The organism is Streptomyces sp. NPDC093544, from assembly GCF_040683495.1.
GTDB lineage: Bacteria > Actinomycetota > Actinomycetes > Streptomycetales > Streptomycetaceae > Streptomyces.
Window position 1 is genome coordinate 1 of sequence record NZ_JBFBEA010000001.1, and the last position, 230,686, is coordinate 230,686.

At 69.6% G+C, this 230,686-nt stretch carries 171 protein-coding genes, 2 pseudogenes and 1 riboswitch (1 of these 174 cut by a window edge); of the genes and pseudogenes, 106 read left to right on the plus strand and 67 right to left on the minus strand.

The window, feature by feature from the left end; translation table 11 throughout:
• A pseudogene (locus AB0N66_RS00005) lies at positions 1–194 on the plus strand (IS30 family transposase); the annotation flags it as partial.
• 84 nt (positions 195–278) lie between these two features.
• On the opposite strand, the gene AB0N66_RS00010 reads toward AB0N66_RS00005, so the two are convergent.
• Complete coding sequence (locus AB0N66_RS00010; protein ID WP_365426054.1) at positions 279–1,508, minus strand: hypothetical protein; 1,230 nt, start codon at positions 1,506–1,508, stop codon at positions 279–281.
• A 460-nt stretch (positions 1,509–1,968) separates the two neighbouring features.
• Between AB0N66_RS00010 and AB0N66_RS00015 the strand changes: the two genes are divergently transcribed.
• The 5 genes from AB0N66_RS00015 to AB0N66_RS00035 all read left to right on the plus strand — a co-directional run bounded on the left by AB0N66_RS00015 (position 1,969) and on the right by AB0N66_RS00035 (position 11,088).
• The gene (locus AB0N66_RS00015; RefSeq protein ID WP_365427243.1) at positions 1,969–3,465 is read left to right on the plus strand and encodes a diaminobutyrate--2-oxoglutarate transaminase family protein; all 1,497 of its coding nucleotides are present in this window, start codon (positions 1,969–1,971) and stop codon (positions 3,463–3,465) included.
• A gap of 618 nt (positions 3,466–4,083) precedes the next feature.
• Positions 4,084–6,144: an IucA/IucC family protein gene (locus AB0N66_RS00020; protein ID WP_365426057.1), complete on the plus strand. Its 2,061-nt coding sequence runs from the start codon at positions 4,084–4,086 to the stop codon at positions 6,142–6,144.
• Between the two features lie 38 nt (positions 6,145–6,182).
• The gene (locus AB0N66_RS00025; RefSeq protein WP_365426060.1) at positions 6,183–7,034 is read left to right on the plus strand and encodes a GNAT family N-acetyltransferase; all 852 of its coding nucleotides are present in this window, start codon (positions 6,183–6,185) and stop codon (positions 7,032–7,034) included.
• Positions 7,035–7,091: 57 nt separating this feature from the next.
• A complete protein-coding gene (locus AB0N66_RS00030) occupies positions 7,092–9,023 on the plus strand; it encodes an IucA/IucC family siderophore biosynthesis protein (protein ID WP_365426063.1) in 1,932 nt (643 codons plus the stop codon).
• 88 nt (positions 9,024–9,111) lie between these two features.
• Positions 9,112–11,088 carry an ATP-dependent DNA helicase gene (locus AB0N66_RS00035; protein ID WP_365426066.1) on the plus strand — a complete coding sequence of 659 codons (1,977 nt, stop codon included), beginning with the start codon at positions 9,112–9,114 and terminating at the stop codon, positions 11,086–11,088.
• A gap of 637 nt (positions 11,089–11,725) precedes the next feature.
• On the opposite strand, the gene lexA is transcribed toward AB0N66_RS00035, so the two are convergent.
• Positions 11,726–12,502: a transcriptional repressor LexA gene (lexA, locus tag AB0N66_RS00040; protein WP_365426069.1), complete on the minus strand. Its 777-nt coding sequence runs from the start codon at positions 12,500–12,502 to the stop codon at positions 11,726–11,728.
• A 517-nt stretch (positions 12,503–13,019) separates the two neighbouring features.
• On the opposite strand from lexA, the gene nrdR reads away from it, so the two are divergent.
• A complete protein-coding gene (gene nrdR / locus AB0N66_RS00045) occupies positions 13,020–13,583 on the plus strand; it encodes a transcriptional regulator NrdR (RefSeq protein ID WP_365426072.1) in 564 nt (187 codons plus the stop codon).
• A gap of 151 nt (positions 13,584–13,734) precedes the next feature.
• Positions 13,735–16,635: a vitamin B12-dependent ribonucleotide reductase gene (locus tag AB0N66_RS00050; RefSeq protein WP_365426075.1), complete on the plus strand. Its 2,901-nt coding sequence runs from the start codon at positions 13,735–13,737 to the stop codon at positions 16,633–16,635.
• A 77-nt stretch (positions 16,636–16,712) separates the two neighbouring features.
• On the opposite strand, the gene AB0N66_RS00055 is transcribed toward AB0N66_RS00050, so the two are convergent.
• The gene (locus tag AB0N66_RS00055) at positions 16,713–17,246 is read right to left on the minus strand and encodes a TerD family protein (RefSeq protein WP_365426078.1); all 534 of its coding nucleotides are present in this window, start codon (positions 17,244–17,246) and stop codon (positions 16,713–16,715) included.
• Between the two features lie 155 nt (positions 17,247–17,401).
• Here AB0N66_RS00055 and AB0N66_RS00060 point away from each other — a divergent pair, with 155 nt between their 5' ends.
• The 4 genes from AB0N66_RS00060 (at position 17,402) to AB0N66_RS00075 (ending at position 21,797) form a co-directional block, all read left to right on the plus strand.
• Complete coding sequence (locus tag AB0N66_RS00060) at positions 17,402–18,007, plus strand: YdbC family protein (RefSeq protein ID WP_365426081.1); 606 nt, start codon at positions 17,402–17,404, stop codon at positions 18,005–18,007.
• A gap of 106 nt (positions 18,008–18,113) precedes the next feature.
• Positions 18,114–18,773, plus strand: coding sequence for a histidine phosphatase family protein (locus AB0N66_RS00065; RefSeq protein WP_365426084.1), 660 nt, complete (start codon positions 18,114–18,116; stop codon positions 18,771–18,773).
• Positions 18,774–18,785: 12 nt separating this feature from the next.
• Positions 18,786–19,718 (plus strand): ADP-ribosylglycohydrolase family protein, encoded by a 933-nt coding sequence (locus tag AB0N66_RS00070; RefSeq protein ID WP_365426087.1) that lies wholly within the window; start codon positions 18,786–18,788, stop codon positions 19,716–19,718.
• Between the two features lie 486 nt (positions 19,719–20,204).
• Positions 20,205–21,797 (plus strand): DUF4173 domain-containing protein, encoded by a 1,593-nt coding sequence (locus tag AB0N66_RS00075; protein ID WP_365427246.1) that lies wholly within the window; start codon positions 20,205–20,207, stop codon positions 21,795–21,797.
• Between the two features lie 122 nt (positions 21,798–21,919).
• On the opposite strand, the gene AB0N66_RS00080 is transcribed toward AB0N66_RS00075, so the two are convergent.
• Positions 21,920–23,479, minus strand: coding sequence for an MFS transporter (locus tag AB0N66_RS00080; protein WP_365426089.1), 1,560 nt, complete (start codon positions 23,477–23,479; stop codon positions 21,920–21,922).
• Between the two features lie 173 nt (positions 23,480–23,652).
• Here AB0N66_RS00080 and AB0N66_RS00085 point away from each other — a divergent pair, with 173 nt between their 5' ends.
• The 3 genes from AB0N66_RS00085 (at position 23,653) to AB0N66_RS00095 (ending at position 25,850) form a co-directional block, all read left to right on the plus strand.
• Positions 23,653–24,276, plus strand: coding sequence for a TetR/AcrR family transcriptional regulator (locus tag AB0N66_RS00085; RefSeq protein ID WP_365426092.1), 624 nt, complete (start codon positions 23,653–23,655; stop codon positions 24,274–24,276).
• A 174-nt stretch (positions 24,277–24,450) separates the two neighbouring features.
• Positions 24,451–25,152 (plus strand): ribonuclease HII, encoded by a 702-nt coding sequence (locus AB0N66_RS00090; protein ID WP_365426095.1) that lies wholly within the window; start codon positions 24,451–24,453, stop codon positions 25,150–25,152.
• A gap of 68 nt (positions 25,153–25,220) precedes the next feature.
• Complete coding sequence (locus tag AB0N66_RS00095) at positions 25,221–25,850, plus strand: hypothetical protein (protein WP_365426098.1); 630 nt, start codon at positions 25,221–25,223, stop codon at positions 25,848–25,850.
• A gap of 477 nt (positions 25,851–26,327) precedes the next feature.
• On the opposite strand, the gene AB0N66_RS00100 is transcribed toward AB0N66_RS00095, so the two are convergent.
• A complete protein-coding gene (locus AB0N66_RS00100) occupies positions 26,328–26,966 on the minus strand; it encodes a hypothetical protein (RefSeq protein ID WP_365426100.1) in 639 nt (212 codons plus the stop codon).
• A 498-nt stretch (positions 26,967–27,464) separates the two neighbouring features.
• On the opposite strand from AB0N66_RS00100, the gene AB0N66_RS00105 reads away from it, so the two are divergent.
• The 8 genes from AB0N66_RS00105 (at position 27,465) to AB0N66_RS00140 (ending at position 41,330) form a co-directional block, all read left to right on the plus strand.
• Complete coding sequence (locus AB0N66_RS00105) at positions 27,465–29,624, plus strand: RecQ family ATP-dependent DNA helicase (protein WP_365426103.1); 2,160 nt, start codon at positions 27,465–27,467, stop codon at positions 29,622–29,624.
• 757 nt (positions 29,625–30,381) lie between these two features.
• Positions 30,382–32,055 (plus strand): DUF4192 domain-containing protein, encoded by a 1,674-nt coding sequence (locus AB0N66_RS00110; RefSeq protein WP_365427249.1) that lies wholly within the window; start codon positions 30,382–30,384, stop codon positions 32,053–32,055.
• A gap of 638 nt (positions 32,056–32,693) precedes the next feature.
• Entirely contained in the window at positions 32,694–34,607 is a 1,914-nt protein-coding gene (locus tag AB0N66_RS00115) for a glycogen debranching N-terminal domain-containing protein (RefSeq protein ID WP_365427252.1), read from the plus strand.
• A gap of 130 nt (positions 34,608–34,737) precedes the next feature.
• The gene (locus tag AB0N66_RS00120) at positions 34,738–35,496 is read left to right on the plus strand and encodes an NUDIX hydrolase (protein WP_365426106.1); all 759 of its coding nucleotides are present in this window, start codon (positions 34,738–34,740) and stop codon (positions 35,494–35,496) included.
• Positions 35,497–35,619: 123 nt separating this feature from the next.
• Positions 35,620–37,380, plus strand: coding sequence for an ABC transporter ATP-binding protein (locus AB0N66_RS00125; protein ID WP_365426109.1), 1,761 nt, complete (start codon positions 35,620–35,622; stop codon positions 37,378–37,380).
• A gap of 162 nt (positions 37,381–37,542) precedes the next feature.
• Entirely contained in the window at positions 37,543–38,430 is an 888-nt protein-coding gene (locus tag AB0N66_RS00130) for a FadR/GntR family transcriptional regulator (RefSeq protein WP_365426112.1), read from the plus strand.
• A 408-nt stretch (positions 38,431–38,838) separates the two neighbouring features.
• Positions 38,839–40,377 (plus strand): RNA polymerase sigma factor, encoded by a 1,539-nt coding sequence (locus AB0N66_RS00135; RefSeq protein WP_365426115.1) that lies wholly within the window; start codon positions 38,839–38,841, stop codon positions 40,375–40,377.
• Positions 40,378–40,511: 134 nt separating this feature from the next.
• Positions 40,512–41,330 carry a serine protease gene (locus AB0N66_RS00140; protein WP_365426118.1) on the plus strand — a complete coding sequence of 273 codons (819 nt, stop codon included), beginning with the start codon at positions 40,512–40,514 and terminating at the stop codon, positions 41,328–41,330.
• 141 nt (positions 41,331–41,471) lie between these two features.
• On the opposite strand, the gene AB0N66_RS00145 is transcribed toward AB0N66_RS00140, so the two are convergent.
• Positions 41,472–41,702 (minus strand): hypothetical protein, encoded by a 231-nt coding sequence (locus AB0N66_RS00145; RefSeq protein WP_365426120.1) that lies wholly within the window; start codon positions 41,700–41,702, stop codon positions 41,472–41,474.
• A 439-nt stretch (positions 41,703–42,141) separates the two neighbouring features.
• On the opposite strand from AB0N66_RS00145, the gene AB0N66_RS00150 reads away from it, so the two are divergent.
• The 6 genes and pseudogenes from AB0N66_RS00150 (at position 42,142) to AB0N66_RS00175 (ending at position 49,468) form a co-directional block, all read left to right on the plus strand.
• Positions 42,142–44,265, plus strand: coding sequence for a DNA topoisomerase IV subunit B (locus AB0N66_RS00150; RefSeq protein WP_365426123.1), 2,124 nt, complete (start codon positions 42,142–42,144; stop codon positions 44,263–44,265).
• 667 nt (positions 44,266–44,932) lie between these two features.
• The gene (locus tag AB0N66_RS00155) at positions 44,933–45,460 is read left to right on the plus strand and encodes a DUF1453 domain-containing protein (protein ID WP_365426126.1); all 528 of its coding nucleotides are present in this window, start codon (positions 44,933–44,935) and stop codon (positions 45,458–45,460) included.
• Positions 45,457–46,612 (plus strand): annotated as a pseudogene (locus AB0N66_RS00160) (sensor histidine kinase). The gene AB0N66_RS00155 and the pseudogene AB0N66_RS00160 overlap by 4 nt, the downstream one beginning before the upstream one ends.
• On the plus strand, positions 46,609–47,286 hold the full coding sequence (locus AB0N66_RS00165; protein ID WP_365426129.1) for a response regulator transcription factor: 678 nt from the start codon (positions 46,609–46,611) through the stop codon (positions 47,284–47,286). The pseudogene AB0N66_RS00160 and the gene AB0N66_RS00165 overlap by 4 nt, the downstream one beginning before the upstream one ends.
• Positions 47,287–47,390: 104 nt before the next feature.
• Complete coding sequence (locus tag AB0N66_RS00170) at positions 47,391–47,879, plus strand: DUF485 domain-containing protein (RefSeq protein ID WP_365426132.1); 489 nt, start codon at positions 47,391–47,393, stop codon at positions 47,877–47,879.
• Positions 47,876–49,468: a cation acetate symporter gene (locus tag AB0N66_RS00175; protein ID WP_365426135.1), complete on the plus strand. Its 1,593-nt coding sequence runs from the start codon at positions 47,876–47,878 to the stop codon at positions 49,466–49,468. The genes AB0N66_RS00170 and AB0N66_RS00175 overlap by 4 nt, the downstream gene beginning before the upstream one ends.
• 151 nt (positions 49,469–49,619) lie before the next feature.
• Here AB0N66_RS00175 and AB0N66_RS00180 read toward each other — a convergent pair whose 3' ends face one another.
• From AB0N66_RS00180 to AB0N66_RS00200, 5 genes are all read right to left on the minus strand, one after another.
• Positions 49,620–50,300, minus strand: a complete 681-nt coding sequence (locus AB0N66_RS00180) for a response regulator (RefSeq protein ID WP_365426137.1) — start codon at positions 50,298–50,300, stop codon at positions 49,620–49,622.
• The gene (locus AB0N66_RS00185) at positions 50,297–52,204 is read right to left on the minus strand and encodes a sensor histidine kinase (protein ID WP_365426140.1); all 1,908 of its coding nucleotides are present in this window, start codon (positions 52,202–52,204) and stop codon (positions 50,297–50,299) included. The genes AB0N66_RS00180 and AB0N66_RS00185 overlap by 4 nt, the downstream gene beginning before the upstream one ends.
• A gap of 406 nt (positions 52,205–52,610) precedes the next feature.
• Entirely contained in the window at positions 52,611–53,345 is a 735-nt protein-coding gene (locus AB0N66_RS00190) for a translation initiation factor IF-2 (RefSeq protein ID WP_365426143.1), read from the minus strand.
• A gap of 458 nt (positions 53,346–53,803) precedes the next feature.
• A complete protein-coding gene (locus AB0N66_RS00195) occupies positions 53,804–54,748 on the minus strand; it encodes a sucrase ferredoxin (RefSeq protein WP_365426146.1) in 945 nt (314 codons plus the stop codon).
• A 99-nt stretch (positions 54,749–54,847) separates the two neighbouring features.
• On the minus strand, positions 54,848–56,107 hold the full coding sequence (locus AB0N66_RS00200; RefSeq protein WP_365426149.1) for a citrate synthase: 1,260 nt from the start codon (positions 56,105–56,107) through the stop codon (positions 54,848–54,850).
• A 115-nt stretch (positions 56,108–56,222) separates the two neighbouring features.
• Between AB0N66_RS00200 and AB0N66_RS00205 the strand changes: the two genes are divergently transcribed.
• A complete protein-coding gene (locus AB0N66_RS00205) occupies positions 56,223–57,389 on the plus strand; it encodes a citrate synthase/methylcitrate synthase (protein ID WP_365426151.1) in 1,167 nt (388 codons plus the stop codon).
• A 288-nt stretch (positions 57,390–57,677) separates the two neighbouring features.
• Here AB0N66_RS00205 and AB0N66_RS00210 read toward each other — a convergent pair whose 3' ends face one another.
• A complete protein-coding gene (locus tag AB0N66_RS00210) occupies positions 57,678–57,914 on the minus strand; it encodes a hypothetical protein (RefSeq protein WP_365426154.1) in 237 nt (78 codons plus the stop codon).
• A gap of 132 nt (positions 57,915–58,046) precedes the next feature.
• Positions 58,047–58,571: a DUF6082 family protein gene (locus AB0N66_RS00215; protein ID WP_365426157.1), complete on the minus strand. Its 525-nt coding sequence runs from the start codon at positions 58,569–58,571 to the stop codon at positions 58,047–58,049.
• A gap of 469 nt (positions 58,572–59,040) precedes the next feature.
• Here AB0N66_RS00215 and AB0N66_RS00220 point away from each other — a divergent pair, with 469 nt between their 5' ends.
• The gene (locus AB0N66_RS00220) at positions 59,041–60,078 is read left to right on the plus strand and encodes a GTP-binding protein (RefSeq protein ID WP_365427254.1); all 1,038 of its coding nucleotides are present in this window, start codon (positions 59,041–59,043) and stop codon (positions 60,076–60,078) included.
• A gap of 10 nt (positions 60,079–60,088) precedes the next feature.
• Here AB0N66_RS00220 and AB0N66_RS00225 read toward each other — a convergent pair whose 3' ends face one another.
• Positions 60,089–62,548, minus strand: coding sequence for a DNA topoisomerase IV subunit A (locus AB0N66_RS00225; protein ID WP_365426160.1), 2,460 nt, complete (start codon positions 62,546–62,548; stop codon positions 60,089–60,091).
• 348 nt (positions 62,549–62,896) lie between these two features.
• Here AB0N66_RS00225 and AB0N66_RS00230 point away from each other — a divergent pair, with 348 nt between their 5' ends.
• The 4 genes from AB0N66_RS00230 (at position 62,897) to AB0N66_RS00245 (ending at position 67,668) form a co-directional block, all read left to right on the plus strand.
• Positions 62,897–64,249: a pitrilysin family protein gene (locus AB0N66_RS00230; protein WP_365426163.1), complete on the plus strand. Its 1,353-nt coding sequence runs from the start codon at positions 62,897–62,899 to the stop codon at positions 64,247–64,249.
• Positions 64,246–65,634, plus strand: a complete 1,389-nt coding sequence (locus tag AB0N66_RS00235; protein WP_365426166.1) for a pitrilysin family protein — start codon at positions 64,246–64,248, stop codon at positions 65,632–65,634. Before AB0N66_RS00230 ends, AB0N66_RS00235 begins: the two co-directional genes overlap by 4 nt.
• A gap of 202 nt (positions 65,635–65,836) precedes the next feature.
• Positions 65,837–65,997, plus strand: a riboswitch (cyclic di-AMP (ydaO/yuaA leader).
• Positions 65,998–66,009: 12 nt separating this feature from the next.
• The gene (locus AB0N66_RS00240; protein WP_365426168.1) at positions 66,010–66,774 is read left to right on the plus strand and encodes a M23 family metallopeptidase; all 765 of its coding nucleotides are present in this window, start codon (positions 66,010–66,012) and stop codon (positions 66,772–66,774) included.
• A gap of 198 nt (positions 66,775–66,972) precedes the next feature.
• Positions 66,973–67,668 carry a GntR family transcriptional regulator gene (locus AB0N66_RS00245; protein WP_365426171.1) on the plus strand — a complete coding sequence of 232 codons (696 nt, stop codon included), beginning with the start codon at positions 66,973–66,975 and terminating at the stop codon, positions 67,666–67,668.
• 160 nt (positions 67,669–67,828) lie between these two features.
• On the opposite strand, the gene AB0N66_RS00250 is transcribed toward AB0N66_RS00245, so the two are convergent.
• Positions 67,829–68,110, minus strand: coding sequence for an HPr family phosphocarrier protein (locus tag AB0N66_RS00250; protein ID WP_365426174.1), 282 nt, complete (start codon positions 68,108–68,110; stop codon positions 67,829–67,831).
• Positions 68,111–68,306: 196 nt separating this feature from the next.
• Here AB0N66_RS00250 and AB0N66_RS00255 point away from each other — a divergent pair, with 196 nt between their 5' ends.
• The 4 genes from AB0N66_RS00255 to AB0N66_RS00270 all read left to right on the plus strand — a co-directional run bounded on the left by AB0N66_RS00255 (position 68,307) and on the right by AB0N66_RS00270 (position 73,704).
• On the plus strand, positions 68,307–71,138 hold the full coding sequence (locus AB0N66_RS00255; RefSeq protein ID WP_365426177.1) for a GNAT family N-acetyltransferase: 2,832 nt from the start codon (positions 68,307–68,309) through the stop codon (positions 71,136–71,138).
• A 100-nt stretch (positions 71,139–71,238) separates the two neighbouring features.
• Positions 71,239–71,826 carry a DUF5998 family protein gene (locus AB0N66_RS00260; protein WP_365426179.1) on the plus strand — a complete coding sequence of 196 codons (588 nt, stop codon included), beginning with the start codon at positions 71,239–71,241 and terminating at the stop codon, positions 71,824–71,826.
• A complete protein-coding gene (locus AB0N66_RS00265) occupies positions 71,826–73,013 on the plus strand; it encodes a nucleotide pyrophosphatase/phosphodiesterase family protein (protein ID WP_365426181.1) in 1,188 nt (395 codons plus the stop codon). The genes AB0N66_RS00260 and AB0N66_RS00265 overlap by 1 nt, the downstream gene beginning before the upstream one ends.
• Positions 73,014–73,053: 40 nt before the next feature.
• The gene (locus AB0N66_RS00270; protein WP_365426184.1) at positions 73,054–73,704 is read left to right on the plus strand and encodes a thymidine kinase; all 651 of its coding nucleotides are present in this window, start codon (positions 73,054–73,056) and stop codon (positions 73,702–73,704) included.
• 195 nt (positions 73,705–73,899) lie between these two features.
• Here AB0N66_RS00270 and AB0N66_RS00275 read toward each other — a convergent pair whose 3' ends face one another.
• Both AB0N66_RS00275 and AB0N66_RS00280 read right to left on the minus strand, forming a co-directional pair.
• Positions 73,900–77,895 (minus strand): Ig-like domain-containing protein, encoded by a 3,996-nt coding sequence (locus tag AB0N66_RS00275; protein ID WP_365426186.1) that lies wholly within the window; start codon positions 77,893–77,895, stop codon positions 73,900–73,902.
• Between the two features lie 855 nt (positions 77,896–78,750).
• Positions 78,751–79,554, minus strand: a complete 804-nt coding sequence (locus tag AB0N66_RS00280; RefSeq protein ID WP_365426189.1) for a VOC family protein — start codon at positions 79,552–79,554, stop codon at positions 78,751–78,753.
• Between the two features lie 324 nt (positions 79,555–79,878).
• On the opposite strand from AB0N66_RS00280, the gene AB0N66_RS00285 reads away from it, so the two are divergent.
• Positions 79,879–80,706: a sulfurtransferase gene (locus tag AB0N66_RS00285; RefSeq protein ID WP_365426192.1), complete on the plus strand. Its 828-nt coding sequence runs from the start codon at positions 79,879–79,881 to the stop codon at positions 80,704–80,706.
• A 70-nt stretch (positions 80,707–80,776) separates the two neighbouring features.
• Here the strand turns inward: AB0N66_RS00285 and sepH are convergent, their stop codons facing one another.
• Entirely contained in the window at positions 80,777–81,829 is a 1,053-nt protein-coding gene (gene sepH, locus AB0N66_RS00290; protein WP_365426195.1) for a septation protein SepH, read from the minus strand.
• Between the two features lie 490 nt (positions 81,830–82,319).
• On the opposite strand from sepH, the gene AB0N66_RS00295 reads away from it, so the two are divergent.
• A complete protein-coding gene (locus AB0N66_RS00295) occupies positions 82,320–83,072 on the plus strand; it encodes a hypothetical protein (protein ID WP_365426198.1) in 753 nt (250 codons plus the stop codon).
• Here AB0N66_RS00295 and AB0N66_RS00300 read toward each other — a convergent pair.
• Positions 82,996–84,315 (minus strand): D-arabinono-1,4-lactone oxidase, encoded by a 1,320-nt coding sequence (locus tag AB0N66_RS00300; protein WP_365426201.1) that lies wholly within the window; start codon positions 84,313–84,315, stop codon positions 82,996–82,998. The genes AB0N66_RS00295 and AB0N66_RS00300 overlap by 77 nt on opposite strands.
• The gene (locus AB0N66_RS00305; protein WP_365426204.1) at positions 84,275–85,513 is read right to left on the minus strand and encodes an MFS transporter; all 1,239 of its coding nucleotides are present in this window, start codon (positions 85,511–85,513) and stop codon (positions 84,275–84,277) included. Before AB0N66_RS00305 ends, AB0N66_RS00300 begins: the two co-directional genes overlap by 41 nt.
• Positions 85,514–85,689: 176 nt before the next feature.
• Here AB0N66_RS00305 and AB0N66_RS00310 point away from each other — a divergent pair, with 176 nt between their 5' ends.
• The gene (locus AB0N66_RS00310) at positions 85,690–86,817 is read left to right on the plus strand and encodes a ferrochelatase (RefSeq protein WP_365426206.1); all 1,128 of its coding nucleotides are present in this window, start codon (positions 85,690–85,692) and stop codon (positions 86,815–86,817) included.
• Between the two features lie 8 nt (positions 86,818–86,825).
• Positions 86,826–87,641 (plus strand): inositol monophosphatase family protein, encoded by an 816-nt coding sequence (locus tag AB0N66_RS00315; RefSeq protein WP_365426209.1) that lies wholly within the window; start codon positions 86,826–86,828, stop codon positions 87,639–87,641.
• Positions 87,642–87,783: 142 nt separating this feature from the next.
• Here AB0N66_RS00315 and AB0N66_RS00320 read toward each other — a convergent pair whose 3' ends face one another.
• Positions 87,784–87,957 carry a hypothetical protein gene (locus tag AB0N66_RS00320; RefSeq protein ID WP_365426212.1) on the minus strand — a complete coding sequence of 58 codons (174 nt, stop codon included), beginning with the start codon at positions 87,955–87,957 and terminating at the stop codon, positions 87,784–87,786.
• A 391-nt stretch (positions 87,958–88,348) separates the two neighbouring features.
• Here AB0N66_RS00320 and AB0N66_RS00325 point away from each other — a divergent pair, with 391 nt between their 5' ends.
• From AB0N66_RS00325 to AB0N66_RS00340, 4 genes are all read left to right on the plus strand, one after another.
• The gene (locus AB0N66_RS00325; RefSeq protein ID WP_365426214.1) at positions 88,349–89,002 is read left to right on the plus strand and encodes a response regulator transcription factor; all 654 of its coding nucleotides are present in this window, start codon (positions 88,349–88,351) and stop codon (positions 89,000–89,002) included.
• A gap of 6 nt (positions 89,003–89,008) precedes the next feature.
• The gene (locus AB0N66_RS00330; protein ID WP_365426217.1) at positions 89,009–90,241 is read left to right on the plus strand and encodes a HAMP domain-containing sensor histidine kinase; all 1,233 of its coding nucleotides are present in this window, start codon (positions 89,009–89,011) and stop codon (positions 90,239–90,241) included.
• 392 nt (positions 90,242–90,633) lie between these two features.
• A complete protein-coding gene (locus tag AB0N66_RS00335) occupies positions 90,634–90,930 on the plus strand; it encodes a DUF4193 domain-containing protein (protein ID WP_003997302.1) in 297 nt (98 codons plus the stop codon).
• Between the two features lie 13 nt (positions 90,931–90,943).
• Positions 90,944–91,879 carry a hypothetical protein gene (locus tag AB0N66_RS00340; protein ID WP_365426220.1) on the plus strand — a complete coding sequence of 312 codons (936 nt, stop codon included), beginning with the start codon at positions 90,944–90,946 and terminating at the stop codon, positions 91,877–91,879.
• A 42-nt stretch (positions 91,880–91,921) separates the two neighbouring features.
• Here the strand turns inward: AB0N66_RS00340 and AB0N66_RS00345 are convergent, their stop codons facing one another.
• A complete protein-coding gene (locus AB0N66_RS00345) occupies positions 91,922–92,383 on the minus strand; it encodes a DUF3093 domain-containing protein (protein WP_365426223.1) in 462 nt (153 codons plus the stop codon).
• Positions 92,384–92,441: 58 nt separating this feature from the next.
• Here AB0N66_RS00345 and AB0N66_RS00350 point away from each other — a divergent pair, with 58 nt between their 5' ends.
• From AB0N66_RS00350 to AB0N66_RS00385, 8 genes are all read left to right on the plus strand, one after another.
• A complete protein-coding gene (locus AB0N66_RS00350; protein WP_365426226.1) occupies positions 92,442–93,026 on the plus strand; it encodes a PaaI family thioesterase in 585 nt (194 codons plus the stop codon).
• Positions 93,023–93,538: a dUTP diphosphatase gene (gene dut / locus AB0N66_RS00355; protein WP_365426229.1), complete on the plus strand. Its 516-nt coding sequence runs from the start codon at positions 93,023–93,025 to the stop codon at positions 93,536–93,538. The genes AB0N66_RS00350 and dut overlap by 4 nt, the downstream gene beginning before the upstream one ends.
• A 1-nt stretch (position 93,539) precedes the next feature.
• Positions 93,540–94,301: a DUF3710 domain-containing protein gene (locus tag AB0N66_RS00360; RefSeq protein ID WP_365426232.1), complete on the plus strand. Its 762-nt coding sequence runs from the start codon at positions 93,540–93,542 to the stop codon at positions 94,299–94,301.
• 227 nt (positions 94,302–94,528) lie between these two features.
• Positions 94,529–95,749 carry an alginate lyase family protein gene (locus AB0N66_RS00365; RefSeq protein ID WP_365426235.1) on the plus strand — a complete coding sequence of 407 codons (1,221 nt, stop codon included), beginning with the start codon at positions 94,529–94,531 and terminating at the stop codon, positions 95,747–95,749.
• A 180-nt stretch (positions 95,750–95,929) separates the two neighbouring features.
• The gene (locus tag AB0N66_RS00370) at positions 95,930–98,530 is read left to right on the plus strand and encodes a sensor histidine kinase KdpD (RefSeq protein ID WP_365426238.1); all 2,601 of its coding nucleotides are present in this window, start codon (positions 95,930–95,932) and stop codon (positions 98,528–98,530) included.
• Positions 98,527–99,210 carry a response regulator gene (locus tag AB0N66_RS00375; protein ID WP_365426240.1) on the plus strand — a complete coding sequence of 228 codons (684 nt, stop codon included), beginning with the start codon at positions 98,527–98,529 and terminating at the stop codon, positions 99,208–99,210. The genes AB0N66_RS00370 and AB0N66_RS00375 overlap by 4 nt, the downstream gene beginning before the upstream one ends.
• 159 nt (positions 99,211–99,369) lie before the next feature.
• Positions 99,370–99,768, plus strand: coding sequence for an OB-fold nucleic acid binding domain-containing protein (locus AB0N66_RS00380; RefSeq protein WP_365426243.1), 399 nt, complete (start codon positions 99,370–99,372; stop codon positions 99,766–99,768).
• A gap of 3 nt (positions 99,769–99,771) precedes the next feature.
• Positions 99,772–100,527 (plus strand): DUF3159 domain-containing protein, encoded by a 756-nt coding sequence (locus tag AB0N66_RS00385; protein ID WP_365426245.1) that lies wholly within the window; start codon positions 99,772–99,774, stop codon positions 100,525–100,527.
• Positions 100,528–100,600: 73 nt separating this feature from the next.
• On the opposite strand, the gene AB0N66_RS00390 is transcribed toward AB0N66_RS00385, so the two are convergent.
• Positions 100,601–101,278 (minus strand): TrkA family potassium uptake protein, encoded by a 678-nt coding sequence (locus AB0N66_RS00390; protein ID WP_358853058.1) that lies wholly within the window; start codon positions 101,276–101,278, stop codon positions 100,601–100,603.
• Positions 101,278–101,949, minus strand: coding sequence for a TrkA family potassium uptake protein (locus AB0N66_RS00395; protein WP_365426248.1), 672 nt, complete (start codon positions 101,947–101,949; stop codon positions 101,278–101,280). The genes AB0N66_RS00390 and AB0N66_RS00395 overlap by 1 nt, the downstream gene beginning before the upstream one ends.
• 627 nt (positions 101,950–102,576) lie before the next feature.
• Here AB0N66_RS00395 and AB0N66_RS00400 point away from each other — a divergent pair.
• The 4 genes from AB0N66_RS00400 (at position 102,577) to AB0N66_RS00415 (ending at position 112,358) form a co-directional block, all read left to right on the plus strand.
• Complete coding sequence (locus AB0N66_RS00400) at positions 102,577–104,652, plus strand: APC family permease (RefSeq protein ID WP_365426251.1); 2,076 nt, start codon at positions 102,577–102,579, stop codon at positions 104,650–104,652.
• A 138-nt stretch (positions 104,653–104,790) separates the two neighbouring features.
• Positions 104,791–106,119, plus strand: a complete 1,329-nt coding sequence (locus AB0N66_RS00405) for a class I SAM-dependent RNA methyltransferase (protein WP_365426254.1) — start codon at positions 104,791–104,793, stop codon at positions 106,117–106,119.
• A gap of 602 nt (positions 106,120–106,721) precedes the next feature.
• Positions 106,722–110,282, plus strand: a complete 3,561-nt coding sequence (locus AB0N66_RS00410; protein WP_365426257.1) for a choice-of-anchor D domain-containing protein — start codon at positions 106,722–106,724, stop codon at positions 110,280–110,282.
• Positions 110,283–110,384: 102 nt separating this feature from the next.
• Positions 110,385–112,358, plus strand: a complete 1,974-nt coding sequence (locus tag AB0N66_RS00415) for a discoidin domain-containing protein (protein WP_365426260.1) — start codon at positions 110,385–110,387, stop codon at positions 112,356–112,358.
• 89 nt (positions 112,359–112,447) lie between these two features.
• Here AB0N66_RS00415 and AB0N66_RS00420 read toward each other — a convergent pair whose 3' ends face one another.
• The 4 genes from AB0N66_RS00420 to AB0N66_RS00435 form a co-directional block, all read right to left on the minus strand.
• A complete protein-coding gene (locus tag AB0N66_RS00420; protein WP_365426263.1) occupies positions 112,448–112,966 on the minus strand; it encodes a hypothetical protein in 519 nt (172 codons plus the stop codon).
• 328 nt (positions 112,967–113,294) lie between these two features.
• Positions 113,295–113,879, minus strand: coding sequence for a TerD family protein (locus tag AB0N66_RS00425; RefSeq protein WP_365426266.1), 585 nt, complete (start codon positions 113,877–113,879; stop codon positions 113,295–113,297).
• Positions 113,880–113,976: 97 nt separating this feature from the next.
• A complete protein-coding gene (locus tag AB0N66_RS00430) occupies positions 113,977–114,165 on the minus strand; it encodes a hypothetical protein (RefSeq protein WP_365427257.1) in 189 nt (62 codons plus the stop codon).
• Between the two features lie 158 nt (positions 114,166–114,323).
• Complete coding sequence (locus tag AB0N66_RS00435) at positions 114,324–114,578, minus strand: hypothetical protein (RefSeq protein WP_365426269.1); 255 nt, start codon at positions 114,576–114,578, stop codon at positions 114,324–114,326.
• A gap of 177 nt (positions 114,579–114,755) precedes the next feature.
• Here AB0N66_RS00435 and AB0N66_RS00440 point away from each other — a divergent pair, with 177 nt between their 5' ends.
• From AB0N66_RS00440 to AB0N66_RS00450, 3 genes are all read left to right on the plus strand, one after another.
• Positions 114,756–115,598 carry a helix-turn-helix transcriptional regulator gene (locus AB0N66_RS00440; protein ID WP_365426272.1) on the plus strand — a complete coding sequence of 281 codons (843 nt, stop codon included), beginning with the start codon at positions 114,756–114,758 and terminating at the stop codon, positions 115,596–115,598.
• Positions 115,580–115,867, plus strand: coding sequence for a DUF397 domain-containing protein (locus tag AB0N66_RS00445; protein ID WP_365426274.1), 288 nt, complete (start codon positions 115,580–115,582; stop codon positions 115,865–115,867). Before AB0N66_RS00440 ends, AB0N66_RS00445 begins: the two co-directional genes overlap by 19 nt.
• A gap of 119 nt (positions 115,868–115,986) precedes the next feature.
• Positions 115,987–116,841, plus strand: coding sequence for an endonuclease/exonuclease/phosphatase family protein (locus AB0N66_RS00450; RefSeq protein WP_365426276.1), 855 nt, complete (start codon positions 115,987–115,989; stop codon positions 116,839–116,841).
• 22 nt (positions 116,842–116,863) lie between these two features.
• On the opposite strand, the gene AB0N66_RS00455 is transcribed toward AB0N66_RS00450, so the two are convergent.
• The 5 genes from AB0N66_RS00455 to AB0N66_RS00475 form a co-directional block, all read right to left on the minus strand.
• Positions 116,864–117,544, minus strand: a complete 681-nt coding sequence (locus AB0N66_RS00455) for a response regulator transcription factor (RefSeq protein WP_365426279.1) — start codon at positions 117,542–117,544, stop codon at positions 116,864–116,866.
• Positions 117,545–117,637: 93 nt separating this feature from the next.
• Complete coding sequence (locus tag AB0N66_RS00460; protein WP_365426282.1) at positions 117,638–118,819, minus strand: sensor histidine kinase; 1,182 nt, start codon at positions 118,817–118,819, stop codon at positions 117,638–117,640.
• A 135-nt stretch (positions 118,820–118,954) separates the two neighbouring features.
• Complete coding sequence (locus AB0N66_RS00465) at positions 118,955–121,213, minus strand: MMPL family transporter (RefSeq protein WP_365426285.1); 2,259 nt, start codon at positions 121,211–121,213, stop codon at positions 118,955–118,957.
• 322 nt (positions 121,214–121,535) lie between these two features.
• On the minus strand, positions 121,536–122,306 hold the full coding sequence (locus AB0N66_RS00470) for an SDR family oxidoreductase (RefSeq protein WP_365426288.1): 771 nt from the start codon (positions 122,304–122,306) through the stop codon (positions 121,536–121,538).
• Between the two features lie 137 nt (positions 122,307–122,443).
• Complete coding sequence (locus tag AB0N66_RS00475) at positions 122,444–122,863, minus strand: TOBE domain-containing protein (protein ID WP_365426291.1); 420 nt, start codon at positions 122,861–122,863, stop codon at positions 122,444–122,446.
• Between the two features lie 176 nt (positions 122,864–123,039).
• Between AB0N66_RS00475 and AB0N66_RS00480 the strand changes: the two genes are divergently transcribed.
• The 4 genes from AB0N66_RS00480 to AB0N66_RS00495 all read left to right on the plus strand — a co-directional run bounded on the left by AB0N66_RS00480 (position 123,040) and on the right by AB0N66_RS00495 (position 125,852).
• Positions 123,040–123,429 (plus strand): cell division protein SepF, encoded by a 390-nt coding sequence (locus AB0N66_RS00480; protein WP_365426294.1) that lies wholly within the window; start codon positions 123,040–123,042, stop codon positions 123,427–123,429.
• Positions 123,430–123,558: 129 nt separating this feature from the next.
• Positions 123,559–124,710, plus strand: a complete 1,152-nt coding sequence (locus AB0N66_RS00485; RefSeq protein ID WP_365426297.1) for an ATP-binding protein — start codon at positions 123,559–123,561, stop codon at positions 124,708–124,710.
• Positions 124,711–124,819: 109 nt separating this feature from the next.
• Positions 124,820–125,152, plus strand: coding sequence for a nucleotide pyrophosphohydrolase (locus AB0N66_RS00490; protein ID WP_365426300.1), 333 nt, complete (start codon positions 124,820–124,822; stop codon positions 125,150–125,152).
• A gap of 244 nt (positions 125,153–125,396) precedes the next feature.
• Complete coding sequence (locus AB0N66_RS00495) at positions 125,397–125,852, plus strand: DUF6099 family protein (protein WP_365426303.1); 456 nt, start codon at positions 125,397–125,399, stop codon at positions 125,850–125,852.
• 124 nt (positions 125,853–125,976) lie between these two features.
• Here the strand turns inward: AB0N66_RS00495 and AB0N66_RS00500 are convergent, their stop codons facing one another.
• Entirely contained in the window at positions 125,977–126,150 is a 174-nt protein-coding gene (locus AB0N66_RS00500; RefSeq protein WP_365427337.1) for a hypothetical protein, read from the minus strand.
• Between the two features lie 235 nt (positions 126,151–126,385).
• Here AB0N66_RS00500 and AB0N66_RS00505 point away from each other — a divergent pair, with 235 nt between their 5' ends.
• Positions 126,386–127,309 carry an LLM class F420-dependent oxidoreductase gene (locus tag AB0N66_RS00505; protein ID WP_365426305.1) on the plus strand — a complete coding sequence of 308 codons (924 nt, stop codon included), beginning with the start codon at positions 126,386–126,388 and terminating at the stop codon, positions 127,307–127,309.
• A gap of 214 nt (positions 127,310–127,523) precedes the next feature.
• Here AB0N66_RS00505 and AB0N66_RS00510 read toward each other — a convergent pair whose 3' ends face one another.
• The 3 genes from AB0N66_RS00510 to AB0N66_RS00520 form a co-directional block, all read right to left on the minus strand.
• On the minus strand, positions 127,524–128,507 hold the full coding sequence (locus AB0N66_RS00510; RefSeq protein WP_365426308.1) for an ABC transporter substrate-binding protein: 984 nt from the start codon (positions 128,505–128,507) through the stop codon (positions 127,524–127,526).
• A 90-nt stretch (positions 128,508–128,597) separates the two neighbouring features.
• The gene (locus AB0N66_RS00515; protein WP_365426312.1) at positions 128,598–130,034 is read right to left on the minus strand and encodes an alpha/beta hydrolase-fold protein; all 1,437 of its coding nucleotides are present in this window, start codon (positions 130,032–130,034) and stop codon (positions 128,598–128,600) included.
• Complete coding sequence (locus tag AB0N66_RS00520) at positions 130,031–131,335, minus strand: nucleotide disphospho-sugar-binding domain-containing protein (RefSeq protein WP_365426315.1); 1,305 nt, start codon at positions 131,333–131,335, stop codon at positions 130,031–130,033. The genes AB0N66_RS00515 and AB0N66_RS00520 overlap by 4 nt, the downstream gene beginning before the upstream one ends.
• A gap of 32 nt (positions 131,336–131,367) precedes the next feature.
• Between AB0N66_RS00520 and AB0N66_RS00525 the strand changes: the two genes are divergently transcribed.
• The 5 genes from AB0N66_RS00525 (at position 131,368) to AB0N66_RS00545 (ending at position 142,000) form a co-directional block, all read left to right on the plus strand.
• Positions 131,368–135,702, plus strand: coding sequence for an ABC transporter transmembrane domain-containing protein (locus tag AB0N66_RS00525; protein WP_365426318.1), 4,335 nt, complete (start codon positions 131,368–131,370; stop codon positions 135,700–135,702).
• 83 nt (positions 135,703–135,785) lie between these two features.
• Positions 135,786–136,766 (plus strand): iron chelate uptake ABC transporter family permease subunit, encoded by a 981-nt coding sequence (locus AB0N66_RS00530; RefSeq protein ID WP_365427260.1) that lies wholly within the window; start codon positions 135,786–135,788, stop codon positions 136,764–136,766.
• A 47-nt stretch (positions 136,767–136,813) separates the two neighbouring features.
• Entirely contained in the window at positions 136,814–137,845 is a 1,032-nt protein-coding gene (locus AB0N66_RS00535; RefSeq protein WP_365427263.1) for an iron chelate uptake ABC transporter family permease subunit, read from the plus strand.
• A gap of 127 nt (positions 137,846–137,972) precedes the next feature.
• Positions 137,973–139,466: a 3' terminal RNA ribose 2'-O-methyltransferase Hen1 gene (locus AB0N66_RS00540; protein WP_365426321.1), complete on the plus strand. Its 1,494-nt coding sequence runs from the start codon at positions 137,973–137,975 to the stop codon at positions 139,464–139,466.
• Positions 139,463–142,000 (plus strand): polynucleotide kinase-phosphatase, encoded by a 2,538-nt coding sequence (locus AB0N66_RS00545; RefSeq protein WP_365426323.1) that lies wholly within the window; start codon positions 139,463–139,465, stop codon positions 141,998–142,000. The genes AB0N66_RS00540 and AB0N66_RS00545 overlap by 4 nt, the downstream gene beginning before the upstream one ends.
• Positions 142,001–142,231: 231 nt before the next feature.
• Here the strand turns inward: AB0N66_RS00545 and AB0N66_RS00550 are convergent, their stop codons facing one another.
• Positions 142,232–143,131 (minus strand): hypothetical protein, encoded by a 900-nt coding sequence (locus AB0N66_RS00550; RefSeq protein ID WP_365426326.1) that lies wholly within the window; start codon positions 143,129–143,131, stop codon positions 142,232–142,234.
• Positions 143,128–144,174, minus strand: coding sequence for an SPFH domain-containing protein (locus tag AB0N66_RS00555; RefSeq protein ID WP_365426329.1), 1,047 nt, complete (start codon positions 144,172–144,174; stop codon positions 143,128–143,130). The genes AB0N66_RS00550 and AB0N66_RS00555 overlap by 4 nt, the downstream gene beginning before the upstream one ends.
• A gap of 205 nt (positions 144,175–144,379) precedes the next feature.
• Here AB0N66_RS00555 and AB0N66_RS00560 point away from each other — a divergent pair, with 205 nt between their 5' ends.
• Entirely contained in the window at positions 144,380–145,603 is a 1,224-nt protein-coding gene (locus AB0N66_RS00560) for an arginine deiminase (RefSeq protein WP_365426331.1), read from the plus strand.
• A gap of 104 nt (positions 145,604–145,707) precedes the next feature.
• Complete coding sequence (gene argF, locus AB0N66_RS00565; protein ID WP_365426334.1) at positions 145,708–146,715, plus strand: ornithine carbamoyltransferase; 1,008 nt, start codon at positions 145,708–145,710, stop codon at positions 146,713–146,715.
• Between the two features lie 24 nt (positions 146,716–146,739).
• On the opposite strand, the gene AB0N66_RS00570 is transcribed toward argF, so the two are convergent.
• The 3 genes from AB0N66_RS00570 to AB0N66_RS00580 all read right to left on the minus strand — a co-directional run bounded on the left by AB0N66_RS00570 (position 146,740) and on the right by AB0N66_RS00580 (position 148,573).
• On the minus strand, positions 146,740–147,192 hold the full coding sequence (locus AB0N66_RS00570; protein ID WP_365426337.1) for an ATP-binding protein: 453 nt from the start codon (positions 147,190–147,192) through the stop codon (positions 146,740–146,742).
• A gap of 257 nt (positions 147,193–147,449) precedes the next feature.
• Positions 147,450–148,274, minus strand: coding sequence for a PaaX family transcriptional regulator C-terminal domain-containing protein (locus tag AB0N66_RS00575; RefSeq protein ID WP_365426339.1), 825 nt, complete (start codon positions 148,272–148,274; stop codon positions 147,450–147,452).
• 104 nt (positions 148,275–148,378) lie between these two features.
• Positions 148,379–148,573, minus strand: coding sequence for a DUF5999 family protein (locus AB0N66_RS00580; RefSeq protein WP_365426342.1), 195 nt, complete (start codon positions 148,571–148,573; stop codon positions 148,379–148,381).
• 288 nt (positions 148,574–148,861) lie between these two features.
• On the opposite strand from AB0N66_RS00580, the gene AB0N66_RS00585 reads away from it, so the two are divergent.
• Positions 148,862–149,293 carry a DUF6299 family protein gene (locus tag AB0N66_RS00585; RefSeq protein ID WP_365426345.1) on the plus strand — a complete coding sequence of 144 codons (432 nt, stop codon included), beginning with the start codon at positions 148,862–148,864 and terminating at the stop codon, positions 149,291–149,293.
• Between the two features lie 94 nt (positions 149,294–149,387).
• Here AB0N66_RS00585 and AB0N66_RS00590 read toward each other — a convergent pair whose 3' ends face one another.
• Positions 149,388–150,143 (minus strand): TetR/AcrR family transcriptional regulator, encoded by a 756-nt coding sequence (locus AB0N66_RS00590; RefSeq protein ID WP_365426348.1) that lies wholly within the window; start codon positions 150,141–150,143, stop codon positions 149,388–149,390.
• A gap of 117 nt (positions 150,144–150,260) precedes the next feature.
• Here AB0N66_RS00590 and AB0N66_RS00595 point away from each other — a divergent pair, with 117 nt between their 5' ends.
• Positions 150,261–150,860: an NAD(P)H-dependent oxidoreductase gene (locus AB0N66_RS00595; protein WP_365426351.1), complete on the plus strand. Its 600-nt coding sequence runs from the start codon at positions 150,261–150,263 to the stop codon at positions 150,858–150,860.
• 14 nt (positions 150,861–150,874) lie between these two features.
• Positions 150,875–152,440 carry an MDR family MFS transporter gene (locus tag AB0N66_RS00600; RefSeq protein WP_365426354.1) on the plus strand — a complete coding sequence of 522 codons (1,566 nt, stop codon included), beginning with the start codon at positions 150,875–150,877 and terminating at the stop codon, positions 152,438–152,440.
• A 195-nt stretch (positions 152,441–152,635) separates the two neighbouring features.
• Here AB0N66_RS00600 and AB0N66_RS00605 read toward each other — a convergent pair whose 3' ends face one another.
• A complete protein-coding gene (locus AB0N66_RS00605; protein ID WP_365426357.1) occupies positions 152,636–154,459 on the minus strand; it encodes a right-handed parallel beta-helix repeat-containing protein in 1,824 nt (607 codons plus the stop codon).
• A gap of 774 nt (positions 154,460–155,233) precedes the next feature.
• On the opposite strand from AB0N66_RS00605, the gene AB0N66_RS00610 reads away from it, so the two are divergent.
• The 10 genes from AB0N66_RS00610 to AB0N66_RS00655 all read left to right on the plus strand — a co-directional run bounded on the left by AB0N66_RS00610 (position 155,234) and on the right by AB0N66_RS00655 (position 171,607).
• Positions 155,234–155,890 carry a ThuA domain-containing protein gene (locus AB0N66_RS00610; RefSeq protein WP_365426360.1) on the plus strand — a complete coding sequence of 219 codons (657 nt, stop codon included), beginning with the start codon at positions 155,234–155,236 and terminating at the stop codon, positions 155,888–155,890.
• Complete coding sequence (locus tag AB0N66_RS00615) at positions 155,875–156,972, plus strand: Gfo/Idh/MocA family oxidoreductase (RefSeq protein ID WP_365426363.1); 1,098 nt, start codon at positions 155,875–155,877, stop codon at positions 156,970–156,972. The genes AB0N66_RS00610 and AB0N66_RS00615 overlap by 16 nt, the downstream gene beginning before the upstream one ends.
• 85 nt (positions 156,973–157,057) lie before the next feature.
• Positions 157,058–160,090 carry a glycoside hydrolase family 38 C-terminal domain-containing protein gene (locus tag AB0N66_RS00620; protein ID WP_365426366.1) on the plus strand — a complete coding sequence of 1,011 codons (3,033 nt, stop codon included), beginning with the start codon at positions 157,058–157,060 and terminating at the stop codon, positions 160,088–160,090.
• Positions 160,091–160,228: 138 nt separating this feature from the next.
• The gene (locus tag AB0N66_RS00625; RefSeq protein ID WP_365426369.1) at positions 160,229–161,245 is read left to right on the plus strand and encodes a hydroxyacid dehydrogenase; all 1,017 of its coding nucleotides are present in this window, start codon (positions 160,229–160,231) and stop codon (positions 161,243–161,245) included.
• Between the two features lie 301 nt (positions 161,246–161,546).
• Positions 161,547–162,524 carry an ABC transporter permease subunit gene (locus AB0N66_RS00630; protein ID WP_365426372.1) on the plus strand — a complete coding sequence of 326 codons (978 nt, stop codon included), beginning with the start codon at positions 161,547–161,549 and terminating at the stop codon, positions 162,522–162,524.
• Positions 162,521–163,462, plus strand: a complete 942-nt coding sequence (locus AB0N66_RS00635) for a carbohydrate ABC transporter permease (protein ID WP_365426375.1) — start codon at positions 162,521–162,523, stop codon at positions 163,460–163,462. Before AB0N66_RS00630 ends, AB0N66_RS00635 begins: the two co-directional genes overlap by 4 nt.
• A gap of 8 nt (positions 163,463–163,470) precedes the next feature.
• Positions 163,471–165,147: a substrate-binding domain-containing protein gene (locus AB0N66_RS00640; protein WP_365426378.1), complete on the plus strand. Its 1,677-nt coding sequence runs from the start codon at positions 163,471–163,473 to the stop codon at positions 165,145–165,147.
• Positions 165,144–167,132 (plus strand): DUF2264 domain-containing protein, encoded by a 1,989-nt coding sequence (locus tag AB0N66_RS00645; protein ID WP_365426381.1) that lies wholly within the window; start codon positions 165,144–165,146, stop codon positions 167,130–167,132. The genes AB0N66_RS00640 and AB0N66_RS00645 overlap by 4 nt, the downstream gene beginning before the upstream one ends.
• Complete coding sequence (locus AB0N66_RS00650) at positions 167,125–170,265, plus strand: glycoside hydrolase family 38 C-terminal domain-containing protein (protein ID WP_365426384.1); 3,141 nt, start codon at positions 167,125–167,127, stop codon at positions 170,263–170,265. Before AB0N66_RS00645 ends, AB0N66_RS00650 begins: the two co-directional genes overlap by 8 nt.
• 139 nt (positions 170,266–170,404) lie before the next feature.
• Positions 170,405–171,607: an ROK family transcriptional regulator gene (locus AB0N66_RS00655; RefSeq protein ID WP_365427266.1), complete on the plus strand. Its 1,203-nt coding sequence runs from the start codon at positions 170,405–170,407 to the stop codon at positions 171,605–171,607.
• Between the two features lie 412 nt (positions 171,608–172,019).
• On the opposite strand, the gene AB0N66_RS00660 is transcribed toward AB0N66_RS00655, so the two are convergent.
• Together AB0N66_RS00660 and AB0N66_RS00665 are read right to left on the minus strand one after the other, a co-directional pair.
• Complete coding sequence (locus AB0N66_RS00660) at positions 172,020–173,549, minus strand: UDP-N-acetylglucosamine 1-carboxyvinyltransferase (RefSeq protein ID WP_365426386.1); 1,530 nt, start codon at positions 173,547–173,549, stop codon at positions 172,020–172,022.
• A gap of 160 nt (positions 173,550–173,709) precedes the next feature.
• Positions 173,710–173,907, minus strand: coding sequence for a DUF4236 domain-containing protein (locus tag AB0N66_RS00665; protein ID WP_365426389.1), 198 nt, complete (start codon positions 173,905–173,907; stop codon positions 173,710–173,712).
• A 252-nt stretch (positions 173,908–174,159) separates the two neighbouring features.
• On the opposite strand from AB0N66_RS00665, the gene acnA reads away from it, so the two are divergent.
• The 4 genes from acnA to AB0N66_RS00685 all read left to right on the plus strand — a co-directional run bounded on the left by acnA (position 174,160) and on the right by AB0N66_RS00685 (position 183,160).
• Positions 174,160–176,874, plus strand: a complete 2,715-nt coding sequence (gene acnA / locus AB0N66_RS00670) for an aconitate hydratase AcnA (protein ID WP_365426392.1) — start codon at positions 174,160–174,162, stop codon at positions 176,872–176,874.
• A 177-nt stretch (positions 176,875–177,051) separates the two neighbouring features.
• Positions 177,052–177,768: a response regulator transcription factor gene (locus AB0N66_RS00675; protein ID WP_365426395.1), complete on the plus strand. Its 717-nt coding sequence runs from the start codon at positions 177,052–177,054 to the stop codon at positions 177,766–177,768.
• A complete protein-coding gene (locus tag AB0N66_RS00680) occupies positions 177,765–179,432 on the plus strand; it encodes an ATP-binding protein (RefSeq protein ID WP_365426398.1) in 1,668 nt (555 codons plus the stop codon). The genes AB0N66_RS00675 and AB0N66_RS00680 overlap by 4 nt, the downstream gene beginning before the upstream one ends.
• A 452-nt stretch (positions 179,433–179,884) precedes the next feature.
• Complete coding sequence (locus AB0N66_RS00685; protein ID WP_365426401.1) at positions 179,885–183,160, plus strand: GH92 family glycosyl hydrolase; 3,276 nt, start codon at positions 179,885–179,887, stop codon at positions 183,158–183,160.
• Between the two features lie 72 nt (positions 183,161–183,232).
• Here AB0N66_RS00685 and AB0N66_RS00690 read toward each other — a convergent pair whose 3' ends face one another.
• Positions 183,233–187,060 carry a GH92 family glycosyl hydrolase gene (locus AB0N66_RS00690; RefSeq protein ID WP_365426404.1) on the minus strand — a complete coding sequence of 1,276 codons (3,828 nt, stop codon included), beginning with the start codon at positions 187,058–187,060 and terminating at the stop codon, positions 183,233–183,235.
• Between the two features lie 482 nt (positions 187,061–187,542).
• Here AB0N66_RS00690 and ngcE point away from each other — a divergent pair, with 482 nt between their 5' ends.
• The 10 genes from ngcE to AB0N66_RS00740 all read left to right on the plus strand — a co-directional run bounded on the left by ngcE (position 187,543) and on the right by AB0N66_RS00740 (position 201,313).
• Complete coding sequence (gene ngcE, locus AB0N66_RS00695; RefSeq protein WP_365426407.1) at positions 187,543–188,988, plus strand: N-acetylglucosamine/diacetylchitobiose ABC transporter substrate-binding protein; 1,446 nt, start codon at positions 187,543–187,545, stop codon at positions 188,986–188,988.
• A gap of 33 nt (positions 188,989–189,021) precedes the next feature.
• Positions 189,022–189,954, plus strand: coding sequence for a sugar ABC transporter permease (locus AB0N66_RS00700; protein ID WP_365426409.1), 933 nt, complete (start codon positions 189,022–189,024; stop codon positions 189,952–189,954).
• Positions 189,955–189,968: 14 nt separating this feature from the next.
• Complete coding sequence (locus tag AB0N66_RS00705; protein WP_365426412.1) at positions 189,969–190,907, plus strand: carbohydrate ABC transporter permease; 939 nt, start codon at positions 189,969–189,971, stop codon at positions 190,905–190,907.
• A 241-nt stretch (positions 190,908–191,148) separates the two neighbouring features.
• Positions 191,149–192,348, plus strand: a complete 1,200-nt coding sequence (locus AB0N66_RS00710; protein WP_365426415.1) for an ROK family transcriptional regulator — start codon at positions 191,149–191,151, stop codon at positions 192,346–192,348.
• A 122-nt stretch (positions 192,349–192,470) separates the two neighbouring features.
• Positions 192,471–193,556 (plus strand): substrate-binding domain-containing protein, encoded by a 1,086-nt coding sequence (locus AB0N66_RS00715; RefSeq protein WP_365426418.1) that lies wholly within the window; start codon positions 192,471–192,473, stop codon positions 193,554–193,556.
• Positions 193,557–193,843: 287 nt separating this feature from the next.
• Positions 193,844–194,635 (plus strand): ATP-binding cassette domain-containing protein, encoded by a 792-nt coding sequence (locus AB0N66_RS00720; RefSeq protein WP_365426421.1) that lies wholly within the window; start codon positions 193,844–193,846, stop codon positions 194,633–194,635.
• Between the two features lie 59 nt (positions 194,636–194,694).
• Entirely contained in the window at positions 194,695–195,951 is a 1,257-nt protein-coding gene (locus AB0N66_RS00725) for a sugar ABC transporter permease (protein ID WP_365427268.1), read from the plus strand.
• A gap of 213 nt (positions 195,952–196,164) precedes the next feature.
• Entirely contained in the window at positions 196,165–198,105 is a 1,941-nt protein-coding gene (gene dxs / locus AB0N66_RS00730; protein ID WP_365426424.1) for a 1-deoxy-D-xylulose-5-phosphate synthase, read from the plus strand.
• A gap of 145 nt (positions 198,106–198,250) precedes the next feature.
• Complete coding sequence (locus AB0N66_RS00735) at positions 198,251–199,774, plus strand: amino acid permease (protein WP_365426426.1); 1,524 nt, start codon at positions 198,251–198,253, stop codon at positions 199,772–199,774.
• An 81-nt stretch (positions 199,775–199,855) separates the two neighbouring features.
• Positions 199,856–201,313: a glycosyltransferase family 39 protein gene (locus tag AB0N66_RS00740; RefSeq protein WP_365426429.1), complete on the plus strand. Its 1,458-nt coding sequence runs from the start codon at positions 199,856–199,858 to the stop codon at positions 201,311–201,313.
• A 12-nt stretch (positions 201,314–201,325) separates the two neighbouring features.
• Here the strand turns inward: AB0N66_RS00740 and AB0N66_RS00745 are convergent, their stop codons facing one another.
• The 7 genes from AB0N66_RS00745 to AB0N66_RS00775 form a co-directional block, all read right to left on the minus strand.
• Positions 201,326–201,691 (minus strand): NTP pyrophosphohydrolase, encoded by a 366-nt coding sequence (locus AB0N66_RS00745; RefSeq protein WP_365426432.1) that lies wholly within the window; start codon positions 201,689–201,691, stop codon positions 201,326–201,328.
• 126 nt (positions 201,692–201,817) lie between these two features.
• Entirely contained in the window at positions 201,818–203,944 is a 2,127-nt protein-coding gene (locus tag AB0N66_RS00750; RefSeq protein ID WP_365426435.1) for a 3-hydroxyacyl-CoA dehydrogenase NAD-binding domain-containing protein, read from the minus strand.
• Entirely contained in the window at positions 203,941–205,167 is a 1,227-nt protein-coding gene (locus tag AB0N66_RS00755) for an acetyl-CoA C-acyltransferase (protein WP_365426438.1), read from the minus strand. The genes AB0N66_RS00750 and AB0N66_RS00755 overlap by 4 nt, the downstream gene beginning before the upstream one ends.
• A 125-nt stretch (positions 205,168–205,292) precedes the next feature.
• On the minus strand, positions 205,293–205,550 hold the full coding sequence (locus tag AB0N66_RS00760; protein WP_365426441.1) for a hypothetical protein: 258 nt from the start codon (positions 205,548–205,550) through the stop codon (positions 205,293–205,295).
• 4 nt (positions 205,551–205,554) lie between these two features.
• Complete coding sequence (locus tag AB0N66_RS00765) at positions 205,555–206,832, minus strand: ribonuclease D (protein WP_365426444.1); 1,278 nt, start codon at positions 206,830–206,832, stop codon at positions 205,555–205,557.
• 423 nt (positions 206,833–207,255) lie between these two features.
• Positions 207,256–207,918, minus strand: coding sequence for a response regulator transcription factor (locus AB0N66_RS00770; RefSeq protein ID WP_365426447.1), 663 nt, complete (start codon positions 207,916–207,918; stop codon positions 207,256–207,258).
• Between the two features lie 382 nt (positions 207,919–208,300).
• Positions 208,301–208,927, minus strand: coding sequence for a DUF3000 domain-containing protein (locus AB0N66_RS00775; RefSeq protein WP_365427271.1), 627 nt, complete (start codon positions 208,925–208,927; stop codon positions 208,301–208,303).
• Between the two features lie 234 nt (positions 208,928–209,161).
• Between AB0N66_RS00775 and hemE the strand changes: the two genes are divergently transcribed.
• On the plus strand, positions 209,162–210,229 hold the full coding sequence (gene hemE, locus AB0N66_RS00780) for a uroporphyrinogen decarboxylase (protein WP_365426450.1): 1,068 nt from the start codon (positions 209,162–209,164) through the stop codon (positions 210,227–210,229).
• A gap of 4 nt (positions 210,230–210,233) precedes the next feature.
• On the opposite strand, the gene AB0N66_RS00785 is transcribed toward hemE, so the two are convergent.
• Entirely contained in the window at positions 210,234–211,049 is an 816-nt protein-coding gene (locus tag AB0N66_RS00785) for a rhomboid family intramembrane serine protease (RefSeq protein ID WP_365426453.1), read from the minus strand.
• 178 nt (positions 211,050–211,227) lie between these two features.
• Between AB0N66_RS00785 and AB0N66_RS00790 the strand changes: the two genes are divergently transcribed.
• Entirely contained in the window at positions 211,228–211,566 is a 339-nt protein-coding gene (locus AB0N66_RS00790; RefSeq protein ID WP_365426456.1) for a hypothetical protein, read from the plus strand.
• Positions 211,567–211,595: 29 nt separating this feature from the next.
• Here the strand turns inward: AB0N66_RS00790 and AB0N66_RS00795 are convergent, their stop codons facing one another.
• Complete coding sequence (locus tag AB0N66_RS00795; RefSeq protein WP_365426459.1) at positions 211,596–213,008, minus strand: FAD-dependent oxidoreductase; 1,413 nt, start codon at positions 213,006–213,008, stop codon at positions 211,596–211,598.
• A gap of 27 nt (positions 213,009–213,035) precedes the next feature.
• Positions 213,036–214,064, minus strand: a complete 1,029-nt coding sequence (locus tag AB0N66_RS00800) for a DUF4349 domain-containing protein (RefSeq protein ID WP_365426462.1) — start codon at positions 214,062–214,064, stop codon at positions 213,036–213,038.
• A gap of 158 nt (positions 214,065–214,222) precedes the next feature.
• Between AB0N66_RS00800 and hemG the strand changes: the two genes are divergently transcribed.
• Entirely contained in the window at positions 214,223–215,695 is a 1,473-nt protein-coding gene (gene hemG / locus AB0N66_RS00805; protein WP_365426465.1) for a protoporphyrinogen oxidase, read from the plus strand.
• Between the two features lie 4 nt (positions 215,696–215,699).
• Positions 215,700–216,425: a hydrogen peroxide-dependent heme synthase gene (hemQ, locus tag AB0N66_RS00810; RefSeq protein ID WP_365426468.1), complete on the plus strand. Its 726-nt coding sequence runs from the start codon at positions 215,700–215,702 to the stop codon at positions 216,423–216,425.
• Positions 216,426–216,456: 31 nt separating this feature from the next.
• On the opposite strand, the gene AB0N66_RS00815 is transcribed toward hemQ, so the two are convergent.
• From AB0N66_RS00815 to AB0N66_RS00860, 10 genes are all read right to left on the minus strand, one after another.
• A complete protein-coding gene (locus AB0N66_RS00815; RefSeq protein ID WP_365426471.1) occupies positions 216,457–218,109 on the minus strand; it encodes an alpha/beta hydrolase in 1,653 nt (550 codons plus the stop codon).
• Positions 218,110–218,229: 120 nt separating this feature from the next.
• Positions 218,230–219,018: a TIGR04222 domain-containing membrane protein gene (locus AB0N66_RS00820; RefSeq protein ID WP_365426474.1), complete on the minus strand. Its 789-nt coding sequence runs from the start codon at positions 219,016–219,018 to the stop codon at positions 218,230–218,232.
• Between the two features lie 112 nt (positions 219,019–219,130).
• Positions 219,131–219,898, minus strand: a complete 768-nt coding sequence (locus tag AB0N66_RS00825; RefSeq protein ID WP_365426477.1) for a DUF4142 domain-containing protein — start codon at positions 219,896–219,898, stop codon at positions 219,131–219,133.
• A 249-nt stretch (positions 219,899–220,147) separates the two neighbouring features.
• Positions 220,148–221,518, minus strand: coding sequence for a DUF692 domain-containing protein (locus tag AB0N66_RS00830; RefSeq protein WP_365426480.1), 1,371 nt, complete (start codon positions 221,516–221,518; stop codon positions 220,148–220,150).
• Positions 221,519–221,702: 184 nt separating this feature from the next.
• Positions 221,703–222,491, minus strand: coding sequence for a DUF4142 domain-containing protein (locus AB0N66_RS00835; RefSeq protein WP_365426483.1), 789 nt, complete (start codon positions 222,489–222,491; stop codon positions 221,703–221,705).
• Positions 222,492–222,654: 163 nt separating this feature from the next.
• On the minus strand, positions 222,655–223,263 hold the full coding sequence (locus AB0N66_RS00840; protein ID WP_365426486.1) for a TIGR03086 family metal-binding protein: 609 nt from the start codon (positions 223,261–223,263) through the stop codon (positions 222,655–222,657).
• A gap of 32 nt (positions 223,264–223,295) precedes the next feature.
• Positions 223,296–223,700: a hypothetical protein gene (locus AB0N66_RS00845; protein WP_365426487.1), complete on the minus strand. Its 405-nt coding sequence runs from the start codon at positions 223,698–223,700 to the stop codon at positions 223,296–223,298.
• A gap of 76 nt (positions 223,701–223,776) precedes the next feature.
• Positions 223,777–224,421, minus strand: coding sequence for a TetR/AcrR family transcriptional regulator (locus AB0N66_RS00850; RefSeq protein WP_365426490.1), 645 nt, complete (start codon positions 224,419–224,421; stop codon positions 223,777–223,779).
• A gap of 116 nt (positions 224,422–224,537) precedes the next feature.
• On the minus strand, positions 224,538–226,751 hold the full coding sequence (locus AB0N66_RS00855; protein ID WP_365426493.1) for a trypsin-like serine protease: 2,214 nt from the start codon (positions 226,749–226,751) through the stop codon (positions 224,538–224,540).
• A 41-nt stretch (positions 226,752–226,792) separates the two neighbouring features.
• Positions 226,793–227,338 carry a hypothetical protein gene (locus tag AB0N66_RS00860; RefSeq protein ID WP_365426496.1) on the minus strand — a complete coding sequence of 182 codons (546 nt, stop codon included), beginning with the start codon at positions 227,336–227,338 and terminating at the stop codon, positions 226,793–226,795.
• 595 nt (positions 227,339–227,933) lie between these two features.
• On the opposite strand from AB0N66_RS00860, the gene AB0N66_RS00865 reads away from it, so the two are divergent.
• Positions 227,934–230,686 carry the 5' portion of an ALF repeat-containing protein gene (locus AB0N66_RS00865; RefSeq protein WP_365426499.1) on the plus strand. 517 nt of this gene lie beyond the right edge of the window, so only the first 2,753 of its 3,270 coding nucleotides appear in the window; the start codon lies at positions 227,934–227,936; its stop codon lies off the right edge, out of view.

The window sequence follows — 230,686 nt, forward strand, 5'->3', positions numbered from 1 at the left end:
GGCAGCGCGGCTCCAACGAGAACACCAACGGCCTGCTGCGGCAGTACTTCCCCAAGGGCACTGACCTGTCCCGCTACAGCCGCGAGGACCTGGACACCGCCGCAGCCGAACTCAACAGCCGCCCACGCAAAACGCTCGGCTGGGAAACCCCAGCCGAGCGTCTGTCTAAACTGCTCGCCACCACACGTCAGTGATCACGTGTTGCGACGACCCCTGGAATTCGCCTTCGGAGGGGCGGGCCTTCGTTCGTGTGTCTCTTCGCTGCTACGGCCGTTGTGTCACTGCCCGGCGTACTTGTCGCTCACCTGGTCGTACACGCCCTTGGCCACCGTGCCGAGGTGCGGACCCGCCAGCCAGCCCGAACTGACCGGGCCGATCGACGTGTTGGACACCAGCGCGGGCTTGCCGTCGGCCCCCGCGGCCACCCAGCCGCCGCCGGACGAACCGCCCGTCATGGTGCACCCGATGCGGTACATCGTCGGGTCGGTCTTCACGATCGACAACCGCCCCGGCTTGTCCGTGCACTGGAGCATGGACTCGCCGTCGAACGGCGCCGCCGCCGGATAACCGGTCGCCGTGATGCTCGCCACCTTCGGCACGGCCGGAGCGCTGAAGTTCACCGGCAGCGCCGAACCGACGGTCTCCTCAAGGGACTTGCCGCTACCGCCCTCTTCCGGCGTCACATGCAGCACGGCGAAGTCGTACGGGGCTCCCTGGCCGCCCGTGGCGCCGCCCTGCTCGATCCACTGGTCCGAGGTCTGCGCCCAGTCGCTCCACCAGACGCCGTACGGTGCGACCTCCTCCTTCGTGGCGGTCGCCAACTCGGCCGCCGTGGCGCGGTCGTTGTTGTACGAGGGAACGAAGGCGATGTTGCGGTACCAGCCGCCCGTCTTGCCCGAGTGCACGCAGTGGCCCGCGGTCCACACCATGTTGGACTTGCCCGGGTTGGCCGGGTCCTCGACCACCGTCGCCGAGCAGACCATCGTGCCCTCGGGAGAATCGAAGAACACCTTGCCCGCCTCGGCGGCGTTGTCGTGGTACGGCGCCTGTACGGTCTGCGCGGTCACGGGAACCGGGGTCGGGTCGGTGACACCCTGGTCACCGGAGAGGTCGCTCTCGTCAACGCCCTTGTTCTCATCCGGATCGTCCGCCTCCCGCATCCGGTCCGGGTCCCACAGGCCCTCGATGATCGGGTTGATGTAGTCCTCGGCCTCGCGCAGCCAGTCGTCCTTGTCCCAGTTCTTCCAGGCGCCGTCCTTCCACTTGTCGACATCGATTCCGTGCTCTTTGAGCCTGTCCCTGATGTCGTCCGGAATCGTGATCTTGTCGTCGCCGCTCTGGGCCGCGGACGAGGTGGCCTCGCCACCGGCTGTGTCGTCGCCCGAGCCGCAGGCGGTGGCGGTCAGCGCGAGTGTCGCGGTGAGACAGATGGCGGCCAGCACGGGGGAGGTGCTGCGGCGCGTGCCCCTCCCTCGACGACCGGCGAAGGGCGGGCGTATCGATCGCATGGTGTAACTCCCCCTGGAGATATGAGAACTGGGTGCTGCGGGTGCGGGTGCGGGTGCGTTTGCGGGCGCGTGTGCGCCGTGTTCTGCGGTGTGGTGCGAGTACGGGGCTGGTGCTGGTGCGGGTGCCTGGCAGTGGCCTGTACGGACTACCGGCTTCGGCGTCGTTCGGCGTCACCGAACGACATCACAGACTATGCGGTTGCTGTGGGGGACATCCGACGGAACGGCAACGGTTCCGTCACGGCAAGGATCTTCGGCTCACCCGCTTCCCCGCGCGGGCAGCGTCGTTGGTACGTACGGGGGGCCTGCCGCATGCGTTCAGAACCCCCTGCCAACTCGTCTCTGGACAGCGGGAGGAGCTGAAGTCGTGGCCGTGACCGAGTCTTCGGTGGTGCCGGTGGGGCGTGAGCCCGAGGAGCCGCGTGAAGGTGTGTCTCGCGCTTCCGGCGAGGCGCCAGAAATTGTGTCCGGCGCCGCCGAGGGGGCGCGCGCGGCGCACGAGGGGATTCTGCGGCGCCAGTCGGCGCGAGAGTCGGCGGCGCGCACCTACGCACGTGCTCTGCCGATCGTCCCCGTGCGGGCGCGCGGCCTGACGATCGAGGGCGCCGACGGGCGCCGCTACCTGGACTGCCTGTCCGGCGCGGGGGCCTTGGCCCTGGGACACAACCATCCGGTGGTGCTGGAGGCGATCAGAAAGGTCCTCGACTCAGGAGCCCCGCTGCATGTCCTGGACCTCGCCACACCCGTCAAGGACGCCTTCACCACTGAGCTGTTCCGCACGCTGCCGCCCGAGTTCGCCGCCCGCGCGCGGGTGCAGTTCTGCGGACCCGCCGGGACGGACGCCGTCGAGGCCGCGTTCAAGTTGGTGCGCGCGGCGACCGGGCGCACCGGGATGCTCGCGTTCACCGGCGCCTACCACGGGATGACCGCGGGGGCGCTCGAAGCATCCGGGGGTGCGACCGATGTACGCGTCGCGCGCCTGCCCTATCCGCAGGACTACCGCTGCCCGTTCGGCATCGGCGGCGATCGCGGCGCCGAACTGGCGGCGCGCTGGACCGAGTCCGTGCTCGACGACCCCAAGTCGGGCGTGCCGCACCCCGCCGGGATGATCCTCGAAACGGTCCAGGGCGAGGGCGGGGTGATTCCCGCGCCCGACGCATGGGTGCGCAGGATGCGTGAGATCACCGCGTCACGGTCCATCCCGCTGATCGTGGACGAGGTTCAGACCGGCGTCGGCAGGACAGGGGCCTTCTGGGCGGTCGAGCACAGCGGGATCACGCCGGACGTCATGGTTCTGTCCAAGGCCATCGGTGGAAGCCTGCCGTTGGCCGTCGTCGTCTACCGGGACGACCTCGACGTCTGGCAACCCGGCGCCCACGCGGGCACATTCCGCGGCAACCAACTCGCCATGGCCGCGGGCACGGCGACCCTCGCGTACGTCCGTGAAAACCACCTAGCCGAACGCGCCGGGACTCTGGGCGCTCGCATGCTCGCCCAACTCCGTGGACTGGCCGACGAGTTCTCCTGCATCGGAGACGTTCGCGGTCGGGGACTGATGATCGGCGTCGAGCTGGTGGACCCCGAAGCGGCCCCGAACCCCGCTGCCGGCGGTTCCCGACCCGCCGCCCCCGAACTCGCCGCCGCCGTCCAACGGGAGTGCCTCCGCCGAGGCTTGATCGTGGAACTGGGCGGCCGCCACGCCGGCGTGGTCCGACTCCTCCCTCCGCTGACCATCAGCGATGAACAGGCGAGCGCCGTACTCGACCGGCTCGCGGACGCGGTGAGTGCGGTGGCGCGAGGGCATTTGGGGCGTGGTGGGGGCGGGGCACGTGGGGAGCCGGACGAGGACGGGAGCCCTGGTGGGTGTTCTGCCGGGACTCGGCTTCGAGATCGCGGCGAACCGCTCGAGCCCGCCGACCCAGGTCGGCGTTCCGGGTGTGCCGAACACACCGGGTAGGGCGTCAGCGGCCGGGCGCTCGGGCTGCTCGGTTGTTGCGACGCCCGGGCGCCGGTTATCCGGGTTGCTCGGGTTGCTCGGGTTGTCCGGCTCGTTGGGGAGGCGAGTGGGCGACGCGGTGGCGGGGACACCGAGGGACCTCACAGGGCTCGCGGCGTCGGAGCGCGAGGGCGTGCGGGCCCGGAGTGCGCCGCACGGCGCTGCGGTCTGGCGCACGGCGTTACGGCGCTTGGGTCGGTCGTACGGCGCCCGGGTCTGGCGCCCGGCGTACGGCGCTTGGGTCTCTCGTATGGCGTGGGGCACCGGCCCCGCAGCACCTCACCCCTGCGGGACGCACCCATCCGCTCTCACTCGTCCCGGCTCTCAGTGGTCCAGCTTCTGCCCCATCCCGGCTCCCGCCCGTGGTGGCTCTCCACTTGGAGCACCACCGGTCACCCCTCGCCCGGTGGAAGCCAGCCACTCGTACCGACCCCGCACCAGCCGGCCCGGACCGGACCTCCAATCCCACTGGCACCTCTCCCCCACCCGGATCAACCAGGAACGCCAAAGGCCCAACGCACGCCCGTACCGCCCCGGTTCGTCGCCGCACGAGCTCGAACGACCCCACAAGGAACTCTCTTGAACGCCACCCCCGCACCCGACGGTCGTCCCCACATCCACGAGCGAGCGGCCCCGGGCACGCAGACCCCGCTCGTCCCCGCGGCCGAATCGGTCCCCCGCCAGAAGCAAGGGGCCAGGGAGTCCGAGCGGCTGCGCGGCGTCACCGCCGACCTGTTGGAGCACCCCGACGCACAGACCGCGGCCCAGGCTGCGGCTGTCGAAAACTTGCTGCGCTGCTGGGTACGGGAGAACAACCTGCCCGCCCCCGAGGACGGCACCCTCCGTATCCCGCTCCCCGCCAGCGCCACAACCCTGCTCACCCCCGTCCACTACTGGTCGCCCACCGGTTGGCACCGCCTCGGCCCCCCTTACCTCGCCGATGCTCCCGATGAGGCACCGCCCGCCGACGCGGTCACAGTCGCGGCGCTGCTCGCACGGCAAGCGGTCACGGACGCGACGACAGCCGGCCCCGACCTAGCGCAGGCCAGCCCCGGCCCCGACCCTGCGCCAGCCACCCCCGGCACCGACCCCACGTCGGCCACCCCCGGCAGAACAACCCGCGGCGACAAAGCACCCCGCCCCCAACCGCAGGGTTCACACAGCCCCGCCGGCGATGGAGCCGACCTTGTCGGCCGCGTCGCCGATTCCGTTCGGCGTACCGCCGTGTTCATCAGCGACCGCAGGGAACACCCCGCCGACGAGCCCGACCTCTTCCTCACCGCCGAGCAGGCGCTCCTACTCGGTCACCCGCTGCACCCCACACCGAAGAGCCGCGAAGGACTCTCCGAGGCGCAAGTCCGGCTGTACTCGCCGGAGCTGCGCGGCTCCTTCCCGCTGCACTGGATGGCTGTGGCCCCCTCGGTGCTGGCGGCCGACTCGGCGTGGACGGAACGCGGCCGCCCCGTCACCGCGGAGCAGCTCACGGCACGGCTGGCCGGCGCAGGGCTGTCCCTGCCCGACGGGTACGCCGCCCTGCCCATGCATCCCTGGCAGATGGGCGAGGTCCGCCACCGTCCCGAAACCGCGGCCCTGCTGGACGCGGGGCTGCTCCAGGACCTCGGCCCTCATGGCTCCGCATGGCACCCCACCTCCTCGGTCCGCACCCTCTACCGCTCCGGTGCCCCCGCGATGCTGAAGCTGTCGCTGGGCCTGCGCATCACCAACTCCCGTCGTGAGAACCTCCGCAAGGAACTCCACCGTGGCGTGGAGGTCCACCGCCTCTTGCGCAGCGGCCTGTTCAAGCAGTTGCAGGCCGTCCACCCGGGCTTCGACATCGTCCGTGACCCCGCCTGGCTGGCCGTCGACGGCCTGGACGGCACCCCCTTGCCCGGACTCGACGTGATGATCCGCCACAACCCGTTCAGCCCGACGGACGACATCGGCTGCATCGCGGGACTGGTCTCGCCCCGGCCCCATGCCCAACCCGGTACACGGGACCAGGCTGAGGGCAGGCCCCCGGCGTGGTCCCGGCTCGCCGAGATCGTCACCCGTCTCGCCGGCCGCACCGGCCGCCCCCGCGGCGCTGTCGCCACCGAGTGGTTCCTGCGCTATCTGGAGCAGGTCGTACGCCCCGTGCTCTGGCTGGACGGCGAGGCGGGGATCGCTCTGGAAGCGCACCAGCAGAACACGCTGCTCCTGCTGGACCCCGAGGGGTGGCCCACGGGCGGCCGTTACCGCGACAACCAGGGCTACTACTTCCGCGAATCGCGGCGCGCGGAACTCGACGCCCGGCTGCCCGGCATCGGCGAGCACAGCGACACATTCGTCTCCGACGAGGTCACCGACGAACGCTTCGCCTACTACCTCGCGATCAACAACGTGCTCGGCCTGGTCGGCGCGTTCGGCTCCCAGCACCTGGCAGACGAAGAGCTGTTGCTCGCAGCGTTCCGTCGCTTCCTCGCCGACGTGGCCACCGGCCCGGCCCGGCTGCGTACGTCCCTGCCTGCCCATCTGCTCGACTCACGCGTCCTGCAATGCAAGGCCAACTTGCTCACCCGGCTGCACGGCCTCGACGAACTCGTCGGTCCCGTCGACACCCAGTCCGTCTACGTCACCATCACCAACCCCCTTCATTCCTGAGGAACATGACCCACCCGTCTCCTGAGAGGAGCGTCGCCGTGCCTCCTGCCGATGCGAGCGCCGACGCCGGTACCGCCCCCGTCACCGAACTCGGCGCCGAAACGCAGCCCGGTTCGAACCCCGGCGCCAGTACGGACTGCGAGGACACCCTGGACCTGCGTCTGCCTGACGAGCTCATCGCACTCTTCGCCGAGGACGCCAGAGCACATGGCGACACCAGGGGAGAGCGGAAAAGCACGACGGAGAAAGTCGGCGTCACCCCGGCCGGTGACGACCTGCTCGACCCCGGCGGTGACGATCTATTCGACCGCGTCTGTGACGACCTGCTCGACCGCGTCGGTGGCTGGGGGCCGACCGATACTCCCGCGGGCGCCTTCCACCTCGTCCCCGTACGCGTCGAGCGTGATCTCCCGCTCGTCACCCGCTGGATGAACGACCCTGCCGTCGCCGCGTTCTGGGAGCTGGCGGGGGCCCAGTCCGTGGCCGAAGAGCACCTACGTCGTCAGCTGGAAGGGGATGGACGAAGTGTTCCCTGCCTCGGCGTGCTGGACGGCACCCCCATGAGCTACTGGGAGATCTACCGCGCGGACCTAGACCTCCTGGCGCGCCATTACCCCGCCCGACCTCACGACACCGGAATCCACCTCCTCATCGGTGGTGTCGCCAACCGTGGGCGAGGTCTCGGCTCCACCCTGCTGCGAGCTGTCGCCGACCTCGTACTGGACAAGCGCCCCTCGTGCGCTCGCGTTGTCGCGGAACCCGACCTTCGCAACACCCCCTCCGTCTCCGCCTTCCTGAGCGCCGGCTTCCGGTTCTCGGCCGAGGTCGACCTGCCCGACAAGCGGGCAGCCCTCATGGTCCGAGACCGGGCCCTGCGCGATCTGTTGTAGCGCCGTCACATGTAGTACACCGCTCGACCCGATCCGGTTCCCTGTCGAGGAGTCCCCGTGCCGAATTCATCCGCCACCCCGGCATCCGGCGAGCCGCCAGCTCTGTACGACCCCCCTGAGCTGGGCAAAGAACGGTGGGAGCAGGCCGGCCGCCGCCTGCTCGCCAAGATGATCGGCGAGTTCTCGTACGAGGCGATCATCCAGCCGGAGCCGGAGCCGGAGCCGGAGCCGGACCTCGAACCGGATCCGGACCCCGAGCCGGATCCCGAATCCGAGCCCGAGCCCGAGCCCGAGCCGGCACCCGAGCCCCAGCCGGACAGCGTGTACACCTTCACCCCCTACACCCTCCGCCTCGACGCCGGCGGCAGCCTCTCCTTCCGCGCCCGCCGTACCGCGTACGACAGTTGGCGCCTCGACCCCGCCTCACTCACCCTCACGGAGGGAGGGGAAGAGCCGCGGCCCTTCACCGACCCGATCGGTTTCCTCACGCGGGCGCGCGGCACACTGGGGCTCGACGGGGCGACACTCGGCCACGTCATTCGTGAGCTGGGCACCACGCTCGCCGCGGACGCGCGCCTCGACCACAACGCCCTGACGGCGGCCGAACTGGTCCACCTGGGATACGCGGAACTGGAGGGCCACCAGACCGGCCACCCCTGGATCGTGCTCAACAAGGGCCGCCTCGGTTTCTCCGCGAGGGACGCGGCGGTCTGGGCGCCGGAGGCTCGCCGAGCGACGGCCCTTCCCTGGATCGCGGTGCGGACCACGCTCGCGAGCTACCGGGGTGTCCCGGGCCTGGACACCGCCGAGCAGCTCTACGCGCGCGAGCTCGCACCCGCCACCAGGGAATCCTTCGAAGGGGTACTCCGCGCGCGTGGGCTCGCGCCGGACTCGTACCTCTACCTGCCCGTGCACCCCTGGCAGTGGGACGGCATCGTGCTGCCGCTCTTCGCTTCGGCCGTCGCCGTGGGCGCGATCGTGCCCTTGCACTCGGACGGTGATCTGCGCCTGCCCCAGCAGTCGATTCGTACGTTCCTCAACGTCTCGCGCCCCGACAGACACACCGTGAAGCTTCCGCTGTCCGTGCTCAACACTCTGGTATGGCGCGGGCTTCCGACGGAACGGACACTCGCGGCTCCCGCCGTCACCTCCTGGATACACGCCCTGCGCGACGCCGATCCGTTCCTGCGTGACACCTGCCGGGTGATCCTGCTCGGCGAGGTCGCCTCGGTGACCGTCGGCCATCCTGTGTACGACGCCCTCCCTGAAGTGCCCTATCAGTACAAGGAGTTACTCGGAGCGATCTGGCGTGAGCCGATCTCCCGCCACCTGGCTCCCGGGGAACGCGCACGCACGCTGGCAGCGCTTCTGTACACCGACCCGGAGGGCCGTTCCTTCACGGCCCAGCTAGTCGCCCGTTCGGGCCTTGCCCCCAAAGTCTGGTTGCGGCGGCTGTTCGCCGCCCTGTTGCCGCCACTGCTGCATTTTCTCTATCGCTACGGCACTGTGTTCAGCCCACATGGTGAGAACGCGATCGTTGTCTTCGACGACCATGACGTACCCGTCCGACTAGCGGTGAAGGACTTCGTGGATGACGTCAACGTGAGCGCGGATCCGCTGCCCGAGCATGCGTCCATGCCGGACGAGGTAAGACATGTGCTGCTCACCGCGCCACCCGCCTTCCTGACCCAGTTCATCCATTCCGGGCTCTTTGTGGGGGTGTTCCGCTATCTCGCGCCGCTCTGCGAGGAACAACTCGGCGTCACGGAGGAGGAGTTCTGGTCCCTCGTTCGAGCGGAGATCATCCGCCACCAGACGCGCTTCCCCGAACTCAAGGAGCGTTTCGAGATGTTCGACCTGCTCACTCCACGTATCGAGCGCCTGTGTCTCAACCGCAACCGGCTGCATCTCGACGGATATCGCGACCGCTCCGAGCGACCGTACGCCGCCGTGCACGGCACCGTCCCGAACCCCCTCCACCAGTCATGATCACGCCTCAGGGACTCGTCTTGATCGCGACCGTCGTCCCCACCTTGATCGCCCGGTTGTCAGTGCCGCCCCTTAGGGTGGCAGAGCTATGACACAGCCCTCACTCCCCGAACTCCTGCATGCCGCCGTCACTGCCGTCGGCGGCACGGAGCGCCCTGGCCAGGTGACCATGGCCGAAGCCGTCGCAGGCGCCATCGATGACAGCTCCCACCTGCTGGTCCAGGCAGGCACCGGCACCGGAAAGTCGCTCGGCTACCTGGTACCCGCGCTCGCGCACGGGGAGCGGGTGGTCGTGGCGACCGCCACCCTGGCGCTCCAGCGGCAGCTTGTGGAGCGGGACCTTCCACGGACCGTGGACGCGCTGCATCCGCTGCTGCGCCGCCGCCCCGAGTTCGCGATGCTCAAGGGCCGGTCGAACTATCTGTGTCTGCATCGCCTGCGCGAGGGCATGCCGCAGGAAGAGGAGGGGGGCCTCTTCGACCAGTTCGAGGCCGCCGCTCCCACCAGCAAACTCGGCCAGGACCTCGTGCGGCTACGGGACTGGTCGGACGAGACGGAGACCGGGGACCGGGACAACCTGACGCCGGGCGTATCCGACCGTGCCTGGGCCCAGGTGTCCGTGTCGTCCCGGGAGTGCCTGGGCGCCAGCAAGTGTGCCTACGGAGCGGAGTGCTTCGCCGAGGCGGCCCGCGAGCGCGCCAAACTGGCCGAGGTCATCGTCACCAACCACGCGCTGCTCGCGATCGACGCCATCGAGGGCGCGCCGGTTCTCCCGATGCACGAGGTGCTGATCGTCGACGAGGCCCACGAGCTGGTCTCCAGAGTCACCGGCGTCGCGACCGGCGAGCTCACGCCCGGCCAGGTCAACCGTGCCGTGCGCCGTGCGGCGAAGCTGGTCAACGAGAAGGTGGCCGACCAGCTCCAGACCGCCGCCGAGGGCTTCGAGCGGCTCATGGAGCTGGCCCTGCCCGGGCGCCTGGAGGAGATCCCGGAGGATCTCGGGTACGCCCTGATGGCACTGCGGGACGCCGCCCGTACGGTGATCTCGGCGCTCGGCTCCACGCGCGACAAGTCCGTCAAGGACGAGGACGCGGTACGCAAGCAGGCCCTCGCCTCGCTGGAGACCGTGCACGATGTGGCGGAGCGCATCACCAACGGCTCAGAGTGGGACGTCGTCTGGTACGAGCGCCACGACCGCTTCGGCGCGTCACTGCGCGTGGCTCCCATGAACGTCTCCGGGCTCCTCAGGGAGAAGCTCTTCACGGACCGTTCCGTCGTCCTGACCTCCGCGACGCTGAAGCTCGGCGGTGACTTCAACGGAGTGGGAGCGTCGCTGGGGCTGGCCCCGGAGGGCATGGAGGGCGACGATCTCCCGCAGTGGAAGGGCGTGGACGTCGGTTCGCCCTTCGACTACCCCCGACAGGGCATTCTCTACGTTGCCAAGCATCTGTCCCGCCCCGCGCGTGACGGCGATCGCGGGGACATGCTGAACGAACTCACCGAGCTGATCCAGGCCGCCGGCGGTCGCACGCTCGGGCTGTTCTCCTCGATGCGGGCGGCCCAACTCGCCGCCGAGGAACTGCGCTCGCGCGTCCCCGAGTACCCCATCCTGCTCCAGGGCGAGGAGACGCTCGGCGAGCTGATCAAGAACTTCGCGGCCGATCCGAAGACCTGCCTCTTCGGCACCCTCTCCCTCTGGCAGGGCGTGGACGTTCCCGGTCCGAGCTGCCAGCTTGTCGTCATGGACAAGATCCCTTTCCCCCGCCCTGACGACCCCCTGATGAGCGCCCGACAAAAGGCCGTCGAGGACAAGGGAGGCAACGGTTTCATGGCCGTCGCCGCCACCCACGCGGCCCTGCTGATGGCCCAGGGCGCCGGCCGCCTCGTACGAGCGTCGGGGGACCGTGGCGTCGTCGCGGTCCTCGACCAGCGCCTGGCCACGGCGCGCTACGGCAGCTATCTGAAGGCGTCACTGCCCGACTTCTGGTTCACAACGGATCAGAATCAGGTACGGAGGTCGTTGGCGGCGATCGACGAGGCCGCGCGGAAGTCGGAGGAGGCGTAGCACCTGCGTCGGGGGCGGGGCGTGGCGGTGGTGGCCCGAGTCGCTGCCCCGAGCCGAAGCCGGGATTGACCGGGCGCGCGGCTGCGCCCAGGCAACGTGCCTGGTCTGCTCTGCGAACACAGACGCTGTATGTCGAGTAACCCGGCGAGCCTTGGCCCGGCCGGCAGCCGTGACACTCCGGAGCGGGGTTCGAACCACACCAGCTTGGTGACGCCGCTGAGCACCGGACGCCGTACCCCACGGTGCTGCCCAGGAAGCACTCAACGGGTCCGAGCCCTGGCCGGGATGGGCACAGCCCAAGCGGCCCCGGCCAGGGCGCCCGACGAGGGCAGACACTCCAGGACCTCGGCCAGGACGGGCACAGCCCAAGGCCCCACCGAAGGCAGGCAATCCCGGGCTCTCGGCCAGGTCGAGCACAGCCCAAGACGCCCGCCGAAGGCAGATACTCGATACTCGGGGGCCCTCGGTAGGACGGGCACAGCCCAAGACACTCGACAAGGGCAGGCCTGCATGGCCCCGGCCAGGCCAGGCACCCCCAAGGCCCCCGGACAGAAAACGCACAGGGCCCCGGAACCGGCGCCGTTGGTTCCGGGGCCCGGTCAGGGGCGGGGCGGAGTATCCCGCCTGTCACAGGGCGTTAGATCCGCCGCAGTACTGCCACGACCTTGCCGAGGATGGTCGCCTCGTCGCCCGGAATCGGCTGGTACGCGGAGTTGTGCGGCAGGAGCCACACATGCCCGTCCTCGCGCTTGAAGCGCTTCACCGTGGCCTCGCCTTCGAGCATGGCGGCCACGATGTCGCCGTTCTCCGCGACCGGCTGGCGGCGGACCGTGACCCAGTCTCCGTCGCAGATGGCGGCCTCGATCATCGAGTCACCGACGACCTTGAGGACGAACAGCTCGCCGTCTCCAACCAGCTGACGGGGGAGGGGGAACACGTCCTCCACCGATTCCTCGGCCAGGATCGGGCCACCGGCGGCGATACGGCCCACGAGTGGGACGTACGACGCTGCCGGCTTGCCCGCGGTGTCCGTGGGCTGCGCCGAGGACTGGTCGGAGCCCCGGACCTCGTAGGCGCGAGGGCGGTGCGGGTCGCGGCGCAGGAAGCCCTTGCGTTCCAGTGCCATCAGTTGATGCGCGACCGAGGAGGTGCTGGACAGGCCGACGGCCTGTCCGATCTCGCGCATCGACGGTGGGTAGCCGCGCCGTTGCACGGAGTCCCTGATGACCTCGATCACTCGGCGTTGCCGGTCGGTGAGGCCCGAGCTGTCCGCCCGGATGCCTGGAGGTCGGCCCGGCAGAGAACGCTTGGGCCCCTCATGATTCGCAGCTTCGTTCATCGCTTGCACCGGCTCGAGTCGGCCCTGGGAGCGGTCCTGGGCAGTGATGGTGGCACTGTCTGCGGTGGTGGTCACGTCGGCCCCTCTCGATGGTCTCCCTGCTGGACAACGGTAGTTGCTTTCGAAAGGTTGCGCCAAACACACGTTCGAGTGAAAAAGTGTGGAGTACCTGTCCTGATCATGCGTCTGGGTGTATGGCTAACGCTGCGTCTGGCGGACAAGAGGGCGTATTGCTGTACCCTCCACCGCCGGGGCGACAACCGAGCAGGTCGATCTGGGCCGCCGCCCAGTCTGCCACTCGGTATCCCGTCGACCGGGAACCGCCCCCCTTTTCTGCGGTGACCACGCTATCTCCGCGTGTCTGGAATCGGTATGGCCGTGCGGCACATGCCAATACGTGTGCGACACGCGCGTCATCGGTGAATTTACGGGCCAAGCCCCACATGTAGTGGTTGGATTGCGGCAGCAGCCCAGAAGTTGTGGTCCCCCGGGTCTCAGACCCCTCGGCCATCGCCTATGCTGGGCACTGCTTCGAGGGGCCCAAGGGGTCTCCCGAGCTCTATGAGTCGTGCTGTGAAGGAGGGTTGGAGCCATGCACTGTCCCTTCTGCAGGCACCCTGACAGCCGCGTCGTCGACAGTCGTACGACCGATGACGGCACGTCGATCCGCAGGCGCCGCCAGTGCCCCGACTGCTCCCGTCGTTTCACGACCGTGGAGACGTGCTCGCTGATGATGGTCAAGCGCTCCGGCGTGACCGAACCCTTCAGCCGTACCAAGGTCATCAATGGCGTCCGCAAGGCGTGCCAAGGGCGGCCTGTCACCGAAGACGCACTCGCCCAGCTCGGCCAGCGGGTCGAGGAAGCGGTGCGGGCCACCGGAAGCGCCGAACTGACCACCCATGACGTGGGACTGGCCATACTCGGCCCCTTGCAGGAACTCGACCTCGTCGCCTATCTGCGATTCGCGTCCGTCTACCGGGCGTTCGACTCGCTCGAGGACTTCGAGGCCGCCATCGTGGAACTCAGGGAAGAGACCAGTCAGCGTCCCGCTGTGGACGAGGCGGACGACGAAGACGCCTCCGCGGAGCGCCCGGAAAGCGACCGCGGGTCCGGAGAGACCGTCCAGGTCCCCGTGCCCGCCAGCGCCGCCGACTGACGGGAAGGCCGACTCCGGTCGGCTCGCCGACGGCGACCACAGACCTGTTGCGGGCGGCCGCGTTTGCGGCGCGCGCAGCATTCAGACACACACCGTGCCACGGGAACAACGAGGCACTTCTGGGCGTTTTAGCCCGATACAGGGAGGCGGCATGACAGAGACGGCGAGCGGTCCGGCACGAGGTTCCCGCACCAAGGGAACCAAGGCCACCAAGGGACTGCGCATCGAGCGCATCCACACCACTCCCGGCGTGCATCCGTACGACGAGGTGGAATGGGCACGCCGTGACGTCGTCCTGACCAACTGGCGCGACGGATCGGTCAATTTCGATCAGCGTGGCGTCGAGTTCCCCGACTCGTGGTCGGTGAACGCGGTCAACATCGTCACCAGCAAGTACTTCCGCGGTGCTGTCGGCACTCCGCAGCGCGAGGTGAGCCTCAAGCAGCTCATCGACCGCATTGTGAAGACGTACCGGAAGGCCGGTGAGGACTACAAGTACTTCACCTCGCCCGCCGACGCCGAGATCTTCGAGCACGAGCTGGCGTACGCCCTCCTGCACCAGATCTTCAGCTTCAACTCCCCGGTGTGGTTCAACGTCGGCACGCCGCAGCCCCAGCAGGTCTCCGCCTGCTTCATCCTGTCCGTCGACGACTCCATGGAGTCGATCCTCGACTGGTACAAGGAAGAGGGCATGATCTTCAAGGGCGGTTCCGGCGCCGGCCTGAACCTCTCCCGCATCCGCTCCTCCAAGGAGCTGCTCTCCTCGGGCGGCAACGCCTCGGGTCCCGTCTCCTTCATGCGCGGTGCCGACGCCTCCGCAGGAACGATCAAGTCGGGTGGCGCCACGCGCCGCGCGGCCAAGATGGTCATCCTCGACGTCGACCACCCCGACATCGAAGGTTTCATCGAGACCAAGGTGAAGGAAGAGGAGAAGATCCGCGCCCTGCGTGACGCGGGCTTCGACATGGACCTGGGCGGCGACGACATCACGTCCGTCCAGTACCAGAACGCCAACAACTCGGTCCGTGTGAACGACACGTTCATGAAGGCGGTCGAGGCGGGCGGCAAGTTCGGCCTGACGTCCCGCATGACCGGCGAGGTCATCGAGGAGGTCGACGCCAAGTCGCTCTTCCGCAAGATGGCCGAGGCTGCGTGGGCGTGTGCGGACCCCGGTATCCAGTACGACGACACCATCAACGCCTGGCACACGTGCCCGGAGTCCGGCCGGATCAACGGCTCGAACCCGTGCAGCGAGTACATGCACCTGGACAACACGTCCTGCAACCTCGCCTCGCTGAACCTGATGAAGTTCCTGAAGGACGACAGCAAGGGACACCAGTCCTTCGACGTCGAGCGCTTCTCGAAGGTCGTCGAGCTGGTCATCACCGCGATGGACATCTCCATCTGCTTCGCGGACTTCCCGACCCAGAAGATCGGCGAGAACACCCGCGCCTTCCGTCAACTGGGCATCGGTTACGCCAACCTGGGCGCCCTCCTGATGGCGACCGGTCACGCGTACGACTCAGACGGCGGCCGTTCCCTCGCCGGCTCCATCACCTCGCTGATGACGAGCACGTCGTACAAGCGTTCCGCCGAACTCGCCGCGGTCGTCGGCCCGTACGACGGTTACGCCCGCAACGCCCAGCCGCACCAGCGCGTCATGAAGCAGCACTCCGACGCCAACGCCGTGGCCCCCCGCGTGGACGACCTGGACAGTCCGATCTGGGCCGCCGCCACGGAGGCCTGGCAGGACGTCCTCCACCTCGGTGAGAAGAACGGCTTCCGCAACGCGCAGGCCTCGGTCATCGCCCCGACCGGCACCATCGGTCTCGCGATGTCCTGTGACACCACCGGTCTTGAGCCCGACCTCGCGCTGGTCAAGTTCAAGAAGCTGGTCGGCGGCGGCTCGATGCAGATCGTCAACGGCACCGTTCCGCAGGCCCTGCGCCGCCTGGGCTACCAGGAGGAGCAGATCGAGGCGATCGTCGCCCACATCGCCGAGAACGGCAATGTGATCGACGCCCCGAGCCTCAAGCACGAGCACTACGAGGTGTTCGACTGCGCCATGGGCGAGCGCTCCATCTCCGCGATGGGCCACGTCCGCATGATGGCCGCGATCCAGCCGTGGATCTCCGGCGCGCTCTCCAAGACGGTCAACCTGCCGGAGACGGCGACCGTCGAGGACGTCGAAGAGGTCTACTTCGAGGCCTGGAAGATGGGCGTCAAGGCGCTCGCGATCTACCGGGACAACTGCAAGGTCGGCCAGCCCCTCTCCGCCAAGACCAAGGACAAGGCGAAGGTCGAGGTCACCGCCAAGGCCGAGGAGACCATCCGTACCGCGGTCGAGAAGGTCGTCGAGTACCGCCCGGTCCGCAAGCGTCTCCCCAAGGGCCGTCCCGGCATCACCACCTCCTTCACGGTGGGCGGCGCCGAGGGCTACATGACCGCCAACTCCTACCCGGACGACGGTCTCGGCGAGGTCTTCCTGAAGATGTCGAAGCAGGGGTCCACCCTCGCCGGCATGATGGACGCCTTCTCCATCGCCGTCTCGGTGGGCCTGCAGTACGGCGTGCCCCTGGAGACGTACGTCTCCAAGTTCACGAACATGCGCTTCGAGCCGGCCGGTATGACGGACGACCCGGACGTGCGGATGGCGCAGTCGATCGTCGACTACATCTTCCGCCGCCTGGCGCTGGACTTCCTGCCCTTCGAGACGCGCTCCGCGCTCGGTATCCACTCCATCGACGAGCGGCAGCGTCACCTGGAGACCGGGTCGTACGAGCCGTCCGACGACGACGTGGATGTCGAGGGCCTTGCCCAGTCCGCGCCCCGCGCGCAGGAACTGAAGGCCGTCGCCGCCCCCAAGGCGGAGGTCGCGGTCGAGGCGGTCAAGCCCGCCCCGCAGGAGATCCACACCAGTGCCGAACTGGTGGAGATGCAACTCGGTATCCAGGCGGACGCCCCCCTGTGCTTCTCCTGCGGCACGAAGATGCAGCGGGCCGGCTCCTGCTACATCTGCGAGGGCTGCGGCTCGACCAGCGGTTGCAGCTGATCTCAAACGCTGAATGACGCGAAGGGCGGTACGGCTTGTGGCCGTGCCGCCCTTCGCGTGCTTCAGACCTTCAGTGCTCAGGATTCCTCAGGGCTGCCCATGACTCTGGCGAAGGTCGCCGGGTCCGTGTCGTATCCGCGGATGCCGGGGTGGAAAGTCCACTCTTCGGAGTCGTCGCGCACGAACTCCCCGACGGTCGCCGCCGTGGACCCCAGGACATCGCCGAATTGGTCCTCGGCCAGGACGGTGTAGCCCTCGCGCATGCGCAGGGCGGGGTTCGCCACGCCGACGAACGTCTTGTGGCCGCCGCGCTGTTGGATGAGCACGCCGACCACCACGCGGGCGAAGCGCCTGTCCAGGCGGTTCAGTTCCAGCGTCATGACCTCGTCCCAGCCGAAGCCCTTGCCGTCCTTGCTGTCCCGGTTCAAATAGATGGTGCCGTCCGGGGAGCGGCTGTCGAAGTGCACTACATAGGTGGGTTTTCCGAACGGGTCGGTCGCCGGATACGTCGCCGCGATGATGTCGAGATCGGTCGAGGGCTCACCAACGGGACTCGGATCCCACTTCACCGAGAGCTCGACCTTGCGGATGCCTTTGTTGAGACCGTTCAACAGATCTCTCCTCCCCGTTCCCCATCTGCTTCCCGACTCAACTGCTGTGAAATCAGGGTTGGTTGCCCATCGTGCCACGCGCGCCGGGGCGCTCGCGCGGATGTCCTGCGCCGGAGCGTGACCGGCGCCACGTTCCGTGGCCTTACGATGGCGCGGTGCTGGTCAAGTGGATTCGCTGCACCGTGGTCGACCGCCGCGGTTTCGAGCGGGGGCAGCGAAAGTGGGCGGGGCTTCTGGGCGAGCCAGGTTTCCGGGGACAGGGCGGGGGATGGAGCCGGGAGCGGTCCGGCGTCGCGCACATTTTCACCTTCTGGGAGAGCCGTGCCTTCTACGACTCCTTCATGGCCCGCTCCCACGACAGGCTCGCCGCGACGCAGTCGGGCACTTTCAAGGATTCCCAGGTCAAGTTGTTCGATCACCGTTTCGATGTGAAGACGGGCTTCGAGCCGCGCTTCACGGACACGGACGTGGTGCGGGTGGCCCACTGCCGTATCCACCAGGAACGGGCCGAGCATTTCGCGCTGATGCAGGAGAAGGTCTGGAACCCCGCGATGGCGGGCTCGCCCGGCATGGTGCGCGGCCTGTTCGGCGAGGCGCCAGGACATGAGTTCCTGATCCTCTCCATGTGGCAGTCGGCCGCCGAGCACGGAAAGTACCGCTCCGAGCGTGTGGAACGGCTCGCGTTGCGCGCGCAGACCGAGGCCGACGTGGCCGCCCTCGCGGGCGACATCGTGGAGCTGGAGCCCGGCTGGACGGTCTGACGAGCCACCTGCCGCGCGCCCCGATGTGTGCCGGTCTTGTGTGACCTACGCCGTATGGAGCCCGTACGAGTGCTCGATCGGGGGTCATCCCATTTAGGGTCTTGGCATGGTTCGACCACGGCGCATCGTTCTTGTCCGGCACGGCGAGTCAACGGGCAACGCCGATGACACCGTGTATGAACGCGAGCCCGACCATGCCCTGGGGCTCACCGAGCGGGGCTGGCGGCAGGCGGAGGAGACCGGGAAACGGCTGCGGGAGGTGTTCGGGCGCGAGAGCGTAAGCGTTTACGTCTCCCCGTACCGCCGTACCCACGAGACGTTCCGCGCCTTTCACCTCGATCCGGAGCTCGTACGGGTGCGCGAGGAGTCGCGGCTGCGCGAGCAGGACTGGGGCAACTGGCAGGACCGCGACGACGTACGCCTTCAGAAGGCGTACCGGGACGCGTACGGGCACTTCTTCTACCGCTTCGCGCAGGGTGAGTCCGGCGCCGATGTGTACGACCGGGTCGGCGGCTTCCTGGAGAGCCTGTACCGCAGCTTCGAGGCGCCCGACCACCCGCCGAACGTGCTTCTGGTGACACACGGCCTCGCCATGCGGCTGTTCTGCATGCGCTGGTTCCACTGGACGGTCGCGGACTTCGAATCGCTGTCGAATCCGGGGAACGGGGAGACGCGGATGCTCGTCCTCGGCGAGGACGGCAGGTACACGATTGACCGGCCTTTCGAACGTTGGCGCGATCCGGAACCGTACGGAATCACCGGATAGAGTGGCAGGGCGATGACCGCTGACTACTCTTCCTCAGGACGCCTGGACCGCGCCATGGCCAGCCTACGCGGACTCGCGGTGGGGGACGCGCTGGGCTCACAGTTCTTCGTGCCCGCGAACTACCCGCTGCTGAAGCGCCGCGAGCTGCCGCCCCGGCCCTGGCAATGGACCGACGACACCGAAATGGCCTGCTCCGTAGTGGCCGTTCTGGCTACCCATGACCGCATCGACCAGGACGAGCTGGCCCGGTCCTTCGCCGAGCACCATGACTTCGACCGGGGCTACGGGCCCGCGGTCAACCGGCTGCTGAGACTGGTCAGGGAGGGTGGCGACTGGCGCGAGCTGTCGGCCGCCCTCTTCAACGGACAGGGTTCGTGGGGCAACGGCGCCGCGATGCGAATCGCCCCTCTGGGGGCCTGGTACGCGGACGATCCGGAGCAGGCCATGCACCAGGCCGAGATCTCCGCGTACCCCACACACCAGCACCGGGAGGGAGTGGTGGGCGCCATGGCCGTTGCAGCGGCCGCGGCGCTGGCCGCCGATCCGGCCGGCCCGCCGAGCGCCGAAGCCCTGCTCGACGGCGTCATCGCGCTCGTCCCGCGCAGCGCCGTCGGCGTCGGGCTGCGACGTGCCCGGGACATGCTCGACTACGCCGACAGTGCCACCGTCGCCGCCGTCCTCGGCTGCGGTCGGCGTACTACGGCCCACGACACGGTTCCCTTCGCTCTCTGGTCAGCGGCCAGGACCCTCGGTGACTACGAAGAAGCCTTCTGGGCGACCGCCCAGGTGGGCGGCGACGTGGACACGACCTGCGCCATCGTGGGCGGCGTCGTCGCCTCCGGGAAAGCGGGTGCGCCGCCGGAGCCGTGGCTGGAGCGGACGGAAGGGTTTCCGGACTGGATGCCTGAGGCGGCGTACGGCCGGCGGACCACGCGCGGGGCGTAGGGTCCAGCACGCTGATGGGCGTGCCGCGGGGAGCGAGCCTTGCTGGCTTTGGGCCTCTACGGCCCACTGCGCGAGCCTCTGGAAGGCGATCTCGCCTCCGGTGAGCTCCGGGACTGTGCCGGTCCCGTCAGGGGCGCGTTGCGCCACACCGACGGCCGCAGCCCCAACCGCCGCCTCTGTCACAGGCTTGCTACAGCGCCACTGCCACGGCCTGGAGCGGGGGACCCGTGGATACCCTTTCCGCCACGCCGCCTGTTGATCATGCCGGGTGCGCGCCGACAAGACTCCGGTCACCAGCCTTCCGCCGAAACGGCGTGTCGCGGGCTGCGTCAGGGCCGGCAGGGAGGGGGTTCCGTGTCCGACATACCGTCCAGGTCAGAGGCGAGAGAGCAGGAGACCGCACGGCCGGGAGATGCCGAGCCCGATACGCCGGAGAGTGTCGAGGCGGGCGGAAATCGTGATCCTGAAGACGCCGTTCCGGAATCCATGTCCAAGTCCGCCGCCAGGTCCGTCGCCCGGTCCTCCGCCAAGGAGGATGCGGCCGAGGAAGACGAGGACGCCGACTGGGGCCAACCGTTGCCTGTCCCCTGGCTGGCCGAGCTCCAGGTGGAGGCGCCCGCCCCGGTGCGTACGGCCACACTGTGGGCGGCGCTGGCCACCGGACTGCTCAGCATGCTGCTCCTGGGTGAAGGCCTGGCGCTCAACCTCGTACTGGTCGCGATCCCGGCCGCGCTCGCCGCGTACTTCGCCGCCGAGGCCGCGGGACGACGCCCGCGCGCGTGGGCGCTCGTCTGGGGCCTCGGCGGAATCGGGCTGCTTTTCGTGCCCGCTCTGCGCGACGCGGGCTGGCCCTCGTTCCTGGCCATAGTCAGCGCGGTGGCGTTGGGCTCGCTGGCACTGCACGGCGGCCGCACCTGGCCCGCCGTCCTGTTGGGCCCCATCGGCGTGCTCAACTCCCTGGTCACCGGCCCCACCTGGGGCTGGCGCGGGCTGCGCGAACGGTCCGGTGGTACCCGCGGCAACGTGGGCGCGGTGCTGCGCGCGCTCGCTGTGACCGCTGTCCTGCTGCTGGTCTTCGGGGCGCTGTTCGCGGGTGCTGACGCGGCCTTCGCGGATCTGCTCGGTGATCTGGTGCCGGACACCTCCGTCTCCGGCGGACCCTGGCACGTCCTGCTTCTGGCGCTCGGCCTGGTCGGCGCGCTCGCGGTGGCCCACACGGCCGCCGCGCCCGTCCAGTGGGACCGGGTCGAGGTGCCCGCGGGCCGACCCCGCGGCCGAGTCGAGTGGGCGCTGCCGCTGATCGTGCTCACCGGGCTCTTCGCGGCCTTCAACGCCGTCCAACTCGCCGTGCTCTTCGGCGGATACGACGCCGTACTGGAGAAGACCGGCCAGACGTACGCCGAATACGCGCGCCAGGGCTTCTGGCAGTTGCTCCTCGTCACGCTCCTGACCCTGCTCGTCATCGTCTTCGCCCTGCGCTGGGCGCCGCGCGACGGCGGGCGTGACCGGAAGCTGGTGCGCGGTGTGCTGGGAACTCTTTGCGTGCTGGCGCTCGTTGTCGTGGCATCGGCGGTGCGGCGTATGGACATGTATGTGGAGGCTTATGGACTGACGCGGCTGAGAGTTTCCGTGGTCGCCGTGGAGCTCTGGCTCGGCCTGGTCATCGTTCTCATCATGGCGGCCGGGGTGTGGGGTGCTCGCTGGTTGCCGCGTGTGGTCGCGGCGAGTGCGGCCGCGGGTGTGCTCGCTTTCGGGCTGGCGTCGCCCGATGGCCTGATCGCCGAGCGCAACGTCCAACGGTACGAGGACACCAGCAAGGACGGCACCGGCAAGTTCGACCTCAGCTACGCACAAGGCTTGTCCGCCGACGCCGTACCCGCCCTTGACAAGCTGGAGGAGCCCCTGCGGTCGTGTGCGCTGCGGTCCATCGCTGCCGCCCTGGAGGGCGGCGACGCACCCTGGTATGCGACCAGTTGGGGCGAGGCGCGTGCCCGGGACATCCTCCGCGACCGGCCGGTGTCGAAGGACGCGGACTGGAGTACGTGCTACGAGATGAGCGACGACCTGATGTACCGGTGAACTCCTGTACCCGTGAGCTCATGTACCGGTGAATTCATGTGCCGGTACGGCTGACTGCGGATGGCCGGGCCGGTGTGCCCGCCGTCGGTCCCCGGGCTCCGGCCAGGCCTCCGCAGCCTGCGTCAGCCTCCGGCGGGTCCTGACGTGGCTGCCGTGCCGGCGAGGGCGTCCAGGTCGCTCTTGCGGACCCGGATCACCAACGCCGCGGTGGCCAGTGCGAGTAGTGCCATCGCGACGGCCGGGATGAAGGCGGTGGAGATACCGTTGGCGAGCACTTCGTGTCCCCATGGGGCGGGCAGTTGCTGTGTCTTGGCGAACTCGGCCTTCTGCTCGGCCGAGGCGTGCGCCATGAAGTCCGGGATCTGTTTCTCCGCCTCGTCTCGGCTGGCGGAGCCGAAGACCGTGGTCAGGATGGAGAGTCCGAGCGAGCCGCCCACCTGTTGCGTGGTGTTGAGCAGCCCCGAGGCCGCGCCCGCCTCGTGGACGGCGACACCGGAGACCGCGGTGAGGGTCAGCGTCACGAAGTTCAGTCCCATACCGAAGGCGAACAGCAGCATCGGGCCGAGCACCCCACCGACGTACGAACTGTCGGGGGTGATGAAGGTCTGCCAGCCGAGCCCGAGCGCGACGAGAGCCGAACCGACGAGCATGAACGGCTTGGGGCCGAGAACCGGCAGGAACCGCTGGGACAGGCCCGCGCCGATCGCGATCGCGACTGTCACCGGAAGGAAGGCCAGGCCTGCCTCGATCGGCGTGTAGGACAGCACGTTCTGTACGAACAGGACGATGAAGAAGAACATGCCGAACATGGCCGCCGCCAGGCTGAGCATGATCACGTACGTGCCCGAGCGGTTGCGGTCGGCGAACATCTTCAGCGGGGTGATCGGTTCCTTGGCCCGCATCTCGATGAACACGAAGGCCGCCAGCAGCACCACCGCGGCGCCGAAGGACCCGATGGTGAGGCTGTCGCGCCAGCCCTCCTCGGCGGCGCGGATGAACCCGTACACCAGGGCGGCCATTCCGGCTGTCGAAGTGAGCGCGCCGGAGATGTCGAAGCGCCCCGGATGGCGTTCGGACTCGCTGATGTACAGCGGTGTGAGCACGGCGATCAACACACCGATGGGTACGTTGACGAAGAGCACCCAGCGCCAGTCGAGCCACTCGGTGAGCATGCCGCCCGCGAGGAGTCCGATGGCGCCGCCGCCCGCCGAGACGGCCGCGAAGACGGCGAAGGCCCGGTTCCGTTCCGGGCCCTCGGGGAACGTGGTGGTGATGAGGGCCAGCGAGGTGGGCGACGCGATTGCGCCACCCACGCCCTGGAGGGCCCGAGCTGCCAGCAACTGCCAGGGTTCCTGGGCGAATCCGCCCAGCAGTGAGGCGAACGTGAAGAGCAGGATGCCGGTCATGAAGACCTGGCGCCGACCGAGGATGTCACCCGCACGCCCGCCCAGAAGCAGCAGGCCACCGAAGGTGAGGGTGTACGCGCTGACCACCCATGTGAGATCGGTCGTACTGAATTTGAGCGCGTCTTGAATGTGCGGGAGGGCGATGTTCACAATCGTCGCGTCGAGTACCACCATGAGTTGGCAGGCCGCGATGACGGTGAGTGCGATGCCGGGATGCCCCTCCCGGCGGGCCGCTCCTGGCTTTGGGCCGTCCTGTTTCAACTGAGAGGTTGTCACTATGGGTCCCCCACAAGTGCGTTAGTGAACGCTCGCGTTCACTGTTGCGTCAACGGTAGTGAGTCCCCGACAGTGAACGCAAGCGTTCACTGAAGTCTCTGCCGATTGGCGTCACGCGACCACTCTCCTTTCCCCGGATGTCCCCCTCCCTCAGGCTCAACGGAGACACTCAGATGACTACTTCGCGTTGGACGGCCGCACTCGCTCAGCCGGCCTCCCCGCGTCGACGCGGTGCCGTACTCGAACGAGCGATCCTCGAGGCCGCGCTGGAACAGCTCAGTACGGTCGGCTGGAACGGCCTCACGATGGAGGGCGTGGCCGCGCGTGCTCAGACAGGCAAGGCCGCCGTCTACCGGCGCTGGCCCTCGAAGGAGGATCTCGTCGCGGACGCGCTCAAGGCCGGACTGCCGAGCCTGACGGACGCGCCCGACCTCGGGGGCGTACGGGAGGACCTGCTGGAGCTGTGCCGACGTGTGCGGGAGGCGATGTTCTCGCAGCCCGGCTTCGCACTCCAATCCGTGCTTTACGAATGCGATTCCTCTCAGGCCGAGCGCTTCCACGCCGTGATCCTCGGCGGGGTCATCGAGCCGACCGCGCATGTCCTACGAGAGGTCATCCACCGGGGAATCGAGCGCGGAGAGGTGCGGCCTGACGCTGCGAACTCGTATGTCTTCGATGCCATCCCGGCGATGATGATGTACCGCTCCAAGGTGTGCGCGAGCGAATGGAGTAGCCAGGATCTGGAGGAGATGATCGACCAGCTGATGGTCCCGCTGCTGCGGCGGAAGGCCGTCTGACGGGCATCGTTCGAGGTGGCTTGTAGGCCTTGCTCAAGACGCCCGGGTGACCTTGCGCAAGGGAATTGCAAGGAAGACCCGCAAGGTGTCTGGCCGGCCTGGCCGGGCGGGCCGTGGTCGCTCAGGGAACCCGGGTGCCGCGAGGCACTCCGGGCGGCGTAGTCTGAGGACGCCATGCCGTACGAACCTCCCACCCACACCGTCGAGCGCTCCCTCCGCGCCACGACCGGGGCGAAGATCATTGCCGGTGTCGACGAGGTGGGCCGCGGCGCTTGGGCCGGCCCGGTCACCGTCTGCGCCGCCGTCACCGGTCTGCGCCGTCCCCCCGACGGGCTCACCGACTCCAAACTCCTGACCGTCAAACGCCGTACGGCGCTCGCTGTCGAGTTGGAGAAGTGGGTGACGTCGTACGGCCTCGGTCATGCCTCTCCGGAGGAGATCGACCAGCTGGGGATGACGGCCGCCCAGCGGCTCGCCGCCGTACGCGCACTGGAAGCGCTGCCGGTGCGTCCGGACGCGGTCATCCTCGACGGGAAGCACGACTACGTGGGCTCGCCCTGGCGGGTCCGTACGGTGATCAAGGGCGACCAGTCCTGCGTGTCCGTCGCGGCTGCCTCGGTGATCGCCAAGGTTCAGCGCGACAAAATGATGGCCGAACTGGGTATCGACCATGCAGACTTCGGTTTTGCGGCCAACGCCGGCTATCCGTCGCCGGTGCACAAGGCCGCGCTGGAGGATCGGGGCCCCACCCCGTACCACCGGCTGTCGTGGGCGTATCTTGATGCGCTGCCCCAGTGGCGGCACCTCAAGAAGGTTCGCAGCTGGGCGGACGGAAGCGTTCCGGAGATCGAGGGCCAGCTCGGCTTCGATTTCTGACGATTCCGCTCGCACTCATGTGCCACCCGCCGACGCGAGTCGCACCGGCGTTTGATAGATATCACCTCATGCCTCTCATTCCCGAGGAGCCTCAGATTCACGAGAGTGCCCAGGGTCCCCGCGCTACTCCGGCCAATGGCCGCACAGCGCCGACCCCCCGTCCCGTACCCGGCCCCCGTCCCGCGGCTCCGCCGCGTCCCGGCCGTCCGGGTCCTGTCCGGCCGATGCCGGCCCAACGCACCCCGCGCGAGCCGGTCGTGGCCGCGCCGGGGCCGTCCGCCCCGGCGGCTGCTCCCGCAGCCGCCGCCACTCCGCAGATCCAGCTCGTCCCGGCCTCGGTCGAGGGCGCGCTGGACGCCGCCGAAGAAGCCGTCGACCTGTTGTTGGATTCGGGCCGCGCCCCCGGTGAGGTACTGGTGATCACCACCGGCGAACCGCACCCGTGGGCCGCGCACGAACTCTCCTTCGGCGAGACCGCGTACTGGGCGCAGCACGACGCGGGCGACGACGTCTTCTATGCCGACGCCTCAGTCGCGGGCCGGGCCGCGTCCCGTCCCGTGGTCGTGGTCGCCGTCAACGGCGGTTCCGACGCTGTAGCCGCCACCGCGCTGCCGCTGGCCCTTGGCCGGGCCGGTGCCCTGATGATCGTCTGCGGTGACCCACAGACGATCAACTCGGTGCTGGGCGCGGGAGTCTGAGCGCGCTCCGGACGACGTCCGGAGCGCGCTCGGGGGACACCCGCCAGGGGGACACCCGCCAGGGGACACCGCTCGGTAGGACGCTAAGGGTGCCGCTGCGGCGGCACCTGTCCGGTGCTCATCTTGACGTGCGCCGATGATGGCTGTGCGGCTGCGCTGCGCCGAGTCTGTTGTCGGTGATGCCCGATAAGCGCGTTGCTCACAGGCTCGGCGCACGAGGGGGGCCTTTGGCGGCCTTGGCGCTGAGGAGCGTCGGCGAGTTCTGTGCGCGTCGCTATCGGAGGGCGTACGACTGTGGCGCTCCCTGAGACGTGCTTCGGGACGTCGTTCCATCTCGGCCGGGTCCAGGTCTGCTGGGTCTTCCTCGTGACGCCTTGCCGTACGTCGCTGTCGGCGTGCCGGGGAGATCATTCGCCCCGGCACGGACGGACGTCGGCAGGCAACTGCCCCGGGGCTCGGCGTGTGGCTGCCTCGGCCTCAGCGGGCGGCCGCCCGGCGCAGTACCTCCGACGCGGCGCCGCCGGTGCGCGGCAGCGGCGGCAGTGCCTCCGCTGCCGCGCTGAAGGACTCCGGGGGTGAGTCCGTGTTCGGACGGCGTCCGCCGCGGCCCTCGCCGAGGACCTGCCAGCCGTCACGCGTCAGCGTGATGTAGGCCCCGCAGCGCAGCCCATGGAGTGTGCAGGCGTCCCGCAGCCCCCACATCCACGCCCCGTCCTCCTCCGTCCAACGCGCGTCGCCGTCACGGCAGTAGAGCAGCACGGCCGTACGCACCGGAGTGCGGCGCCGCAGGTCGTGCGGGATGACCCGGCGCAGCTGCGCGAGCAGCGCGTTGCGGAACATCCAGCCGTCGGCCGGAGCCGGACGACGAGTGAATGAGGCGCTTGCCGTCAGCCGCTCGTCCGGGTCGAGGACGGCCACGACCGCGGTCGCGGGCCGCGGCCGATGCCGCGCGTGCAGTCCGCTGACGACCTCACGGGGGTTACGCAGCAGTGGAATCCCGGCCGAGGCCCATTCGGCGGGTTCGAGCATCCGGGCCAGTGGATCGGCGGAAGCGGCGGACAGATCGGCAGACGTCGACATGGATGCCGCCGAGGACGGAGCGAATCCGAAGGTCACGTTCCTCCCTTCGGCTACGCGCCCACACTGCGGGCGGGGGTCGGACTTGGGGGAGCGCGCCGCGGCACAGCCCTACCGGACCACCGATGAGGCATGCGGGGAGCGATCCCAATTCTTCCTGGCGAACTGGGCTGCGGCAACGAGCAATTGGGGCCACCGACCGTATTCCGGCGATACGTCGCGTATATCCCTGCCCACTGTTCTTGGCGGCGACACGAGAGCCACGCTTGCATGGCGAGGACCAGCGGCAACACCCCGGCGCACCGGCTCGTCGAAGCATGCGCGCGACCACGGTGAGTGTCCAGTCGGATTCTGTTACGTCGTCCAGGCGCAGGCCACTCGCCGCGGCAGGCTTGGGTGGCGCATGGTCCCGGGGGCCGGGTGGTCCCGGGGGTCGGGATTGTTGAGCCCCTTGGGGCGGCCGGTGGATCCGTCGCGAGCTGGTTGTCACGCTGGGTGAGTTCGCTGATTGTCAGTGCCATCGGGTTGCATGGGGGCATGGACAACCTGGAGCTCCGCGCTGAAGCCGATGCCATCCTCGCTGAGCTCGTCGGTGGCCCAGGGGGTTCGGCGCGGCTGCGGGAGGACCAGTGGCAGGCGGTGGCAGCTCTCGTGGAGGAGCGTCGGCGTGCCCTGGTGGTGCAGCGCACCGGCTGGGGCAAGTCGGCCGTGTACTTCGTTGCCACCGCTCTGCTGCGCCGGCGTGGCTCCGGTCCCACCGTGATCATCTCGCCGCTGCTGGCGCTGATGCGCAACCAGGTCGAATCGGCGGCGCGGGCCGGGATCCAGGCGCGCACGATCAACTCGGCCAACCCGGAGGAGTGGGACACCATCTACGGGGAGGTCGAGCGCGGCGAGACCGACGTGCTCCTGGTGAGTCCGGAACGTCTTAATTCCGTGGATTTCCGCGACCAGGTGCTGCCCAAGCTCGCAGCGACGACCGGATTGCTCGTGGTCGACGAGGCGCACTGCATTTCCGACTGGGGCCACGACTTCCGCCCCGACTACCGCAGACTGCGGGCGATGCTGGCCGAGCTGCCCGCCGGTGTGCCGGTGCTGGCCACCACCGCGACCGCCAACGAGCGGGTTACAGCGGATGTGGCTGAGCAGTTGGGTACCGGTGCCGGTGAGGCCCTGGTGCTGCGCGGTCCGCTGGAGAGGGAGAGCCTGCGCCTGGGTGTGGTCCAGTTGCCGGATGCCGCGCACCGCCTGGCCTGGCTCGCCGAGCACCTGGACGAATTGCCTGGCTCCGGGATCATCTACACCCTCACCGTCGCCGCGGCCGAGGAGGCCACCGCCTTCTTGCGCCAGCGCGGCTTCCAGGTGGCGTCGTACACCGGAAAGACGGAGAACGCCGACCGGCTTCAGGCCGAGGTCGACCTCCAGGAGAACCAGGTCAAGGCACTGGTCGCGACTTCGGCGCTGGGCATGGGCTACGACAAGCCGGACCTCGGATTCGTCGTGCACCTGGGTTCGCCGTCCTCGCCGATCGCGTACTACCAGCAGGTGGGGCGTGCGGGTCGTGGTGTGGCCCACGCCGATGTGCTGCTGCTGCCGGGGCGGGAGGACGAGGCCATCTGGCGCTACTTCGCCGATACTGCCTTCCCGCCCGAGGTGCAGGTTCGCCAGACCCTCTCGGCCCTTGCCGATGCGGGACGGCCGCTGTCCGTGCCGGCCCTGGAGGCTGCCGTGGATCTTCGGCGCAGCCGCCTGGAGTCGATGCTGAAGGTGCTGGATGTCGACGGCGCGGTGAAGCGGGTGAAGGGCGGTTGGACGGCCACGGGAGCCGAGTGGGTGTACGACGCCGAGCGGTACGCGTGGGTGGCCAAGCAGCGGGCGGCCGAGCAGCAGGCCATGCGCGACTACGTGAGCACGTCCCAGTGCCGGATGGAGTTCCTGCGCCGGCAGCTGGACGACGAGGGTGCGATCCCGTGCGGCCGTTGCGACAACTGCGCGGGGACCTGGATCGATTCCGCTGTTTCGGCAGAGACGTTGACAGGGGCGACGAAGGAACTCGATCGCCCGGGCGTGGAGGTTGAGCCTCGCCGGATGTGGCCGACGGGGATGCCCGCACTGGGTATCGAGCTCAAGGGGCGTATCCCGGCCAAGGAACAGTGCTCCACCGGGCGTGCCCTGGGGAGGCTCTCGGACATCGGCTGGGGCAACCGGCTGCGCCCGCTGCTGGCTGAGAACGCGCCTGATGGGCCGGTCCCCGACGATGTGCTGCGGGCCGCGGTGGCGGTCCTCGCCGATTGGGCGCGCTCTCCGGCGGGCTGGGCGTCGGGTGCCCCGGAGGCCTCTGCCCGGCCGGTAGGAGTCGTCGCTGTGCCGTCCCTGTCCCGTCCGCAGCTGGTCGGTTCGCTGGCCCAGGGAATCGCGACCGTCGGCCGCCTCCCGTTTCTGGGCACCTTGACGTACACCGGGCCGAGCGACGCGCATGTGGTACGCCGCAGCAACTCCGCCCAACGTCTCAGGGCGCTTTCTGACGCCTTCACCGTCCCTGAGCAGCTGGCGGGTTCCCTGGCCGGCTCTCCGGGACCGGTGCTGCTCGTGGACGACTACACCGAATCCGGCTGGACCCTCGCGGTCGCTGCCCGACTGCTTCGCCGGGCAGGCGCCGGGGAGGTTCTTCCGTTGGTGCTCGCCGCGGGCGGCTGAGCTTCGCCGTTCGGTGGGGGGTGGCCAATCTCGTTGCAGCTGCGGTGGTGGGCGGGCGTGGCTTTCTTCTTCTCGTTCTTCGTTCCTCGTTCCTCGTTCTTCGTTCCTCGTTCCTCGTTCTTCGTTCTTCGTTCCTCGTTCTTCGTTCCTCGTTCCTCGTTCCTCGTTCCTCGTTCCTCGTTCCTGAACCTGCGGCCGGGCTTCGTTGGCCGTAGGTCGCGGGCCTTGGTCGGTCATGGCCTCATGCAACCCGATGGGTCGGACATCGGGCGAACAAGGCTGGTGAGCTGTGGACGATTCCTGTCGTGATCATGGTCATGGTTATCCACAGGGCAAAGCGGAATTTTGAGATCCGCGGGATGGTCACGGCATGACGAATCACAACGAAGCGGCCGGTTGGTCCGGCGACAGTTCCGGCGACACATCCGACAACAGGTTCGGTGGCGGGTCCAGGGGAGGGGCCGGTGGCGGGTCCAGGGGAGGGGCCGGTGGCGGGTCCAGGGGAGGGGCCGGTGGCGGGTCCAGGGAAGGGGCCGGTGGTGGGGACGCCGGCGGGCTGGACGGGCGCGGGCAGCAGGGTGGGCGCGTTGGTCGGCTGGGGCGTGAGGGGCAGGACCTGAGCGGAGAGCCCCGACGCGATAAGCACTCCGCGTACGCCGGAAGGGATGAGCCGGCGGACGGGGAGGAGCGAGGCGAGCTCACGGGGCAGGTGGGGCTTGACGGAGCCGCCGGTGGCGTGGGCCATGGCGGGTCAGGACTGTGGGCGGGGCACGGCCCCTTCGGGGAGGACTCACGGCGTGGCACCCCCGAGCAGGACTCAGGACTTGACACTCCCAGGCCGGACTCAGGACTCGACGCCCCCAGGCAGGGCACGGGACGCGAGGCGCCCGGCGACCTGTCCGGTGAGCATCAGGTGACTTTGCGGACACCGGCTGAACTGGCCGACGCCCTGCCCTATTTGCTCGGGTACCGGCCCGAGGACAGCATCGTCCTGGTCGCCCTGCACGACGGCGAGCGTCGCGGCCGCTTCGGTGGGCGTGCGCGGCTCGGCATCCCCGCCAACGCGGACGACTGGCCGTCCGTGGCCGAACAACTGGCACAGGGGCTGGTGAAGGGAAGCGAACGGAGGGGCGCCCGACCCGAGAGCATGGTCGCCTACCTCTGCCAGGAACCGGCGCGCGGCGAATCGGGGCGGGAGGTCTTGGAACGGCTGCGCTCGCTGGCGCAGTTGCTGCGAACGGCCTGTGGCCGTCTCGATGTGCCGGTGATCGAGGCCCTCTGCATCTCGGACGGTCGTTTCTGGTCGTACTGCTGCCCGGGCGAGGGGTGCTGTTCGCCTGAGGGCCAGTCAATGGGCCTGCCCGGCACCTCGGTTCTCGCCGCCGCCGCGACCTATGCGGGACTCCAGGTGCGGGGCAGTCTGCGGGAACTGACGGCGAGGCTCATTCCGTGGGAGACCGAGGTCGCGCTGGAGCAGGAGGTTGCGCTAGACACGGCGAGCACGGCACTCGTTCCCAGGATTCTGGACGGCGAGAACCGCGCCGCTGTGGCCGAGGAGACCCTCGGACTCGCCCAGCAGGTCATGCTCCGGTTCGCCGACGCTCCACCGGTGTCCGGCACGCGTCCGGCGGACCTGCGCGACGACGGCCTGCTGGAGCACGAGGAGGCGGCCACCCTGATCCTCGGCCTTCAGGACCGCACGACCCGCGACCGCGCCGCGGAGTGGATGGAAGGCGACGAGGCCGGGCCCGCTCTGCGGCTGTGGCGAGCGTTGGCACGCCGCTGCGTCGGCTCCTACCGCGAGCACGCCGCGGCACCCCTCACGCTCGCCGGATGGGTCGCCTGGTCGACCGGTGACGAGCTCGAGGCGCGGGAGGCCTTGGCCATGGCTCTTGGCGTCGACCCCGACTATCTCTTCGCCCGCCTCCTGCACCAGGCGTGCAACGAGGGCCTGGACCCGGAATCGGTCCGCCGCTGTCTGCGCGCGGAGCGCACGGGCCGTGTCGCGGTGGATACGGAGCAGCCGAGGGATGTCGCGGCTCCGCTCGAGGAAGCTGAACCGGCGCTGGGTTCCAGGCTGCCCAGCGCCGGGGCCCGGTCACAGTCACCGGGCGTGACGGCGTTCTCGGCCGGCTCCGATTCGGCCAGCTCCGACTCGCTCGACTCCGAGTCGGTCGGCTCCGAATCGGCGGTTGTCGCGGCCCCACCGTTGGGGACCGCCGCCCGGCGCCGCCGCCGGACGCGCCCGGCAGCAAGCGGCGAAACACGTCCGAGCCGGCGGACTCCTGGGGCTGGCAGTACCCGACGGCGTCGGCCCATCGACGGTGTCTCGCCCGCCGGGGAAGGACCAAGGCGTTCCGCCGAGGGTGCGAACAGCCGGTCACGGGCCCGCCGTGAGGGTGGTCGGCATGGCGTGGAGGAGGACACGTGAGCGCCGACTCTCATGGAACCTACGGCGCGCGGCACCTCCGCCGCGCAGACGCCCACGGATACGCAGCTCCAGGCCCGCGTGCCAACCGTGCGAGCCTCATGAACTGCGTCCACCGTGCTGGTTCTCCTGCTCGTGTTGGCTGCGTCCACCGTGCTGGCTCCCCTGTCCGTGCCGGCTGCGTCGGCCGTGCCGAGCACGCCCACAGCGCGCCCGCGTGCCGCGTCGTGCCCTACCCGGCTCTCCACCGCCATTCGGTCGGCTTCCGCGGCCGAGGGCGTGACCCCGAGTGGGGCCGTCCCGTTCACCTGGGTGGCGGAACCGTGGCCGGGCCGCGCCGCCGCAATGCCCCCGCCCTTCCGGAGCCCCCCACCCGGCGTCGAGCGCGTCCAAGGCGCGCCGAGCGCGGAGGAAACCGCCCCATGTCCCTGCCCACTCCGCCCTCAGCCCCCGACGGCGATCGCCCGCCCCTTCGCAAGACCGGGCAACCCCTCACGAGTCGAAGCGGGCCTTCGAACCCGCGCGCGGCAAGGGACAGCGCCTGGCCCTCCTTCGCGGGGGCGGGCGGCCCCGTGGTTTCCCAAGCATCGCTGCCTTTGCCGCCCCGGAGCGTGGACCTGCCACCTGCCCACACGGCCTTGATCTGTGTCGCTCTGCCAGGACTGGCGATCTCCACGGATCAGGGGCAGTTGACCGGCCGGGGGCTGGAGGGTTTCTATCGCGCGGGACGGCGGATGCTCTCTCGCTGCCAGGTCCGCGTCGCAGGACGCGAACCGCTCGCGGTTCAGGCCCGAATGCTGACGGCCGACCGCGCCCGCTTCGTGGGGACGCTGCGCGCGTCCGCCGACGGAGGCCCGGATCCGGACGTCGTCGTCGAGCGGACGCGGCACGCGGACGGCACAGAGCGGATCACTCTGCGGAGCGCGGCCTCTCGTACGCTGCGGCTGCCTGTCGAAGTCGCTCTCGGCACGGATCTCGCGGAACTGAGCTCGGTCGCGGCGGGCAGAGCCGGGCCCGAACTGCCGGCCAGCGTCCACGACTCCGGCCTGCGCTGGTCCTGTGCCACAGGGCACTCGGCCGTCACCGCCGAACCTCCGCCCGCCGACGCGCTGGCCTCCGCGGGACTGCTGCGCTGGGAGTTCGAACTGCCTCCCGGAGGCACCCGGAGCGTGGAGCTGCGCGTACGGCCAGATGGTGCGGGCGCGACCAGAACGGTGGGGCGTGGCGGCGCGACAAGTCCGATCGCACAGGCCCAGGCAGCGGGCGACGACCCGAGAGCCCAGGCGCTCCTGCACACCTGCGTCGAGGATCTCCGGGCTCTGTTGTTGCGCGATCCCGGGCACCCGTCAGACACGCATCTCGCGGCCGGGGCTCCCTGGCGATGCGGCCTGGCCCCGGCCGAAGCGCTTGCCGCCGCGCGGATGACGTTGCCGCTCGGCACCCGGCTCGCCGCGGGCACTCTGCGGACTCTCGCGCGTACCCAACTCGCGGGCCCGCGGTCCGGCCTGATTCCCGGACCGCGCAGGGACGCGGGCCCGCACCTGCCGCCGGGTTGCACGGCCACCGAGGCGACCCTGCTGTTCCCCGTACTCCTCGCGGAAGCCCGGCGCTGGGGGCTTGCGGCGGCGGAGGTCGAGGAGCTTCTGCCCGCGGCCGAGCGTTGCCTTGACTGGTTGCGGACGGCTGTCGGCGACGGCACCTACCTCCCCGACTCCTCCCCTGGAGGACCACTTCGCTGCGAGACGCAGGCGCACGCCTATCGGGCCGCGCTGCTGGGCGCCGATCTGCTCGACGCTCATGGCCGGCCGGGTGGTGCGGGACTGCGGCAATGGGCCCAGGTGCTACGGACCTCGTTCCGCGAAGACTTCTGGGTCGAGGACCGGGGAGGCGGCAGACCCGCGGCCGCCCGTGCCCCGGATGGACGTCTCGTGCCGCATCTCGCCGCGGGTGCCGCCCACCTCCTTGACACCGGTCTGCTCGGCTCCGGCGCGACGGCACCCGGATTGCTCGACAAGGTGCAGACCGAACAGCTCGCGCGGTTGCTCGGAGGCCCCGTCATGGACTCTGGGTGGGGGCTGCGCAGCCTCGGGGTGAAGGAGGCGGCATACAACCCGTTCGGCCATCGCGCCGGCGCCGTACGCGTTCAGGAGAGCGCGGTGGCCGTCGCAGGGCTGGCCGCCGCCGGCTACGAGAAGGAGGCGAGCTCCCTGTTGCGGGGCGTGTTGGCGGCCGCCGAGGCCTTCGGTCACCGGCTGCCCGAGATGTACGCGGGGGAGCAGCGCGCCCAGGGCACTGCCCCGCTGCCTCACCCCGCGGCCTGCCGGCCCGCAGCCACGGCCGCGGCCGCGGGAGTGCTGCTCCTCACCTCCCTCGCGGGTATCCGCCCCGACGCCCCGGCCGGGACGGTGACCCTGCGCCCGGTCCGCAGCGCTCCGCTGGGCGAGATCGGGCTCACGGGACTGCGCATCGCGGGCACCCCCTTCTCCGTACGCGTCAGCAGGCTCGGCCTGGCCATGGTCGAGGAAGCGGCGGAGGGGCTGCAGTTGGGAGTGTGACCTTGCGCGACAGCCTGCGGACGGTGATCGGCCAAGGCCGGGGAGACCCGTACCGGAGGGAAGCGGATCAGCCGTGGAAGCGGCCGACGAAGGGCGTGTTTATCGTCAGGCAGACGACTATGATCGCGCCATGCCCTACGACCCATCGGCCTTTCCGCCCTTCGCCGTGACCGTGGACCTGGTTGTGCTGACCGTGCGCCGCCACGCCCTGTGCGCGCTGGCGGTACGGAGGGGCGAGCAGCCGTTCCAGGCGCGGTGGGCACTCCCCGGCGGCTTCGTACGGACGGACGAGGATCTGGCGCAGGCTGCGGCGCGTGAGCTGGTCGAGGAGACCGGGCTGCGCGCCCACGACCCCTCCGCTCCCGCACAGGACAACGGCGCACACCTGGAGCAGCTCGCGACGTACGGTGACCCCAAGCGCGACCCGCGGATGCGGGTGGTCAGCGTCGCCCATCTCGCCCTGGCCCCCGATCTGCCCGCGCCCCGGGCCGGCGGCGACGCCAACAGCGCGCGCTGGGCGCCCGTGGAGGAGTTGCTGCAACAGGGTGGTTATGGCCGTGACGGCGAGCAGGCGGCGCCCCTCGCCTTCGACCACGCGCAGATCCTCTCCGACGGTGTGGAGCGCGCCCGGTCCAAGATCGAGTATTCGTCGCTGGCCACCGCCTTCTGCCCGACCGAGTTCACCGTCGGCGAGCTGCGCCGGGTGTACGAGGCCGTGTGGGGTGTGGCGCTGGACCCGCGCAACTTCCACCGCAAGGTGACGGGCACACCGGGCTTTCTGGTGCCCACGGGCGGTACGACCACACGCCAGGGCGGTCGCCCGGCCCAGCTTTTCCGTGCGGGCGGCGCCACGCTGCTCAATCCGCCCATGCTGCGCCCCGAGGTCTGACGAAGAGCGGGGAACACAGGGCCGGGCGCGGGGCCGGAGTGTGCCCGCGAGCGCCTCGAGTCTCGTGCGAGGCGAGGCTCAAGGTGCCCGAAAAACTGGACATTTCGCGCTATCTTGCTTCGGGTGATCCAGGCCATCGGACTGACCAGCAACCCTCGCAAGGAGCTTCCGCCTGCCGTCGACGACGTGACCTTCGAGGCGCGCGGGGGCCGCGTCACAGCGATCGTCGGAGCCCCGGGTGCGGGCAAGACGACGGTGCTGAAGCTCATGCTCGAACTCCAACAAGGCCGCGGAATCACCTACTTCAGAGGCCGCCCGCTGCACCGGATCGCTCATCCCTCGCGCGAAGTGGGGGTACTCCTGGGCGAGGTGCCCGGCCATCCGGCGAGGACCGTCCGCGGACAGCTCCGCATGCTGTGCGCCGCCGCGGGCGTGCCCGTACGGCGCGCCGACGAAGTCCTCGAAGTGGTCGGGCTCGTCAGCCTGCGCGACGAACGCCTGGGCACCCTTTCGCGTGGCATGGACCGCCGCCTCGGTCTGGCGTGCGCACTGTTGTCCGACCCGCACACCCTCCTCCTCGACGATCCGGCCGACGGGCTCTCCGCCCGCGAAGGCCGTTGGCTGCACGGGATTCTGCGCGCGCACGCGGCCCAGGGCGGCACGGTGTTGTTCACCACGGACGATCCCAAGGAGGCCGCGCACACCGCCGACCGGGTCGTCACGCTGGAAGCGGGGCGCCTTGTCGCCGACCAGGAGGTAGCGGACTTCGCCCGCACTCGGCTGCGCCCCCGAGTGGCCGTCCGCAGCCCCTACGCCGCCAGGCTCGGTGCCCTGCTGACAAAGGAGGCCCGCACCGCGCGGCGTTCCGTCGAGATCGTGCGCGAGGACGGTAACCGGCTCTCGGTGTACGGCAGCACGTGTGCCGACATCGGCGAGACCGCCTTCCGGCACGGCATCCTCGTACACCAACTCGCCGACGAGATCGGCGACATGGGGCCTGCCGCCGCGCCGCCTGCAGCGGGAGGCGCGCAAGAGGGCGACGAGCCGCACGCAGTCGAGAGACCGACCGTGGACACGCACTCGCCACTTCCGCCGCCCATCGCCGTACGCCAGGCACCGAGCCCGCTGCGCCCGCTGCGCTACGAACTGCGCCGCGCCGCCGGAGTCGGCACCGGTTACCTCACCACCGTGGCCGTTCTCGCCGTCTCGGCCCTCCTGTCCGTGCTGCTCGCCAGAATCGGCCACACACCCCAGCCACGCCTGTTGGCCGCTTGGCCGCGGGAACTCCCACTGCCGCCCGCCGCGCTCGGCGCGGGACTGCTCGGCGCGATCGCCTTCGGCGACGAGTTCCGCCACCCCGCCCTGGCCGCGGACCGCGGCACCGTCCCCCGCCGGCTGGGACTGCTCGCCGCCAAACTCCTCGTCGCCTCGGTCACCGCGCTGATGCTGGCCATTGTCACCGTGGGATGCGACCTCGAAGCGCTCTATCTCGTCTACGGACGGGAGCTCACCGGAGTTCCCGTCGACTGGTTGCCCCTGGGTGCGAGTTGGATCGCGCTCGTGATGGGCTGCGCCTGGGCGGGTGTGCTGGCTGCGGGCATCTTCCGGTCCACGGCCGCCGGGCTCGCGGCGGTGCTCGCCGTGCCGATCGTCGTCGTACCGCTCGTACAAAAGGTCTTGGAAGGGCCGTCTGTGCGGACCGCGGCCGGGTTCTCCGGGAGGTTGCGCGAGCTGGTGCTGATGCAGTGGCCACTCGGTGGAGAGCGCTATCTGGAGGCCGGGGTGCGAATGGTCGCCCAACCTGTGGGCGGCGCGCTGATGTTGTCGCTGACCGCTCTGCTCTGCGCATATCTGCTCACGACCCTGCGAAGCAGGGTCCGATGACGACCGCCGGCGCCCGTCCGGTTCCGTGGTGCGCACAACTCCCCGGAGAACGCCCATTTCTTTCCGATAAGGCGTCAATTGCGACGGGGTGAGCGATCACCCTTTCGTGTGCTTTTCACCAAAGACCTCAAGGGAGTTGGAGACAGCGCCGACAAAGGATCCGTGAGTACCCTTGCGCAGACCATGATGACCGCCGCCCGCTCCGCAGACTCCGGCCTGGCCGGCCCGGGCGAACTCAACCGTTACCCCTATGCCGAGTCCCCTGGCGCCGGCCGCGTGGGTCCCCCCGCGTGGGAGGGCGCGGACTCCGAGCTGGGCCGCGTGGGCCGACGTACCGCGGGCAGCCGCGGACGCGGGCTGCACGGTCAACTCGTCCAGCAGCTGGGCCAGATGATCGTCTCCGGCGACCTCGGCGCGGACCGCCCGCTCGTTCCCGAGGAGATCGGCCAGCGGTTCGAGGTCTCCCGTACCGTCGTTCGTGAATCGCTCCGTGTCCTGGAGGCGAAGGGGCTGGTCAGCGCCCGCCCCAACGTCGGTACACGGGTGCGCCCGGTCAGTGACTGGAACCTCCTCGACCCGGACATCATCGAATGGCGTGCCTTCGGGCCGCAGCGTGACGATCAGCGGCGTGAGCTGGCTGAGCTGCGCTGGACCATCGAGCCGCTCGCCGCTCGGCTTGCCGCGGGGCACGGTCGCGAGGATGTCCAGCAGCGGCTCGGCGACATGGTGGAGATCATGGGCCATGCCATGGCGCAGGGTGATTCGCTCACCTTCTCGCGCGCCGACGCGGAGTTCCACGCGCTGCTCATCCAGCTCGCGGGGAACCGGATGCTGGAGCACCTCTCCGGGATCGTGTCGGCCGCGCTCCAGGTCTCAGGCAACCCCGTCACCGGCTGCGACCGGCCGAACGACGCCTCCTTGGGACACCACGCCAGGATCGTCGACGCCCTTGTCGCGGCCGACGGCACGGCGGCCGAGGTCGCCATGCGCCAACTGCTCACCGTGCATCCCGAGGTGGAGCGCGTGGTGCCCGCGCCGCGCGAGCACTGACCGCGCACCGAAGGCGACGCGGTCGGGGGCGCGTGCCCTCTCGTGGCATCGTCTGGCCGGCGAACCATCTCCCGCGGGACCCCGTCGGATCCTCCTTGGACCTGGCGGGGTCCGGCGGTGTGATGGGGCGGTAGGCCCATCGGCTGACCTTCTCTGACCGTATCTGGCCGCTTTTGCGCGCTTACGGGGTGTGACTCGGGCCACGCAGATTGGGCGTAACGCTCTTCGAGGCAGCGCGATGACCTAAGAGGTGGCAGCCGAGGAGGGAATACAGACGCCGTTTGCGGCGCTGTGCATCTTCCCGGCCCCCGCCCGCGCCGTCGGCCCATCCCCAAGTCGGCGGTCGTCGGTTCCTGTCCGTACTGGACGGGGCCGGAAGCCGTTTTCCAACGTTCCGAGAGGTTGTTCGTGTCGGCCAGCACATCCCGTACGCTCCCGCCGGAGATCGCCGAGTCCGTCTCTGTCATGGCGCTCATTGAGCGGGGAAAGGCTGAGGGGCAGATCGCCGGCGATGACGTGCGTCGGGCCTTCGAAGCTGACCAGATTCCGGCCACTCAGTGGAAGAACGTACTGCGCAGCCTCAACCAGATCCTCGAGGAAGAGGGTGTGACGCTGATGGTCAGTGCCGCGGAGCCAAAGCGCCCCCGAAAGAGCGTCGCAGCGAAGAGTCCTGCCAAGCGGACCGCCACCAAGACGGTCGCGGCGAAGACGGTGACCACCAAGAAGGCCACCGCCACCGCCGCCCCGGCAGTTCCCGCCGACGACGACTCGGCCGAAGACGCGACGGCCCAGAAGTCCGTTGCCAAGAAGACGGTCGCCAAGAAGGCCGTCGCGAAGAAGACGGTCGCCAAGAAGGCTGTCGCGAAGAAGACCACCGCCAAGAAGGACGACGCGGAGCTGGTCGACGACGAGGCGGCCGAGGAGACCCCGGGCGCCAAGCCCGGCGAAGAGGAAGAGGAGGGAGCCGAGAACAAGGGCTTCGTCCTCTCCGACGACGACGAGGACGACGCGCCGGCCCAGCAGGTCGCCGTGGCCGGTGCCACCGCCGACCCCGTCAAGGACTACCTCAAGCAGATCGGCAAGGTCCCCCTCCTCAACGCTGAGCAGGAGGTCGAGCTCGCCAAGCGCATCGAGGCCGGTCTGTTCGCCGAGGACAAGCTGGCCAACGCCGACAAGCTCGCGCCGAAGCTCAAGCGCGAGCTGGAGATCATCGCCGAGGACGGCCGCCGCGCCAAGAACCACCTCCTGGAGGCCAACCTCCGTCTGGTGGTTTCCCTGGCCAAGCGCTACACCGGCCGCGGCATGCTCTTCCTGGACCTCATCCAGGAGGGCAACCTCGGTCTGATCCGCGCGGTGGAGAAGTTCGACTACACCAAGGGCTACAAGTTCTCCACGTACGCCACCTGGTGGATCCGTCAGGCGATCACCCGCGCCATGGCCGACCAGGCCCGCACCATCCGTATCCCGGTGCACATGGTCGAGGTCATCAACAAGCTCGCGCGCGTGCAGCGCCAGATGCTCCAGGATCTGGGCCGCGAGCCCACTCCGGAGGAGCTGGCCAAGGAACTCGACATGACCCCGGAGAAGGTCATCGAGGTCCAGAAGTACGGCCGCGAGCCCATCTCGCTGCACACGCCGCTGGGCGAGGACGGTGACAGCGAGTTCGGTGACCTCATCGAGGACTCCGAGGCCGTCGTCCCGGCCGACGCGGTCAGCTTCACGCTCCTCCAGGAGCAGCTGCATTCCGTTCTCGACACCCTGTCCGAACGCGAGGCGGGCGTCGTCTCGATGCGCTTCGGTCTCACCGATGGTCAGCCGAAGACTCTCGACGAGATCGGCAAGGTGTACGGCGTGACGCGTGAGCGGATCCGCCAGATCGAGTCCAAGACGATGTCGAAGCTGCGTCACCCGTCGCGCTCGCAGGTGCTGCGCGACTACCTCGACTAGGTCTCGGCAATTCGTCACGAAAGGGCCCGGCTCCCACGGGGGAGCCGGGCCCTTTCGTGTACGCGCGGAGTGCGAGCCCCCGCGCACTGGATCACTCTGGGTTTTCGATAACCATCCCAGAGTGAGGAGCGCGCATGCGCCGTCCCTTTGTCTCGGCACTGGCCCTTGCGGCCGCAGCGGTCGCGATACCACTGGCGTCCCCCGCCCCGGTGGCGGCCGACAGCATCATCATCGGCGGCTTTCCGGTCGAGATCTCCGAGACTCCGTGGACAGTGGCGCTGTCCAGCCGTGACCGGTTCGGGGGTACGCGCGCGGGCCAGTTCTGCGGAGGCGTCGTGATCGGCCCGTCCACGGTCCTGACAGCGGCCCACTGTCTGGGTGTGGACGTGCTGGGGGCTCCGCCGCGGCAGGTCCGCGACCTGAAGGTCATCGCCGGCCGGGAAGACCTGCTGTCGAGCGACGGCAAGGAGATCCCGGTGAGCGACATGTGGGTCAATCCCGAGTACGACAGCCATACGAATGCCGGGGACTTCGGCGTGCTCACCCTCGCGGCTCCGCTCCCGGAGAGCTCGGTCATCCGTATGGCGCCCTCTGGGGACGCCGCGTACGAGTCCGGTGCGGCCGCGACGGTCTACGGCTGGGGCGATACGACGGGCGGCGGCGACTATGCGCGCAGCCTGCGGGCCGCGCGTGTGAGCGTGCTCCCCGATGCCGCCTGCGAGAGGGCTTATCCGGGCAGCGCGGTCGGTACCTACCAGGCGACGTCCATGCTGTGCGCCGGGGAGCTCACGGGTGGGCGGGACGCCTGCCAGGGGGACAGTGGCGGACCACTGGTCGCCCAGGGGCGGCTCATCGGCCTGGTGTCGTGGGGAAGCGGCTGTGGGCGCGCAGGGAGCCCCGGTGTCTACACGCGGGTCTCCGAGGTCGTCCGGACGCTTGGCGGGTCCCGCTGAGCCTCCGGACGGGCACTAAGCGGGCGCGCTGAGCGTGACCTGCCAGGCGGTACGAATGCGGGCGGCCACTCCCTGTGTCCAGGGAGTGGCCGCCCGCACACCGGCCTGATGCCGGCACCCGCTCGTCGTTGATGCGAAGTGTCAGCGTTCTTCTTCGTTGACGCTTTCCGGAACGGACGTCAGTCGCTCCGTCTCGTCCTGTATCTCAGCGGCGATCTTCTTGAGTTCCGGCTCGAACTTGCGACCGTGGTGGGCGCAGAAGAGCAGTTCTCCGCCGCTCAGGAGGACGACGCGCAGATATGCCTGGGCGCCGCAACGGTCGCAGCGGTCAGCGGCCGTCAGCGGGCTCGCGGGGGTCAGAACAGTAGTCACGTCGCCTCTTCTCTAGCTCGACGAGCTGTCGTACCAGGGTCAACATCCAACCAGGCCGAAAACGTTCCCGCTCGTGGCCTTTCCTCGAAAATTTCTCTCCGGGGCGGCTGGCTGCTGCCAGGTGGCGGCGAATGGGCCGTATTACGTGTCTTCGTGTCTTACGGGTTCGCGCTGTCTGTCAGGGTCAGTCCTCCCGGCTGGCTTGCCGGTTGTTCTTGAGGACGTGCCCGGAGCCTAAATGGTTCATGCCCCGAAGGGAACGTGATATGTACTTCACTCCATCGAGGGATCGAACACCCATGCGACCCTGGACTAGGGTGGATTCATGCGAGGGTGGCGTTACAACGGCTCTACCAGGCCTCGGTACCCTCTGAGCGGCGACCGAAGCCCGGCCTTACCCAAAAGGGCCCCATCTTAAATTCAGCGAGGAGCGAACCGCGTGACCGCCGAGACGTCCGTGCCGTCCACAGCGTTGCTGACCGGAGCAGACCGGGACGGTTCCAACTACACCGCGCGGCACCTGCTCGTCCTTGAGGGGCTCGAGGCCGTACGCAAGCGCCCGGGCATGTACATCGGCTCGACCGACAGTCGCGGTCTGATGCACTGCCTCTGGGAGATCATCGACAACTCCGTGGACGAGGCCCTGGGCGGCTACTGCGACCACATCGAGGTGATCCTGCACGACGACGCCTCGGTGGAGGTGCGGGACAACGGCCGTGGCATTCCGGTGGACGTGGAGCCCAAGACCGGCCTTTCCGGTGTCGAGGTCGTGATGACCAAGCTGCACGCCGGCGGAAAGTTCGGAGGCGGCTCGTACGCGGCCTCCGGCGGTCTGCACGGCGTCGGCGCCTCCGTGGTGAACGCGCTCTCCGCCCGCCTGGACATCGAGGTGGACCGCAGCGGCCACACCCACGCGGTGAGCTTCCGGCGCGGCACCCCGGGAGAATTCAAGACCGGCGGCGCCGACGGTGCCTTCGAGGCGGCGAGCGGGCTGCGCAAGCTCAAGCGGATCCCCAAGACCCGCACCGGCACGCGCGTGCGCTATTGGGCCGACCGTCAGATCTTCCTCAAGGACGCCAAGCTCTCCCTGGAGGGCCTGCACCAGCGGGCTCGCCAGACCGCTTTCCTGGTGCCGGGACTGACCATCGTCGTGCGCGACGAGTACGGGCTCGGCGAGGGCGGCAGCAAGGGCGAGGAGTCCTTCCGCTTCGACGGCGGCATCAGCGAGTTCTGCGAGTACCTGGCCACCGACAAGCCTGTCTGCGACGTCCTCCGTTTCTCCGGACAGGGCATCTTCAAGGAGACCGTCCCGGTCCTTGACGACCACGGGCAGATGACGCCGACCGAGGTCACCCGAGAGCTGGGTGTCGATGTCGCGATGCGCTGGGGCACCGGGTACGACACGACTCTGCGGTCGTTCGTGAACATCATCGCCACGCCCAAGGGCGGCACCCACGTCGCAGGCTTCGAACAGGCCGTCTCCAAGACGATGAACGAGGTACTGCGGGCCAAGAAGCTGCTGCGCGTCGCCGAGGACGACATCGTCAAGGACGACGCGCTGGAGGGCCTGACCGTCGTCGTCACCGTGCGCCTCGCCGAACCGCAGTTCGAGGGTCAGACCAAGGAGATCCTCGGTACCTCGGCGGCCCGCCGCATCGTGACCAACGTGGTGTCCAAGGAGCTCAAGGAGTTCCTGACCTCCACGAAGCGGGATGCCGCCGCGCAGGCCCGGGTCGTCATGGAGAAGGCCGTCGCAGCCGCCCGTACGCGGATCGCGGCCCGTCAGCACAAGGACGCGCAGCGCCGGAAGACGGCCCTGGAGTCCTCCTCGCTGCCCGCCAAGCTCGCCGACTGCCGCAGCGACGACGTGGGGCGCAGCGAGCTGTTCATCGTCGAGGGTGACTCGGCGCTCGGTACGGCCAAGCTCGCCCGGAACTCCGAGTTCCAGGCGCTGCTGCCGATCCGCGGCAAGATCCTCAACGTTCAGAAGTCGTCCGTGACGGACATGCTGAAGAACGTCGAGTGCGGGGCGATCATCCAGGTCATAGGAGCCGGGTCCGGCCGGACCTTCGACATCGACGCGGCGCGCTACGGGAAGATCATTCTTCTTGTTGACGCCGATGTCGACGGTGCGCACATCCGCTGTCTGCTGCTGACGCTGTTCCAGCGCTACATGCGGCCGATGGTCGAGGCGGGGCGGGTGTTCGCGGCGGTGCCGCCGCTGCACCGGATCGAGCTCAGCCAGCCCAAGAAGGGGCAGGACAAGTACATCTACACGTACTCGGACCGTGAGCTGCGGGAGACGCTGCTCGAGCTCCAGCGCAAGAACGTGCGGTACAAGGACTCGATCCAGCGGTACAAGGGTCTCGGCGAGATGGATGCCGACCAGCTGGCCGAGACGACCATGGATCCGCGCCATCGGACCCTGCGGCGGATCAACATCTCGGACCTGGAAGCGTCCGAGCAGGTGTTTGATCTGCTGATGGGGAATGACGTGGCGCCGCGTAAGGAGTTCATTTCCAACTCGGCGGCTACGTTGGATCGATCTCGTATCGACGCGTAGGCGCTGCTGCGGTCCGCTGTTCGCTGTCCGGTGGGTGGGTGGGTTGGGGGCGTGCCGGTACGTCCCGCCCGTCGCCGCTGGATCAGGCGTTGGGCAGGTGGCGGGGGTCCGGTGACGCGGATGTACGCGACGGGCATGTGGACGTACCGGCACACCCCCTTCCGTGGTCTTTCGGCTGCGCGGCTGCGGGCGGGCGGCACAGCAACGGTCTCCGGCTCCGGCGGGGAGGGCTCCTCAACTCCGGCCGGGGAGCGCTCTTCACCTCCGGCTGGGCGGTCTTCGGGGCTGTCCCCCCACCCGCGCTCCCGCCCACTCGCCGGGGCTCCACTCTTCATCTCCGGCCGGGGAGATCTTTCAGCCTGTCCGGCGTTTGAGGACGAGGCCGTCCAGGCCGACGGCGGGGGTCTGGGGGCGGCAGCCCCCAGGTACGGGATGGGTAGGGGCGGAGGGGGCGAAAAACGTCCTTGCCCAGCTGGCGGCACCGGTTCAGGGGGCTGGGAGTCAGCCGTGTTGTGTGGGGCTCCACCCGTGGGTGGAGGTCTGGTGCGGTCAGAGATCCACCCGTGATCCACCCGGGCTCCGATCTGCTGATCAGCCATTTTCCGTAGCGTCGAAGGCGTCGACAGCTCCCGCTGCCGGCATCCGCTCCTCGTCCACGGAGGCCGTGATGTCTGGGCTGATCAATGCCTTGGCGATCTTCGCCGTTGTCGTTCTGGTGATCGTGCGCCAGTTCCGCGCGCAAAGGATCAGTGCGGACAGGCGCTGGTGGATCCTGCCTGCCGTTCTGGGTTTCATAGCTCTGCGAGAGCCGGGGCTGATCGACGCGCACCATCAGACTGAGGCGATTCTCCTGCTTGGCGCGGAGCTGCTCATCGGCCTGGCCACCGGGGCCGGTTGGGCGTGGACCACCCGGATATGGGCGGCACCGGACGGCACGGTGTGGGGCAAGGGCACCAAGGCGAGCGTGGCCGTATGGATCGTCGGCATAGGTCTGCGCGTGGGTCTGTTCGGTATCGGGGCCCTGCTCGGTGTGGACCAGGACGCCACTGCCATGGTGCTGGCAGCTCTCGCTGCCACGCTGCTGGTCCGCTCCGGAATTCTGGCCTGGAGGTCGCGCTCTTTGCACCCGGCGAGCCTGCGGGGCGCGGCGTACGGTGACGGCGTGCCCCAGGCCCCGTGGAAGGAGCGTGTGTGACGGAGAACGTCTGGACGCGCTGGCCCTCCCGCGAGGCACTCTCCCGAGCGGGAGTGGCCCGGCCCCGGCGCCTGCTCGCCTGGGCCACGCGTGTCGGCGCCGTCGGCATTCTCCTGGGGACGACCTTCACCGACAGTGAGCTGCAGGGCTGGGGCGTCGCGGCGGGTGTGCTGGGAGTCGTTGCGTGTGGAGCCGCAGCGTGGGCTTTCTGGCGGACCACGCTCGAACACCGGCTGTTGCCTTCGCTGGGGCTGCTCGTGCTGCTGCTCGGGATAGCGACGGTTGGGCAGAGTGTCGGATTCCGGGTTCCGGCCCTCGTCCTGTGGTGCGGGTGCGCCGTCAGTGCCATTGAACGGTTGCCTCTCGCGGCGGCACTGCCTGCCACCTCCGTGGCGCTGGGGGCGTACGCGGTGGTCAACAACGATGTCTGGCTGACCACCCTGGCCACCACGGCGGGCCTCGCCCTGGCCGGGTACGTGCTGCGCCTTGACGCGGAGGCGCGGGGGGGTGCGCAACGACTGCTGGCTCAGGAGCGTGCGGCGCGGGTGGCGGAGGCGGATTCGGCGGCGCTCGCGGAGCGGGCCAGGATCGCGCGGGAGATCCACGACGTGCTGGCGCACAGCCTCTCGGCACAGCTGGTCCACTTGGAGGCGGCCCGTCTGTTCATCGAGCGCGGTGCCGACAGGGAGACGATCCTCGAACGGGTCGTGGCGGCAAGGGGGATGGCGCGTGAGGGGCTCGCCGAGACCCGGCAGGCGCTGTCCGCCCTGCGCGGCGAGATGTCCCCGGTTGAGGATTTCCTGAGCGAGCTCGTCGCGACGACCGACGGTGCCGACGTCACCGTGACGGGTGAACGGCAGCCGTTGGGCGCCGAGGCTTCGCAGGCGGTACGCAGGGTCGCTCAGGAAGCTCTGACGAACGTCCGCAAGCACGCTCCGGGCGCCAAAGTTCAGGTTCGGCTGGACTACGGCGAGGGCGAAGTGACGCTGGACGTACGGGACTCGGGCGGGCCGAAGGGTGAGCTCAGCGGTTCCGGCGCCGGGTACGGTCTGCTGGGCATGCGGGAGCGGGCCGAGTTGCTGGGTGGCTCCCTGGAGGCCGGGCCGGACGAGGAGGGGTTTTTTTTTGGTGACGCTGAAGGTGCCCGTATGACGGAGGGGGAAGGGAGGAAGCCGGCACGGGTCGTGGTGGCGGACGACCAGACCGTGGTGCGCGAGGGCATCGTGATGCTGCTGGGGCTGTTGCCCGGCATCGAAGTCGTCGGGGCGGCCGGGGATGGGAACGAGGCCGTGGCTCTTGTCGCCGAACTCGCCCCGGATGTGGTGCTGATGGATCTGCGCATGCCGCGTTGCGACGGTGTCGAGGCGACCCGGCGCATCCGTGCCGAGTACCCGGGAACGCAGATTGTCGTGCTCACCACGTACGAGGACGACGAGTCTCTGTTTCCCGCGCTCAGAGCGGGAGCTCGCGGCTATCTGACCAAGGACGCGGGAGGTGACGAGATCGTCAGAGCCGTGCGGAGCGTGCTTTCCGGGGAGGCGGGACTCTCGCCGAGTGTCCAGCGGCGGCTGCTCGAGCGGCTGTCGGAGCCGGAGCCGGTCGCGCCCCCGGAGCCGCCGGACGGGCTCACCGCGCGCGAGACCGAGGTACTGCTGTTGATCGCCGAGGGCCTCACCAACCAGGAGATCGCCCGCGAGTTGCATGTCTCCACTGCGACGGTGAAGACCCATATCAACAACCTCTTCGCCAAGACGGGGGTCAAGGACCGTGCTCAGGCAGTCCGTTACGCCTATGGGAAGGGTCTCGTACGGCCACCCGCAGGCTGAGTCACCTGATGGAGTGAAGACCGCGGAGAGAAGAGTCCGGGATCTTCCCGATCTGCACATCCTTGGGCACGCGGCCGAAACGGGCCGCGGACAAGGAGAGTTCGGTGGAGAAGCACGACGGTCGTGACACCGGGAAGGTCCGGTTCGACGACCCCTGGTACGACGCGCTTGCCTCCGGCTGGGGTGAGTTGGACGGCACGGGTGCGCCCACTCCCGCCGTGCCGCCCGCGCACCCGGAGCAGGAGCGTCGGACGGGCGGGGCGGCCGACGTCTATCTGGAGGTGCAGCGGAGTGCGGCCTTCCAGGAGGTGCGCAGCCGGTACCGGAGGTTCGTGGTCCCGGGCTTCGCCGTCTTCTTCACCTGGTACGTCGGTTACGTGGTGACGGCGACGACGGCACCTGGCTTCATGGCCCGGCCCGTTGCCGGCGCGGTGAACGTGGCGATGGTCGCGGGGCTCGGACAGTTCGTCACCACCTTCCTGTTCACCTGGGCGTACGCGAGGCATGCGCGGCTGCGTAGGGACCGGCCCGCGCTCGATCTGCGCTGGGACACCCAGGAGCTGACCCGGAGCGTCAGAGGTGGTGAGCGATGAGCGGCAACCATCAGACACTGGCGCTGCTGCTGTTCAGCGCGTTTGTCGCGGTGACGCTGGCGATCACGACGTGGGTGAGTCGCAACCGGCATGGTTCGGCTGAGGAGTTCTATGCCGGAGGGCGATTGTTCTCGCCGATGGAGAATGGTTTTGCCATCTCCGGCGACTACATGTCGGCGGCGTCCTTCCTCGGCGTCACGGGTCTGATCGCACTCTTCGGCTACGACGGGCTCCTGTACGTGGTGGGCTTTCTGGTGGCCTGGCTCGTGGTCCTCTTCCTGGTCGCCGAACTGGTGCGCAACTGCGGGCGGTTCACGCTCGCCGATGTCGTCGCGGCCCGGATGAGCGAGCGGCCGGTGCGGATCGCGGCGGGAACTTCGTCGGTGACCGTGTCCGTTCTGTACCTGGTGGCGCAGATGGTGGGAGCGGGCAGCCTGGTCGCGCTGCTGCTGGGGGGCACGAGCGAGGCGGCGCGGAACTGGACGGTGATCGGCGTCGGCGCGCTCATGGTGATCTATGTGTCGATGGGCGGAATGCGGGCCACCACGTGGATCCAGATCGTCAAGGCGGTCCTGTTGATGGGCGGGGCCATCGCCCTGACTGTGCTCGTCCTGGTCCGGTTCCACGGGGACTTCAACCAGCTGCTGCGTTCGGCGGCAGACCGAAGTGGACACGGTGACGCGTTTCTCGCGCCCGGGCTGAAGTACGGCGGGGACTGGACGGCACGGTTCGACTTCATCAGCCTGGGACTCGCGCTGGTGCTGGGCACGGCCGGGCTGCCGCACATCCTGTCGCGGTTCTACACCGTGCCGACGGCGCGGGCCGCGCGTCGTTCGGTGGTCTGGGCGATCGGCCTCATCGGGAGCTTCTACCTGATGACGTTCGTGCTGGGCTTCGGCGCAGCGGCGATCGTCGGTCCGGAAGCGGTGCGTGGGTCGAACGCCGCGGGGAACACGGCGGTTCCGCTGCTGGCGCTTGATCTGGGCGGCGGCGCGAACTCGACGGGAGGAACGGTTCTGTTCGCAATCGTCGCCGCCATCGCCTTCGCCACGATCCTCGCGGTCGTCGCCGGAATCACCCTCGCGTCCTCGGCGTCCGTGGCGCACGACCTGTACGCGTCGCTGCGACGAAGGCGGGCCAAGCCGCGCAGCGAGGTAGCTGTGGCGCGCACCGCGGCGGTCGGTATCGGCGTGGTCGCGATCGCGCTCGGACTGCTCGCCCGAGATCTCAACGTGGCCTTCCTGGTGGGCCTCGCCTTCGCGGTGGCCGCGTCCGCGAACCTGCCGGTGCTGCTGTACTCGCTGTTCTGGCGGAGCTTCACGACGCGCGGCGCGGTGTGGGCCGTGTACGGGGGTCTGGTGCCCGCGCTGGTGCTCGTGCTGCTGTCACCCGTGGTGTCGGGGAGCCCCGAATCGCTGTTCCCGGGCGCCGACTTCCAGTACTTCCCGCTGCAGAACCCGGGCCTCGTGTCCATCCCCCTGGGCTTCCTCGCGGGCTGGCTGGGCACGGTCACCTCGGCGGAGCCGGCGGACGAGGCCAAGCACGCGGAGACCGAGGTGCGGTCGTTGACGGGGGCCGGGGCTGTCTGAGGGGCCGGCCGGCGACTTCGAGGGTGCGGCGGCGACTGTGAGAGTGCGGTCGATGACTGAAGGCGCGGTCGACCACTGAGGTTGCGGCCGAAGACCGACCATGGCGTTCGTGGCGAAGGCGGCGGCCGGCCGGGAGTCCTCGTCTGTGTCCTCAAGTGCGGGTCGCCCAGACGTAGCGATGCTCAGGGCGGCCCGCGTCGCCGTACTTCAGGGTTAGCCTGGCCCGTCCCGTGCGTTCCAGGAGCTTCAGATAGCGCTGGGCGGTCTGCCGGCTCAGTCCGGTCTCCTCCGCGATCTCCTGGGCCGACAGAGGGCCTTCGGACTTCACCAGGGCGCGGCGTACGAGCTCCGCGGTCGTGGGGGAGTGGCCCTTGGGCAGGTCTGTCTCCGTACTCGCCGACAAGGCGCCGAAGATCCGGTCCACCTCCGCCTGTTCGGCCTCCCCGCCGCCGTCGAGGGTGCGGCGCAGATCCGCGTACGCCTCCAGCTTCGCGCGCAGGCCCGCAAAGGCGAACGGCTTGACCAGGTACTGGAGTGCGCCCTGCCGCATCGCCGCCTGGACCGTCGAGATGTCACGGGCGGCGGTCACCATGATGACGTCGGTCTGGTGGCCGCGTCGGCGCATCTCCTGGACAACCGACAGGCCCGTGTCGTCCGGCAGATAGTGGTCCAGGAGGACCAGGTCCAGGTGGGGCAGCGCCTCCATCCGGCTCAGCGCCTCGGCCGCGCTGTGGGCCTCGCCCGCGACATGGAAGCCCGGCACCTTCGCCACGTACGCGGCGTTGACCCGCGCGACCCGGATGTCGTCGTCCACGACCAGGACCTCGATCATCGCGACCCTTCCTTGGCATCCATGGTGGTGGTGACGGTGGCGGTGGCGGTGGCGGATTCCGGAGGCTGGTGCGGCTTGGGCACGGGCCGGGGGTCTGTCGCTGGTGCGAGGCCTGCCTCCCGTGTGAAGCCTGCCTCCGGCTGGAGGTCTGCCTCCGGTATGAGACCCGCGTCCGGGGTGTGGCCAACAGCTGGTGCGCGGCCGGTGTCCGGCGCATGATCTGCACCGGGTGTACGACCTGCATAGGGCGTCTGCCCTACGTCCGGTGCGGAACCCGACTCCGGCTCGAACCCCGGTTCCCTGAGTGCCTCCGGCAGTACGACGGTGAACTCCGCGCCCCCGCCGTCGGCCTCGGCCACCTGCGCGCTGCCGCCCTGCCGTTCGGCGAGTCGGCGCACCAGGGGGAGACCGATTCCGCGCTTGCCGTGGGCGGGGGGCTTCTTGGTGGACCATCCGTCGGTGAAGATCAGTTCCCACCGATCCTCCGGGATTCCGGGCCCGGTGTCCCGTACTCGCAGTACGGCGGTACGCCCCTCGGCGCGCAATTCGACCTCCACGCGCGCGTGGGGCGTGCCCGCGACGGCGTCGAGCGCGTTGTCGACCAGGTTACCGACGACGGTGACCAGTCCCCCCGGGTCCACCAGCCGATCCGGCAGGAGAGTCGCGTCCGAGATCCACAGGGCCACGCCGCGCTCGGCCGCGACCGAGGACTTGCCGACCAACAGGGCGGCGAGCAGCGGATCGTGAACCTTTTCAGTGACCTGTTCGGCGGTGACCCTGTGGTCCCCGACCACCTCGCCGACGAACTCCTTGGCGTCGTCGTACATCTCCAGTTCGAGCAGCCCCAGGACGGTGTGCATCCGGTTGGCGTGCTCGTGGTCCTGGGCGCGCAGGGCGTCGATCAGGCCGTGTGTGGAGTCGAGTTCGCGGCCGAGTTGCTCCACCTCGGTGCGGTCGCGCAGCGTGGCCACGGCGCCGCCGTCGTCCGTGGGCATCCGGTTGGCGACCAGGACACGCTGGCCGCGGACGGTGAGCAGGTCGGTGCCGGTGACTCGGCCGGCCAGCACATCGGTCGTACGGCCCGGTCCGAGTGCGTCGTCGAGCGGCCTGCCGATGGCCTCGCCGTCGAGTCCCAGCAGGCGCTGTGCCTCGTCGTTGAGGAGGCGTACGCGGCCGCCGCGGTCCAGCGCGACGACGCCCTCCCGTATGCCGTGCAGCATCGCCTCGCGCTCCGCGAGCAGCGCCGAGATATCGGAGAAGGCCAGGTCACGGGTCTGCCGCTGGACCCGGCGGGAGATCAGATACGCGGCCAGCGCACCGACAGACAGAGCGCCGCCGGCGTACGCAAGCAGTCCGGGGATCGCGTGGATCAGCCGGGCCCGCACGCTGTCGTACTCGATGCCGACCGAGATCGCGCCGACGATGTCGCCGTCGGCGTCGCGCAGTGGCACCTTGCCGCGGGCGGAGCGGCCCAGAGTGCCGTCGTCGATATCCATGACGTCCTTGCCGGCCAGGGCCTGGCTGGGATCGGTCGAGACGACCTTGCCGATCTGCGTGGCATCGGTGTGCGACCAGCGGACACCGTCCGTGTTCATCACCACGACGTACTCGGCCCCGCTGGCCTTCCGTATCCGCTCAGCCTCGGCCTGTACGGGCCCGTCCACGGACGGTGGTGTCGTCCGGAGGTCCTCGGCGATCTGCGGCTGGACCGCCGCGGTCTGAGCGATCGCGAGCGCGCGGCGCATCGCCTGGTCGTCCAGCTGTGCACTGAGCGGGGCGAGGAACAGCCCGGTCGCGAGTACGACGACCCCGGCGGCGATCGCCACCTGCATCAGCAGTACCTGCGAGAACACCCGCCGCGGCAGACCGAGGCGCAGTCGTCGTACGGGGGGAGTGGGGCTCATGGCTATGACGGTACGGCGGTGGGTGGGTTTTGCCGTAGGGGGGTGTGGCGTGGATCTCCTGATCGCCGTGTTTGTGGGCCGGGACAGGAAGCATCCAGGACGGCTGCTGACTACGCCGTGCACCCTCCGCACGATCGGCAGGCGGGGGAATGACTGACGGATCTGCTGGAGGTGCCCAGGTGATCGGAAGCTGCATCCCTCGGTGTACTAGGTCGAGTCGGACTCGCCCGCTTACGCGCCGGCTCCGAGGTCGCCGCCGAGCGGCGCGTGGTGGTGCTGTCCCACAGCCAGTACGGATCGCCCTGGTCCGGCCGGCGCGCTTCGCGGCGGTCGCGCCGCGTCGCCCCGGCTGCCGGTCCTGATGGGGCACGTGGGCCTGTGGCCCGAGGGAGCCAGGTAACCCCGTTCAGTGCGGTGACGGTGTCGGGTCCAGGGCGTTGCCGACGGTGCAGCCACCCTCTCCAAGCATCCGCTGGATCCGGGGCGGCACCCACACCTCGGTGGCGCCGGGGCCCACGCGGGCAAGAAGGCAGTCCTGCGGGTCGAAGCGGTTGCCCTTTACCAACAGGAGAACGCCGACCTTGCCGCCGTCCGCCTTCACCTCGGCATGGATCGCCGGATCCAGATCCAGGGCGGCGAGCGTACGGCGCACCTCGGCCTCGTCCACCCGGCCGCCCTCCGGCACCCGGGGAAGTTTCGCGCGGAGCTCCTCGTACGGCAACCGGGGCGGTTCGGGGGGCGGGGCGAAGGTCAGCGGACGGCCGTCCGGGCAGTCCACATCACGGGGATCCTCACCCCACTCCGACTTGGGCGACACCCGCACCGCGAAACAGCGCCGCACGTCGACCTCCTCAGGGTCGAGCCATCCGTTGTACGCCGAGCCGGACGTGCGGACGACCACTTCGATGCCGTCCCCGTCGTGTGTCGAGGTACCCGTCACCCGCAGTACCTCCACCCCGTCGATGCCGGAGGCGGAGCGCCCGACCTCCTCCGCCGTGCGCGGACGCTGGCCGTAGAGCCGCTCGCCCGCCTTCCTGGCCACCTCCCGTGCGGCGTCGGTCGCCTCGTTCTCGGAGGACTGCACCACCCCGCAACCGGCGATGAACAGCAACAGTGGGGCGATCAGCAGCAGTCGGCGCATGCGACCACCCTTCCGGCGCCGCGCGCGGCGGGTAACCGCTCGTGTACTCAGACCGGCGTAGGTGATCGTACTCAGCGGGTGCGGCGATCAGACATGGGCGCAATCCCGGTGTTGGGGACCAGCGGTACAACCATTGGCCACCCGATGGTTGTGTCGGTCTGGTCGCGGGTCACGCCGGTTTCAGCAGGACGGCCGGCAGCGTCCCACTCACGATCGCCCTCCGCCCGGCGGAGGGCTTCAAGCCGACTCGCCGTTTCCTGCCGGGCGGGCGGGCGGTCGGCGGCCGGGCGTACCCGATGGGTATGGCCGTTCGGTGGAGGTGGAGGGGGCGAGCGCGGGGCCCGTACGAAGCCGCCTGCTCGTTGGTCAGGAGCGGTCGGGTCGGTCGGCTCAAAGGATCGCCGCGCGTGGGACATATGGTGGCGGGCGCGGTACGCGACTCTCGGCCGTGGAGCTGGTCAGCAGGGCAGGGCTAGCACGGCCGGGATCAGTTCCCGTACGGACACCACGTCCATCCGGGCCGGTGATCCCAGGGCCGAGCCGCAGCTCTCGGGGCGGGGCGGGAGCGAGGCGCCCTGGGCTACGACGACGCGCCACACGCGGCCGTCGGTGTGGGCGACGGTCACCTCCCAGCGCGGGGCCTCGCCGTCCGTGTGGACGACGCTCAGGGCGTCCGCGGTGTGCTCACGAGCGGCCGTACGCACGGCCAGCTCGGCCGCCTGTCCGGGCCTCTCCCAGGCGGAGTTCCCGCGGCAGCCCTCGGTGACCACACGCCCCTCCCGGACGCCCTGGAGGATCTCCTTGACGGCGTGGGCCTCGGCCCGCCCATACGCGTATCCGTACGGCAGGACGAGCAAGGTGGGCGAGAAGCGGTGACCGCCGAGGTGGGTGACCTCCCAGGCGCCGTCCACACCGGAGGCGGCGAGCTCGGCGGCGAGGGGGCGGCCGAGCAGGGCGCAGCAGCGGTCGCGCTTGCCGTTGGTGCAGACGAGGGCGAGTGGGTCGCCAGTGTGGGACCGACCCCCAAGAGCGGCGTCGAAGGTGTGATGGTCGCCCATACCGAGCGCGGTGAAGTCGAGGTTGAGCAGCTGCTCGGGGTCGGACGTCATGGCGCTGTGCAGCCATACGTTTCCCGGAGCGGTGTGGGCCGCATACACGTGGCGTTCGGCCGGCGGCCCGAAGTCGGCGTGTCGTCCGGGGCGCCGGATGAGTGCGATCCGTACGCCGGTGTCCTGCGCGGCGGCTTCGAGGGCGCGGCCGAGCGCGGGGTCCAGGTGGCTCGAAGTGAGCGCCTTGGCACCCCAGGGACCGGGCTGTTCGAGCAGCAGCCATGTCCTTGCGGTGGCCGCGGTCCCTGCCAGGGGCTCGTCGAGGTGGAGGGACGCGGTCGTGCACGTACTCACAGAGGTGAGCCTAACCTGACTTCGGGCGGGGCGACTTCCGGCCCCTGGGACGGGGGCGCACTTCGGGCGCGTTCAGCGCGCGTCGGCGTGCGGAGGCGCTCACCCGGGGAGCGGCTGCGGCGGCCGCGCGCCCACGTATCGACCGCTGGGACGCATACGCAACGGGCGCTCCCCGTACTCCTCCAGGATGTGAGCGATCCAGCCCGCCGTACGGGCGATGGCGAAGACTGTCTCGCCCGCCGAGGCGGGCATGCCGGAGGCGACCGTCAGGACGGCCAGCGCCAGGTCGACGTTGGCGTGCAGCGGCCTGTGGCGGGCGGTCGTGGCCACGATGTCGCGGGCCGCCGCCAGGGCGGGTGCCGCGCCGGGAACCGCCTCCAGGAGGGCGAAGAGGGCACGCGCGCGTGGATCCTCGCCGGCGTAGAGCCGGTGGCCGAGCCCCGGGACACGACGCCCGGCGCGCAGCTCGTCCGCGATCACGGGGGCCGCGGTGCCCTGTTCCAGGACATCGAGGAGCAGCCGGTGCGCGAGTCCGCTGGCCGCGCCGTGCAGGGGGCCTTCAAGGACGCCCAGGCCCGCCGACACGGCCGCGTACACGTGTGCCCGGGCAGACGCGGCGACCCGCACCGCGAGCGTGGAGGCGGCCAGGTCGTGGTCGACGAGCAGCCCAAGTGCCGTGTCCAGCACACGCAGTGACGCCTCGTCGGGTGTGCGGCCGCTGAGCCGTGTCCACAGGCGGTGGGCCAGTGGGCCGTCGTCGCGAGGGTCGTACCGCATCGGCGGGAGGGCGGCGACGAGGGTGGGGATGAGGGTGCGTGCGGTGCCGAGGACGGCGTCCTCGGAGAGGTCGTAGCGCAGCGGGTCGTTGGCCGACGCGGCGATCGCGGCGACGCGCAGCCGGTCCGTCGGACCGCTGTGTTCGGGCAGCGCGTCGACGGCGCGGCGCGTGGCGGCGACGGTTGCCTCCGGGGCGCTGAACCGGACGCCGGGGCGCAGCTCTCCGGTCCACAGCCACTCGGCGATCTCCTCGTAGGTGTGCCGGGCCGCCAGTTCGGTCGCGTCGACGCCGCGGTAGTAGTACCGGTCTTCGGCGATCAGGGTGATGCCCGTACGGACGGACAGCTCGCCGCCGGTGCTCGGACTTCCGCCGGTGTCCCGCCTGTTGCGCCGCGCGAGCGCCTCCACCTCCTCGGCGTCGAACGTGCTTCCACGGCCGCCGGGTTCGCGTCGGCTGCCGAGCTGACCGCGGCTCACATAGGCGTAGACGGTCTCGGGCTTCACGCCGAGCAGTTCGGCGGTTTCCCTGGTGCTGAGCCGTCGGCCTTCGTCCCCTGGTGTTGCCGCTTCTTGATCCTTCATGCGTGCCACATCCTTCATGCGTGCCACCGTATCCATGGATCGGCACATTGATTCAATCAATATTGACAAGGATTGAATCAAGCATGGACAGTCGGATCAAGTCCAGGGAGGAAACATGTCGATCAACCGGGCCGCGAACATCTCTGTCGACGTACCGCGAGGACTCGCGGGCGTCGTCGTCACCGACACCGAGCTCGGTGACGTCAGGGGGCTGGAGGGCTTCTACCACTACCGTCAGTACTCGGCCGTCGAACTCGCGCAGACCCGCGGCTTCGAGGACGTCTGGCATCTGCTGGTGCACGGTGAACTGCCGGACGCGGCTCAGAGCGCCGTCTTCTCCGCGCAGACCGCAGCGCTGCGACGACTGCCCGACGACGTGCGTGCCGCACTGCCCGCGATCGCTGCCGCAACCGGACACTCCGGGCCGCTCGCCGGACTGCGCACCGCACTGTCCCTGCTGGGCGCGTCGCTGGGGTTCCGGCCGGTGTACGACATCGACACCGGCCGGCGTCGCGCGGACACCCTCGCCGCGTGCGCGGCCGTGCCCACGTTGCTCACCGCCCTGTACCGCCTGGGCCAGGGGCTGGAACCGGTAGAGCCACGCGAGGACCTCGCGTACGCCGCCAACTACCTCTACATGTTGACTGGTTCAGAGCCGGACGTTGCGCGTGCGAGGGCGATCGAGCGCTACCTCATCTCAACCATTGACCACGGATTCAATGCGTCAACGTTCACAGCGCGGGTGATCGCGTCGACAGGGGCGGATGTGGCGGCCTGTCTGGTCGGCGCTGTGGGAGCCCTCTCGGGCCCCCTCCATGGCGGTGCCCCGAGCCGCGCCCTGGACGCCCTCGATGCGATCGGTACCCCCAACCGCATCGACACGTGGATCCGCGAACGCGTCCTCGCCGGCGAACGCATCATGGGCTTCGGTCACCCCGTCTACCGCACGGAAGACCCCCGGTCGCGCATGCTCCGCGACATCGCGCGGCAGTTCGGCGGCCCGCTGGCCGACTTCGCCGTGGAGGTCGAGCGCCAAGTGGAAGCGATCCTTGCCGAGCTCAAGCCCGGCCGCGAACTCCACACCAACGTGGAGTTCAACGCCGGCGTGGTCATGGAACTGTGCGGCCTGCCCCGCGAGATGTTCACGCCGACGTTCGCCGCTGCCCGCGTGGTGGGCTGGAGCGCGAACATCCTGGAACAGGCGGAGGACCCGAAGATCATTCGGCCGGCGGCTCGGTATGTGGGGCCGGTTCCGCCGGTGGCAGTGCCGAGCATGGCCTAGGGCTGGCCTAGGGCCTGTCCGGCGGAGCAGGTCGGAGGACAGACCCCGGTACGCAAGAGGTCCAGCACCGATCGGTGCTGGACCTCAGGAAGCTGGTGTCGAGCGGCGCCGTGCGGGATGGGCGGCGGCGTTGCTCGGGCCCTCTGGCGTCAGGGGGTGCTGCGCTGGGCGTGTGTGGGGTAAGTGTGGGGCGGGCCGGGGAGAGGAGCCGTTTTCCGGAGATGGGTCGGGGTGACCGATGGATCTCGACGGACCAGGGTCGTGCCCTGTATCGGCCCTGCGACCGCTTCACTTGTCAGGGATGTCCAACTTTGCGCGGATGAGCGTTTCGCGGCTGATGACAACGATGCGTTCGTAGTCCGCGCGCGCGGCGTCATGGGGGAGTTGGCTGTCGAGAGTCGCTGTCGCCTCTGTGCCGATGACGGCGAAATTTCCGTCGCTGAGCTCAAAGATGTCCGGGCACGTCTCGCCTGACAGACTGCCGCGTTCGCGTGGAGATGCACCGATGCGGCGCATGATTTTCAAGGGGATCCCGGTCCTCAGGTTTAGACAGTGAAAACGGAGAAACCCTAGCCGACTCATTACCCACTCAAACGTCGCCCCCCTCTAGGCCAACTGGCCTACTCCGATTGGCTGTTCACCCCTCAAACGTCAGCTCTACTCCGACGGCGGCTCGCCTACGACCCACCACTCTTCGGTGTCGGATTCATCCAGATCACGGACAAGGTCATCCACCATTCGGCCTACGCGTGCCTCGTCCGACGACGGGTCGAGGCTGTCCCGGTGGTGGCGGGTGGCTTCCCAGTAGTTGCGGAAGACTCTGCTCTGGCAGAGCACCCGAACGTGGCCGTAAAGCTCCTGCCAGTTGACATCGCCTGCGCGGTAGGTCTGCAGGGCGTTCGTGTACAGGGCGTTCGCGAAGAGGTATTGGCGACGCAGGCCGGCGTGTGCTTCGACGGGGTCGGCGCTGAGATCGACGGTGCTCATCACGGCCGCCAGCTCAGGGTCGTCCATGGCCATGCTCAGCAGCTGGAAGTGCATGCGCTGCTGCTCGACTCGCAGCCTTAGTTCGTTGTGCTTGCGTTGCTGCGCTGTGAGGAGCGCGAGAGCTCCTGCTGCAAAGGCGAGCCCCGCCGCGGCGGCGGACCCCAACCCGCGTATCCCAGAACTCTGTGTGACCATGTCAACCCCCGAATCAGGCGACCGTTCCGCCGGTCGTCGGTTGTGGGGCGACAGGGAGGACCGGCGAGCGGTGGGCGGCGCGCTTGCCGTCTCCCAGTTTTGCCGAGCGGCTCTGATCGGCAGGGAGGCGGAGAGGAGGCGCACGGAGGGAAGTGCGGGTCGCGTTTCTCGGCGCCTTGCCCAACGTGTGCCCCGCGAGCGCCGCTAACAATCGTTCACTTCGCGACGATTCCTCCCACTCGTATCCTTGGTCGGCATTCATTCCTCGTACGCGTGCCGGTGTGTGAGCCGCACTCGTACGAGAGCCGGTTCCGAGCCGGTGTACGCACCGGTGTGAAAGAGGTCGCCCGTGAGCCAGCACAGTCCGCAGCCGATCCCGAGCGAGCAGTCCGTGGCAGGGGAGACCGTGGTGCAGCCGATCCCGGGCAAGCAGCCCGCAGCCGAGGAGACTGCGGCTGGGGAGCCCGCGGTGCGGCAGATCCCGGTCATCGTCCTCGCCGGTTTCCTCGGCTCCGGCAAGACCACCCTGCTCAACCATCTGCTGCACCGGGGCGGAGGCAGCCGGATCGGGGCCGTCGTCAATGACTTCGGCTCGATCGAGATCGATGCGATGGCGGTGGCCGGGGCGCTGGGGGACTCGACCGTCTCCCTGGGCAACGGGTGCCTGTGCTGTGCCGTCGACGCGAGTGAACTCGACGTCTATCTGGGGCGGCTGGCTCAGCCCTCGGCCCGAATCGACGTCATCGTGATCGAGGCGAGCGGGCTCGCCGAGCCTCAGGAACTCGTACGGATGGTGCTCGCGAGTGAGGATCCGCGGATCGTGTACGGAGGGCTCGTCGAGGTCGTCGACGCCGCCGAGTTCGACGGCACGCGTGAGAAACATCCCGAGATCGACCGGCATCTCGCTCTCGCGGATCTGGTCGTCGTCAACAAGATCGACCGGGCGGCGGAGGGCGAGCGGGTGCTCCGCGTCGTGCGGGAACTCGCCGGCCGTGCCGCCGTCGTACCCGCCAGCTACGGCCGGATCGATCCCGAGTTCCTCTTCGACTGCCGGCCGACCGAGGAGCGCATCGGGCAGCTGTCCTTCGACGATCTCCATGAGCGCGAAGGGGATGAAGGGCACGGTCATGCCGCTCACCTGCACTCCGCCTACCAGTCCCTCTCCTTCACGTCCGAAGTCCCGCTCAGCCCGCGGCGGTTGCTGGACTTCCTCGACAGCAGGCCCGAGGGGCTCTACCGCATCAAGGGGTACGTCGATTTCGGCGCCCACGATCGCGTCAATCGCTACGCCGTGCACGCCGTAGGACGGTTCCTGCGCTTCTACCCGGAACCCTGGCCCGGGTCCGGTGCCGACGAGCGACTCAGCCAACTCGTCCTCATCGGCTCAGGCATCGACACGGCTGCCCTGGCCAAGGAACTGGAGGCGTGCAAAGAGGACGCCCCACACGCCGACGAACACAGCATGTGGGGCGTCCTCCGCTACGTACAGGACAAGGGTTCCGAATAGCCGGGCCCGTCTACACCGGCCCCGCCACCACACCCACCGTCTTCGCCAGCGACACACCCGAGCCGTCACGGCGCGGGTCCATCTCCGGCAGCTCGGCCGGGGTGCCGTTCTTCTGCGCGGCCCGTGCCGGTGCCGGGCCCGCCCAGCCGAGCGAGAGGCAGTCCTCGCCCTTCAGGAACCGCTGGCAGCGCACGCCACCCGTGGCGCGGCCCTTGCGCGGGTACTGGTCGAAGGGGGTCAGCTTGGCCGTCGTCTGGACGGAGTCGTCCAGGGTGCCGCGTGAGCCGGCGACCGTGAAGACCACCGCGTCCACCGCCGGGTCGACCACGGTGAATGAGATCACCTTCGCGCCGTCGACGAGCTTGATGCCCGCCATGCCGCCCGCCGCCCTGCCCTGCGGGCGGACCTGCGAGGCTTGGTAGCGCAGCAACTGGGCGTCGTCCGTGATGAAGACCAGGTCCTCCTCGCCGGTGCGCAGCTCGGCAGCGCCGACGATCCGGTCGCCGTCCTTGAGCGTGATGACCTCCAACTCCTCCTTGTTCGAGGGATAGTCGGGGACCACGCGTTTGACGACGCCCTGCGCCGTGCCGATCGCCAGCCCCGGCGAAGACTCGTCGAGCGTCGTCAGGCAGATCACCGTCTCGTCCGCCTCCAGGGAGGACAGGAACTCCGAAATCGGCGCGCCTCCGGAGAGGTTGGGCGCCGACGCCGTCCCAGGCAGCTGCGGGAGGTCGATCACGTTCAGCCGCAGCAGGCGGCCGGAGGAGATGACCGCGCCGATCTCGCCGCGGGCCGTCGCGGGCACCGCGGAGATGATCAGATCGTGCTTGGCGCGCTTGTCCTCCTCGGCCTCTCCGAAGGGGTCGCCATTGGCCGTACGGGCGAGCAGGCCCGTGGAGGACAGCAGGACCCGGCACGGGTCGTCCGCCACCTGGAGCGGGACCGTGGTGGCGGTGGCGCCCGCGGATTCCAGCAGCACGGTGCGCCGGTCGGTGCCGAACTTCTTGGCCACCGCGGCCAGTTCGGTGGAGACCAGCTTGCGCAGCTCGGTGTCCGAATCCAGGATGCCGGTCAGCTCGTCGATCTCGCCGTTGAGCCGGTCGCGCTCCGACTCCAGCTCGATGCGGTCGAACCGGGTCAGCCGGCGCAGCGGCGTGTCCAGGATGTACTGCGTCTGGATGTCGCTGAGCGAGAAGCGCTCGATCAGGCGCTCCTTCGCCTGCGCCGAGTTGTCGCTGGAGCGGATGAGGCGGATGACCTCGTCGATGTCGATCAGGGCGACGAGGAGGCCCTCGACCAGGTGCAGCCGGTCGCGCTTCTTGGTGCGGCGGAACTCGCTGCGGCGGCGTACGACGGTGAAGCGGTGGTCGAGATAGACCTCGAGGAGCTCCTTGAGGCCCAGGGTGAGGGGCTGGCCGTCCACCAGCGCCACGTTGTTGATGCCGAAGGACTCCTCCATCGGCGTCAGCTTGTAGAGCTGCTCCAGGACCGCCTCCGGCACGAAGCCGTTCTTGACCTCGATGACCAGACGCAGGCCGTGCATGCGGTCCGTGAGGTCTTTCACATCGGCGATGCCCTGGAGCTTCTTGGCGCCGACCAGGTCCTTGATCTTGGCGATCACCTTCTCCGGGCCGACGGCGAAGGGCAGTTCGGTGACGACGATGCCCTTGCGCCGGGCCGACACGTCCTCGATCGACACCGTGGCGCGGATCTTGAAGGTGCCGCGGCCGTTCTCGTACGCGTCCCTGATCCCGGAGAGGCCGACGATCCGGCCGCCGGTGGGCAGGTCGGGGCCCGGGACAAGCTTCATCAGCGTGTCCAGGTCGGCGCCCGGGTGGCGGATCAGGTGGCGGGCGGCCGCGATGACCTCGCCGAGGTTGTGCGGCGGCATGTTCGTGGCCATGCCGACGGCGATGCCCGACGCGCCGTTGACCAGGAGGTTCGGGTACGCCGCCGGGAGGACGCCCGGTTCCTGCTCCTGGCCGTCGTAGTTCGGCGAGAAGTCGACCGTGTCCTCTTCGATGGACTCGGTCATGAGTGACGTGGCGTCGGCCATCCGGCACTCGGTGTAACGCATGGCGGCCGGCGGGTCGTCGTTGCCGAGCGAGCCGAAGTTGCCGTGGCCGTCGACCAGCGGCAGGCGCATCGAGAAGGGCTGGGCCAGGCGCACCAACGCGTCGTAGATCGACGCGTCGCCGTGCGGGTGGAGCTTACCCATAACTTCGCCGACGACGCGGGCGCACTTCACATAGCCGCGATCGGGGCGCAGGCCCATCTCGTTCATCTGGTAGACGATGCGGCGGTGCACGGGCTTGAGGCCGTCGCGGGCGTCCGGCAGGGCTCGGGAGTAGATGACCGAGTACGCGTACTCGAGGAAGGAGCCCTGCATCTCGTCGACGACGTCGATGTCGAGGATGCGCTCCTCGAAGTCGTCGGGCGGTGGCGGGGTCTTCGTGCTGCGGCGGGCCATCGCTGCTGCGGCTCCTTCACAGTCTCTGCCTGGGCATGAACGGGTTCTGACGCGCACCATTGTGGACCGCCCCACTGACAACGCGGACCACGACCCGTCTGTTGAGGGTCTTTGCGGGCCGCTCAGAGGGTCTTGTCGCCCTGTCCGAGCCGGGCTCCGGGCGTACGAGGGCGGTACGTGTTCGTCGCTCTCGTCGTACGAGATCCGTAAGAGATCCGTACGAGATCCGTACGACGATTCTCGCTCTCGGCGTACGAGGTGCGGGAACTTCGCCAGCTGTCCGCGCGCTTGCATACAGTGGCAGGACCGACAGGAAATCCGTAGTTTTCCGCGATCGAAGGGACGTACATGCCCATGGGTCACACGGCCACAGCTGAGGCAGGCTCCGGCGGGCTGACAGCGACCGAGCACCGCCTGGCCAACGGCCTGCGCGTGGTGCTCTCCGAGGACCACCTGACCCCGGTCGCGGCGGTGTGCCTCTGGTACGACGTCGGCTCGCGCCACGAGGTCAAGGGGCGTACCGGCCTCGCCCACCTCTTCGAGCACCTGATGTTCCAGGGCTCGGGTCAGGTGAAGGGCAACGGCCACTTCGAGCTGGTGCAGGGAGCCGGTGGTTCGCTGAACGGCACCACCAGCTTCGAGCGCACCAACTACTTCGAGACCATGCCCACCCACCAGCTGGAGCTCGCCCTCTGGCTGGAGGCGGACCGTATGGGCTCGCTGCTCGCCGCGCTCGACGAGGAGTCCATGGAGAACCAGCGGGACGTCGTCAAGAACGAGCGGCGCCAGCGCTACGACAACGTCCCCTACGGGACCGCGTTCGAGAAGCTGACCGCGCTCGCGTACCCCGAGGGCCACCCCTACCACCACACGCCGATCGGGTCGATGGCCGACCTGGACGCGGCCACCCTTGAGGACGCCCGCGCGTTCTTCCGCACCTACTACGCGCCCAACAACGCGGTGCTGTCGGTCGTCGGGGACATCGACCCCCAGCAGACCCTCGCCTGGATCGAGAAGTACTTCGGCTCGATCGCCGGGCACGACGGCAAGCCCGCGCCGCGTGACGGCGCCCTGCCCGACATCATCGGCGAGGAACTGCGCGAGGTCCTCGAAGAAGAGGTCCCCTCGCGCGCGTTGATGGCCGCCTACCGGCTCCCGGAGGACGGCACGCGCGCGAGTGACGCGGCCGACCTGGCGCTCACCGTCCTCGGCGGCGGCGAGTCGTCCCGGCTCTACAACCGGCTCGTACGCCGCGACCGCACCGCCGTGGCGGCCGGGTTCGGCCTGCTGCGGCTCGCCGGAGCGCCCTCCCTGGGGTGGCTCGACGTGAAGACCTCCGGTGACTTCGAGCTCCCCGTCATCGAGGCCGCCGTGGACGAGGAGCTCGCCCGGTTCGCCGAGGAGGGCCCCACGGCCGAGGAAATGGAGCGCGCCCAGGCCCAGTTGGAGCGTGAGTGGCTGGACCGGCTCGGCACCGTCGCGGGCCGCGCCGACGAACTGTGCCGGTACGCCGTCCTGTTCGGCGACCCGCAGCTCGCCCTGACCGCCGTACAGCGCGTCCTCGACATCACCGCCGAGGAGGTCCAGGAGGTCGCCAAGTCCCGCCTGCGCCCCGACAACCGCGCGGTGCTCGTCTACGAACCGATCGCAGCCGAAGACGCCGAAGACGCTGAAGACACCGACGAGGAGGCGGCGAAGTGACCGAGCTCGCCACCATGGAGTTCCACCCCCAGCCGCAGGCCGGCGAGGCCAGGCCGTGGGCCTTTCCCGCACCCGAGCGAGGCACTCTGGGCAACGGCCTGACCGTGCTGCGCTGCCACCGCCCCGGCCAGCAGGTCGTCGCCGTGGAGGTGCTGCTCGCCGCACCGCTGGAGGCCGAGCCAAGGGGCCTCGACGGTATCGCCACGATCATGGCGCGGGCCTTCTCCGAAGGCACCGACAAGCTTTCCGCCGAGGAGTTCGCCGCCGAGCTGGAGCGCTGCGGCGCCACACTTGACGCGTACGCCGACCACCCCGGCGTACGCCTGTCGCTCGAAGTCCCCGTCTCACGCCTCCCCAAGGCCCTCGATCTGCTCGCCGACGCCCTGAGGGCACCGGCGTTCGCGGACAGCGAGGTCGAGCGGCTGGTGCGCAACCGGCTGGACGAGATCCCGCACGAGAGCGCCAACCCGGGCCGCCGCGCCGCGAAGGAGCTCTCCAAGGAGCTGTTCCCGGCCACATCGCGCATGTCGCGCCCGCGCCAGGGCACCGAGGAGACGGTCACGGCCATCGACTCGGCGGCCGTACGCGCCTTCTACGAGAAGCACGTACGCCCCGCCACGGCCACCACGGTGATCGTCGGCGACCTCACCGGAGTCGACCTCGACGCGCTGCTCGCCGACACCCTCGGCGCCTGGACCGGCTCGTCCGCCGAGCCGCGCCCCGTGCCGCCGGTGACCGCCGACGACACCGGCCGGGTCGTCATCGTGGACCGCCCCGGCGCCGTCCAGACGCAGCTGCTCATCGGCCGTGTCGGCGCCGACCGGCACGACCGTGTGTGGCCCGCCCAGGTGCTCGGCACGTACTGCCTCGGCGGCACCCTCACCTCGCGCCTGGACCGCGTCCTGCGCGAGGAAAAGGGTTACACCTACGGTGTGCGGGCGTTCGGCCAGGTGTTGCGCTCCGCGCCGGACGGCACAGGCATCTCGATGCTCGCCATCAGCGGCTCCGTGGACACCCCGAACACCGGCCCGGCGCTCGACGACCTCTGGAAGGTGTTGCGGACCCTCGCCGCGGACGGCCTGACGGACGCCGAGCGTGATGTCGCCGTACAGAACCTGGTGGGCGTGGCGCCCCTCAAGTTCGAGACGGCGGCGGCCGTCGCGGGCACGTTGGCCGACCAGGTCGAGCAGCACCTGCCGGACGACTACCAGGCGACGCTGTACCGGCAGCTCGCCGCCACCGGCACGGTGGAGGCCACCGCGGCCGCCGTGAGCGCCTTCCCTGTGGACCGTCTGGTGACGGTCCTGGTGGGCGACGCCGCGCAGATCGAGGAGCCCGTCAAGGCTCTCGGAATCGGTGAAGTGAGCGTCGTTCCGGCGGAGTAGGAACGGGAGTAGGACAGCAGCTCCCCGGGGCCCAGGAGATTACAGAGTCTCCTGGGCCCCCGTTTGTCCGTATTGATAGGGAGGTTGCCTGTCTGCCCTGTGGCGTGCGCTACAAAAGGCTTGATCCGTTTGTTGATTGAAAGATGTCCCGTTTAGCGTCGGTCCGGCTGTTCGTCAGGCAATGCGCCGCGCCCGCGGCACCGGACAGTCATCGCCGAGTCCCCGTACGGCGCGAGCCAGGGGAGCCGGGGACCCATATGTAGTCCCTGGGGTGAATCGGACGTCCTCCTTGGAGGTGGTCCGTAGGAGACCTTCCTGCTCCGAACCCGTCAGCTAACCCGGTAGGCGAGAAGGAAGGAAAGGATCAGCTCCTACATGGCGTTCACCTGTGGCACAGGCAAGCACCGTCGCCCGAGCCGCGTGAAGCGCACGACCACGAACGCCCTCGGCGTCGCGGCGCTCACCACGACCGGTGTCCTCGGCACCCTGGCCGCCCCGGCGCTCGCCGCGGACAACTCCGTCGAGCAGACCGGCCTGACCCAGGCCGTCGAGATCGGTGACTCGATCGCCGACCAGATCGACGCACAGGCCGCCGCCCAGCAGCAGGCCGCCGACGAGGCCGCCGCGCAGAAGAAGGCCGAGGCGGCCGCCAAGAAGAAGGCCGCCGAGAAGGCCAAGGAGGAGCGCGAGGCCAAGGAGCGCGCCGCCCGCGCGGCCGAGCGCAAGCGCCTGAACACCTTCGTCACGCCGATCACCGGCTCGTACATCTCCACCGGCTACAAGACCGGCGGCAGCCTCTGGTCGTCCGGCAGTCACACCGGCGTCGACTTCCACGCAGCGTCCGGGACCTCGGTCCACGCGGTCGGCTCGGGCACGGTCGTCACGGCCGGCTGGGGCGGCGCGTACGGCAACCAGATCGTCCTCAAGATGAACGACGGCACCTACACGATGTACGGCCACCTGTCGTCCATAGGTGTCTCCGTGGGCCAGACGGTCACCCCGGGCGAGCAGATAGGCCTCTCCGGGGCCACCGGCAACACCACCGGGCCGCACCTCCACTTCGAGGCCCGCACGACCGCCGAGTACGGCTCGGACATCGACCCCGTCGCATATCTCCGCTCGCACGGCGTGAACGTCTGATCACTCGCGTACGTACTTCACAGGGTCCCGGCTCGAACGAGCCGGGACCTTGTCGTTTCGAACCGTTTCGAACGACCGACTGTCCAAAAAATATCCATGGATTCCGGTCCCCCGTCGGAAATTCCGAGTCTCTGCAATAGAGTCACTGAACAAGCGCCAATCGAAGGCGTTTCACGGGGATTAAAGCGGAGGTCCGGTATGCGTGTTCCTGCGCACTCGGTATGCACGGCGATCCGCGACGACATCGTCGCGGGTGTCTACGAGCGTGGCAGCCGGCTCACCGAGGAACTGCTCGCGCGCCGCTACGGCGTCTCACGCGTCCCCGTACGCGAGGCCCTGCGCACGCTGGAGGCCGAGGGCTTCGTGGTCACCCGGCGGCACGCGGGCGCGTGCGTCGCGGAGCCGACCGAGCAGGAGGCCGCGGACCTGCTGGAGATGCGCATGCTCCTGGAGCCGCTGGGTGCCGCGCGGGCCGCGCAGCGCCGCACCGAGGCTCACCTCAAGGTGCTCCGAGGCCTGGTCAGGCTGGGTCAGGAGCGGGCCAGGAGGGGCAACAGCGAGGATCTGCGCTCGCTCGGCGGCTGGTTCCACGAGACCCTCGCGCAGGCCTCCGGCAGCCCCGCGCTGACCTCCACGCTGTCCCAGCTGCGGCACAAGATCGCCTGGATGTACGCGGTCGAAGCGCCGGCCAACCCGGCGGAGTCCTGGGCGGAGCACGGCGGGATCGTGGACGCCGTCGCGCGCGGCGACAGCGAGCGAGCGCGGGCGATCACGGCACTGCACACCGAACGCGCGATGACCGCGCATCGCCTCCGCTTTCCCGGCGGGGCCGATCGCCCGGACCGTGTGAGGACTTCGCAACATCCCGTAAACATGACGGGTCTGCGGCATTAACATGAGCGCCGTATACAAAGAGAAGTAATTCGCGGGAGATTATTTATGCTGCCCGCACAATGGAAATGCGAAGGGCCCACCCGATAATTCGGGCGGGCCCTTGCCGGTGTTTTGGAGCGATGAAAAGCGCCATCGAAGCGATGGACGCCGCCATCGAACCTCAGACGGTCTCGGGAAGCTCGTCGAGCCCCTCGGAGACCAGCTTGGCCAGACGGTCGAGCGCGGCGTCCGCACCCTCGGCGTCGGAGGCGAGGACGATCTCCTCGCCGCCCTGCGCACCCAGGCCGAGGACCGCGAGCATGGAGGCCGCGTTGGAGGGGTTCCCGTCCGCCTTGGCGATCGTCACGGGGACGCCGGAGGCCGTGACGGCCCGGACGAAGATGGAGGCGGGGCGGGCATGGAGGCCCTCGGCCCAACCGACGTTGACGCGGCGCTCAGCCATGTGATGCTGCCCTTCAGGTGTCTCAGGTTGTCTAGACCAGTGTCCCATATGGTGAAGCGTGTCAGGAGCGGGTCAGAGGGTGACAAACCCCTGGCTCCCGTCCCGGACCCGGCGCCGGATCCCGGCCTGGATCCGGCTTCGGTTCCCCCAAGACTGCCTCGCGCCGTTGTCGTACGCGAGCCGTACTCTGGGGCGCATGCAGACCTCGTCGGACCGGCACGAGTACCCCTCCCACTGGGAGGCGGACGTGGTGCTGCGAGACGGTGGTACCGCACGCATCAGACCCATCACCGTCGACGACGCCGACCGTCTGGTCAGCTTCTACGAGCAGGTCTCCGACGAGTCGAAGTACTACCGCTTCTTCGCGCCGTATCCGCGGCTGTCCGCAAAGGACGTCCGCCGCTTCACACACCACGACTTTGTGGACCGGGTGGGACTGGCGGCCACGGTGGGCGGCGATTTCATCGCCACCGTACGCTACGACCGCATCAGCGCCGACGGCCTGCCGGCCTCCGCCCCCGCCGATGAGGCAGAGGTCGCCTTCCTTGTTCAGGACGCCCACCAGGGGCGCGGCGTCGCCTCCGCCCTCCTCGAACACATCGCGGCCGTGGCCCGGGAGCGGGACATCCGCCGGTTCGCCGCGGAGGTGCTCCCGGCCAACAACAAGATGATCAAGGTGTTCACGGACGCCGGGTACCGGCAGAAGCGGCACTTCGAGGACGGCGTCGTACGCCTGGAGTTCGACCTCGAACCCACCGACCGGTCGCTCGCCGTGCAGCGCGCGCGGGAGCAGCGCGCCGAGGCCCGGTCCGTGCACCGGCTGCTCGCGCCCGGCTCGGTCGCCGTCATCGGCGCCGGCCGCACCCCCGGCGGAGTGGGCCGCAGCGTCCTCACGAACCTCAGCGCCGCGGGCTTCACCGGGCGGCTGTACGCCGTGAACAGGGCGGTCCAGGAGAGCGAGCTCGACGGAGTTCCCGCGTACCGCTCCATCGTCGACATCGCGGAGCCCGTCGACCTCGCGGTCGTCGCCGTGCCCGCGCCTCACGTCCCCGAGGTCGTCGCGGAGTGCGGTGAGCACGGCGTGCAGGGGCTCGTGGTCGTGTCCGCGGGGTACGCCGAGAGCGGCCCCGAAGGGCGCGAACGCCAGCGCGAACTCGTCCGCCAGGCCCGTACGTACGGCATGCGCATCATCGGCCCCAACGCCTTCGGGGTCATCAACACCTCTTCCGAGGTACGGCTCAATGCCTCGCTCGCGCCGGAGATGCCGCGGCCCGGTCGGATAGGTCTGTTCGCCCAGTCGGGTGCGATCGGGATCGCCCTGCTGTCCCGGCTGCACCGGCGCGGCGGCGGCGTCACCGGCACCACCGGTGTGTCGACCTTCGTCTCCTCCGGCAACCGCGCGGATGTGTCCGGCAATGACGTACTCCAGTACTGGTACGACGATCCGGACACCGACGTCGCCCTGATGTACCTCGAATCCATCGGCAACCCGCGCAAGTTCACCCGGCTCGCCCGGCGGACCGCGGCGGCGAAACCGCTGGTCGTGGTCCAGGGTGCCCGGCACGCCGCCGCTCCGCAGGGGCATGCCGTACGGGCCACACGGTTGCCGCACGCCACCGTGTCCGCGCTGCTGGGGCAGGCCGGGGTGATCCGGGTGGACACGATCACCGAACTGGTCGACGCGGGGCTTCTGCTGGCACGCCAGCCGCTGCCTCCCGGGCCCCGGGTGGCGATCCTCGGGAACTCGGAGTCGCTGGGGCTGCTCACGTACGACGCGTGCCTGGCCGAAGGGCTTCAGCCGTCGCCGCCGGTGGATCTCACGACAGGGGCGTCTGCGGACGACTTCCGTCGGGCGCTGGCGGGTGCCCTTGCCGACGACGGCTGTGACGCCGTAGTGGTGACCGCCATCCCGGCGGTGGGGGAGACCTCCGCTCAGGACGCAGCTCTGGCCGAGGCTCTGCGCGCGGCCTCGGCTGCGGCTCCGGCCAAGCCGGTGCTCGTGGTGCACGTCGAGCTCGGTGGGCTCGCCGAGGCACTCTCCGCCGCCGTCAGCACCGCACCACAGGCAGCCTCCACCGACCCCGGAGCCCCCGGAAGTGCGCAGGCGGGCCGCCCCGCGGAACACCTGCCCACCGAGGTGGAAGCGACCGATGAAGCTCGCCTCATCCCCGCCTACCCCGCCGCCGAGCGCGCCGTCCGGGCCCTCGCCGAAGCTGTGAAGTACGCCCAGTGGCGGCAGGACGCCGCCGAACCGGGCAGGGTGCCGGAGTACGAGGACATCGACGAAAAGGGCGCCGCCGAGCAGATCGACGTCCTCCTCGCGCGCGGGGAGGACGAGGAGGCACTGACCCTCGGCACCGAGGAGACCCGAGACCTGCTCGGGCGGTACGGCATCGACGTACGCCCTGCCCTGCCGGCCCCGACGCCGGACGACGCGGCGCGCGCCGCGAGAGACCTCGGCTACCCGGTGGTCCTCAAGACCACCGCCCCGCATCTGCGGCACCGCGCCGACCTGGGCGGCGTACGGCTCGATCTGGCGGACGAGGAGCAACTGCGACGGGCGTACGCGGAGTTGACCGAGCTCTTCGGGAAGCCGGCGGAGCTGCGCCCGGTCGTGCAGGCCATGGCGCCGCGCGGAGTCGACACGGTCGTATCGGCCGTCATCGACCCGGCGGCCGGAGCGGTGCTCTCGTTCGGGCTCTCCGGAGCCGCCTCGGAGCTGCTCGGGGACACCGCGCACCGGCTGATACCGGTCACCGACCGGGACGCGACCTCGCTGGTCAGGTCGATCCGGACGGCGCCGCTCCTCTTCGGCTGGCGCGGCTCCGCCCCGGTCGACACGGCGGCCCTGGAAGAGCTGATGCTGCGTGTCTCGCGCCTGGTCGACGATCACCCGGAGGTCGTCGCGGTGTCCCTGGAGCCCGTGGTGGTCGCCCCGCACGGCCTGAGCGCGCTCGGCGCCACCGTACGGCTGCACCGGGCCCCCGTCCGCGACGACCTCGGCCCGCGGACGCTCCCCGTCTACTGATCTCGTTTCGCCGGATCTCCTTTCGACGGATACGGATCTCCGCCGGGCGGACCCCACGAGAGGTGCCTCGCAGTCAGTGGGCGCCCGTAAGATGGACATCATGGCCAAGACCAGTACGTCGACCCAGGGGCTGCGAGCGGCGATCGAGCGCAGTGGCTACTACCCGGCCCTCGTGGCCGAGGCGGTGGAGGCCGCGATCGGCGGCGACACCATCCGGTCGTACCTGGTTCATCAGGAGACGACGTTCGACGCCAACGAGGTGCGTCGGCACGTCACGGTGCTCGTGCTCACGGGCAACCGTTTCATCGTGAGCCACACCGACGAGCAGGCCGAGGACACCACCTCACCGACGCCGTACGCCACCACGTCGACGGAGTCCGTGAAGCTCGGCCGTATCTCGTCGGTCGTCGTCAGCCGAGTCGTCGCCAACCCCGAGTCGTACGCGCCGGGCACGCTGCCCCGCGAGGTCGTCCTGACCATCGGCTGGGGCGCTGTCTCCCGTATCGACCTGGAGCCCGCCGCCTGCGGCGACCCCAACTGCGAGGCGGACCACGGCTACACGGGCAGCTCGACGGCGGACGACCTGAGCCTGCGCGTCAGCGAGGCCGGGGACGGCCCCGAGACAGTGCGCCAGGCCCTCGTCTTCGCGCAGGCCCTCTCCGAGGCGACCGCGGACATCACGCGCTGATGGTCCTGCCTGCCTGGGACCACCCGGAACCCCTTGCCCTCGACACCGCCCCCGTCCCCGAGTACGGCGCCGGCTCGCTCGCCGACCTGCTGCCCACCCTCGCCGCGGGCATGGCCGTGCCCGAAATGACCGCCGCCATACCGGAACTGACCGGGGCCGACCGGAACTGCGTCTTCCTGATCGACGGCCTCGGCTGGGAGCAGCTGAAGGCGCACCCCGACGAGGCGCCCTTCATGACGTCGCTCCTGGCGTCCTCGCGAGGCGGCACGGGCCGCCCGATCACCACGGGCTATCCGGCCACCACCGCGACCTCACTCGCCTCCGTCGGCACCGGCCTGCCGCCCGGCGCGCACGGCCTGCCCGGCTACACCGTGCGCAACCCCAGGACCGGCGAGCTGATGAACCAGCTGCGCTGGCAGCCGTGGACGGACCCGCGCGCCTGGCAGCCGTACCCCACGGTCTTCCAACTGGCCGACAAGGCCGGCGTACACACCGCCCAGGTCTCCTCGCCCGCCTTCCAGAACACCCCGCTGACGAAGATCGCGCTCAGTGGCGGAACGTTCCACGGGCGGCTGACCGGCGAGGAGCGCATGGACGCCGCCGCCGCACAACTCGCGGCCGGCGACCGCTCCCTGGTCTACACGTACTACGCCGAGGTGGACGGCAAGGGCCACCGCTTCGGCGTCGACTCGGACCCATGGCGCGGCCAGCTCATGTACGTCGACCGCCTGGTCCAGCGTCTCGCGGAGCAACTGCCGCCGCGTGCGGCCCTGTACGTCACCGCCGACCACGGCATGATCGACATCCCCTTCGACGAGCAGCACCGCATCGACTTCGACGAGGACTGGGAGCTGCGCGCCGGAGTCGCCCTCCTCGGCGGCGAGGGCCGCGCCCGGCATGTCTACGCCGTCCAGGGCGCCGAGTCGGACGTCCTGACCTGCTGGCGCGAGGTGCTCGGCGAGCAGTTCTGGGTGGCCTCGCGGGACGAGGCGATCGCGGCGGGCTGGTTCGGCCCGCAGATCGACAAACGGGTGTACGCCCGGATCGGTGATGTCGTCGCCGCGGCCCGCGACGACGTTCTGATCATCGCCTCCGAGCGGGAGCCGAAGGAGTCGGCGATGGTCGGCAACCACGGCTCGATGACCCCGGCGGAACAGCACGTACCCCTCCTGCAAGTACGCTCCTGACCGCTCCTCGTTCCCCTTGCCGAAAGGTGCTCAACCCGCCATGCCCGAACTGGCGTTCTTCTCTGGAACGATGGACTGTGGAAAGTCGACTCTGGCGCTTCAGATTGTGCACAACCGATCAGCGCGCGGCCTTCAAGAGCTGATCTTCACACGCGACGACCGCGCGGGAGAGGGCAAGCTGTCGTCGCGCCTGGGGCTCGTGACCGATGCGGTGGAGGCGGGGCCGGGGCTGGATCTGTATGGATTCGTCGTCGGTCAGATCTCACGGGGCGGCCGGGTCGACTACGTCATTGTGGACGAGGCCCAGTTCCTGCTCGCCGGGCAGATCGACCAGTTGGCCCGGATCGTGGATGACCTGGACCTGGACGTCTTCGCGTTCGGCATCACCACTGACTTCCGGACCAAGCTCTTCCCCGGCTCGCAGCGCCTGATCGAACTCGCCGACCGCGTCGAGACCCTCCAGGTCGAGGCGATGTGCTGGTGCGGCGCACGAGCCACCCACAACGCTCGGACGGTGGACGGGGAAATGGTGGTCGAGGGCGAGCAGGTCGTCGTGGGAGATGTGGACCGCCCCGCGGCGGCGGTTGGCTACGAGGTGCTGTGCCGACGTCATCACCGCAAGCGGATGACGAGCGCCGCGGCACGGGCGGTGACACTGTCACCGGACGTACTCCCGATCACCTCCGGCTGACCGCGGGCCACGGGGAGGCGAGCGGACTCGCTCGCTCGCCGGCCGTGGCGTTCGCCGTGCGCCGGGTCGGCTCTCGCCGGCCGTGACGTCCGCCGTGACCCAGGTCGGCGACGATCTCGGCTTCCGCGCGTGGCGGAACTCGGCGCAGCCGCCGAAACGTCCGGCGGCCGCGCCGGGTGGCCCAGAGCCTGGGCGTCAGCTCACTGTCACCGACACCCTCGCCTCTTCGGCGGCGGAGTTGGTGATGTCCTTCGCGCTCGCGGTGAGGGTGTGTTCCCCAGTGGTCAGGGCGGTGGACGCGGTGCAGGTCCACGCACCGTCATGGCCCGCCGTGGCGGTGCACACCTCCGTACCTTCGACGGTCACCGTCACTTTCGCATCCGGCTCGGCGGTTCCGGAGAGGGTGGGCGACGTGCCGACGGTCGCACCCTCGACCGGGGAGGTGACCGTCACCGGCGGGGCGAACCGCTGGGCGTCCGGGACACCGGCCCCGCTGACCTTGATCGCGACGCTGTGCACCGTGACGGTTCCGCCGCTGTTGCGCAGCCGGAAGTCGCCCTTCGCGTGCTGGGCGCCGCCGAAGTAGGCGTCCGTGGCACTGACGGTCGCCGTCTTCCACGTGTTGGTGCCGGTGAGCGGGATGGCGGCCGTCGACTTGTACGGATCGGAGCTGCCGTTGTCGTACTGCACCGCGAACGAGCCCGTGCCCTGGTCGTAGTACGCGACGGTGAAAGTGGCCGCGAAGTAGCCGCCGTGGGCGACGGAGTCGTCGATGTCGAAATAGATGTTGCCTGCCGTGCCCGTCCGGGCCGTGAGCCCGTCGGTCACCGAGGCGGTCGTCGGACCGTCGAAACCGCCCGAGGTGTCCTCGGCCTGGGTCACGCCGTAGGTGTGGTTGTCCGAGCCGAGTACGGAACCGAGCACAGCCGTGCCCGGCGGCTGGTCGGAGGCGGTGAACGTGCGCCCCGGCGACGTGTCGCTCTGGAGCCCGCCGAGATCGGTGAGCGTCGCCGTCAGGGTCTGCCGTCCCTTGGTGAAGCCGCCGGCGGGCGAGCAGCTCCACGCGCCGTTCTCGTCCGCGGTGGCGGTGCACAAGGTGTCGGACCCCTTGCGCACGGTCACCGCGCCGTCGGGGACGCCGGTGCCGGAGACCGCGGACGCGAGTTTGACGGTGGCCTCGCTCGCCGGAGTGGTGACCGCCGGGGCGGGCGGGAACAGGCGACTGTCGGCGACCCATGCACCGGTCACGGCCAGCCCGGCACTGTGCACGGTGAACGGACTCGCCGAGTGCAGCCGCAGATCCGCGCCACCGTTCTGCAGCCCGCCGAAGTAGGCGTCCTCCAGCGGCACTTCAGCCGTCTTCCAGGTGCCGCTGCCGGTGAGCGTGATGGTGCCCGCCGAGCGGTAGCGGTCCTTCGGGCCCGCGTCGTACTGCACCGCGAGCGAACCGGCTGCCGCGTCGAAGTAGGAGAGGGTCAGCTTCGCATCGTACGAACCTGTGGCCGCCGTGCTGTTGCCGACGTCGAAGTACATGTCGCTGCCGGTGTCACCCGTTCCCGTGCCGGTGGTGCGGCCGGTGTGTCCGGCCACGACGCCGGCCGTGGTGGTCGCGCCGGACGAGCCGGAGTAGTCGAGCTGGGTCAGGCCGTAGTCCCGGTTGGACGCGGCCAGAACCGAACCAACTGTCGACGTGCCCGACTTGACTCCGGCGTCGAGGCCGATCTGTACGCCGCCGAGATGGCGGGCGGCGGTCGGCGCGCTGCCGGTCACCTGGGCAAAGGGCAGCTTCATGGTGGGGGAGGACACCTGCTGCACGAGGTAGCTGCGGCCGGCCTTCACGGGGATGCTGAACAGCTCCGCCGTGCCGGGTCGCACCACTGCCTTGCCGGTGGTTCCGTCGACCACCTCCACCTGCTTGCCGGGCCAGGGGCTCTTCACCTTCACGGTGCCTGTGCTGCCCGCCTCGATGGCCGCGGTGACCAACTGCCCGTCCTGCACCTGGACATCGGCCTTGTTCTTCTGCTGGAGGTACACGGTGCCGCTGACGTCCCAGTCGGCCGGCCATGCCGGTGCGAAACGCAGGATGCCGTCGAAGTCCTGGGCGAGGGCTTCGTTGACGGCCGTTGCCACGCCGGACATCTGCTCGATGTACGGCTGGTAGCCGACCGCGTTGCCGATGTCGGCGAAGCCGTTCGGGTAGACCTGGTGGGCCTCGGTGATGGAGATCAACCTGTCATGAACCTCTGCCGGGTCCTGGAGCCGGGCCGCCTGGATCGCGTCCATCGACCAGTCGTTACCCGTCTTGACCGGCCGGTTGGCGTAGCTGCGCCTCTCGACGTCGAACATGTTGGCGTCCTGGTCGGTCACGGTGTTCCAGGGCCACAGCGGTTCGAGTTCGACGTTCTCGCTGTTGCGGCGCTGAGCGGTGGGCTCGTACGACACGGCGATCATGTCGGTGCCCGTGGCGTCCGCGGCGTCCGTCTCGGCCTGGGTGTAGTTCGAGTTGAGCAGCTTGGTCCTGGTGGCCTGGTCGGTGCGCGGGTACGGCGGGATCTGCTTCTCGGCCTTGGCGACCTGGGTGACGAGCGCCGCATCGGTGGTCTTGTCCGTGCCGAGCACGGCGGCGGCCTGCTGGATGATCGGGAAGAGGGCGCGGACCGACGCCATGTTGGTGGTGGGGTCCTTGACGTCCCACTGGGTCTCGTGGGCGTTGGCGACGGAGTGCAGCAGTCCGTCGGCGCCGGGCTGCTGATAGGCGAGCTGAAAGACCGCGGTGGACTTCATGAACGGGAAGTACTTCTTGAGCATCTTCAGGTCGTTGGTGGCCTGGAACTGCTGCCACATGTACATCGCGACCTCGGGCCCACTGGAGATGTTCAGCGCGTTCCAGTTCGGGGCGCCGGGCGCGCTGCACGCCGCGTTGGCTCCCGGGGCCGGGTCGCCGCCGTTGCCGTTGAACCGCATCACCTCCGGTACGCAGGCGCCGGGGAGGCCACCCATCTGCGCCTTCGTCCATGTCTCGATGGCGGCGAGGTTGTCCGCGTAGACGTCGAAGATCGGGATGTTGAGGGCGTATTTGCCCGAGCTCATGTTGGCGGAGATCTGGGTCCGCAGATTCCACAGCCAGAACGAGGACGGTGTCCAGGTCTGCCTGTCCTTGGCCCAGGCGAACATGTTGGCCTCACCTGCCTGGCTGCCGGGGAGGAGGCCCTTGCCCATGGATGCCGTCTCCGCGTACAGGTACAGCGTGCGCAGGTTCTCCATGTACTCGGCGCTGCCGTCCGCGGAGTCCATCGCGACCAGGCCGGTGTTCTTCCAGACGCGGTTCCACCAGGCGTCCTGAGCGGCCATCAGGGCCGAGGTGGAAGCCTTGGCATCCCTCCCGATCAGGTCGGACGCCGTCTTGGCCGGGTCGCCGCCCTGCCATCCGGGGGACGCCACCACGACCCTGAAGGTTCCGTCGGCGTGAGGCTTGAAGGAGACCTTGATCTGGGTCGGGGACGCCACGGTGGTCTGCACGTCCCGGCCACCGGCCGTCACGGCCGCGAGCGAGCCGAACGTCTCGCCGGTGCCCTTCGGCGGTGCCTGGTCCAGCCAGGTCTCGGCGAGGGTTCCTATGGTGCCCGAGACCGCGGCGGCCGGCTTGCGTCCGGACCAGAGGTTGATGGTGGCGCTCTGGACGATGTCCGGGTTCGCGCCGGTGACGTCGACGATGAGCTCGTCCTTGGCACCGGCGACCCACGCCTCCATGGACATGCCGCCACCGGACTGCCGGAACACCCCGTCCGTGAGGTCGAGCACCCCCTTGTAGTCGGCGGCGTGCGAGATCGCCGAAAGCCCCGGAATGTTCAACTGGCCCGGGGACTTACGGTCCGGCATGGTGTCGGAGCGGTTGAGCTGTGCGGTGAAGCCGTCGGCTGCCCAGGCCGCCACACCGAGGGAGCCGTTCCCCATCGGCATGGATGCGATGGGGTCGGTGTTGGGGGCGCCGAGCACGATGTCGGACCGGCTGACCACGCTCTCCGTGTCGAGCTGGAACGCGCCGTGCCGCCAGGCGGTGGTGGGGGCGCTCGCGGCCTGCGCGTCTCCGGGGGCCGCCAGGCTCAGGCCGGCCACTGTGGCCAGCACGGCCGCCCACAGTGCCGGGGATCGTCTGAGCGGGGACGGCCGGGAGCGGGAGGTTCTCTGCATGGTGCCCTCCAAAGCGTGCGGAGCTTGATACGGGCGAGGTGGCCGAGGTGGCCCGAGGTGGAGCATTAATCCGATGAATGAGCTTGATTGCCTGCATGACTTGCCTGTACGCGGGGCTCGTTGGGCTGGCGTCTTGAATACATCGGATGACTGATGTCTAGGGCATGCGTAGCAGTGCTGTAAAGATCCGTACCGCAGTTCGCTCGGTGGTTCCCGTGAGTCGTCCGCCGGCGGCGCCCTCGAAGAAGGTCGGTCAGTACCTCACCCTGAACGCGGGTCGGCGACGCTCCTGCGTCGCGGTTGCAATGATCGGAGGTCTTCGCCCGACGGCTGCGTCGGGGCTGTGAACTCCGGACAGCCCCCTTGGATCCGTGGCGAGGTGTCGACCGGCGTCCCGCGCGAGAGCGCCAGGCGGCGGCAGCCCGGTGGCGGATGACCGGGCCGTGGAGGAGCCCTGGTCGTGGGTGTGTGGCAGTCGCAGACGAGGTCGAACGACTGCCGCGCAGGCCCACCGCGGCCAGGGCCTGCGCGGCCAGGGCCTGCGCGGAGTAACTCGTCCCGCCGCCGTCGGAGTTGCCCGGCGAGGTGTTGGAGTCGTCGCCGGCACCGGTGTCGTTGTACGCCGTGGCCACCGACGGACGGGCGATGTTGACCGACCCCGTGTCGGAGCGGTCGTCGGCGATGTCAACCAGGCCGAGGACATCGGCTATGAGGTGCTGTGCCGCCGGCGCACCGCGCCGTATTGCGGCCGGCACGGCTACCCCCGCCAGGGCTCACGCGGGCACCCTGTCACCGGACGTGCTGCCGACGACCTCCGCCTGACGTCAGGTCACCGGTCGGCCCCTCGGCGCCCGTTCACTGGACGCTGTGGATCAGGGAGAACATCGCGCCCTCCGGATCCGCCACCGTCGCCACGCGCCCGTACGACGAGTCGTGGGCGGCCTTGAGGACGTGCCCGCCGAGGTCCGTGACATGGGTGACGGTGTCGTCCACGTCCGCGGCCTCGAAGTACGTCATCCAGTGCGGGCCGCGGTCGCGGGGCAGGCCGTGGCCGACGCCCTGGATGCCGGCCACCGGACGGCCGTCGATGTGCAGGGTCACGTAGTCGAAGTCGGCCGAGACGACCGGCTCCAGCTCGTAACCGAAGACCCCTTGGTAGAACTTGACGACGCTCTCGGTGTCGCGGGTCACCAGTTCGTTCCACGCGGGCGTACCCGGTACGCCGGTGATGCCCGTGCCCAGGTGGGAGGTCGCCTGCCAGATCCCGAAGACGGCGCCCGTCGGGTCCGAGGCGATCGCCATGCGGCCGGCCTCGCCCGCGTCCAGGGGGCCGACCCCCACGGTGCCGCCGCTGAGCCGTACCGTCTCGGCGGTCAGATCGACGTCGTCCGAGGCGAGATACGGCGTCCAGGCGATGGGCAGATGCCGGTCGGGCGGCAGTTGCCCGATCCCCGCCACCTCGTACCCGTCGAGCAGGGCGCGTGCGTACGGGCCGAGCTGGTGCGGGCCGGGCTGGAACTCCCAGCCGAACAGCGCTCCGTAGAAGTCCTGGGTCGTGGCCATCCCGTGCACCATCAGGCTCACCCAGCAGGGTGTGCCGGGCGTGTGCGGAGCGTCCGTCGCGCCGTTCAGGCCGGCCGACCCCCGTGCCTCGGTCATCGTCACTCTCTTCTCGGCCCCTCGCGGTGGCCGGTCACCTTCCGCCTACCCGCACGCGTACCGCAATCGCGTACCCATAAGCCCCGTGCCGATGTTCGCACCACCGGTCGCACCGTGCGTCCCGGCCGCGCCGTCGTTCAGCGGCCTACGCCCGGAGGATGCCCGATGTGCAGTTTCCCGTCCGTTTCCGCACCATTGCCACACGGTGTCCATCGGCTGTACAGCATGTGCCCGATCCCATACGCCTCGTGATCGGACCTGCCCGGCCGAGCACAGTAGCCCGACATGGACGACGCGGCCACCCCGTGCGCAAGGATGGTCGCCATGAACGCCATCATCCCCGCGCCCGAGCTGGCGAGCGACCTGGCCGGACCGAACCCTCCTGTCGTCCTTGATGTCCGCTGGCAGCTCGGTGGTCCGAATCTGCGCTCCGAGTACGAGAAGGCGCACATCCCTGGGGCCGTTTTTGTCGATTTGGATTCCGAACTTGCAGGTCCGGCGGGGGTTGGCGGCCGCCACCCGCTGCCGGACCCTAAGGTCTTCGCCGCGGCGATGCGCGCCGCCGGGGTCTCGGTGGACCGCGATGTCGTTGTGTACGACGGCGGGCTCGGCTGGGGCGCCGCACGCGCCTGGTGGCTGCTGGCCTATACGGGTCATCCCTCGGTGCGCGTGCTTGACGGCGGACTCGCCGCCTGGAGCGGGCCGGTGTCGTCGGAGATCCCGGCGCCCGCCGCCGGAGACTTCGTGCCGGCGCCCGGCGCCAAGCCCCTGCTCGACGCGGACGGGGCGGCGGCACTCGCCCGTACCGGACTGTTGCTCGACGCCCGGGCCGGTGAGCGGTACCGGGGCGAGGTCGAACCGATCGACCCCGTGGGCGGGCACATCCCCGGCGCGGTCTCCGCACCGACCACCGAGAACGTCACGGGCGACGGACGGTTCCGGCCTGCCGCCGAACTCGCCGATCGCTTCAAGTCCCTTGGCGCGACCGGTACTCCCGAGGTCGGCGTCTACTGCGGTTCGGGCGTCTCCGGCGCCCACGAGGTGCTGGCACTCGCCGTCGCGGGCATCCCGGCCGCCCTGTACGCGGGCTCCTGGTCGGAGTGGACACGGGACGGGAGCCGGCCGGTCGCGGTGGGTCCCGACCCGCAGTAGCGGCGGGACATCCAGGAGCAGCGGTGGGACCCGCGCCAGGTCGGCGCGGGCCCCACCGTCGTACGACTGATCAGTCCTTGTTCTTCCGTCGCGTACCGAACACGATCTCGTCCCAGCTCGGGACCGCCGCGCGGCGGCCGGGGCGGACGCCGTCGGCCTCGGCCTGGCGGTCGGTCGAGCCGACGAGGCGATCGCGGTGGCTGCCGACCGAGCGGGGCATGAGGACGTCCGCGTAGGCGGAACCGGCACCGGCGGAGGCCGCGGGGGCCGGGGCCTCCTCGGCTTCGGGCTCGGCGGCGGGCTCCTCCGTGTCGGGCCGCTCCGTGGTGGCGGGCCGCTCGGGCACCACCATGTCGCCGCGGAAACTCGGCACCGCCTCCAGGAGGCTGGTGAGCGAGTCCCGCTCGGACTCCTCGACCGGCTCCGGGGACGGCGCGGGCAGGCTCGGCCGCTCCGTCTGCCGGTCCAGGGCGCGGTCCATCGGGCGGTCCCGGGGCAGCCGTGCGATCCGCGGTACGAACGGGAAGCTCGGCTCGGCGGCCGCCGAGAGGTCGTCGGACTCGCCGATCAGCGAGCGCGCCTCGTCGTCGACGGCCTGGACGAGCCGCCGCGGCGGGTCGTACGTCCAGCTCGCCGAGTGCGGCTCACCCGCGACCCGGTAGACCAGCAGTACTTCCCAGGTGCCGTCGTCACGACGCCAAGAATCCCACTGGGCGGTTTCCTTTTCGGCGCCGCGCAGCGTCAGCCGCTCCTGCACGGCCTCGCCGAGCTGGGGTCCGGCGTTCTCGCCGGGGCGGCGGACAGGGGTCTTCCTTGCACGCTCGGCCATGAAGGCGCGCTCGGCGAGGACGGGCCCCTCGAAGCGGCGCACGCGGTCGACGGGGATTCCGGCGAGCTGTGCGACCTCCTCTGCGGAGGAGCCGGCACGTATACGTGCCTGAATGTCTCGGGGGCGGAGATGGCTCTCCACCTCGATCTCGATCTGGCCGAGGCGGGGACGGTCGCCGCGTACAGCGGCGCGCAGACGCTCGTCAATCGGAAGCGTGTACTCCGTGCTGTCCGCAGCCTTCAGCACCAGCCGTGTGCCGTCGTTAGAGACGGCCACGACACGCAGTTCCGGCATGAGGACCTCCCGGGTGGTGCCTGCCGACGTCACGTGCGTCGCTGCTTCCGCTAGTCGAGTGTGGCCTGCCCGGGTGCAGCCTGCCACAACCTTGCCGAGTTCTCCGGCGTGTCGGGCACAGGCCCGAGACCGCCGTTATGGCACGGTTACCTATTCGCAACGCTAAGTGACGAACTCCATCACCCTGTGCAACGAGCCCCCTCCCGGCGGTCCTGCAAGGCCCCGGACACCCTGGCGGGAGTCCGGACCCAGGGCTCGCAAGAGTACTCCATTCGGGCCACTTGCGCGGTTCGGCACGCCACCCAACTTCGAGCAGGGGGTGGTAGTTGGCCGACGGATGCGCGGTTTTTGTGACCATGAAAAGTGGCACACTTCACGTAATCACCGCAAACGGAACTAATTGCTTCGCCCGTACGTCCCTTTCTTGTGCGGTCAGTTGATCAAGTGGGTCAAGTCGATCAAGTACGGGAAAGGCAGGCAAGGTCCGGGCATGCGTGAAAAGCCGGATGTCGGTGCGGAGTCGGACGTCGATGAGGAGGTCGGGAAGAAGCGACTGGATCTGAGTGTCCCCCAAGTCGCGGGCGGTGCGGTGGCAGCGGTGGTGGCCGCGAAACTCGCCTCCTACTTCGGGGTCTACGGGACGATGCTGGGCGCGGGCCTGGTCAGCGTGGTCGCCACCTGCGGCGGCACGGTCTTCCAGCACTTCTTCAAGCGCACCGGCGAGCAGATACGCGTGGTGACGGTGCAGGCCAAGCCGAAGGCCCAGCAGTTCCCGGCCGCGGGGGAGTTCACCGAGGGGACCGTCTACCGCGCCCGGGTCAGGAGCTGGAAGCGGCCGGTGATCGCGGCCGCGCTCGTCTTCGGCGTCACCATGGCGGGCATCACCACCTACGAACTCGTGTCGGGCCACAGCTTCAGCGGCGACAACAAGGGCACGACCGTGGGCGACGCCCTCAAGGGGAGCGGCTCCGGTTCCTCATCGGTGCCCAGTACGCCGCCCGCGTCGAGTGCGACGCCTTCGGACAGCCCCTCCTCCGCGCAGCCGTCCGGCAACAGCGGTACGGGCACCGCTGGGGACGGCGCTACGACGCCCACGCCGACGCCGAGTTCGAGTGCCACGCCGGAGACCGGGGGCGACTCTCCGACCCCCACCCCCAGCGAGAGCGCTACGACCCCAGCACCCTCCGCAAGTAGTCGTTCCCAAAGCGTCGATCCGGGTCAAGCCGATCCCTCAGCGCAGTGAACTCGCCGAAGCGCGGATAGACCTCGGCGAAGTACTCCGCGTCGCGCGTGTGCACCTTGCCCCAGTGCGGCCGCCCCTCGTGCGCGGTGAGGATCCGCTCGGCGGCGGTGAAGTACGCCTGATAGGGGGTGCCCTTGAACATATGGACGGCGATGTACGCGCTCTCCCGCCCGGACGCCGTCGAGAGTGTGATGTCGTCCGCGGGCGCCGTGCGCACTTCGACGGGGAAACTGACCCGCAGGGACGACCGGTCGACCATCGTCTTCAGCTCGCGCAGCGTCTCGACGAGGGCCTCGCGCGGAACGGCGTACTCCATCTCCACGAAGCGCACCCGGCGCGGAGAAGTGAAGACCTTGTAGGGAATGTCGGTGTACGTCCGTGCGGACAGCGCGCGGCTGGAGATCTTCGCGATCGTCGGGATGGTGGCGGGCACGGCGCGGCCGAGCAGATTGACCGCCTGGAAGACGCCGTTGGAGAGGAACTCGTCCTCGATCCAGCCGCTGATCTGGGGCACCGGTTTCTCGGGCCCCGCGCTGCGGTTGTTGCGCTTGGTGTTGCAGTTGCCGGTGTGCGGGAACCAGTAGAACTCGAAGTGCTCGTTCTCGGTGAACAGTTCGTCGAAGTCGGCGGTGACCTTGTCGAAGGTCATCGCCTCCTCGCGGGCCGTGAGGAGAAAAACGGGCTCTACGGAGAAGGTGATCGCGGTGATGATCCCCAGGGCGCCGATTCCGATCCGGGCGGCCGCGAAGACCTCGGGATTCTCCTTCTCGGAGCAGGTGAGAGCGGAGCCGTCGGCCATGACCAGCTCAAGGCCCTTGATCTGGGCGGCGATCGAGGCGGAGTCACGCCCGGTGCCGTGCGTCCCGGTGCTGACCGCACCGGAAACCGTCTGCTCCATGATGTCGCCCATGTTGGTGAGCGACAGGCCCTCGCGGGCGAGAGCGAGGTTGAGACGCTTGAGCGGGGTGCCCGCCTCCACGGTGACGGTGCCGGCCTCGCGGTCGATCCTGCGGATGCCGGTCAGCAACTGAGGGCGGATCAGTACGCCGTCGGTCGCGGCGGCGGCCGTGAAGGAGTGCCCGGCGCCGACGGCCTTCACCTTCAGACCGTCCTCGGCGGCGCTGCGCACGGCCGCGGAGAGCTCCTCGACGGAGGCGGGAGTGACCTCTCGCGCCGGACGGGCGGTGACCGTTCCCGCCCAGTTACGCCACGTTCCGCTCTTCCCGTTCGCTGTGCTGCTCATGGGTCCCTCCCCGATGCGGAACCGGCCTGTTGAGCCGGCGATACCCGAGGAAACCGACCGCGACCGCGACGGCCCCGGACACCGCCGGAACCCCGTACCCGGCCTTCGCGCCGGCGGCGTCGATCACCCAGCCGGCCACGGAGGAACCGAGCGCGACCCCGACCGCGAGCCCGGTGCTGATCCAGGTCATGCCCTCGGTCAGTTTCGCGCGTGGTACGTGCTGTTCGATGAGGGACATCGTGGTGATCATCGTGGGAGCGATGGACAGGCCCGCAACGAACAGCGCCACGGCCAGGAACGGCAAGTTTCCGACCAGTAGGAGGGGGATCATACTCACGGCCATCGCACATACGCCCAGCAGCCACCGACGTTCGGGCGCCCCCTTGAAGTGCAGCAGCCCGAACACCGCTCCCGCCGAACAGGAGCCCGCCGCGTAGAGCGCGAGGACGATGCTCGCCGCGGCCTTGTGGCCCTGCTCCTCGGCGAAGGCCACCGTGACCACGTCGACTGCTCCGAAGATCGCTCCGGTCGCCGCGAAGGTGGCCACCAGGACCTGGAGTCCGGCCGAGGTCATCGCCGAACCGCCCTTGTCGTGCCCGCGTGGATGAGGCTCCGGTTCGGTGCCGCGCTGGGCCGTCAGCCAGAAGACGCCGACGGCGAGGAAGCAGGCGGCGAGCAGCGGCCCGGCCTCCGGGAACCACACCGTGGACAGGCCGATGGAGATGATCGGTCCGAAGATGAAGCAGATCTCGTCCACCACGGACTCGAAGGAGTACGCGGTGTGCAGTTGCGGGGTGCCCCGGTAGAGGGCCGCCCAGCGGGCCCTGACCATCGCGCCCATGCTCGGCACGCAGCCGATGCCGGCCGAGCAGACGAACAGCACCCAGTCCGGCCACTCGAACTTCGCCGCGAGCAGCAGCCCCGCGGCCGCGGACAGCGCGAACAGCGTCACAGGGCGCAGCACCCGCCGCTGCCCGTGCCGGTCCACCAGCCGGGAGACCTGTGGCCCCATCGCCGCGGCGGCCAGCGCCATCGTCGCGGACAGCGCACCCGCGAGCCCGTACCGCCCGGTGAGCTGGGAGATCATCGTGACCACGCCGATGCCCATCATCGACAGCGGCATCCGGCCGAGGAAGCCCGCTGCGGAGAAGCCCCTGGAGCCGGGGGCGGCGAACAGGGCGCGGTACGGGCTGGGCAAGGGGGAACTCCGGTCGGCTCGGCTCGGCCGCCCGGTCACCACGAGCGGCCTGAATACCGGTAAGGCGTGAATCTGGCCGATACAGCTTACGGGTGAGGTGACCCTAACGCACTCCCTCGGACGTTTGTCCGGTGGCCGTTGTCCGCCTGCCAGCGACGGATGGCAGGATCGAAGGCATGCCAGACGTGCTCGATGCCACCCCCTACGACGCCCTGCTGCTGCTCTCGTTCGGCGGCCCGGAGGGACCGGACGACGTGGTCCCGTTTCTGGAGAACGTGACGCGGGGGCGCGGCATCCCCAAGGAACGGCTCAAGGAAGTGGGTCAGCACTACTTCCTGTTCGGCGGGGTCAGCCCCATCAACGACCAGAGCCGCGCCCTGCTCGACGCGCTCCGCAAGGACTTCGCCGACCACGGCCTGGACCTGCCCGTCTACTGGGGCAACCGCAACTGGGCGCCGTACCTGACCGACACCCTGCGCGAGCTGGTCGCCGACGGCCGGCGCCGCGTCCTCGTCCTCGCCACCAGCGCGTACGCCTCGTACTCGGGCTGCCGCCAGTACCGCGAGAACCTCGCCGAGGCTCTGGCCACCCTTGAGGCCGAGGGCCTGGACCTGCCGAAGATCGACAAGCTGCGGCACTACTTCAACCACCCCGGCTTCGTACGCCCCATGGTGGACGGCGTACTGAAGTCCCTGGCCGACCTCCCGGGGGACGTACGGGAGGGGGCGCACCTCGCCTTCACGACACACTCGATCCCGGACGCCGCCGCCGACAGCTCGGGGCCCGTCGAGGACCACGGTGACGGCGGCGCGTACGTCGAGCAGCACCTGGACGTCGCCCGACTGATCGTCGACGCCGTACGCGAGGAGACCGGGACCGACCATCCCTGGCAGCTCGTCTACCAGTCGCGCTCCGGAGCCCCGCACATCCCGTGGCTGGAGCCCGACATCTGCGACCACCTGGAGGAGCTGCACGGCGCCGGCGTCCCGGCCGTCGTGATGGCGCCCATCGGGTTCGTGTCGGACCACATGGAGGTCCTGTACGACCTCGACACGGAGGCCACCGCCAAGGCGGCGGAGCTGGGGCTGCCGGTGCGCCGCTCGGCCACCGTGGGCGCCGACCCGCGGTTCGCCGCGGCGATCCGTGAACTCCTCCTGGAGCGCGCCGCGACCGAGAGCGGACGCCAGGTGACACCCTGCGCCCTGGGTGCTCTCGGCGCGAGTCACGACCTGTGCCCGGCGGGCTGCTGCCCGGCCCGTGCCCCGAAGCCCGCCGCCGCGGGCGCCGACAGCCCGTACGCCTGAGGAGCCCCGTGATCGAGCCCCTGCACACCGAACTGCTCCAGCTCGCCCACCAGGCCGCCCGTAGCGCCGGTGAGCTGCTGCGGGACGGACGCCCGGCGCACCTCACGGTCGCCGCGACCAAGTCCAGCCCGATCGATGTCGTCACCGAGATGGACATCGCCGCCGAGAAGTTGATCACCGACCTGATCTCCCAGCACCGCCCCGCCGACGGCTTCCTCGGCGAGGAGGGCGCCGCCACGGAGGGCACCAGCGGCATCCGCTGGATCATCGACCCGCTCGACGGCACGGTCAACTACCTGTATGGGCTGCCGACCTGGGGTGTTTCCATCGCCGCCGAACAGAACGGCGAGACCGTCGTCGGAGTCGTCGCGGCGCCGATGCGCGGCGAGACCTACCACGCGGTACGCGGCCGTGGCTCCCGGGCCACCGGAGCCTGGGTCGGCGAGCGCCGGCTGACCTGCCGCCCGTCGCCGTCCCTGGACCAGGCCCTGGTCTCCACGGGCTTCAACTATGTGACCGAGGTCAAGACCCACCAGGCCGACGTGGCCCAGCGGTTGATCCCGCTGATCCGTGACATCCGGCGCTCCGGCTCGGCCGCGGTCGACCTGTGCGACGTCGCGGCGGGCCGCCTCGACGGCTACTACGAGCGGGGCCTGCACCCCTGGGACCTCGCGGCGGGTGACCTGATCGCCCGTGAGGCGGGCGCGGTGACCGGTGGCCGCCCCGGTGAGCGCCCTGGAGGCGATCTGGCGGTGGCAGCCTCCCCGGGGGTCTTCGAGCCCCTCCAGCGGCTCCTGGAGGAGTTCGGTGCCTGGCACGACTGACGGCGCGTACAACAGCGCGGCCGACCGCGCGTAACAACAGGCGGCAAACGGAGCGGGGCCCCGGCACTGGATCGATGCCGGGGCCCGCTCTCGTACGAATGAAGAACTGGTGAAGTACTGAAGAACCGAAATGAGGAACTGATCAGACGCGCGTCGCGCCGACCTGCACACCGTGCTCCGCGGCGAGGCGGTGCAGGTCGTCGAGCTCGGCCTGCTCGACCTCCGCGAGGAAGTCGTCGCCTGTCTCGCGAGCCCGCGTCAGGTCGGACTCGGTAGCCCTTATACGCTGCAGAAGTCCTGCGGTGAATGCGTCCATGCTGCGCCCCCTCGTCCTGGGTCGTGGGTCGGTGGCACGGGGGTGTGCCGTTCAGAAGGGGCGATCACGTCTCCAAGGGGTGCCCAGCGCTGCCCGGCTGGGCGGCGACGGTGCCGGACACCCACGCCCGCTCTGCGGAAAGCGGTTGGACGTACCACAAGGTGGCTTGCCACAAGCAGAGCGTGATCGCGGGGTGTAAAGCTGTCGTCCCCCCGCTCCCTTCCGCGGAAACCTCAACCGCACGAGAAAATCTGGCATTCCCACGCGCTCCTCCCGTCTTACAGCCGACTTATGGCCGAAAAGGGCAGGATGGAGGTCTTACCAACGACAGGACCCTGCCCGCCTGCGCCGAAGAGGCGCTACGCGAGTGGACAGAGGAAGGACAAGCGACGTGCGCGTACTCGTCGTCGAGGACGAGCAGCTGCTCGCCGATGCGGTGGCCACCGGACTGCGCCGGGAGGCCATGGCCGTCGACGTCGTGTACGACGGCGCGGCCGCCCTGGAGCGCGTAGGAGTCAACGACTACGACGTGGTCGTCCTCGACCGTGACCTCCCGCTCGTGCACGGTGACGACGTCTGCCGCAAGATCGTCGAGCTCGGCATGCCCACGCGCGTGCTGATGCTCACCGCGTCCGGCGACGTCAGCGACCGCGTCGAGGGCCTGGAGATCGGCGCCGACGACTACCTCCCCAAGCCGTTCGCGTTCAGCGAGCTGACGGCACGCGTGCGTGCCCTGGGACGCCGTACGAGCCTGCCGCTGCCGCCGGTCCTGGAGCGCGCCGGGATCAAGCTCGACCCCAACCGCCGCGAGGTCTTCCGCGACGGCAAGGAAGTGCAGCTCGCGCCCAAGGAGTTCGCCGTCCTGGAGGTGCTGCTGCGCAGCGAGGGCGCCGTCGTCTCGGCCGAGCAGCTCCTGGAGAAGGCCTGGGACGAGAACACGGACCCCTTCACCAACGTCGTACGGGTCACGGTCATGACCCTGCGCCGCAAGCTCGGCGAGCCCCCCGTGATCGTCACCGTGCCCGGCTCCGGCTACCGGATCTGAGCCGCGGTGACCACGACCCCCGCGCCTCCCACGGCGCCTCCGAAGCCCACGTGGGACCCCAGACGGGTGGAGCCCCCGTTCCCCTGGCTGCGTCCGACCATCCGGATACGGCTCACGCTGCTGTACGGCGGCATGTTCCTGATCGCCGGCATCATGCTGCTGTCGATCATCTATCTGCTCGCCGCGCAGGCGCTGAACGTGGGCAGTGACCTGCCCTTCAGGATCGTCTCCGGCGGAGTGAGCAGCCAGACCTGCAACTTCCCGGCGCAACCCACGGCGGCCGAGCTCAACAACGCGATGAACGCCTGCGTCAACGAACAGCGTCAGCACGCCCTGGACGACCTGCTCAGCCGCTCGCTGCTCGCCCTGCTCGGCCTCGCCATCATCGCCTTCGCCTTCGGTTACGCGATGGCGGGCCGGGTGCTCGCGCCGCTCGGCCGGATCACCCGCACCGCACGCGCGGTGGCGGGCTCGGACCTCTCCCGGCGGATCGAACTGGACGGCCCGGACGACGAGTTGAAGGAGCTGGCGGACACCTTCGACGACATGCTGGAGCGGCTCCAGCGGGCCTTCACCGCGCAGCAGCGCTTCGTGGGCAACGCCTCGCACGAGCTGCGGACGCCGCTGGCGATCAACCGCACGCTTCTTGAGGTGCATCTCTCCGACCCCGCGGCGCCGGCGGAACTGCAACAGCTCGGCAAGACCCTGCTCGCCACCAACGAGCGCAGCGAGCAGCTCGTCGAGGGCCTGCTGCTGCTCGCCCGCAGCGACAACCAGATCGTCGAGCGCAAACCCGTGGACCTCGCGGAGGTCGCTTCACGGGCCGTCGACCAGGTGCGCGCCGAGGCGGACGCCAAGGGCGTGGAGATCCGCTCGGAGTGTGCCCCGGCGGTCGTCCAGGGCAACGGCGTCCTTCTTGAGCGGATCGCCCTGAACCTCGTCCAGAACGCCGTCCGGTACAACGTGCCGGACGACGGCTGGGTCGAGGTCACGACGGAGGTTCAGCACGGTCAGGCGGTCCTGGTGGTGTCGAACACGGGGCCGGTGGTTCCCGCGTACGAGATCGACAATCTTTTCGAGCCCTTCCGGCGGCTGCGTACGGAGCGCACGGGCAGCGACAAGGGCGTGGGCCTCGGCCTGTCGATCGCCCGGTCGGTGGCGCGTGCGCACGGGGGGCATATCGTCGCTCAGCCGCGCGAAGGAGGTGGGCTCATGATGCGAGTCACCCTGCCGATCTGAGACCATGTCGCCGACACGCGAGGATGTTCGCTTTGCGCGGAATTTCCTGGGCATACGTCCGGGAGGCTCGTGTGTGATCGATCACAAAGGCGAATTTCTGGCCATCCACTCTCCGTGATCAAGAAGGCCGTCGTAAAGCCAGGAAAATCCGGGTTTTCGGGGGTCCAGATCACGGGAAGTACAGGGTGGGACGCCTTTGAAGTGCGGCCTTCGGACCGTGTACGGTCCGCATCGCCATCCAAGCCGATCACTCTTGAGGAGTCCGGTTGGGTGTCGATTGAGTAACAGACCTTGATGTGAGGCAAAATCTCCGCCTCGGGTCGGGCACAAGTCCGGCCTCTCACGCGTTACGTGCGCTGAGACACCGCAGACACCCAGAGGGGGAGAGCGACATGGCAACGGATTACGACACCCCACGCAAGACCGACGACGACGTCGATTCGGACAGCCTTGAAGAACTGAAGGCTCGCCGGAACGACAAGTCGACGTCGTCTGTCGACGTGGATGAGTTCGAGGCCGCAGAAGGCCTGGAACTGCCCGGCGCGGACCTCTCGAACGAAGAGCTGGCCGTCCGGGTCCTGCCCAAGCAGCAGGACGAGTTCACTTGCATGAGCTGCTTCCTGGTGCACCACCGCAGCCAGCTGGCCCGAGAGAAGAACGGCCAGCCGATCTGCCGCGACTGCGACTGAGGCGGGGTCGGCCGTGACTGGCTCGACCCCTCCCTGGAAGCGCCGCTCCTCCGGACGGGGAGCGGACGAAGGGCCGTCAGACGGCCCTGAAGGCGTGCGTGACGACGAGCGGGGCTCTTCCCGACCAGGATCAGCCTCGCTCGACCCGGCGCCCGCCACGACGTCGGCAGGGGCTTCGGCGCCCGCCGGCGAACTGGTGCCCGTGGACACCCCGGCGCCCGCGGCCAAGCGCCGTGTGGCCGCCGTCCGTGACGGAGTCAAGGAAGGCGTGCGCAAGGGCGGCAGCAGAGCCAGAGCGGGCCTGTCCTACCTCGCCGACCGCATCATCGACATAGCTCCGCGTATCCCCGTACGGGACCTCGCGACCCTCCGTCGGCAGTTCCCCGGCCTGACCGCGGAGCAGCTCGCCGACAAGCTCGTCGCGGGCGCGGCCAACGCGACGTCGGCGGTGGGCGCCGGCATCGGCGCGGCCGCCATGCTTCCGGTGCCGCCCGCGATGCCGACGGAGATCGCCGCCGAGATCACCGGCGTCGCCGCGATCGAGTTGAAGCTGATCGCCGAACTGCACGAGGTGTACGGCGCGCGGCCGCCCGGGAACCTGACACAGCGCAGTACCGGGTATCTGAACTCCTGGTCCACCGAGCGCGGGATCGACGTGACGAAGGTGGCGACACTCAACGCCGCGCTGGGCGGCCCCATGAAGCGTCAGCTGCGCCAGCAGATCATGAAGCGCATGGTTCGGGACCTGCCCAACCTGATGCCGTTCATGGTCGGGGCGGCGGTCGGAGCGGTCATGAACCGCCGCGACACCAGACGCCTCGCGGAGCACATCCGGAAGGACCTGCGTAAGTCCCAGATTCCGTGGGACGCGCTTGCGGAGCTCCCGCCGCTGGAGGCACCCGCCGACCCCCTGCGGATGGGGGAGATCCCCAAGGAGCTCGGGAACTGAGCTAGCCCTGCCTGCGCTGCCCGTCCTGAGGCGGCCAGGTCTTTACGCCGTTGCCCGTGCGGCTTCCAGCGCCGCTGCCAGGCGCTCCGGCTCCCGGGTCGAGAGGTACAGGTACGGGGTCGGGTCCTGCGGGTCGGTGACCTCGACGCGCAGGGCCGTGGGGATGTAGGCGCGCAGGAGCATGAAGGCGCGGCCGTCGGCCTTGATCGTGCGCCAGGCGCGAGCCTCCTCCTGGTCCATGATCACGGCATCGCCGAGGGCCGCGACCGGGATCTTCGCGTCGCCCGCGATCAGGGAGTCGCCCACAACCCGGATGCGGATCGAGCCGTAGGAGCTCGTCACGACCGCCGCGACCGCCGTGCCGCCGACCAGACCGCCCAGCAGCGGCAGCGCACCGAACGGGAGAAAGATCAGGGCCATCGAGACCCCCACCAGGAAGCAGACCAGCCACCAGGTTCGGGGCGCGTTGAGGCGTTCTTCGTACGGCGGGGCGGAGAGCTGCATGAAGCCAAGCTTGGCACGGGGCGTCCGTTGGCTTGACGCGCGGGTAAGGTCTGCGGCTGTGAGTGGTACTTCCGCAGCTCTGAAGCCTCCCGCCGACGCCGTCGCGCCGGTGCGGCACCCCGACGCACCCCCGCCCGGCGAACTGCTCGGCGCGCACTACGGACAGTGTTTCGGGTGTGGCGAGGGACAGGCCCATGGGCTGCACCTCGAAGCGCGTGCGGGCGAAGGTGTCCGGATCACGGCGGAGTTCACCGTGCGGGCCGCCCACCAGGGCGCCCCCGGTCTCGCGCACGGCGGCGTGCTCGCCACCGCGCTCGACGAGACGCTGGGCTCGCTGAACTGGCTGCTGCGGACCATCGCGGTGACGGGACGGCTGGAGACGGACTTCGTACGGCCCGTGCCCGTCGGCACCGTGCTGTACCTGGAGGCCGAGGTCAAGGCGGTGGCGGGGCGCAAGATCTACTCGACCGCGACCGGGCGGATCGGCGGCCCCGAGGGACCCGTCGCTGTCCGCGCCGACGCCCTCTTCATCGAGGTGAAGGTCGACCACTTCATCGACAACGGCCGCCAGGAGGAGATCCAGGTGGCCATGAACGACCCCGACCAGGTCAGGCGCGCACGCGCCTTCGAGGTGAACCCGTGACCCGTAATCCTGTGGATGTGCTGATCAGGCGCGTCGACCCGGAAGTCCCGCTTCCCGAGTACGCGCACCCCGGTGACGCGGGAGCGGATCTGCGCACCACCGAAAGATGTGAACTGAAACCGGGTGAACGGGCCGTTCTGCCCACGGGAGTGTCTGTCGCGCTGCCAGAGGGGTACGCGGCCTTCGTACACCCCCGTTCCGGGCTGGCCGCCCGCTGCGGTGTCGCTCTCGTGAATGCCCCAGGGACGGTGGATGCCGGGTACCGTGGGGAGATCAAGGTGATCGTGGTGAATCTCGACCCGCACGAGTCCGTGCGGTTCGAGCGCTTCGACCGGATTGCCCAACTGGTCGTCCAGCAGGTCGAGAAGGTCCGCTTCCAGGAGGTCGCGGAGCTTCCCGACTCGGCGCGGGCCGCAGGGGGCTTCGGGTCCACCGGCGGTCATGCCGCCGTGGGCGGCGGGGCGGGTGGGAATCGATACGCTTCGGTCGTATCCGACCGGGAAGGACAGTGACGTGTTCGGACGTCGCAAGAAGGGCAGTGCCGCCGAAGACGCGGCGGGCGAGGCCGAGCAGGTCGTCGACGATGTCGACACTGAGGCGGACGAGACGGATCGGGAGCGAGTGAAGCTCGAGCCGGAGCCGCGGCCCGACGGGCCCTGGGACGACTCGGAGGTGCGCGACCCCGCCGAGGGCCGTGTGGACCTGGGCGGCATTCTGGTGCCCGGAGTCGACGGCATGGAGCTGCGGGTCGAGGTCGCGGGCGACGCGATCGTCGCGGCCACCGTCGTTCTGAAGGACAGCGCCATCCAGTTGCAGGCCTTCGCCGCTCCCAAGCGTGAGGGCATCTGGGGCGAGGTGCGTGAGGAGATCGCCTCCGGCATCACCCAGCAGGGCGGTGTCATCGACGAGGTCGAGGGCCCGCTGGGCTGGGAGCTGCGCGCGCAGGTTCCGGTGCAGCTGCCGGACGGCACGGGTGGTTTCCAGGTCGTGCGGTTCGTCGGCGTGGACGGCCCCCGCTGGTTCCTGCGCGGAGTGATCTCCGGGCAGGGCGCGGTGCAGCCGCAGGCCGCGGGGCTCCTTGAGCAGATCTTCCGGGACACGGTCGTCGTGCGTGGTGAGGGTCCGATGGCCCCCCGCGACCCGATCGTCCTGAAGCTGCCGAACGACGCGCAGATGGTCCCCGAGGGTGTCCAGCAGGAGGAGCAGGCTGGTTCCCGCTTCTCCGGCGGCATGGGGCAGTTGCAGCGCGGGCCGGAGACCACCGAGGTTCGTTAGCGGTTCTCGGTACACGAGTTCGGGCCGTATCCCCTGCAAGGGGGTGCGGCCCTTTCGTATGTCCGAGTCCGCCCTTTCGTATGTCCGAGTCCTCCTCCCCAAAGGGCAGTTGAGGTGCGCGTCCTTCTTGAGGTCTTGACGGAAAGTTGGTCTGGACCTATGGTCCCGGCCAACGCGTGTGTTCAGTCCACAGTGTGTCGTTCACATACGAGAACGGATCCCCTCACATGCCTGAAACCCCCACAGTCCGCCTCCGCAGACGCCGCCCGGCCTTCCTCGTCACTGTCGCCACGACCGCCGCCCTGGTCGCCGCGCTGCTCTCGCTGCCCGGCACCCAGCAGAAGGCCGAAGCCGCGCCCGCCACGTTCGTGCACCCCGGAGTCGGCGTCTCCAGGGGACAGCTGGACTTCGCCCGCACCCAGGCCCTCGCCGGCGCCCAGCCCTGGAAGGGCGCGTACGACCAGATGCTGGCGAGCAAGTACGCCTCGCTGACGCGCACCCCCCTCCCGCGCTCGGTCGTCGAATGCGGCTCGTACTCGAACCCCAACTACGGCTGCACGGACGAGCGTGAGGACGCGATAGCCGCGTACACCACGGCTCTCGCCTGGTACATCACACGCGATGTCCGTTACGCGCAGAAGTCCATCCAGCTGATGGACGCCTGGTCGGCCACGATCACCGACCACACCAACAGCAACGCGCCTCTGCAGACCGGCTGGGCCGGCTCCTCGTGGACCAAGGCCGCCGAGATCATCAAGTACACGTACACCAGCACCTGGACCAACTCCGCGCGCTTCGGGACCATGCTGCGCAACGTCTACCTGCCGGAGATCATCAACGGCTCCAATTCCAACGGGAACTGGGAGTTGACGATGATGGAGGCCGCCATCGGCATCTCCGTCTTCCTGGAGGACAAGACGGTGTGGGACTCCGCGATGGCGAAGTTCCGTACGCGTACGGCCGCGTACATCTACCTCTCCACCGACGGCGCCGTGCCGAAGACCGTGCCGAGCCAGAACCTCAACACCACGGCCAAGATCGTCGCCTACTGGCAGGGGCAGTCGACCTTCACCACCGGTCTCACCCAGGAGACGTGCCGCGACTTCGTGCACACCGGGTACGGCATCTCCTCCATCTCGCACGTCGCGGAGACCAGCCGGATCCAGGGCATCGACCTGTACACCACCGACGTGGGCGAGCGGCTGCGCCAGGCGCTCGGCTTCCAGGCCAAGTACCAGCTGGGCACGGCGGTGCCCAGCAACCTGTGCGGAGGGTCCCTCACGCTCGGGCTCGGACCGATCACCGAGGTCGGCTACAACGCCATGCACAACCGCCTCGGTTATGCCATGGCCAACACCCAGACCCTGACCCTGCAGAACCGCCCGTCCGGCACCAACAACCTGTTCGTGGCCTGGGAGACCCTGACCCAGGGGGACAACCTCAGCTGACGTACGGGGACGACCTCAGCTGATCCATCCCGCGGCCGGGTGCCCAGTAGCGACACGGGTGCCCGGCCGTCAGGGTTGTGTCAAAACGCCCTCCGTCCAGCCCTCCGTCCCTTTTGCCGGGATTATTGGCCGTAAGGTCGACGCTGCGTACACAGCGGTGACGGGAAGACAATAGGGGCCATGGGACGCGGCAGACTTCGGATCTATCTGGGCGCGGCACCGGGCGTCGGCAAGACGTACGCGATGCTCTCCGAGGCGCACCGGCGCGTCGAGCGGGGCACCGACTGTGTGGTCGCGTTCGTCGAGCACCACCGTCGCGCGCGTACCGAGGTGATGCTGCACGGCCTGGAGCAGGTACCGCGCAAGGAGCTGGAGTACCGCGGCACCGTCTTCAGCGAGATGGACGTGGACGCGGTACTCGCGCGGCACCCCCAGGTCGCCCTGGTGGACGAACTCGCCCACACCAACGTTCCCGGCTCCCGCAATGCCAAGCGCTGGCAGGACGTGGAGGAGCTGCTCGCGGCCGGGGTCGATGTCGTCTCGACGGTCAACATCCAGCATCTTGAGTCGCTGGGTGATGTGGTGGAGTCGATCACGGGTGTACGGCAGCGGGAGACCGTTCCGGACGAGGTGGTCCGGCGGGCGGATCAGATCGAGCTGGTCGACATGTCGCCGCAGGCGCTGCGGCGGCGGATGGCGCACGGGAACATCTACAAGTCGGACAAGGTCGACGCTGCGCTGTCGAACTACTTCCGGCCTGGCAATCTCACCGCTCTGCGGGAGTTGGCGCTGCTGTGGGTGGCCGACCGGGTCGACGAGTATCTGACCGAGTACCGCACCGATCACCGGGTCTCGAAGATCTGGGGTTCGCGGGAGCGGATCGTGGTGGGGCTGACGGGTGGTCCGGAGGGCCGGACGTTGATCCGGCGTGCGGCGCGGCTGGCGGAGAAGGGTGCGGGCGGTGAGGTGCTGGCCGTCTACATCGCCCGCAGCGACGGGCTGACCTCCGCCTCGCCCAAGGAACTGGCCGTCCAGCGCACCCTGGTCGAGGACCTCGGCGGCACCTTCCACCACGTCGTCGGGGACGACATCCCGGCCGCGCTGCTGGATTTCGCGCGGGGCGTCAACGCCACGCAGATCGTGCTCGGCTTCTCGCGCCGCAAGACCTGGCAGTACATGTTCGGGCCCGGCGTCGGCGCCACGGTCGCCCGGGAGTCGGGATCCGACCTGGACGTGCACATCGTCACGCACGACGAGGCGGGCAAGGGCCGAGGGCTGCCGGTGGCGCGGGGTGCGCGGCTCGGCCGTTCCCGGATCATCTGGGGCTGGCTTGTCGGTGTGGTCGGTCCGGTGCTCCTCGCGCTCTTCCTGAACACGGTGGATCTCGGCCTCGCCAACGACATGCTGCTGTTCCTGGCACTGACGGTGGCGGCGGCCCTGCTCGGAGGCCTCTACCCGGCCCTCGCCTCGGCGGCCTTCGGCTCCCTGCTGCTGAACTACTACTACACGCCACCGCTGCACCGGCTGACGATCGCCGATCCCAAGAACATCGTCGCCATCGCGATCTTCTTCGGCGTCGCCGTCTCCGTGGCCTCCGTGGTCGACCTGGCGGCCAGGCGTACCCACCAGGCTGCCCGGCTGCGTGCCGAGTCGGAGATCCTTTCCTTCCTGGCGGGCAGTGTGCTGCGGGGCGAGAACAGCCTGGAGGCGCTGCTCGAACGGGTCCGGGAGACGTTCGGGATGGAGTCGGTGGCGCTGCTGGAGCGGGAGAGCGACGTCGATCCGTGGACGTGCGCGGGGAGTGTGGGCCCGAATCCGTGCGTCCGTCCGGAGAACGCGGACGTGGACATCCCGGTGGGCGACCACATGGCGCTCGCGCTCTCCGGGCGGGTACTGCCTGCCTCCGACCGCCGTGTTCTGGCCGCCTTCGCCGCGCAGGCCGTGGTGGTCCTTGACCGGCAGCGTCTCCAGCACGAGGCCGACCAGGCGAAGGAACTGGCCGAGGGCAACCGCATCCGTACGGCGCTGCTGGCGGCCGTCAGTCACGATCTGCGGACCCCGCTGGCGGGCATCAAGGCGGCGGTCTCGTCCCTGCGTTCGGACGATGTGGCCTGGTCGGAGGAGGATCAGGCGGAACTCCTCGAAGGCATCGAGGACGGCGCCGACCGGCTCGACCACCTGGTGGGCAACCTGCTGGACATGTCCCGCCTCCAGACCGGCACCGTCTCCCCGCTGATCCGCGAGATCGACCTCGACGAGGTGGTCCCGATGGCACTCGGCGGCGTACCCGAGGACAGCGTCGAGCTGGACATCCCCGAAACCCTGCCCATGGTCGTCGTCGACGCGGGACTGCTGGAGCGCGCGGTCGCCAACCTCGTCGAGAACGCCGTCAAGTACAGTCCCGCCGACGAACTCGTCCTGGTGTCGGCCAGCGCCATGGCCGACCGGGTGGAGATGCGGGTGGTGGACCGCGGCCCCGGCGTCCCTGACGAGGCCAAGGACCGTATCTTCGAGCCCTTCCAGCGCTACGGCGACGCTCCGCGCGGCGCCGGCGTGGGCCTCGGCCTCGCCGTCGCCCGTGGTTTCGCCGAGGCCATGGGCGGCACACTGAACGCCGAGGACACCCCCGGCGGCGGCCTCACCATGGTGCTCACGCTCCGGGCGCTGCCCAGCCGCCCCGACCCGACCACCGCGGTATCACCAACTGCGTCAGCACCATCAGCAGCAGATGCGTCAGCAGCAGATGCATCAGCACCATCAGCAGAAAGGCAGGCCTCATGACCCGGGTCCTCGTGGTCGATGACGAGCCCCAGATCACGCGAGCCCTCGTCATCAACCTGAAGGCACGCAAGTACGAGGTCGACGCGGCCCCCGACGGCGCCACCGCGCTCCAGCTCGCCGCCGCCCGGCACCCCGACGTCGTCGTGCTCGACCTCGGCCTTCCCGACATGGACGGCGTCGAGGTGATCAGGGGGCTGCGCGGCTGGACCCGGGTGCCCATTCTGGTGCTCTCCGCCCGGCACTCCTCGGACGAGAAGGTCGAGGCCCTCGACGCGGGCGCCGACGACTACGTCACCAAGCCCTTCGGCATGGACGAGCTGCTGGCCCGGCTGCGCGCCGCCGTCCGTCGCGCGGAGCCCACCGGGGGCGGCGAGGACGACGTGATCGTCGAGACCGACGACTTCACCGTCGACCTGGCCGCCAAGAAGGTCAACCGCGACGGACGCGATGTGCGCCTGACCCCCACGGAGTGGCACCTCCTGGAGGTCCTGGTGCGCAACACGGGCCGCCTGGTCAGCCAGAAGCAGCTGCTCCAGGAGGTCTGGGGGCCGTCGTACGGCACGGAGACGAACTACCTGCGGGTCTACATGGCGCAGCTGCGCCGCAAGCTGGAGGTGGACCCCTCACATCCGCGGCACTTCATCACGGAGCCGGGGATGGGATACCGCTTCGAGAGGTGAGCCGTGAGTCGGCCGGGGGGCCGGGGGTTGCCCCCGGGGGATGCAGCATCACGGAGCCGGGGATGGGATATCGGTTCGAACGCTGACTCTCGTGGGGTACGTTCGAATGCTGACCTTCGTGGGTACGACGCTGTCAGCGACCCCCGGTACGCTTTCGGTATGAGTGGTGTTCCTCGTTCCGAAAAGCCTGCGGGCCGGTTCCGGCGCATGCTGGACAGGCTCTCCTCGTCCCAGGAGGACCTGGAGTCCGAGGAACTGCGCGAGGACGCCGAAACCGCAGGCTGCACGCGTATCGGTGACTGCCACGACCGACAGGTCGTCACGGTTACTGGTACCTTGCGCACGGTCACTCTGCGGCCGCGTGCCGGAGTCCCGGCCCTGGAGGCCGAGCTGTTCGACGGCTCGGCGGCCCTGGACGTGGTGTGGCTCGGCCGACGCTCCATCGTGGGCATCGAGCCGGGGCGCAAACTCATCGCATCGGGCCGCGTCTCCATGAGCCGGGGCCGTAGGGTGCTCTTCAACCCGAAGTACGAACTCAGACCGCTTGGACGGGAGTAGCCGGTGACGTCGCTCGACAAGCCGACCGAAGACCCCCAGCAGGACTCGAGGGCGGTGACGGAGGCCGCGCTCTTCGAGGCGTTCGGCGGTGTGCGGGGCATGGTCGAGACGGTCGTGCCCGGCCTCCTCTTCGTCACCATCTTCACGATCAACAAGGACCTGCACTCGGCGGCCATCGCCGCCCTCGCGGTGTCCGTGCTGCTCGTCGTGGTCCGCCTGGTCATGAAGGACACCGTCAAGCACGCCTTCAGCGGCGTCTTCGGTGTCGCCTTCGGTGTCGTCTTCGCGATGATGACGGGCAACGCGAAGGACTTCTACCTGCCGGGCATGCTCTACACGCTCGGCCTGGCCGTCGCCTACATCGCCACGACCCTCGCGGGTGTCCCGCTGATCGGCCTGATGCTCGGCCCGGTCTTCAAGGAGAACCTCTCCTGGCGCACCCGCAACCCCGGCCGCAAGAAGGCGTACGCGAAGGCCAGCTGGGCCTGGGGCCTGATCCTGCTCGCCAAGTGCGCGGTCCTCTTCCCGCTCTACTGGTGGGGCGACACCACCCAGTTCGGCTGGGTCCTGATCGCCCTGAAGATCCCGCCCTTCCTGCTCGCCGTCTGGCTCACCTGGGTCTTCCTCGCGAAGGCGCCGCCGCCGATCGACGTGTTCGCCGAGATGGAGGCCGCGGAGAAGGCCGAGGACGAGCGCAAGGTCGCACTCGCACAGGAGCGTGGCGACACCGCGCCGACCAGCCACCGCCGAGAGGCGTAACAGTCTCAGCGTGTACGAGGATGGGGGGCGCCCGGAGATCTCCGGGCGCCCCCCATCCTCGTACCGGAAACGGCTAACTCGTCGCGTCCTCGCGGCGCACCGACAGCAGGTCCTCCAGCTGTTCCTCGCGGGCCTGCGCGGCCACGAACAGGAGTTCGTCGCCGGCCTCCAGGGAGTCCTCCCGGGAGGGGGTCAGGACGCGGGTGCCGCGGATGATGGTGACCAGGGACGTGTCCTCGGGCCACTCCACGTCGCCGACCTGGGTGCCGGCCAGGGCGGACTCCGGCGGCAGGGTCAGCTCGACGAGGTTGGCGTCGCCGTGGCTGAAGCGGAGCAGGCGGACCAGGTCGCCGACGCTGACGGCCTCCTCGACCAGGGCCGACATCAGGCGCGGGGTGGAGACGGCGACATCGACGCCCCAGGACTCGTTGAACAGCCACTCGTTCTTGGGGTTGTTGACGCGGGCGACGACCCGCGGGACCCCGTACTCGGTCTTCGCGAGGAGGGAGACGACGAGGTTGACCTTGTCGTCGCCGGTGGCCGCGATGACCACGTTGCAGCGCTGGAGCGCGGCCTCGTCCAGGGAGGTGATCTCGCAGGCGTCGGCGAGCAGCCACTCCGCCTGCGGGACGCGCTCGACCGAGATGGCGGTGGGCGCCTTGTCGATCAGCAGGATCTCGTGACCGTTCTCCAGGAGCTCGCCCGCGATCGAGCGGCCCACGGCGCCGGCACCGGCAATGGCGACTCTCATCAGTGACCGGCTTCCTCTTCAGGGCCCTTGGCGAAGGACGCCTCGACCTTGTCCACGTCGAAGGTGCGCATCATCACGTGCACCAGGTCGCCCTCTTGCAGCACCGTCTGCGAGGTGGGCAGGACCGCCTCGCCCAGCCGGGTGAGGAAGGCCACGCGTACGCCGGTCTCGTCCTGGAGCCGGCTGATCTTGTGGCCGACCCAGGCGGTGGAGGCGTGCACCTCGGCGAGCTGTACGCCGCCGGTGGGGTCGCGCCACAGCGGCTCGGCGCCCGAGGGCAGCAGTCGGCGGAGCATCTGGTCGGCCGTCCAGCGGACGGTGGCGACGGTCGGGATGCCCAGGCGTTGGTAGACCTCGGCGCGGCGCGGGTCGTAGATGCGTGCCGCCACGTTCTCGATGCCGAACATCTCGCGGGCCACCCGGGCGGCGATGATGTTCGAGTTGTCGCCGCTGGAGACCGCGGCGAAGGCGCCGGCCTCCTCGATGCCCGCCTCGCGCAGGGTGTCCTGGTCGAAGCCGACTCCGGTGACGCGACGGCCGCCGAACCCGGAGCCCAGTCGTCGGAAGGCGGTGGGGTCCTGATCGATCACGGCGACCGTGTGCCCCTGTTGCTCCAGGGTCTGGGCAAGAGCGGAACCGACTCTTCCGCAGCCCATGATGACAATATGCACGGCCTTACCCCGTACTCCCCGCTAGGCCACTGACCTGCGTAAATGTCCTGCTCATAGCTCTCTCTCGGCTCGCCGGGCAACACGCTGCAGCCAGTTTTCGGCCACTAGGCAACATCATGCCGGTGAATCCTGATGGTGATCCCGCGCAGGTGTGGGCCGTCTGCTTCGCTTGTCCCCCTCCACCGTATCGGCAAAGCCGTACGGATCGACGGGGGGCCGAGGCCTAGGAGCCCGCCTCTGTGATCTGGGTCACGTCAGCCTCATGCCAGGTATCTGACCGGAAGCCGTCACTCGGCTCCGCTTGCATGTGATCACGGAGGTTGCCGATCACAGGGGTCGTCGAAGGTTGACCGGAGAGGGGTGCCGAGGGGTCAGCGGCGGTTGATGCTGCGGACGCTCAGGAGAGTCAGGATTCCGAGGCCGATGAGGCCGGCGGTCGCGCCGATGAGCTCCGCGGTGGCGTGCATGGAACCTCCATAAGCGGGCAAATGTGGATGTTTTTCATATAGGCACGCGGATCTGTGCGACTGCGGAATCCGCAGCGGGGCATGTGCCCGTTTTCACTCGGAGGGCAGATGTCGTGCGGCAGGTGGGCGGCCGCCCGTTCGAACGCTTACGATCCTCTGCGTGTCCAAACTGACCGACGTGCCCAAACGGATCCTGATCGGGCGCGCACTGCGCAGTGACCGGCTCGGAGAAACGCTCCTGCCGAAGCGCATCGCACTCCCCGTCTTCGCATCCGACCCGCTCTCCTCCGTGGCCTACGCACCCGGAGAAGTGCTCCTGGTCCTCTCCATCGCGGGCGTGTCGGCCTACCACTTCAGCCCGTGGATCGCCGTCGCGGTCGTGGTGCTGATGTTCACCGTGGTCGCCTCCTACCGGCAGAACGTGCACGCGTACCCGAGCGGCGGCGGCGACTACGAGGTCGCCAACACCAACCTCGGCCCCCGGGCCGGCCTCACGGTCGCCAGCGCGCTGCTCGTCGACTACGTCCTCACCGTCGCCGTCTCGATCGCCTCCGGCATCGAGAACCTCGGCTCCGCGATCCCGTTCGTGATCGAGCACAAGGTGCTGTGCGCGGTCGCCGTCATCGTGCTGCTCACGCTGATGAACCTGCGCGGAGTGAAGGAATCCGGAAAGCTCTTCGCGATTCCGACGTACGTCTTCGTGGTGGGCGTCTTCATCATGATCGCGTGGGGCTCGTTCCGTGGGTTCGTCCTGAACGACACCATGAAGGCGCCGACCGCCGACTTCCACATCGAGGCCGAGCATCAGGGACTCTCCGGCTTCGCCCTCGTCTTCCTGCTGCTGCGCGCATTCTCCTCCGGCTGCGCCGCGCTCACCGGCGTCGAGGCGATCTCCAACGGTGTCCCGGCCTTCCGCAAGCCCAAGTCGAAGAACGCCGCGACCACCCTCGCGGCGATGGGCCTGCTCGCCGTCACCATGTTCTGCGGCATCATCGGCCTTGCCATGGCGACCAAGGTTCGGATGGCCGAGAACCCGGCCGTCGACCTCATCCACAACGGCCTGGCGGTCGGCACCGGCTACGTCCAGAACCCGGTGATCTCGCAGGTCGCCGAGGCGGTCTTCGGCAAGGGCAGCTTCCTGTTCATCGTGCTGGCCGCCGCCACCGCGCTGGTCCTGTTCCTCGCCGCCAACACCGCGTACAACGGCTTCCCGCTGCTCGGCTCCATCCTCGCGCAGGACCGCTACCTCCCGCGCCAGCTGCACACCCGCGGCGACCGCCTCGCCTTCTCCAACGGCATCGTGCTGCTCGCGCTCGCGGCCGCGCTGCTCGTCTGGGCCTACGGGGCGGACTCGACCAAGCTCATCCAGCTCTACATCGTCGGTGTCTTCGTCTCCTTCACGCTCAGCCAGACCGGCATGGTCCGGCACTGGAACCGTCACCTGCGCACCGAGAAGGACCAGGCCAAGCGCCGCCACATGGTCCGCTCCCGGGCGATCAACACCTTCGGCGCCTTCTTCACCGGGCTCGTGCTGGTCGTCGTACTCGTCACGAAGTTCACGCACGGCGCCTGGGTCGCGCTGCTCGGCATGGTGATCTTCTACGCGACGATGAGCGCGATCCGTAAGCACTACGACCGGGTCGCCGAGGAACTGGCCGCGCCCGAGGGGCCCTCCGACGACAGCGTCCGCCCCTCCCGCGTCCACTCCGTCGTGCTGATCTCCAAGATCCACCGCCCCTCCCTGCGGGCCCTCGCGTACGCCAAGCTGATGCGCTCCGACAGCCTGGAGGCGCTCAGCGTCAACGTCGACGCGACCGAGACGAAGGCGCTGCGCGCGGAGTGGGAGCGGCGCGGCATCGACGTACCGCTGAAGATCCTCGACTCGCCGTACCGCGAGATCACCCGTCCCGTCATCGAGTACGTCAAGGGGCTGCGCCGCGACTCGCCGCGCGACGTGGTCTCGGTGGTCATCCCCGAGTACGTGGTCGGCCACTGGTACGAGCACCTGCTGCACAACCAGAGCGCGCTCAGGCTGAAGGGCCGGCTGCTGTTCACGCCGGGCGTGATGGTGACGTCGGTGCCCTACCAGCTGGAGTCGTCCGAGGTCGCGCGGAAGCGGGCCCGTAAGCGGCAGGAGTGGAACGCGCCGGGGGCGGTGCGGCGTGGTCCGGCCCACGAGCGTCCGAAGGAGCCGTCGGGGTCGACGAAGGAGCCATCGGGTTCGGCGAAGGGCTGATGCCCCTGGGCCCTGGGCTTTGGTCCTGATGCCCGTTGGCTTGTGGTGAGCGGTCGGGCGGTGGCCACGTAGACTGGTGGGCTGTTGTCCGGCCGTCCGCGCTTTCCGCACCTTTTTCGCATCTGGAGTCACCCCGCCATGCAGGCAGAACCGAAGAAATCGCTGGTGGGGGAGGAGTACGAGGTCGAGATCGGCCCTGTCGCCCACGGCGGGCACTGCATCGCCCGTACGGCCGAGGGACAGGTCCTCTTCGTCCGGCACACCCTGCCCGGCGAGCGGGTCCTCGCGCGGGTGACCGAGGGCGAGGAGGGCGCGCGGTTCCTGCGCGCCGACGCCGTCACGGTGCTCGAACCGTCCAAGGACCGCGTCGAGGCCCCCTGTCCGTACGCCGGTCCCGGCCGCTGCGGCGGATGCGACTGGCAGCACGCCAAGCCGGGCGCTCAGCGACGGCTGAAGGGCGAGGTCATCACCGAGCAGCTGCAGCGGCTCGCGGGCCTCACGCCGGAGGAGGCGGGCTGGGACGGCACGGTGATGCCCGCCGAGGGCGACAAGCTGCCGGCGGGCGAGGTCCCGGCCTGGCGCACGCGCGTGCAGTACGCCGTTGATCCGGACGGGAACGCCGGGCTGCGCCGCCACCGCTCGCACGAGGTCGAGCCGATCGACCACTGCATGATCGCGGCCGAAGGTGTCAGTGAGCTCGGCGTCGAGGAGCGTGACTGGTCCGGCATGGTGTCGGTCGACGCGATCGCCGCGACGGGCTCGCAGGACCGCATGGTGATCCTCGAACCCAGGCCCGGCGCCCGGCTGCCCCTCGTCGAGCTCGACAAGCCCGTCTCCGTCATGCGCGTCGAGGAGCACGACGGCGGTATCCACCGCGTCCACGGCCGCGCCTTCGTCCGCGAGCGCGCCGACGGCCGTACGTACCGTGTCGGCAGCGGCGGCTTCTGGCAGGTCCACCCGCAGGCCGCGGACACCCTGGTCAAGGCCGTCATGCAGGGCCTGATGCCGCGCAAGGGCGAGATGGCGCTCGACCTGTACTGCGGCGTCGGCCTCTTCGCCGGCGCCCTCGCCGACCGCCTCGGCGACAAGGGCGCGGTCCTCGGCATCGAGTCCGGCAAGCGTGCCGTCGAGGACGCCCGCCACAACCTCGCCGCCTTCGACCGCGTCCGCATCGAACAGGGCAAGGTCGAATCCGACCTCCCGCGCACCGGCATCACCGAGGTCGACCTGATCGTCCTCGACCCGCCGCGCTCCGGCGCCGGCAAGAAGACCGTCGAACACCTCGCGTCCCTGGGCGCCCGCCGCATCGCGTACGTCGCCTGCGACCCGGCGGCGCTTGCGCGGGACCTGGGGTACTTCCGGGACGGTGGGTACAAGGTGCGGACGCTGCGGGCGTTCGATCTGTTTCCGATGACGCATCACGTCGAGTGCGTCGCCATCCTTGAACCGATGGCCAAGGCCGCCTGACCTGCGGCTTTTTTCCGGCATGGTGGTGAAGGCGACTGTGGCCAGTCGGTGGGGTGAGTGGTGCGCGGGCCGAGAGTGGTGATCCGGGCCGCGCCCTGGGTTGTCCACGGCGGTCGTCGGTAGCAGCCGTGTGACGCCAGGTATTCTTTGGAATTTACGGGGTTTAGCAAGAAACTTGCAGTGACTTGCATGGGGGACTCTTTACTTCGTCGGAGTCTGGCGGGGTGGATGGGGGGCTTTGTGTCTCCCGGGTCACTGACCTTCGCCGACCAGGCGGTGAGCACGATATTCCAGATCTGGGCCTCCTGACCCGACTCTCCCCACGGTGCCGCCGGACGCTCTGTCCGGCGGCACTGACATGTGCGCGGCCTGCGCGGCCCGGCAATGGGCGGAGCCTCAGGACGGAACATTAGATCTTGCAGGCAGAAATTTTATTGTTGCAATGTTCTGTCGGGTTATTGCGTGTTCATGTCGACGAGATTACGGTCCCCCACGCGTCGTTACCGCCCCCTGCCTCCCCCCTCTCCCTGTGGCCCCCGTCCCTCCCTCTCGGGCGGCGTCAGTGGAATAGGTCCGGCATTTCGTGATGAAAGGAGTGGCAAGTGTTCCATTCCATCCGAGATCTGAGACGCGCCCTCGTCTGGGCGGTCAGCACCGTGATGCTGGCCGCCGTCGGCGTCGTCGCGCTGGCCGTCCAACCCGCCTGGGCGGCGTCCACCGCCACCGGCGGCAGCGGCGCGAGCCTGCCGTACGTCGAGGTGCAGGCGGAGAACTCCGCCACCAACGGCACGTCCATCGGCCCGAGTTACACCCAGGGCCAGTTGGCCGACGAGGCGTCGTACCGCAAGGCGACGACGCTGCAGGGCACCGGCAAGTACGTCACGTTCACCGCCCCGGTGGCGACCAACTCGATCAACTTCCGTTACAGCATCCCCGACACCTCGGGCGGCTCGGTCTACACCGCCCCGCTGTCGCTGTACATCAACGGCGTCAAGCAGCCGAACTTCACCCTGACCAACGCCTACAGCTGGTACTACGGCAGCTACCCCTTCACCAACACGCCGGGGAGCAACCCGCACCACTTCTACGACGAGGCCCACCGCCTGTTCTCCACCACCTATCCGGCGGGAACGACCTTCAAGTTGCAGGTCGATGCGGAGGACACCGCCTCCTCGTACACGATCGACTTCGCCGACTTCGAGCAGGTCGGTGCCGCCCTGACCGCGCCCTCGGGGTCGGTGTCGGTGACCAGCAAGGGCGCCGACGCGACCGGTGTGGCCGACGCGACCAGCGCGTTCAACGCCGCGATCAGCTCGGCAGGACCCGGCGGCACCGTGTGGATCCCGCCGGGCAACTACAACATCCCCGGCCATATCAGCGTCAACAACGTCACGATCGCCGGCGCCGGCATGTGGTACTCGACCGTCATCGGCACGGCCCCCGGCTTCTACGGCAACTCCGCGCCCTCGGCGAGCACCGGTGTGCGCCTGCAGAACTTCGCGATCTTCGGCAATGTGCAGGAACGCAACGACAGCGCCCAGGTCAACGGCATCGGCGGCGCGATGAGCAACTCGACCGTCTCCAGTCTCTGGATCGACCACATGAAAGTCGGCGCCTGGATGGACGGGCCGATGGACGGACTGACGTTCACCGGCATGCGCATCCGGAACACCACCGCGGACGGCATCAACTTCCACGGCGCCGTCACCAACTCGAAGGTGACCAACAGCGATATCCGCAACACCGGCGACGACGGGATCGCCACCTGGGCGGACTCCGCCATCGGCGCCGACGCCAACGACACGATCTCCAACAACACCGTGTCACTGCAGATCCTCGCCAACGCCATCGCGATCTACGGCGGCCACGACAACACGGTCAGCGGCAACCGCGTGGTGGACACCGGCCTCTCCCAGGGCGGCGGCATCCACGTGGGACAGCGCTTCACGTCGACGCCGGTCGGCCTCACCACGATCTCCGACAACACCATGATCCGGGCCGGCAGCCTCGACCCGAACTGGCAGTTCGGGGTCGGCGCCCTGTGGTTCGACGGCAGCCAGGGCGCGATCACGGGACCCATCAACGTGACCAACGCGCTGATCCAGCAGAGTCCGTACGAAGCGGTCCAGTGGGTCGAGGGCACCATCAGCGGGGTCAATCTCAACAACGTGACCATCGCCGGCACCGGAACCTTCGCTCTCCAGGAACAGACCGGCGGCGCCGCCAAGTTCACCAACGTCACGGCGACCGGCGTCGGTTACTCGTCCCCGGTGTACAACTGCTCGGGCGGCAACTTCGTCGTCACCGACGGCGGCGGCAACTCCGGTATCAGCGGCACGCCGTACTGCGGCGGTTGGCCGGCTCCGGTGTATCCGCCCTACCCGGCCGAAGGCGTGACAGCCACTCCCGGCGCGCTCAACTTCGGTTCGGTGGCGACCGGTTCGACGAGCGCCGCACAGACCGTGACGGTCTCCAACCCGACCAGCACCGCCGCGCCGGTCTCGTCGATCTCCACCGGCGGCGACTACTCCCAGACCAACACGTGCGGTTCGTCGATCGCGGCGAACGGCTCGTGCACGGTCAGTGTGAAGTTCGCGCCGACGGCGACCGGCAGCCGTAGCGGATCTCTGACCGTCAACGCGGGCGGGATCACCAACACCGTCAGCCTCTCCGGTACCGGCACCGCGCCGGGCCCGGTGCTGAACACCGACCCGGCGAGCCTGTCCTTCCCCGCCACGGTGGTCGGCTCGTCGGCGACCGCGCAGACGGTGACGGTGACGAACTCGGGCACCGCGTCGGCGACCGTCTCAGCCGTCGCGGCGACCGGTGACTTCAGCCAGACCAACAACTGCTCCACCCTCGCGATCGGCGCGTCCTGCACGGTCAACGTCGGGTTCAAGCCCACAACGGGCGGATCGCGTGCGGGCAACCTGACCGTCACCAGCAACGCCAACAACAGCCCGACCACCGTCTCCCTGACCGGCACCGGCATCGACAGCACCACCAATGTCGCCGCCGGACGGCCGGCGTCGGCGAGTTCGGGCAACAGCCCGTACGTCGCCTCGAACCTCACCGACCCGGACGCGTCGACGTACTGGGAAGGCACGAACGGTTCGTTCCCGCAATGGGCTCAGGTCGACCTCGGCCAGAACTACAGCGTCGGCAAGGTCGTGCTCAAACTCCCGCCGACGACGGCGTGGTCGGCCCGTACGCAGACCCTGTCGGTGCAGGGATCCACGGACGGCTCCAGCTTCTCCACGATCAAGGCCTCGGCCGGGTACACCTTCGACCCGAACACCAACAACAACACGGCGACCATCACGTTCAGCGCCGCCACGGCGCGATACGTGCGGGTGAACATCACCGCCAACACAGGCTGGAACGCAGCCCAGTTGTCGGACTTCGAGGTGTTCCCCAACGGCGGCGGCTCCTCACCGGCGACCTTGTCGGCCGGCCCGACTTCACTGTCGTATCCCACTCAGGCGCTCAACACCTCCAGCAGTGCGCAGCCGGTCACGGTGACCAACACCGGTACCGCGGCCGCGACCGTCTCCGGCATCACCGTCACGGGCGACTTCTCGCAGACCAACAACTGCGGTACGTCGATCGCGGCGAACGCCTCCTGCACGGTCAACGTCACCTTCAGGCCCACCGCGTCCGGCACCCGCACCGGTGATCTCAGCATCGCCAGCAACGCGTCGAACGGCACGACCACGGTCGCGCTGACCGGCACCGGAGCCGGCGCGGTGAGCAGGAACCTGGCGGCCGGCGCGGCCACCACCGAGTCCAGCCACACCTCCGTGTACCCGTCGTCGAACGTGACGGACGGCAACCAGGGCACCTACTGGGAGAGCGCCAACAACGCCTTCCCGCAGTGGGTCCAGGCGGACCTCGGCTCCGCGCAGAGTGCGAGCCGCGTCGTCCTCCAGCTCCCCGCGACCTGGGGCGCCCGCAACCAGACGCTGTCCGTGTCGGGCAGCACCGACGGCACCGCCTTCACCACCATCAAGTCGTCGGCCACGTACACCTTCGACCCCACCACCAACAACACGGTCACCATCACATTCACCGCGACCACCCAGCGATACGTCCGGGTGAACATCACGGCGAACAACGGATGGTCGGCGGGTCAGATCTCGGAGTTCCAGGTCTGGAACGCCTGATCCGACCCGACGGTGCCGCCGAGCGCGAGCGTGAGCGCGCTCGGCGGCGCCCACCACCGAAGCGGAGTCAAGAGGAGCCAAGAAGAGTCCGGAGGAGTCCAGATGGGTGTCACACGCAGAGTCTTCCTGAGGGCCGCGGTCGCGGCCACCGCGGTGGGAACCGTGGGAGCGACCGAGACCGTGCTCGCCCAGGCCGCGTCGGCGGCCAGCCCGCCGGGCGACGTGGTCGGCAAGATCACCGTCGGCTACCAGGGCTGGTTCGCCTGCATCGGCGACGGCGCGCCCATCAACGGCTGGTGGCACTGGACCCAGAACTGGGGCCAGCCGCCGTCCCCGTCCAACACCGGCATCAGTTGCTGGCCCGACGTGCGGGAGTACACCAACACGTACCAGACGTCGTACGCCGCTCTGGGCAACGGCCAGCCCGCCAAGCTGTTCTCCTCCTACGACCAGCAGACGGTGAACACCCACTTCCTGTGGATGCAGCAGAACAACATCGACACCGCGGCGCTCCAGCGCTTCAACCCCACCGGCGGCGAGGGCCCCACCCGCGACGCCATGGCGACCAAGGTGCGCAGCGCCGCCGAGTCGTACGGCCGGAAGTTCCACGTCATGTACGACGTCACCAACTGGACGAACATGCAGTCCGAGATCAAGACGGACTGGACGAACAAGATGTCCGCGCACACCGCGTCCTCGGCGTACGCGAAGCAGAACGGCAAGCCGGTCGTCTGCATCTGGGGCTTCGGCTTCAACGACAACAACCACCCCTTCACCGCCGACGCCTGCCTCGACGTCATCAACTGGTTCAAGGGACAGGGCTGTTACGTCATCGGCGGCGTCCCGCGCGAATGGCGGACGGGCACCGGGGGCTCACGGCCCGGCTATCTGGGCGTCTACCACGCCTTCAACATGATCTCGCCGTGGATGGTCGGCGCCATCGGCAATGTGACCGACGCCGACAACGCCTACAACACCTACACCGTCGGCGACCAGGCCGACTGCAACGCCAACGGCATCGACTACCAGCCCTGCGTCCTGCCCGGCGATGTCTCCGGTCGGCAGCGCGCGCATGGCGACTTCATGTGGCGGCAGTTCTACAACGTGGTGCGGGCCGGGGTGCAGGGCGTCTACATCTCGATGTTCGACGAGTACAACGAGGGCAACCAGATCGCCAAGACCGCCGAGACCCAGGCGTGGGTGCCCACCAACTCCGGATTCCTCGCCCTCGACGAAGACGGCACCGCCTGCTCCTCCGACTACTACCTTCGCCTGACCGGTGACGGCGGCCGCATGCTCAAGGGCGAGATCGCGCTGACCGCAACTCGCCCCACCCAGCCGGTCGTTCCCACCGGCGGCGACACCACACCGCCGGCCGCGCCGGGCGCCCTCACCGTCACCGGGCACACCAGCAACTCGGTCTCGCTGGGCTGGAGCACGTCGACCGACAACGTCGGTGTCACCGGCTACCGCATCCTCCAGGTGTCCGGCTCGACCAGTACCCAGGTGGGCACAGCCAGCTCAACCTCCTTCACCGTCACCGGACTTGGCGCGTCCACCACGTATACCTTCGCCGTCGTGGCGCTCGACGCGGCGGGCAACGTGTCGCAGCCCTCCAACCAGGCCACCGTCACCACCGACCCCCCGTCCAGCACCACCAACCTTGCCCTCCGCCGCCCTACTTCGGAGAGCGGTCACACCCAGATCTACGCCTCGGGCAACGCGACCGACGGCGACGCCAATACCTACTGGGAGTCCGCCAACAACGCCTTCCCACAGTGGGTCCAGGTCGATCTGGGCGCCGCGACCGGCGTCAAACGGATCGTCCTCCGCCTTCCCCCGGCAACCGCCTGGGCCACCCGCACCCAGAGCATCGCCGTCCAAGGCAGCGCAGATGCCGGCACCTTCACCCAGCTTCTCGCCTCGGCGGGCTACACCTTCGACCCGGCGACCGGCAACACCGCGACCCTCACGCTCCCCTCCACCGTCACCACCCGCTACGTACGACTGACCTTCACGGCCAACAACGGCTGGCCGGCCGGGCAGGTTTCGGAGTTCCAGGTGTTCGGCGTCTGATGAAACGGCGTACTGGATTGCGGCGGACCTGATGACGGACACCCCGCGCGGTGGGACCGGGCGCGGGGTGTCGGTGGGTCGGTCGGAGGTCAGGCGCAGAGGACGCGCGTCTCCGGTGTGTAGACCGGGCCGCCGCTGGTGTTCGTGGCGTCGCTGAAGTCCGCGTAGTAGTAGGAGTAGAAGCCGATGTTGCCGTTGCAGCCCGAGTCGGCGGCGACCTGAAGGGTCAGGTTCACGGTCCGGCTCTGGCCGGGCGGGATGGTGGCGCCGTAGTTCGTGCCCAGGTTGGTGGGCCCGGTGCCGGAACAGGGGGTGCTGCCGGTGCTCGTGGTCAGGCTGCAGCCGGTGAAGCTGTACTTGAGGTCGGGCCGCTGGGTGGTCAGCCAGGTGGGATCGATCGTCTGGTAGACGAACAGGATGTCGTAGGTCTTGTTGTTGGTCAGCGTCATCGAAAGGTTCACCGTGCCGCCGGGCGTCGTGGTGGCGGAGTCGGTGGCGAACGTCAGGTCGGTGTCCGCCGCGCTCGCACTCGTGCCCAGGCCGAAGACGGCGAGGAGGAAACCGAGGAGGGTGGCGAGGCCCAGGCGTGTCGTAAGTGGTGATCGCATGGCCCGGGAGGCTAGGCGGGTCGCCCGGGCGCCGTCTGCCCCGCGAAGCGTGCCTCGACCGCCGACCGGCTGAATGTGTTCCTTGTGTGACGTCGGTGCGGCGAGTGTGTGAAGTGGTCACCTGGGCTGCATATGTGCACGGCATGGGGTGGGGATGCGGTGCTCAGGGGGGCGGAAGCATGCCTGTCGGCTGACGGGTGGCTGGCAGGCGGGGCGTGGCGATATTGGCGTGATCTCTGATGTGATGCGTGCCGTAACGCCCGCTGGAACTCGCGTCGGACGCCCGGCGTTCGGGTCGGCGCTGGGGGCAGCGCCGACCCGGAGCCCGCTACTTGCTGACGGCGAAGCGCATCAGGGCCTTTTCGTCGCCCTGCTTGATCTTCCCGGTCTCGTTGATGACCTGGAGCTTCCAGTTCGCGCCGTCCCGAATGGCCTTGGCCACGGCGCAGCCGTTGTCCGCGCTGAGCAGGCTCGGCCAGATGTCGGCGACCTGCTGGGTGCTGCCGCCCGTCGCGTCGTACACCTTGAAACTGATGTTCCGCGCCTTCTGGAAGTTGCTGCCCTTCTTGTACGCGGCGGCGACGAACACGATGGACGTGATGTTGGTCGGCACCTTGGCGAAGTTGACGGTCACCGTCTCGTCGTCGCCGTCCCCCTGGCCGGTCTGGTTGTCCCCGCTGTGCAGCAGCGAGCCGTTGCCCAGCGGATCCGGGGAGTCGAGGCCGGCCAGCCGCACCGGGTCCGCCCCCTGCATCGCGATGGCGATCAGATCGAGGTCGGTACCGACTTTCTGACGGATCTTCCCGATCAAGCCGCCGCTGCTGCCGACGGTCGGGTCCCAGGACGCTCCGATGGTCAGGTGGGTCACCCCATCCAGATCCGCCGGGCCGTCTTCTTTCGTGAGTGTGATCATGCGTGAACCCCTTGGTGAGGCGACTGCGACACACGAATTGTGTCTGGAACAGTCAGAGCTGAGCACACCAGGTCCAGAAATACCGGGACAGGGGGAGTCAGTGGAGGGGATTTGGTCGCGGGAGGTCGCTCCGCGTAACAGCCTCGCGGCTGCGTGTGTTCACCTCGGTGACGCGAGCGCTCAGGAACTCGGCCTCGGTCATCGGTTCCACACCGGCCGGGTCCGCGTCCCATTCGCGGCCGCCGCCGAGTGGGCGGAGCTGGAGGTAGGGACCCTCGCGGCCCATCACGAGACCGACGCGGTTGCGGACGGTGTCGCGTACGGGGGTGCCGATGGTCGGATCGGTAGCGGTAGCGGTAGCAGTAGCAGTAGCAGTAGCAGTAGCAGTAGCAGTAGCAGTAGCAGTAGCGGGTTCGGGTTCGGGTTCCGGTTGTGCGTTGGCGGTCATCGGCCGGTTCCCCTCATGATTACGGCGGCCAGGGTCAGGGCGACGGGGGCGGAGCAGACGCCGAGGTGGACGAGGGCGTAGCGGGTGGACAGGGTGGCGTCGCTGTCGCCGCCGTTCACGTAGGGGGTACGTACGTCCATCGCGGGGAGTTGGACGCCGGCGTGGGTGAGGGCTGTGGCGAGGGCGTCGCGGGCTTCGATCGCCTCCTGGACCTTGGCGTCGGTGGGCGTTGTACGGCGCTGGGTCGTCATGGCGTGCTCCATCGGTTGCTCTTGCACGGTTTCTCCGCCCTGGCCACGCGGCGTGAACTACCGTGCGTGACGAAGGCATTACGAGAATGCGCCGGGAGCGAGGTGGACACGCCGTCGGCGGGGCGGGCCTCCCCGGAAGACCACGCAAGTTCCACACCTTCCACCGAGGGGAACGGCATGCCGACGAGACGAGCGGTCACCGGCCGCAGCCGGGAACCACGCGCACGGTTCGCGGAGGAGCTGCGGTTACTGCGCACGCAGCGTGGTCACAGCCTGCGGCAGCTCGGTGAACGGCTGGGCTGGGACTGGTCGTTGTTCGGGAAGATGGAGAAGGGCGAGACCCTGGGCGGCCCCGAGGTCGTGCAGGCGCTCGACCAGCACTACGGGACGCCTGGGCTGTTGCTGGCGTTGTGGGAACTGGCGGTGAGCGACAAGACCCAGTTCCGCGAGCGGTATCGGCAGTACATGGCGCTTGAGGCGGAGGCGACGAGCCTGTGGCACTTCGCGGTGAGTGTCCTCCCCGGGCTGCTTCAGACTCCGGGGTACGCGCGGGAGGTACTGGCCGCGGGCGGGCTCAAGGGGGAGGAACTGGAGCAGCAGGTCGAAGCGCGCATGGGGCGGCGGGAGTTGCTGGAGGGGGAGGACGCACCGCCGTTCCGGACGATCCTGTCGGAGGCGGTGCTGCGGACGCCTTTGCGGGATGTGGGGGAGTGGCGGGGGCAGTTGGAGTACTTGGGGGAGGTTGCGGAGCGGGCGAACGTGACGCTCCATGTGCTGCCGTTCAGTGCGGGGCCGCATGGCTTGATGGGTGCAGCCGTGATGTTCCTTCGACTGCCGGAGGGACGTACCGTGGCATACGTCGAGAACGGCTATCGCGGTGAACTCATCGGAGAAACCGCGCCTGTTGAGCAAATGCAGCTCAAGTACGATGCCGTGCGCGACTTGGCCTTGTCCCCGGCCGAGTCGCGGAAGGTCGTCCTGCGCATTCTGGAGGAAGTACCGTGCGATCCCGCGATTTGAGTGCCATCACGTGGCGCAAGAGCTCCTACAGCAATCAGGACGGCGGTGAGTGCGTCGAGGTCTCTGATGACCTCCTGAGCGCGGCTGCCTGGCGCAAGAGCTCCCACAGCAACTCGGACGGCGGCGCATGCGTCGAGGTCTCCCACGACTTCGCCTCCCTCGTCCCCGTCCGCGACAGCAAGACCCCGCACGGCCCCGTGCTCACGTTCGCCGCGGACGACTGGGCGTCGTTCGTCTCGGCCGTGAAGGGTGGCGAACTCACCGCCTGACCGGAACCGGATCAACGCGCCCGGCGTCGTCGTAACGTGTGACGTCGTACGAATGGAGGCAAGGGCGCGTTCTTGCGCTGCTTGCCGTGCTGGCCGCCCTCCCGTTGGTCTTTCATTCCGTGGTCCCGAATACACCCGGCCGGCTGGGCAGCCTTGTTGAGACGTTCCTTCCTTGGCTCGGTCTGACCGTCCCGGTACTGCTGGCCGGGGCGATCCTGCGCCGCTCCTTCGTCGCATCGATCGCGTTGCTGCTCCCTGTCGCGGCGTGGGTCGGCCTTTTCGGCGATCTGCTGCTGCCGCCCAGCCATGAATCGGCGGGGCAGATCACTGCCGTTCAGCACAATGTCAGCGACGTAAATCCTGACCCGGCAGGCACCGCGAGGACGTTGCTCAAGCCCCGGGCCGACCTCATCGCCTTGGAGGAGTTGACGCCTTCCGCCTTGCCGGCCTTCGCGGCAGCCCTGGCGACGGACTATCCCCATCACGCGGCAGAGGGCACGGTCGGACTCTGGTCGAAGTACCCGCTCTCCGACGTGCGACTGGTGGACATCAGGCCGGAGGGAATCGGGGAGGGCTGGAACCGTGGGCTGCGGGCGACCGCCAGTACGGCACAGGGCGATGTCGCTGTGTATGTGGCTCATCTGCCGTCCGTACGCCTCGGCCTGACGAGCGGATTCAGTTCCCCCTTGCGGGACGAGAGCGCTGTTCGCCTTGGCGAAGCGATTGCCGCCGAGCGGCTGGACAAGGTGATTCTGCTCGGGGATCTCAACGGCACGGTGAACGACCGCGGTCTCGCGCCGGTCAACTCGCAGATGGACGCGGCTGGTTCAGGGTTCGCGTTCAGCTGGCCGGCCTCGCTGCCCATGACTCGCATCGACCAGATCATGGCCCGCTCGGCGACAGTCACCGAAGTCTGGTCGCTGCCTGCGACGGGGAGCGACCACCTGCCGATAGCCGCTCACATCAGGCTCTGAATCGCATCCAGGAGGCTCCTGATCAACCCTGCGGAGGCGCGGGGCGTACCAGGCCCGACTGGTAGGCGATGACGACCAGTTGGGCGCGGTCGCGGGCGTTGAGCTTCGTCATCGCGCGGTGGACGTGGGTGCGTACGGTCAAAGGGCTGACGAAGAGCTGCTCGGCGATCTCGGTGTTGGAGTGGCCCTCCGCGGCCAGCGCCATCACCTCTCGTTCGCGGGCGGTGAGGGTGTCGAGGGCGCCGGGGAGCGCGAGCGGTGCGCCGGGTGCCGGGGTGGTCTGGAAGCGGGTGATGAGGGCGCGGGTGGCCAGGGGGGAGAGGAGGCTGTCTCCGGAGGCCACGGTGCGGATGGCGTCCAGGAGTTCGTCGGCGCGGACGTCCTTACCGAGGAAACCGCTCGCACCCGCGCGCAGCGCCTGGGCGACGTACTCGTCGATCTCGAACGTGGTGAGGATGAGGATGCGGCTGGCCGACAGATCCGGGTCGGCACAGATCGCGGCGGTGGCGGCGAGGCCGTCCGTACCGGGCATCCGGATGTCCATGAGGACGACGTCGGGGCGGTGGACGCGGGCCAGCTCGACCGCCTCCTTGCCGTCGACGGCCTCGCCGACCACGGTCAGGTCGTCGCAGGAGTCGATCAGGATCCGGAAGGTGGCCCGCAGGAGGGCCTGGTCGTCGGCGAGGAGGACGCGGATGGTCATCTGGAGCTGTCTTCTTCCGAATCTGGGGAGGGAGCGGGGGTGTTGATGTCCGGGATACTCGTGATGTCCGTGGTGACGGGTCCTAGGTGTGCCCTAGGCACGGATCGGCAGTTCCGTGGTCACCGTGAAGCCGCCGTCCGGGCGGTGGCCCGCCTGGAGACGGCCCCCGACGGACTGGGCGCGCTCGCGCATGCCCATGAGACCGAAGCCGCCGCTCGCACCCGGAACGGCGGGGGCCGAGGCATCACCGTCGTCGCTGACCGTGATCTTCAGCCAGTCGGGGGAGTGCACGAGGTGGACGCGTGCCGTCTTCGCGGTGGCGTGCTTGGCGACGTTGGTGAGTGCCTCCTGCACGATCCGGTACGCCGTCACGTCCACGCCCGGTGACAGCGGCTGTTCGTCGCCGTCCGCGGTGACGGTGACCGTGAGCCCGGCGGCGGCGAACGCGGTGGTCAGTTCGGCGAGCCGGTCCAGTCCCGGGGCCGGTTCCAGGGGCGCGTCGGGGTCGTCCGACTGGCGCAACAGGCCGACGGTGGACTTGAGTTCACGCAGCGCCGAGGACGTCGTACCGGCCAGGTCGTCGAGCATCCGCGGGACCTGGTCCGGGTGGGTGCGCGCGAGGTGTGCGGCGGTGCCGGCCAGCGCGTTGGCCAGGGCCATGTGATGGGCGACGACGTCGTGCAGTTCGCGGGCGATGCGTACGCGCTCCTCGGCGACCCGGTGCCGTGCCTCCTCCTCGCGGGTGCGCTCGGCGTGTTCGGCGCGGGCCTGCACGGCCTCGACGTAGGCATGGCGCAGCCGGGTCGCGGTGCCCCAGGCGAGCGGCGTCAGCGCCCAGAAGACGGGGCCGATCGTCTTGAGGGGCCACGGGTGGTCGTACTGGTCGCCGACCAGGGCCGTGCCCACCAGCAGGACGACGACGGCGAGGAGGGCGATACGTCCCGTCCTGCGGTTGGTGTACATGGCGAGCGCGTACAGCGCGAGCATGAGCGGTGCGAGGAGCAGCGGCGTCATCAGATAACCCACCGCGCTGCTGGTGTTGACGGTGACCGCGGTCACGGCCACGACGGTGCGGGGGTGGCTCTTGCGCCACCACAGGGCCGCGGAGCCGACGGCTCCCAGGACCACACCGGGCCACCAGGGGATGTGGTCGCCGGAAGGTTCCTGGAGGCTTGTGGCGCTGCCGAGGAGGGTGAGGCTGAACACCTGCACGATGACCGTCACGTCGACGACGCGAGGATGGGTGTCCACGTATCGCTTCAAGCTGGTGATCATCGGTTCTCCCGGTCGGATCGAGCTGCGTCCATGGTGGGCGCGGTGGTGCGGAAACCGCCAACGAGGGTCGCTCGTGTCGCCACGGGCGGCCCTCGGCGCGGGGGCTGTCAGACGTGAGCCGTCAGACGTGAGCCGTCAGGCGTGAGCGGACTCCAGGTCGGCCGGGTCCGGCTGCGCAGGGGATGCGGTGGACTGCTGACTCAGCGCCTCGCCCTCCACATCGACCTTCGGCAGGATCCGGTCCAGCCAACGCGGCATCCACCACGCCGCCTTGCCGAGCAGCGCGAGGACCGCGGGCACGAGCGCCATGCGGACGACGAACGCGTCGAACAGGACGGCGATGGCGAGGCCGAAGCCGATCATCTTGATCATTGACTCACCGGCACCGATGAACCCGGAGAACACCGCCATCATGATCAGCGCGGCCGCCACCACGACCCGGGCGCTGTACCGGAACCCGGTGACCACCGCCTGACCGGGCCCGTCCCCATGGACGTACGCCTCCCGCATCCGGGCGACGAGGAACACCTCGTAGTCCATGGCGAGACCGAACACGATGCCCACCAGGAAGATCGGCATCATGCTCATGATCGGGCCGGTCGACTCGACGCCGATGAGGTTCGCGCCCCAGCCCCACTGGAAGACCGCGATGACGGAACCGAGGGCGGCGAGGACCGACAGGAGGAAGCCGAAGGCCGCCTTTATCGGTACGAGGATGGAGCGGAAGACGACCATCAGGAGCACGATGGCCAGGCCCACCACGACGATCAGGTACGGGATCAGCGCGTCCTGCATCTTCTGGGCGACGTCGATGTTGAGCGCGGTGGTGCCGGTGACCTCGAACTCCGCGCCGGTCGAGGACTCGGTCGCGGAACGGTCCTCGCGGATGGTCTGGACGAGGTCCTTGGTCTTCTCGCTGGTGGGCGCGTCGGCCGGGACCGCGGAGAAGACCGCCGTGTCGCCCGTGGGATTGAACCGCGCGGCCGACACGGAGACGACTCCCTCCGTGTCACCGATCCTCTCCTCGATCACCTGGACCGCGGCCTTCGGGTCCGCGGCGCCCTTGGCGTCCACGACGATGGTCAGCGGGCCGTTGAAGCCGGGGCCGAAGCCCTGGGCGAGGTCGTCGTAGGCGCGGCGCTCGGTGGTGGAGGTGGGTTTGGCCTCGTCGCCGCTCGTGCCGAGCTGGAGGTCAAGGACCGGGATCGCGAGGGCGCCGAGGCCGACGACCGAGACGAGGAGTACGGGCAGAGGGCGGCGCAGGACGAACCGTGCCCAGCGGGTGCCCCCGTTGTTCTCGCCGGTGTCCTCGACACGGTTCTCGGCGGTCTCCTTGACCCGGTTCTCGCCGGTCTCCTTGACCCGGCCGCGTTTGCGGGTGGAGCGGGAGAGTACGGCGTTCGGCCAGAAGCCGAGCAGGGCCGGGACCAGCGTCAGCGCGATGAGGACGCCGACGGCGACCGCTCCCGCGGCGGCCAGACCCATCTTGGTGAGCATCGGCACGCCGACGACCGCGAGGCCGGCCAGCGCGATGACGACGGTGAGCCCCGCGAAGACGACCGCGGACCCGGCGGTACCGGTGGCAAGACCAACCGCCTCCTGGGGCGAGTGGCCCTTGGCGCGCTCCTCTCGATAGCGGGAGACGATGAACACGGCGTAGTCGATACCGCACGCGAGCCCGAGCATCGTGGCCAGCGTGCCCGTCGTCGAGGACAGGCCGAACGTGCTGGCCAGCGCCATGATCGCGGCCATGCTGACGCCGACCCCGATGATCGCGGTCAGCAGCGGCAGCCCGGCGGCGGCCAGTGAACCGAAGGTGATCAGCAGCACGACGGCCGCGATGGAGACGCCGATCACCTCGGCCATGCCGCCCGCCGCGGGCTGGGTCGCCAGCGCGGTTCCGCCCACCTCGACGGTCAGATCCGAGCCCTGGGCCTCCTTGATGGCGGCCTTCAGGGTGTTCTTGGCGGCGTCGGTGAGATCGTCGGCCTTCACCTTGTAGGTGACGGTGGAGTACGCCGTCGAGGCGTCCTCGCTCACCGCCTTCGCCTGGAACGGGCTCACCGCACCGGCGACCTGTGAACCGTCGGACGCCTCGGCCACGAACTTCTGGATGACCGCACGGTTCTCGGGCGAGGTGACCTTCTCCCCCTCGGGCGCGACGAACACGACACGGGCGCTCGCCCCGTCGGCCGTGGAACCGGGGAAGCGCTGCTCCATGAGGTCGAACGCCTTCTGGGACTCGATGCCCGGCATGGCGTAGCTCTGGTCGGGGGCGGTCGGCGCGGTGGCCGCGCCGAAGCCGACACCGCCGAGCACCGCCACCCACAGGAGGGCGGCGAACCAGCGCCGCCGGAAGGCCAGACGGCCCAGTCGATAGAGAAAGGTAGCCACGGGCAGAGGTCTCCACATCTGATCTCGGATACCTCTCAGGCTCCCGGGGAAGGGGGTGCCCCGTCGTCGTGCGCCTGCCGACAATCCGCACTACTGAAAACGCAGTACGCCGGGGCGGCGCGTGGTCCCCGGGAACGACGGGGGCGGAGGGCATGGCAGGGCCTTGGCGTTGACGACCGGCGGGCATGGCAGGGCCTTGGTGTTGGGGGCCGGAGGTGTAGGAGCAGACGGCCCTGATCCACACACGGCGGGGATCGGCTACTGGCTCGGCCGGGCGACGCGATTTTGAGCCTCCGGTTCACCGTCGGGCGGAAGGTGATCTCTAGACGCTGTACCCGCCGTCCACGCCCAGCGCCTGCCCGGTGATGAAACCGGCGCGGTCGGAGGCCAGGAACGCGACCGCCTCCGCGATGTCCGTCGCGTCGCCGAACCGGCGCAGCGGGATGTTGCGTCGGGTGATCTCCAGCGCCGCCTCGTCGAGTTCGCCGGAACTGATCAGACGGGCGGCGATGCCGTCGGTCAGCATGCCGGGGCCGACGCAGTTCACGCGCACCCCGTAACGCCCCTCTTCGGCGGCCAGTGCTCGTGCGACCGCCTCGACCGCGCCCTTCGTGCCCGACGAGAGCCCGTCCCGGACCGGGAACCGGCGGGTGGCAACCGTGGTGACGGCGACGATGTTGCCCCGGCTCTCCCGCAGTCTCGGCAGCGCTGCGTGGACCAGGTTGAAGAACGCCCCGGCGTCCGCGTCGAGTTGGGCGCGGTACTGGCTCGGCGTGACCCTGCTCAGATGCACCATCGGCACGTGCGGGCCCGCCGCGTACACCAGGGTGTGGATACCGCCGAACTCCGAGGCGGCCTCGGTCACCGCTCCCGCCGTGGCCGACTCGTCGGTCAAATCGAGGCGCAGGGCAAGGACTTGGCGCCCGTACGTCTTCACCTCTCCGGCGAGAGCGTCGGCCGCCGCCTGGTTGGCGCGATACGTGAACGCCACGTCGCTGCCCCGCTCGGCCAGCGTCCGTACGACCGCAGCGCCGATACCGCCCGTGCCGCCCGCGACGAACGCGGCACCTGTGCTGTTGGCGAAGTCAGACATCGCAGCATTCCAACACGCGGCCGTACCCGCCGAACAGTCGCGGGCAGCGACCGAACCGGCGTGCGCCGACGACCTGCATCCGCAGGGGTGGTGGGCCCGTCGTCGCCGGGGTCACCGCCGTCACTCGTCGCCGCCCGTCAGGCGTTCGAGAGTGACACCTCGGTCGCCTTGATGAGCGCCACGACCGGGGACCCGGTGGCAAGGCCGAGTTCCGTGACCGCGTCCTTGGTGATCGCGGAGGTCAGTTCGCCGCCCGCCACGTCGACCTTGACGCGGGCCATGGCGCCACCGGCGGCGACGTCGGTGACCGTGCCGGGGAGCTGATTGCGGATGCTGACCCCGCTCACCGGGCCGGTGGCCAGGGACACCTCCGTCGACTTGATCAGCGCGCGGACCGCGGAACCCGTGGTCAGTCCCAGGTCCTCGACGGCCTCCAGGGTGATGGCCGCCGTGAGGTCCTGACCGCCGTCGAGGCGCACCTTCACCGTCGCCATCACCTCACCGGGGGTGACGGAGGCGACGGTGCCGGGGAGTTGATTGCGGATGCTCAGACTCATGCGGGCTGCCTCGATTGCTGTGCGGGGCGGAAGGTTCGAGACATTATGTCCGCGATGTCGTTGTCGGGGCGCCCGCGGACGTGTCGCGGATCGTGTCGCTGTTGGGCCGAACGGGTGACCATGCGTAAGAATTGCCCGGTGCAGACAACGAGTGCGAGCCAGGACGGGGTGGATCTGTGAACGGTCACGACGCCACCGACGAACAGTGGGAGGGGCTCGCCCAGGTAGTTCCGTTGCGGGGCCGGGACGCCTGGCCCTCGGCGGTCGACCATCGGTCGATACCCGAGGCCCCGACGGAGGCGCGCCGCCGCTTCATGGTGCTGCGGATCAACGTGTTCGCGGACGCTCGCGAGGTCGCCGAGACACTGATGGCGGGCATACCCGTCCTCCTCGACCTGACCGGCGCGGAGACCGAAGTCGCCAAGCGGGTACTGGACTTCAGCACAGGTGTGGTCTTCGGGCTGGCGAGCGGCATGCACCGCGTCGACCGGAACGTGTTCCTGCTGACGCCGCCGGGGACCGAGGTTCAGGGGCTGATGGAGGGAGCGCGGATTCCGGGGGTGTGACGCGCGGTCCTCGGCACGCCGTAGCCCGTCGGGGCCTTCTTGGGGGTCAGTCGGTGGCTCGTCCCTCGATCGTAGGAAGGTCCCCGAGGCGGAACGGTTCGCCTGACGGCGGAGGCCTACCGTCCGGATATGACCCTGCCTTCCCTGGAAGCCCCCGCGGTGGCGGAGGTGCGTCCCGACCGCCCGGGCGTCACCGAGCTGCGGCTCGCCGCGTTCGCCGCGCACCGGCGCGTCCGGTTCCCGCTCGGACCGCTCACCCTCGTCGCCGGCCCCAGCGGCAGCGGTAAGACCAGTGCCCTGCGGGCGTACGAGGCGCTGGCACGGCTCGGCAGCGGCGCCGAGCTGGGAGAGGTGTTCCCGGCCCCGGTCACCTGTGTGCCCGAGCGTGCCAGGCCCGACGCCCAGCGACGGCGCGGCTTCCGCATCGGCTGCACCGTCAACGGCCCCGAAGGCCCCGTCCGCCTCGACATCGCCGTACAGGCCGAGCCCGAACTGCGCATCGTGGGCGAGCGGTTGACCGCGGGTGGCCTGACCCTGCTGGAGACGGCGCTACGGGACCCGGGGCGGCCCGTGGTCCAGGCCGCCTGGCACACCGGCGGCTCGTCCGCGGTGACCCGGGGTCCGCTCCCCGACGACCGCCTCGGCACCGCGCTCCTGCCGCTGCGCGTCGCGGGCAGGACGGCCGGGGAGCGTCAAGTCCTCGCCGCCGCCGAGCAGATGGTGCTCGCACTGCGGTCCGTCTTCGCCTGCGACCCGAGCCCCAGGCAGATGCGCGCCCCCGTCCCGGTCGGCTCGGGCCTGCTGCTGCGCGGCTGCGACAACCTCGCCGAAGTGCTGTGGCGTACCCGGGCGGAGTGCGGCCGACGGCACGCGCAGCTGGTCGCCGCGGTCGGGTCCGGATGCGCGGGCCCCGTCACGGACGTCCTGGGCGAGCCCCTGCGCGACGGCATGATCCGGGCGTTCCTCGACCGCGGCGACGGCTTTCGTACGGAGCTGGGGCTGCTCGGGGACGGCGAGTTGAGGTATCTGGCGCTGGCCTTGGTGCTGCTCACCGGACCGGGCGTGCTGGCGGTCGACCAGGCGGGCGAGGTTCCCGCGGCCCTCCAGACGCTGACCGTCCTGACCGACGGACTCGACCGCTGCCTGGACGCCCGGCAGACGGGGGAGCTGGTGCGGCTGGCGGCGCGGATGTGCGAGCGTGGGCACATCCGGCTGGTCGGCACCCTGAGCGACGCCTCCTGGGCGTACGGAGTGCCTGGCGTGACGGTGGTGGACCTGTAGGCCCCGTAAACCCCTTGGATCCCGTAAACCCTTAGACCCCTTAGGCCCCTTAGGCCTCTAGCCGTGGCAGGGGCTGGACGTGAGTTGTGACGGAAGCTGGACGTGAGTCGTGAGTGAACTGGACGTAGAGAAGCTGCAGCGCCGCCTGGCCGAGTTCGCGGCCGCGCGGAACTGGCAGCCGTACCACACACCCAAGAACCTCGTCGCCGCGCTGAGCGTGGAGGCGTCCGAACTGCTTGAGATCTTCCAGTGGTTGACGCCGGAGGAGTCGGACCGGGTGATGGACGACGCGGACACCGCTCACCGCGTCACCGACGAGGTCGCGGACGTCCTGGCCTATCTGCTCCAGTTCTGCGAGGTGCTCGGCATCGACCCACTCGCGGCGCTCGACGCGAAGATCGACCGGAACGAGCGGAGGTTTCCGGTGCCGGAGGGGTCGTGACGGCTGGGAGATCTGGGAACTCCGCGAGGTCTGGGAACTCCGGGAGATCCGGGAACTCCGGGAGATCCGGATAATCTGGAGGATTGTCACTCTACGGAGTTAGCGAGTTGTCCAGTCTCAACTCTGTGTCCACAGATTTCGGGCTTCCTCTGGCTTTTCGTCCCGTCGGAACTCACTCTGGGTAGTGGATGGCGGAGTTCGGGCGGACGTGCGGTGAGCGCGTCGGGACAGACGGGGACAGCGCATGGAGGCGATGCGGCTCATCGTGGCGAGCAGGCGTGCCCTGGCGGGGACCGGCGAGACCCCGGAGGTGATGCAGGAGGCATGGCAGGCGCATGCCCTGGCCCAGGCGATAGGCAGCCGGTTCGCTGTCTCCGGACCACCCGAACTCCGGGGCGAGGCCCTGGGCCTGACCGAGCTGGCGGGCCGGGGCTGCGGAGTCCTCGGTGCTCACGCCCTCGACGTCGGCGCCTTACGGGCCGCCCGGCTCACCGAGTTGGGCGACGCCCGCGAGGCACTCGTCAGCCTGGGCCGCCTCCTGGGCGAGGTCGGGATCGCCCTCGTCGGGATCGCCTGCGCGGCGGACGACCAGGGGACGTACTGGCAGTGCATGGAGGCCATCGACGCGGCGGACGAGTCCCGGGACCGGGTCCTGGAGATGCTGAGACGGCTGACGGTGCGGGACACGGCGGCGGGGTGAGGGCGGTCTTCAGCCCTTCCGGCGTTTGAGGACGAGCGCGTTCAGCGCGATACGGGGGTCTGGGGGCGGAGCCCCCAGGTACGGGACGGGCAGGGGCGGAGGGGGCGAAAAACGCCCCCCGGCGTCAGCCGTGGTCACCGTCGTTCGCGACGGCGGGCCGGGACCCCGAAAGATCCGCGTCCAGCTGGGTCAGATCGGCGTTGAGCGCCGCCATCAGCTCCTCCATCTGCTGGAGCAGCCCCTTCGGCTGCGCAGACACCACCTGCTGGGGAACTGCGTCCTGGGACATGTGGGACATGAAGGCCTCCTCGGCCCGTGGCCCCGACAGGGACCGGTGCGGGTGACACGCCGGCGACCCCCGGCGACGGTGCCGGGCGGTCCGGCTCCGCCCGAGCCAACGATCATCACCGAGCCGGGTCACTGGCACGGAGAAGTGCCGCGCGCGGGGTTGACGCATTTTCACCCGACCGGGGACAGGAGTACCCCCGTGGGACCGATGGGTTGACCGGTACGCGACCGTGCAGGATAGAGGCATGGATCTTCGAATCTTCACCGAGCCCCAGCAGGGCGCGACCTACGACACCCTTCTCGAGGTTGCCAAGGCCACTGAGGACCTCGGCTTCGACGCCTTCTTCCGCTCCGACCACTACCTCCCCATGGGCTCGGCCGACGGCCTCCCGGGCCCGACCGATGCCTGGATCACCCTCGCCGGGCTCGCCCGCGAGACCAAGCGCATCAGGCTCGGCACGCTGATGACCGCCGGCACCTTCCGACTGCCCGGCGTCCTCGCGATCCAGGTCGCGCAGGTCGACCAGATGTCCGGCGGCCGGGTGGAACTCGGCCTGGGCGCAGGCTGGTTCGAGGAGGAGCACAAGGCGTACGGCATCCCGTTCCCGAAGGAGAAGTTCGCGCGCCTGGAGGAGCAGCTGGCGATCGTCACCGGGCTCTGGGCGACCGAGGCGGGCAAGACCTTCAGCCACCACGGCACCTACTACGACCTGACCGACTCGCCCGCCCTGCCCAAGCCCGCCCAGGCGAAGGTGCCCCTCCTCATCGGCGGCCACGGCGCGACCCGCACCCCGCGGCTCGCCGCCCAGTACGCCGACGAGTTCAACATGCCGTTCGCGTCGATCGAGGACAGCGAGCGCCAGTTCGGCCGGGTGCGCGCCGTGGCGGAGCAGGCCGGACGCAAGGGCGAGGACATCACGTACTCCAACGCGCTGGTGGCCTGTGTCGGCAAGGACGACGCGGAGGTCGCCCGCCGTGCCGCCGCGATCGGCCGGGAGGTCGACGAGCTGAAGGCCAACGGGCTGGCCGGTACGCCGGACGAGGTCGTCGACAAGATCGGCCGTTACGCGGAGATCGGCTCCCGGCGCATCTACCTCCAGATCCTCGACCTCGGCGATCTCGACCACCTCGAACTGATCTCGGCGCGGGTTCAGTCGAAGTTGGTGTAGTCCGGGAGCAGCACCGCCCGCTCGGGCCAGGTCCGTGGGGATGGCGTGGGCGGCGCGCTCCGTGAGTGCGCCGCCCGCCGTCTCACCGAGTGACTGGGCCCGTTCCTGTCATCAGGGCGGGGCGTGTTGGTGGGGCCTGTTCCTGTCATCAGGGCGAGCCGGTCGGTGAGTTGCCGGCCGGTGTTCACTCGGCCGGTGCTGGCTCCGCCAGTGCTCAATTGGCCAGTGCTGTTGTCACGTCGTCGAGGACGATCCCGGCCGCCAGTGGGCCGCCCGCGCTGTTCCACGCCGAACCCTGGATGACCACCACGTGGCCCTGCTTCTCGGCTTCCAGCTTGCTGAAGTTGGGGACCTTCTGGGCCTCGGCGTAGGCCTTTTCCCCGTCGGCCTTGTCGGAGAGGGTGCCGAAGAAGAGCCAGTCACCGTCGATGGTGGTGAGCTTCTCCAGGCTGACCGGCTCGCTGTGTCCGCTGCTCTCGCCCTGCTGGTCCGTGGGCCGGTCGAGGCCCAGCGCGGAGAGGGTGGAGCCCACGTGGCCCTTGCCCTTGCCGACGACGGAGGGGGCGCTGTCCTGCCAGCGGATGACGCTGACGGCCGCGCCGGCGTTGGCGCCGAGCTTCTCCTTCGTGGCGGCGACGTCGGCGTCGAAGTCGCTCAGTATCTTCTCGCCCTGTTCCTTCTGGTTCAGCGCGTCGGCCGTGGCCGTGAAAGCCACCTTCCAGTCCGCGTTCAGCTTGGCGGTGACCACGGTCGGTGCGATGGCCTGGAGCTTGGCGAGTTCTCTCTTCGCGCCGGTCGTCTCGTCGAGCAGGATGAGGTCGGGCCGGAGCGTGGCCAGCTTCTCCATGTCGGCCTCGGCGACGGTGGCGACGACCTCGGCCTTCGACGCCTTGTCGGCGAGATAGGTGGACACCCCCGTCTGGCCCCGACCCGCGGTGGCGCCGACGGGCTCGATGCCGAGGGCGAGCGCGGCGTCCAGCGTGGGCTCGCTGAGCGCGACGACCTTCTGCGGCTCGGCGGGCACCTTGACCTTGCGGCCCTGAGCGTCGGTGATCGTGCGCGTGGCCGACTCGCTCGGATCCGCGGCAGCGCTGCTGCTGTCGTCGTCACTGCCACAGGCGGTCAGGAGCAATGCTCCCGTCATGACGGCGGCAGCCGAGGTCAGGACCGCTCTGCGGGAGGCTCGGGTGGAGGACATCTGCGTAAGCTCCTTGGTGGCAACGGGAGTTGGTGGGTGGGGTGGCGTGGGTGGAGGGGTGTGGGGGGTGGTTCTTGGGGCCGGGCCGGGTCAGCCGGGGCCTGGGCCCAGCAGCCGCACCAGGCCGTCGGCCAAGGCGCTGTGCCAGCAGGCGTAGTCGTGGCCGCCGTTGTACTCGTTGAAGGTCATCCGGTAGCCCGCCGAGCCCAGGGCGTCGTACACGACGCGGCTGTGGTCGACCATGAGCCCCTCGTGCAGTCCGACATCCAGGTGGATCGTGATGGGCCGGGGGCCCGCTTCGGTGTAGAGATCGATGACCCAGGGAATGCCGGAGCCCGCGGACTTGGGTACGCCCGGTGGCATCCCGGGCCGCCACCAGAGGGAAGCCGACTGGGCGAGTACGTTGCCGAACCGGTCGGGCCGTAGGTGTGCGGCGTACAGCGCGGTCAGGGCGCCCAGGCTCTGCCCCGCGACGACGGTCCGTTCCGGGTCCGAGGTCAACGGCCAACGGCCGCCCGCCCAGGGCAGCAGTTCGTCCGTGAGGAAGGCCACGAACTCGTCGCGTCCGCCCAGTTCGTTCCAGCGGGTGTGCCGGTCCACGGCGTCGGGTGACACCACGGCGAGCGGTGGCAGGGCGCCGTCGGCGATCAACGCGTCGAGCGTGTGTCCGAGCCCGAGCCGGCCGAACCACATGTCGCCGTCGCACAGTACGAGGACGGGCAGCGGGTCCGGGCCGCCGGAATCCGTTGCGCTGCCTGCGCTGCCCGTGCCGCCTGCGCTGTCCGTGCTGCCCGCACTGTCCGTGCTGACTGCGTCGCTTGGGTCGCCCGCGTCGCTCTGGTCGTGGCCCGGCGGCAGGTAGACCCAGACCTCGCGATCGCCGCCGAGCGCGGTGGCGGTTACCCGGTGCGGCTCGACCCGCCCGGCCGGCACAGTGCCGTGTCGCCCCGCCCAGGGCTGCGCGGGGGCGTCCGGCAGGGCGAAGACCGAGCTGTCGGCCGCGTGCCAGCGGGTCGGCATGGGCTGCCGGTTCAGCGGGTCCGGTGCGGCGTGTCCGGACAGCGACCGCAGTCGCTGCTGGAGGCCGTCCGGGTCCTTGGTCGGTTCCTCGGTCGAGATGTCGGCGGCCATGCGGTAGGAGCCGACATGGTCGGAGCGCAGCCGCAGCCCCAGGTGCCAGACGTCGGTGCCCGGGATGTGCTCCAGCAGGGAGCCGGCGAGGTTCTCGCGGTCGATGATGCGGTTGCCGAGCAGCAGCACCTGCCGGGTCGCGCGGTCGCCGCGCCACAGGAAGGTGACGGCCCGGTGGCCGGGTTCGTCCTCCAGTTCCTCCAGTTCTTCGACGAGCGGGGTGCCGAGGCGCTCCACTTCGGCCCAGAAGTTCCCCGTCAGGACCTCGTGCTGGTCGGCGTCGGTCGCGGCCAGGTGGGTCACGAGGCGTGTGACGCGCGTGCCGGTGATACGGACCGGACGTGCGCTGATCCGGGAGTCGGGCGGTGCGGCGGCGCGCGCCGGTGGCGCGGTCACCGCAGCTCTCCGCCGGTGCGGGCGAGTTCGACGAGCCGCGGCACGGTCTCCGCGGGGCTCGGCATCCCCGCCATCTCGCGAGCCGTGTCCCGGGCGGCGGCGCGCAGCGCGTCGTCGGTCAGGAGACGGTCGATCAGCCCGGCCGTGAGATCGCCGGGTCCGACCGATCCGCCGGGTCCGCCGGGTCCGCCGGGTCCGTCGGATCGGTTGGATCCGTCGGGTCTGTCGGAACCGTCGGGTACGAGGCCGCAGCCGCGGGCCCGCACCGCGGCCGCATTGGCGGGGCGGTCGGCGCCCTCGCCGAGGACGATCTGCGGCAGCCCGGCATCGAGTGCCGTCAGGGTGGTCCCGGCGCCCCCGTGGTGGACGACTGCGTCGCTCCGGGCGAGCAGGAGACCCAGCGGTATCCAGTCCACGGGGCGCACGTTGTCGGGCAGGGTGCCTAGGGCGCTGAGGTCCCCGCCGCCGAGCGCGAGGACGAACTCGGCGTCGGTCTCCCGCGCGGCGTCCACCACCCACTTCACCGGTGACACCCCGTCGACGACGGGCTGCACCGTGCCGAGGGTGACGGTGACGCGGGGACGCTTGCGGCTTGTGGACAGCCAGTCGGGCAGTCTGCCGCCGCCGTTGTAGGGGACGTACCGCATGAACCAGCGGCGGGGTTCGACAGCGGTGCTCATGCTGGGCGGCGCGATGTCGAGCCAGGCGGCGACGGGTGCGGGGCCTTCGAGCCCGTGCCGTTCGTAGGCGGGCGCAAGGGCGTTGTTGATCATGCGGACGTGGGCCCCGGTGTGGCCGAAGCCCACGGCATGCAGGACCGAGGGGACGCCGAGGCGGGCGGCCACCAGCTGTCCGGCCACGCCGAGCGGAGTGTGGACGACGAGGTCGGGCCGCCAGTCCTCGGCGACCTTGACCATGGTGTCGGCCATCTCGTCGCTGAAGAACGAGAATCCCTTGCCCTTCGGTGGCTCCCCGCGCTCACCCGGCGCCGGCGGTTTCCGGTCACCTTTGTTCTTCTCCATGCGTGCGTAGAGCGCGTCGGGGTCGATGCCGGGCGCGCAGTCGATGGTGTTGAGCCCGGCGCGCTCGGCGTGCCCGACGGCCGCGCCGCAGGTGGCCACCAGGACGTCGTGACCAGCTGCCCGCAGCGCGTGTGCGAGCGAAACCATGGGATACAGCAGCCCGAAGAAGGGCGGGCCTGCCAGCAGGACGCGCATGTCTCCTCTTCTCAACGAGTCGCGCACCGGGGGTAGTTGGACATGCGGGTGCACGGGCAGAAGGGTCGGCGGTGAAATCGTCAACGGTGAAGGTTAGGTTAGCCTAAGCTAAGTTCATGTCCACCGGAACGCGTCCCCAACCGGGTGGAACACGGCGGCTCGCCACGGCCTGCCGCCGCCACCCCCGCCTCCTGACCGCCCTCGTCCTCGGCTCCGTGTTCGGCACCGGCCTCGAAGCGTTCGGCCCCCTGATCGCGGGGATCGCCGTGAACGACGCCGTGGCCGGGCGCACCCACCGGGTCGGCGTCCTCGTCGGCGTCCTGTGCGCGTTGGCCGTCGTCCAGTTCGGCGCCGAGTTCACCCGGCGCTTCTTCGCCGGCAAGCTCGCACTCGCCGTGCAACACCAGCTGCGTACCGCCGTGTTCGCATCGGTCCAGCGCTACGACGGCGTCAAACAGGACGAGCTGCGCACCGGTCAGGTCGTCTCACGTGCGAACAGCGATCTCCAGCAGATCCAGATCATGCTCGGCATGCTCCCCATCCCGATCGGCGTGACCGCGCTCTTCACGGTCTCCCTCGCGGCGATGCTGTGGCTGTCCGCGCCGCTCACGCTGGTCGCTCTCGCCGTGCTGCCGGCGCTCGCGTTCACCGCCGCCCGCAGCCGCAAGCGGCTGGTGCCCGCCACCCGGAACGCGCAGGCCCAGGCCGCCACGATCGCCGAGCATGTCGAGGAGACGGTCACCGGCGTCCGCGTCGTCAAGGCCTTCGGCCAGGAGGACGCGGAGACGGAACGGATGGCGCGCGCCTCCCGCACCCTCTTCACGCGCCGGGTGGTGGTCGCCCGCCTCCAGGCCGCGGCCACGGCCGGCATGTCCGCGCTGCCCGCGGCAGGACAGGTCGGCGTACTCGCCGTGGGCGGCTGGCTCGCGCTGCGCGGCAGCATCGACGTCGGTACGTTCCTCGCCTTCGCCGGCTATCTGACGCTGCTGGCGGGCCCGGCCAGGCTCCTCGCCAACTTCGTCGTCACCGCCCAGCAGGCGCGGGCCGCCTCCGAGCGCGTCCATGAACTCATCGACGCCACACCGGACATCGCGGACCACCCGCACGCCGCGGATCTCCCTGAAGGCCCGCTGCAGATCGAACTGCGCGACGTCACCTTCGGCTACGCGCCCAGCGACCCGGTCCTCGCCGGCGTCTCCCTGGCCGTGCGCCCCGGCGAAACCCTCGCCGTCGTCGGCCCACCCGGCTCCGGCAAGTCCACCGTCTCCCTGCTCCTGAACCGCTTCTACGACCCACAGTCCGGCAGCGTCCACGTCGGCGCACCTGGCGAGCCGGGCGGTGTACGGGGCGAGCCGGACGGCATGCGCGGCGGGGCGACCGACCTGTGCGGCGAAGCGGATGGCGTAACCGGCGAGCGTGGTGCGGCGACCGGCGTGCGTGGCACGACAGACGATGTCCTCGGCGGGTCAACTGGTGTGCTTGGCAAGGCGGGTGGCGTGCTCCGGGAGTCGACCGGCGTGCGTGGCGCGGTGGAAGGCGTACTCGGCGGGGCAACTGTCTTGCGTGGCGTAAAAGATGAAGCACCCGGCAGGGCAACTGTCTTGCTTGGCGCGGCGGATGGCGTGCTCCGGGAGTCGACCGGCTTGCGTGGCGAGGCGGATGACGTACTCGGCAGGTCAACTGGCGTGCGTGGCGCGGCAGGCGATGTACGCGGCGGGGCAACTGTCTTGCTTGGCGCGGCGGGTGGCGTGCTCCGGGAGTCGACCGGCTTGCGTGGCGAGGCGGATGACGTACTCGGCAGTTCAACTGGCGTGCGTGGCGCGGCAGACGATGTACTCGGCGGGGCAACTGGCTTGCGCGGTGTGGCGGGCGGTGTACAGGGCGAGACCACAGACGTGCGTGGCGCGGCGGATGACGTAACCGGCGTGCCCGGCGCGGCAGACGACGTGTTCGGCCCCGGCGTGGCAGCCGACGTGTTCGGCGAGGCCACCGACATCCGTATGGTGCGCCTCGCCTCCCTCCGTTCCGCCGTCGGCAGTGTCTTCGAGGATCCCTTTCTCTTCTCCTGCTCCGTGCGCGACAACATCGCGCACGGCCGCGCCGACGCGACCGACGCCGAGGTGGAGGCGGCGGCGCGTGCCGCCGACGCCCACGGCTTCATCAGCGACCTGCCGGGCGGTTACGCGACCGAGGTCGGCGAACGCGGGATGGCGCTGTCGGGCGGTCAGCGGCAGCGCGTCGCCCTCGCGCGCGCCCTGATCACCGACCCGCGTGTCCTCGTCCTCGACGACGCGACGTCCGCCGTCGACCCGGCGACCGAAGCGGTCATCCAGGACGCGCTGCGCGGCGCCGCGGACGGCCGTACGACAGTCCTGATCGCCCACCGGCGCTCCACACTCGCCCTCGCGGACCGCATCGCCGTCCTCGACGGCGGCCGCCTCGTCGACCTCGGCACCGAGGCCGAACTCACCGAACGCTGCGCCCTGTTCCGCGAGCTGCTCGCCGGACCCAGCGGCAGCCTCGACGACCGCACCGGACCCGCGCCGGCCGCCGCGCAGGACGGCGTCACTCCCGACCTGTGGCCCGTGCCCCCGGCCACCCGCACCGGGAGCGGCGACGCCCCGGACGACAACCCGGGACTGGACGAACAGGCGTTGCGCTCCCCAGGTCCGCGCCCCACCCTGCGCCGGCTGCTGCGTCCCGTACGCGGACCGCTGTTGCTGGGGCTCGCGCTGCTCGCCGTGGACACCGCGGCCGGCGTCGCACTGCCGCTGCTCGTGCGGCACGGCCTCGACAACGGCGTGTCCGTCGACGAGGGCGCCGTGCTCGCGGTGTGTGTCCTGCTGGCGGCCGTCGCGGTCGGTATCAGCTGGGCCGCTCTGAACACGCAGGCCCGAGTCACCCGCCGGGCCGGGGAAAGCGTCCTCTACGGGCTCCGCGTACGCAGCTTCGCCCATCTCCAGCGCCTCGGCATGGACTTCTACGAGCGTGAGCGCGGCGGGCAGATCATGACCCGTGTCGTCAACGACATCGACGCCCTGTCCGCCTTCCTCCAGAACGGGCTGCTCACGTCCGTCGCCTCGCTGGCCACCATCACCGGCGCCGTGTGCGCCATGATCGCCGTCCACCCTCCACTGGCCCTGGCGGCACTCGCCCTGCTGCCGCTGATCCTCGTCGCCACCTATGTCTTCTGGCGGCTGTCGTCGGCCGCGTACGACGAGGCGCGCCGCCGCATCGGCGAAGTGAACTCCTCACTCCAGGAGAACGTCAGCGGACTGCGCACCTCGCAGGCGCAGGGCCGCGAGCGGGGCGCCGCACGTGACTTCGACCGGCTCTCCGACGCCTACCAGGCCTCGCGCCTGCGTGCCCAGCGCTACGCCTCCGTCTACTTCCCCAGCATCAACCTCACCGCCGAACTCTCCCGCGCCCTGGTCCTGTTGGTGGGTGCGCACCGGGTGGCCTCCGGTGACCTGTCGTCCGGCGTGCTGGTCGCGTTCATGCTCTACCTGGGTATGTTCTTCTCGCCCATCCAGCAGCTGTCCCTCACCTTCGACAGCTACCAGCAGGCCTCCGTCGGCCTGCGCCGCATCATCGAACTCCTGCGGATCACACCGTCCGTGCCCACCTCCCCGGACGAGGCCCCGCTGCCCGAGCGCCTGAGGGGCGAAGTCGAACTGCGGGGCGCGGGGCACACCTACGCGGGCGCCGAGCGGCCGTCCCTGCGCGGGGTCGACCTGCGCATCGCCGCCGGTGAGACGGTCGCCCTGGTCGGCACCACCGGCGCGGGCAAGTCCACCGTCGTCAAACTGCTCGCCCGCTTCTACGACCCCGACGAGGGCAGCGTCCTGGTCGACGGCACCGACGTGCGCCGCTGGCCCGTGTCCGGCTACCGCCGTCTCATCGGCTATGTCCCGCAGGAAGCCCACCTGTTCAGCGGCGACATCGCCGGCAACATCCGCTACGGCCGGCCCGCCGCGACCGACGCCGACGTGGAGGCGGCGGCCCGTGCCGTCGGTGCGCTCGACGTGATCGCCGCGCAGCCCTACGGTTTCCGGCAGCCCGTCGGCGAGGGCGGCAGGTCACTGTCCGCGGGCCAGCGCCAGCTGATCGCGCTCGCTCGCGCGGAACTCGTCGACCCCGCCGTGCTGTTGCTCGACGAGGCCACCGCCGCACTCGACCCGGCCACCGAGCAGGCCGTCGCCCGCGCCGGCGAACGCGCGGCCCACCGGCGTACCACCGTCGTCGTTGCCCACCGCATGTCGACCGCGGCCCGAGCCGACCGCATCGTCGTCCTGGACCACGGCCGTATCGCCGAACAGGGCACGCACGCCGAGCTGTTGGACGCGGATGGCGGGTACGCCCGGCTCTGGCGGCACGGGACCGCCGAGGTCGCCGACGAACCCGTCCAGTTCCGGAAGCCAACCGCCAAGACCACAGGAGTACGGCGGTGAGCGCCGCGACGACGTCCGCGCCCCCCAAGGAGGCGGACGGCAAGGAGGCGGACGGCAGAGAAGGGCGCCGCACCCGGGCCTCGGTGCGGGCGGCAGGCCTGCTGCTCGGGCTGGTGCTACTGGTCGCGGCGGTCGCGCTGTCGCTCGCCGTGGGCACCAAGCAGATACCGCTCGGCCAGGTGTGGTCGGGACTGTTCGCTCCCTCGGGCACCGAGAACGACGCGATCATCCGGGACCTCAGGCTGCCGCGCACCCTCATCGGGATCGCCGTCGGCGCGGCGCTCGGCATCGCGGGCGGCGTCATGCAGACCCTGACCCGCAATCCCCTCGCGGACCCCGGGCTGCTGGGCGTCAACGCGGGCGCGTCCGCCGCCGTCGTCACCGCGATCAGCGTGTTCGGCATCACCTCGTTCAGCGGATACCTGTGGTTCGCGCTCGCCGGTGCGGCCGTCGCCGCCACCGCCGTGAACGCGCTCGGCGGCGGCCGACTCGCCACCCCGGTCCGGCTCGCCCTCGCCGGAACGGCCATCAACGCGGCCCTCTTCGGCTACGTCAACGGCCTTCAACTGTGGGACCTGAGCGCCCTGGACGCCATGCGGCACTGGTCGGTGGGCACGCTCGCCAAACGCGACCCCCAACTCCTGCTCACCGTGCTGCCGTTGCTCGTGGCCGGCGCCCTGCTCGCCTTCGCGCTGGCCCGGCCGCTGGGCGCGCTCGCCCTGGGCGAGGACCACGCCCAGGCACTGGGCACCCGGGTGAGACGCGCGCGCGTGCTGTCGGTCGTCTCCATCACGCTGCTGTGCGGCGGCGCGACCGCCGTGTGCGGGCCGATCGGCTTCATCGGGCTGATGATCCCGCACGCGGCACGCGCGTTCGCCGGTCCCGACCCGCGCCGGCTGCTGCCGTACTGCGCGGTGCTCGCGCCGGTGCTGCTGCTCGTCTCGGACGTGATCGGTCGGGTCGTGGCGCCGCCGTCCGAGATCGAGGTCGACATCGTCACGTCGTTCCTCGGCGGGATTCTCTTCGTCCATCTGGTGCGGCAACGGAAGGTGGCCCAGTTGTGACCCTGATCGAGGACGAGCGGCGCCGGTCCGGGGCGGTCCGTTCGGACCTGCGGCGCGGTCTGCTCCGTACGGGCCACTGGTCACTGCGGTACGACACGCGGGCGCTGCTGGTCTGTCTCGGCATCGCCGTGCTGGCCGCGTGCGTGACGGTGCTCTCCATCGGCACCGGCACGTACCAGCTGTCGCCCGTTGAGGTCGTGCGCACCTTCGCCGGGAACGGCCCGCCCGGAGCCGAGTTCATCGTGCTCGATCTGCGGTTGCCGCGCGCCCTGGTGGCCCTCCTGGTGGGCTTCGCGATGGGCATGGCGGGCGCGGTGTTCCAGTCACTGACCCGCAACCCGCTCGGCAGCCCGGACATCATCGGGTTCGGCAACGGCGCCTCCGCGGGTGCGCTCGTCGCGATCATCATCCTCGACGCGGGGGCACCCCAGACGGCACTCGGCGCGGTGGGCGGTGGCTTCGCCACGGCGGCGGTGGTGTATCTGCTGGCGTGGAAGCGGGGTGTGCACGGCTATCGGCTCGTCCTCGTCGGCATCGGCGCGTCCGCGGTGCTCGGTTCGGCGACCAGCTTCCTCTACGTACGAGCCGAGATCGGCAAGGCGGCGCAGGCCGCGAGTTGGATGATCGGCTCGCTCAACGCCCGCGACTGGAACGAGGTCCGGATCGCCGCCCTCGGCCTGGTGGTCCTCGTCCCGGTCGTCCTGTTCTACGGGCGGCGGCTGACGATGCTGGAGATGGGCGACGACACCGCCGCCGCGCTCGGAGTGCCGCCCGAGCGCAGCCGCCTGCTGCTGCTGTGCGCGGGCACGGGGCTGACCGCGATGGCGGTCGCCGCCTGCGGACCCATCCCGTTCGTCGCGATGGCCGCGCCACAGCTGGCGCGCCGGGTGACCAGGGCAGCCGGCCCCAACGTCCTGCCGGCCGCGTGGATGGGCGCGCTCCTGGTCTCCGCCGCGGACCTGGCCACGCAGCGCGTAACCGGCTCCGCCATCCTGCCCGTCGGCGTGGTGACGGGCGTGGCCGGCGGCATCTTCCTTGGCTGGCTGCTGCTCCGGGAACGCCGCGACCACCGACTGTGAGACGCCGGGTGTCCGCGTGAAAATTCCTGAGCCCAACAGATGAGTTCGCTGTACGTTGAGCGTGCGCGCCGCGCCGGTCCGTAGCTCAAGTATCCGCAGTTCAGAAGACGTTTCGAGGCAACCCACCGTGTTCCTGACGATCACCGCCACCGGCACCCCAGAACGCCCAGCGACCGACCTCGGCTACCTGCTGCACAAGCATCCCGACAACGCGCAGGCGTTCTCGACGTCGTACGGCACGGCCCACGTCCTGTATCCCGAGGCGTCCGTCGAGCGGTGCACGGCCGCGCTGCTCCTTGAGGTCGACGCGGTCGCGCTGGTCCGGCGCGGCAAGGGCAAGGGCCGCGGCGGCGCACCCGACGCCGCGCTCGCGCAGTACGTCAACGACCGCCCGTACGCGGCCTCTTCGCTGCTCGCTGTCGCGCTGAGCGCGGTGTTCTCCAGCGCCATGAAGGGCCAGTGCAACGCCAGGCCCGAGCTGCCCGCGCGGCCCCTCCCGCTCCGTGTCGAGGTGCCCGCACTGCCCGCACGCGGCGGCGCGGACCTCGTACGGGGGCTGTTCGAGCCGCTGGGATGGACGGTGACGGTCGAGCCGGTGGCGCTGGACGCGGAGTTCCCCGCGTGGGGTGACTCGCGGTACGTATGCCTCGTACTGGAGTCGGCGCGGCTGACCCTGTCCGAGGCCCTGCGTCACCTCTACGTCCTTCTCCCGGTGCTCGACGACGCCAAGCACTACTGGGTCTCGTCCGACGAGGTCGACAAGCTGCTGCGGGCGGGCGAGGGCTGGCTGCCCGACCACCCGGAGCAGAAGCTGATCACCAGCCGCTATCTGTCGCGCCGCTGGTCGCTGACGCGCGAGGCGCTGGAGCGGCTGGAACTCGTACGGCTCGCCGAGGCCGACGACAGCGCGATCGAGGAGATCGACAACGCGGTTGCCGAGGAGACGGAGGCGGACGACGCCGAGAACTCCCAGGAGAAGTCCGTGTCCCTCGCCGTCCAGCGGCGGGACGCGATCCTCGCCGCACTGCACGCGTCCGGCGCGGCACGGGTGCTCGATCTCGGCTGTGGACAGGGCCAGTTGGTGCAGGCGCTGCTCAAGGACATGCGGTTCGACGAGATCGTCGGTGTCGACGTGTCGATGCGCGCGCTCACCGTCGCCTCGCGGCGGCTCAAGCTGGACAGCATGGGGGAGCGGCAGGCCGCACGTGTCAAGCTCATCCAGGGCTCGCTCGCGTACACCGACAAGAGGCTCAAGGGGTATGACGCCGCGGTGCTCAGCGAGGTCATCGAGCACCTCGACCTGCCCCGGCTGCCCGCCCTGGAGTACGCGGTGTTCGGCTCCGCACGCCCGAAGACCGTGCTCGTGACCACACCGAACGTCGAGTACAACGTCCGTTGGGAGACCCTCCCGGCCGGCCACTCCCGGCACGGCGACCACCGCTTCGAGTGGACGCGGGAGGAGTTCCGGGCCTGGGCGGAGCGAGTCGCCGGGCGGCACGGATACGGCGTGGAGTTCACGCCCGTCGGCCCCGACGACCCGGAAGTGGGGCCGCCGACCCAGATGGCCACGTTCTCGATGAACACAGCCACACCGACCACGAAGGAGGAGAAGGCAGCATGACCGAAACCAAGGGGCGCACCCTGCCCGTCACCGACCTCTCCCTCGTGGTCCTGGTCGGCGCGTCCGGCTCGGGCAAGTCCACCTTCGCCCGCAGGCACTTCAAGCCGACCGAGATCATCTCCAGCGACTTCTGCCGGGGCCTGGTCGCCGACGACGAGAACGACCAGAGCGCCAGCGGCGACGCCTTCGACGTGCTGCACTACATCGCGGGCAAGCGGCTCGCGGCGGGCCGGCGCACGGTCGTCGACGCGACGAACGTGCAGGAGGAGGGCCGCAAGCAGCTGATCGAACTCGCCAGGCAGTACGACGTGCTGCCCATCGCGATCGTGCTCGACGTGCCCGAGGAGGTCTGCGCCGAGCGCAACGCCGTACGCGTCGACCGCGCCGACATGCCGCGCCGCGTCATCCAGCGCCACACCCGCGAACTCCGCCGTTCCCTGCGGCACTTGGAGCGCGAGGGGTTCAGGAAGGTGCACATCCTGCGGGGTGTCGAGGAGGCCGAGAGCGCCGAGATCCGCACCGAGAAGCGGTACAACGACCTCACCCACCTCACCGGCCCGTTCGACATCATCGGCGACATCCACGGCTGCGCCTCTGAGTTGGAGACGCTGCTCGGCAAGCTCGGCTATGTCGACGGGGTGCACACGGAGGGACGTACGGCCGTCTTCGTCGGCGACCTCGTCGACCGCGGCCCGGACACTCCCGGCGTACTGCGCCGCGTGATGTCCATGGTCGGATCCGGCAACGCCCTGTGCGTGCCCGGCAACCACGAGAACAAGCTCGGCCGCCACCTCAAGGGCCGCAAGGTCCAGCACACGCACGGACTCGCCGAGACCATCGAGCAGTTGGCGAAGGAGAACGACGAATTCCGCGCGGGGGTAAGGGAGTTCGTCGACGGGCTCGTCAGCCACTACGTCCTGGACGGCGGACGCCTCGTCGTCTGCCACGCCGGTCTGCCCGAGAGGTACCACGGCCGTACGTCGGGCCGGGTGCGCTCGCACGCGCTGTACGGGGACACCACCGGCGAGACGGACGAGTTCGGGCTGCCGGTGCGGTACCCCTGGGCGGAGGACTACCGGGGCCGGGCGGCCGTGGTGTACGGCCACACCCCTGTCCCCACCGCCACCTGGCTGAACAACACCATCTGCCTCGACACCGGTGCCGTCTTCGGCGGCAAGCTCACCGCGCTGCGCTGGCCGGAGCGCGAGCTCGTCGACGTACCGGCGGAGCGGGTCTGGTACGAGCCGGCCAAGCCGCTCGCCTCCGAGGCGCCCGGCGGACACGAGGGGCGGCCGCTCGACCTCGCGGACGTGCACGGCCGGCGGGTCGTCGAGACGCGACACGCGGGCCGGGTGTCGGTCCGTGAGGAGAACGCGGCCGCGGCCCTGGAGGTCATGAGCCGCTTCGCCGTGGACCCGCGGCTGCTGCCGTACCTGCCGCCGACGATGGCACCGACCGCGACCTCGCACATCGAGGGCTACTTGGAGCACCCGGCCGAGGCCTTCGCGCAGTACAAGGAGGACGGGGTCGAGCGGGTCGTGTGCGAGGAGAAGCACATGGGTTCGCGTGCGGTGGTGCTGGTGTGCCGGGACGCGGAGGCCGCGGGGGAGAGGTTCGGGGTGCATGGCCCGACAGGTGCGCTGTACACGCGGACCGGGCGTCCCTTCTTCGACTCCGCCGAGGTGACGGAGGAGATCCTCGGGCGGGTGCGCGCCGCCATGGACGAGGCCGGACTGTGGGCGGAGCTGGAGACCGACTGGGTGCTGCTCGACGCCGAGTTGATGCCGTGGTCGCTGAAGGCGTCCGGGCTGCTGCGGACGCAGTACGCCGCTGTGGGCGCCGCGTCCGGGGCCGTGTTCCCCGGCGCGCTGGCCGCGCTCGAAGGGGCGGCCGCGCGAGGCGTCGACGTGCGGGACCTGCTGGACAAGCAGCGGGAACGGGCCGCCGACGCGGCGGCGTTCACCGACGCCTACCGGCGGTACTGCTGGACCACGGACGGACTGGAGGGCGTGCGGCTCGCTCCCTTCCAGATCCTCGCGGTCCAGGGGCGCAGCCTGGCAGGCCTCCCGCACGACGAGCAGCTCGCTCTGCTCGACCGCCTGGTCGAGCACGACGGGAGCGGGCTACTCCAGACGACCCGGCGGCTGTTCGTGGACACGGGGGACCCCGAGTCCGTGCGGGCGGGCGTCGACTGGTGGCTGGAGATGACCGGGCGCGGCGGCGAGGGCATGGTCGTCAAGCCGGTCGCCGCGTTGGTCCGCGGCGAGAAGGGACGGCTGGTGCAGCCCGGCATCAAGTGCCGGGGCCGGGAGTACCTGCGGATCATCTACGGACCCGAGTACACCCGCCCGGAGAACCTCGCCCGCCTGCGCGGCCGTTTCCTCAACCACAAGCGGTCCCTCGCGATCCGCGAGTACGCCCTGGGCCTCGAAGGCCTCGACCGCCTCGCGGAGGGCGAGCCGCTGTGGCGCGTCCACGAAGCGGTGTTCGGGGTACTGGCACTGGAGTCGGAGCCGGTGGACCCGAGACTGTGAGCAACAGACGCCGGCCGGCGCTGGAGATCTTCCAGCCCGGCCGGAGCTCTTTCAGCCCGCCCGGCGTTTGAGGGCGTGCCTGTGCCGTCCCGATCCCCACCCACCCGCGAGGGCGGCATTTCCAGCCCGTCCGGCGTTTGAGGACGAGCGCGTTCAGCGCGATGCGGGGGTCTGGGGGCGGCAGCCCCCAGGAAGCATGGGACGGGTAGGGGCGGAGGGGGCGAAAAAACGTCACCCCACCAGCCGCAACCTCGCCTCCGCCATCCCCAGGCGGATTGTCTGCCCCCAGGTCAGCTCCAGCGCATCCGCCTCCATCCCGTCCCCGAACGCGATGACCCGGTCGGATTCCACCGTGAGCCGGAGCCCCGCAGCGCCGCCGAGCTCGCCCGCCACCAGCGACGTCCCGGTGGCAGGCGAAGGCCACGCCTCGCGAACGAACCACAGCAGCCGCGGCTCCGTGGGCCCGGGCAACGGCACCCGACCACCCCTCTCCTCCCAAAGCGACCGCAGCCACCCCGTCGCCCCGGTCCCCGTCCCCACCAGCACTCCGGACGAGGCCTGGGGCTCGACGACACCCCTGTCGTCGTCGAGCCCCAGGCGGTACCGGACGGTCTGGTGCCCGGCCGCTCCGAGGTAGATCTCGTTCAGCGCCACCAGTCGCTGGGTGTCGTCGGCGACGGCCTCGACCATGGTGAGTTCGTCCGCCACCGCGCCCCGGGCCACCGCCGAGACGATCAACGCGCCCGCGTCGCCGACCCGATGCCGCACCAGCACCCCGGGATTGCGCCCGGGATCTGTGTCGATCCCCACAACGGGCTGGCCCGCCAGATACTTGGCGACGTTGGCGACAAGACCGTCCTGCCCGACGACGACCACGATGTCCTCGGGCGCGAACAGGAACCGGTCCAAGTCGGCGCGTTCCACCCGCGCTTGACGCCACGTCAGGGGGATGCCGGAGGCGACCTCGGCCAGCGCCCGCCGCGTCCGACGGCTCCGCTCCGCCACCTCCTCGATGTCCCGCCCCCGGGAGGAGAGCAAGAACGCCGCCTGCCCGTGCGTTCCGTGCCGGGCCACCAACTCCTCGTACTCCGTGGTGCGATGGACCAGCACGACCCGCGGCGCGAGACTCACGCCGAACCTTCCGAAGCCCCGCCGCCCAGCCGGGCGAGCAGCCCCGTCAGGACATCCGGCGACACGGTGACGCTGTCGATCCGCGGCAGGTTCTCGGCGAGCCGTGTCGCCGTCAGGGCGTGCAGCGTGGCGACCTCGACGTCCGCGTGCACCCGCAGCCAGGCGGCCTGCGCCTCGGCCCGGGCCGCGCCGAGCCCTCGCGCGGCCTCCGCCTCGGCCTTGGCGAGCCGCACGGCACGCGTGGCCTCCGCCTCCGCGAGGCGGACCGTCCGCGCCGCCTCCGCCGTGGCGCGCACCGCGTCCGCCGCCGCGAGCTCCTCCGCCTCGCGCCGCGCGTTGGTGCCCCGCTGGTCGACCAACTGCTCCTCGCGCCGGGCGAGTTCGATCTGGCTGGCGAGTTCGTTCTCGGCGATGGCGCGCTCCCGCTCGACCGCGACGGCCCGGCGTTCGTACGTCGCCTTGTCCGCGTCCTGCTGGATCTGCTCGCGGGCGGGGGTGCGCAGCGCCCGCTCCACCTCGGGCTCGGGGCGCAGCGCGACGACCCGTACGGCCACGATCTCGATCCCCGTCGCGGGCAGTCGGGGTTCCGCGGCGAGCCCGCCCGCTATCCGTTCCCGTACCGACGCGACGCCGTCCATCAGCGCGGCCGCCAGCGACGTACGGGCCAGCACGTCCAGCGCGTGTTGCTGGGCCGTCTCCGTCAGCAGCGACCCGAGCTGTTCAAGGGGCGCGCCACGCCACGCACCCGTGTCGGGGTCGATGGAAAAGTCGAGGCGGCCGGCCGCGAGCGCCGGATCGCTGATGCGGTAGGTGACGGTCGCCTGCACCGCCACGTCCTGGAAGTCGGACGTACGGGCGTGGAAGGTCATCGCCAACTCGCGGTCGTCGACCGGGACTTCGGAGAGTGCAGCGGTCAGCGACCGGTACCAGAAGCTGAGCCCGGGACCGTCGTGCACCAGGCTGCCCGACCGGTGGTGCCGGACATGGGCGGTCGGCGCTCCCCGCAGATGGCGCCAGCCGAGACGGCGGGTGATGTCGGCCATGGAAAACCCCCTTGTCGCTGAGTTGCCCAGCGGCCTCAGCGACCTTCGTCAGTCGTTCGTCAGTTGCTCAGCAGTTGCCTGCCAGTCGTTTTCGTCAACGCGACGATAATGGAGGGGCTCGGTTATCGTCAAGAGGACGAAATGAAACGGAGCGGGTCGGCGCGATCAGTGGGTGAACACGCGTCCGGATGGTCAGGATGGAGACATGGGATTCCATGTCGACTCCGAGGCCGGGCGGCTGCGCCGCGTCATCCTGCACCGGCCGGATCTTGAGCTCAAAAGGCTCACCCCCAGCAATAAGGACGCCCTGCTCTTCGACGACGTGCTCTGGGTGCGCCGGGCGCGCGCCGAGCACGACGGGTTCGCGGATGTGCTGCGCGATCGCGGGGTCACCGTCCATCTCTTCGGTGACCTGCTGACCGAGGCCCTGGAGATCCCGGCGGCCAGATCGCTCGTCCTGGACCGGGTCTTCGACGAGAAGGAGTACGGGCCACTCGCCACCGACCACCTCAGGGGCTCCTTCGAGGCCCTGCCCGCCCCGGATCTTGCCGCCGCGCTGGTCGGCGGCATGACCAAGCGGGAGTACCTGAACGCACACATGGAGCCGACCTCCGTGCGCTTTCATGTCATGGACCTCGACGACTTCCTGCTCGGCCCGCTGCCCAACCACCTCTTCACCCGGGACACCTCCGCCTGGATCTACGACGGGGTCTCCATCAACGCCATGCGCTGGCCGGCGCGGCAGCGCGAGACCGTGCACTTCGAGGCGATCTACCGGCACCATCCGCTCTTCCGCGACGAGACCTTCAACCTCTGGTCCGAGGGGCAGGCGGACTACCCCTCCACCATCGAGGGCGGAGACGTGCTCGTCATCGGCAACGGCGCGGTCCTCATCGGCATGAGCGAACGGACGACGCCCCAGGCCGTCGAGATGCTCGCGCACAAGCTGTTCGAGGCCGGGTCCGCGAGCACCATCGTGGCGCTCGACATGCCCAAGCGGCGGGCCTTCATGCACCTCGACACCGTGATGACGATGGTCGACGGCGACATCTTCACGCAGTACGCGGGCCTTGGCATGCTCCGCTCGTACACCATCGAACCGGGTGTGGGCGACAAGGAACTGAAGGTCACCGACCATCCCCCGGAGCACATGCACCGCGCGATCGCCGCTGCACTGGGCCTGAGCGAGATCCGTGTCCTCACCGCCACCCAGGACGTGCACGCGGCCGCGCGGGAGCAGTGGGACGACGGCTGCAACGTTCTCGCCGTCGAACCGGGGGTCGTGGTCGCCTACGAGCGGAACGCGACCACCAACACGCATCTGCGCAAGCAGGGCATCGAGGTGATCGAGATTCCGGGGAGTGAGCTGGGGCGGGGGAGGGGTGGGCCGCGCTGTATGAGCTGTCCGGTCGAGCGCGGGGCTGTATAGGAGTCCCGGGGCCGTATGGAAATCCTAGGGACCGTATAGAAATGCCGATCATCGTATAGAATTCCAAGGTCCCCTCTTCGTACCCGTCATTCTGGAGCGCTTTCATGGCGACAGTCCCGACCGCCCTCGCAGGCCGCCACTTCCTCAAGGAGCTGGATTTCACGGCAGAGGAGTTCCGCGGGCTGATCGAGCTGGCCGCCGAGCTGAAGGCGGCCAAGAAGGCCGGGACCGAGACCCAGCATCTGCGGGGCAGGAACATCGCGCTGATCTTCGAGAAGACCTCGACGCGTACGCGCTGCGCGTTCGAGGTCGCGGCGGCGGACCAGGGCGCCTCGACGACGTATCTCGACCCGTCCGGTTCGCAGATCGGTCACAAGGAGTCCGTGAAGGACACCGCGCGGGTGCTCGGGCGGATGTTCGACGCGATCGAGTACCGGGGTGACAGTCAGGCCGCCGTCGAGGAGCTCGCCGCGTACGCCGGTGTGCCCGTCTACAACGGCCTGACCGACGACTGGCACCCCACCCAGATGCTCGCCGACGTGCTCACGATGACGGAGCACAGCGACAAGCCGCTTGCCGAGATCGCCTTCGCCTACCTCGGCGACGCCCGCTTCAACATGGGCAACTCGTATCTGATCACCGGCGCGCTGCTCGGCATGGACGTCCGGATCGTCGCCCCGCAGGCGTACTGGCCCACCGACGAGACCGTCGCCCGGGCCCGCAAGCTCGCCGAGAGCGCCGGTGGCCGCATCACGCTCACGGAGGACGTCACCGAGGGAGTCGTGGGCGCCGATTTCGTCGCCACCGACATCTGGGTCTCCATGGGCGAGCCGAAGGAGGTGTGGGACGAGCGGATCGGCGCGCTGTCCCCGTACGCCGTGACGATGGACGTCCTGCGCGCCACCGGCAACCCGGACGTGAAGTTCCTGCACTGCCTCCCGGCCTTCCATGACCTGGGCACGAAGGTCGGGCGGGAGATCTACGAGAGCCATGGCCTGGAGTCGCTGGAGGTCACCGACGAGGTCTTCGAGTCGGCGCACTCGGTCGTCTTCGACGAGGCCGAGAACCGGCTGCACACGATCAAGGCGGTCCTGGTCGCGACGCTCGCCTGACCGGACGGGGGCCTGTTGCCGGGGTTACACCGTTCGTCGCTGCGGCGGTACGACGGGCAGCCTGAACCAGACCGCCTTGCCGGAGCCGGCCGGGCGGTGGCCGCAGGACGAGCTGAGGGTGCGGATCAGGAGGAGGCCGCGCCCGTGCTCCTGCCAGGGGTCGGGCTCGCGGGCCGGGTCGCAAACCGTGAGATCGCCGGGCGGCGCGGGGTCCCCATCGTGTACCTCGACCTGGCAGCCGGTCGGCAACAGTTCGACGACCAGCTCTATGGGACCGTCCCCCGCGGTGTGCTCCACGGCATTGGCGACCAGCTCAGCGGTGAGCAGTTCAGCGGTGTCGCTGTCGGCCGCGTTCTCCAGGTCGGCCAGCGCCGTACGGACCAGCGCACGGGCGACCGGCACTGCCGCGGCGGTGTGCGGCAGCGCGATGCGCCAGGAGGCGGGTGCGGGGGTGTCGGGCAAAAGGCGTCCGTTCATTGAGCAGGTTGTCCTGCTTTCAACTTTAGAAATAGTACGACTCGACCGGACAGAGGCTCCCGGCGGGCATGTCCCGGGACTTTCGGCCCGGCATGAGGCTGTGTACCCAGCTGAACGGTCCGCCTCCCGCGCGGTGCTCCCGCCGTTACGGGGCCATCGAGGATTTGTGACTCAGTGACGGGTTTGCCGCGCTTCTATCGCGCGCTCGTGACGGAAGCGACAGGAGGGGCATAGGTTGACGAGCTAGTGGGTCTGCTTCAGGCCCGCTCGGGTACATCGGCGAAAGCCGCACCCGCGTCCCGCAGCCGCTCGTGCAGTGCACGGAAGACGGCGGCGGAGCGGGCGCCCGGCCAGTCCTGGGGAAGCAGGGCGGCGGGCAGTCCCGGGTCGGTGTAGGGGAGATGCCGCCAGGAGTCCAGGGCGAGCAGATAGTCGCGGTACGCCTCCTCCGGCGGGGTGTCCGCGCGCCGCTCCCAGTCGTGCACCACGCGCGCGTGCTCGTCGAGGAACTCCTCGTGCTGCTTGGCGATCGAGGCCAGGTCCCACCAGCGGGCCACCGCGTCCGCCGTCGCGGCGAAGCCCAGATGCTCCCCGCGGAACAGGTCCACGTACGGGTCGAGCCGCAGCCGCTCCAAAGTGTGCCGCGCCTCTTCGTAGAGCCGTGCCGGGGCGAGCCACACCCCGGGGGCGGCCGTTCCGAAACCCAGACCGGCGAGGCGCGAGCGCAGCACATGCCGCTTCTGCCGCTCTGACTCGGGAACGGAGAAGACGGCGAGCACCCAGCCGTCGTCCGCGGGAGGAACCGCCCCGTACACCCGCCGGTCGCCGTCGCCGAGCAGTTGCCGTGCGTCCGACGACAGCGCGTATCCGGCCGCCCCCGCCGCCGTACGCACCGGTTCCAGCAGGCCGCGGCGCTTGAGCCGGGACACCGACGACCGTACGGAGGGTGCGTCGACGCCGACCGCGGCGAGGAGTCTGATCAGCTCGGACACCGGCACGGGGCCGGGCATGAAACGGCCGTAGGCGCCGTAGAACGTGACGATGAGGGACCGGGGGGCGTGTTGCTCTGACACGTTGATCACTCTAGTCCGCGAAGATCACTTGGGATCGCCGCCCATGGACCTGGCCCGGCTCGACGGACTCGCGGTGCTGCCCTGGGCCTGTGACCGGTTGGCCGCGGACGGACTCAGGCGGCGACGGCCAGCTGCTCGACGAACGCCCGGCGCGGAGCGATCACGCTGCCGTCGGGGTGCAGTTCGCCGCTGTCGTCGAAGACGATCGCGCCGTCGCACAGGAGGTTCCAGCCCTGCTCGGGGTGGGCCGCCACGATGTGCGGGGCGTTGCTGTCCACGGACGGGGACGAAGGCTGGTGGGAACACATGGCGCACCTCCACGTCGTATGCGATGAGTGCCGACGGCGTCGTCGCCGTCCTCGCATACCTAGACCATGCTCGCGCGGCGAACTCATCGGAACAGCCGGTCGTGAAGCGTGACAACACGCGGACAACACTTGGACGTCCCCAAGACGGACGGCGCCAACTCGCCACCAAAGGGGTGATGATCGGCCGCCTCCGGGTGCCGGACGCCGCCCTCGGGGCCCAGGACCGGTACCTGTGGAGCGCTCTTTCAGACACCCGCTTTTCCGGCCCCCGCTCCAGGAGGTATTCCCATGTCCGTGCGCCAGGCCCTCGGCGCGGCTGCCGCCGCCGCGCTGCTCCTGTCCGTCGCCCCGTCCGCCGTCGCCCTGTCAGGACCGTACGACCAGGTCACCGTCGACCCGACCGGTCAGGTCGCGGCCGACGGAACCGTCAGCCTCTCGGGCACCTACCGCTGTCTGAGCAGTACCGGCCCCGTGTTCGTGTCCTCGTCGGTCTCGCAGGGCGACCCCCAGGTGCGCCACGGCATCGGCGGCACCGCGGCGGTCTGCGACGGCGCGGTACACCCCTGGACCAACTCGGAGAAGCGCACGCCGGGGACCCTCGCTCCGGGCGCCGCCCATGTCGAGGTCACCCTGATGGAGCTGCGCCCCGGCGCGGGCGGCCTGCCGCTGCCGACCTTCCACGCGAGGCAGCAGGAGGACATCTCCCTCACCGAAAGCTGAGCACGGTCCTGGTGCCGCGGCCGGCGAGCAGTGCGGCAGGGGCGACCCTGCCGCACTGCTCGCCGGCCACCGGCAGGGCCGGAGGGACGGGAGCTCAGTCGCCCAGGCGCGCGGCGATCCCGTCGAGCACCGAATCGAGGCCTGTCTCGAACTGCCACTTCAGGTCGTCCTTGCGGCTCGCCTCACCGAGGTAGCGCGCGAACGTCGGGTAGCGGCCGGTGCCCATCAGCCACGTCATACGCGGTGCCAGACCGGTGCGCGCCTCGTTCCCGCTGGACCAGCCCTGTTCCCGCAGCAGCTCGGTGCGGCCGATCTCGAAACCGACGGCGCCCTGCACATAGGAATCGACGGTGCGTACGACCGCCATCATCGTGTCGGCGTCCAGGTCGAGCCCGTCCAGTGCGGCCAGGGCCCGCTCGGGAACGGCCAGTTGGTTCGGGGTCAGCGTGAACACCGCCGTGCGGGTTACCCAGGGATGCCCGAGAAGCACGGTCCGGGTGCGCAGGGCGAGCTCCCGCATGACCTCCCGCCAGCCCTTGGCTTCCGAGGGCAGCGTCAGCTCGCCGTAGACGTGGTCGACCATCAGCTCGAGCAGCTCGTCCTTGCCGGACACATAGCGGTACGCCGCCATCGGTGCGACGCCCAGATCGGCCGCGAGGCGCCGCATGGTGACGGCGTCGAGGCCTTCCGTGTCGGCGATCGACACGGCGGCCGTGGCGATGCGCTGCGGGGTGAGCGTGGAGCGAGGGGCGGGCGCGGGCCGGTTGAGGCGTTCCCACAGGAAGACGCTCTCCTTGGGCTCGGACGGCTCCGGCGTCACCTGACTCTCCTCTTTCCTCCGAGTGGCCATGGATGAGGACTCCCTCCGGTGCCGGGTTTGTGTACAACGTAACAGCGGTGGACAGTGTACGCACGCTTGTGTACGTTGTATCTGTAGCGATACGCCGTACACATCCAGGAGTTCCACATGAGTGACGTGAACGACAGCCCTCTGCGGGTGGCAGCCCTCGTCGGCAGCACCAGGGACGGACGCTTCGGGCCGGTCGTGGCCGACTGGCTGAAGGACCGGATCGCCCAGCGCGACGACATGGAGGTCGACATCATCGACCTGGTCGAGACGCCCCTGCCGACCGTCATGCCGGCCTTTGGACAGCAACTCCCGGGCGAGGAAATGGCGTTGCTCGGCGCGGTCACCCCGCGCCTGGCGGTCGCCGATGCCTTCGTCATCATCACGCCGGAGTACAACCACAGTTATCCGGCGGCGCTGAAGAACGCGATCGACTGGCACAACCCGCAGTGGCATGCCAAGCCCGTCGCCTTCGTCTCGTACGGCGGCATCTCCGGCGGCCTGCGCGCGGTCGAGCACCTGCGGCCCGTGCTGGCCGAAGTGCACGCCACGACGATCCGCAACACGGTCAGTTTTCACAACTACGGTGACAAGTTCGACCCGAACGGCGTGCCCCTCGACCCGGAGTGCGAGGTCGCGGTCAAGGCACTGCTCGACCAACTGGCCTGGTGGGGACAGGCACTTCGGGTCGCCCGGGCCGCCCGCCCGTACACCGGCTGAAGTGAGACACGGCCATGACCAGTGATACGTCGGCCGCGCCCACGCGGGCCCCCTCGACCCTGCCCTACCTGGGCGTCTTCGGACTCATGCTCGGCATCTTCCTGGCCACCCTCGACGGACAGATCGTCAGCATCGCGCTGCCGACCATCGTCGGCGACCTCGGCGGACTCGACCACTTCTCCTGGTCCGTCACGTCGTACATGCTCACCATGGCCGCCACCACCCCGATCTGGGGCAAACTCGGTGACCTCAAGGGCCGCAAGGGCGCCTACATGTGCTCCGTGCTGCTCTTCCTGGTCGGCACCGTGCTGTGCGGGCTCGCCCAGGACATGGCACAGCTCATCGCCTTCCGCGCCCTCCAGGGCCTCGGCGCCGGTGGGCTCATGGTCGGCGCGCTGTCGGTCATCGGCGTGCTGGTCCCGGCGCACGAGCGCGGCCGCGTCCAGTCGATGGTCGGCGTGATGCTGCCGGTCGCCTTCGTCGGTGGACCGCTGCTCGGCGGCTTCATCACCGACGCCCTCGACTGGCGCTGGGCGTTCTACGTCAACGTGCCCTTCGGTGTCGTCGCGCTGCTCGCGGTCGCCAAGGGGGTCCGGCTGCCGAAGGAGCGCTCCGGGGGACGGATCGACTATCCCGGTACGGCGCTGCTGACCACCGCCATCCTGGCGCTCACCCTGCTGGCCGGCTGGGCCGGCACCCGCTACGCCTGGGGATCGGCGCAGATCGCGCTGCTCGCCGTGGTCGCGGCCGTGGCCCTTGCCGGGTTCGTCCGGGTGGAACAGCGGGCGGCGGAACCCGTCATCCCGCCGCGGCTGTTCCGCAACCGCGACTTCGCCCTGGCCCAGCTGCTCAGCTTCCTTGCCGGCGCCGTGCTGGTCTCGGTGGTCAACTACCTTCCCCAGTACCTGCAGTTCGTCCAGGGCTCCACCTCCACCGTCAGCGGCCTGCAGATCCTGCCCCTGATGCTGGGCATGCTGGCGGCGCAGCTGATCACCGGACGGCTGGCGGACCGGGGCGGACCGGACCGGGCGATTGCGATCACCGGCGGTGCCGTCACGGTCACCGGCGCGCTGCTGCTGCTCCTGCTTGACACGGACACCCCGGTGTTCGCCGCCTCGGCTCTCACTCTGGTGCTCGGTATCGGCGTCGGCATCCTGATGCAGAGCACGCTGCTGACCACGATGAACACGGCACCCCCGCGCGACATGGGCGCCGCCACCGGAACGGTCACCCTGGTGCGCACCATCGGCGGCTCACTCGGTGTCGCCGCACTGGGCGCCGTGCACCTCGGGCGGATGACGGGCGAACTCAGCGACCGGCTCGGCGAGCGAACCGCCGAACAGCTCGCCTCCGGCGGCGAGTTGACCCCGTCCTCGGTCGAAGGGATGTCCGCGCGACTGCGCGGTGTCGTCCAGGAAGCGTTCACCAGCGGACTGCACGGCGTCCTCATCGGCACCGCCCTGCTCTCCGCCGCCGCCTTCGCCGTCGCCTGGTTCGTCCAGGGGACCCCGGCCCCCAAGTCACCCGGGCCGAACGGGAGTTCGCCGCGCGCCCAGATCCCCGCGACGTCCGCGGACTGACACCTCCGGTCTGCTCCCGTAAAGCGCCTGTGCCCCGCGCCCGGCGCCCGACCGAAAGGCAGTCCCTGGCACTGCTCGGCTTCGAGCTCGCCCGCGGACTCCTCCCTCGCACAAACGCCGCGGTCGAGTCTGCGCCCCGACGAAAGGGAACGCGGACTCGACCGCGGACTGAACTGAGCGTCAGACCGGGGACTTTCAGCCGGTGATCTTGAATGTGGCCGCTGAGTCGTTCTGGGTCGCGACCTGCCCCGGGAACAGATTCGTCACCGTGTTACCCGCGAAGGTGCCGGTGCCGGTGACTCCGGCGGGGATCCAGATCCCCTGCTTCGCCGGACGGTTGATCGTGTTGTTGGCCAGCGTCAGGTTGACGCGTGTCTTGTCGACGTAGAGGCCCGCACGCAGGGCCCCGTTCAGGATGTTGTCCGTCATGGTGACGTTCGAGTAAGCGGTCGGGAACAGCGAGGTGCTGGACGGAGAGCTGATCCGCACGCCGTGCCGGGTGCCGTTCCAGCCGCCGCCGCCGTTCAGGACATTCCCAGTGACCGTGAGGGAGGCCAAGGGGTTCCCCGTGTCGCCGAACACGCCGATGTCCAGGGCGCTGTTCGATGACACGCTGTTGACCAGGTTGTTGCTCACCACGATGTTCTGACCGCCGGCGACCCGAATGCCGTTGGCCCACCAAGGGGCGATCGCGGTGTTGTTGATGATCGTCGTACCGGTCACCTGGGGGTTCGTGCCGCTGGCTCCGGCGTCGGAGTACGTGGCGAAGGAGTCGTCACCTGTGTTCCGGGCGAAGTTGTTCCGGACCGTGATGTTCTTGCCGAGCTTGTCCGGATTCGACGCGTTGCCGTTGTTGACGTTGAAACCGTCACCGTAGGTGTCCGCTGTCCGGCTGTTCTGGATGATGCCGTTGGTCCCCGACAGCCAGTTGGCGTCGATGTGGCGCGTCCAGATCCGGTCGACCAGCCAGCCGCCGGCACCACTGGCGTTGATTCCGTAGTCCGAACCACCGGTGCCACCGACTACCCGCCAGATCGCGTTGGTATCGATCTGCACGTCCGTCAGCGTGGTGCCCGAGCCCACCAGGATCTGCGAACGCCACCCGGCCGGGGTCGGGAGAGGGACCTTCCGGTAGATGGTGGTATACCACATGCCGGCGCCCTGCACCTTCACGCCGGTGAAGTTCAACGCCGTGGCCGTCAGGCTGTTCGTCAGGTACTTACCCGACGGGATCCACACGGACTTTCCCTGCGTTTTGGCGGCGTTCACCGTGTTCTGGATCGCGACCGTCGAATCCTTCACGAAGGTGGGGTCCGCGCCGTAGGTGACGACGGAGAGCGAGTTGGCCGGCTGGGCAAGCGCGGCCCCGACGCTCTCCAGATCGACGGAATCGATGTCGTAGACGGCAGCCGTGTTGGCGGCGTCCTTCTGGAGTTTGATCGTGCTGCCCGCCGCGATGGGAGCACCCGTGACCCAGACGGGGAATTCGTTGTAGAAGCGGTAGGGCGACCCGCCGGCGTTGGGGTCGTCCGGATTGGTGGTCGCGTCACGGTAGTTCCACGCCTGCTTGGAGCTCAGTGAGATCGCCTGGCGATATACGCCGTTCACGTACAGGTTCAGCGACGCGGTGATGCCGCCGCCCGCCGCCGCGTCCGGAATCGAGGCGCGGACCACGAGGGTATTGGCGCTCTTGCCCGTGTTGTTCGATATTGTCACCGAAGCGCCGGTGGCCTTCAGTTCGACCAGTGAGTAGCCCGAGGCTTCTGTCTCCAGGGACGCCGCGGTCGGTGCCGCCGCTCCCGGGGTGAGGGAACGGAGGGTGGCGCCGCCGGCACGCGTCCCGGTTTCGGCCTCGACCGTGGCGAAGGGTGTTGTGGCACCAGCCGCTGCGGCAACCGCCTCGGCATCAGCCCCCGTAGTCACTGCCGCGTGGCCTTCGGTGCCCGCGGCGTGACCTTCCGTGCCCGGAAGAACGAACAGAGTGCCGGCGACAAGCATGGCGATACCAGGAAGCCACATGGAGGCTCGTCGGACTTTCCTGTGCATATTTCACCTCTTGGTGGGGTCAGCGACAGAGCGGTCGACGCGCCGAGAGACAAGTGCGGCTCATCTGTCGGAGGTCTGACGCGTTGTCGATGAAGGTGCCGATGAAGGTGTAGAAGTCGTTATGCCGCGCCAAGTCCTGCAATGTGCAGACATGTTCGTGCATGTTTCGACATGCCGAGCATCTTTGTTCAGGGTGGGGGGAGAGGCAGGTACGGCTGATGGCGCGGCCGCGCCGCCATGTAAATCCATCAAGTTGCGTTAGTCAATGCGTCTGACGGCTTGAATGTAGGGCGCGGCGAACGGGACTTGTGGTTCGCGACAAACGGGGCGGTTCGCTGTCGGATGTCCGTTTCCGGGTTCGGGTCGGGGTGAGGCTGCGAGGGCAGGGATACATGGTGGGGGCCGGTGGCGGGGCTCGGAGCGGGCCCGATCGGGCTTCCGGGCGCGCTCCGGGCGGCCGGGTGCCGCACCTCGTCGCGGCCGGCCGGTCTGTGGTTGACCGATGGCTGGTCTTCGCGGTTGCCGCCACTTGTCCGGCTCGTGGTGAAGCGAGGCTCAGGTCGCTTCGTTCCAGAGTTCATCCAGCATATTGACAAACTCCGGAACCGGTTCATAAGTTCGCTTGGGCACTTGTGCGACAACGCCCGAGCAGCGGTAATTCCAGGATCGGCCGACCTGTTGGCCGACACCACTCCACCCCGACCGTCGCGCACTGCAGCGCGGCGCCGATGGGAGCGTGCAATCACCTTGACCACTGATATCCGGCGGGCGCTCGTCGTCCGCGGAGGTTGGGACGGGCATCAGCCCGTGGCGATCAGCGACGAATTCGTCCCGTTCCTCAAGGAACAGGGATTCACCGTCGAGACCTCAGAGGACCTCGCGGTGTACGAGGACACGGAGCGTCTGGCCGCCACCGACCTGATCGTGCAGTGCTGGACGATGGGGACCATCACCCGCGAGCAGAGCGCCAATCTCGCCGCCGCGGTGCGCGCGGGCACCGGGCTGGCCGGCTGGCACGGCGGCATCGTCGACTGCTTCCACGATCACGGCTACCACCTGCTGACGGGCGGCAAGTTCGTGATGCACCCGCCGGGCTTCCACGACCACACCGTGCATGTGCTGCCCGAGCGCGCCGACCATCCCGTCGTCGCGGGACTCGACGACTTCGCCGTTCATACCGAGCAGTACTGGGTGCTCACCGACCCGCACATCGAGGTCCTTGCCACCACCACCTTCCCGCCCGACGAACTGCGCGACCTGCCCGCGGTGATGCCCGCCGTGTGGACCAGGACCTGGGGTGCCGGCCGGGTATTCGTCTCGACCATCGGGCACAAGCCCGACGACTTCGACGTGCCGGAGGTCCGCACGTTGACCGAAAGGGGACTGCTGTGGGCGAGCCGCTGAAGCCTTTGAACATCGGCATCGTGGGCGCGGGAAAGATCAGCGGCGCCTACCTCTCGACGCTGGAGCGTCTGACGTCCGTGCGGATGACCGCGGTCACCGACCTCGACAGGAGCCGCGCGCAGTCCATCGCCGTGCAGGCCGGGGAAGAGGTGGCCGTGGTGCCGTCCGTGGCCGCCCTGGTGGCCAGGGACGACGTGGACACCGTCCTCAACCTCACGATTCCCGCCGCGCACGCGGACGTCGCCCTGGAGGCGCTCGGCGCGGGCAAACACGTATACGGCGAGAAGCCCCTCGCGACCAACCGCAAGGAAGCCGAAGCCGTGCTGGCGGCGGCGCGCGAGGCGGGACTGCGGGTCGGCTGCGCACCCGACACCGTCCTCGGCACCGGAACCCAGACCGCGCGCAAGGCCGTCGACGACGGTCTGATCGGCAGGCCGGTCGCGGCCACCGCCTTCATGACCAGCGCGGGTCACGAGAAGTGGCACCCGGACCCGGAGTTCTACTACCGGCCGGGCGGCGGCCCGCTGCTCGACATGGGGCCCTACTACCTCTCGGCCCTGGTCCATCTGCTGGGCCCGGTGGTCCGGGTGACCGGAGCGTCCTCCCGACCGCGTGCGCAGCGGACGATCGGCAGCGGTCCCCGTGCGGGGCACACCTTCCCGGTGGAGGTGGACACCCACATCACCGGCGTCCTGGAGCACGCGGGCGGAGCCCTGTCCACCCTGGTCATGAGCTTCGACATCCGCGCCGCGCGGCTGCCGCGCATCGAGGTGCACGGCACCGCCGCCTCGCTGTCCGTGCCCGACCCGAACGGCTTCGACGGTCCTGTCGAGATCCACCACGGTGACGGCTGGGAAACGCTGCCGGTGTCGGCCGGCTATCCGGACGCGGGGCGCGGCGTCGGCCTCGCCGACCTGGCCGAGGCCCTGTCCGCCGGGCGTCCGCACCGAGCATCGGCCGAACTCGCCGCCCACGTCCTGGACATCATGCTCACCCTCATGGACGCGGCGGACCAGGGACGCGCACTCCCGGTGACCACCACCTGCGAGCGCCCGGCCCCGGTGGCCCGGGCCGACCGCTGATCGTCACCGTCCGACGCCCCCGCCGACCCTCCACCGGCGCATGCCGCGGGAACGCGCATGCTCGCAGGAACAGGAGAAGTACCTCATGCACGACGACCGGAACCTGGTCGAAGCCCGCCTGGAGCGCGTCCTCAGGGAACGCATCCGCCCAGCCGTCCACCCCGAGTCGACACCGCTTGCCGTGGAGATCTGGTCCACCCCGGGCGAACCCGTGCCCGTGGCCGAGGGACTGGCAGCACCGACCCGCCCCATCGCCCCGGGTACCCCATGGGGCACACCATGGGGGACCAGCTGGTTCAAGGTCACGGGCACGGTTCCCGCCGAGTGGTCGGGCCGTACCGTCGAGGCCGTACTCGACCTCGGCTTCACCCCGCGCACCCCGGGCTTCCAGTGCGAGGGCCTCGTCTACCGATCCGACGGCACCCCGGTCAAGGGACTCCACCCGCGCAACGCGTACGTCCGCGTCGGGTCACCGGTGGCCGGCGGGGAGCAGGTTCACTGGCACGTCGAGGCCGCCTCCAACCCCGACCTCGACGCGAGCGGGGCGCCGTTCCAGCCGACCCTGATGGGCGACAAGGCGACCGCCGGCGACGCGCCCCAATACGTGCTGGGACAGATGCGGTTGGCCGTCTTCGACGAGACGGTGTGGAACCTGGCCATGGACCTCGAAGTCCTCGGCGAGCTGATGCACGAGCTGCCCCTCGAAGGCGGGCGCCGCTGGGAGATCCTGCGCGCGGTCGGCCGGGCGCTGGACGCCGTGGACCTCCAGGACGTGAACGGCACGGCGCAGGCCGCCCGGGACGAACTGGCCGGTGTGCTCGCCACGCCCGCCGCGTCCGCGGCCCACCACATCAGCGCCGTCGGCCACGCACACATCGACTCGGCATGGCTGTGGCCGCTGCGCGAGACGGTACGCAAGGTCGCCCGGACCGCGTCGAACATGACGGCCCTGCTGGAGGACGAGCCCGACTTCGTCTTCGCCATGTCACAGGCCCAGCAGTACGCGTGGATCAAGGAGCACCGGCCCGAGGTGTACGCCCGGGTCAAGAAGGCGGTCGCGGACGGCAGGTTCGTGCCCGTGGGCGGGATGTGGGTGGAGTCCGACACCAACATGCCGGGGTCGGAGGCGATGGCCCGTCAGTTCGTTTTCGGCAAGCGGTTCTTCCTGGAAGAGTTCGGGATCGAGAACGACGAGGCCTGGCTGCCCGACACCTTCGGCTTCGCCGCGGGCCTGCCGCAGATCATCAGGGCGGCCGGAGCCAAGCGGTTGCTCACCCAGAAGATCTCGTGGAGCCGGACCAACAAGTTCCCGCACCACACGTTCAACTGGGAGGGCATCGACGGCACCCGTGTCTTCACCCATTTCCCGCCCGTCGACTCGTACAACTGCGAAATGACAGGGCGTCAGATCGCGCACGCGGCAAGCAACTTCAAGGAGAAGGGCGTCGCCAGCCGATCCCTCGCGCCGACCGGATACGGCGACGGCGGAGGCGGCACCACGCGCGAGATGGTCGCCAAAGCGGCCCGGATGCGCAGCCTGGAGGGTGCGCCGACCGTCGAGTGGGAGGCCCCGGCCGACTTCTTCGCCAAGGCCGAGGCCGAATACCCCGACCCGCCCGTGTGGGTCGGCGAGCTCTACCTCGAACTGCACCGCGCCACGCTCACCAGCCAGGCGCAGACCAAGCGGGGCAACCGGCGCAGCGAGTCCCTGCTGACTGAGGCCGAGCTCTGGGCCACCACGGCGGCGGTGCGCACCGGCACGCCCTACCCCTACGAGGAGCTCGACCGGATCTGGAAGACGGTGCTGCTGCACCAGTTCCACGACATCCTGCCCGGCTCCTCCATCGCCTGGGTGCACCGCGAGGCGCGCGAGACCTACGCACGGCTGGCCGAAGAGCTCGAGGGCATCATCGCGGGTGCACAGCGTGCGCTCGCCGGTGACGCGTCGGGCAGCACCGAGCTGGTGTTCAACTCGGCTCCGCACACCCGCCGTGATGTCCCGGCCGGGGGCGCCACGGCCCGGGCCGCCGAGGATGATGCGGTGATCGCCGTCCCTCGTGAAGGAGGCGGATACGTCCTGGACAACGGCCTGTTGCGGGTCGAGATCGACGGACGAGGCCTGGTGGTCTCCGCGTACGACCTGGCCGCGGAACGGGAGGCGATCGCGCCGGGGCAGGCGGCCAACCTCCTCCAGCTCCATCCCGATTTCCCCAACCAGTGGGACGCGTGGGACGTCGACGCCTTCTACCGGAACGTGGGCACCGACCTCACCGACGTCGCCGAACTGGCCCTCGAAGGCACCGCGGTGCGCGTTGAGCGGGTCTTCGGCGGCTCCCGGGTCAGTCAGCTCCTGTCGCTGCCGGCGGACGCCAAGCGGCTCGACATCGACACCGAGGTGGACTGGCACGAGAGGGAGCGCTTCCTGAAGCTGGCCTTCCCACTGGACGTGAAGGCCGATCGGTACGCCTCCGAGACGCAGTTCGGGCACGCGTACCGGCCCACCCACCAGAACACGAGCTGGGAGTGGGCCAAGTTCGAGGCCTGCAACCACCGCTTCGTGCACGTCGACGAGCCGGGCTGGGGCGTCGCGGTCGTCAACGACGCGACCTACGGTCACGACGTGACCCGCTCGGTACGGACCGGTGCCGACGCCGGCACGACGACCACCGTACGGGCGTCGCTGCTGCGCGCTCCTCGCTACCCTGATCCGGAGACCGACCAGGGCGTCCACCGGTTCCGGCACGCGCTGGTGCCGGGCGCGACGATCGGCGACGCGGTCCGCGAGGGGCACCGGGCGAACCTGCCCGAGCGCCGGGTCTCCGGGACCGTCGGCGAGGTGGCGCCGCTGGTGACCGTGGACAACGACGCCGTCGTGGTGAGCGCGGTCAAGCCGGCCGACGATCGCAGCGGCGACCTGGTGGTGCGCGTCTACGAGGCACATGGCGGACGCGCCCGTGGCACGGTCCGCGCCGACGGTTTCGCCGCCGGGCGGGCCGTCCTGACGGACCTGCTGGAACGCCCGCTGGCGGACGCCGAGCGACCCAGGGAGGTGGACGGTGGTGTCGTACTGGCTCTGAGGCCCTTCCAGATGGTGACTCTGCGCCTCCCGCGAGCCTGACGACACCACCCCGCACCACACGACACACGGGCGCGGGCGGCGCCCCTGTCACCACGTGCCCGTGCCTTCGGCCCGACCGGGTTCGGCTTGCGCCGGACCCGGTTCCCACCCGCACGGATCGAAAGAGGACCACGCCGCATGACAGACCGCCCCGACCGCAGCGACCCGCTCAACGCGGTGTGCGTCCTGGACCCCGCCGTAGCCGATCAGGTGCTCCCCGCAGAGCTGCGCCGACAGCTCTCCGCGCTTGTCCGGCTCGCCCCCGATCAGGAGCCGCCCTCTCCGCCGGGCACGTTCCCCGCCGCGTTCGCCGAGGCGGAGATCCTGGTCAGCGGCTGGGGCTGCCCCCGCCTCACGGCCGACGTGCTGGCGCGCGCACCCCGCCTGCGCGCCGTGATGCACGCTGCCGGCAGCGTCAAGTCGCTGGTGAGCGACGCGGTGTGGGAACGCGGCATCGTCGTGTCGTCGGCAGCCGATGCCAACGCAGGCCCTGTCGTCTCCTACACGCTGGCCCTCATCACGCTCGCCGCGCGGCGCACCCTGACCATGGCGGCCGGCTACAGAGACGGCTGGCCGGCGTTCGGCAGCCGTTCGGGCGCCGACGGCAGCACAGTGGGCATCGTCGGCGCCTCGCGCATCGGCCGCGGTGTGCTGGCCGGACTGCGCCGGTCCGACGCGGGCCACCGACTGCTGCTGAGCGACCCGTACGTGACCGACGAGGAGGCACGCCGACTGGGCGCGGAGCGGGTGGAACTCGCCGAGCTTTGCCATCGATCGGCAATCGTGAGCGTCCATGCGCCGCTCCTGCCCGAGACGACCGGCCTGCTGGACGCCGGGATGCTGGGGCTCATCCCTGACGGTGGTGCGCTCATCAACACCGCTCGGGGCGCCATCGTCGACACGGCGGCCCTGGCCCGTGAATGTGCGGGCGGCCGTCTTGAGGCGTACCTCGATGTGACCGACCCTGAACCCCTGCCGCCCGGCCACCCGCTCCTGTCGATGCCCAATGTGCTGGTCACGCCGCACATCGCCGGTGCCCAGGGGCGTGAGACAGAAAGGCTCGGACAGTACGCGGTCGCGGAGGTCGCGCGATGGGTGGCGGGTGAGCCGCTGCTCGGCGAGGTCACCCGGCAGGCACTCACACACCTGGCCTGACCGAGCCGCACGCAGCCGGTCGGGTGCGGACTGCTGCCCCACACCACTGACCGATCACCGCCCTGACCGCATTCCCTCGTGGTCAGGGCGGTATCCGTGCTTTCTCGCAGAGGCTCAACTCGGCGGTCTGCACAAGCGCTTACTGTCTGCGGAGGCGGATCCCGACCACACAGGAATGACGCCGCGAGAATTTACCTGTCGGAAGCATTGACGTTAGCCAATCGATTGGATTTACATACTCGTGCCGGTTCCCGGGGGGTGGCCGGACAACGCCCGTCCAATGGCGAAAGGGCTTCCCGTCATGACAACGCTTCAACATCCGGCCGCTCGTCCGGCCGAGGAGGGCGGGCCGCCGGGCAAGGGCCGTCCGCGGTCACCGCGTCCGCGCCGCCGCCGCGACATGGCCCTGTTCTGGTTCCTGATACCGGGAATCGTGGTGCTGCTGCTGTTCCAGTACCTCCCGCTGCTCGGCAACGTCATCGCGTTCCAGGACTACCAGCCCTACATCGGCATCATGCACAGCCCGTGGAGCGGGCTGAAGAACTTCGACGTCCTGTTCAACGGCGACGAGCAGTTCCTGCACGCGCTGGTCAACACCCTCGAACTCACCCTGATCCAGGTCGTGTTCGTCTTCCCCGCACCGATCCTCCTCGCGCTCGCCCTCAACAGTCTGGTCAGTGAACGCGTCAAGAGGTGGGTACAGAACGTGCTGTACCTGCCGCACTTCCTGTCCTGGGTGGTCGTCGTCTCCCTGTTCCAGCAGCTGCTGGGCGGCAGCGGCATGGTCAACCTGTTCCTGCAGGCCCACGACATGGGCACCTGGAACATCATCGGCAACCCCGAGCTGTTCAAGTCGCTGCTGACCTCGCAGGTCATCTGGAAGGACACCGGCTGGGGCACGATCCTCTTCCTCGCCGCCCTCTCCCGCGTCGACACCAACCTCTACGAGGCCGCCGCCATGGACGGCGCCAGCCGCCTGCGGCAGACCTGGCACGTGACCCTGCCGGCGCTGCGCGGCCTGGTGATCCTGCTGCTGATCCTCCGGCTCGGGGACACGCTGTCCGTCGGCTTCGAGCAGATCCTGCTCCAGCAGACCGGCGTCGGCCTGGACAACAGCGAGGTGCTGGACACCTACGTCTACAACCACGGCCTGATCGCCGGGGACTGGGGCGTCAGCGCCGCCGTCGGTCTCGTCAAGGGCATGGTCGGCGTGGTGCTCGTACTGGGCGCCAACAAGATCGCCCACCTCTTCGGGGAAGAAGGTGTCTACCGGTCATGACAACGATATCGCCGACCCGTCCAGGGCGCCGCGGACAGCGCCGCGCCTACAGTGCCGTCCCCGGGGAGACCCCGGGCTCGCTGCCCTGGCGCTCCGTCAAGTCGCTGATCCTGCTGATCTGCGTGATCCTCGTCGTGCTTCCGTTCGTGGCGATCGCCTCGACCTCGCTCGCCGACTCCGCCGAGGTCACCAAGGCGGGCGGCTACGTCCTGTGGCCCGACCACCCCACCTTCACCGCGTACCAGGCACTGCTCAACGGCGGGATCGTCTCCAAGGCCATGCTCGTCAGCGTCGGGATCACCGTCGTCGGCACCACCCTCAGCCTGATCTCGTCCATCATGCTGGCCTACGGCCTCAGCAGGCCCGGGTCCTTCGGGCACAAGCCCGTGCTGCTCATGCTGCTGATGTCCATGCTGTTCGTGCCCGGTGTCATCCCCAGCTATCTGATGGTCAAGCAGCTGGGTCTGATCAACAGTTACTGGTCGTTGATCCTGCCCACCATGATCAACGCGTTCAACGTGATCGTGCTGCGCTCCTTCTTCATGAGCGTGCCCAAGGAGCTCATCGACGCGGCCCGCATCGACGGCGCGCCCGAGCTGAGCATCCTCACGAGGATCGTGCTTCCCCTGTCCAAGGCCTCGGTCGCCGTCATCGGCCTGTTCTACGCGGTGACGTACTGGAACGCGTTCTTCAACGCCCTGCTGTACATCAACGACGCGTCGAAGTGGCCCATGCAGCTGGTGCTGCGGACGTACGTCGTCAACAACGCGGCGCTCAGCGGCGGTCAGGTGGATGTCGCGGCCGGGGCGCCGCTGCCACCGGCCCAGTCGCTGCAGGCGGCGATCCTGGTTCTGTCGATCGTGCCCATCGTGGTCATCTACCCCTTCCTTCAGCGGCACATGAACAAGGGCGTAATGATCGGGGCGGTGAAGGGATGAACACCCCGATGAAACCACTGAAGCCGCTGAAGCCACAGCAGCTACCGCAGCCACTGTCACGCCCGGCACTGAGCCGTCGCGGCTTTCTCGCCTCCGCCGTCGGCGTCGCGGCGGGCCTGACCCTGGCCGGCTGCGGGGACTACCACCTCGCCACCGGGCGTGACGCCAACGCCCAGGCGCAGTTGCCCACGTACATCCCCTACAAGGGCGTGACGACATCGATGCCGGCCACCGCGGACGGGGTCGCGAACGGCTATCTGAACTACCCGGCCGACCCCGTCAAGGCCTTCCCGGACGGCCCGCCCGCCAAGGGCCCCGCCATCGACATCATGACGCTGATCTTCAACCCGGTGCCGCCGCCGGAGGGGCGCAACGTCCTGTGGCAGAACCTGAACGACAGCGTGGGCTGCGACCTCAACTTCGAGATCACACCGGTCGGCGACTACCCGCCCAAGTTCGCCGTGACGATCGCGGGCGGCGATCTGCCCGACGCGATGCTGATGCTCAGGCCGGACCAGAACTCGGCGGCCACGCCGGACATGCTGGACACCCTCTTCGAGGACCTCACCCCGCATCTGTCCGGCGACAACATCCGGGACTACCCGTTCCTGGCCAACATCCCGACCGCCTCCTGGGCGCCCTGCGTGCGCAACGGCGGTATCTACGCGCTGCCCATGCCCCGCCCGCTCTCCGGCGGCCCCAACTACACCCGGCTCGACCTGATCAAGAAGCGGGGACTGGACCCGAATCCGAAGAGCTGGGCCGAGTTCCTCCAGCTCTGCAAGGACGTCACGGATCCGAAGGCCAACCAGTACGCCATGGGCGACAGCATCACCGCCTGGAACTTCGTGATGCAGATGCTGAGAGCCCCCAACAACTGGCGTGAGGAAAACGGCAAGTTCACCTGGTACTACGAGACCGAGGAGGCCAAGCAGTCCCTGGACGCGGTCAACCAGCTCACCAAGGCAGGCCTGATGCATCCGGACACCTACAGCGTGCTCGGCAAGGCGAAGGAGTGGTTCGGCGGCGGACAGGTCGTCATGAACCCCGATGCTCCGGCCGCGTGGAACGACTACTACACCAACTTCGCCCCGGCCACGGAGGGCTTCGATCTCGGTTACCTGATTGCACCGGGCTTCGACGGCGGCGAGGGCGGTCAGTGGCAGGGCTCGGCCAACTACGCCACGCTCATCATCAAGAAGGCGTCCAAGTCCCGTATCCAGCAGATCCTGCGCGCGATGAACGCGCTGGCGGCCCCCTTCGGGACCGACGCCTACCTGCAGCGCAAGTACGGTGTCCAGGGCCCGGACCACACCCTCCAGGGCACCGACCCCGTCCTCACCCCGCAGGGCCAGGCCGAGGCCACGCTGCCGACCATCTTCGCGACGGACGCGCCGTTCACGCTGTACTACCCGGCCAAGCCGGACATCGTGCACAACCAGTACGCCTTCCAGAAGGAAGCCGTCGAGGTGCTGATCCCGAACCCCGCCGAGCCGCTGTACTCGCCGACCGACTCCAAGAAGTCCAAGCTGTTCGGCACCCTCCTGGACGACACCCGCAAGGGCATCATGCAGGGGCGTGTCCCGCTCGGTGAGTGGGACGACGCGATGAAGAACTGGCGCAAGGAAGCAGGCGACCAGATCCGCCGCGAGTTCGAACAGGCATGGGAGACCCGCAACTCATGACCCGTACCCCCGCCGAGGACCGCGCCCACTGGGAGCGGACCGCGGACCAACTGCTGCTCGCCGTACGGCCGTACGCCACCGACGGGCACGCCCTGATCGACCTGCCCGGCGTGCCGAGCAGCAGCGGCACGCGCAGCGACGGACTCGAGGGCTTCGCCCGCACCTTCCTGCTGGCCGGCTTCCGGCTGGCGGGGGCGGGCGGAGCCGACCCGCACGACCTCGCGGGCTGGTACGTGTCGGGCCTGGCCGCCGGCACCGACCCGAAGAACCCGGAGCGCTGGCCCACGTTCTCCGAGTGCAACCAGGCCAAGGTCGAGGCCGCGTCCATCGCCCTCGCGCTGCACGAGACGCGGCCGTGGATCTGGGACCGTCTCGACGACAAGGTCAGACAGCGCGTCCTCGACTGGCTCGCCCCGATGGTCGGCGACCCGATGCCCGGCAACAACTGGATCTGGTTCCAGGGCGTCACCGAGGCGTTCGCCCGCACCGCCGGAGGGGAGTGGCTCCAGCAGGACCTCGACCGCACCATCGCACTCACCGACGGTTGGTACGCGGGCGACGGCTGGTACTCCGACGGGCTCACCGGCGGCGAGCGGCGCAACTTCGACCACTACAACGGCTGGGCCATGCACCTGTACCCGCTGTGGTTCTGCCGCATCCTCGGCGACGCCGCACCCAGCGGGCTCCTCGACCGCTACCGGACCCGGCTGCGCCGCTTCCTGGAGGACCAGCGACTCCTGGTCGGAGCGAACGGCTCGCCGCTCGTCCAGGGCCGCTCGCTCACCTACCGCCACGCCGCGCTCGCCCCGCTGTGGACCGGCGCCCTGTTCGACGCCACACCCCTGGCGCCGGGGGAGACCCGGGCGATCGCGAACCGGACGCTCGACCACTTCACGGGCCACGGGGCCACCGACGAAGCGGGCCTGCTCACGCTGGGCTGGCACCGGCCCTTCCGTGGCGTCCTCCAGGTGTACTCGGGGCCCGCCTCGCCGTACTGGGCGAGCAAGGGCTTCATCGGCCTCGCACTGCCGCCCGACCACCCGGTGTGGACCGAGGAGGAGATCCCCCTCGCCGTCGAACAGACCGACTTCACGCGCGCCCTGGCCGCGCCCGGCTGGCTCGTCTCCGGCACCGCCGCCGACGGCGTCGTCCGCGTCGTCAACCATGGCGGGGACCACGCCGACCCGGCCCGCCCGCACGCGGACGACCCCTGCTACGCGCGCTTGGCCTACTCGACGCACACCGCGCCCGAGACCCCGGGCGATCCCACCGCGGGCGTCGGCGCCTGCGCGGACGCCGACCCGCTCGACAACGCGGTCGTCCTGCTGGACACGGCGGGGCGCGCCTCCCACCGGCGGCCGGCGACCAGAGTCTCACTGGACGGTGCCACGGCCGTCTCGCGCTCCCGCGCGCACTGGCCCCAGGACGCGACCTGGGATCCGTTCGGCGGCCCCAACTCCCGCTACAAGCTCGGCCCTTGGATCACCGTCGGTTCCGCGTTGCGTGGATCGGTAGAGGTACGGGCCGTACGCGTGGACCCCGCCCCTGGTGACGACCCGGCCGGACACATCCTGCGCGTCGGCGGCTGGGCGTTGGCCGTCGATCCGCAGTTCGCACCCGCTCCCGGTCCGAAGGACGGCGACACCGCCCGGGTCGCGGGCGCCGACGGGCTGGTCTCCGTCGTCGTCGGCGCGCACCAACTACCCAATGTCTCCTTGGTACTTGGCGCCGACAGCAATGCCCTCGGTGCCGCATCCGCCACCCCCGTCGTGGAGACTGACGGCCCTGTCGCGCACGGCACCGCCCACATCGCCCTGATCCACCTCGGCGGCACCGACCCCACGGCGTTGCCCCAGGTCACCACCCGCGCTCAGGGCACCACCCTGCTCGCGGACGTGACCTGGCCGGACGGCGTACGGGACACGATCCGGCTGCCCGCACCCGAATCCGCGTACGACCCCTGGAAGGACCAGCACCGTGCATGACGACCGCCGGATCATCGAGGCCCGGATCCGCAAGCTGCTGGACCGGGTCGTCCGCCCCGCCCTCTACAGCGCCGTGCGCCCCCTCACCCTGAGCGCCTGGCGCGTCGACGGCGAACCGGTCCCCGTGGCCGACGCTCTGCACGCCGACTACGAGCCGTTCACGCTCGGCTCCACCTGGGGCGGCCCCTGGGCGACGACCTGGCTGCGGGCGAGCGCGGAGATCCCGGCGCAGTGGTCGGGGCGCCGCGTCGAGGCCGTCTTCGACCTCGGCTTCGACCTGACCAAGGGACCGGGTGGCCAGGCGGAGGGCCTGGTCCATGACGCCCAGGGCTCGCCGATGCAGGGACTGCACCCGTACAGCCGCACCGCGCTGCTCGCCGACTCCGCCATCGGCGGCGACCGGGTCGACCTGCTGATCGAGCTGGCCGCCAACCCGCCCATCGTCGCCAGTGCCGCCCTGCACATCCACCACGGTTCGCTGGAGACCGCGGGCACCGCGGACATCTACCGGCTCGAACAGGCCGAGATCGCGGTGCGCGAGGACGACGTATGGCACCTCATCCACGACATCGAGGTGCTCGACGAGTTGATGCACGAGCTTCCGCTGGGCTCCTCCCGCCGCCACGAGATCCTCCATGCCCTGCGCCGAGCCGCCGGCGCCGTCGACCCGACCGACGTGGCGAACACCGCGGCAGCGGCGCGGGCCCTCCTGGCCGATGTGCTGTCCCGGCCCGCGCACGCCTCCGCGCACACGATCGCCGCGGTCGGCCACGCCCACATCGACTCGGCCTGGCTGTGGCCTGTCCGGGAGACCGTGCGCAAGTGCGCGCGCACCTTCACCAACATGACCACCCTGGCGCAGGAGTACCCCGAGCTGGTCTTCGCCTGCTCCTCGGCCCAGCAGTACGCGTGGATGAAGGAGCAGCGGCCGGAGATCTTCGCCCGGATGAAGAAGGCGGCGGCCGACGGCAACTGGGTGCCTGTCGGCGGGATGTGGGTCGAGGCCGACGGCAATCTCCCCGGTGGCGAGGCACTGGCCCGCCAACTCGTTTACGGGCGGCGGTTCTTCGCGGAGGAGTTCGGCGTCGAGCAGCACGGTGTCTGGCTGCCCGACTCGTTCGGGTACACCGCCGCCTACCCCCAGCTCGCCAAGCTGGCCGGCGCCAAGTGGTTCCTCACCCAGAAGCTCTCGTGGAACGAGACGAACCGGCTGCCGCACCACACCTTCGACTGGGAAGGCATCGACGGAACACGGATCTTCACCCACTTCCCGCCCGTCGACAGCTACGTCGCGTCCCTCACGGCAGCTGAACTCGCCCACGCGGAGAGCAACTTCGCGGACAAGGGGGTGGCCACCCGCTCGCTGGCCCCGTTCGGCCACGGCGACGGCGGTGGCGGTCCCACCCGCTCGATGCTGGAGAAGGCACGTCGACTGCGCGAACTCGAAGGCTCGCCCAAGGTCGTGATCGAGTCACCCGACACGTTCTTCGCGGCGGCCCGTGCCGAGCGTGACGAACTCCCCGTATGGCGTGGCGAGTTGTACTTGGAGAACCATCGCGGCACCTACACGAGCCAGGCCCGCACCAAGCGCGGCAACCGGCGCAGCGAGGCGCTGCTGCGCGAGGCCGAACTCTGGGCAGCCACCGCTGCCGTCCAGGCCGGCGCACCGTACCCGTACGAGCGGCTGGAATCGCTGTGGCGGCGAGTCCTGCTCAACCAGTTCCACGACATTCTGCCGGGCTCGTCCATCGCCTGGGTGCACCAGCAGGCCGAGCGCGAGTACGCGGAGATCCACGGCGAACTCGAAACGCTGATCACCGACGCGTTCGGCCACCTGCCCGGAAGTCCCGCGCTCCTCAACGCCGGGCCGTGCCCACGCCGTGAGGTCGCCGTCGTCTCCGACGCCGAATTCCCCGGCGCGCAACGCCTGTCGGACGGGCGTGCCGCGGTCCTCGCCGAGGTCGCTCCCCTCGCCTCGGGCGGCACCGTGGACGCGCCCCTGGCCGCTGTCACCGCCGATGCGAAGGACGGCGGTTTCGTCCTCGGCAACGGCGTACTGACGGTCGTCGTGGACCGGCGCGGCCTGCTCACCTCGGTGTACGACCACACCGCTCAGCGGGAGGCCATCGCTCCGGGCGCCGCCGGCAACCTCCTCCAACTCCACCCCGACGACCCCAATCTGTGGTCGGCGTGGAACCTCGACTCGTACTACCGCGACATCGTGCGCGACCTGGACGAGGCCGAGTCGGTGACGCTCGTGGACGAAGGGCCGCTGCTGGCGTCGGTGCGGGTCGAGCGCGCCCACGGATCCTCCCGCTTCGTCCAGCACATCGAGCTCACCGCCGAGAGCCGGCAGGTGACCGTCCGCAACGACATCGACTGGCAGGAGCGCGACACCGTACTGAAGGCGGCATGGCCGCTCGACGTGCACGCGGAACGGGAGAGCGCCGAGATCCAGTTCGGCCATGTGCAGCGGCCCACACACGAGAACACCAGCTGGGACGCGGCGCGCTTCGAACTGTGGGCGCACCGCTGGGTGCACGTGGGCGAGCGACACTGGGGCGCGGCCCTGCTCACCGACTCCACCTACGGTCATGACGTACGCCGCGACACACGGGACGCGAGCGAAGCGAGATGGGGGTCCCCCCGGCCGGAGGCTGGGGGAGGCACCACCACGACGGTGCGGCTCTCCCTGCTCCGGGCGCCGCACAGCCCCGACCCGGGGGCCGACCGCGGCAGGCACAGCTTCAGCTACGCGCTGCTCGCGGGCGCCGGGATCGAGGAGGCCATCGCCGGGGGCTACGCGCTGAACCTGCCCCTGCGAGCCGCCCCGGCCGCGGCTCGGGCCCTGGTCGCAGTCGACACCACCGATGTGCTGGTCGAGTCGGTCAAGCTCGCGGACGACCGCAGCGGCGATGTCGTGGTCCGCCTGTACGAAGCGTGCGGGGGAGCGACCTCGGCGCGGCTGTCGGCGGGGTTCGCGCTTGCCGCCGTATTCGACTGCGACCTGCTGGAGCAGCCGGAACGGGAACTGGCACTCGCGTCCGACGAGGCGGCCGACCTCAGGCTCAGGCCCTTCCAGATCCGTACGCTCCGTCTGCGCCCGGCCGGCGAAAGGCCAAAAAGCGGCTGATCCATCGCGCGGCTGCCCTGAACAGGCAAGATCCGCCCAGAGCAACACAGCTGTGTCATAGGATTCTACTAATGGGATGCGTCGGAATGGCGGACACAAGGTGCCGCCGTCCGAGGCTGGGAGAGAAACGTTGACGAGTATGACGGCGGGCACCGGGAAGTCCATGATCCGACGCGGTACCAACCTGCCACGCGTCGGTGACTTCAACGAGTCGGTGATCCTGGACGCCATTCGCCGGCACCCCGCGGGGCTGAGCCGGGTGGAACTCGCCCACGCCACCGGGCTGTCCGCGCAGACCGTCTCGAACATCACCCGCCGGCTGCTCGACCAGGGCGTGGCGCGGGAATCGGGCAAGCAGAGCATGGGCAGCGGGAAACCCCGCACCCTCCTCGAAATCGTCCCCGCGTCCCGCTACGCGGTGGGCGTGCACCTCGACCCGGCGGTCATCACCTGCGTACTGGTGGATCTGCTCGGCACGGTGCTGGCGCAGCGCAGCGAAGGAACACCGAGTGGCGGCGACACCGACGGGGTCGTCGCGGACATGGCCGCGTCGGTGGCCGCGATCGTGGCGGAGTCGGGCGCCGACCGTGAGCGGATACTGGGCCTGGGAATCGCCGCACCCGGGCCCATCGACGCGGCCGCGGGCTGGGTCGTCGACCCTCCCGAACTGCGCGGCTGGGGCCGTTACCCGCTGCGCGACAAGCTCAGCGAGGCGACCGGATTCCCGGCACTCCTCGACAAGGACGTCACGGCCGCCGTCGTCGCCGAGCGCTGGACCGGAGTGGCCAACGACAGCCGCAACCTCCTCTTCTTCTACCTGGGCACCGGATCCGGGATGGGACTTGTGGTGGAGGACACCGTGCTGCGCGGTGTCTCCGGGAACGCGGGCGAGGTCGGCGGGCTCGGCGCGGCCTGCTCGACGCGGACGCTCGTCGAGGAGGCCATCGCCCTGGGCGTGCTCGGCGCCGAGTACACGGTGACGAATCCGGCCGACGCCCAACGTGGTCTGGAGCGGTTGGCGGCGCTCGCCGCCGATGGGGAGAGACAGGCGGACGGCATCATCGAGCGCCTGGCGATCCGGATCGGCCGGGGCGTCTGCGCCGCGGCGACGCTCCTGGACGTCGACACCGTCGTCTTCGGCGGACCGACCTGGCAGCTGCTCGCCGACCGCCTCCTGGCCACCATCGAGCCGATGGTCGCCACGTCCCCGTTCGTGCGGGCCACCCATCCGACCACGGTCGTCTCGACCACACTGGGCGAGAAGGTCGCCGCCGTGGGAGCGGCATCCCTGGTCCTTGACCGGGCCCTCTCCGCTCAGCCCAGGTCACTGCTGCTGGGCTGAACCCGCGCCGTCCCGGCGGCGACGGGGCAGCGGGAGGTCAGCCGCTGAACGGCGTCGGCCTTGCGCCGCCCCGGCGATGACGGGGCAGCAGGGGGTCAGCCGCTGGACGGCCTCGGTTCCGCGTCGCTCCGGCGATGACGGAGCAGCGGAGGGTCAGCCGCTGGACGGCATAGGCCTTGCGCCGCTCCGGCGATGGCGGGGCAGTAGGGGGTCAGCCGCTGGACGGCCTTGGTTCCGCGTCGCTCCGGTGATGACGGGGCAGCGCAAGGCCAATCGCTGGACGGCATAGGCCTCGCGCGGCCCCGGAGAGCACGGAGCAGCGCGGGTTCAGCCAATGAACGGCATCGGCCCCGCGCCGCCCCGGAGACCACGAGGCAGCGCGGGTTCAGCCGCTGGACGCGGTATCGGCCGGTCAGATGTCCCGAAAGATCTCGATCTGCGCGCCGATCGAGTTGAGCCGCTCGGCAAGGTCCTCGTAGCCGCGGTTGATGACGTACACGTTCCGCAGGACGGAGGTGCCGTCGGCCGCCATCATGGCCAACAGGACCACCACGGCAGGGCGCAGTGCGGGCGGGCACATCATCTCGGCGGCGCGCCAGCGGGTCGGGCCCTCGACCAGGACCCGGTGCGGGTCGAGGAGTTGGAGCCGGCCGCCGAGGCGGTTGAGGTCCGTCAGGTAGATCGCGCGGTTGTCGTAGACCCAGTCGTGGATCAGCGTCTTGCCCTGCGCGGAGGCCGCGATGGCCGCGAAGAACGGGACGTTGTCGATGTTCAGGCCCGGGAACGGCATCGGGTGGATCTTGTCGATCGGCGCCTCCAGCTTGGAGGGCCGAACGGTCAGGTCCACAAGGCGCGTACGGCCGTTGTCGGCGAAGTACTCCGCCGAGCGGTCGTGGTCGAGGCCCATCTCCTCCAGGACCGCGAGCTCGATCTCCAGGAACTCGATCGGCACCCGGCACACCGTCAACTCGGACTCGGTGACCACCGCGGCGGCCAGCAGGCTCATCGCCTCGACCGGGTCCTCGGACGGCGAGTAGTCCACATCCACGTCGATGTTCGGCACGCCGTGCACGGTGAGCGTCGTGGTGCCGACGCCCTCGACCTGTACGCCCAGGGCCTCCAGGAAGAAGCACAGGTCCTGGACCATGTAGTTGGAGGAGGCGTTGCGGATGACGGTCACGCCGTCGTGGCGGGCGGCGGCGAGCAGCGCGTTCTCGGTCACCGTGTCGCCGCGCTCGGTCAGCACGATCGGGCGCCCGGGGGAGACCGAGCGGTCCACCTGGGCGTGGTAGATCCCCTCGGTGGCCGCGATGTCGAGCCCGAAGCGGCGCAGCGCGATCATGTGCGGCTCGATCGTCCGCGTCCCGAGGTCGCAACCGCCCGCGTACGGCAGCTTGAAGCGGTCCATACGGTGCAGCAGCGGGCCGAGGAACATGATGATCGAGCGGGTGCGGCGGGCCGCCTCCTCGTCGATCGCCTCCATGTCCAGCTCGCTCGGGGGCACGATCTCCAGGTCGACCCCGTCGTTGATCCAGCGGGTGCGGACGCCGATCGAACCGAGTACCTCCAGAAGGCGGTACACCTCTTCGATGCGGGCGACCCGGCGCAGCACCGTGCGCCCCTTGTTGAGCAGCGTCGCGCACAGCAGCGCCACACACGCGTTCTTACTGGTCTTGACGTCGATCGAACCGGACAGACGACGTCCGCCGACCACGCGCAGATGCATCGGACCCGCGTAGCCCAGGGAGACGATCTCACTGTCCAGGGCTTCACCGATTCGGGCGATCATCTCAAGGCTGATGTTTTGGTTGCCGCGCTCGATGCGATTGACGGCACTCTGGCTGGTGCCGAGAGCCTCGGCAAGTTGCGCCTGTGTCCAGCCCCGGTGCTGCCGGGCGTCACGGATGAGCTTGCCGATGCGTACGAGGTAGTCGTCTGCCATGGCGCGACGGTATATCTCTTGTGAGATAAAGAGAAACGGAGCGCGCCCATCCGGGTGGCGGCCCCATCACGGGCCGGGGGCGGGGGAGTTCGGCCCCCCGCCCACCGGTGTGCGCGCTCCGTCGCCTCGGCGCCGGCCCTGCTGTCGGCGGTTCCGGCAGTCAGCTGTCCCGCTTGGTCCTGGTGCGCCGCCACCCGAAGGGGCCCGGCAGGTTCTGCGAGGTGGTCCGGCGTCCGGTGGTGCTGCGGGTGTGCCGGGGCCCGTGGCCTTCGCCGGTGGTGATGGACATCGACTTGCGGTTGATGTTCAGCCGCACTCCGGGAAAGATGCGGAAACTCTTGCGGAATGTAAGCGGCATGGGTGCCCCCTCTTTGTGGCGGTTACGCCGGGTGGTTCCCGGTTGACACCGGGTACCCCGAAAGAGGCCGGGCATGACCAGTCGGCGCCCATGTACTAGAGTTATCTCGACATCGAGATATCTGCCGAGGCGCACCGAAAGCCGCCACCCCAGTAAGGCATGCCTAACTTAGCCTTACCTTAGCGGATCGTCGAGACGCCGTGGCGGCAGGATGCGGTAGCAAGCGCACATATATGCATGAAGGAGACTGTCGTGTCGGCGAACAGCTTCGACGCCCGCAGCACGCTGCAGGTGGGCGACGAGTCGTACGAGATCTTCCGGCTGGACAAGGTGGAAGGCTCGGCTCGCCTTCCGTACAGCCTGAAGGTGCTGCTGGAGAACCTCCTCCGCACCGAGGACGGCGCGAACATCACCGCCGACCACATCCGGTCCATCGGCAACTGGGACTCCCAGGCGCAGCCCAGCCAGGAGATCCAGTTCACGCCCGCCCGCGTGATCATGCAGGACTTCACCGGCGTGCCCTGTGTCGTGGACCTGGCCACCATGCGTGAGGCCGTCAAGGAGCTCGGCGGTGACCCGGCGAAGATCAACCCGCTGGCGCCGGCCGAACTGGTCATCGACCACTCCGTGATCGCCGACAAGTTCGGCACGAACGAAGCCTTCGCGCAGAACGTCGAGCTGGAGTACGGCCGCAACAAGGAGCGCTACCAGTTCCTGCGCTGGGGCCAGACCGCCTTCGACGAGTTCAAGGTCGTACCCCCGGGCACCGGCATCGTCCACCAGGTCAACATCGAGCACCTGGCCCGTACGGTCATGGTCCGCGGCGGCCAGGCCTACCCCGACACCCTCGTCGGCACCGACTCGCACACCACGATGGTCAACGGCCTGGGTGTCCTTGGCTGGGGCGTCGGCGGTATCGAGGCCGAGGCCGCGATGCTCGGCCAGCCGGTCTCGATGCTCATCCCGCGCGTCGTCGGCTTCAAGCTCACCGGTGAGCTCACCCCCGGCACCACCGCCACCGACCTGGTGCTCACGATCACCGAGATGCTGCGCAAGCACGGCGTCGTCGGCAAGTTCGTCGAGTTCTACGGCGAGGGCGTCGCCGCCACCTCCCTCGCGAACCGCGCCACCATCGGCAACATGTCGCCGGAGTTCGGCTCCACCGCCGCGATCTTCCCGATCGACGACGAGACCATCAAGTACCTGAAGCTGACGGGCCGCGACGCCCAGCAGCTCGCGCTGGTCGAGGCGTACGCCAAGGAGCAGGGCCTCTGGCTCGACCCGGCCGCCGAGCCCGACTTCTCCGAGAAGCTGGAGCTGGACCTCTCCACGGTCGTCCCGTCGATCGCCGGTCCCAAGCGCCCGCAGGACCGCATCGTCCTCGCGAACGCCGCGCAGCAGTTCGCGCAGGACGTCCGCAACTACGTCGAGGACGACGACGAGGCCGGCAAGGAGTCCTTCCCGGCCTCCGATGCCCCGGCCGCGACCAACGGCGTACCGACCCGCCCGACCACGGTCACGGCGCCCGACGGTTCGACGTACGAGATCGACCACGGCGCCGTCACCGTCGCCGCGATCACCTCCTGCACCAACACCTCGAACCCGTACGTCATGGTCGCCGCCGCGCTCGTCGCGAAGAAGGCCGTGGAGAAGGGCCTGACCCGCAAGCCGTGGGTCAAGACCACCCTCGCCCCGGGTTCCAAGGTCGTCACCGACTACTTCGACAAGGCGGGGCTCACCCCCTACCTCGACAAGGTCGGCTTCAACCTCGTCGGCTACGGCTGCACCACCTGCATCGGCAACTCGGGCCCGCTGCCCGAGGAGGTCTCCAAGGCGGTCAACGAGCACGACCTGGCCGTCGCCGCGGTGCTCTCCGGCAACCGTAACTTCGAGGGCCGGATCAACCCCGACGTCAAGATGAACTACCTGGCCTCCCCGCCGCTGGTCGTCGCGTACGCGCTCGCGGGATCCATGAAGGTGGACATCACCAAGGACGCGCTGGGCACCGACCAGGACGGCAAGCCGGTCTACCTCGAAGACATCTGGCCGACCGAGGCCGAGGTCAACGACGTCGTGGCGAACGCCATCGGCGAGGACATGTTCAACAAGTCCTACGCCGACGTCTTCGCGGGCGACGCCCAGTGGCAGGCGCTGGAGATCCCGACCGGCAACACCTTCGAGTGGGACCCGCAGTCCACCTACGTCCGCAAGCCCCCGTACTTCGAGGGCATGGCGCACGAGCCGTCCCCGGTCACCGACATCACCGGTGCCCGCGTCCTCGCCAAGCTGGGCGACTCGGTCACCACCGACCACATCTCCCCGGCCGGCGCGATCAAGGCCGACACCCCGGCGGGCAAGTACCTCACCGAGCACGGCATCGAGCGGCGTGACTTCAACTCCTACGGCTCGCGCCGAGGCAACCACGAGGTCATGATCCGCGGCACCTTCGCCAACATCCGCCTGCGCAACCAGATCGCGCCGGGCACCGAGGGCGGCTACACCCGCGACTTCACCGTCGAGGGCGCTCCGGTCGCCTTCATCTACGACGCCTCGCGCAACTACATCGAGCAGGGCACCCCGCTGGTCATCCTGGCCGGCAAGGAGTACGGCTCGGGCTCGTCCCGCGACTGGGCCGCCAAGGGCACCGCGCTGCTCGGCGTCAAGGCCGTCATCGCCGAGTCCTACGAACGCATCCACCGCTCGAACCTGATCGGCATGGGCGTCATCCCGCTGCAGTACCCGGCTGGCCAGTCCGCCGAGACCCTCGGCCTGACCGGCGAGGAGGCCTTCTCCTTCGCCGGCATCACCGAACTGAACGACGGCACCACCCCCCGTACGGTCAAGGTCACCACCGACACCGGCGTGGAGTTCGACGCGGTCGTCCGCATCGACACCCCCGGTGAGGCCGACTACTACCGCAACGGCGGCATCCTGCAGTACGTGCTGCGCAGCCTGATCCGCAAGTAAGCAGCCTGATCCGCAAGTAAGCGGTCAAGTAAGCGGTACGGCAAGGCAGTTGAGGGCCGCACCCCCGGAAACGGGGGTGCGGCCCGCTGTCATTTCCCCCGTATCACGACTTGGGGACATGGGCTCATCTCAGGCGGAACACAGGATTCCCCCAGCAGACCGGGACAGGATCGTCACATGTCTGGCACCCGAAGCGACCGTGTGCGCGTGCTGATCGTCGATGACGAGCCCGCCCTCACGGAACTGCTCTCCGTGGCCGTCACGGAGGCGGGCTGGCGGCCCTATCCGGCGGCCGACGGGGAGAGCGCGCTGCGCGTCGCGCGCGGCTGCGCCCCGCACGCCGTCGTCCTCGACGGGATGCTGCCCGACCTGGACGGGCTCCAGGTACTGCGGCGGCTGCGCTACGAGAAACCGAAGCTGCCCGTCCTCATGCTGACCGCACGGGACGCGCTGGAGCACCGCCTCGACGGGCTGGAGGCGGGCGCCGACGACTACGTGACGAAGCCCTTCTCGCTCGAAGAGGTCGTCCTGCGGCTGCGTGGACTGCTGCGGCGCTCCGGCGCGCAGGACGACCGGTCCGAGGAGTCCGCACGTGTCCTCGGTGACCTGCTGCTGAGCGAGGACACCCGCGAAGTGCACCGCGACGGTACGCCCGTCCAGCTCACCGCCAAGGAGTTCGACCTGCTCAGCCTGATGCTGAGCCACCCGCGCCAGGTGCTGAGCAGGACCCAGATCCTGGACCGGGTGTGGAGCAGTTCCTTCGACGGCGGCGGAAACCTCGTCGAGGTGTACATCTCCTCCCTGCGCCGGAAGATCGACAAGGGTCGGACACCCATGATCCACACCGTGCGCGGGGTGGGGTACGCCATCAGGCCACCGGAGGAGGGCAGATGACCGGCGTACGGGCACGGGTGCCGAAGCCGTCGCGGCGGGCGCAGCTGCCGGAGCGGTCGCGGCGGGCATGGCTGCCGGGGCGGTCGCTGTGGAGGCGGCGGGAAGGGCGATCCCTGCGCACCCGGCTCCTCGTCCTCATCAGCGCCACACTCATCGCCGTGTGCGTGGCCATGGCACTCACCACGGTCCTCGCACAGCACTCCTACCTGCTCGGCAACCTCGACCAGAACGTCAGGAACGCCGCGGAGCGCAGCGAGGGCGGGGCCCAGGTCGGACCGGGCACCGACACGGACCTAGGTTTCCTCGGGCAACAAGGGCACGCCGTCGGGACCGTCGCCGCCCGGCTCGACGACCACGGGAACATCCTCGCCGCCGAGGTCGTGACCGGCGCCGGCGAGGAGGAAGCACTCACCGCCGTCCAGCGCGCCGCCCTCCAAGGCGTCGCACCCGACGGCTCACTGCACACCCGGACCGTCCCCGGCCTCGGCACCTACCGGGTCACCGCCCTCGCCGGCGACGGGCGCCCCGTCCTCACCGGCCTCCCGATGGACGACGTGGAGCAGATGATCAGCAATCTGGTCCTGGTCGAGGCCGTGGTGGGGGCTGCCGGTCTCGTCGTCGCCGGCTGCGTCTGCGCCGTCGTCATCAGACGGCAACTGCGCCCGCTCGGCCGGGTCGCCGCAACCGCCGTCGAGGTGTCGCGTTCCCCGCTGGGACACGGCCAGGTCACCGGTCTCATCCGCGTGCCCGAGCGCGACACCGACCCCGGCAGCGAGGCCGGCCAGGTCGGCGCCGCCCTCAACCGCATGATCGACCACGTCGAGTCCTCGCTCACCGAGCGCCAGCGCAGCGAGGAACGCATGCGCCGCTTCCTGTCGGACGCCAGCCATGAACTCCGTACGCCGCTCGCGTCGATAGCCGGATACGCGGAACTGATGAACCGCGGCACCGAGCGGATCGAACCCACCCTGGCCTGGCGGCGGGTCTCCGCCGAGTCGGCGCGGATGACCGGGCTCGTCGAGGGCCTGTTGCTGCTCGCCCGGCTCGACGAGGGGCGGCCCCTGGAGTCCACCGAGGTGGACCTCGCCGCGCTCGTCGCGGAGGCGGTGTGGGACGCGCGGGCGGCGGGGGACAGCCACCACTGGCAGCTGGCGCTGCTCCTGGACTCGCCGGCCGTCGTCCTCGGCGATGAGGCCCGACTGCATCAGGTGTTGGCCAACCTGTTGGCCAACGCCCGTGTGCACACGCCTGTTGGCACCACGGTCGTCGCCTCGGTGGAGGCCGCGGAGGCGTACTGCGTCGTCCGCGTACGCGACGACGGTCCCGGCATCCCACCGCATCTGCTTCCCACCGTCTTCGAGCGGTTCACCCGGGGCGATGTCTCCCGCTCCCGCAGCGGTCCGGCGGACGGCGGCTCCGGCCTCGGGCTCGCCATCGTCGAGGCCATCACGGCGGCACACGGCGGCCTGATCGAGGTCCAGAGCGAGCCGGGGCACACGGAGTTCGCGATCTTCCTGCCGACCGTGGGCCGACCGGCGCTGGCTTCGGCCGGGTCGAACCCGGTCGCCCGACTCCCTTCCGCCGTCTCGGACCCGCTCGCCCCGTTCCCTTCGGGCGTGGCCCGGGTCGCCGCTCCGGAGTCGTCCGCGCACGGCCGTCCGTAAGGGACGTACTCATGACCGGGAGGCTTGCGCAGCCCACGGTGTGTGGCTCGGGGCGGACCGGGTGGGCGTTCGGGACTCACCCGGTCCGCGAGCCCGGGCAGGGCACGGGGGGATGCCCGGCCCGGGTTGGTACGTGGCTTTGTGTGTTGCTTTGTGTGCTGCTTCGAGTGTTGCTTCGGGCGTCGCAGATACGTGGCTAGTGCGTGGCTTGTGCCGACCGTGGTGCGCGACAACGTTGTCTATTGATCTGTGCATGACTCTACCGCGCCAACGGACAACGATGTCAAGCCACTTGACGGGCGGCAGGGTGCGTGCAGAGCCATCGGGGTGGCCGTAGGGCGAGTCAGTGGTCCGGTATGCGGTCTTCCGTGGTACGCGTGGCGCACGTTACTGTCCGAGCGGCTTGTGCGACCTGTGGTGCGCGACCCGTCCGAAGGAGGAGGGGCCGCGTCATGCGTTTCCGTCCGTCATCCATCCTGCTGGCCGTCGCCCTGGCGGCCGGTGGGATCACCCCCGCGGTGGCCGCCAGTGCCCCCGCACCGGACCTCGTCCGGGACCCCACCGCCTACGTTGACCCGCTCATCGGCACCAAGAATCTCGGCAACGTCTTCCCCGGCGCCGTCGTGCCCTTCGGCATGCTCTCCTGGAGCCCCGAGAACACCCGGGGCAGCGCCACCAGCACGGCCGCGCCCGGCGGCTACCAGTACGACGCCACCCGCGTCCGCGGCTTCAGCCTTACCCACATGTCCGGGACGGGCTGCGCGGGCGGCAGCGGGGACATCCCGTTCTTCCCGTACGCGGGCGAGGTCACCTCCTCCCCGGCGAGCGACACCAAGGACGCGGTGTACGCCGCCGACTTCACGCACGCCGACGAGAGCGCGGAGCCCGGCCACTACAAGGTGGGCCTCGCCTCCGGTGTCACCGCCGACCTCACGGCGACCACACGCACCGGCTCGGGCCAGTTCACCTACCCCGCCGACAAGCCCGCCTCGCTGCTTATCCGCACCGCCAACTCCGAAGTGGGCTCCACGACTTCGGACGTCAAGATCGACCCGGCGACCCGCACGGTCTCCGGTTCCGTCACCTCCGGGAACTTCTGCGGATACCTCGACCCCGAGGGCCAACGCGCCTACTACACGCTCCACTTCACCGCCAGCTTCGACCGCGACTTCAAGGCGACCGGCACCTGGCAGGACGACAAGCTGAGCCCGGGATCCACGGAGGCCAGCGGTGGCACCGGCGGATTCGCCACCGGCGGCCGTCCGGTCGCGGGCAAGGGCGCCGGCGGCTATGTGGAGTTCGAACCCGGCGCCGGCCCCGTGAACGTCAAGGTCGGTATCTCGTACGTCAGTCAGGCGGGCGCCAAGGCCAACCTCGCGGCCGAGAACCCGCCGTCCCGCTCCTTCGCCTCGGTCAAGGACGCCGCCCACCGGGCCTGGCGCGACCAGCTCGACGCGATCAAGGTCGGCGGCGGCACCGACGCCGAGCGCACCACCTTCTACACCGCGCTCTACCACGCACTCCTGCACCCGAACGTCATCAGTGACGCCGACCGCAGATACAGAGGCAGCGACGACAAGGTCCACACCGTGAGCCGGGGCCACAAGGCCCAGTACGGCACCTTCTCCGGCTGGGACGTCTACCGCTCGCAGGTCCAGTTGCTGACCCTGGTCAGCCCGGACACCGGCTCCGACATCGCGCAGTCGCTGCTCGAACTCGCCAAGCAGAACGGTGGCATCTGGGACCGCTGGCTGCACGGGGCGAGCGGCACGCACGTCATGAACGGTGACCCCTCACCGGCCGCACTCGCCGGCATCCTGGCCTTCGGCGGCACGGACTTCGACCTGGACGGTGCGCTCGACTCACTGGTCCAGGCGGCGACCGTACCGACCGAGCAGGATCTCTCGTCGGCGGGCAAGCCGGTCCTCTCGGTGGGCCAGCGGCCGTCCCTCGACAAGTACCTCGAACAGCAGTACATGCCGTCGGTGTCCAACGCGTGGGGCGGCGCCGCCGAGACCTTGGAGATGTCGGGCGCCGACTTCGCGATCTCCCAACTGGCCGCCGCGGCAGGGGAGAAGGAGACGGCGGCCGAGTTCGCCACCCGCTCCCAGTGGTGGCAGAACAACTTCAACATCGCCGCCGACCCGACGGGCGGCTACATCGCCAACCGCAAGGCGGACGGCAGCTGGGTCACCGGCTTCACCCCGGCGACCGGCAACGGCTTCGTCGAGGGTACGGCGGCCCAGTACACCTGGATGGTGCAGCACAACCCGGCAGGCCTCTTCGCGGCCATGGGCGGCAAGGACGTGGCCCTGGACCGCCTGGACACCTTCTTCCACAACGCCGACGGCAGCTGGGCGTTCACGGGCAGCGGCGGCGACAAGTCCGAGCTGGACAACGAGCCGTCGATCAACGTGCCGTACCTGTACGCCTACGCGGGCCAGCCCTACAAGACGCAGGAGACCGTCCGCGCGGCCATGAACCAGCTCTGGTCGACGGAGCCGGGCGGCATCCCCGGCAACGACGACCTCGGCGCCATGTCGTCCTGGTACGTCTTCTCCGCGCTCGGCATGTACCCCCAGGTGCCCTCCCGCGCCGAACTCACCCTGGCCTCACCGCTGTTCCCGAGGGTCGAGATCGACCGCCCGGGCGGCGCCGACATCAAGATCCGTGCGACGGGTGCGTCCGCCGACACCCCGTACGTCCAGTCGCTGAAGGTCAACGGCCGTAAGAGCGACCGCGCCTGGCTCCCGACGTCCTTCGTCCGCAACGGCGGCACCCTCGACTACACGCTGGGTGCCACCCCCAACAAGCAGTGGGCCAGCAGTGAGGCCGCCGCCCCGCCCTCCTTCCGCGAGGGTGAGCAGCCCTACCAGATCGGCGTGGGTCCGACCACGGCCACGCTCGCACCCGGCGGCACCACCAAGCTCGACATCCGCGCCCTCGCCCTCAGCGGAGGAGCAGGACCCGAGGTGCGCTTCCACGTGGACGTGCCGGACGGCGTGACGGCAACGCCCGCCGAGGGAACGGTGGTTGACGGCGCGCAGTCGATCACCTTGTCCGCTGCCTCGGACGCCCGACAGGGCTTCTACGACGTCAAGGTCACGGTGACCTCGGCCGACACCTCGTACGAGCAGCCGGTGTCCCTCACCGTCGCCGCTCCCGGCTCTCTCCTCGCCGCTTACAACAACGCCGGTGTCTCGGACGACGTCGGCGACCACGACGAAGCCGACTACGACGGCGGCGGCTGGAGCTACTCCCGCCAGGCCCTCGCCGCCGCGGGGCTGACCTCCGGCCAGCAGGGCACGCTGTCCGGCGGCCTCACCTACACCTGGCCCGACTCACCGGCCGGCCGCCCCGACAACGCCTCGGCGACCAGCCAGACACTCGAACTCGCGGAGCCCGCAACCCAGTTGTCCTTCATCGGCAGCGCGGTCAACGGCAACCAGCAGACCAAGGCGACCGTCAGCTACACCGACGGCAGCACCGAGCTCGTCGATCTCTCCTTCACCGACTGGACCGTCGGCGGCGGGGGCGGCACCGTCCAGTACGGCAACGAGACCGTCGCCGTGGCCGCGTACCGCAATGTCGCGGGCGCCGACAAGGACCCGGTGAAGACGTACGTCTTCGCCACCAAGCCCTTCGCGGCCCCGTCCGGCAAGACCATCACGAGTGTGCGGCTGCCCGACAACACGGATCTCCACGTCTTCACCCTCGCGGTGAACTGACCCCGGGAACGGAAAACGGAAAGGGCGGGCGTGGAGTCAGACTCCGCGCCCGCCCTTCCCCATGGGGGTCCGTCAGGCCAGCAGTTCCACCTCTGCCAGCGTCGCCTCGCCGGTCAGGACCAGGCGGTAGTGCGTGTACGAGCCCGGTTTCGCGATGGAGAACGCCCGGGTCTGCTTGTCCCAGGTGAAGGACTCACCGGAGCGCTTGTCCAGGTCGGTCCACTTGGTGCCGTCGGACGAGCCCTGGAGGACCCATCCGGTCGGCGCCGTCGTGTGGTCCGCCGAGGACGTCAGCGTGTACTGGACTCCCTTGGTGGCGACGGACGTCGGCAGCTCCACCGCCGTCACGCTCGCGGCTGTCGCCGAGGTGTTGTCGAACAGCGCGCCCGCACCCTTCAGAGCATCCGTGCGCGGCGCCGGCACCTTGTCGTCCTTGGTGATCGACACGGGCGCGGCGTTCTTCCCGGTACCCCAGGAGGACGGCTTCGGGCCCATGTCGAACTCCAGCATCGCGCCCTTGGAGATGAGCGAGTGGGGGAGTGAAGTCGACGTCCATTTCTTGCCGTTGACCTTCAGGCCCTGCACATACACGTTCTTCGTGCTGTTCTTGGGCGCCTTGACGACAAGGTCCTTGCCGTTCTCCAGATGGACCGTCGCCTTGGTGAACAGCGGGGAGCCGATGGCGTATTCACCACTGCCCATCACCAGCGGATAGAAGCCGAGCGCGGAGAAGAGGTACCAGGCCGACTGTTCGCCGTTGTCCTCGTCGCCGTGGTAGCCCTGCCCGATATCGCTGCCGGTGTAGAGGCGGGACATGACCTCGCGCACATTCTCCTGTGTCTTCCAGGGCTGGCCCGCCGCGTCGTACATGTAATTCACGTGGTGGGCAACCTGGTTGGAGTGCCCGTACTGGCCCATCCGTACGTCACGGGCCTCCGTCATCTCGTGGATGACCCCGCCGTAGGAGCCCACGAACTCCGGCGAAGCCGTCTCCGGTGTGGCGAAGTACGTGTCGAGCTTGTCCGCCAATCCGCTCTGGCCGCCGTACAGGTTGGCGAGACCCTTTGAGTCCTGCGGCGCCGTGAAGGCGTATCCCCACCCATTGGTCTCGGTGTAGTCGTAGCCCCACACGCGCGGGTCGTACTCGGACGACTCGACCCGCCAGTCGCCGCTCGCGTCCTTGCCCTGGAAGAAGCCGGCCTGGGAGTCGAAGAGATTCACATAGTCCTGGGCCCGGTTGAGGAAGTACGCGGCTTCTTCCTTGTAACGCTTCTCGCCGGTCTTCTTGTAGAGGGCCTCGCCCATCTTGGCGATGCCGTAGTCGTTCAGATAGCCCTCCAGAGCCCAGGAGAGGCCCTCGTGCGTGTCCGTGCTCGTGTAGCCGAGGAAGGGCGAGGTGGCCATGCCCTTGCGGCCCACACCGGACGACGGGGGGACGACGGTCGCGTTCTTGACGGCTGCGTCGTACGCCGACTCCGCGTCGAAGTCGACGCCCTTCACATACGCGTCGGCGAACGCCACGTCCGAGGACGTACCGGTCATCAGGTCCGCGTATCCGGGCGAGGACCAGCGCGAGGTCCAGCCGCCGTCCTTGTACTGCTGCACGAACCCGTCGACCATCTCACCGGCCTGATCGGGCGTCAGTAGTGAGTAGGCCGGCCAGGTCGTCCGATAGGTGTCCCAGAAGCCGTTGTTGACGTACACCTTGCCGTCGACGATCTTCGCGCCGGTGTGGGTGGGGGTGTCCGGGTTCGGCATGGGCGAGAAGGGCGAGGCGTACTGGTACTTCGAACCGACCTTCTCGAAGCCGGAGTTGGGGTACAGGTACAGCCGGTACATGCTGGAGTACAGCGTGGTCAGCTGGTCCGGAGTCGCGCCCTCGACCTCGACGGTGTCGAGGATGTCGTCCCACTGCTGCTGGGCACGCGCCTTGACCTTCGCGAAGGACGTGCCGTCGGGGATCTCCTGGCGGAGGTTGTCCTTGGCCTGGTCGACGCTGATGAGCGAGGTGGCGAGGCGCAGCGTGACGGTGCGGTCGTCGCCGGCGTCGAACTTCAGGTAGCCCTTGACTCCGGATGAGGCGCCTTCCGTGACGGGCGCGTCGAACACCCCGTACACGAAGAGGCGGGTGGCCCCGGTCGACAGCCCGGACTTCACGTCCGAGTAGCCGGTGACGATCCCGTTCTCCTTGTCGAGCGTCAGCCCGGCCTGGTCGGTGACGTTGTCGAAGACCACGCTCGCGTCGTCACCGGGATAGGTGAACCGCAGAGCGGCCGCGTGGTCGGTGGGCGCCATCTCAGCCTTGAGACCGTTCTCGAAGGTGACGCCGTAGTAGTACGGGCGCGCGACCTCGTTGTCGTGGCTGAAGGCGAGTTCGCGTGCGTCGCGGCCGGTGTCGGGGGTGCCGGACGCCGCGGACGGCATCACCTGGAAGGTCTGCCGGTCACCCATCCAGGGGCTCGGCTCATGGCTCGCGCTGAACGCCTGGATGGTGGGCAGGTTGTCCGCGTTGTTGGCCCGCGCGTAGTCGTAGAGCCAGCTGAGCGAGCCCGCGTTGGTCACCGGCGTCCAGAAGTTGAAGCCGTGCGGGACGGCCGTCGCCGGGAAGTTGTTGCCGCGCGAGAAGCCGCCGCTGGAGTTGGTGCCGCGGATGGTCGAGGCGTAGTCGGACAGATGCGCCTTCGGCTTCTCGGGTGCGACGGTCTTCAGTGTCACGTCGTCGAGCCAGCCGCGGAACTTCGCCGGGCCCTTCGGGGAGTCGTACCCGACCAGGATCCGGTCCACAGTCTTGCCCGCCGCGACCGAACCGATCCGCGAGGAGACGCTGTTCCACTGGTTGACGTAGAGGACCTGGGACGCGCCCTGCCCCTGCGGTGTCAGCGCGAACCCGTGCTGGTCCAGGGCCTTGAGGCCACTCAGATAGGTGCCGTCCGTGAAGACCAGGTCCACGGCCACGTTCGTGGCGTCGTAGTCCAGGTCGCCGTCCGCCATCGACGGGAAGATCTTGTACGACAGCTCCGTGTTGCGGCCGACGGCCACGTTCACGTCGAAGACCTTGTTGTACGAGTACGCCTGGCCGTCCGCCTTGTGCGTACCGGCGTACCGCAGTGCCCGCTTGCCGGTGAAGCCCGCGCCCGCCTTGGCCGTCGGGGAGCCGCTCGGACCGCGGTCCACCAGCGAGAGCATGTCCTTGGGCGTCGGGTCGTCGGTGGCGCCCGTGGAGAACTGGACGTCGGCGAGTTGAAGGATGCCGCCGCTGACGTTCTTGGTGATGTCGAGCCGGAAGTGCTGGTACTCGACGGGACTCGCGATGTCGTACGACTTTGTCTGGAACCTTTCGGCGAAGGACTCGCCGGAGCGGGTGTCGAGGGTCTTCCAGTCCTTGCCGTCCGTGGAGCCCTGCAGGGTCCAGTCCTGGGGGTCGCGCTCGTCGTGGTCGTTGGCCGAGGTCAGCGCGTACGTGACCACCTTGACCGGGGCGCTCAGGTCGAACTCCGCCCAGCCGCTGGACTCGAAGACCAGCCACTTGGTGCTCGGTTCGAGGTCGGCGAGGTTCTCCTTCACCTCGCCGCCGCCCGTGTTCTCGGCACTGGCCCGGACATCGGTGACCTGGTCGGTCACATTGCCGGGGATGCCGGCGCTGTAGCCGCCGTCGACACCGGACGAACGCTTTGTCCCGTCCGGCGCCGTGTCAACGGTGTTCAGCCAGTCCGGGGCCGGATCGTCCGTCTCGAACGAGGACGCGAACTCACGGTCGGGGGCCGCCGCCTGGGCCGGCTGGGCGACCGTCACGCCCTGTGAGGCGACCAGCAGGGAGAGGGCGGCCACTCCCACGGCCGTGGCGGAACTCCATCTGTGTCGTGCCGAAGAACTCCGTCTGTACCGAGCTCCGTGCTGCATAAGAGAGCACCCTCCCTACACCTGGACAACGTTGTCAGAATCGCTGCGCAAGGACCAGTAGGGAGTCAAGTTGTCAGTGATGTCAAGGGTGTTGAATGTGGCGTCCGTGGTGAATATCGCACGACAAGCCGCGCATTGCTCCCATCGTGGGAGGTTGGCACCCTGTGGATCTTCTGCGGAGGAACGCGTGGCTGTCCCACATTTCCGCGAGGTCTCAACTCGGAAAAGACCAACAGCCAAACGTGCATTCGATCTTGCTCCATTGGCGTGAAGTGGACTATACCTGTCGGCGTCAGCCCCTGTTCATCGGCTGTGTACAGGCGCGACTCGGGGGAAATATGGAGGCGGTGGACTGTGTCACTTACACCGATCACCGCGTCGTTCCACTGAATCCCTCATGTACGACCCCAGCTTGACCCAACCGCGGTGCCGGGGAGGATCCGGTTCACCGCCTGAGTCCTGAAGAAGGCGAGGACTTGAGCATGGGATCCACTTCCGCCGAGAACAGCAACCCCGAGGGTGTCGGACGGCGCGATCTGATCAAGCGGTCGGCAGCGCTTGGCCTGATTTCCGTACCGACGATGAGCTTTTTGTCCGCTTGCGCCAGCGGCGGGGGCGACGACACCTCCGACGACACGAACAAGGGCGAGACCAGCGCGGAGAACCCCTTCGGCGTGGCGAAGAGCGGTGCGCTCGACGTCGTCATCTTCAAGGGCGGTTACGGCGACGACTACGCCAAGGCGTGGGAGGCAGCCTTCGACAAGAAGTGGGGCACCAAGAGCGCTCACACCGGCACCCAGGAGATCACCGGCAAGCTCCAGCCGCGCTTCAACAACAACACCCCGCCGGACGTCGTCGACGACTCGGGCGCCCAGCAGATCAAGCTGGACGTGCTCTTCAAGAACGGCCAGCTTCTCGACCTGGCCGCCGTGCTCGACGCTCCGTCCATCGACGACCCGAGCAAGAAGGTCCGCGACACCCTGATCGCCGGCACGCTCGACCCGGGTCTGCAGGGCGGCAAGAACGTCGCTCTCCCGTACGTCTACACGGTGTGGGGCCTGTGGTACTCAGGCAAGCTCTTCAAGGACAAGGGCTGGACGGCGCCCAAGACCTGGGACGAGTTCCTCGCCATCTGTAAGGAGGCCAAGGCCGACGGCATCGGGGGTCTCGCGCACCAGGGCAAGTTCCCGTACTACATCAACGTCGCCATCATGGACCTGATCGCCAAGAAGGGCGGTCTGGACGCCATGAAGGCGATCGACAACCTCGACCCGAAGGCGTTCGTCGGTAGCGACGCCGCGCAGGCGGGCATCGAGGCCATCTACGAGGTCGTCGAGAAGGGCTATCTGATGGCCGGCACCAACGGCCTGACGCACACCGAATCGCAGACCCGCTGGAACCAGTACAAGGCTGCCTTCATCACCTCCGGCTCGTGGCTGGAGAACGAGCAGCTCAAGCAGACCCCGGACGACTTCGACATGAAGTTCCTGCCGATGCCGGTCCTGGCCGACAGCCAGCTGCCGTTCGAGGCGATCCGGGCCGGCTCCGGTGAGCCCTTCATCATCCCGGCGAAGGCCCAGAACCTCCCCGCGGCCCAGGAGTTCCTGCGGTCCATGCTCTCCAAGGAGTGGTCGACGCTCTTCGCCCAGCAGGCGAACTCGCTGAGCATCCTCAAGGACGGTGTCGACTCCGGCGTCGAACTGCGCCCCGGAACCCAGTCCACGGTCGAGGCCTCGAAGGCCGCGGGCGACAACACCTTCAACTTCCTGTACCCGAACTGGTACAGCGAGATGGACGTCTCGATTCAGAACGCGTCAAATGAACTGATGGCCAAGCGAATTCAGCCCGCGGAATGGCTGAAGCGCTCCCAGGCGGCAGTCGACAAGGCGGCCAAGGACCCGGACGCCAAGAAGAACCACCGCGACTGATCAAGCACACCGGAACACCAGGGGCAGGGTGCCATGCGAAAAGGGCAGTACCGGTTTGTCGCGGGGTTTCTCCTCGCACCATTGGCTCTGTATCTGATCTTCGTGATCTGGCCGTACATACAGACCATCGGCTACTCCTTCACCGACTGGCAGGGGCAGTCGCAGACATTCAGTTTCGTCGGTCTGGACAACTACAAGGCGTTGTTCCAGGACGACATCTTCCTGGATGCGATCTGGCACAACATCCTGTTCCTGGTGTTCATCCCGGTGGTCACCATCCTGCTCGCCCTGTTCTTCGCCTTCATGGTGAACGCGGGCGGGCGGGGCGGCGCCGGCGGAGTGCAGGGCGTCACGGGTTCGGGCTTCTACAAAATCGTCTACTTCTTCCCGCAGGTGCTTTCGCTGGCGATCCTCGCGGTGCTCTTCGGGGCGGTCTACCGAAGCGACGAGGGCGGTCTGCTCAACGGTGTCCTGATCAAACTGGGCCTGGTGGACGTGAACAGCCCGATCGAGTGGATGAACGAGCCCAACCTGGTCCTGTGGTGCCTGATGGCCGTGGTGGTCTGGCACGGCGTCGGCTTCTACCTGGTGCTGTTCTCGGCGGCGATGCAGTCCGTCCCGAAGGACATCTACGAGTCCGCGCTGCTCGACGGCGCGGGTCGCGCGCAGACCTTCTTCCGGGTGACCCTGCCGCTGCTGTGGGACACCGTGCAGACCGCCTGGGTGTATCTGGGCATCATCGCGATGGACATGTTCGTCCTGGTCTCCACCATGACCTCGGGCACCGGCTACGGCGGCGGCCCCGACCACCACAGCGACGTCATGGCGAACGTGATGATGCGCAACTTCCTCTACTTCGGAAAGAGCGGCTACGCCTGCGCCATGGGCGTGATCATGCTGCTCCTCACCCTGATCCTGTCCGTGGTCACGCTGCGCGCCACCCGCCGCGAGCGCATCGAGTTCTGAGGCGGAGACAGACTATGAGCGCACCCATCAAGGAGCCGACGCAGACCGGCGACGGCATCCCCGGCCAGCGGTCGGTCAGCAAGGCGCCGCCGCGGCCGGGCGACGCCGGGCGCACCGAGGGCGTCGCCCTCAACGCCTTCTCGCACGGATTCCTCGTCCTGTGGGCCGTGTTGATCATCCTTCCGCTGATCTGGCTGGTCCTGAGCTCCTTCAAGACCGACGCGCAGATCGGCGGCTCGGCCCTGAGCTGGCCGTCGAACTGGCAGTTCGACGTCTTCAGCAGGGCCTGGGACAAGGGCATCGGCGACTACTTCACGAACACCCTCATCGTGCTCGTCTTCTCGGTCCCGCTGACCATGCTCTTCGGCTCGATGGGGGCCTACGTCCTGGCCCGCTACGAGTTCCCGGGCAACCGCTTCATCTACTACTTCTTCGTCGGCGGGGCGATGTTCCCCGTGTTCCTCGCCCTGGTGCCGCTGTTCTTCATGGTCAAGCGTCTCGACATGTTGAACACGTACCAGGGGCTGATCCTGGTGTACGTCGCCTACTCGATGCCGTTCACCGTCTTCTTCATGCACGCCTTTTTCCGGACACTCCCGACGGCGGTCTTCGAGGCGGCGATCCTCGACGGCGCGTCACACACCCGGGCCTTCTTCCAGGTCATGCTGCCCATGGCCAAGCCCGGCCTGCTGAGCGTCGGCATCTTCAACGTCCTGGGCCAGTGGAACCAGTACATCCTCCCGTCCGTCCTGATGCAGCCACAGAAGGGCGGCGATCCCGAGCGCTATGTCCTGACCCAGGGCCTCATCCAGCTTCAGCAGCAGCAGGGTTACGCCACCGACCTCCCCGTCCTCTTCGCGGGCGTGACCATCGCGATGATCCCCATGCTCGTCGTGTACCTCTCCTTCCAGCGCCAGGTGCAGGGAGGTCTCACTTCGGCGACGCTCAAGTAGTGCTTCGACGCGCTGTTCGCGCTCGTCGCCTCCGGCCCGGGAGTGGCGAGTATGTGTCCGCAGGGTGACGGAAACGGAACGGGACTCGACGGTCCCGATTTTCGTCAAGGACTTGACTGCGGTAACCCGTTCAGCGGAGCTTGGAGTTCACAACTTGTAAGTGACCCGGGTTCCGCTGCTGTGACCCGGATCACATGGGCGGCATCGGGGCCGCCCGCTTAGGGCAGGAGTGGATGAGTCGATGGAGACTCCGGGGTCGCAGTCGTCGCTGCACCGAGCCAATCTGGAGCGCGTCGTGCGTGCGGTGCGCCTTGCGGGTTCGCTCACGCAGGCGGAGATCGCGAGGACGACGGGCCTGTCCGCGGCGACCGTCTCCAATATCGTCCGGGAGCTCAAGGACGGGGGAACGGTCGAGGTCACACCCACTTCGGCGGGTGGCCGCAGGGCCCGCAGCGTCAGTCTCAGCGGCGACGCGGGCATCGTCATCGGCGTCGACTTCGGGCATACGCATCTGCGCGTCGCGATCGGGAACCTCGCTCATCAGGTGCTCGCCGAAGAGTCCGAGCCGCTCGATGTGGACGCCTCCGCCGCACAGGGCTTCGACCGGGCGGAAGAGCTGGTCAGCCGCCTGATCGCGGTGACCGGGGTGGACCGTTCGAAGATCGCCGGCGTGGGTCTCGGTGTGCCGGGGCCCATCGACGTCGAGTCGGGGACCCTCGGTTCCACCGCGATCCTGCCGGGCTGGACAGGCACGAAGCCCGCCGAGGAGCTGGGGGGCCGCCTCGGAGTGCCGGTGCACGTGGACAACGACGCCAACCTGGGCGCGCTGGGGGAGCTGGTCTGGGGCGGTGGGCGCGGGGTCAAGGATCTGGCGTACATCAAGGTCGCGAGCGGTGTCGGCGCGGGCCTGGTGATCAACGGCAAGATCTACCGCGGCCCTGGCGGTACGGCCGGAGAGATAGGGCATATCACCCTTGATGAATCCGGCCCTGTCTGCCGCTGCGGCAATCGGGGCTGCCTGGAGACCTTCACGGCCGCCCGTTACGTACTGCCGCTCCTCCAGTCCAGTCACGGCACGGATCTGAGCATGGAAGGCGTCGTCAGGCTGGCGCGGGACGGCGATCCCGGCTGCCGTCGGGTGATCGCCGACGTCGGCCGCCATATCGGGAGCGGCGTCGCGAACCTCTGCAATTTGCTCAACCCGAGCCGGGTGGTCCTGGGGGGCGATCTCGCCGAGGCCGGAGAGCTGGTTCTCGGGCCCATAAGGGAGTCGGTGAGCCGGTACGCGATCCCCAGTGCCGCACGTCAACTGACGGTGCTGCCAGGGGCCCTTGGCGGCCGTGCGGAAGTCCTCGGGGCGCTCGCTCTCGCGCTCAGCGAGATGGGCGATTCAACCCTTTTGGACGGGTCGCTGACCACCGCAAGCCCCGCCTTCACTTAGAGAACGCACGAGGCCGTTGCCATCTCGTTAAGTATTTACTTCTTGACGTCGCACGCATGGCCGAGTTGACTTCGAGCCACCTCGGCCGCAACGACGCGGCCTCGTCAGGGAGGTTTCACCAAATGAACACGTTCGCGCGTCGTGCCGCAGTGGCTCTCACCGCCACCGCAATGGCAGCGTCGCTCGCCGCTTGCGGCGAGGCCGGGGATGGCGACAACTCGTCGAAGGACAACAAGACCATCGGTCTTCTTCTCCCCGAGAGCAAGACCACGCGTTACGAGTCGTTCGACTACCCGCTGATCAAGGCGAAGGTCGCGGAGCTCTGCTCCGACTGCAAGGTCGACTACAAGAACGCCAGCGAGAACGTCTCCACCCAGAAGCAGCAGTTCGACGACCTGATCACCTCCGGTGTGAAGGTCATCATCCTTGACACGGTGGACTCCCCGTCCGCCAAGGCGTGGGTGCAGGAAGCCGCCGACAAGGACGTGAAGGTCGTCGCCTACGACCGCCTCGCCGAGGGCCCGGTCTCCGCGTACGTCTCCTTCGACAACGAGAAGGTCGGCGAGCTCCAGGGTCAGGCCCTGGTCGACGCGCTGGGCTCCAAGGCCGCCACCGCCAACGTGGTGATGATCAACGGCAAGGAGAGCGACCCGAACGCCGCGCTGTTCAAGGCGGGCGCGCACTCGGTCCTCGACACCAAGGTCGGCAAGATCGTCTACGAGCAGTCCGGTGAGTGGGACCCGGCCGTCGCGGGCCAGAAGGTCGGCGCCGCCATCACCTCGCTCGGCAAGGACGGCTTCGACGCGGTCTACTCCGCGAACGACGGCATGGCCGGTGGCATCATCGCCGCCCTCGAGTCGGCCGGCATCAAGAACATCCCGGTCGGCGGTCAGGACTCCGAGCTCGCCGCCCTCCAGCGGATCCTCGCCGGCACGCAGTCCTTCACGATCTACAAGCCGTACAAGCCGGAGGCCGAGAAGACCGCCGAGATCGCGGTCAACCTCCTGAACGGCAAGTCGATCGACTCGCTGGCCGACACCAAGAGCGACAGCCCCAGCAACAAGGGCATCCCGTCGTCGCTCCTGCAGCCGACCGTCGTGACCAAGGACAACATCAAGGACACGGTCGTCAAGGACGGTCTCTGGAAGGCGTCCGACATCTGCACCGCCGACTACGCCGCGGCCTGCAAGGCAGCCGGCATCGAGTAAATCCGCAGAACCGGTACGGCGCCCCGCTTCCTCAGCTGCCCCGCGAACGGGGCGGGGCGCCCTACCCACTGCCGGATCCTTGACCACCGGCCGCCACCCCGACCAGGGAGCCGCGCGGCCGGTGATTTTCCCCCTCTCAGGGCCGCATCCCCCCGCGGCTCTTGCACAACTCAGTTTTTCGCGCGTTGATGCGGACGTAGTCCCGTTCCTGGTGCTGCACATCAGCCCCGTTCCCGGGTGCTGCTCGTCCAGCGCGCGGTATCCCCGCCGGTCAGGCGGCGAAGGAGATGGTTCACGTGTCCGCTACGCCCGTGCTGGCGTTGCGCGGAGTGTCCAAGCGGTTCGGTGCGGTTCAGGCGCTCACCGATGTCGATCTGGATGTTTCCGCAGGCCAAGTGGTCGCCCTGGTGGGTGACAACGGCGCCGGTAAGTCGACGCTCGTCAAGACGATCGCGGGTGTCCACCCGATCGACGAGGGCGTCATCGAGTGGGAGGGCAAGCCCGTCTCGATCGGCCGGCCGCACGATGCCCAGAACCTGGGCGTCGCCACCGTCTACCAGGACCTCGCCCTGTGCGACAACCTGGACGTCGTGGCCAACCTCTTCCTCGGACGTGAACTCGGCAAGGCAGCCGTGCTCGACGAGGTCGCCATGGAGAAGCGGGCCAAGGAGCTCCTTGACACCCTCTCCATCCGCATCCCCAGCGTGCGCATCCCGATCGCGTCGCTCTCCGGCGGCCAGCGCCAGGTCGTGGCGATCGCCCGCGCCCTGGTCGGCAACCCCAAGGTCGTGATCCTCGACGAGCCCACCGCGGCTCTCGGCGTCGAGCAGACCGCGCAGGTCCTCGACCTCGTCGAGCGACTGCGCGAGCGCGGCCTCGCCGTCATCCTCATCACCCACAACATGGCTGATGCGAAGGCCGTCGCCGACGAGGTTGCGGTTCTGCGGCTCGGCCGCAACAACGGTGTCTTCGAAGTGAAGAGCACCTCCCAGGAAGAAATCATCTCCGCCATCACGGGCGCCACGGACAACGCCGTGACCCGTCGTGCAGCCCGTAGCAACGGGGAGGTTCAGAAGTGAGCACCGACAAGACCTCCACGCCCGAGGCGAGCGAGGCGGCCACGCCTCAGGACGAGCACATCGTCGAGAATCCGGAGGCCGCCGCCGGGGCCAACCCCGCGGTCGACCCCCGGCTGCTCATCCGTGAAGAGGGCATCAGCGGCTACCTCACCGAGTTCAAGCGGAAGCTCCGCGGTGGCGAACTCGGCGCCGTCCCGGTCGTCTCCGGCCTGATCATCATCTGGGCCATCTTCCAGTCCACCACCGGGCGCTTCCTGGAGCCGGACAACCTCAGCAACATCGCGCAGTACATCGTCGGCCCCGGCCTCATCGCCACCGGCATCGTCTTCGTGCTGCTGCTCGGTGAGATCGACCTGTCGGCCGGTTCCGTCGCCGGTCTGACCGCGGCGCTCGCCGCCGTGATGGCCGTCAAGAACGGGATGAACGAGACGCAGGCCGTGGTGCTCGCGCTGCTCGCCGCGGCCGCCATCGGTGCGCTGCACGGCTTCTTCTTCGCCAAGATCGGCGTCCCGGCGTTCGTCGTCACCCTGGCCGGATTCCTAGGCTGGAGCGGCCTCCAGCTCCAGGTCCTGGGCAACACGCTCTCGCTCAACAACATCGCCGACGGTGTCATCTACTCGCTGAACAACACCTACTTCTCCAACGTCGCCTGGGCCAACACCGCGGCCGTCATCGCGGTCGCCGTCCACGCGCTGTCCCAGCTCAGCGACCGGCGCCGGCGCAAGGCCGTCGATCTGCCGCACCGCCCTCTCAGCGAGGTCGCGCTGCGCTCCGGCGTCGTCGCGGCGCTCGCCTTCGGTGTCGCGGCCGTCTTCAACCAGGCCCGCGGTTTGCCGCTCGGCATCACGATCTTCCTGGTCATCGTCGTGGTTTCCAGCTTCGTGCTGCGCCGCACCCGCTACGGCCGGCAGATCTTCGCCGTCGGTGGCGGCATCGAGGCCGCCCGCCGTGCCGGTATCAACGTCGCCTGGATCCGCATCTCGGTGTTCACGATCTCCGGGTTCCTCGCGGGCCTCGGCGGTCTGTTCATCGCTTCGCAGTCCGGCGTCGCGGACAGCAACCTCGGTGGCGGCAACACCCTGATGATGTCCATCGCGGCTGCCGTCATCGGTGGCACCAGCCTCTTCGGCGGCCGGGGCACCCCCTGGTCGGCGGTGCTCGGCATCCTGGTCATCCAGTCGATCATCACGGGCCTGTACATGGGAGGCAGCTCCACCCAGGCCGTGCAGTTCATGATCACCGGAGTGGTGCTGCTGGCCGCCGTCGTCCTGGACTCGGTCTCGCGCCGTACCCAGAAATCGGCAGGCCGCGCATAGCGTTCGCACCTCTGATCGAAGTGCCCGGTACCAATGGCGGTACCGGGCACTTCTATGTCCGGACATAGTGAGCAAGTGAGGGAACACCCGTACGACGATTTACAGCCGTTCGCGTGACGTACAACGCAGAGCCCGGACGCCGACATGAAAGGCGGAACATTAGACTCGACAGACCCGGCAAAGCTCGAACAGCTCTATCGCAAGGAGGCACGGGTGCCGCTGCTGACCCGCATCAGGGGACCGCGCGATCTGGACCGGCTCAGCCTGGAGCAGTTGGACCAGCTGGCAGACGAGATCAGGACCTTTCTCGTCGACGCGGTCTCCAAGACCGGCGGCCACCTCGGCCCGAACCTCGGTGTCGTCGAGCTCACCATCGCTCTGCACCGTGTCTTCGAGTCGCCCAAGGACAGGGTGCTGTGGGACACGGGCCACCAGTCCTACGTCCACAAGCTGCTCACCGGCCGTCAGGACTTCTCGAAGCTGAAGATGAAGGGCGGCCTCTCCGGCTACCCCTCGCAGGCCGAGTCGGAGCACGACGTCATCGAGAACTCGCACGCCTCCACGGTGCTTGGTTGGGCCGACGGTCTCGCGAAGGCGAACGAGGTCCTGAAGCGTGAGGACCACGTGGTCGCGGTCATCGGCGACGGCGCCCTCACCGGCGGCATGGCCTGGGAGGCGCTCAACAACATCGCCGACGCCAGGGACCGCCCCCTGGTGATCGTCGTCAACGACAACGAGCGCTCGTACGCACCGACCATCGGCGGTCTGGCGAACCACCTGGCGACCCTGCGGACCACCGACGGCTACGAGCGTTTCCTGGCCCGCGGCAAGGACCTCCTGGGGCGCACCCCGGTCGTCGGCAAGCCCCTCTACGAGACCCTGCACGGTGCCAAGAAGGGCCTCAAGGACTTCATCGCCCCGCAGGGCATGTTCGAGGACCTCGGCCTCAAGTACGTCGGCCCGATCGACGGCCACGACATCGAGGCCCTGGAGTCGGCCCTCGCCCGCGCCAAGCGCTTCGGCGGCCCGGTCATCGTGCACTGCCTCACCGAGAAGGGCCGCGGCTATCAGCCCGCCCTCCAGGACGAGGCGGACCGCTTCCACGGCATCGGCCCCATCCACCCCGACACCGGCCTGCCGATCAAGGCCTCGGGCGCCGACTGGACCTCCGTCTTCGGCGACGAGATGCTCGCGCTCGGCAAGGAGCGCGAGGACATTGTCGCGATCACCGCCGCGATGCTCCAGCCGGTCGGCCTGAAGAGGTTCGCCGACGCCTTCCCGAACCGCATCTACGACGTCGGCATCGCCGAGCAGCACGGCGCCGTCTCCGCGGCCGGCCTCGCCACCGGCGGGCTGCACCCCGTCTTCGCCGTCTACGCCACCTTCCTCAACCGCGCCTTCGACCAGGTGCTGATGGACGTGGCCCTGCACAAGTGCGGGGTGACCTTCGTCCTGGACCGGGCCGGCGTCACCGGCACCGACGGCGCCTCCCACAACGGCATGTGGGACATGTCGATCCTCCAGGTCGTGCCGAGCCTGCGGCTTGCCGCGCCGCGCGACGCCGACCAGGTGCGCGCCCAGCTGCGCGAGGCCGTCGAGGTCACCGACGCGCCGACCGTGGTCCGCTTCTCCAAGGGCGCGGTCGGCCCGGCCGTACCCGCCGTGGGCCGGATCGGTGGCATGGACGTGCTGCGCGAGCCGGGCACCGACACCCCGGACGTCCTGCTCGTCTCGGTCGGCGCCCTCGCGCCGATGTGCCTGGAGATCGCCGTCCTCCTCGACAAGCAGGGCATCTCCACGACCGTCGTCGACCCGCGCTGGGTCAAGCCCGTCGACGAGGCCATGGCCCCGCTCGCCGAGCAGCACCGCGTGGTCGTCACCGTCGAGGACAACTCCCGTGTCGGCGGCGTCGGTTCGACGATCGCGCAGGCCCTGCGCGACGCGGGAGTCGACGTACCGCTGCGCGACTTCGGCATCCCGCCGCGCTTCCTCGACCACGCCTCCCGCAAGGAGGTCATGACGGAGATCGGCCTGACCGCGCCGGACATCGCCCGCCAGGTCACCGGCCTCGTGTCCAAGCTCGACGGGCGGTTCGAGCGCACCACCGCGGAGGCCGTGGACGCCGTCGACGCGGTGCAGCCCGCGCGCGACTGACGTACCCCGTAGGTCCCTTGGGCCGGTTCCATCACTCTGAAGGGGTGGTGAAACCGGCCCATTCGCGTGAACATGTCCGCGCCGGGGCATGCGCAGCACACGCCCCCTCGATCATGTCGAGGACGTCAAGCGTGGAGGTACACCCGTGAGCAGCACCGTCTTCAGAACGAAGAAGGTCGAACAATCGATCTTGGACACTGAGGAGCCGGAGCACGCACTCAAGAAGTCGCTGTCCGCTCTGGATCTCACCGTCTTCGGCGTCGGAGTCATCATCGGCACCGGCATCTTCGTGCTCACCGGCACGGTCGCCAAGAACAACGCCGGCCCCGCCGTCGCCCTGGCCTTCGTGGTGTCCGGGGTCGTCTGCGCGCTTGCCGCCCTCTGCTACGCCGAGTTCGCGTCCACGGTCCCGGTGGCCGGCTCCGCCTACACCTTCTCCTACGCCTCGCTCGGCGAGCTGCCCGCCTGGATCATCGGCTGGGACCTCGTCCTTGAGTTCGCGCTCGGCACGGCGGTGGTCGCCGTCGGCTGGTCCGGGTACGTCGCTTCGCTTCTGGACAACGCGGGCTGGCACCTGCCGGAGGCGCTCAGCGGAAGAGAAGGGGCCGACGGCTTCGGCTTCGACATCCTGGCCGCCGCCCTCGTGCTGGTGCTCACCGGCATTCTCGTGCTCGGCATGAAGCTCTCCGCGCGGATCACCTCGCTCGTCGTCGCCATCAAGGTGGTCGTCGTCCTCGTCGTGATCGTCGCGGGCGCCTTCTTCATCAAGGCCGACAACTACGACCCGTTCATCCCGAAGGCGCAGACGGTGGAGGCCGGCGCCGATCTCCAGTCGCCGCTCATCCAGCTGATGTTCGGCTGGGCGCCCTCCAACTTCGGCGTGATGGGCATCTTCACCGCCGCCTCGGTCGTCTTCTTCGCCTTCATCGGCTTCGACGTCGTGGCCACGGCCGCGGAGGAGACGAAGAACCCGCAGCGAGACATGCCACGCGGCATCCTCGGCTCGCTGGTCATCTGCACCACCCTGTACGTCGCGGTGGCGATCGTCGTGACCGGCATGCAGAAATACACCGACCTGTCCGTGGACGCCCCGCTCGCCGACGCGTTCAAGGCCACCGGGCACCCCTGGTTCGCGGGCTTCATCAGCTTCGGTGCCGCCGTCGGCCTGACCACGGTCTGCATGATCCTGCTCCTCGGCCAGACCCGGGTCTTCTTCGCGATGAGCCGCGACGGACTGCTGCCGCGGTTCTTCTCGCACGTCCACCCGCGCTTCAGGACCCCGCACCGGCCGACCATCCTGCTCGGTGTCATCATCGCGATCCTCGCGGGCTTCACCAGCCTGAGTGAACTCGCCGAACTGGTGAACATCGGCACGCTGTTCGCCTTCGTCGTCGTCGCGATCGGCGTGGTCATCCTGCGTCGCTCCCGCCCCGAACTGCCCCGCGCCTTCCGCACCCCCCTGGTGCCCTTCCTCCCCATCGTCTCGGTCCTTGCCTCGCTGTGGCTGATGCTGAACCTGCCCGCCGAGACCTGGCTGCGGTTCGGCATCTGGATGGTGATCGGCTTCGTCATCTACTTCCTGTACGGGCGTTCGCACAGCCGTCTCGGCCTCCAGGAGAAGGCGACGGCGGGCGCGGTGCCGAAGCCGCAGAGCGGCGACTCCAAGTAATTCCCTTTCAAGCCCGGTTGGTGCTCCGGCCCCGTATGTCCCGCTTCGGTGGAGACTGCGGGGCCGGATAGCGTGCACCGTATGCTCGCCGAGCTCCTGGAATCACCACGCTCCGTAGCCGAGTCGCGAGGATCGGACCGCGCCTACTGGAGACGGCTCCTGCCCCTCCTGGCGCTACTCGCCTGCGTCACACGGGCCCCCTCCTTCATACGCCCGCTGTGGAACCCCGACGAGGGCTATCTCGCCGTACAGGCGCGGATACTGGCGAACGGGGGAGAGCTCTACTCGACCGTCGTGGACCGCAAGCCCCCGCTCGTGCCGTGGCTGTACGAGGCGGCCTTCGCGGTGTCCGGCTCCGGTTCACTCACTTCGGTACGGGTCCTCGCGGTCGTGGCCCAGCTGTCCACCGCCGTGCTGCTCGCGTCGCTGGCCCGGCGCCGCTGGGGCGACCGGGCGGGGCGCACGGCGGGCCTGCTCTATCTGCTGGTCTCCATCGGGCTCAACCCCGAGGACGCGCAGGCCGCGACCTTCGAGGTGTTCATGCTGCCGTGCACGGCCGCGGCGATGTGGTGCGCGGACCGGCGCCGGTGGGGCGCGGCCGGGGCCGCCGTCGCGTGCGCGTTCCTGGCGAAGCAGACCGGCGGGGCGGTCCTTGTGCCGGTGGTGTGGCTGCTGTACCGGCACGGCGCATCCCGAACAGGCCTGGCGCGGCTCGCAGTTGGAGCGTTCCTGCCCGTCCTCTGCACGGCGCTGCTCACCGACCCGGCGGGATTCCTGTTCTGGACGGTCACCGGATCAGGTGCGTACGCCTCCTTCACCGGCTCCGAACTCCACGTCCTGGGCCGGGGGTTGACCAACACCGCGATCCTGGCGGTGGCCTGCGCGGGCCTGATCCCTCCGGTGGTACGAGTCCTGCGTATCGCCCGCACGGGTTCGGCGGAGCTCTGGCTGTGGCTGGCCTCCTCGGCGGCCGCGGTACTCCTCGGCTTCCACTTCTTCGGCCACTACTACCTGCAACTCATCCCGCCCATCGCCCTGTTGGCGACGGCCGCACTCCAGATCCTGCCCCGCGACCGGTTGGTGAGGGCGGTCCTCGCCTCCGCCTGCTGCTGCACCCTGTTCCTCGCCTGGGGCCTGTTCGCGCCGCGCCCCGACCTCAACCACGCACAACGCCTCGCGGCCGCGGTGGCCCACCGCACGGACCCCGGTGACCGGGTCCTCGTCTGGGGCATACATCCCGAGATCTACTGGCTGGCCGACCGCACCCCCGCCAGCCGCTTCCTCACCGCGGGCCTCCTCACCAACTACAGCGGCGGCCGCAACGGCCCTCAGGTCGGCGAGAAGTACGCCGTCGAGGGAGCCTGGCCGGTGTTCCGCGCGGAAATGGCGGCCCACCCCCCGGCCCTCGTCATCGACGACTCCCGCGACAAGCCGTACGCACCGAACCGGGTGCCGTCACTGCGGCGGCTGCTGGCAGGGGGCTACGAGGAAGTGGGCGTGGTGGACGGGGCGATGCTGTACGCGCGGGAACGAGGCTGATGCCTCCACCCCCTACGAGTCCCCCCGTACCGCCCGCGGTCCCACCACTTCGGCCCCGAACTCGCTCACCCGGCGCCGGAGTTCACGGTCCGCGGTCACCACCAGACAGGGGCGGCCGCGCGCCCCGGCCGCCAGCTCGACGATCCGGTCGTCCCCGCTCCCGGACGCCGCCTCCACCCGTACGCCCGGCACGGACTCCACGCCCCGGGCGGCACCCTCGACCACGAGGACGATCTCCACCGGACCCTCATGCCCGGGGACACCGTCCACCGCGAGCCGGTCCCGGAGCCGCTCCGCGGCACCCCGACGGTCCCGCCACCAGCCGTCGGGGACGGAGCCGACGACATTGGCGGCGTCGATGATCACGAGTGTTGTCACGGTGCTTCTTTACCACTCCACGCCTGGGCGGACGGGCGGGATGACGGATGACACGTGAGGTGAGCGAAATGTAGTAGTGCCCGGCACACCAATTGGCGTGCCGGGCACCGTACGTACGAGATCCGCTTACGCGGGGACGCTGGCCACGCCCTGCGCCAGGAACCGCTTCCCGTTCACCCGCTCCGACACACCCTCACGGTCCAGGTACGGAGTGATCCCGCCCAGGTGGAAGGGCCAGCCCGCGCCCGTGATCAGGCAGAGGTCGATGTCCTGCGCCTCGGCGACGACACCCTCGTCGAGCATGAGCCCGATCTCCTGGGCGACGGCGTCGAGGACACGGTCGCGGACCTGCTCCTCGGTCAGGACGACATCGCCCTGCTTCAGCAGCGCCGCGACCTCGGGGTCGAGCTCCGGCTTCCCGCTGTCGTACACGTAGAAGCCGCGCTTGCCCGCCTTGACGACGGCCGCGAGGTTCGGGGAGACCGTGAAACGGTCCGGGAAGGCCCGGTTGAGGGTCTCCGAGACGTGCAGGCCGATCGCGGGGCCGACCAGCTCAAGGAGGACCAGGGGAGACATCGGCAGGCCCAGCGGCTCGACCGCCTTCTCGGCGACCTCGACCGGCGTGCCCTCGTCGATGACGTTCTGGATCTCGCCCATGAACCGGGTGAGGATGCGGTTGACGACGAACGCCGGGGCGTCCTTCACCAGAACCGCGGTCTTCTTGAGCTTCTTGGCGACACCGAAGGCCGTGGCCAGCGAGGCGTCGTCCGTCTGCTCGCCGCGGACGATCTCGAGGAGCGGGAGGATCGCGACCGGGTTGAAGAAGTGGAAGCCGACGACCCGCTCGGGGTTCTTCAGCTTCGAGGCCATCTCCGTGACCGACAGCGAGGAGGTGTTGGTGGCGAGGATCGCGTGCGCCGGGGCGACCGCCTCGACCTCCGCGAACACCTGCTGCTTCACGCCGATCTCCTCGAAGACGGCCTCGATGATGAAGTCGGCGTCGGAGAAGCCCTCGGCCTTGTCGAGCACGCCGGTGACCAGGGCCTTGAGGCGGTTGGCCTTGTCCTGGTTGATCCGGGACTTCGACAGCAGCTTGTCGATCTCGGCGTGGACGTAGCCCACACCCTTGTCGACGCGCTCCTGATCGATGTCGGTCAGTACGACCGGCACCTCCAGGCGGCGCAGGAAGAGCAGGGCGAGCTGCGAGGCCATCAGACCCGCGCCCACGACGCCGACCTTGGTGATCGGACGGGCCAGGGACTTGTCCGGGGCGCCCGCCGGGCGCTTGCCGCGCTTCTGGACCAGGTTGAACGCGTAGATGCCGGAGCGCAGTTCACCGCCCATGATCAGGTCGGCGAGCGCCACGTCCTCGGCGTCGTAACCCTTCTGCAGGTCACCGTCCTTGGCCTCGGCGATGATCTCCAGCGCGCGGTACGCGGCCGGTGCCGTCCCGTGCACCTTGCTGTCGGCGACGAAACGGCCCTTGGCGACGGCCTGGTCCCAGGCCTCGCCGCGGTCGATCTCCGGGCGCTCGACGGTGATGGCGCCCTTGAGGACGGACGCCGTCCAGATCAGCGACTGCTCCAGGAAGTCGGCGCCCTCGAAGATGGCGTCGGCGATCCCGAGGTCGAAGACCTGCTGGCCCCTGAGCTGCTTGTTCTGGTTGAGCGAGTTCTCGATGATGACGCTCACCGCACGCTCGGCGCCGATCAGGTTCGGGAGCAGGGTGCAGCCGCCCCAGCCCGGGACCAGACCGAGGAAGACCTCGGGGAGTGAGAACGCGGGGAGCGCCTTGGAGACGGTCCGGTACGCGCAGTGCAGACCGACCTCGACGCCACCGCCCATCGCCGCGCCGTTGTAGTACGCGAAGGTCGGGACGGCCAGTGCCGCGAGCCGCTTGAAGACCTCGTGGCCGCCCTTGCCGATGGCGAGCGCGTCGTCGTGGTTCTTGAGGAGCTCCACGCCCTTGAGGTCCGCGCCGACCGCGAAGATGAACGGCTTGCCGGTGACGCCGACACCGACGATCTCGCCGGCCGCGGCCTCCGCCTCCACCTGGTCGATGGCGAGGTCGAGCTTCGCCAGCGAGGCCGGGCCGAACGTGGTCGGCTTGGTGTGGTCGAAGCCGTTGTCGAGCGTGATGAGCGCGAAACGCCCGGCGCCGAAGGGCAGGTCGAGGTGGCGTACGTTCGCCGACGTCACGACCTCGTCAGGGAACAGCTCGGCCGCACCCTTCAAAAGCTCAGCGGTGCTCACTTGCTGCCTCCGGCGGACTCGAAGTGCGGGTTCTCCCAGATGACCGTCGCGCCCATGCCGAAGCCGACGCACATGGTGGTCAGGCCGTAGCGGACGTCCGGCTGCTCCTCGAACTGGCGGGCCAGCTGCGTCATCAGGCGGACGCCGGAGGAGGCCAGCGGGTGGCCGTACGCGATGGCGCCGCCGTACTGGTTGACGCGCGCGTCGTCGTCGGCGATGCCGTAGTGATCGAGGAACGCGAGGACCTGGATGGCGAAGGCCTCGTTGACCTCGAAGAGGTTGATGTCCTCGATCGACAGACCGGCCTTGGCGAGGGCCTTCTCGGTCGCCGGGATCGGGCCGTAGCCCATCACCTCGGGCTCGACGCCCGCGAAGGCGTACGAGACCAGCCGCATCCTGACCGGCAGGTTGTTCTCGCGCGCGAAGTCCTCGGACGCGATGATCGACGCGGTGGCGCCGTCGTTCAGACCGGCCGCGTTACCGGCGGTGACCCGGCCGTGCACGCGGAACGGCGTCTTGAGCCCGGCGAGGTTCTCCAGGGTGGTCCCCGGGCGCATCGGCTCGTCGGCGGTGACCAGGCCCCAGCCCGTCTCACCGACCTCCGGGTTGGTGTTGCGCACCGAGATCGGCACCAGGTCCTGCTGGATCTTGCCGTTGGCGTACGCCTTGGCGGCCTTCTCCTGGGAGCGCACGGCGTACTCGTCGGCGCGCAGCTTGGTGATGTGCGGGTAGCGGTCGTGCAGGTTCTCGGCGGTCATGCCCATGAACAGGGCGGACTCGTCGACCAGCTTCTCGCTGACGAACCGCGGGTTCGGGTCCACGCCCTCGCCCATCGGGTGGCGGCCCATGTGCTCGACACCACCGGCGATGACGGCGTCGTACGCACCGAAGGCGATCGAACCGGCCGTGGCGGTGACGGCGGTCAACGCGCCCGCACACATGCGGTCGATGGAGTAGCCCGGAACCGACTGGGGGAGCCCGGCGAGGATGCCGGCCGTGCGGCCGAGAGTCAGACCCTGGTCACCGATCTGCGTGGTCGCGGCGATGGCGACCTCGTCGATCTTCTTGGGGTCGAGCCCGGGATTGCGGCGCAGCAGCTCCCGGATGGCCTTCACGACGAGATCGTCGGCGCGAGTCTCGTGGTAGATGCCCTTCGGGCCCGCCTTGCCGAACGGGGTGCGGACGCCGTCGACGAAGACGACGTCCCTGACGGTACGAGGCACGATGGCTCTCCTCCAGATGCGGGATGGCACTGCTGCGCGACACACACGCCCTGAGCGCGCGCTCACCCCTCATGCTACTTGCGGGTAACCATGCTGCCCAGTCCCGCAGGCGGGAGCGGCGAAGGTCACATCCGGGATCGGCGCCCCGGCGACGCCGGAGAGCCCGGGACGTCACGTTCTACGCCGACTTCCACGCCTTCTGCCGCTCCGTCCCGCCCGATGATCTTGGCGTGATCTCGACGTCGCGGTGTGTCGCCGTAAGGGCTGGAGACGATCCAGGCCGGTGCGGCGGCTGCCATCCGCCCGACCTCGACCGTCCTCATGCCGAAACCACCGAAACCAACGAAACCACCGAAACCACCGAAACGGTCGAAGTCGTCCAAGCCGTCAGGTCTGGGCCGGAGTGAGCGCCGATACGAGCACGGGGGTGACCTGTTCGACCTGCCAGGGCCGCGCCCCGTAGCCGGCGAGCGCCGCGGCCACGGACTCCGCGTCCGGCACGGTCGGCGGCTCCCAGCACACCCGCCGCACGGTGTCCGGGGTGATCAGGTTCTCCTGGGGCATGTTCAGCCGCTCGGCGAGCGCCGACACCTCGGCGCGTGCGGCGGAGAGCCGGGCCGCGGCGGCCGGGTCCTTGTCGGCCCAGGCGCGCGGCGGCGGGGGACCGGTCACCGGCTGGCCGGGCTGCGGCAGCTCGGCGTCCGGCAGCTCCTTCGCATGGTCGACGGCGGCCTGCCACTGCTCCAGCTGACGGCGTCCCATGCGGTGCCCGAAGCCGTTCAGCGCGGCCAGGGCGTGCACATTGGCGGGCAGGGCCAGCGCGGCCTCGACGATCGCCGCGTCCCCGAGCACCTTGCCCGGCGAGATGTCCCGTCGCTGCGCGACCCGGTCGCGGGTCTCCCACAGCTCCCGTACGACCGCCATCTGCCGACGTCGGCGCACCTTGTGCATCCCGGACGTACGGCGCCAGGGATCCTTGCGCGGCGGCGCGGGGTCGGCCTGCGCGATCGCGTCGAACTCCTGCCAGGCCCACTCCAGCTTGCCCTGTCGTTCGAGCTCCTTCTCCAGCGCGTCGCGCAGGTCGACGAGGAGCTCCACGTCAAGGGCCGCGTACCGCAGCCACGGGTCCGGCAGCGGACGTGTCGACCAGTCGACCGCGGAATGCCCCTTCTCCAGTACGAAGCCGAGCACTCCCTCGACCATCGCGCCGAGGCCGACCCGGGGGAACCCGGCGAGCCGGCCGGCCAGCTCGGTGTCGAAGAGGCGGGAGGGGATCATGCCTATCTCGCGGAGACACGGCAGGTCCTGGGTCGCGGCGTGCAGCACCCACTCCACACCGGAGATCGCCTCACCGAAGCCCGACAGATCGGGACAGGCCACGGGGTCGATCAGCGCGGTGCCCGCGCCCTCGCGGCGCAGTTGTACCAGGTAGGCGCGCTGACCGTACCGATACCCGGACGCGCGTTCGGCGTCGACGGCGACGGGGCCGGATCCAGCGGCGAAGGCGGCGATCACCTCGGCGAGCGAGGCGTCGTCGGCGATGACGGGCGGAATACCGTCGCGGGGCTCAAGCAAAGGGATCGGCGCCGGTTCGACGTCGTCCGGAGGGGCGCCTCCGGTGGTTCGCAGTGAGCTGTCTTCTGCGGTCTCTTGGGCGTCGGTCACCTGTCAAGGGTATCGGGATGTTCGAGCGGCTGACCTGCATCTTCCAGTCATTGGTCGGTTTACCTGCGAAAACGCTGCTCAAGTGGATCTCATGACGGCGAGGTGCTTCTTGTCCGGTGTCCCCGGCGTGCCGTGATCGGGCTCCCGTGACCCCCGCCCGGCCCCGGAATGTCGCCCCGGCCGAGAGCTTCTGACCACTGGAGTCCCGGATTCCGGCGGCTGCGCCACGTACCGCATCCCTCGATCGACCGCCGGGATCCTGTACGAGAAGGGCGCCGAGACGGCGTACGAGGAGATCGAGTTCCGCCGCACCCCGTTGAGCCAGATGTGAAAGCGCCCGCCGACTGAATGTCCAGTCGGCGGGCGCCGGGGTCGTGAACCAGCCAGGTGAGGGGGCTCTGGTTCAGGGGTGAGCGGTGGGGGTCAGTGGATGATTCCCGTGCGCAGGGCCACCGCCACCATCCCGGCGCGGTCGCCCGTGCCGAGCTTGCGGGCGATGCGGGCGAGGTGGCTCTTGACGGTCAGTGCGGACAGGCCCATCGAGACGCCGATGGCCTTGTTCGACTGGCCCTCCGCGACCAGCCGAAGCACCTCGACCTCGCGTCCGGAGAGCTCGCGGTAGCCGCCCGGGTGGCTCGGGGAACCCGGGGGGCGGCGGTGCATCCGGGCGGCGGCCGAACCGATCGGCGCGACGCCGGGCCGGGTGGGGAGCCCGACGTTGTTACGGGTGCCGGTGACGACGTAGCCCTTGACGCCGCCCGCGAGGGCGTTGCGTACGGCGCCGATGTCGTCGGCGGCGGAGAGGGCGAGGCCGTTGGGCCAGCCCGCGGCACGGGTCTCGGACAGCAGGGTGAGCCCGCTGCCGTCGGGCAGATGGACATCGGCGACGCAGATGTCGCGTGGATTACCGATTCTGGGACGGGCCTCCGCGATGGACGACGCCTCGATGACGTCGCGCACTCCGAGCGCCCACAGGTGGCGGGTGACGGTGGAGCGGACTCGGGGGTCGGCCACGACCACCATGGCAGTCGGCTTGTTCGGGCGGTAGGCGACCAGGCTTGCGGGCTGCTCGAGGAGAACGGACACCAGGCCTCCTGGGGTGCGGGACGGTACCGGCTCTGGGGGTTAAGCCGGGACGAACCGTGCTTTCAAGGTCACAGACGTCTTCGGCATCAAACCCGTCCGCCTTTAGAGAATGATCACGATTTGGTGAGTAACAATCCGTGCAATTCGGACGCGCGATCGATCATCCGAAGATCGAACCGAGTCGCTCGGCGTCATTCCTCGTCAATACGCGGCCGAAAGTGGGCGTATCGACAAAGAGTCATCGTGAACTGTGCGCTGAACGGGGACCGCGTGCTGAACGGCCCCGCGAGCGCGAGTTCGGCGGGACGGCGCCTTGAACGGGACGGCGCCTTGAACGGGACCGTGCACTGAACCGGACCGCCCGCTCAGCAGGACCGCCCGCTCAGCGGGACTGCGGCCCCCGGCGCTGCGGCAGGCTGACCACCGACGCCTCGCCCGGTGTCACCGGCGGAAGCCCGGCGACCTGGCACAGCAGATCGCACCAGGCGGCGAGATGCGCGGCGGCGTCCGGCACGCCGCCCATGCCCTCCCGCGGCGTCCACGACGCCCGGATCTCGATCTGGGAGGCGGCAGGGCGCTCCGCGAGGCCGCCGAAGTAGTGCGAACTGGCGCGCGTGACGGTGCCGCTCGGTTCGCCGTACGACAGACCGCGGGCCAGGAGCGCGCCGGTCAGCCACGACCAGCAGACGTCGGGAAGCAGCGGGTCGGCGGCCATCTCCGGCTCCAGCTCCGCGCGGACCAGGGTCACCAGACGGAAGGTGCCCTGCCAGGCGTCGTGCCCCGCGGGGTCGTGCAGCAGCACCAGGCGGCCATCGGCCAGATCCTCGTCCGCGGCGACGACCGCCGCTTCCAGCGCGTACGCGTACGGGGCCAGGCGCTTCGGCGCAGGCGTCGGGTCGATCTCGATCTCCGGCCGCAGCCGCGCGCCCTTCAGCGCGTCGACGGCGGCCCGGAAGGGCGGCGGAGCCGTCGCCATCGCATCTCGGTTCCCCTCCTTCGAGTCGTCCATTCCGCCAGCGCCGTCCGACAGTCGTCCCTGAGCCGCAGCCATGCGGGGAAGATTAAGGGGAACAGAGCCTTCGCGCAGGGAGAGACACCCGTGCGTGGGACCACTGTCCGGATCGCGCCGCACGAACGCGCCTCCGCGAGCGCCGATGGACCAGGGTTCTACGGGGTTCTCGGGGTTGTTCCGCACCGGGTGCCCGGGGCTCGGCTGTCGGCGGGCCGTGCGAGACTTTCCGTCGTGAGTGCCAACGACAGCCCTGACGGGCAGCAGCCGCGAGCCACCTACGAATCCGCCTTCCTCAAGGCGTGCAGGCGCGAGCCAGTGCCGCACACGCCGGTGTGGTTCATGCGGCAGGCCGGGCGCTCGCTGCCCGAGTACCTCAAGCTGCGCGAGGGCATCGCCATGCTCGACTCCTGCATGCGGCCCGACCTGGTCGCCGAGATCACCCTCCAGCCGGTGCGTCGGCACAAGGTGGACGCGGCGATCTACTTCAGCGACATCGTCGTACCACTGAAGGCCATCGGTATCGACCTCGACATCAAGCCGGGTGTCGGCCCGGTCGTCGCGAACCCGATCCGCACCCGCGCCGACCTGGCTCAGCTGCGCGACCTGACCCCCGAGGACGTGTGGTACGTCACCGAGGCGATCGGTCTGCTCACGGCCGAGCTCGGCTCGACCCCCCTCATCGGCTTCGCGGGCGCGCCTTTCACCCTCGCGAGTTACCTCGTGGAGGGCGGTCCGTCCAAGAACCACGAGCACACCAAGGCGCTCATGTACGGCGACCCGCAACTGTGGGCCGATCTGCTCGACCGTCTCGCCGAGATCACCTCCGCCTTCTTGAAGGTGCAGATCGAGGCGGGCGCCAGCGCCGTGCAGCTCTTCGACTCCTGGGTCGGCGCCCTGGCACCCGCCGACTACCGGCGCTCGGTGATGCCGGCGTCCACGAAGGTCTTCGAGGCGGTGGCGTCGTACGGCGTTCCGCGCATCCACTTCGGCGTCGGCACCGGTGAACTGCTCGGCCTCATGGGCGAGGCCGGCGCGGACGTCGTCGGCGTCGACTGGCGTGTCCCGCTCGACGTGGCCGCCACCCGTGTCGGCCCCGGCAAGGCTCTTCAGGGCAACCTCGACCCGGCCGTTCTGTTCTCCTCGACCGAGGCCGTGGAGACGAAGACCCGCGAGGTGCTCGACGCGGCCGCGGATCTCGAAGGCCATGTCTTCAACCTCGGCCACGGCGTCCCGCCGACCACCGACCCGGACGCGCTGACCCGGCTCGTGGAGTACGTGCACACGCACACCGTGCGCTGAGACCTCAGGTATGCCGCGCCCGTCTGCCCCACAGCAGGCGGCGCGGCTCCGGCGGGGCCGGGGTGCCCGGGCGCAGGGGCCAGGCCAGCAGCATCCCGGCGAGGAAGCCGACCACATGGGCCGCGTACGCCACCGTCCCGGCGTCGGTGACCCCCTCGCCGGACGAGTACACCGCCTGGAGCACGAACCAGAAGCCCAGCACCATCCACGCGGGCAGCCGCAGCGGCAGGAAGACCAGGAACGGCACCAGGACCCACACCCTGGCCTTCGGATAGAGCACCAGGTACGCGCCCAGCACCCCGGCGATCGCTCCCGAAGCGCCGATCAGCGGGTCGCCCGAGTCGTCGTTCAAGTAGGCGAAGCCGTACGCGGCCGCGTAGCCGCAGACGACGTAGAACAGCGTGAACCGCACGTGTCCCAGGCGGTCCTCGATGTTGTTGCCGAAGATCAGCAGGAAGAGCATGTTGCCCAGCAGGTGCAGCCAACTGCCGTGCAGGAACATCGCCGTCACCACCGACAGCGCCGGTGACTTGTCGTAGTCCGGCGGGGCCACCACACAGCCGGTGCCCTGCGGGCCGACGCCGGTCTCGCCCGTGGGCACCAGCCTGGGCAGCTGGTGGTGGATCAGCTCCTGCGGCACCACGGCGTAGTGGTCCAGGAACGCCTGGAGATGACAGAGCTGCGACAGGCCGCTGTCACCCGTCACGGAACCGGTTGTGCCGGGCGTGAAGAGGAAGACGAGCACGTTGGCGGCGATCAGCGCGTACGTCACATAGGGCGTGCGCCGAACCGGGTTCACGTCATGGACGGGTATGACCACGAAGAAGTACTGCCCCCGATGGGGCGGGGAAATCCGCGCGTCGGCGGGGGCGCGTCGGTGGACTCGGGGAAGCGCGCCCCCGTGGCGCTGAACACCTCCGTGGGCCCGTGCGTATGTCTCCTCAACCGCCCGCACTGCGACGAAGACGTGGCGCGAGGAAGACGTGAGGACACAGGCGATGAACGACCGAGTCAATCCTCTGATCCATGCCCTGCCCGACGGTGAGGCCGAGATCGCCCTGGTGCTGCACCTGCCCTGGGAAGATGTCGCCGCGCTCGGCCAGGAGGCCGGCCGGCTCGCGGCGCGGATGCAGCGTCCGGTGACCCTCGACGAGGCCGTCAGCCACCGGCTGCGCTCCGCCAGGGCCGCCGCCACGCACGCGAAACCGCCCACGGCGATGCCCGCGGCCGCCTCGGCCTCCGTCTCCTCGCTGCCCGGGCGGCCGCCCGCCGAGCAGGCCCGGCAGGCCATAGACCGGATCAACGGGTCGACGGCACCCGGCCACGAGACGGCGTAAAGCGCGCTCCCTGGGGAGGAGCCTCGGGATCACGCGCCACGCGCGCGTACCGCCGCGACCGCCTTGCGCGCCGCCACCAGGATGGGGTCCCACACTGGCGAGAACGGCGGTGCGTAGCCCAGGTCCAGGGCGGTCATCTGCTCCACGGTCATGCCGGCCGTCAGCGCCACCGCGGCGATGTCGACGCGTTTCGCGGCGCCCTCCCGTCCGACGATCTGAACGCCGAGCAGCCGTCCGGTGCGGCGCTCGGCGAGCATTTTCACGGTCATAAGGTCCGCGCCGGGGTAGTAGCCCGCGCGGCTCGTCGACTCGATGATGACGGTCTCGAACTGTAGGCCCGCCCTGCGCGCGTCCTTCTCGCGCAGCCCGGTGCGGGCGATCTCCAGGTCGCAGACCTTGCTCACCGCTGTGCCGACGACGCCGGGGAAGGTGCCGTAACCGCCGCCGACATTGGTGCCGATGATCTGCCCGTGCTTGTTGGCGTGCGTGCCCAGTGCGATGTGCCGCTCGCGTCCCGACACCAGGTCGAGCACCTCGACGCAGTCGCCGCCCGCCCAGATGTTCTCGTGCCCGCGTACCCGCATCGCGAGGTCGGTCAGCAGCCCGCCGTGGTCCCCGAGGGGCAGCCCGGCGGCCCTGGCGAGCGTCGTCTCGGGGCGTACGCCGATGCCGAGTACGACCACGTCCGCCGGGTACTCCGCGTCCTCCGTGACGACCGCCCGTACCCGCCCGTCCTCGCCGGTGAGCACCTTGGTGACCTCGGCGTCGTTCACCATGGTGATGCCCAGGCCCTCCATGGCCGTGTGCACCATCCGGCCCATGTCGGGGTCGAGCGTGGACATCGGCTCCTTGCCACGGTTGAGGACCGTCACCTCGTACCCGCGGTTGATGAGCGCCTCCGCCATCTCCACGCCGATGTAGCCCGCGCCGACGACCACCGCATGGCGGCCATCCGTCGCGGCCAGCGTGTCGAGGAGGGCCTGTCCGTCGTCCAGGGTCTGCACGCCGTGCACGCCCGGCGCGTCGGCGCCCGGCAGGTCCGGGCGGATCGGGCGCGCGCCGGTCGCGATCACGAGTTTGTCGTACGACGTCCACTCCTCGGCCCCGGATTCGAGGTCGAGGGAGCGGACCCGGGCACCCGCGACGTCGATCTCCGTGACCTCCGTACGCATCCGCAGATCGATGTCGCGCTCGCGGTGCTCGTCCGGGGTCCGGGCGATCAGTTCGTCCCGCTCGGCGACGTCACCGCCCACCCAGTACGGGATGCCGCACGCCGAGTACGAGGTGAAGTGCCCCCGTTCGAACGCCACGATCTCCAGCTCGTCCGGCCCCCGCAGCCGGCGCGCCTGTGACGCGGCGGACATGCCCGCCGCGTCACCGCCGATCACGACCAGTCGCTCTTTCACTCCGCCGGGGGTACCGCTCGTACGGTTCATGCTCATACGAACACGCTACGGGGGCGGGGCATTTCAGTCCTGCTCGCGTCCCTCCTCCCGCTCCCGGACGGGCGGGGCGACGGGCAGCGTGCCGGCCGGGGAGGCCGTCGCCGGGGCCGGGCGGCGCGGCAGCCGGGTGCGCAGGAGACGTACCCACAGCACCCACAGTGCGAGGAGCAGCGCGGCACCCGCCGCGAACGGGAGGATCGCGCCGAACGCCACGGCGATCCAGCGCAGCATCGTGACGAACGCGTTCCAGCCGCCCGCGAGCGCGTCCACGAAGCCCGGATCGTCGTCCTTCTTCTCCGCCTGCTTCACCGGGGTCTCGGACAGCGTCAGGGTGATGGTGGCCAGGCTGGTGCGGTCCTCCAGGGAGGCCTGTTGGGCGAGCAGGGACTCCAGGTCGGCCTGCCGGGTGCTCAACTCGCCTTCCAGGGTGACCACATCGCTGAGCTTGGTGGCCTGGTCCATCAGCTCGCGGATCCGGGCCACGCTGGCGCGCTGCGTCTTGATGCGGCTCTCCACGTCGACGACCTGGTCCGTGACGTCCTGCGCCTTGGCCGTACGTTCGAGGAGCTTGCCGGTGCCTTCCATGTCGGCGAGCACCTCGTCGTACTGGTCGGTGGGCACGCGCAGGACGACGCGGGTGCGCTCGTTGCCCTCCTCGTCCCGGGTGGTGGTCTCGTCACCGACGAAGCCACCCGCGTTCGCGGTGCTGGTGCGGGCCTGGTCGAGGGCGTCGGGCACGTTCTTGACCTGCACGGTCAGGGAGGCGGTGCGGATGATCCGGTTCGCGGTGAGGTCCGGGGCCTTCGTGGGGGCCTGGGCCCCGCTCTTGCCGCTGTCCGCGGCGCCCCCGGCCTCGTCCGCGGTGCCTGCGGCGTCCTCCCCGGAGCCCGCGGCTTCGTCCCCGGCGGCCGGAGCCACGGCCTTGTTGTCCCCGGCCGAGTCGCTGGACGTGCTGCTGTCACCGGCACCGCTGCAGCCCGTCAGCGCGAGCGCGGCGGCGAGCAGGATCCCGGCCAGGGCCTGAACGGGTCGTACGGAGCTTCGTGTGCGCATGTGGGCATCCCCCCGAGGGTCGTGACGACTGACGCTCCTTCGACGCCCGGAAGGGCCCGGACGTTGGACCGAATCGGTCCCGATGCGGTCACGGTCAGGACTCGTGGAGGACACCGGGGGCTGCTGGGCGTGTCAGTGGGGTCTGCGAAAGTGGAGGTATGCGCGCACAGGACACTCGTACGGGTACGGGACACGTGGTTGTCATCGGGGGCGGGATCGCGGGTCTGGCCGCCGCCCACCGATTGCTGGACCGAGGCGTGCGCGTGACCGTCCTGGAGGCATCGGACCGCGTCGGCGGCAAGCTGCTGCCCGGCGAGATCGCCGGCGTGCGCGTCGATCTGGGCGCCGAGTCGATTCTCGCGCGCCGCCCCGAGGCGGTCGCCCTGGCCCGCGAGGTGGGGCTCGCGGACCGTCTCCAGCCGCCCGCCACCGCGACGGCCTCGCTCTGGACCCGCGGTGCCCTGCGCCCCATGCCCAAGGGGCATGTGATGGGCGTTCCCGGCACCGCGTCCGCCCTCTCCGGCGTCCTCTCCGACGAGGGCCTGCGCCGTATCGAGCGGGATGCCGAGCTGCCCCGCACGGAGGTCGGCGACGACGTGGCGGTGGGAGAGTTCGTGGCGGCCCGCCTCGGACGCGAAGTGGTCGACCGCCTGGTCGAGCCCCTCCTCGGCGGTGTCTACGCGGGCGATGCCTACCGGATCTCGCTGCGCTCGGCCGTTCCCCAGCTCTTCGAGGCCGCCAGGACCCACGACTCCCTGACGGAGGCCGTCCGCGAGATCCAGGCCAAAGCCGCCCGGAACCCGCAGCCGGGACCGGTCTTCATGGGCATCCAGGGAGGCATCGGCCAACTGCCGCTCGCGGTGGCGGAGTCGGTCCGCGCGCGGGGCGGCGAGATCGTCACGGGGGCGCCGGTGACGGAGCTGCGCCGGGTGGCCGGCGCGGAGGCGCACACCGGCTGGCGCGTCGTCGCCGGAGACCGGATCCTCCAGGCCGACGCCGTGGTCGTCGCGCTGCCCACCCCCGTTGCCGCCGCCCTGCTGCGTGCCGAGGCACCCGCCGCCTCGGCCGAGCTGGCCGCCGTGGAGTACGCCTCCATGGCGCTCGTCACCCTCGCCTACCGGCGCAGCGAAATCGCCCTCCCTGAAGGGAGCGGTTTTCTGGTGCCGCCTGTTGACGGGCACACCATCAAGGCCTCCACCTTCGCCTCCCAGAAGTGGGGCTGGATCGCCGACGAGAACCCCGACCTGCTTGTCCTGCGGACCTCGGTGGGGCGTTACGGCGAGACGGAGGTGCTCCGGCGGGAGGACGGCGAGCTCGTGGACGCGTCCCGGCACGACCTGCGCGAGGCCACCGGCCTGGACGCAGCGCCGGTCGCGACCCGCGTGACCCGCTGGGACGACGGGCTGCCGCAGTACCCCGTCGGGCACCACGCGCGCGTGGCCCGCATCCGCGAACACGTCGGCAAGCTGCCGGGACTCGCCGTCTGCGGCGCGGCGTACGACGGGGTCGGCATCCCCGCGTGCATCGCGAGCGCGTACGCCGCCGTGGACCAGCTCGGCGGCGACCGCGGCGGGCTGGACGCGCTGATCACGAACCCGGTGCAGAGCCTCCACGGCGGCGCGGGAGAATAGCCCCATGAGTGACGACGCCCCCGCCAAGATTCCGAACGCCGGCAAGAAGGCCAAGGACCTCAACGAGGTCATCCGCTACACCCTGTGGTCCGTCTTCAAGCTGAAGGACGTGCTGCCCGACGACGCTGACCGGGCCGGTTACGCCGAAGAGGTCCAGGACCTCTTCGACCAGCTCGCCAAGAAGGACGTCACCATCCGCGGCACGTACGACGTGTCGGGGTTGCGCGCCGACGCCGACCTCATGATCTGGTGGCACGCCGAGACCGCCGACCAGCTGCAGGAGGCGTACAACCTCTTCCGCCGCACCAAGCTGGGCCGCGCCCTGGAGCCGGTCTGGTCGAACATGGCGCTGCACCGCCCCGCCGAGTTCAACCGCTCGCACATCCCGGCGTTCCTCGCCGACGAGAACCCGCGCGACTACGTCAGCGTCTACCCGTTCGTGCGCTCGTACGACTGGTATCTGCTGCCCGACGAGGACCGTCGCCGTATGCTCGCCGACCACGGCAAGATGGCCCGCGGCTACCCGGACGTGCGAGCCAACACGGTCGCCTCGTTCTCCCTCGGCGACTACGAGTGGATCCTCGCCTTCGAGGCCGACGAGCTGTACCGCATCGTCGACCTCATGCGCCTCCTGCGTGCCTCCGAGGCCCGGATGTACGTCCGTGAAGAGGTCCCCTTCTACACGGGCCGCCGCAAGGACATCTCCGAGCTGGTCGCGGGCCTCGCCTGAGCGGACCGCGGACCCGGAGCGCCGGACGGTTTCAGGACGCTTTCTCGACGTCCTTCTTGACGTTCTTCTTCACGTCCTTCGAACGACTGTCCGGCGCCACCGGCTTCGGCTCCGCGTGCGGTGCGCACGCCGCGCGCCGCACCGGGAGCCTGCCCTCAAGCAGATAGGCGTCCAGGTAGCCGTTGACGCACTTGTTGGGGCCGCCGCCGATCCCGTGCGTCCCGGCGCCGTTCTCGGTCACCAGGACCGAGCCTGACAGCCGCCGTTGCAGCGCCACCGCACCTTCGTACGGCGTCGCCGCGTCCCGCTCGGCCGCCAGGATCAGGGTCGGCGGCAGCGCGCCGGGCAACGTCCGTACGTCGAGGGGCTGCTGCCGCGGCACGGGCCAGTACGCGCACGGCAGGTTCATCCACACGTTGTCCCAGGTCTCGAACGGCGCCTTGCGCGCCAGGCGCGTGTTGTCGCGGTCCCAGGTGCGCCAGTCGGTCGGCCAGGGAGCGTCGTTGCACTCGACGGCCGTGTAGACCGCGTTGCCGTTCTCCTGCTCGGCGGCCGCCTCCGGATAGGGCCCCGCCTGCTCGATCAGTGGCTTGGGATCGCCCTTCAGATACGCGGACAGGGCCTGGGCGCGGTACGGCCAGTAGTCGTCGTAGTACCCGGCCTGGAGGAACGCGCCCTGCAACTGCCCGGGCCCCACCTTGCCGCCCGCGGGCGAGGCGGCCAGCTGCGCAAGCGCCTTCTCGTAGCTGTGCAGCACCTCTTCGGGCGTGGCGCCGAGCCCGTACACGTCGTCGTGCCGGGCGATCCAGGCGCGGAAGTCCGCCCAGCGGATCTCGAACGCGGCGGACTGGTCGAGGTTGTTCTGGTACCAGATCTGGTCCGGGTCGGGGTTCACCGCAGAGTCGAAGACCATCCGGCGTACGTGGGAGGGGAAGAGCGTCGCGTACAGGGCACCGAAGTACGTGCCGTACGAAGCTCCCATGAAGGTCAGCCTCCGCTCGCCGAGCGCGGCCCGCAGGACGTCGAGGTCGCGCGCGTTGTTGAGCGAGGTGTAGTGCTGGACGGCCTGGCCGGAGCGCTCGACGCAGCCACGCGCGTACGCCTTCGCCTCCGCGATGCGTTCCTTCTTGTACGACTCCGAAGGGAACGTCGGCGACTGCGTGGGCCCCTTTCCGAGCTGCTTCGGGTCCTGGCAGGACAGCGGGGCGCTGCGGCCCACTCCGCGCGGGGCGTAGCCGACGAGGTCGTACGCCGCCGAGACGCGCTTCCACTCGGGGAGGAACCCGATCAGCGGGAAGTACATGCTGGAGGCGCCCGGGCCGCCGGGGTTGTAGACCAGGGCGCCCTGGCGCGGGACCTTCCGCTTCGAGTTCTTCGCGTCTTTTCCGGTGGCCTTCACACGGCTGACCGTCAGCTTGATCTGCTTGCCGTCGGGGTGTGCGTAGTCGAGGGGCACGGTGACCGTGCCGCACCGGACGTGGTCCGGGAGGTCCTCCGCCTTCGAGCAGGCGCCGAAGCGGACACCGGCGGCCGCGGCGCGCTCGGCGGCGACGGCGGTGCCGCGTGTGTCGGCCCCCGACCGGAGGGGGTCGCCTGGCCAGCGGGGTTCGCCGCCCGCGGGGACGGAGACGAGGGCGGACAGGAGCAAGGATCCTGCGGTTCCGTAGAGGACGGCAGCTCTCATCGCGTATCCCTTCAGCGCACGGCAGCGACAAAGGGGATGTTTCGTTCGGCGGTTGGTGAAGTAAAGGACCGGGCCGCAGTGTCGGCTCCAATGACCCCGATGCGCCCCCTGGCGCGCCTGTCAGCCCCTTTGTTCCGGGTCTCGGTCGCGGTGGGTGAAGGCCGCGCGCAGGTCCGGCTCGCCGATCGCGCGGATGCCGCGTACGGCGACGGAGGTGAGGTACGTACGGTCGTCGCCCGTGCTGTCCGGGCGCCGCGCCAGGGTGCCGAGCAGGCGCTGTCCGGCCGGGGACGCCCAGCGCGAGTAGGGGTGCACCTCGATGCGGGCGATCGCCAGGCAGCTCAGCGTGAGGGTGAACGGCAGCGCGAACCAGACGGCCACCGGCACCTCGTACTCGGTCGCCGGAGCCTGGGAGGGCAGCAGCAGGGCCACGGCGCCCAGGACGAGGACGGTTGCCGCGGCGGCCCGGACCTGGCGGACGGCGTCGGCGACGGTGCCGCGCTCGCCGTCGGGCACGGCGAGGCCCGCGGCGACGAGGCGGTCGGCGAGGCGGTGTACGGAATCCGCGGCGGCCGCGGTCGCCCGCACCGGAGCTATCCGGGACTGCCCCTCCGGGCCGATCGCTCCGATCACCGAGCGCTCCATCTCGTCGTGCCCGCGCGGGTCGACGACGGTCGCCCAGCCCGTGTGGGCGAGCAGCAGGCGGCGCTGGCGGGCCATCGACACCAGGGTCAGCTCGGCGACCCGGGCCGGGCCACCGGACAGGAACGCCGCCTCGTACAGCGTGAGGCTGTGATCGCGGGCTGTCTTCGCGTCGACGGCCGCCGAGCGAACGGCCGCCAGGCACAGTCGTATGCAGGCGGTGCCGGCCGCGGCCCAGGCCAGGAGCAGGAGAAGTACCCAGAACATGTGCATTTTTCTATGCGATGGACCAGGTGAGCGCCATGGATTGTTCACATGTTGGACGGAGCGTTGTCGGTATGTGATGCTCCGCTTTCCGCTCGTACGACCAGGACCTGTCCTAGGGAGTCGAGGACGTGTTGTCGCGTGAGGCGGCCGGGGGGAGGGTGTAGCCCGGTGACGGGACCACCGGGATCGGTGAGTTCGGGGACTGGGTGGGGCCGGGTGGGGCAGGGGAGTTGGTGACCGGGGGCGGGGCGGCGGAGGCCGCGTCCCGGGCGAGGGCGTCGAAGTCGACGTATCCGGTGGCTTCGAGGACCTTGATGTGGTCGAGCACGGTGGTGTTCGCGTCGTCGGCAAGATCGCGTACAAGGGAGTTGCGGGTGTTCGCGCGGACCTGGGCGACGAGGGAGAAGACCTTGCCGTGGGCCGCGCGGAGGATGTTCGCGAACTCGCGGTCGTAGTCAACGCCATGTGCCTGGTCGAGCGTGGTCAGCCACTGGCGCTGCTGGTCGGTCGGCTGGTTGGGCAGCTCGAGGCCGAGGCGCGCCGCCACGTTGCGGACGCGGGCGTCGAGGAACGCGTGGCCCGCGATGAGGTGCTCCCCGGCGGTCCGTACGGCCTCGGTGGTGCCGCGCTCTTGGGCCTGCTGGCCCGCGGGCAGCTCCCACAGTCCGGCCAGCCGGACCTTGGTGATGAACTCCCGGTCGAGCGCGGAAAGCGGGCCGAACTGCGTCGACACGGTCTGGGTGTTCAAGGTGGCCAGGCCGGTTCCGGAGCGGTCCGCGTACGACCAGATCGGGAAGGCCAGCGCGGCCAGGGTGGCCGTGAGGGCCGTGACGATGAGCCCTGTTCCACTGATCAATCCGGTGCGGTTGATGGATCGCATGGTGCCTCCTGTTGCGGCACCGCACCTGAGTGCGTTCCGCGTGCAGATTGGCATGCTACTGCGGGTGCCGTGCCAACTGCCGTACAGGAGGACTGGGTTGATGGGTGGGTGGAACGCGCGGGTTGCGGTGGTTCGGGCGTACGACAGAATGTCCCAAAGGTGAGGAAACAGGGTGCGCACATTGCCTTCACAGAAGCCCGTGTTAGCCCGCGCACACTTCGCGGCGGTGCGGGGCCGCCGCGCGCGTACTCAACGCCGCAGCAGCACCCGGCGGGTGGCGCGGGCGAAGCGGGCCGCGGGGCGCCCTGACAGCGGGGCCGGGCCCGAGCGCTCCAGCCACCAGTCGCGCAGCAGTCGCCGGGTCTCCGCGTCCTCGGGGCGGCTCGCCAGGAGCAGGTGCTCGGCGAAGTCCAGGGCGTCGCGCCGATAGCCGCCGGTCATCGGATGTCCCTGTGCGTACGCGAGAAACGCGGGCCGGTACGCCGCCCCAAGGATCTCCGGCAGTTCCTCCGCGACCTTCGCCACGACATCGGCCCGCTTGGCGGCCAGTGCCCGCGCCTGCACCCCGAGCCGTACGCGGTCGAACCCCTCGGGCACGGGGGTTGCCGCGACCAGGGCGGAGAGCAGCGCGGTCTGCGCGAGGGCGAGGCGCTGGCGGGCGGGGTCGGTTCCGGGTCCGATTCCGGGGCCGGTTTCTGTTCCGGCTGTAGTTGCGGTCGCTGTTCCGGTTGCGCCGGAGGGCCTGGGCAGGGAGGGGTCCACCGTTTTCCCTTCCGCTTCCTTTTCCACTGCGGTCCGGGCCTTCTCCAGCGTGCCCCGAATCGCTCCCAACTCCCGCTCCAGCTCACCGGGCTCCGGGAAGTTCTCGTCCCGTTCCAGGAGGACGCCCGGCGGGGTCACCCGGGAGGCGAGCTCGGACAGGATGTCGAGGACCGGCTGTGGGACGGGGTGGGCGTGACTGTCGTGCCAGACGCCGTCCCGTTCGAAGCCGCCGGCGACATGGACGTAGGCGATGGCTTCGACGGGGAGTTCGTCGAGGGCCTTGACGGGGTCCTCGCCGCGGTTGACGTGGTTGGTGTGCAGGTTGGCGACGTCGATGAGGAGGCGTACGCCGGTGCGGTCGACGAGGTCGTAGAGGAACTGGCCTTCCGTCATCTCCTCGCCGGGCCAGGAGATCAGCGCGGCGATGTTCTCCACCGCGAGCGGAACGGGCAGTGCGTCCTGCGCGATGCGGATGTTCTCGCACAGGACGTCCAGCGCGTCCCGGGTGCGGGGGACCGGTAGCAGGTGCCCCGCCTCCAGATGTGCGGAGGCCGTCAGGGGCCCGCCCGCGCGTACGAAGGCGATGTGCTCGGTGATGAGCGGCGAGGCCAGCGCTTCGGCCCGCTCGGCCAGGGCCTTGAGGCGTGCGTCGTCGGGCCGGTCCGCGCCGCCGAGGCCGAGGGAGACGCCGTGCGGGATCACCGTGACCCCGCGTTCACGCAGGCGCAGCAGTGACTCGGGGAGATGCCCGGGGCAGAGGTTCTCGGCCACGGCCTCGACCCAGTCGATGCCCGGTATGCGCTCCACGGCGTCCGCGATCTCCGGCCGCCATCCGATGCCCGTCCCCAGTCGCTCCATCGTCCCCTCCTTCACCCCGCCTGCACGGCTCCACCGGTAACAGCCGGCGTCCGTCTCCTTCGACGGCCGCTGTTCCGGCGTGACGGGGGTATGGCCCCGGCGTCCGGGTCCGAACCTCGCGCTCGCCACGTTCAGAGCAACATTTGAGGTTCGGACCCGGACGCCGGGCGGGTTCGGCTGTCGGCTATCCGAGCACGCCGTCGGAGTCCACCGGATCCGGGCGCTTGGTGTCCACCGTGGCCGGCTCGCCGGGCGAGGGCTGGGACGTGGTCGCGGGGTCACCGGTCGCCTCGGCGGCCGGCGCTGACGGTGCCAGTTGGCCGGGCACCGGTGCCGCGGGACCGGTCGGGCTGGCGGTGGTGGAGTTCGCCACGTTGTTGGCGATGGCGTCGAAGTCGACCAACCCGGTCTTCTCCAGCATCGTGATGTGGTCGAGCACGGTCTGGTTGGCGTCCGAGGCCAGCTGGCGCACCAGGGTGTTCCGTGTGGTGTTCCGGACGGTCCCGATGGCCGGGAAGATGGTTCCGTGCGCGGCCCGCAACAGGTTCACGAACTTGTACTCGTAGTCCGAGCCGGTCGCCGCGGTCATCTCCTTGAGCCAGCCGGTCTGCAGTTCGTTCGGCTGGTTCGGCAGTGCGACGCCGAGCTGGGCCGCGACGATCCGGACCCGCTTGTCGAGGTCGGTGTGGCCGACGATGAGGTGGTCGGCCACGTCCTTGATCGCCTGCGAGGGCGCGCGTTCGAGCGCCTGCTGGCCCGCGGGCAGCTCCCACAGACCGGCGAGCCGTACGCGGACGATCAGATCGCGGTCCTGGGCGGTCAGTGGACCCCAGCGGGTGTTCACGGTGCCCGCCGCCACGTTCGCCTGTCCGGTGCCTGAGCGGTCCGCGTATGACCATACGGGGAACGCGAGCGCGCCGACGGTGGCGACGAGTGCCGCAAAGACGAGGACGGTACCGTTGATACGCCGCATAATGAGCCTCCCGGGAACCCAACTGGTCGTTGAGTGTCTGTACTTGGCCAGCGCCAGGAGGTACGTGCGGGACGGATGTGTTGTTCAACCTCCACTCAAACCTCTTTGCGATCAGCGATCAGGCATCGGTTGTCAGGCGTCGACTCCGGCTCGTTTTGTGTCGTCAGCTCGGCAGTGGCCACTTCTCCGGGGCGCGGCCCAGCAGGCATAGCGCCTCGTCCAGGGGACCCGAGCCGGCCGGAACGCCGAGGGCGGGCGCGAACGCGAATCCCGGCCCCCGCCCCGCTGGATCCGTGGGCACCAGCCGGGCGACGGCCACCGCCGCGTCCAGGACGTGCTCCGGGAGGTCGAGTCCGATGCCGAGGGTGGCGGCCACGTCCCACGCGTGCACCACGTAGTCGATGAAGTGAAAGCCGACGGCCATCTGCCCGGGGAAGACGCCCCCGAGCTCGGGCAGCATGAACTCCCTGCCGATCACGTCCGGTTCGGCGAAAGCGGCGAGCACGGCCGCCGCCGCTCCCCGGTACGCCCGCCACGGTTCAGTCAAGTCCTCGGGTTCACGCCAGTACGCCGACTCGCCCCCCGCTCCTCGCGTGGCCGCCGCGAACCCGTGGTGCTGCGCGGCCATGTGCGCCACCAGCCGGCGCAGGGTCCACCCCGTACATGGCGTGTCCCGCTCCCAGTCCGCTTGCCTCGCCAGCTCCACGACCCTGAGCGACTCGCGTACGGCGATTCGGTCGAGCGCGACGATGTCCGCTTCCGCGGCTGGCATGTGCTCTCCTCGATGTTCAGGCGTTCAGAGGATCAGGCGTCCTTGGTGATCAGGTGGTGCGCGTGTGCCCAGGTCTCCGCCGCGTCGAACCGGTCGGTCTCCCAGTGCTCCGACCGCACCACTCCATGGCCCCGGTACGCGCGCACGATCCGTATGTGGTCGGCTCGGCCGACGAACTCCTTGAGCCGCGCCTCGCCGGCCCAGACGGCCAGGGAGCCCGAGCGCCGTCGCAGTGGATCCGCCCACAGCCACATGCCGATCGCGCCCGGGGTCCGAGGCCAGGTCCGGCGAAGCCGCAGCCCGTCGAGGGCGACTGACCACGACCGCCGGAAGGTGTCGGAGGTGAAGTCGGTGAAGCTGACGACTACGGGTCCGCCGTGGGCGTCGGTCCCTGGGCCGGGCTGCCAGGGTGAGCGAAGGATCGTTCGGCGTCGCATGCCCCTAGCGTAAAACTAAGCGAACGGTCGTGCTACTTGTTTTGCGAACAGATCCGAGGGTCAATATCCATTCACATCAAGGGATTTGGGGCACCTGCGACGGATTCGTCGCCGCCACACGCAGCCGGGAGACGATGGCGACGCGGGCCCTGCGGTAGGCCGTCGTCTCGTCGTGCAGGACGGAGACGACGTTGGCTGTTTCCATCAACGCGATGAGTTCGAAGGCGAGTTGAGGGGCGTCCGTGCCGGGGTGCAGGTCGCCGAGGTCACGGGCCTCGGCGATGGTGCGCTCCACATGCTCCGTCCAGTCCCGCTGGGCGCGTACGACCGCGTCGTGCACGGGGCCCGACCGGGCATCGAACTCGGCGACGACCTCGTAGAAGAAGCAGCCGCCCGGGAAGACGCGGCCCTGGGAGTAGTCCAGCCAGAGCGTGCACAGCTGCCAGAGCCGGGCGATCCCGGCGAGGGTCTCGGCCGCGGGCCGGATGATCTGCTCGACGTAGATGCGTGCGGCCGCCCGCACGGTCGCGAGCTGGAGCTCCTGCTTGGAACCGAAGAGCGCGAAGACCCCGCTCTTGCTGAGTTCGAGCTCGGTGGCCAGCCGGCCGACGGACAGCGCCTCGAGTCCCTCGACCGAGGCGATGTCGACGGTACGGCGGAGCACCAACTGCCGCGTACGGTTGCCGCGTTCGACCCTGCCGTCCAGCCGGGTCCCGGCCATGGTGACCTCCACACACATCGCGAACGTGCCGCAAGCCTAGCCGCGGTGGTGGTGCCCAGTGCCGGGCTCAGGTCCTCCGGGGGCCGGCGAGGGCCGGTCCCCGGAGGACCAGCGGGTTATCGGGCCGCGTAGCCGAAGTCGGTGCCGGAGGCCGGGAGGCCGCCCTGACCGGGCTGGTAGGTGGTGATCGCGGCGATGGCGCCGCCGGCGGTGACGTTGGACAGGGGCAGGGCGTGGAGGGCGCCGTACGTGGTGGGGCCGTAGGGCATACCGACGTACAGCTTGGTGCCGGTGAAGTGGAGGCTGGTGCCCAGGGCCTGGTTGGCGCCGGGGGTGCCCGGGATGCCGTCGCCGTCGCCCGCTTCGAGCCAGCGGTCGTTGGCACCGGGTGCGCCCAGGAGCGAGAAGGTGGTGATCACGCCCGCCTTGGCCGCCGTGCCGACGGTCTCGCCCGTGATGCCGACGGCCAGTTTCAGCGTCGCCGTGGTGCTGACCGCGCGCGGTGCGGTGTTGATGGCGGTCACGGTGGTACCGAAGGCGTCGCCGGCCTCGCCGGTGCCGGCCACGTCGTCGTCGCCGGTGCCCGAGGCATAGGAGTTGAGCTGGCTGTAGGCGCCTGAGGCGGTGATGCGGAAGGTGAGGACGTTGCCGGTGTCGGTCTTGTTGACGTCGTCGACGGTCAGGTCCTCGCCCGGGGAGCCGACCGCGAGGATCGACTCGGTGGCGGCTGCCGCGCCCGAGGGGCGGTAGGGGACCACGGCCAGGGACTTGCCGAACAGGTCTCCGGCCTCGGCGCCGCCGGAGACGGTGTCCAGGTCCTGGTCGAGGCCGAACCGCGGGGTGGGCCTGCCCTCGGCGTTCAGCGTGTGGCTGAAGACGGCCAGGTTGCCGGCGTTGGCGTTGGTGCCGATGGTCTCGTTGGGGGCGCCGATGACGATCTGGTTGGCGTCGGCCGCCACCGTGCTGCCGAAGCCGTCGTTCGCCTCGGCGCTACCCGGCACGTCTGTGCTGTCCTGGGAGACGGAGATGTTGGTGGTGCCGTGCACGTAGAACGCCTGTCCCGCCTTGGCGATGGAACCAAGTGCTTCGCCGGGCACACCGATCACTATGAAGGGCTCACCGGCCGCTGTGGTGCCGGCGGCGAGCGCCTGGCCCATGCGGTCGCCGGTCTCGGCCGCGGACGCGCCGATGGAACCGGAACCGGTGGCCTGCTGGAAGTGGGTGTCCTTCGTCGTGCCCGTGCCGATGCCACCCGAGGCTCCGTGCAGGACGTCGACCATGCCGCCGTCGGTGGCGGTGCCGAGGTCTTCGGAAGGCGTGCCGACGACGAGGTCGGTGCAGCCGTCCTCGTCGTAGTCGACGGTGTCCAGGCTCTCGCCGAACGAGTCGCCGGCCTCGGAGCTGCCCTGCACCCAGTCGAGGTCCTGGCTGATCTCGGCGGTGCCTTTCCCGCCCCCGTACACGACCCGCACCAGACCCGCGTCGGCGGCGCCGCCCGCGGTCGCGCTGGGGTCGGCGACGGCGATGTCCTCGACACCGTCGCAGTTGAAGTCCGTGATGCGAACCGCGCCGACCTGGGAGTTCACCCAGGAGGCCAGGTCGTCGACGCGGGCGGTGATGCCGCCGGTGTTGGTCACGGTGGCGTCGATGCCGAAGCAACCGCCCTGGTAGGACTGGCTGTTGAGAGCGGCCAGCTGGTGGACGCCGTTCACCACGCGCACCACGGGGCCGCCGGTGTCGCCCATGCAGGCGGCCGCGCCGTCCTTGCCGGTGACCGTGGCCGTGGTGGCGGCGGAAGCGCCGACCGTGAACGCGCCGGTGTGCAGATTCAGCGGTGCCCACTCGGTCTTGGTGCGTCCGTAGCCGGCGAACCTCAGCTCCTCACCCGCGACGGGCGCGGTGGCGGACAGGGGGAGGGGGGTGACATTGGTGACCGGCCGGTTCAGCCGGGCCAGGACCACATCACGGTCGGTGCGCGGGACGAGCTGCACGACCTCGCGCACCGCACCCGCCGTGCCGGCCAGGTCGGAGCGGCCGATGGTCGCCGTCGTCTTCAGGGCCGGCTTGCCCGCGGGCACCGCAAGGCTCACGGCCGGGTTCTCGGCGAAGCAACTGGCCGCGGTGAGCAGCCACTCCGTGTCGACCAGGACGCCGGAGCAGCCGCGGGTGTGGTCGCCGATGATGAGCTGCGCGGTGTAGGCGTAGGTGGTGTCACCGGAGGGGACGGCGGGCCCGGATACGGCGGCGGCGGAGCCCGCGGTCAGTACGGCGGATCCCGCGATCAGGGATGAGGCCAGTGCGGCGAGGCGCACGGGTCTGGTGTGTCGCATGAGGTCAGTCCTTCTGAGGCAGATCTGGCGGAGGGGCAGCGCTACTTGGAGGTCCTGATCTCCACGAGCATGAATTCGCGGCCCTGCTCGTCCGCGCTCTCGCCCACCGGGGTCCAGCTGTTGTTGAGGATGTCGAAGGACTTCTCCTCGGCCCCGACGGTCATGTCGACCTGGGTGTCGTAGTCGTTGCCCTTGATGGCGTAGACGGAGGGGATCTCCAGGGTCAGCCAGCCCGAGTTGCCGACGACCTGGAAGCAGATCGTCCCCGCCTGCTCGCGGGCCATGACCTGGATGAGGCCGGTGCCGCTCGCGCAGTCGGCGAGCGTGATGTGGCCGTCGCCGCGCTTGAGGACGATGCCCTGTTCCGCGAGGATCTTGTCGGCCCCCGGGTAGTTGAAGTCCTCGACCGCGTAGCCGGGGGCGTCGTCCGCCACGGTGGTGGCAGCGTCGGCCTCGGGGTGGGACCCGCCGGGGACGCCGGCCGCCAGTGCGACCCACGCCAGGGCGCCGACGGTCGCCGCGCCCAGCGTACGGGCTATGAATCTTTTCCGCTGCGGCTTCGCCGCAATGGTGGTGAGTGCCTTCATCAATTTCCTAAACTCGTTGCTTTCGAGCCGATTTTCTTAACGCGGTTCGAGATGAGCGTGAAGGCGTCCGCAATTTGGATCGCCCCGCCCTCCGGCGGGGGGCATAACCAGTCCACAAGTGTTTCCACTTTGTTGCCCCCCGTGAATAAAAAATCCTCCCCGCGTTCGGGGAGTCGTGTTGTGTTCGTTATGCCATCTCGCTCATCCGAGCTTGTCCACTCCTCCAACAGCCATAAAACGGACGATAGTTGGGAGTGTGCTGTGACCCTCGTCACGATCGCCGGAAGGTTGTATTGGCCTCTGTAAAAAATTAGTAACGAAGGGTCTCATTCCGCTTCTTGATGGCAACCGGGCCCGTCGTCGGTGCGTCCCGGGCATGTCTTATTTTTTGTCGCGGCGAATTGATTTCTGTAGGCACGTGAGTTGGTATGGTCGCGTCAATGCGTAGGCATCGCATACGTCTCACTGGTCCCACACCAGCAGAAACCACGAGGACAAAACGCATATGCAGACGATGTTCTGGAGTCGCAGACGGCTCCTTGGTGCACTCGCCGCCGTCACGGCCGCCGCTGCTTCGCCTCTGACGTTGGCGCCCGTGGCCCGCGCAGTCACCGCGGCGGACACGGCGACCGATCCGCTCGCGCTGCCGGAGACCGACCGGGCGAGGGTGGTGAAGGCATGGATGACGGGTGGAAAGGCCACCAAGGCAGCGGCGGCCGACGCGCTCCTCGGCACCGACGTCGGCATCCAGACCTTCCTCAGCCAGACGTTGCCGAAGGTCACCGTGGAGGACAACCGCGTCGCGATCGCCAACTATCTCGCCCGTTCGGGCAAGGGCCTGCGCCGCGATGCCGTTGCCGCTCTCGACAACGGTGACAGCACCATCGCCGCCTTCCTCCAGGGGGGATACAAGTCCGCTCTGCTGGAAGACCTGCAGGTGGGGAACGCCACCGTGTCGGCCACCGGCGGCAAGGCGGTCCAGCGGGATGCGTCCGCCGCCCTGAACGCGGGCACGCAGCAGGCGCTGGAGGATTTCCTCACGGTGGGTCAGTTCACCGCCCGCCTGGAGGATGCGAGGGTTCAGGTCTCCGAGATGCTCATCAACGCCGGATCCGAGGTACGCAAGTACGCGGCCCGTGCGCTGAACGGCACTGCCACCGAAATCCAGTGGTTCCTCGACACCGGTCAGCACATCGCGCGCGCCCGCGACCAGGAGTCGGCGACGATCGAGGAACTCGTCGCGGTCGTCGAGCGGGAGGGCAAGCAGGCCCAGGCCGAGACCAACCTCGCGGTCGAGGCCTCCGAGCGTGCCCAGAGCGCCGCGGCGAAGGCCAAGGAAGCGGCGGAGTTGGCGGCGGCCGAGGCGGCAGCCGCCAAGAACGACGTGCAGAAGTCCGCGGCCGCGGCCCGCAAGGCGGCCAGTGCCGCCACGGGGGCGGCGAACGCCGCCCGGACCGCCATCAACGCCTCCAACGCCGCCGTGGCCGCCTCGCGCCGTGCCTCCTGGGCCGCCACCGCCGCCTCTCAGGCCGCCTCGACCGCGGGCGGTGCGGCGGCCCGCGCCTACAACGCCGCCATCGCCGCCTCCAAGGACGCCTCCAAGACCGAGGCCGCCAAGAACGCCGCGGTCGCCGCACGTAACTCCGCCGCGAAGGCCCGGTCGGCGGCAAAGGCCGCCGACTACGCCGCGACCGCCTCCGCGCAGGCCGCAGGCGCCGGCTCGTCGGCCGCCTCCGCCGCCCGTAACGCCGCTGCCGCGGCCACCGCTGCCGCGCAGGCCGCGGCCTCGGCCGGAATCGCCCAGTCGGAGGCCGCGGAGGCCAAGCGGCAGGCCGCCATCGCGACCACCGCCGCCAACCGTGCCACCAACGCCGCCTCCACCGCCCAGGCTCTGGCCAACTCGGCCGCCACCGCGGCACGTGCCGCACGTGACGCCGCCAATTCCGCCGCCGACCACGCCGAGAAGGCGGCGGACGCGGCCGACGAGGCCGTGAAGTACGCGGGCCAGGCCATCGACTACGCGAACAAGTCCACCGCCCATGCCGCTGAAGCCGTCAAGGCGGCCAACACCGCGACCAAGGCCGTGACGGACGCCATGGCGGTGGAGCAGGCGGCGCGGGACGCGGAACTGGCGCGCCTGGAGCAGGAGCGGCTGCAGGGTCTGGACGAGGCCCAGTTGCTGTTCCAGATCGAGGAGGAGGAGCGGGCCGAGTACGAGAACAAGCGCACCCAGGAAGCACAGACCGACCAGGCCCTCAAGGACGTCATCGCCGCGGCCGAGAAGGCCCTGTGGGAGACCGGCGACCTGGCACTCGCCGCCACGCTGGGCCGCAAGGCCGCCACCGGTCTGCTCGTTGCCACGGGCGCGTGGACGCGGGACGCGGCTCAGTTCGCGCTGTCCGGCAGCGACGACGACCTGCTCTCCTGGATCGACCTCGACCGGACCATCGCCCAGAACCAGGACGACCGGGAAACCGTCCTCTATATAGCCCAGATATCCAGCCCCGCCATCGCCGCGGCGGCACAGGCCGCTCTGGAGAGTTCCAGTCCTGTGGCGGTGGGTGACTTCATCACCTCAGGGGTCATCCGGGCGGCCAAGGACGACAACAAGGTACAGATCGGCCGCATCCTCAACGAGAAGCCAGGCAAGGCCGTCACCAAGGCGGCCAACGACGCGCTCGACGCGAACACCCCGGAAGCCTTGCAGGACTTCTTCGAGCGTACCTACCCCGCCGCGATCCGCGAGGACGACGCCGTCACCACCGCGTCGCTGGTGACCGCCGCGGGCGACTACACCAAGGCATACGCGGAGGTGGCCCTGGAGGGGCCGACGTGGATGCGCCGGAACTTCGTCCAGGTCGTGCAGTTCGCGTCGACACAGCTCGACCACGACTCCGCCACCCATGTCGCCGCGATCCGCGGAGCGATCGCGGCCGCGGCCAAGATCGCCTACACGGCACAGCAGAACGCGGCGCTGGCGTCGAAGGCGGGGGCGGACGCCCGCCAGGCGGCCGCTGAGGCGCAGCAGTGGGCGGACAAGGCACTGGCCTCGGCGAGCAAGGCCGAGGAGTACTCCACGCAGGCGAAGCAGAACGCGGACGCCGCGGACAAGTCCGCCGCGGACGCACAGGCGTCGGCGAACCAGGCAAGTTCGGCGGCGGCGACGGCACGCGGAGCGTCCCGTTCGGCGAACTACTCCGCGAACAAGGCGACCGACGCGGCCCGTTCGGCCCTGAACTCCTCCAACAGCGCCCAGGCCTCCGCGGCCAGCGCCCGCGCCTCAGCGCTCGCCGCGGGCAAGGACGCGCAGACGGCGGCGGCCGCGGCCAGCCAGGCCCGCGCCATCGC

What these genes read in the sequence shown, in the direction of transcription:
- AB0N66_RS00010 (WP_365426054.1), bottom strand. Translation starts at nt 1,508, where the DNA reads ATGCGATCGATACGCCCGCCCTTCGCCGGTCGTCGAGGGAGGGGCACG.
- AB0N66_RS00035 (WP_365426066.1), top strand. Translation starts at nt 9,112, where the DNA reads ATGACACAGCCCTCACTCCCCGAACTCCTGCATGCCGCCGTCACTGCC.
- nrdR (WP_365426072.1), top strand. Translation starts at nt 13,020, where the DNA reads ATGCACTGTCCCTTCTGCAGGCACCCTGACAGCCGCGTCGTCGACAGT.
- AB0N66_RS00050 (WP_365426075.1), top strand. Translation starts at nt 13,735, where the DNA reads ATGACAGAGACGGCGAGCGGTCCGGCACGAGGTTCCCGCACCAAGGGA.
- AB0N66_RS00065 (WP_365426084.1), top strand. Translation starts at nt 18,114, where the DNA reads ATGGTTCGACCACGGCGCATCGTTCTTGTCCGGCACGGCGAGTCAACG.
- AB0N66_RS00070 (WP_365426087.1), top strand. Translation starts at nt 18,786, where the DNA reads ATGACCGCTGACTACTCTTCCTCAGGACGCCTGGACCGCGCCATGGCC.
- AB0N66_RS00075 (WP_365427246.1), top strand. Translation starts at nt 20,205, where the DNA reads ATGTCCAAGTCCGCCGCCAGGTCCGTCGCCCGGTCCTCCGCCAAGGAG.
- AB0N66_RS00085 (WP_365426092.1), top strand. Translation starts at nt 23,653, where the DNA reads ATGACTACTTCGCGTTGGACGGCCGCACTCGCTCAGCCGGCCTCCCCG.
- AB0N66_RS00090 (WP_365426095.1), top strand. Translation starts at nt 24,451, where the DNA reads ATGCCGTACGAACCTCCCACCCACACCGTCGAGCGCTCCCTCCGCGCC.
- AB0N66_RS00095 (WP_365426098.1), top strand. Translation starts at nt 25,221, where the DNA reads ATGCCTCTCATTCCCGAGGAGCCTCAGATTCACGAGAGTGCCCAGGGT.
- AB0N66_RS00105 (WP_365426103.1), top strand. Translation starts at nt 27,465, where the DNA reads ATGGACAACCTGGAGCTCCGCGCTGAAGCCGATGCCATCCTCGCTGAG.
- AB0N66_RS00120 (WP_365426106.1), top strand. Translation starts at nt 34,738, where the DNA reads ATGCCCTACGACCCATCGGCCTTTCCGCCCTTCGCCGTGACCGTGGAC.
- AB0N66_RS00140 (WP_365426118.1), top strand. Translation starts at nt 40,512, where the DNA reads ATGCGCCGTCCCTTTGTCTCGGCACTGGCCCTTGCGGCCGCAGCGGTC.
- AB0N66_RS00155 (WP_365426126.1), top strand. Translation starts at nt 44,933, where the DNA reads ATGTCTGGGCTGATCAATGCCTTGGCGATCTTCGCCGTTGTCGTTCTG.
- AB0N66_RS00165 (WP_365426129.1), top strand. Translation starts at nt 46,609, where the DNA reads ATGACGGAGGGGGAAGGGAGGAAGCCGGCACGGGTCGTGGTGGCGGAC.
- AB0N66_RS00175 (WP_365426135.1), top strand. Translation starts at nt 47,876, where the DNA reads ATGAGCGGCAACCATCAGACACTGGCGCTGCTGCTGTTCAGCGCGTTT.
- AB0N66_RS00180 (WP_365426137.1), bottom strand. Translation starts at nt 50,300, where the DNA reads ATGATCGAGGTCCTGGTCGTGGACGACGACATCCGGGTCGCGCGGGTC.
- AB0N66_RS00185 (WP_365426140.1), bottom strand. Translation starts at nt 52,204, where the DNA reads ATGAGCCCCACTCCCCCCGTACGACGACTGCGCCTCGGTCTGCCGCGG.
- AB0N66_RS00190 (WP_365426143.1), bottom strand. Translation starts at nt 53,345, where the DNA reads ATGCGCCGACTGCTGCTGATCGCCCCACTGTTGCTGTTCATCGCCGGT.
- AB0N66_RS00200 (WP_365426149.1), bottom strand. Translation starts at nt 56,107, where the DNA reads ATGAAGGATCAAGAAGCGGCAACACCAGGGGACGAAGGCCGACGGCTC.
- AB0N66_RS00205 (WP_365426151.1), top strand. Translation starts at nt 56,223, where the DNA reads ATGTCGATCAACCGGGCCGCGAACATCTCTGTCGACGTACCGCGAGGA.
- AB0N66_RS00215 (WP_365426157.1), bottom strand. Translation starts at nt 58,571, where the DNA reads ATGGTCACACAGAGTTCTGGGATACGCGGGTTGGGGTCCGCCGCCGCG.
- AB0N66_RS00225 (WP_365426160.1), bottom strand. Translation starts at nt 62,548, where the DNA reads ATGGCCCGCCGCAGCACGAAGACCCCGCCACCGCCCGACGACTTCGAG.
- AB0N66_RS00230 (WP_365426163.1), top strand. Translation starts at nt 62,897, where the DNA reads ATGCCCATGGGTCACACGGCCACAGCTGAGGCAGGCTCCGGCGGGCTG.
- AB0N66_RS00240 (WP_365426168.1), top strand. Translation starts at nt 66,010, where the DNA reads ATGGCGTTCACCTGTGGCACAGGCAAGCACCGTCGCCCGAGCCGCGTG.
- AB0N66_RS00245 (WP_365426171.1), top strand. Translation starts at nt 66,973, where the DNA reads ATGCGTGTTCCTGCGCACTCGGTATGCACGGCGATCCGCGACGACATC.
- AB0N66_RS00250 (WP_365426174.1), bottom strand. Translation starts at nt 68,110, where the DNA reads ATGGCTGAGCGCCGCGTCAACGTCGGTTGGGCCGAGGGCCTCCATGCC.
- AB0N66_RS00255 (WP_365426177.1), top strand. Translation starts at nt 68,307, where the DNA reads ATGCAGACCTCGTCGGACCGGCACGAGTACCCCTCCCACTGGGAGGCG.
- AB0N66_RS00260 (WP_365426179.1), top strand. Translation starts at nt 71,239, where the DNA reads ATGGCCAAGACCAGTACGTCGACCCAGGGGCTGCGAGCGGCGATCGAG.
- AB0N66_RS00265 (WP_365426181.1), top strand. Translation starts at nt 71,826, where the DNA reads ATGGTCCTGCCTGCCTGGGACCACCCGGAACCCCTTGCCCTCGACACC.
- AB0N66_RS00270 (WP_365426184.1), top strand. Translation starts at nt 73,054, where the DNA reads ATGCCCGAACTGGCGTTCTTCTCTGGAACGATGGACTGTGGAAAGTCG.
- AB0N66_RS00275 (WP_365426186.1), bottom strand. Translation starts at nt 77,895, where the DNA reads ATGCAGAGAACCTCCCGCTCCCGGCCGTCCCCGCTCAGACGATCCCCG.
- AB0N66_RS00280 (WP_365426189.1), bottom strand. Translation starts at nt 79,554, where the DNA reads ATGACCGAGGCACGGGGGTCGGCCGGCCTGAACGGCGCGACGGACGCT.
- AB0N66_RS00285 (WP_365426192.1), top strand. Translation starts at nt 79,879, where the DNA reads ATGAACGCCATCATCCCCGCGCCCGAGCTGGCGAGCGACCTGGCCGGA.
- sepH (WP_365426195.1), bottom strand. Translation starts at nt 81,829, where the DNA reads ATGCCGGAACTGCGTGTCGTGGCCGTCTCTAACGACGGCACACGGCTG.
- AB0N66_RS00295 (WP_365426198.1), top strand. Translation starts at nt 82,320, where the DNA reads ATGCGTGAAAAGCCGGATGTCGGTGCGGAGTCGGACGTCGATGAGGAG.
- AB0N66_RS00300 (WP_365426201.1), bottom strand. Translation starts at nt 84,315, where the DNA reads ATGAGCAGCACAGCGAACGGGAAGAGCGGAACGTGGCGTAACTGGGCG.
- AB0N66_RS00310 (WP_365426206.1), top strand. Translation starts at nt 85,690, where the DNA reads ATGCCAGACGTGCTCGATGCCACCCCCTACGACGCCCTGCTGCTGCTC.
- AB0N66_RS00320 (WP_365426212.1), bottom strand. Translation starts at nt 87,957, where the DNA reads ATGGACGCATTCACCGCAGGACTTCTGCAGCGTATAAGGGCTACCGAG.
- AB0N66_RS00335 (WP_003997302.1), top strand. Translation starts at nt 90,634, where the DNA reads ATGGCAACGGATTACGACACCCCACGCAAGACCGACGACGACGTCGAT.
- AB0N66_RS00345 (WP_365426223.1), bottom strand. Translation starts at nt 92,383, where the DNA reads ATGCAGCTCTCCGCCCCGCCGTACGAAGAACGCCTCAACGCGCCCCGA.
- AB0N66_RS00365 (WP_365426235.1), top strand. Translation starts at nt 94,529, where the DNA reads ATGCCTGAAACCCCCACAGTCCGCCTCCGCAGACGCCGCCCGGCCTTC.
- AB0N66_RS00370 (WP_365426238.1), top strand. Translation starts at nt 95,930, where the DNA reads ATGGGACGCGGCAGACTTCGGATCTATCTGGGCGCGGCACCGGGCGTC.
- AB0N66_RS00375 (WP_365426240.1), top strand. Translation starts at nt 98,527, where the DNA reads ATGACCCGGGTCCTCGTGGTCGATGACGAGCCCCAGATCACGCGAGCC.
- AB0N66_RS00380 (WP_365426243.1), top strand. Translation starts at nt 99,370, where the DNA reads ATGAGTGGTGTTCCTCGTTCCGAAAAGCCTGCGGGCCGGTTCCGGCGC.
- AB0N66_RS00390 (WP_358853058.1), bottom strand. Translation starts at nt 101,278, where the DNA reads ATGAGAGTCGCCATTGCCGGTGCCGGCGCCGTGGGCCGCTCGATCGCG.
- AB0N66_RS00405 (WP_365426254.1), top strand. Translation starts at nt 104,791, where the DNA reads ATGCAGGCAGAACCGAAGAAATCGCTGGTGGGGGAGGAGTACGAGGTC.
- AB0N66_RS00415 (WP_365426260.1), top strand. Translation starts at nt 110,385, where the DNA reads ATGGGTGTCACACGCAGAGTCTTCCTGAGGGCCGCGGTCGCGGCCACC.
- AB0N66_RS00420 (WP_365426263.1), bottom strand. Translation starts at nt 112,966, where the DNA reads ATGCGATCACCACTTACGACACGCCTGGGCCTCGCCACCCTCCTCGGT.
- AB0N66_RS00425 (WP_365426266.1), bottom strand. Translation starts at nt 113,879, where the DNA reads ATGATCACACTCACGAAAGAAGACGGCCCGGCGGATCTGGATGGGGTG.
- AB0N66_RS00430 (WP_365427257.1), bottom strand. Translation starts at nt 114,165, where the DNA reads ATGGGCCGCGAGGGTCCCTACCTCCAGCTCCGCCCACTCGGCGGCGGC.
- AB0N66_RS00435 (WP_365426269.1), bottom strand. Translation starts at nt 114,578, where the DNA reads ATGACGACCCAGCGCCGTACAACGCCCACCGACGCCAAGGTCCAGGAG.
- AB0N66_RS00440 (WP_365426272.1), top strand. Translation starts at nt 114,756, where the DNA reads ATGCCGACGAGACGAGCGGTCACCGGCCGCAGCCGGGAACCACGCGCA.
- AB0N66_RS00455 (WP_365426279.1), bottom strand. Translation starts at nt 117,544, where the DNA reads ATGACCATCCGCGTCCTCCTCGCCGACGACCAGGCCCTCCTGCGGGCC.
- AB0N66_RS00460 (WP_365426282.1), bottom strand. Translation starts at nt 118,819, where the DNA reads ATGATCACCAGCTTGAAGCGATACGTGGACACCCATCCTCGCGTCGTC.
- AB0N66_RS00470 (WP_365426288.1), bottom strand. Translation starts at nt 122,306, where the DNA reads ATGTCTGACTTCGCCAACAGCACAGGTGCCGCGTTCGTCGCGGGCGGC.
- AB0N66_RS00475 (WP_365426291.1), bottom strand. Translation starts at nt 122,863, where the DNA reads ATGAGTCTGAGCATCCGCAATCAACTCCCCGGCACCGTCGCCTCCGTC.
- AB0N66_RS00485 (WP_365426297.1), top strand. Translation starts at nt 123,559, where the DNA reads ATGACCCTGCCTTCCCTGGAAGCCCCCGCGGTGGCGGAGGTGCGTCCC.
- AB0N66_RS00495 (WP_365426303.1), top strand. Translation starts at nt 125,397, where the DNA reads ATGGAGGCGATGCGGCTCATCGTGGCGAGCAGGCGTGCCCTGGCGGGG.
- AB0N66_RS00500 (WP_365427337.1), bottom strand. Translation starts at nt 126,150, where the DNA reads ATGTCCCACATGTCCCAGGACGCAGTTCCCCAGCAGGTGGTGTCTGCG.
- AB0N66_RS00505 (WP_365426305.1), top strand. Translation starts at nt 126,386, where the DNA reads ATGGATCTTCGAATCTTCACCGAGCCCCAGCAGGGCGCGACCTACGAC.
- AB0N66_RS00510 (WP_365426308.1), bottom strand. Translation starts at nt 128,507, where the DNA reads ATGTCCTCCACCCGAGCCTCCCGCAGAGCGGTCCTGACCTCGGCTGCC.
- AB0N66_RS00525 (WP_365426318.1), top strand. Translation starts at nt 131,368, where the DNA reads ATGTCCACCGGAACGCGTCCCCAACCGGGTGGAACACGGCGGCTCGCC.
- AB0N66_RS00545 (WP_365426323.1), top strand. Translation starts at nt 139,463, where the DNA reads ATGACCGAAACCAAGGGGCGCACCCTGCCCGTCACCGACCTCTCCCTC.
- AB0N66_RS00555 (WP_365426329.1), bottom strand. Translation starts at nt 144,174, where the DNA reads ATGGCCGACATCACCCGCCGTCTCGGCTGGCGCCATCTGCGGGGAGCG.
- AB0N66_RS00560 (WP_365426331.1), top strand. Translation starts at nt 144,380, where the DNA reads ATGGGATTCCATGTCGACTCCGAGGCCGGGCGGCTGCGCCGCGTCATC.
- argF (WP_365426334.1), top strand. Translation starts at nt 145,708, where the DNA reads ATGGCGACAGTCCCGACCGCCCTCGCAGGCCGCCACTTCCTCAAGGAG.
- AB0N66_RS00570 (WP_365426337.1), bottom strand. Translation starts at nt 147,192, where the DNA reads ATGAACGGACGCCTTTTGCCCGACACCCCCGCACCCGCCTCCTGGCGC.
- AB0N66_RS00580 (WP_365426342.1), bottom strand. Translation starts at nt 148,573, where the DNA reads ATGTGTTCCCACCAGCCTTCGTCCCCGTCCGTGGACAGCAACGCCCCG.
- AB0N66_RS00585 (WP_365426345.1), top strand. Translation starts at nt 148,862, where the DNA reads ATGTCCGTGCGCCAGGCCCTCGGCGCGGCTGCCGCCGCCGCGCTGCTC.
- AB0N66_RS00590 (WP_365426348.1), bottom strand. Translation starts at nt 150,143, where the DNA reads ATGGCCACTCGGAGGAAAGAGGAGAGTCAGGTGACGCCGGAGCCGTCC.
- AB0N66_RS00595 (WP_365426351.1), top strand. Translation starts at nt 150,261, where the DNA reads ATGAGTGACGTGAACGACAGCCCTCTGCGGGTGGCAGCCCTCGTCGGC.
- AB0N66_RS00600 (WP_365426354.1), top strand. Translation starts at nt 150,875, where the DNA reads ATGACCAGTGATACGTCGGCCGCGCCCACGCGGGCCCCCTCGACCCTG.
- AB0N66_RS00605 (WP_365426357.1), bottom strand. Translation starts at nt 154,459, where the DNA reads ATGTGGCTTCCTGGTATCGCCATGCTTGTCGCCGGCACTCTGTTCGTT.
- AB0N66_RS00620 (WP_365426366.1), top strand. Translation starts at nt 157,058, where the DNA reads ATGCACGACGACCGGAACCTGGTCGAAGCCCGCCTGGAGCGCGTCCTC.
- AB0N66_RS00625 (WP_365426369.1), top strand. Translation starts at nt 160,229, where the DNA reads ATGACAGACCGCCCCGACCGCAGCGACCCGCTCAACGCGGTGTGCGTC.
- AB0N66_RS00630 (WP_365426372.1), top strand. Translation starts at nt 161,547, where the DNA reads ATGACAACGCTTCAACATCCGGCCGCTCGTCCGGCCGAGGAGGGCGGG.
- AB0N66_RS00635 (WP_365426375.1), top strand. Translation starts at nt 162,521, where the DNA reads ATGACAACGATATCGCCGACCCGTCCAGGGCGCCGCGGACAGCGCCGC.
- AB0N66_RS00640 (WP_365426378.1), top strand. Translation starts at nt 163,471, where the DNA reads ATGAAACCACTGAAGCCGCTGAAGCCACAGCAGCTACCGCAGCCACTG.
- AB0N66_RS00645 (WP_365426381.1), top strand. Translation starts at nt 165,144, where the DNA reads ATGACCCGTACCCCCGCCGAGGACCGCGCCCACTGGGAGCGGACCGCG.
- AB0N66_RS00655 (WP_365427266.1), top strand. Translation starts at nt 170,405, where the DNA reads ATGACGGCGGGCACCGGGAAGTCCATGATCCGACGCGGTACCAACCTG.
- AB0N66_RS00660 (WP_365426386.1), bottom strand. Translation starts at nt 173,549, where the DNA reads ATGGCAGACGACTACCTCGTACGCATCGGCAAGCTCATCCGTGACGCC.
- AB0N66_RS00665 (WP_365426389.1), bottom strand. Translation starts at nt 173,907, where the DNA reads ATGCCGCTTACATTCCGCAAGAGTTTCCGCATCTTTCCCGGAGTGCGG.
- AB0N66_RS00675 (WP_365426395.1), top strand. Translation starts at nt 177,052, where the DNA reads ATGTCTGGCACCCGAAGCGACCGTGTGCGCGTGCTGATCGTCGATGAC.
- AB0N66_RS00680 (WP_365426398.1), top strand. Translation starts at nt 177,765, where the DNA reads ATGACCGGCGTACGGGCACGGGTGCCGAAGCCGTCGCGGCGGGCGCAG.
- AB0N66_RS00685 (WP_365426401.1), top strand. Translation starts at nt 179,885, where the DNA reads ATGCGTTTCCGTCCGTCATCCATCCTGCTGGCCGTCGCCCTGGCGGCC.
- AB0N66_RS00690 (WP_365426404.1), bottom strand. Translation starts at nt 187,060, where the DNA reads ATGCAGCACGGAGCTCGGTACAGACGGAGTTCTTCGGCACGACACAGA.
- ngcE (WP_365426407.1), top strand. Translation starts at nt 187,543, where the DNA reads ATGGGATCCACTTCCGCCGAGAACAGCAACCCCGAGGGTGTCGGACGG.
- AB0N66_RS00700 (WP_365426409.1), top strand. Translation starts at nt 189,022, where the DNA reads ATGCGAAAAGGGCAGTACCGGTTTGTCGCGGGGTTTCTCCTCGCACCA.
- AB0N66_RS00705 (WP_365426412.1), top strand. Translation starts at nt 189,969, where the DNA reads ATGAGCGCACCCATCAAGGAGCCGACGCAGACCGGCGACGGCATCCCC.
- AB0N66_RS00710 (WP_365426415.1), top strand. Translation starts at nt 191,149, where the DNA reads ATGGAGACTCCGGGGTCGCAGTCGTCGCTGCACCGAGCCAATCTGGAG.
- AB0N66_RS00715 (WP_365426418.1), top strand. Translation starts at nt 192,471, where the DNA reads ATGAACACGTTCGCGCGTCGTGCCGCAGTGGCTCTCACCGCCACCGCA.
- AB0N66_RS00720 (WP_365426421.1), top strand. Translation starts at nt 193,844, where the DNA reads ATGGTTCACGTGTCCGCTACGCCCGTGCTGGCGTTGCGCGGAGTGTCC.
- AB0N66_RS00740 (WP_365426429.1), top strand. Translation starts at nt 199,856, where the DNA reads ATGCTCGCCGAGCTCCTGGAATCACCACGCTCCGTAGCCGAGTCGCGA.
- AB0N66_RS00775 (WP_365427271.1), bottom strand. Translation starts at nt 208,927, where the DNA reads ATGGACGACTCGAAGGAGGGGAACCGAGATGCGATGGCGACGGCTCCG.
- AB0N66_RS00790 (WP_365426456.1), top strand. Translation starts at nt 211,228, where the DNA reads ATGAACGACCGAGTCAATCCTCTGATCCATGCCCTGCCCGACGGTGAG.
- AB0N66_RS00795 (WP_365426459.1), bottom strand. Translation starts at nt 213,008, where the DNA reads ATGAGCATGAACCGTACGAGCGGTACCCCCGGCGGAGTGAAAGAGCGA.
- AB0N66_RS00800 (WP_365426462.1), bottom strand. Translation starts at nt 214,064, where the DNA reads ATGCGCACACGAAGCTCCGTACGACCCGTTCAGGCCCTGGCCGGGATC.
- hemG (WP_365426465.1), top strand. Translation starts at nt 214,223, where the DNA reads ATGCGCGCACAGGACACTCGTACGGGTACGGGACACGTGGTTGTCATC.
- hemQ (WP_365426468.1), top strand. Translation starts at nt 215,700, where the DNA reads ATGAGTGACGACGCCCCCGCCAAGATTCCGAACGCCGGCAAGAAGGCC.
- AB0N66_RS00815 (WP_365426471.1), bottom strand. Translation starts at nt 218,109, where the DNA reads ATGAGAGCTGCCGTCCTCTACGGAACCGCAGGATCCTTGCTCCTGTCC.
- AB0N66_RS00820 (WP_365426474.1), bottom strand. Translation starts at nt 219,018, where the DNA reads ATGTTCTGGGTACTTCTCCTGCTCCTGGCCTGGGCCGCGGCCGGCACC.
- AB0N66_RS00825 (WP_365426477.1), bottom strand. Translation starts at nt 219,898, where the DNA reads ATGCGATCCATCAACCGCACCGGATTGATCAGTGGAACAGGGCTCATC.
- AB0N66_RS00830 (WP_365426480.1), bottom strand. Translation starts at nt 221,518, where the DNA reads ATGGAGCGACTGGGGACGGGCATCGGATGGCGGCCGGAGATCGCGGAC.
- AB0N66_RS00835 (WP_365426483.1), bottom strand. Translation starts at nt 222,491, where the DNA reads ATGCGGCGTATCAACGGTACCGTCCTCGTCTTTGCGGCACTCGTCGCC.
- AB0N66_RS00840 (WP_365426486.1), bottom strand. Translation starts at nt 223,263, where the DNA reads ATGCCAGCCGCGGAAGCGGACATCGTCGCGCTCGACCGAATCGCCGTA.
- AB0N66_RS00845 (WP_365426487.1), bottom strand. Translation starts at nt 223,700, where the DNA reads ATGCGACGCCGAACGATCCTTCGCTCACCCTGGCAGCCCGGCCCAGGG.
- AB0N66_RS00850 (WP_365426490.1), bottom strand. Translation starts at nt 224,421, where the DNA reads ATGGCCGGGACCCGGCTGGACGGCAGGGTCGAACGCGGCAACCGTACG.
- AB0N66_RS00855 (WP_365426493.1), bottom strand. Translation starts at nt 226,751, where the DNA reads ATGCGACACACCAGACCCGTGCGCCTCGCCGCACTGGCCTCATCCCTG.
- AB0N66_RS00860 (WP_365426496.1), bottom strand. Translation starts at nt 227,338, where the DNA reads ATGAAGGCACTCACCACCATTGCGGCGAAGCCGCAGCGGAAAAGATTC.